This is a genomic window from Neobacillus sp. Fa239, assembly GCF_055395235.1.
This window is the reverse complement of the sequence record NZ_AP041611.1, coordinates 880,343-1,111,028: the sequence shown is the minus strand read 5'-3', so window position 1 is coordinate 1,111,028 and position 230,686 is coordinate 880,343. Positions and strand designations below refer to the sequence as shown.

General features: G+C 38.8%; 214 protein-coding genes, 4 pseudogenes and 1 riboswitch (2 of these 219 cut by a window edge). Of the genes and pseudogenes, 73 read left to right on the top strand and 145 right to left on the bottom strand.

All coding sequences use genetic code 11. From position 1 onward, the window contains the following. Positions 1–234: the beginning of a molybdopterin-guanine dinucleotide biosynthesis protein B gene (mobB, locus tag ACZ5XR_RS05220; protein ID WP_464500618.1), read on the bottom strand. 282 nt of this gene lie to the left of the window's left edge; 234 of the gene's 516 nt are visible here — the first part of the coding sequence; it begins with the start codon at positions 232–234; the stop codon falls past the left edge of the window. After that, positions 228–1,493, bottom strand: coding sequence for a molybdopterin molybdotransferase MoeA (locus tag ACZ5XR_RS05215; RefSeq protein ID WP_464500617.1), 1,266 nt, complete (start codon positions 1,491–1,493; stop codon positions 228–230). The genes mobB and ACZ5XR_RS05215 overlap by 7 nt, the downstream gene beginning before the upstream one ends. A 225-nt stretch (positions 1,494–1,718) precedes the next feature. Between ACZ5XR_RS05215 and ric the strand changes: the two genes are divergently transcribed. Then, a complete protein-coding gene (gene ric / locus ACZ5XR_RS05210; RefSeq protein WP_464500616.1) occupies positions 1,719–2,417 on the top strand; it encodes an iron-sulfur cluster repair di-iron protein in 699 nt (232 codons plus the stop codon). 271 nt (positions 2,418–2,688) lie between these two features. Here the strand turns inward: ric and moaA are convergent, their stop codons facing one another. Further along, positions 2,689–3,705 (bottom strand): GTP 3',8-cyclase MoaA, encoded by a 1,017-nt coding sequence (gene moaA / locus ACZ5XR_RS05205; RefSeq protein ID WP_464500615.1) that lies wholly within the window; start codon positions 3,703–3,705, stop codon positions 2,689–2,691. 267 nt (positions 3,706–3,972) lie between these two features. On the opposite strand from moaA, the gene ACZ5XR_RS05200 reads away from it, so the two are divergent. Next, a complete protein-coding gene (locus tag ACZ5XR_RS05200; RefSeq protein ID WP_464500614.1) occupies positions 3,973–4,671 on the top strand; it encodes a Crp/Fnr family transcriptional regulator in 699 nt (232 codons plus the stop codon). Between the two features lie 68 nt (positions 4,672–4,739). Here ACZ5XR_RS05200 and ACZ5XR_RS05195 read toward each other — a convergent pair whose 3' ends face one another. From ACZ5XR_RS05195 to ACZ5XR_RS05185, 3 genes are all read right to left on the bottom strand, one after another. After that, positions 4,740–5,864 carry a TIGR04053 family radical SAM/SPASM domain-containing protein gene (locus ACZ5XR_RS05195; RefSeq protein ID WP_464500613.1) on the bottom strand — a complete coding sequence of 375 codons (1,125 nt, stop codon included), beginning with the start codon at positions 5,862–5,864 and terminating at the stop codon, positions 4,740–4,742. Positions 5,865–6,719: 855 nt separating this feature from the next. Continuing rightward, on the bottom strand, positions 6,720–7,028 hold the full coding sequence (locus tag ACZ5XR_RS05190; RefSeq protein ID WP_464500612.1) for a metal-sulfur cluster assembly factor: 309 nt from the start codon (positions 7,026–7,028) through the stop codon (positions 6,720–6,722). Positions 7,029–7,066: 38 nt separating this feature from the next. Further along, positions 7,067–7,837, bottom strand: coding sequence for a prolyl oligopeptidase family serine peptidase (locus ACZ5XR_RS05185; protein ID WP_464500611.1), 771 nt, complete (start codon positions 7,835–7,837; stop codon positions 7,067–7,069). A 213-nt stretch (positions 7,838–8,050) separates the two neighbouring features. Between ACZ5XR_RS05185 and ACZ5XR_RS05180 the strand changes: the two genes are divergently transcribed. From ACZ5XR_RS05180 to ACZ5XR_RS05170, 3 genes are all read left to right on the top strand, one after another. Next, complete coding sequence (locus ACZ5XR_RS05180; protein ID WP_464500610.1) at positions 8,051–8,863, top strand: Cof-type HAD-IIB family hydrolase; 813 nt, start codon at positions 8,051–8,053, stop codon at positions 8,861–8,863. Positions 8,864–8,977: 114 nt separating this feature from the next. Further along, positions 8,978–9,130 carry a hypothetical protein gene (locus tag ACZ5XR_RS05175; RefSeq protein WP_464500609.1) on the top strand — a complete coding sequence of 51 codons (153 nt, stop codon included), beginning with the start codon at positions 8,978–8,980 and terminating at the stop codon, positions 9,128–9,130. 1 nt (position 9,131) lies between these two features. After that, positions 9,132–9,326 (top strand): DUF3813 domain-containing protein, encoded by a 195-nt coding sequence (locus tag ACZ5XR_RS05170; protein ID WP_464500608.1) that lies wholly within the window; start codon positions 9,132–9,134, stop codon positions 9,324–9,326. 34 nt (positions 9,327–9,360) lie between these two features. Here ACZ5XR_RS05170 and ACZ5XR_RS05165 read toward each other — a convergent pair whose 3' ends face one another. Together ACZ5XR_RS05165 and ACZ5XR_RS05160 are read right to left on the bottom strand one after the other, a co-directional pair. Beyond that, positions 9,361–10,119, bottom strand: a complete 759-nt coding sequence (locus tag ACZ5XR_RS05165) for a BsuPI-related putative proteinase inhibitor (protein WP_464500607.1) — start codon at positions 10,117–10,119, stop codon at positions 9,361–9,363. A gap of 13 nt (positions 10,120–10,132) precedes the next feature. Continuing rightward, positions 10,133–10,975: a YitT family protein gene (locus tag ACZ5XR_RS05160; protein ID WP_464500606.1), complete on the bottom strand. Its 843-nt coding sequence runs from the start codon at positions 10,973–10,975 to the stop codon at positions 10,133–10,135. Between the two features lie 117 nt (positions 10,976–11,092). Here ACZ5XR_RS05160 and ACZ5XR_RS05155 point away from each other — a divergent pair, with 117 nt between their 5' ends. Continuing rightward, on the top strand, positions 11,093–11,950 hold the full coding sequence (locus tag ACZ5XR_RS05155; RefSeq protein ID WP_464500605.1) for a DegV family protein: 858 nt from the start codon (positions 11,093–11,095) through the stop codon (positions 11,948–11,950). Positions 11,951–11,972: 22 nt separating this feature from the next. Here the strand turns inward: ACZ5XR_RS05155 and ACZ5XR_RS05150 are convergent, their stop codons facing one another. Both ACZ5XR_RS05150 and ACZ5XR_RS05145 read right to left on the bottom strand, forming a co-directional pair. Then, positions 11,973–12,104, bottom strand: coding sequence for a DUF3941 domain-containing protein (locus tag ACZ5XR_RS05150; RefSeq protein ID WP_083402464.1), 132 nt, complete (start codon positions 12,102–12,104; stop codon positions 11,973–11,975). A 70-nt stretch (positions 12,105–12,174) separates the two neighbouring features. Beyond that, positions 12,175–13,038, bottom strand: a complete 864-nt coding sequence (locus ACZ5XR_RS05145; RefSeq protein ID WP_464500604.1) for a CvfB family protein — start codon at positions 13,036–13,038, stop codon at positions 12,175–12,177. A gap of 122 nt (positions 13,039–13,160) precedes the next feature. Between ACZ5XR_RS05145 and ACZ5XR_RS05140 the strand changes: the two genes are divergently transcribed. Both ACZ5XR_RS05140 and ACZ5XR_RS05135 read left to right on the top strand, forming a co-directional pair. Further along, positions 13,161–13,652, top strand: coding sequence for a YajQ family cyclic di-GMP-binding protein (locus ACZ5XR_RS05140; RefSeq protein ID WP_464500603.1), 492 nt, complete (start codon positions 13,161–13,163; stop codon positions 13,650–13,652). A 95-nt stretch (positions 13,653–13,747) separates the two neighbouring features. After that, entirely contained in the window at positions 13,748–14,617 is an 870-nt protein-coding gene (locus tag ACZ5XR_RS05135; protein ID WP_464500602.1) for an SDR family oxidoreductase, read from the top strand. A gap of 39 nt (positions 14,618–14,656) precedes the next feature. Here the strand turns inward: ACZ5XR_RS05135 and ACZ5XR_RS05130 are convergent, their stop codons facing one another. Continuing rightward, positions 14,657–16,168 (bottom strand): alpha-amylase family glycosyl hydrolase, encoded by a 1,512-nt coding sequence (locus ACZ5XR_RS05130; protein ID WP_464500601.1) that lies wholly within the window; start codon positions 16,166–16,168, stop codon positions 14,657–14,659. A gap of 89 nt (positions 16,169–16,257) precedes the next feature. After that, positions 16,258–18,105: an asparagine synthase (glutamine-hydrolyzing) gene (asnB, locus tag ACZ5XR_RS05125; protein ID WP_464500600.1), complete on the bottom strand. Its 1,848-nt coding sequence runs from the start codon at positions 18,103–18,105 to the stop codon at positions 16,258–16,260. Between the two features lie 167 nt (positions 18,106–18,272). Between asnB and ACZ5XR_RS05120 the strand changes: the two genes are divergently transcribed. After that, positions 18,273–18,836, top strand: coding sequence for a DUF2777 domain-containing protein (locus tag ACZ5XR_RS05120; RefSeq protein WP_464500599.1), 564 nt, complete (start codon positions 18,273–18,275; stop codon positions 18,834–18,836). Between the two features lie 32 nt (positions 18,837–18,868). On the opposite strand, the gene ACZ5XR_RS05115 is transcribed toward ACZ5XR_RS05120, so the two are convergent. From ACZ5XR_RS05115 to ACZ5XR_RS05100, 4 genes are all read right to left on the bottom strand, one after another. Further along, positions 18,869–19,231, bottom strand: a complete 363-nt coding sequence (locus ACZ5XR_RS05115; RefSeq protein WP_464500598.1) for a YisL family protein — start codon at positions 19,229–19,231, stop codon at positions 18,869–18,871. Positions 19,232–19,323: 92 nt separating this feature from the next. Then, a complete protein-coding gene (locus ACZ5XR_RS05110; RefSeq protein WP_464500597.1) occupies positions 19,324–20,232 on the bottom strand; it encodes a fumarylacetoacetate hydrolase family protein in 909 nt (302 codons plus the stop codon). A 303-nt stretch (positions 20,233–20,535) separates the two neighbouring features. Continuing rightward, positions 20,536–21,669 carry a CpaF family protein gene (locus tag ACZ5XR_RS05105; protein ID WP_464500596.1) on the bottom strand — a complete coding sequence of 378 codons (1,134 nt, stop codon included), beginning with the start codon at positions 21,667–21,669 and terminating at the stop codon, positions 20,536–20,538. A 133-nt stretch (positions 21,670–21,802) separates the two neighbouring features. Further along, positions 21,803–21,889: riboswitch (cyclic di-GMP riboswitch) on the bottom strand. 169 nt (positions 21,890–22,058) lie between these two features. Further along, the gene (locus tag ACZ5XR_RS05100; RefSeq protein ID WP_464500595.1) at positions 22,059–22,451 is read right to left on the bottom strand and encodes a globin domain-containing protein; all 393 of its coding nucleotides are present in this window, start codon (positions 22,449–22,451) and stop codon (positions 22,059–22,061) included. Between the two features lie 165 nt (positions 22,452–22,616). Here ACZ5XR_RS05100 and ACZ5XR_RS05095 point away from each other — a divergent pair, with 165 nt between their 5' ends. The 6 genes from ACZ5XR_RS05095 (at position 22,617) to ACZ5XR_RS05070 (ending at position 24,638) form a co-directional block, all read left to right on the top strand. Then, positions 22,617–22,838, top strand: a complete 222-nt coding sequence (locus tag ACZ5XR_RS05095; RefSeq protein WP_464500594.1) for a spore germination protein — start codon at positions 22,617–22,619, stop codon at positions 22,836–22,838. Positions 22,839–22,854: 16 nt separating this feature from the next. Then, a complete protein-coding gene (locus ACZ5XR_RS05090) occupies positions 22,855–23,094 on the top strand; it encodes a spore germination protein GerPB (protein WP_464502227.1) in 240 nt (79 codons plus the stop codon). Between the two features lie 90 nt (positions 23,095–23,184). Beyond that, positions 23,185–23,808, top strand: coding sequence for a spore germination protein GerPC (gene gerPC / locus ACZ5XR_RS05085; RefSeq protein WP_464500593.1), 624 nt, complete (start codon positions 23,185–23,187; stop codon positions 23,806–23,808). Next, positions 23,798–24,004 (top strand): spore gernimation protein GerPD, encoded by a 207-nt coding sequence (locus tag ACZ5XR_RS05080; RefSeq protein ID WP_464500592.1) that lies wholly within the window; start codon positions 23,798–23,800, stop codon positions 24,002–24,004. Before gerPC ends, ACZ5XR_RS05080 begins: the two co-directional genes overlap by 11 nt. Next, complete coding sequence (locus ACZ5XR_RS05075; RefSeq protein WP_464500591.1) at positions 23,985–24,374, top strand: spore germination protein GerPE; 390 nt, start codon at positions 23,985–23,987, stop codon at positions 24,372–24,374. Before ACZ5XR_RS05080 ends, ACZ5XR_RS05075 begins: the two co-directional genes overlap by 20 nt. Before the next feature lie 45 nt (positions 24,375–24,419). Further along, positions 24,420–24,638 carry a spore germination protein gene (locus tag ACZ5XR_RS05070; protein WP_464500590.1) on the top strand — a complete coding sequence of 73 codons (219 nt, stop codon included), beginning with the start codon at positions 24,420–24,422 and terminating at the stop codon, positions 24,636–24,638. Positions 24,639–24,666: 28 nt separating this feature from the next. Here the strand turns inward: ACZ5XR_RS05070 and addA are convergent, their stop codons facing one another. The 4 genes from addA to ACZ5XR_RS05050 all read right to left on the bottom strand — a co-directional run bounded on the left by addA (position 24,667) and on the right by ACZ5XR_RS05050 (position 33,758). Then, positions 24,667–28,443: a helicase-exonuclease AddAB subunit AddA gene (gene addA / locus ACZ5XR_RS05065; RefSeq protein WP_464500589.1), complete on the bottom strand. Its 3,777-nt coding sequence runs from the start codon at positions 28,441–28,443 to the stop codon at positions 24,667–24,669. Continuing rightward, positions 28,436–31,918 (bottom strand): helicase-exonuclease AddAB subunit AddB, encoded by a 3,483-nt coding sequence (gene addB, locus ACZ5XR_RS05060; protein ID WP_464500588.1) that lies wholly within the window; start codon positions 31,916–31,918, stop codon positions 28,436–28,438. The genes addA and addB overlap by 8 nt, the downstream gene beginning before the upstream one ends. A 143-nt stretch (positions 31,919–32,061) precedes the next feature. After that, positions 32,062–32,616, bottom strand: a complete 555-nt coding sequence (gene lepB, locus ACZ5XR_RS05055) for a signal peptidase I (RefSeq protein WP_464500587.1) — start codon at positions 32,614–32,616, stop codon at positions 32,062–32,064. 209 nt (positions 32,617–32,825) lie between these two features. Continuing rightward, positions 32,826–33,758, bottom strand: coding sequence for an LCP family protein (locus ACZ5XR_RS05050; RefSeq protein ID WP_464500586.1), 933 nt, complete (start codon positions 33,756–33,758; stop codon positions 32,826–32,828). Positions 33,759–33,981: 223 nt separating this feature from the next. Between ACZ5XR_RS05050 and ACZ5XR_RS05045 the strand changes: the two genes are divergently transcribed. Further along, positions 33,982–34,347, top strand: a complete 366-nt coding sequence (locus ACZ5XR_RS05045; RefSeq protein ID WP_464500585.1) for a hypothetical protein — start codon at positions 33,982–33,984, stop codon at positions 34,345–34,347. Between the two features lie 10 nt (positions 34,348–34,357). On the opposite strand, the gene ACZ5XR_RS05040 is transcribed toward ACZ5XR_RS05045, so the two are convergent. After that, positions 34,358–34,927, bottom strand: a complete 570-nt coding sequence (locus ACZ5XR_RS05040) for a competence protein ComK (protein WP_464500584.1) — start codon at positions 34,925–34,927, stop codon at positions 34,358–34,360. 191 nt (positions 34,928–35,118) lie between these two features. Here ACZ5XR_RS05040 and ACZ5XR_RS05035 point away from each other — a divergent pair, with 191 nt between their 5' ends. Next, positions 35,119–35,355, top strand: a complete 237-nt coding sequence (locus ACZ5XR_RS05035; RefSeq protein WP_464500583.1) for an IDEAL domain-containing protein — start codon at positions 35,119–35,121, stop codon at positions 35,353–35,355. A 68-nt stretch (positions 35,356–35,423) separates the two neighbouring features. Here ACZ5XR_RS05035 and ACZ5XR_RS05030 read toward each other — a convergent pair whose 3' ends face one another. From ACZ5XR_RS05030 to hemE, 10 genes are all read right to left on the bottom strand, one after another. Then, on the bottom strand, positions 35,424–36,701 hold the full coding sequence (locus ACZ5XR_RS05030; protein WP_464500582.1) for a M48 family metallopeptidase: 1,278 nt from the start codon (positions 36,699–36,701) through the stop codon (positions 35,424–35,426). 100 nt (positions 36,702–36,801) lie between these two features. Continuing rightward, positions 36,802–37,107 (bottom strand): AzlD domain-containing protein, encoded by a 306-nt coding sequence (locus ACZ5XR_RS05025; RefSeq protein WP_464500581.1) that lies wholly within the window; start codon positions 37,105–37,107, stop codon positions 36,802–36,804. Then, positions 37,097–37,822 (bottom strand): AzlC family ABC transporter permease, encoded by a 726-nt coding sequence (locus ACZ5XR_RS05020; RefSeq protein ID WP_464500580.1) that lies wholly within the window; start codon positions 37,820–37,822, stop codon positions 37,097–37,099. Before ACZ5XR_RS05020 ends, ACZ5XR_RS05025 begins: the two co-directional genes overlap by 11 nt. Positions 37,823–38,610: 788 nt before the next feature. Next, positions 38,611–39,387 carry an enoyl-CoA hydratase-related protein gene (locus tag ACZ5XR_RS05015; RefSeq protein WP_464500579.1) on the bottom strand — a complete coding sequence of 259 codons (777 nt, stop codon included), beginning with the start codon at positions 39,385–39,387 and terminating at the stop codon, positions 38,611–38,613. A 36-nt stretch (positions 39,388–39,423) separates the two neighbouring features. Next, positions 39,424–40,977 (bottom strand): fatty acid--CoA ligase family protein, encoded by a 1,554-nt coding sequence (locus ACZ5XR_RS05010; protein ID WP_464500578.1) that lies wholly within the window; start codon positions 40,975–40,977, stop codon positions 39,424–39,426. Positions 40,978–41,103: 126 nt separating this feature from the next. Then, positions 41,104–42,093 (bottom strand): lipoate--protein ligase, encoded by a 990-nt coding sequence (locus ACZ5XR_RS05005; protein ID WP_464500577.1) that lies wholly within the window; start codon positions 42,091–42,093, stop codon positions 41,104–41,106. A gap of 16 nt (positions 42,094–42,109) precedes the next feature. Continuing rightward, positions 42,110–42,844: an MBL fold metallo-hydrolase gene (locus ACZ5XR_RS05000; RefSeq protein ID WP_464500576.1), complete on the bottom strand. Its 735-nt coding sequence runs from the start codon at positions 42,842–42,844 to the stop codon at positions 42,110–42,112. A gap of 41 nt (positions 42,845–42,885) precedes the next feature. Continuing rightward, positions 42,886–44,334, bottom strand: coding sequence for a protoporphyrinogen oxidase (gene hemY / locus ACZ5XR_RS04995; protein WP_464500575.1), 1,449 nt, complete (start codon positions 44,332–44,334; stop codon positions 42,886–42,888). A gap of 34 nt (positions 44,335–44,368) precedes the next feature. Beyond that, positions 44,369–45,301, bottom strand: coding sequence for a ferrochelatase (hemH, locus tag ACZ5XR_RS04990; RefSeq protein WP_464500574.1), 933 nt, complete (start codon positions 45,299–45,301; stop codon positions 44,369–44,371). 93 nt (positions 45,302–45,394) lie between these two features. After that, positions 45,395–46,441 carry a uroporphyrinogen decarboxylase gene (hemE, locus tag ACZ5XR_RS04985; RefSeq protein WP_464500573.1) on the bottom strand — a complete coding sequence of 349 codons (1,047 nt, stop codon included), beginning with the start codon at positions 46,439–46,441 and terminating at the stop codon, positions 45,395–45,397. Positions 46,442–46,699: 258 nt separating this feature from the next. On the opposite strand from hemE, the gene ACZ5XR_RS04980 reads away from it, so the two are divergent. After that, positions 46,700–47,212 carry an antibiotic biosynthesis monooxygenase family protein gene (locus ACZ5XR_RS04980; RefSeq protein WP_464500572.1) on the top strand — a complete coding sequence of 171 codons (513 nt, stop codon included), beginning with the start codon at positions 46,700–46,702 and terminating at the stop codon, positions 47,210–47,212. A gap of 311 nt (positions 47,213–47,523) precedes the next feature. After that, positions 47,524–48,696: a M20 family metallopeptidase gene (locus tag ACZ5XR_RS04975; protein WP_464500571.1), complete on the top strand. Its 1,173-nt coding sequence runs from the start codon at positions 47,524–47,526 to the stop codon at positions 48,694–48,696. Positions 48,697–48,974: 278 nt separating this feature from the next. On the opposite strand, the gene ACZ5XR_RS04970 is transcribed toward ACZ5XR_RS04975, so the two are convergent. Genes ACZ5XR_RS04970 through ACZ5XR_RS04950 form a run of 5 tightly spaced genes read right to left on the bottom strand, consistent with a single transcriptional unit; the run spans position 48,975 to position 52,206 of the window. Continuing rightward, complete coding sequence (locus ACZ5XR_RS04970) at positions 48,975–49,100, bottom strand: hypothetical protein (protein ID WP_464500570.1); 126 nt, start codon at positions 49,098–49,100, stop codon at positions 48,975–48,977. Further along, complete coding sequence (locus tag ACZ5XR_RS04965; protein ID WP_464500569.1) at positions 49,097–49,483, bottom strand: hypothetical protein; 387 nt, start codon at positions 49,481–49,483, stop codon at positions 49,097–49,099. The genes ACZ5XR_RS04970 and ACZ5XR_RS04965 overlap by 4 nt, the downstream gene beginning before the upstream one ends. Before the next feature lie 36 nt (positions 49,484–49,519). Beyond that, complete coding sequence (locus tag ACZ5XR_RS04960; RefSeq protein ID WP_464500568.1) at positions 49,520–50,242, bottom strand: EcsC family protein; 723 nt, start codon at positions 50,240–50,242, stop codon at positions 49,520–49,522. Positions 50,243–50,261: 19 nt separating this feature from the next. Next, entirely contained in the window at positions 50,262–51,473 is a 1,212-nt protein-coding gene (locus tag ACZ5XR_RS04955) for an ABC transporter permease (protein WP_464500567.1), read from the bottom strand. Next, complete coding sequence (locus ACZ5XR_RS04950; RefSeq protein WP_464500566.1) at positions 51,466–52,206, bottom strand: ABC transporter ATP-binding protein; 741 nt, start codon at positions 52,204–52,206, stop codon at positions 51,466–51,468. The genes ACZ5XR_RS04955 and ACZ5XR_RS04950 overlap by 8 nt, the downstream gene beginning before the upstream one ends. 592 nt (positions 52,207–52,798) lie before the next feature. Between ACZ5XR_RS04950 and ACZ5XR_RS04945 the strand changes: the two genes are divergently transcribed. The 3 genes from ACZ5XR_RS04945 (at position 52,799) to ACZ5XR_RS04935 (ending at position 54,776) form a co-directional block, all read left to right on the top strand. Then, entirely contained in the window at positions 52,799–53,218 is a 420-nt protein-coding gene (locus tag ACZ5XR_RS04945; protein WP_464500565.1) for an HIT family protein, read from the top strand. Positions 53,219–53,346: 128 nt separating this feature from the next. After that, the gene (locus tag ACZ5XR_RS04940; protein ID WP_464500564.1) at positions 53,347–53,874 is read left to right on the top strand and encodes a tryptophan transporter; all 528 of its coding nucleotides are present in this window, start codon (positions 53,347–53,349) and stop codon (positions 53,872–53,874) included. Positions 53,875–54,203: 329 nt separating this feature from the next. Then, positions 54,204–54,776, top strand: a complete 573-nt coding sequence (locus ACZ5XR_RS04935; RefSeq protein ID WP_464500563.1) for an HTH-type transcriptional regulator Hpr — start codon at positions 54,204–54,206, stop codon at positions 54,774–54,776. On the opposite strand, the gene ACZ5XR_RS04930 is transcribed toward ACZ5XR_RS04935, so the two are convergent. Beyond that, positions 54,777–55,115, bottom strand: coding sequence for a DUF1878 family protein (locus ACZ5XR_RS04930; protein ID WP_464500562.1), 339 nt, complete (start codon positions 55,113–55,115; stop codon positions 54,777–54,779). Between the two features lie 219 nt (positions 55,116–55,334). Here ACZ5XR_RS04930 and ACZ5XR_RS04925 point away from each other — a divergent pair, with 219 nt between their 5' ends. Then, positions 55,335–55,514, top strand: coding sequence for a hypothetical protein (locus ACZ5XR_RS04925; protein WP_464502226.1), 180 nt, complete (start codon positions 55,335–55,337; stop codon positions 55,512–55,514). A gap of 92 nt (positions 55,515–55,606) precedes the next feature. Here ACZ5XR_RS04925 and ACZ5XR_RS04920 read toward each other — a convergent pair whose 3' ends face one another. Then, the gene (locus tag ACZ5XR_RS04920) at positions 55,607–55,696 is read right to left on the bottom strand and encodes a YjcZ family sporulation protein (protein ID WP_464500561.1); all 90 of its coding nucleotides are present in this window, start codon (positions 55,694–55,696) and stop codon (positions 55,607–55,609) included. Positions 55,697–55,893: 197 nt separating this feature from the next. On the opposite strand from ACZ5XR_RS04920, the gene ACZ5XR_RS04915 reads away from it, so the two are divergent. Continuing rightward, on the top strand, positions 55,894–56,769 hold the full coding sequence (locus ACZ5XR_RS04915) for a peptidylprolyl isomerase (RefSeq protein WP_464500560.1): 876 nt from the start codon (positions 55,894–55,896) through the stop codon (positions 56,767–56,769). An 82-nt stretch (positions 56,770–56,851) separates the two neighbouring features. On the opposite strand, the gene ACZ5XR_RS04910 is transcribed toward ACZ5XR_RS04915, so the two are convergent. The 6 genes from ACZ5XR_RS04910 to ACZ5XR_RS04885 all read right to left on the bottom strand — a co-directional run bounded on the left by ACZ5XR_RS04910 (position 56,852) and on the right by ACZ5XR_RS04885 (position 64,639). After that, positions 56,852–57,058 (bottom strand): sporulation YhaL family protein, encoded by a 207-nt coding sequence (locus ACZ5XR_RS04910; protein ID WP_464500559.1) that lies wholly within the window; start codon positions 57,056–57,058, stop codon positions 56,852–56,854. Positions 57,059–57,149: 91 nt separating this feature from the next. Then, a complete protein-coding gene (yhaM, locus tag ACZ5XR_RS04905) occupies positions 57,150–58,091 on the bottom strand; it encodes a 3'-5' exoribonuclease YhaM (protein WP_464502225.1) in 942 nt (313 codons plus the stop codon). A gap of 56 nt (positions 58,092–58,147) precedes the next feature. Further along, entirely contained in the window at positions 58,148–61,138 is a 2,991-nt protein-coding gene (locus ACZ5XR_RS04900) for an ATP-binding protein (protein WP_464500558.1), read from the bottom strand. A gap of 17 nt (positions 61,139–61,155) precedes the next feature. Next, complete coding sequence (locus ACZ5XR_RS04895; RefSeq protein WP_464500557.1) at positions 61,156–62,376, bottom strand: metallophosphoesterase family protein; 1,221 nt, start codon at positions 62,374–62,376, stop codon at positions 61,156–61,158. A gap of 117 nt (positions 62,377–62,493) precedes the next feature. Next, the gene (locus tag ACZ5XR_RS04890; protein ID WP_464500556.1) at positions 62,494–63,747 is read right to left on the bottom strand and encodes an ABC transporter permease; all 1,254 of its coding nucleotides are present in this window, start codon (positions 63,745–63,747) and stop codon (positions 62,494–62,496) included. Next, positions 63,740–64,639: an ABC transporter ATP-binding protein gene (locus tag ACZ5XR_RS04885; RefSeq protein ID WP_464500555.1), complete on the bottom strand. Its 900-nt coding sequence runs from the start codon at positions 64,637–64,639 to the stop codon at positions 63,740–63,742. The genes ACZ5XR_RS04890 and ACZ5XR_RS04885 overlap by 8 nt, the downstream gene beginning before the upstream one ends. A gap of 121 nt (positions 64,640–64,760) precedes the next feature. Here ACZ5XR_RS04885 and ACZ5XR_RS04880 point away from each other — a divergent pair, with 121 nt between their 5' ends. The 6 genes from ACZ5XR_RS04880 to ACZ5XR_RS04855 all read left to right on the top strand — a co-directional run bounded on the left by ACZ5XR_RS04880 (position 64,761) and on the right by ACZ5XR_RS04855 (position 71,444). After that, positions 64,761–64,946 (top strand): YhzD family protein, encoded by a 186-nt coding sequence (locus ACZ5XR_RS04880; protein ID WP_464500554.1) that lies wholly within the window; start codon positions 64,761–64,763, stop codon positions 64,944–64,946. A gap of 205 nt (positions 64,947–65,151) precedes the next feature. Beyond that, positions 65,152–66,405 carry a dicarboxylate/amino acid:cation symporter gene (locus ACZ5XR_RS04875; protein ID WP_464500553.1) on the top strand — a complete coding sequence of 418 codons (1,254 nt, stop codon included), beginning with the start codon at positions 65,152–65,154 and terminating at the stop codon, positions 66,403–66,405. A gap of 221 nt (positions 66,406–66,626) precedes the next feature. Then, on the top strand, positions 66,627–67,310 hold the full coding sequence (locus tag ACZ5XR_RS04870) for a response regulator (protein WP_464500552.1): 684 nt from the start codon (positions 66,627–66,629) through the stop codon (positions 67,308–67,310). Between the two features lie 34 nt (positions 67,311–67,344). Further along, a complete protein-coding gene (dcuS, locus tag ACZ5XR_RS04865) occupies positions 67,345–68,943 on the top strand; it encodes a DcuS/MalK family sensor histidine kinase (RefSeq protein WP_464500551.1) in 1,599 nt (532 codons plus the stop codon). A gap of 75 nt (positions 68,944–69,018) precedes the next feature. Continuing rightward, entirely contained in the window at positions 69,019–70,530 is a 1,512-nt protein-coding gene (locus ACZ5XR_RS04860; protein WP_464500550.1) for a coproporphyrinogen III oxidase, read from the top strand. A 122-nt stretch (positions 70,531–70,652) separates the two neighbouring features. Then, on the top strand, positions 70,653–71,444 hold the full coding sequence (locus ACZ5XR_RS04855) for an enoyl-CoA hydratase (RefSeq protein ID WP_464500549.1): 792 nt from the start codon (positions 70,653–70,655) through the stop codon (positions 71,442–71,444). A 43-nt stretch (positions 71,445–71,487) separates the two neighbouring features. Here ACZ5XR_RS04855 and ACZ5XR_RS04850 read toward each other — a convergent pair whose 3' ends face one another. Continuing rightward, positions 71,488–72,357, bottom strand: coding sequence for a Cof-type HAD-IIB family hydrolase (locus tag ACZ5XR_RS04850; RefSeq protein ID WP_464500548.1), 870 nt, complete (start codon positions 72,355–72,357; stop codon positions 71,488–71,490). A 138-nt stretch (positions 72,358–72,495) separates the two neighbouring features. Then, complete coding sequence (locus tag ACZ5XR_RS04845; protein WP_464500547.1) at positions 72,496–72,843, bottom strand: YlbF/YmcA family competence regulator; 348 nt, start codon at positions 72,841–72,843, stop codon at positions 72,496–72,498. A 156-nt stretch (positions 72,844–72,999) separates the two neighbouring features. On the opposite strand from ACZ5XR_RS04845, the gene ACZ5XR_RS04840 reads away from it, so the two are divergent. The 8 genes from ACZ5XR_RS04840 to ACZ5XR_RS04805 all read left to right on the top strand — a co-directional run bounded on the left by ACZ5XR_RS04840 (position 73,000) and on the right by ACZ5XR_RS04805 (position 80,631). After that, complete coding sequence (locus ACZ5XR_RS04840; RefSeq protein ID WP_464500546.1) at positions 73,000–74,367, top strand: YheC/YheD family endospore coat-associated protein; 1,368 nt, start codon at positions 73,000–73,002, stop codon at positions 74,365–74,367. A 1-nt stretch (position 74,368) separates the two neighbouring features. After that, a complete protein-coding gene (locus ACZ5XR_RS04835) occupies positions 74,369–75,472 on the top strand; it encodes a YheC/YheD family endospore coat-associated protein (protein WP_464500545.1) in 1,104 nt (367 codons plus the stop codon). Then, entirely contained in the window at positions 75,450–76,814 is a 1,365-nt protein-coding gene (locus ACZ5XR_RS04830; RefSeq protein ID WP_464500544.1) for a YheC/YheD family endospore coat-associated protein, read from the top strand. The genes ACZ5XR_RS04835 and ACZ5XR_RS04830 overlap by 23 nt, the downstream gene beginning before the upstream one ends. Beyond that, entirely contained in the window at positions 76,811–77,863 is a 1,053-nt protein-coding gene (locus ACZ5XR_RS04825; RefSeq protein WP_464500543.1) for a YheC/YheD family endospore coat-associated protein, read from the top strand. Before ACZ5XR_RS04830 ends, ACZ5XR_RS04825 begins: the two co-directional genes overlap by 4 nt. A gap of 77 nt (positions 77,864–77,940) precedes the next feature. Continuing rightward, the gene (locus ACZ5XR_RS04820) at positions 77,941–78,150 is read left to right on the top strand and encodes a YheE family protein (RefSeq protein ID WP_464500542.1); all 210 of its coding nucleotides are present in this window, start codon (positions 77,941–77,943) and stop codon (positions 78,148–78,150) included. A gap of 76 nt (positions 78,151–78,226) precedes the next feature. Beyond that, a complete protein-coding gene (locus ACZ5XR_RS04815) occupies positions 78,227–78,418 on the top strand; it encodes a hypothetical protein (RefSeq protein WP_464502224.1) in 192 nt (63 codons plus the stop codon). Between the two features lie 90 nt (positions 78,419–78,508). After that, complete coding sequence (locus ACZ5XR_RS04810) at positions 78,509–79,414, top strand: PucR family transcriptional regulator (RefSeq protein WP_464500541.1); 906 nt, start codon at positions 78,509–78,511, stop codon at positions 79,412–79,414. Positions 79,415–79,518: 104 nt separating this feature from the next. Next, positions 79,519–80,631 (top strand): ABC transporter ATP-binding protein, encoded by a 1,113-nt coding sequence (locus ACZ5XR_RS04805; RefSeq protein WP_464500540.1) that lies wholly within the window; start codon positions 79,519–79,521, stop codon positions 80,629–80,631. Positions 80,632–80,670: 39 nt separating this feature from the next. Here the strand turns inward: ACZ5XR_RS04805 and ACZ5XR_RS04800 are convergent, their stop codons facing one another. Next, entirely contained in the window at positions 80,671–80,913 is a 243-nt protein-coding gene (locus ACZ5XR_RS04800) for a hypothetical protein (protein ID WP_464500539.1), read from the bottom strand. A gap of 283 nt (positions 80,914–81,196) precedes the next feature. Here ACZ5XR_RS04800 and ACZ5XR_RS04795 point away from each other — a divergent pair, with 283 nt between their 5' ends. Further along, on the top strand, positions 81,197–81,406 hold the full coding sequence (locus ACZ5XR_RS04795) for a small, acid-soluble spore protein, alpha/beta type (protein ID WP_464500538.1): 210 nt from the start codon (positions 81,197–81,199) through the stop codon (positions 81,404–81,406). A 66-nt stretch (positions 81,407–81,472) separates the two neighbouring features. Here the strand turns inward: ACZ5XR_RS04795 and fumC are convergent, their stop codons facing one another. Beyond that, positions 81,473–82,843, bottom strand: coding sequence for a class II fumarate hydratase (gene fumC / locus ACZ5XR_RS04790; protein WP_464500537.1), 1,371 nt, complete (start codon positions 82,841–82,843; stop codon positions 81,473–81,475). Between the two features lie 827 nt (positions 82,844–83,670). On the opposite strand from fumC, the gene ACZ5XR_RS04785 reads away from it, so the two are divergent. After that, complete coding sequence (locus tag ACZ5XR_RS04785; protein WP_464500535.1) at positions 83,671–84,291, top strand: NAD(P)-dependent oxidoreductase; 621 nt, start codon at positions 83,671–83,673, stop codon at positions 84,289–84,291. Between the two features lie 29 nt (positions 84,292–84,320). Here the strand turns inward: ACZ5XR_RS04785 and ACZ5XR_RS04780 are convergent, their stop codons facing one another. From ACZ5XR_RS04780 to ACZ5XR_RS04750, 7 genes are all read right to left on the bottom strand, one after another. Continuing rightward, on the bottom strand, positions 84,321–86,336 hold the full coding sequence (locus ACZ5XR_RS04780) for an ABC transporter ATP-binding protein (RefSeq protein ID WP_464500534.1): 2,016 nt from the start codon (positions 86,334–86,336) through the stop codon (positions 84,321–84,323). After that, the gene (locus ACZ5XR_RS04775; RefSeq protein ID WP_464500533.1) at positions 86,333–88,090 is read right to left on the bottom strand and encodes an ABC transporter ATP-binding protein; all 1,758 of its coding nucleotides are present in this window, start codon (positions 88,088–88,090) and stop codon (positions 86,333–86,335) included. The genes ACZ5XR_RS04780 and ACZ5XR_RS04775 overlap by 4 nt, the downstream gene beginning before the upstream one ends. 376 nt (positions 88,091–88,466) lie before the next feature. Then, positions 88,467–88,730 (bottom strand): hypothetical protein, encoded by a 264-nt coding sequence (locus ACZ5XR_RS04770; protein ID WP_464500532.1) that lies wholly within the window; start codon positions 88,728–88,730, stop codon positions 88,467–88,469. A gap of 116 nt (positions 88,731–88,846) precedes the next feature. Continuing rightward, positions 88,847–89,305: a helix-turn-helix transcriptional regulator gene (locus ACZ5XR_RS04765; protein WP_464500531.1), complete on the bottom strand. Its 459-nt coding sequence runs from the start codon at positions 89,303–89,305 to the stop codon at positions 88,847–88,849. A 108-nt stretch (positions 89,306–89,413) separates the two neighbouring features. Then, a complete protein-coding gene (locus ACZ5XR_RS04760) occupies positions 89,414–89,563 on the bottom strand; it encodes a FeoB-associated Cys-rich membrane protein (protein WP_464500530.1) in 150 nt (49 codons plus the stop codon). A 21-nt stretch (positions 89,564–89,584) separates the two neighbouring features. Further along, entirely contained in the window at positions 89,585–91,588 is a 2,004-nt protein-coding gene (feoB, locus tag ACZ5XR_RS04755; RefSeq protein WP_464500529.1) for a ferrous iron transport protein B, read from the bottom strand. Further along, a complete protein-coding gene (locus tag ACZ5XR_RS04750) occupies positions 91,588–91,812 on the bottom strand; it encodes a FeoA family protein (RefSeq protein ID WP_464500528.1) in 225 nt (74 codons plus the stop codon). Before ACZ5XR_RS04750 ends, feoB begins: the two co-directional genes overlap by 1 nt. A gap of 201 nt (positions 91,813–92,013) precedes the next feature. Between ACZ5XR_RS04750 and ACZ5XR_RS04745 the strand changes: the two genes are divergently transcribed. The 5 genes from ACZ5XR_RS04745 to ACZ5XR_RS04725 all read left to right on the top strand — a co-directional run bounded on the left by ACZ5XR_RS04745 (position 92,014) and on the right by ACZ5XR_RS04725 (position 97,275). Beyond that, positions 92,014–93,147, top strand: coding sequence for a histidine kinase N-terminal domain-containing protein (locus ACZ5XR_RS04745; RefSeq protein WP_464500527.1), 1,134 nt, complete (start codon positions 92,014–92,016; stop codon positions 93,145–93,147). 106 nt (positions 93,148–93,253) lie between these two features. After that, positions 93,254–93,808: a GNAT family N-acetyltransferase gene (locus tag ACZ5XR_RS04740; RefSeq protein ID WP_464500526.1), complete on the top strand. Its 555-nt coding sequence runs from the start codon at positions 93,254–93,256 to the stop codon at positions 93,806–93,808. 191 nt (positions 93,809–93,999) lie between these two features. After that, on the top strand, positions 94,000–95,307 hold the full coding sequence (locus ACZ5XR_RS04735) for a hemolysin family protein (protein WP_464500525.1): 1,308 nt from the start codon (positions 94,000–94,002) through the stop codon (positions 95,305–95,307). A 308-nt stretch (positions 95,308–95,615) separates the two neighbouring features. After that, a complete protein-coding gene (locus ACZ5XR_RS04730) occupies positions 95,616–96,968 on the top strand; it encodes a hemolysin family protein (protein ID WP_464500524.1) in 1,353 nt (450 codons plus the stop codon). Positions 96,969–97,086: 118 nt separating this feature from the next. Beyond that, positions 97,087–97,275 (top strand): hypothetical protein, encoded by a 189-nt coding sequence (locus ACZ5XR_RS04725; protein WP_464500523.1) that lies wholly within the window; start codon positions 97,087–97,089, stop codon positions 97,273–97,275. 59 nt (positions 97,276–97,334) lie between these two features. On the opposite strand, the gene ACZ5XR_RS04720 is transcribed toward ACZ5XR_RS04725, so the two are convergent. Continuing rightward, positions 97,335–97,670 carry a hypothetical protein gene (locus ACZ5XR_RS04720; protein WP_464500522.1) on the bottom strand — a complete coding sequence of 112 codons (336 nt, stop codon included), beginning with the start codon at positions 97,668–97,670 and terminating at the stop codon, positions 97,335–97,337. Between the two features lie 343 nt (positions 97,671–98,013). On the opposite strand from ACZ5XR_RS04720, the gene ACZ5XR_RS04715 reads away from it, so the two are divergent. Next, positions 98,014–98,322 (top strand): HesB/YadR/YfhF family protein, encoded by a 309-nt coding sequence (locus ACZ5XR_RS04715; protein WP_464500521.1) that lies wholly within the window; start codon positions 98,014–98,016, stop codon positions 98,320–98,322. Positions 98,323–98,391: 69 nt separating this feature from the next. Here ACZ5XR_RS04715 and ACZ5XR_RS04710 read toward each other — a convergent pair whose 3' ends face one another. Further along, positions 98,392–99,075: a winged helix-turn-helix domain-containing protein gene (locus ACZ5XR_RS04710; RefSeq protein ID WP_464500520.1), complete on the bottom strand. Its 684-nt coding sequence runs from the start codon at positions 99,073–99,075 to the stop codon at positions 98,392–98,394. 160 nt (positions 99,076–99,235) lie between these two features. On the opposite strand from ACZ5XR_RS04710, the gene ACZ5XR_RS04705 reads away from it, so the two are divergent. The 3 genes from ACZ5XR_RS04705 (at position 99,236) to ACZ5XR_RS04695 (ending at position 101,300) form a co-directional block, all read left to right on the top strand. After that, positions 99,236–100,492, top strand: a complete 1,257-nt coding sequence (locus ACZ5XR_RS04705) for a DUF445 domain-containing protein (protein WP_464500519.1) — start codon at positions 99,236–99,238, stop codon at positions 100,490–100,492. A gap of 146 nt (positions 100,493–100,638) precedes the next feature. Beyond that, entirely contained in the window at positions 100,639–101,007 is a 369-nt protein-coding gene (locus tag ACZ5XR_RS04700) for a cytochrome-c oxidase (protein WP_464500518.1), read from the top strand. A 134-nt stretch (positions 101,008–101,141) separates the two neighbouring features. Further along, positions 101,142–101,300, top strand: coding sequence for a hypothetical protein (locus tag ACZ5XR_RS04695; protein ID WP_464500517.1), 159 nt, complete (start codon positions 101,142–101,144; stop codon positions 101,298–101,300). An 87-nt stretch (positions 101,301–101,387) separates the two neighbouring features. Here the strand turns inward: ACZ5XR_RS04695 and ACZ5XR_RS04690 are convergent, their stop codons facing one another. The 11 genes and pseudogenes from ACZ5XR_RS04690 to ACZ5XR_RS04640 form a co-directional block, all read right to left on the bottom strand. Continuing rightward, a complete protein-coding gene (locus ACZ5XR_RS04690; RefSeq protein ID WP_464500516.1) occupies positions 101,388–101,516 on the bottom strand; it encodes a hypothetical protein in 129 nt (42 codons plus the stop codon). A gap of 163 nt (positions 101,517–101,679) precedes the next feature. Next, on the bottom strand, positions 101,680–102,717 hold the full coding sequence (locus ACZ5XR_RS04685) for a Ger(x)C family spore germination protein (RefSeq protein ID WP_464502223.1): 1,038 nt from the start codon (positions 102,715–102,717) through the stop codon (positions 101,680–101,682). 32 nt (positions 102,718–102,749) lie between these two features. Then, positions 102,750–103,820, bottom strand: coding sequence for a hypothetical protein (locus ACZ5XR_RS04680; RefSeq protein WP_464500515.1), 1,071 nt, complete (start codon positions 103,818–103,820; stop codon positions 102,750–102,752). A gap of 16 nt (positions 103,821–103,836) precedes the next feature. Continuing rightward, complete coding sequence (locus tag ACZ5XR_RS04675) at positions 103,837–105,126, bottom strand: spore germination protein (RefSeq protein ID WP_464500514.1); 1,290 nt, start codon at positions 105,124–105,126, stop codon at positions 103,837–103,839. 195 nt (positions 105,127–105,321) lie between these two features. Further along, positions 105,322–105,708, bottom strand: coding sequence for a FixH family protein (locus ACZ5XR_RS04670; protein WP_464500513.1), 387 nt, complete (start codon positions 105,706–105,708; stop codon positions 105,322–105,324). A 102-nt stretch (positions 105,709–105,810) separates the two neighbouring features. Next, positions 105,811–106,200 (bottom strand): annotated as a pseudogene (locus tag ACZ5XR_RS04665) (TIGR03943 family putative permease subunit); the annotation flags it as partial. A 140-nt stretch (positions 106,201–106,340) separates the two neighbouring features. After that, positions 106,341–107,234 (bottom strand): TIGR03943 family putative permease subunit, encoded by an 894-nt coding sequence (locus ACZ5XR_RS04660; protein WP_464500512.1) that lies wholly within the window; start codon positions 107,232–107,234, stop codon positions 106,341–106,343. A 13-nt stretch (positions 107,235–107,247) separates the two neighbouring features. Further along, entirely contained in the window at positions 107,248–108,117 is an 870-nt protein-coding gene (locus tag ACZ5XR_RS04655; RefSeq protein WP_464500511.1) for a permease, read from the bottom strand. 149 nt (positions 108,118–108,266) lie between these two features. After that, positions 108,267–108,425, bottom strand: a pseudogene (locus tag ACZ5XR_RS04650) (permease); the annotation flags it as partial. 104 nt (positions 108,426–108,529) lie between these two features. After that, positions 108,530–109,333 (bottom strand): 5'-nucleotidase, lipoprotein e(P4) family, encoded by an 804-nt coding sequence (locus ACZ5XR_RS04645; RefSeq protein WP_464500510.1) that lies wholly within the window; start codon positions 109,331–109,333, stop codon positions 108,530–108,532. Between the two features lie 98 nt (positions 109,334–109,431). Further along, positions 109,432–110,823, bottom strand: a complete 1,392-nt coding sequence (locus ACZ5XR_RS04640) for an amino acid permease (protein ID WP_464500509.1) — start codon at positions 110,821–110,823, stop codon at positions 109,432–109,434. Between the two features lie 522 nt (positions 110,824–111,345). Here ACZ5XR_RS04640 and ACZ5XR_RS04635 point away from each other — a divergent pair. The 4 genes from ACZ5XR_RS04635 (at position 111,346) to ACZ5XR_RS04620 (ending at position 116,267) form a co-directional block, all read left to right on the top strand. Continuing rightward, positions 111,346–112,584, top strand: coding sequence for a PucR family transcriptional regulator (locus tag ACZ5XR_RS04635; RefSeq protein WP_464500508.1), 1,239 nt, complete (start codon positions 111,346–111,348; stop codon positions 112,582–112,584). A 142-nt stretch (positions 112,585–112,726) separates the two neighbouring features. Further along, the gene (gene ald / locus ACZ5XR_RS04630; protein WP_464500507.1) at positions 112,727–113,857 is read left to right on the top strand and encodes an alanine dehydrogenase; all 1,131 of its coding nucleotides are present in this window, start codon (positions 112,727–112,729) and stop codon (positions 113,855–113,857) included. Positions 113,858–113,932: 75 nt separating this feature from the next. Further along, a complete protein-coding gene (gene alr, locus ACZ5XR_RS04625) occupies positions 113,933–115,111 on the top strand; it encodes an alanine racemase (protein ID WP_464500506.1) in 1,179 nt (392 codons plus the stop codon). A gap of 64 nt (positions 115,112–115,175) precedes the next feature. After that, positions 115,176–116,267, top strand: a complete 1,092-nt coding sequence (locus ACZ5XR_RS04620; protein ID WP_464500505.1) for a putative glycoside hydrolase — start codon at positions 115,176–115,178, stop codon at positions 116,265–116,267. 20 nt (positions 116,268–116,287) lie between these two features. Here ACZ5XR_RS04620 and ACZ5XR_RS04615 read toward each other — a convergent pair whose 3' ends face one another. After that, a complete protein-coding gene (locus tag ACZ5XR_RS04615; RefSeq protein WP_464500504.1) occupies positions 116,288–117,010 on the bottom strand; it encodes a ZIP family metal transporter in 723 nt (240 codons plus the stop codon). 204 nt (positions 117,011–117,214) lie between these two features. Here ACZ5XR_RS04615 and ACZ5XR_RS04610 point away from each other — a divergent pair, with 204 nt between their 5' ends. Further along, positions 117,215–117,730, top strand: coding sequence for a gamma carbonic anhydrase family protein (locus ACZ5XR_RS04610; protein WP_464500503.1), 516 nt, complete (start codon positions 117,215–117,217; stop codon positions 117,728–117,730). A gap of 121 nt (positions 117,731–117,851) precedes the next feature. Here ACZ5XR_RS04610 and ACZ5XR_RS04605 read toward each other — a convergent pair whose 3' ends face one another. The 20 genes from ACZ5XR_RS04605 to ACZ5XR_RS04510 all read right to left on the bottom strand — a co-directional run bounded on the left by ACZ5XR_RS04605 (position 117,852) and on the right by ACZ5XR_RS04510 (position 137,288). After that, complete coding sequence (locus ACZ5XR_RS04605; protein ID WP_464500502.1) at positions 117,852–118,271, bottom strand: PaaI family thioesterase; 420 nt, start codon at positions 118,269–118,271, stop codon at positions 117,852–117,854. A 36-nt stretch (positions 118,272–118,307) separates the two neighbouring features. Further along, positions 118,308–119,261 carry an NAD(P)H-dependent flavin oxidoreductase gene (locus ACZ5XR_RS04600; protein WP_464500501.1) on the bottom strand — a complete coding sequence of 318 codons (954 nt, stop codon included), beginning with the start codon at positions 119,259–119,261 and terminating at the stop codon, positions 118,308–118,310. Positions 119,262–119,352: 91 nt separating this feature from the next. Further along, on the bottom strand, positions 119,353–120,234 hold the full coding sequence (paaX, locus tag ACZ5XR_RS04595; protein ID WP_464500500.1) for a phenylacetic acid degradation operon negative regulatory protein PaaX: 882 nt from the start codon (positions 120,232–120,234) through the stop codon (positions 119,353–119,355). Between the two features lie 74 nt (positions 120,235–120,308). Then, complete coding sequence (locus tag ACZ5XR_RS04590) at positions 120,309–121,085, bottom strand: enoyl-CoA hydratase-related protein (RefSeq protein ID WP_464500499.1); 777 nt, start codon at positions 121,083–121,085, stop codon at positions 120,309–120,311. A 70-nt stretch (positions 121,086–121,155) separates the two neighbouring features. Beyond that, on the bottom strand, positions 121,156–122,361 hold the full coding sequence (locus ACZ5XR_RS04585) for an acetyl-CoA C-acyltransferase (RefSeq protein WP_464500498.1): 1,206 nt from the start codon (positions 122,359–122,361) through the stop codon (positions 121,156–121,158). Further along, complete coding sequence (locus ACZ5XR_RS04580) at positions 122,358–123,227, bottom strand: 3-hydroxyacyl-CoA dehydrogenase (protein WP_464500497.1); 870 nt, start codon at positions 123,225–123,227, stop codon at positions 122,358–122,360. The genes ACZ5XR_RS04585 and ACZ5XR_RS04580 overlap by 4 nt, the downstream gene beginning before the upstream one ends. A gap of 73 nt (positions 123,228–123,300) precedes the next feature. Further along, the gene (locus tag ACZ5XR_RS04575) at positions 123,301–124,812 is read right to left on the bottom strand and encodes an aldehyde dehydrogenase family protein (protein WP_464500496.1); all 1,512 of its coding nucleotides are present in this window, start codon (positions 124,810–124,812) and stop codon (positions 123,301–123,303) included. Between the two features lie 15 nt (positions 124,813–124,827). Then, positions 124,828–125,601 (bottom strand): enoyl-CoA hydratase-related protein, encoded by a 774-nt coding sequence (locus ACZ5XR_RS04570; RefSeq protein ID WP_464500495.1) that lies wholly within the window; start codon positions 125,599–125,601, stop codon positions 124,828–124,830. A gap of 4 nt (positions 125,602–125,605) precedes the next feature. Beyond that, positions 125,606–126,382: an enoyl-CoA hydratase/isomerase family protein gene (locus ACZ5XR_RS04565; RefSeq protein WP_464500494.1), complete on the bottom strand. Its 777-nt coding sequence runs from the start codon at positions 126,380–126,382 to the stop codon at positions 125,606–125,608. Then, entirely contained in the window at positions 126,382–126,684 is a 303-nt protein-coding gene (locus ACZ5XR_RS04560) for an EthD family reductase (RefSeq protein ID WP_283878496.1), read from the bottom strand. Before ACZ5XR_RS04560 ends, ACZ5XR_RS04565 begins: the two co-directional genes overlap by 1 nt. A 26-nt stretch (positions 126,685–126,710) precedes the next feature. After that, the gene (paaD, locus tag ACZ5XR_RS04555; protein ID WP_464500493.1) at positions 126,711–127,211 is read right to left on the bottom strand and encodes a 1,2-phenylacetyl-CoA epoxidase subunit PaaD; all 501 of its coding nucleotides are present in this window, start codon (positions 127,209–127,211) and stop codon (positions 126,711–126,713) included. 26 nt (positions 127,212–127,237) lie between these two features. Next, positions 127,238–128,050: a 1,2-phenylacetyl-CoA epoxidase subunit PaaC gene (paaC, locus tag ACZ5XR_RS04550; protein ID WP_464500492.1), complete on the bottom strand. Its 813-nt coding sequence runs from the start codon at positions 128,048–128,050 to the stop codon at positions 127,238–127,240. Next, a complete protein-coding gene (paaB, locus tag ACZ5XR_RS04545; RefSeq protein WP_464500491.1) occupies positions 128,043–128,396 on the bottom strand; it encodes a 1,2-phenylacetyl-CoA epoxidase subunit PaaB in 354 nt (117 codons plus the stop codon). The genes paaC and paaB overlap by 8 nt, the downstream gene beginning before the upstream one ends. A gap of 18 nt (positions 128,397–128,414) precedes the next feature. Beyond that, the gene (gene paaA / locus ACZ5XR_RS04540; RefSeq protein WP_464500490.1) at positions 128,415–129,371 is read right to left on the bottom strand and encodes a 1,2-phenylacetyl-CoA epoxidase subunit PaaA; all 957 of its coding nucleotides are present in this window, start codon (positions 129,369–129,371) and stop codon (positions 128,415–128,417) included. Between the two features lie 199 nt (positions 129,372–129,570). Next, positions 129,571–130,896 (bottom strand): phenylacetate--CoA ligase PaaK, encoded by a 1,326-nt coding sequence (gene paaK, locus ACZ5XR_RS04535; RefSeq protein ID WP_464500489.1) that lies wholly within the window; start codon positions 130,894–130,896, stop codon positions 129,571–129,573. Between the two features lie 396 nt (positions 130,897–131,292). Next, positions 131,293–132,669 (bottom strand): amino acid permease, encoded by a 1,377-nt coding sequence (locus ACZ5XR_RS04530; protein WP_464500488.1) that lies wholly within the window; start codon positions 132,667–132,669, stop codon positions 131,293–131,295. 65 nt (positions 132,670–132,734) lie between these two features. Next, positions 132,735–134,021 (bottom strand): dihydrolipoamide acetyltransferase family protein, encoded by a 1,287-nt coding sequence (locus tag ACZ5XR_RS04525; protein ID WP_464500487.1) that lies wholly within the window; start codon positions 134,019–134,021, stop codon positions 132,735–132,737. A 12-nt stretch (positions 134,022–134,033) separates the two neighbouring features. After that, positions 134,034–135,056, bottom strand: coding sequence for an alpha-ketoacid dehydrogenase subunit beta (locus ACZ5XR_RS04520; RefSeq protein WP_464500486.1), 1,023 nt, complete (start codon positions 135,054–135,056; stop codon positions 134,034–134,036). After that, entirely contained in the window at positions 135,056–136,123 is a 1,068-nt protein-coding gene (pdhA, locus tag ACZ5XR_RS04515) for a pyruvate dehydrogenase (acetyl-transferring) E1 component subunit alpha (protein WP_464500485.1), read from the bottom strand. Before pdhA ends, ACZ5XR_RS04520 begins: the two co-directional genes overlap by 1 nt. A gap of 25 nt (positions 136,124–136,148) precedes the next feature. After that, positions 136,149–137,288, bottom strand: coding sequence for a Leu/Phe/Val dehydrogenase (locus tag ACZ5XR_RS04510; protein WP_464500484.1), 1,140 nt, complete (start codon positions 137,286–137,288; stop codon positions 136,149–136,151). Positions 137,289–137,671: 383 nt separating this feature from the next. On the opposite strand from ACZ5XR_RS04510, the gene ACZ5XR_RS04505 reads away from it, so the two are divergent. Further along, positions 137,672–138,124 carry an Lrp/AsnC family transcriptional regulator gene (locus ACZ5XR_RS04505; protein ID WP_464500483.1) on the top strand — a complete coding sequence of 151 codons (453 nt, stop codon included), beginning with the start codon at positions 137,672–137,674 and terminating at the stop codon, positions 138,122–138,124. Between the two features lie 119 nt (positions 138,125–138,243). Here the strand turns inward: ACZ5XR_RS04505 and ACZ5XR_RS04500 are convergent, their stop codons facing one another. The 4 genes from ACZ5XR_RS04500 to ACZ5XR_RS04485 form a co-directional block, all read right to left on the bottom strand. Continuing rightward, positions 138,244–139,212: an AraC family transcriptional regulator gene (locus tag ACZ5XR_RS04500; RefSeq protein ID WP_464500482.1), complete on the bottom strand. Its 969-nt coding sequence runs from the start codon at positions 139,210–139,212 to the stop codon at positions 138,244–138,246. Positions 139,213–139,335: 123 nt separating this feature from the next. Further along, positions 139,336–140,166 carry a rhamnulose-1-phosphate aldolase gene (rhaD, locus tag ACZ5XR_RS04495; protein ID WP_464502222.1) on the bottom strand — a complete coding sequence of 277 codons (831 nt, stop codon included), beginning with the start codon at positions 140,164–140,166 and terminating at the stop codon, positions 139,336–139,338. Between the two features lie 199 nt (positions 140,167–140,365). Continuing rightward, positions 140,366–141,121 carry a DeoR/GlpR family DNA-binding transcription regulator gene (locus tag ACZ5XR_RS04490; RefSeq protein ID WP_464500481.1) on the bottom strand — a complete coding sequence of 252 codons (756 nt, stop codon included), beginning with the start codon at positions 141,119–141,121 and terminating at the stop codon, positions 140,366–140,368. A 248-nt stretch (positions 141,122–141,369) separates the two neighbouring features. Next, positions 141,370–144,036, bottom strand: coding sequence for a family 78 glycoside hydrolase catalytic domain (locus ACZ5XR_RS04485; RefSeq protein ID WP_464500480.1), 2,667 nt, complete (start codon positions 144,034–144,036; stop codon positions 141,370–141,372). A 116-nt stretch (positions 144,037–144,152) separates the two neighbouring features. Here ACZ5XR_RS04485 and ACZ5XR_RS04480 point away from each other — a divergent pair, with 116 nt between their 5' ends. Beyond that, positions 144,153–145,007, top strand: a complete 855-nt coding sequence (locus ACZ5XR_RS04480) for a helix-turn-helix domain-containing protein (RefSeq protein WP_464500479.1) — start codon at positions 144,153–144,155, stop codon at positions 145,005–145,007. 131 nt (positions 145,008–145,138) lie between these two features. Here ACZ5XR_RS04480 and ACZ5XR_RS04475 read toward each other — a convergent pair whose 3' ends face one another. Together ACZ5XR_RS04475 and ACZ5XR_RS04470 are read right to left on the bottom strand one after the other, a co-directional pair. Continuing rightward, positions 145,139–146,713, bottom strand: a complete 1,575-nt coding sequence (locus tag ACZ5XR_RS04475) for an alpha-L-rhamnosidase-related protein (protein WP_464500478.1) — start codon at positions 146,711–146,713, stop codon at positions 145,139–145,141. Positions 146,714–146,765: 52 nt separating this feature from the next. Beyond that, positions 146,766–147,368: a YesL family protein gene (locus tag ACZ5XR_RS04470; RefSeq protein WP_464500477.1), complete on the bottom strand. Its 603-nt coding sequence runs from the start codon at positions 147,366–147,368 to the stop codon at positions 146,766–146,768. 218 nt (positions 147,369–147,586) lie between these two features. On the opposite strand from ACZ5XR_RS04470, the gene ACZ5XR_RS04465 reads away from it, so the two are divergent. Further along, complete coding sequence (locus ACZ5XR_RS04465) at positions 147,587–149,134, top strand: response regulator transcription factor (protein ID WP_464500476.1); 1,548 nt, start codon at positions 147,587–147,589, stop codon at positions 149,132–149,134. A gap of 65 nt (positions 149,135–149,199) precedes the next feature. Next, the gene (locus ACZ5XR_RS04460) at positions 149,200–150,999 is read left to right on the top strand and encodes a histidine kinase (protein WP_464500475.1); all 1,800 of its coding nucleotides are present in this window, start codon (positions 149,200–149,202) and stop codon (positions 150,997–150,999) included. An 82-nt stretch (positions 151,000–151,081) separates the two neighbouring features. Here the strand turns inward: ACZ5XR_RS04460 and ACZ5XR_RS04455 are convergent, their stop codons facing one another. The 10 genes from ACZ5XR_RS04455 to ACZ5XR_RS04410 all read right to left on the bottom strand — a co-directional run bounded on the left by ACZ5XR_RS04455 (position 151,082) and on the right by ACZ5XR_RS04410 (position 163,648). After that, entirely contained in the window at positions 151,082–151,981 is a 900-nt protein-coding gene (locus ACZ5XR_RS04455; protein ID WP_464500474.1) for a carbohydrate ABC transporter permease, read from the bottom strand. Further along, complete coding sequence (locus ACZ5XR_RS04450) at positions 151,978–152,859, bottom strand: carbohydrate ABC transporter permease (RefSeq protein WP_464500473.1); 882 nt, start codon at positions 152,857–152,859, stop codon at positions 151,978–151,980. The genes ACZ5XR_RS04455 and ACZ5XR_RS04450 overlap by 4 nt, the downstream gene beginning before the upstream one ends. A 101-nt stretch (positions 152,860–152,960) precedes the next feature. After that, a complete protein-coding gene (locus ACZ5XR_RS04445; RefSeq protein WP_464500472.1) occupies positions 152,961–154,289 on the bottom strand; it encodes an ABC transporter substrate-binding protein in 1,329 nt (442 codons plus the stop codon). 275 nt (positions 154,290–154,564) lie between these two features. Beyond that, positions 154,565–155,818: an L-rhamnose isomerase gene (gene rhaA / locus ACZ5XR_RS04440; protein ID WP_464500471.1), complete on the bottom strand. Its 1,254-nt coding sequence runs from the start codon at positions 155,816–155,818 to the stop codon at positions 154,565–154,567. 20 nt (positions 155,819–155,838) lie between these two features. Continuing rightward, positions 155,839–157,257, bottom strand: a complete 1,419-nt coding sequence (gene rhaB / locus ACZ5XR_RS04435; protein WP_464500470.1) for a rhamnulokinase — start codon at positions 157,255–157,257, stop codon at positions 155,839–155,841. Between the two features lie 189 nt (positions 157,258–157,446). After that, complete coding sequence (locus ACZ5XR_RS04430; protein WP_464500469.1) at positions 157,447–159,516, bottom strand: bifunctional aldolase/short-chain dehydrogenase; 2,070 nt, start codon at positions 159,514–159,516, stop codon at positions 157,447–157,449. 152 nt (positions 159,517–159,668) lie between these two features. Then, a complete protein-coding gene (locus tag ACZ5XR_RS04425) occupies positions 159,669–160,388 on the bottom strand; it encodes a LutC/YkgG family protein (protein ID WP_464500468.1) in 720 nt (239 codons plus the stop codon). A gap of 2 nt (positions 160,389–160,390) precedes the next feature. Then, positions 160,391–161,815, bottom strand: a complete 1,425-nt coding sequence (locus ACZ5XR_RS04420; protein WP_464500467.1) for a LutB/LldF family L-lactate oxidation iron-sulfur protein — start codon at positions 161,813–161,815, stop codon at positions 160,391–160,393. 36 nt (positions 161,816–161,851) lie between these two features. After that, the gene (locus tag ACZ5XR_RS04415; RefSeq protein WP_464500466.1) at positions 161,852–162,568 is read right to left on the bottom strand and encodes a (Fe-S)-binding protein; all 717 of its coding nucleotides are present in this window, start codon (positions 162,566–162,568) and stop codon (positions 161,852–161,854) included. 267 nt (positions 162,569–162,835) lie between these two features. Further along, the gene (locus ACZ5XR_RS04410) at positions 162,836–163,648 is read right to left on the bottom strand and encodes a helix-turn-helix transcriptional regulator (protein WP_464500465.1); all 813 of its coding nucleotides are present in this window, start codon (positions 163,646–163,648) and stop codon (positions 162,836–162,838) included. A gap of 168 nt (positions 163,649–163,816) precedes the next feature. Here ACZ5XR_RS04410 and ACZ5XR_RS04405 point away from each other — a divergent pair, with 168 nt between their 5' ends. From ACZ5XR_RS04405 to ACZ5XR_RS04395, 3 genes are read left to right on the top strand one after another with little or no spacing between them, the layout of a single operon-like run. Further along, positions 163,817–164,977, top strand: coding sequence for a Gfo/Idh/MocA family protein (locus ACZ5XR_RS04405; protein ID WP_464500464.1), 1,161 nt, complete (start codon positions 163,817–163,819; stop codon positions 164,975–164,977). A gap of 24 nt (positions 164,978–165,001) precedes the next feature. After that, entirely contained in the window at positions 165,002–165,739 is a 738-nt protein-coding gene (locus ACZ5XR_RS04400; RefSeq protein ID WP_464502221.1) for a ThuA domain-containing protein, read from the top strand. A 43-nt stretch (positions 165,740–165,782) separates the two neighbouring features. Next, positions 165,783–166,877, top strand: a complete 1,095-nt coding sequence (locus ACZ5XR_RS04395) for a Gfo/Idh/MocA family protein (RefSeq protein WP_464502220.1) — start codon at positions 165,783–165,785, stop codon at positions 166,875–166,877. Between the two features lie 93 nt (positions 166,878–166,970). Here ACZ5XR_RS04395 and ACZ5XR_RS04390 read toward each other — a convergent pair whose 3' ends face one another. Both ACZ5XR_RS04390 and ACZ5XR_RS04385 read right to left on the bottom strand, forming a co-directional pair. Then, complete coding sequence (locus ACZ5XR_RS04390) at positions 166,971–167,822, bottom strand: MBL fold metallo-hydrolase (protein WP_464500463.1); 852 nt, start codon at positions 167,820–167,822, stop codon at positions 166,971–166,973. 28 nt (positions 167,823–167,850) lie between these two features. Continuing rightward, positions 167,851–168,600 (bottom strand): DeoR/GlpR family DNA-binding transcription regulator, encoded by a 750-nt coding sequence (locus ACZ5XR_RS04385; RefSeq protein WP_464500462.1) that lies wholly within the window; start codon positions 168,598–168,600, stop codon positions 167,851–167,853. Positions 168,601–168,818: 218 nt separating this feature from the next. On the opposite strand from ACZ5XR_RS04385, the gene tkt reads away from it, so the two are divergent. Together tkt and fsa are read left to right on the top strand one after the other, a co-directional pair. Further along, positions 168,819–170,813, top strand: coding sequence for a transketolase (tkt, locus tag ACZ5XR_RS04380; RefSeq protein ID WP_464500461.1), 1,995 nt, complete (start codon positions 168,819–168,821; stop codon positions 170,811–170,813). Positions 170,814–170,830: 17 nt separating this feature from the next. Then, the gene (gene fsa / locus ACZ5XR_RS04375) at positions 170,831–171,499 is read left to right on the top strand and encodes a fructose-6-phosphate aldolase (RefSeq protein WP_464500460.1); all 669 of its coding nucleotides are present in this window, start codon (positions 170,831–170,833) and stop codon (positions 171,497–171,499) included. A 238-nt stretch (positions 171,500–171,737) separates the two neighbouring features. On the opposite strand, the gene ACZ5XR_RS04370 is transcribed toward fsa, so the two are convergent. The 15 genes from ACZ5XR_RS04370 to ACZ5XR_RS04300 all read right to left on the bottom strand — a co-directional run bounded on the left by ACZ5XR_RS04370 (position 171,738) and on the right by ACZ5XR_RS04300 (position 190,790). After that, a complete protein-coding gene (locus ACZ5XR_RS04370; protein WP_464500459.1) occupies positions 171,738–172,577 on the bottom strand; it encodes an aldo/keto reductase in 840 nt (279 codons plus the stop codon). 46 nt (positions 172,578–172,623) lie between these two features. Next, positions 172,624–173,472, bottom strand: coding sequence for an NAD-dependent epimerase/dehydratase family protein (locus ACZ5XR_RS04365; RefSeq protein ID WP_464500458.1), 849 nt, complete (start codon positions 173,470–173,472; stop codon positions 172,624–172,626). Between the two features lie 243 nt (positions 173,473–173,715). After that, positions 173,716–175,083 carry an MATE family efflux transporter gene (locus ACZ5XR_RS04360; RefSeq protein WP_464500457.1) on the bottom strand — a complete coding sequence of 456 codons (1,368 nt, stop codon included), beginning with the start codon at positions 175,081–175,083 and terminating at the stop codon, positions 173,716–173,718. Between the two features lie 229 nt (positions 175,084–175,312). Continuing rightward, the gene (locus ACZ5XR_RS04355) at positions 175,313–176,302 is read right to left on the bottom strand and encodes an ABC transporter ATP-binding protein (RefSeq protein ID WP_464500456.1); all 990 of its coding nucleotides are present in this window, start codon (positions 176,300–176,302) and stop codon (positions 175,313–175,315) included. After that, positions 176,303–177,304: an ABC transporter ATP-binding protein gene (locus ACZ5XR_RS04350; RefSeq protein WP_464500455.1), complete on the bottom strand. Its 1,002-nt coding sequence runs from the start codon at positions 177,302–177,304 to the stop codon at positions 176,303–176,305. Beyond that, on the bottom strand, positions 177,294–178,238 hold the full coding sequence (locus ACZ5XR_RS04345; protein WP_464500454.1) for an ABC transporter permease: 945 nt from the start codon (positions 178,236–178,238) through the stop codon (positions 177,294–177,296). Before ACZ5XR_RS04345 ends, ACZ5XR_RS04350 begins: the two co-directional genes overlap by 11 nt. Then, a complete protein-coding gene (locus ACZ5XR_RS04340) occupies positions 178,228–179,223 on the bottom strand; it encodes an ABC transporter permease (RefSeq protein ID WP_464500453.1) in 996 nt (331 codons plus the stop codon). Before ACZ5XR_RS04340 ends, ACZ5XR_RS04345 begins: the two co-directional genes overlap by 11 nt. A gap of 108 nt (positions 179,224–179,331) precedes the next feature. After that, a complete protein-coding gene (locus tag ACZ5XR_RS04335) occupies positions 179,332–180,990 on the bottom strand; it encodes an ABC transporter substrate-binding protein (protein ID WP_464500452.1) in 1,659 nt (552 codons plus the stop codon). A gap of 403 nt (positions 180,991–181,393) precedes the next feature. Then, positions 181,394–182,257, bottom strand: a complete 864-nt coding sequence (locus ACZ5XR_RS04330; RefSeq protein WP_464502219.1) for a carbohydrate ABC transporter permease — start codon at positions 182,255–182,257, stop codon at positions 181,394–181,396. A gap of 50 nt (positions 182,258–182,307) precedes the next feature. Then, positions 182,308–183,183 carry a carbohydrate ABC transporter permease gene (locus tag ACZ5XR_RS04325; RefSeq protein WP_464500451.1) on the bottom strand — a complete coding sequence of 292 codons (876 nt, stop codon included), beginning with the start codon at positions 183,181–183,183 and terminating at the stop codon, positions 182,308–182,310. A gap of 82 nt (positions 183,184–183,265) precedes the next feature. Beyond that, complete coding sequence (locus ACZ5XR_RS04320; protein WP_464502218.1) at positions 183,266–184,555, bottom strand: extracellular solute-binding protein; 1,290 nt, start codon at positions 184,553–184,555, stop codon at positions 183,266–183,268. Positions 184,556–184,834: 279 nt separating this feature from the next. After that, complete coding sequence (ltrA, locus tag ACZ5XR_RS04315; protein WP_464497298.1) at positions 184,835–186,160, bottom strand: group II intron reverse transcriptase/maturase; 1,326 nt, start codon at positions 186,158–186,160, stop codon at positions 184,835–184,837. Positions 186,161–186,854: 694 nt separating this feature from the next. Continuing rightward, positions 186,855–188,144 (bottom strand): extracellular solute-binding protein, encoded by a 1,290-nt coding sequence (locus ACZ5XR_RS04310; protein ID WP_464502217.1) that lies wholly within the window; start codon positions 188,142–188,144, stop codon positions 186,855–186,857. Positions 188,145–188,259: 115 nt separating this feature from the next. Then, complete coding sequence (locus ACZ5XR_RS04305) at positions 188,260–189,048, bottom strand: response regulator transcription factor (RefSeq protein ID WP_464500450.1); 789 nt, start codon at positions 189,046–189,048, stop codon at positions 188,260–188,262. Further along, positions 189,042–190,790: a sensor histidine kinase gene (locus ACZ5XR_RS04300; RefSeq protein WP_464500449.1), complete on the bottom strand. Its 1,749-nt coding sequence runs from the start codon at positions 190,788–190,790 to the stop codon at positions 189,042–189,044. Before ACZ5XR_RS04300 ends, ACZ5XR_RS04305 begins: the two co-directional genes overlap by 7 nt. 174 nt (positions 190,791–190,964) lie before the next feature. Between ACZ5XR_RS04300 and ACZ5XR_RS04295 the strand changes: the two genes are divergently transcribed. Further along, positions 190,965–191,564, top strand: coding sequence for a YesL family protein (locus ACZ5XR_RS04295; protein ID WP_464500448.1), 600 nt, complete (start codon positions 190,965–190,967; stop codon positions 191,562–191,564). A 106-nt stretch (positions 191,565–191,670) separates the two neighbouring features. Here the strand turns inward: ACZ5XR_RS04295 and ACZ5XR_RS04290 are convergent, their stop codons facing one another. From ACZ5XR_RS04290 to ACZ5XR_RS04265, 6 genes and pseudogenes are all read right to left on the bottom strand, one after another. Next, positions 191,671–192,291 carry a polysaccharide deacetylase family protein gene (locus ACZ5XR_RS04290; protein WP_464500447.1) on the bottom strand — a complete coding sequence of 207 codons (621 nt, stop codon included), beginning with the start codon at positions 192,289–192,291 and terminating at the stop codon, positions 191,671–191,673. Between the two features lie 254 nt (positions 192,292–192,545). Further along, positions 192,546–193,529 carry an aldo/keto reductase gene (locus tag ACZ5XR_RS04285; protein ID WP_464500446.1) on the bottom strand — a complete coding sequence of 328 codons (984 nt, stop codon included), beginning with the start codon at positions 193,527–193,529 and terminating at the stop codon, positions 192,546–192,548. Between the two features lie 16 nt (positions 193,530–193,545). Beyond that, complete coding sequence (locus ACZ5XR_RS04280) at positions 193,546–194,586, bottom strand: aldose epimerase family protein (protein WP_464500445.1); 1,041 nt, start codon at positions 194,584–194,586, stop codon at positions 193,546–193,548. Between the two features lie 24 nt (positions 194,587–194,610). Then, positions 194,611–194,703, bottom strand: a pseudogene (locus tag ACZ5XR_RS04275) (SGNH/GDSL hydrolase family protein); the annotation flags it as partial. Between the two features lie 122 nt (positions 194,704–194,825). Beyond that, positions 194,826–196,955: a glycoside hydrolase family 52 protein gene (locus tag ACZ5XR_RS04270; protein ID WP_464500444.1), complete on the bottom strand. Its 2,130-nt coding sequence runs from the start codon at positions 196,953–196,955 to the stop codon at positions 194,826–194,828. A gap of 24 nt (positions 196,956–196,979) precedes the next feature. Then, complete coding sequence (locus ACZ5XR_RS04265) at positions 196,980–197,987, bottom strand: Gfo/Idh/MocA family protein (RefSeq protein ID WP_464500443.1); 1,008 nt, start codon at positions 197,985–197,987, stop codon at positions 196,980–196,982. 510 nt (positions 197,988–198,497) lie between these two features. Between ACZ5XR_RS04265 and ACZ5XR_RS04260 the strand changes: the two genes are divergently transcribed. Then, a complete protein-coding gene (locus tag ACZ5XR_RS04260; protein ID WP_464500442.1) occupies positions 198,498–199,745 on the top strand; it encodes an endo-1,4-beta-xylanase in 1,248 nt (415 codons plus the stop codon). A 183-nt stretch (positions 199,746–199,928) separates the two neighbouring features. Continuing rightward, complete coding sequence (locus tag ACZ5XR_RS04255) at positions 199,929–200,918, top strand: glycoside hydrolase family 43 protein (RefSeq protein ID WP_464500441.1); 990 nt, start codon at positions 199,929–199,931, stop codon at positions 200,916–200,918. A gap of 82 nt (positions 200,919–201,000) precedes the next feature. Here the strand turns inward: ACZ5XR_RS04255 and ACZ5XR_RS04250 are convergent, their stop codons facing one another. Beyond that, positions 201,001–202,167 carry an ROK family protein gene (locus ACZ5XR_RS04250; RefSeq protein ID WP_464500440.1) on the bottom strand — a complete coding sequence of 389 codons (1,167 nt, stop codon included), beginning with the start codon at positions 202,165–202,167 and terminating at the stop codon, positions 201,001–201,003. Between the two features lie 614 nt (positions 202,168–202,781). Between ACZ5XR_RS04250 and ACZ5XR_RS04245 the strand changes: the two genes are divergently transcribed. Beyond that, complete coding sequence (locus ACZ5XR_RS04245) at positions 202,782–204,251, top strand: MFS transporter (RefSeq protein ID WP_464500439.1); 1,470 nt, start codon at positions 202,782–202,784, stop codon at positions 204,249–204,251. A gap of 88 nt (positions 204,252–204,339) precedes the next feature. Here ACZ5XR_RS04245 and ACZ5XR_RS04240 read toward each other — a convergent pair whose 3' ends face one another. The 3 genes from ACZ5XR_RS04240 to xylA all read right to left on the bottom strand — a co-directional run bounded on the left by ACZ5XR_RS04240 (position 204,340) and on the right by xylA (position 207,663). Beyond that, entirely contained in the window at positions 204,340–204,582 is a 243-nt protein-coding gene (locus tag ACZ5XR_RS04240) for a hypothetical protein (protein WP_464500438.1), read from the bottom strand. A 171-nt stretch (positions 204,583–204,753) separates the two neighbouring features. Beyond that, positions 204,754–206,253, bottom strand: a complete 1,500-nt coding sequence (gene xylB, locus ACZ5XR_RS04235; protein WP_464500437.1) for a xylulokinase — start codon at positions 206,251–206,253, stop codon at positions 204,754–204,756. Positions 206,254–206,331: 78 nt separating this feature from the next. Next, positions 206,332–207,663, bottom strand: a complete 1,332-nt coding sequence (xylA, locus tag ACZ5XR_RS04230; protein WP_464500436.1) for a xylose isomerase — start codon at positions 207,661–207,663, stop codon at positions 206,332–206,334. A 329-nt stretch (positions 207,664–207,992) separates the two neighbouring features. On the opposite strand from xylA, the gene ACZ5XR_RS04225 reads away from it, so the two are divergent. Further along, the gene (locus ACZ5XR_RS04225; protein WP_464500435.1) at positions 207,993–209,153 is read left to right on the top strand and encodes an ROK family protein; all 1,161 of its coding nucleotides are present in this window, start codon (positions 207,993–207,995) and stop codon (positions 209,151–209,153) included. Between the two features lie 91 nt (positions 209,154–209,244). Here the strand turns inward: ACZ5XR_RS04225 and ACZ5XR_RS04220 are convergent. Further along, a pseudogene (locus ACZ5XR_RS04220) lies at positions 209,245–209,424 on the bottom strand (glycoside hydrolase 43 family protein); the annotation flags it as partial. A gap of 70 nt (positions 209,425–209,494) precedes the next feature. Further along, positions 209,495–210,511 carry an SDR family oxidoreductase gene (locus ACZ5XR_RS04215; RefSeq protein WP_464500434.1) on the bottom strand — a complete coding sequence of 339 codons (1,017 nt, stop codon included), beginning with the start codon at positions 210,509–210,511 and terminating at the stop codon, positions 209,495–209,497. 619 nt (positions 210,512–211,130) lie between these two features. Here ACZ5XR_RS04215 and ACZ5XR_RS04210 point away from each other — a divergent pair. After that, entirely contained in the window at positions 211,131–211,886 is a 756-nt protein-coding gene (locus ACZ5XR_RS04210) for a hypothetical protein (RefSeq protein ID WP_464500433.1), read from the top strand. A gap of 40 nt (positions 211,887–211,926) precedes the next feature. Further along, entirely contained in the window at positions 211,927–212,412 is a 486-nt protein-coding gene (locus ACZ5XR_RS04205) for a nitroreductase family protein (protein WP_464500432.1), read from the top strand. Positions 212,413–212,543: 131 nt separating this feature from the next. On the opposite strand, the gene ACZ5XR_RS04200 is transcribed toward ACZ5XR_RS04205, so the two are convergent. Genes ACZ5XR_RS04200 through ACZ5XR_RS04180 form a run of 5 tightly spaced genes read right to left on the bottom strand, consistent with a single transcriptional unit; the run spans position 212,544 to position 219,072 of the window. Beyond that, complete coding sequence (locus ACZ5XR_RS04200; protein WP_464500431.1) at positions 212,544–214,295, bottom strand: DUF5605 domain-containing protein; 1,752 nt, start codon at positions 214,293–214,295, stop codon at positions 212,544–212,546. 28 nt (positions 214,296–214,323) lie between these two features. Then, the gene (glpK, locus tag ACZ5XR_RS04195; protein WP_464500430.1) at positions 214,324–215,814 is read right to left on the bottom strand and encodes a glycerol kinase GlpK; all 1,491 of its coding nucleotides are present in this window, start codon (positions 215,812–215,814) and stop codon (positions 214,324–214,326) included. Positions 215,815–215,826: 12 nt separating this feature from the next. Next, a complete protein-coding gene (locus ACZ5XR_RS04190; RefSeq protein ID WP_464500429.1) occupies positions 215,827–216,792 on the bottom strand; it encodes a transketolase family protein in 966 nt (321 codons plus the stop codon). Beyond that, positions 216,789–217,619 (bottom strand): transketolase, encoded by an 831-nt coding sequence (locus ACZ5XR_RS04185; protein WP_464500428.1) that lies wholly within the window; start codon positions 217,617–217,619, stop codon positions 216,789–216,791. The genes ACZ5XR_RS04190 and ACZ5XR_RS04185 overlap by 4 nt, the downstream gene beginning before the upstream one ends. Positions 217,620–217,635: 16 nt before the next feature. Beyond that, positions 217,636–219,072, bottom strand: a complete 1,437-nt coding sequence (locus tag ACZ5XR_RS04180) for an L-fucose/L-arabinose isomerase family protein (RefSeq protein ID WP_464500427.1) — start codon at positions 219,070–219,072, stop codon at positions 217,636–217,638. A 333-nt stretch (positions 219,073–219,405) separates the two neighbouring features. Between ACZ5XR_RS04180 and ACZ5XR_RS04175 the strand changes: the two genes are divergently transcribed. Further along, positions 219,406–220,464 (top strand): LacI family DNA-binding transcriptional regulator, encoded by a 1,059-nt coding sequence (locus ACZ5XR_RS04175; RefSeq protein WP_464500426.1) that lies wholly within the window; start codon positions 219,406–219,408, stop codon positions 220,462–220,464. 108 nt (positions 220,465–220,572) lie between these two features. Here the strand turns inward: ACZ5XR_RS04175 and ACZ5XR_RS04170 are convergent, their stop codons facing one another. The 4 genes from ACZ5XR_RS04170 to ACZ5XR_RS04155 form a co-directional block, all read right to left on the bottom strand. Next, complete coding sequence (locus ACZ5XR_RS04170) at positions 220,573–222,063, bottom strand: DUF5605 domain-containing protein (protein WP_464500425.1); 1,491 nt, start codon at positions 222,061–222,063, stop codon at positions 220,573–220,575. Between the two features lie 66 nt (positions 222,064–222,129). Further along, positions 222,130–222,957 (bottom strand): carbohydrate ABC transporter permease, encoded by an 828-nt coding sequence (locus ACZ5XR_RS04165; protein WP_464500424.1) that lies wholly within the window; start codon positions 222,955–222,957, stop codon positions 222,130–222,132. A 21-nt stretch (positions 222,958–222,978) separates the two neighbouring features. After that, entirely contained in the window at positions 222,979–223,857 is an 879-nt protein-coding gene (locus ACZ5XR_RS04160) for a carbohydrate ABC transporter permease (RefSeq protein WP_464502216.1), read from the bottom strand. A gap of 125 nt (positions 223,858–223,982) precedes the next feature. Continuing rightward, a complete protein-coding gene (locus tag ACZ5XR_RS04155) occupies positions 223,983–225,260 on the bottom strand; it encodes an ABC transporter substrate-binding protein (RefSeq protein WP_464500423.1) in 1,278 nt (425 codons plus the stop codon). A 281-nt stretch (positions 225,261–225,541) separates the two neighbouring features. Here ACZ5XR_RS04155 and ACZ5XR_RS04150 point away from each other — a divergent pair, with 281 nt between their 5' ends. After that, positions 225,542–227,386 carry a sensor histidine kinase gene (locus ACZ5XR_RS04150; protein ID WP_464500422.1) on the top strand — a complete coding sequence of 615 codons (1,845 nt, stop codon included), beginning with the start codon at positions 225,542–225,544 and terminating at the stop codon, positions 227,384–227,386. Next, complete coding sequence (locus tag ACZ5XR_RS04145) at positions 227,364–228,152, top strand: response regulator transcription factor (RefSeq protein ID WP_464500421.1); 789 nt, start codon at positions 227,364–227,366, stop codon at positions 228,150–228,152. The genes ACZ5XR_RS04150 and ACZ5XR_RS04145 overlap by 23 nt, the downstream gene beginning before the upstream one ends. A gap of 66 nt (positions 228,153–228,218) precedes the next feature. On the opposite strand, the gene ACZ5XR_RS04140 is transcribed toward ACZ5XR_RS04145, so the two are convergent. Next, positions 228,219–230,225 carry a beta-galactosidase gene (locus ACZ5XR_RS04140; protein ID WP_464500420.1) on the bottom strand — a complete coding sequence of 669 codons (2,007 nt, stop codon included), beginning with the start codon at positions 230,223–230,225 and terminating at the stop codon, positions 228,219–228,221. 77 nt (positions 230,226–230,302) lie between these two features. Next, positions 230,303–230,686, bottom strand: the 3' end of a protein-coding gene (locus tag ACZ5XR_RS04135; RefSeq protein WP_464500419.1) for a glycoside hydrolase family 3 C-terminal domain-containing protein. The gene runs 1,920 nt beyond the window's last position; the window shows 384 of its 2,304 coding nt (coding positions 1,921–2,304); its start codon lies beyond the right edge, outside the window; it ends in the stop codon at positions 230,303–230,305.

Sequence of the window (230,686 nt, the reverse complement as noted above, 5' to 3'; positions counted from 1 at the left end):
TGCCTGAAGAATCAGCCTTCCGTCCCCTTCAACAATCGAGACATGTGCCCCTGCTGTAAGATGTCTCGATGAATCCTTATCAGTTAATACATCTGGCTTGCCGCCATGCCCGTGATGCTTAATGGTGGCGGTTTGGAGCCCTTGGTCTTTTAAAGCATGAATTATTTTTAAAATGAACGTTGTTTTACCAGTGTTTTGATAGCCAACCACTTGGAATATAACCGGTTTTACCAAGGCCAATCACTGCCGGTTTGATCCTCTAGTAAAAGGACATCTACCACATTCCCTGCTTCAAAACCCCTCGTCCCTCCAGGAAGCACCATTAGTGAATTTGCACCGGAAAGGCTCGTAATAATGTTAGACTTATCGGTACCACTCGGCGAAACTTTTAATTTCCCTTCTTCAATCGTTACGGTGCTTCGAACAAATCTTGTAAAGGGATTTGGCTTTGGAAATCCTGCCTCAAGTCCGGCTTTTTCTTTCCGTAAATGTGGTCTATCCGAAAATAACATCCTTCGAATAATCGGTCGGACAAACAACTCGAACCCCACGTAGCATGCCGATGGATTCCCAGATAAACCAAAAAGAATTTTTTGATTAAGCTGGGCAACGGTCGTCACACTGCCAGGTCTCATCGCCACTTTATTAAATAGAACATTTGCCTCTAATTTTTTATAAATTTCGGGAAGAAAATCAAAATCTCCTACGGAAACACCGCCGGTAGTTATTAATAGATCGACTTCTTCTAAAGCATTTTGTACTGCTTCAAAACAAGTGGCGAGCTCATCAGGAAGCTTGCCAAAATATTGGACCTTTCCTCCAGATCTCTCAATTTGTGCAGCAATCATATAGGAATTACTATTACGAATCTTCCCCGGTACCAGCGGTTCATCTACCTCTAATAGTTCTGTTCCGGTCGCGTACAAGCCAATAATAGGTTTTCTTGCGACGGGAACCTCTTTATATCCGAAGGTGGCGAGAATCGCTTGGATACCAGGGTTAATGATTGTACCTTTTTTTACTAAGATTTCACCTTCCTTACAATCCTCACCATGAAAAGATACATTATCCCCTTCTTTTATACTTCGTTTAATCGTCATAAATGGTCTTCCATTTTTCTCGAACGTTTGAGCTAATTCCAGCATGACAACTGCATCTGCCCTAGATGGCATCATAGCTCCCGTCATGATTCGAACCGCTTGAAATTCGTTTAAGATTTTATCGGTTGTCATCCCTGCCCCAATGTGGTCGATCACTTCAAATTCTACCGGATTGGTTAGCGATGCTTCTTTTGTATCCATTGACCGAACAGCGAATCCATCATACGGTGAACGGTTAAAGTGAGGGACATCGTTCGTGGCTAAAATATCCTTTGACAAAAAACGTCCATAACTCTCCTCTATCGGAACAAATTCTGTTACACCCGTTAATTGAAACTCCATTATTTTTTGAACAGCCTCAGCTACTGGGATGGGATTTCTTCTCTCCAACAAATTTAATCAGCTCCTGCCTGCAAAATATTCAAAAATGATTATGTAGATAATTCCATTATAAGACTAACCAAAACCTGTAAACATAGCAACCTTCAATAAACAGGTGATGCTTATTAAAAACATAACAAAAAAAACATATGAAATGTATGATTCCCATCACCCAGATTTTTTTCTTTTTCTATTATGCTTATTACAGAAAGGTTTCATATTAAGGAGGAAATGATAATGAACTTTACAATTACTGAAGATACATTAGTAAAAGATATCGTGAACGAAATACCGAAAACAAGTGACGTTTTTAAAAAGAATCGCATAGATTTTTGCTGTGGTGGAAATATTCCTTTATCCCAAGCTGTGGAGCAAAACCATTTAAATATGGATAATTTGATGGAAGAATTAAAAACTATTATTGAAAAAGGCAGCAATGCTGATACAGATTTAGAGGTTTGGACCGATTCCGATTCCAATACGATTATTGATCATGTTATTAGCCAATACCACCAAGTGACAATCGATGAATTAGCACAGCTTAGCCCCTATGTCACAAAGGTAACCCGCGTTCATGGGGATCATCATCCTGAGTTATTAAAGGTGTATGAGCTTTTTTATGAGTTCAAGAAAGAAATGCTAGAGCATATGGCTAAAGAAGAAGCTGTTGTATTTCCATTAATTCGTGCTCTTGAAGATAACACAGTGGAAAATCGCGAAGAAGCCATTGAGATGATTATTGAACTTGAAAAAGAGCATGACCATGCAGGTGAAATTTTAAGAGAAATCCGTGCGGTTACAGCTGATTTTGAACCTCCGTTTGATGCTTGCGGTACTTACCGATTGGTTTACAAGAGACTGGAAGATCTTGAAGGGTTAACATTTATGCATGTTCACTTAGAAAATAATATTTTATTCCCTCGTTATATCGGATAATTTTCAAAAATCCTGCTTTTTAATGAAGCAGGATTTTTTTCAATAAAAAGGCTGTGTTAAAGGGGAATGTTGTTTATTGACAACCGTTGATTGGAGAGGAGGGCCGCTCGACTCCTGCGGGATGTAGAGGTCACGGGAGACCCCGCAGGAGCCATAGGCGACGAGGAGGCTCCCGGACCTCCCCGCGGAAAGCGAGCGCCCGGAGCGGAAATCAACAATCATGTTTAATAGAGCCAATAAAAAAAGAGGATGCGCCCTAAGTCATCCTCTTCTAACCACCTATATAGGACATTTCAATTTTCTTGCGATTTTTATTGGATTCAGCCATTCTTTCATCGGAATATCGATCATCACGGCCGTTCCAAATTCCTGTGATACGTTCCTGTAATTCTTCATCTGTAGCACCATTTCTCATCATATTGCGGATATCATGTCCATTCCCATTAAACAAACAAGTAAAAATCTGTCCATTTGCTGAAAGACGTGCCCGGGTGCAGCTTGAGCAGAATGACTCCGAAACAGATGAAATAAAGCCTACATTGACATCCGTATCTTTATAACGATAAAGTTTGGCCACTTCACCAAAGTAAGCTGGATTTACAGCTTCAAGCTCATAATGTTCCTTTAATATCTCATAAATTTGCTTCTTAGTGATAACATCATCCATTTTCCAGCCATTTGTTGAACCAACATCCATAAACTCGATAAAGCGAAGCTCCAGGCCATTTTTTTTACAGTAATCAGCCATAGGAGGGATTTCTGTATCATTTAAGCCCTTCTTCACAACCATATTTATTTTTACGCCTAAGCCCGCCCTTTTAGCCGCTTCTATTCCCTCGAGAATGGGTTTGGTTCCAATACTTCTGCCATTGATTCTTCCAAACAGCTCATCGTTTAAGCTGTCAAGACTAACGTTCACTCTCTTAAGTCCTGCAGCTTTGAGTTTTTCTGCAAATGTCTTTAGAAGAAAACCATTCGTTGTTAAACCGATATCTTTTAAACCATCAATTTTGGATAGCTTGCTTATTAAAATCGGTAAATCTTTACGAAGCAGCGGTTCCCCGCCAGTTAACCGTATTTTTTCAACTCCAAGATGGACGAAAATTTTTGCCAGCCGTTCAATTTCTTCATAGGTCAACAGGGCACTTTTCGGTAAAAAAACGAAATCAGGACCAAATTTATCTGCTGGCATGCAATATTGACAGCGAAAATTACAGCGATCTATGATTGATATCCTTAAATCATGCATTGGTCTATTGAATATATCTTCAATAATGGTTTTTGCCATGTTATCAACTCCATTATTTAAAAGCTCATACCTGCTATCTCCCAGTGCTACAAGTAAACATTATTTATCCGTTAAATAAGCTTATCATTATCATAACAGAACTAGGGTCATGTACAAATAATTGTTTTTGGTAAAATTCTTTTTTGGTGTTTTCACTATATTGTCATTGTTTACCCAGTTTTTCTCCAATTTCTTACGATACAATATTACTAACAACTACAATTGAACTTATCCAACTATTTTAAAATATAAATGAGGTGACCGTGAATGATGACGAAAATAAAGCCAACTCATTCGCTTGAAATAAAAGAATTACTCAAATTTGCCGACCGGAAATTTAAAAGTGTTCGAGATACTTTTCTATTTCAAGAAGGGATGGTAGCAGAAGAGCTTTATATTATTATTTCCGGCAAGGTTCAAATCAGTAAAATTACCACTGACGGGCGTGAGCTCTCACTAAGAATTTGCGGCGAAAATGATATTTGCGGGGAGCTGACACTTTTTACGAATGACCCAAAATATTTATTAAGTGCCAAGGTTCTTGAAGAAGGGGAAGTTGTTGCTATTAAGAAAGATGTGCTTGAAAGTGAAATCTTCCAAGATAGCAAGCTTGCATTCGAATTTATGAAATGGATGAGCGACCACTTCCGCAAAACACAAACCAAGTTTCGCGACTTAGTTTTGAATGGTAAGCGTGGAGCGCTATTTTCAACCATTATTCGTATGACTAATAGCTATGGTATTCATAAAGACAACGAAATATTAATAGACCTGCCTTTAACCAATCAGGAACTAGCTAATTTCTGCGGAACCTCCAGGGAAAGTACAAACCGAATTCTTAGCGATTTAAAGAAAGATAATATTATTTCAATTAAAAAAGGAAAAATCACCGTTTTAGACCTTCAATATTTGAAGGATGAAATTGGCTGTGAAAATTGTCCAGCCGTATATTGCAGTATTGAGTAGGAAGGGAAACCTTCCTATTTATTTATATGGAAGCAACCGGAATCCCGATTGCTTCCATATTTTTATTGTTACTGTACCTGTTTTTCTCTTAATGATTTTGGAATATAGATACAGAATGGTTCACTTTCAAGATAATCACCAGTCATTGCGTAGGCTCTTGATCTTGAACCGCCGCAAACATAGCGGAATTCACAAACTCCGCATTTCCCCTTAAAAAGATCTGGATTTCTTAATGATTTAAAAATCGGTGATTCACGGTAAATTTCCGCTAATGGCGTTTCGCGAACATTTCCGGCCTTTACTGGTAATAGGCCACTTGGATACACATCGCCAATATGGGAAATGAACACAAAACCATTTCCATCATTCACGCCTTTAGGTGCACGGCCAAGCCCATCAATCGAACCCGTCAGCCCCTTTTCCGTCAGGGCATTTAAATAATCGATTTCATCTGTTTGTGCTTTTGCTTCGCGCTTTTTTTGCTGAATGACAACACGGCGGTAATGCATCGCTTCAGTTGTTTTAATGTCAAAAGGGACTCGTTTACTTAAATCATAAAGCCATCTTAGAACCTTTTCGTGTTCAACAGGAGAAATCATATCCGAAACTTGTCCTCTTCCAGTTGGGACAAGGAAAAAAACGCTCCAAAGCACGCAGTTTAAATCCTCGACCATTTTGGCCATTTCTTCAAGATATTCAACATTGTACCTTGAGATAACTGTGTTTATTTGAATTGGTAATCCAACTTCGTGCAAGAATTTAATTCTTTCCATCGTCAAATCAAACGAGCCTGCTGTGCCGCGGAAATGGTCATGAATCTCGGCATTTGGCCCATCAATACTAAACGCCCAGCGAGATAGTCCAACTTCTTTCGCCTTTATAATGGCTTCCTTCGTTACATTTGGAGTCGCACTAGGTGTCATGGATACCCGTACACCTTTTTCAACCGCATATTTGGCTATATCAAAAATATCTTCCCGCATTAGTGGGTCTCCACCCGTAAATACAAGTAATGGATTATTCATATCATATATCTGATCAATTAAATGTTTGCCCTCTTCAAAGCTAAGCTCACGCGGGTCCCTTTTATATTGTGCATCGGCACGGCAATGCAAACACTTAAGTTGACAGGCCCTTGTCAGCTCCCAAATAACGATAAATGGATCTTTATTAAAATCTCGGCTAAAAGCCATCTGAAACGCCTCCTAAAACGGCTATTTCAAAAACAAACAGCCTTAATACCTGTATTATAATGGTGTCAAAAAACGAAAAATGTGAGATTTCTCACTAACTGAGGTTTATATTTGTCTTTTCTGTGAAGGTCAATTACGCATAAAAAAACAGCAGGAGCTCGCACTAAAAGGTTTATTGCTCTTGAGGACAAAATCAATCTTGCAATCAGTAAATCTGTCCGCTATCACTTCTCTTGCGGACAAAACCTTCCTTGCATTCGGTAAATCTGTCCGCTATCACCTCTCTTGCGGACAAAACCTTCCTCGCATTCGGTTAAACTGTCCGCTATCACCTCTCTTGAGGACAAAACTTCCCTTGCATTCGGTTAAACTGTCCCCTATCACCTCTCTTGCGGACAAAACCTCCCTTGCATTCGGTTAAACTGTCCCCTATCACCTCTCTTGAGGACAAAACCTCCCTTGCATTCGGTTAAACTGTCCCCTATCACCTCTCTTGCGGACAAAACCAACCTTGCATTCGGTTAAACTGTCCCCTATCACCTCTCTTGCGGACAAAACCTCCCTTGCATTCGGTTAAACTGTCCCCTATCACCTCTCTTGCGGACAAAACCTCCCTTGCATTCGGTTAAACTGTCCCCTATCACCTCTCTTGAGGACAAAACCAACCTTGGAACTGGAAAAACTGTCTTCAATAACTAACCCAAAAACAACAAAGTTTGCAGTAACAGCCTAAATAAAAAAGAGTGCCACTTCTATTCAAAAGGCACTCTTTTTCTTTGCTATTTTCTTGTCAAATTCTCATTCAAAACGAGATCGTGCAGCTCAAAAATGAACCCTGAGATCGCACTCTGTGTTTTAGCGAATACCAAGGGCGATTTTCGCATAGCGTGACATCATTTCTTTATTCCATGGAGGATTAAAGACAATATGAACATCGACATCTTTGATTTCCGGAATATCTGCAAGGGCTCTCTTGACTTGATCTACAATCGTTCCTGCAAGAGGACACCCCATGGATGTTAACGTCATCGTTACTTCCACCAATCCTTCATCATTCATTTCAACATTATAAACTAAGCCCAAATTGACAATATCTATGCCAAGTTCTGGATCAATAACAAGCTCCAGGGCACCCATAATATTTTCTTTTAGTTCTTCATTCATGAATGTTCACTCCAATCACATATAGTTGTTATTATAATCTAAAGATGTTTTTTAAACCAATCAACCGTTGCCTTTAGCCCTTCTCGAGTCACCTTGTGCCCCGCCCGTTCATCACTAATAAAACAAAGATTTTCCGGGTTCTTCTTTTCATAATCAGACTGAATCGCTTGGTAAAACTGGTACGTCAAGCTGTAAGGGACCATTGGATCGTTTTTCGCGTGCCAAAACAAAAGCGGGCGATTCATTAACGCCTCAGGCTGCTGGCTTAAATCATAGTCACGCAAAATCATTATTTGATCAGCAATTTGTTCCTCGGTAAAAGGGATGGAAATTCCGTGCTTTTTCATTTGATCCAATTGCCAATAGGAAAACTGTTCATAGGCCGGCATCCCCATTAAGGTGACAGCCGTATTTATCCAAGAGAACTGTTTTAATGCCCCTAATGTGACAAATCCGCCCATTGAGGTTCCAGCAAGGCCAATTCGATTTTCATCCACTAAACCCGCATGAACATAATGATTTTTTAAAATATCGATTTCACCTATCGTTTGGATAACAATTTCCCAAAAGCGGGCAGTGAGCTTTACTTCTGACCCATTTTGCTCTCTTTCACCATGATAAATGGTGTCTGGCAATAAAACGCGAAAACCGTTTTCCGCTAATAAATAGGCATAATGCAAATTATGTTCTTTTGCACTTGTAAATCCGTGAATAAAAATAACGGATGGAAGCTTGGTCAGCTGTCGATCTTGTTGGACGACATGGAGGACAGGTATTTCATTTATTATTTCATTTTGGACAATGACCACAGTGGACCTCCTGATGCTATATACATAATGATAAAGGTAATTAAAATCTTTAGGTGTGAATTTTTTTACACAATAAGTATAAAATTGTTAACATAGTAGTAATAGAAAATTTAAGTTGATGTTAAAAATTTCATACTTGTAGTGTACCATGAAGATATATTTTTTCCTAAAGCAAAGGCTTTTTTAATTGAAATCATAAACGAAGGAGTTCCTATGGCAGAGAGACATTTAATTGCATTGGATTTAGATGGAACATTATTAAAAGATGACAAAACAATTTCGATAAAAACAAAAGAAATTCTAAAAAAGGCAAGGTCTGAAGGGCATATCGTCATGATCGCAACAGGCAGACCCTACCGGTCAAGTGAAATGTATTATCATGAGTTGGAATTGGACACTCCTATTGTTAATTTTAATGGTGCCTTTATGCATCACCCTGGAAAACCAGATTGGGGTATGTATCATGAACCGTTGGATATAAAGGTAGCTAAAGAAATTGTAGATGCCTGCAGGTCCTTCCAATTCCATAATATTATCGCCGAAGTAATGGATGATGTGTATTTCCATTATCACGATGAAAAACTACTGGATATTTTTGGATTCGGCAATCCGCGGATAACCACTGGAGATTTATGTAATTTCTTAAATGATTCGCCGACAAGTTTGTTAATTCATACAGAAGAAAATGAATTAAAGTTCATTCGGGAGCATTTAGCTGAAATCCATGCTGAAGTGATTGAACAACGCAGCTGGGCAGCGCCTTGGCATGTGATTGAAATTATTAAAACCGGATTAAATAAAGCAGTTGGCTTGAAAAAAGCTTCTGAATATTTCCAAATCCCACCCGAACGAATAATTGCATTTGGTGATGAAGATAATGACCTCGAAATGATTGAATACGCCGGGCATGGTGTGGCCATGGGAAATGCAATTGATCTGCTTAAAAATATTGCCAATGACATCACCCTCACAAATGAGGAAGATGGTGTAGGCTTATTTTTAGCGGATTTACTGAATTTAAAATAGTCAATAATTCGCCATTGTTTACCTAAATGAATGCAGGTTGATTCGAGCATACTAATTATTGAGGCAGCGGTTGCTGTTTCACGCGAAGCTTAAGCATACATTGGAGGGATTCGAATGGGTAAACGAAACAAATCCAAACGCTTTGTCCAGCAAGGAAAGGATACTGTCAGCAAGCATGCTGAACGGATTCCATACCATATGACCTACGCTGAAGCGGAAGCTCAGAAGATGGCCAATGTACATGACTCCTCGCTTGGAGGAATATAACATGGGAAACCAATTGTTCCAAGAAGCAAGACGATTTGTGGAGATGGCGAATTCTGCCAGCCCTGCTGAACGTGATTCTGCTGTGGAGAAGGCCAAAAATGCGTTAAGTTCCGCATTCGCTAATTCCACATTTGCCGAACAACGTCAGCTCCAACAAATGCAAAATGAGCTTGAGCAAGGAAATCAGCTGCAATAACAATGGGCGGAAGCAATATGCTTCCGCCTTTTAATTAAAACTTTTCCAAAATGACCGGATAGGAATGAATGATTTTGTTTTCTTGATTTCTTTCATATAGGTAAAGGATTAATGAACCGTTTCTCGGTAACTTTTCAACAGGTATTTGAATTTCCAATCGGAATGATGGATTGTTTTCTAACATACTTATTTGCTTTTCTTCTACATATTCGTTATGACCATCTTCAACTGTATAATAAAACGCAGATGTCTGAGTTTTTCCTGTTACCACATAATGTCCACCCGAACCTTCCGTCTTTATTTGATGAAAGGTTGGATTCTCATTAGGAATGAACATCTTTTGCGTCACACTTAAGTTTTCACGATTTCTGATTTGCTCATTATTTAACCGGGTTGGCATAAAGGAAGCAGTAACGGTATATTCCCCTTCCGGCACTCTTTTACCTTTGAATAAATAATTCCATCTAGCCGTACGCTGAAAGGTTTTTTGCGGGTCAATGACAACCGTTTGAAAGGCTTGTAAAAATAAGCGTCCTTTGGAGTATCGATATACCTCTTCTCCTAAGCTGTTTCGCACACTGATATCAACTAACTGTGAGGTCGGAAATTCAAAATTTAATGGAATTTCACCCTCATTCTTTAAAAACATCGTAAATTCTGCATTCTCAGGGCCTGCAGTAGGGATGACATAAAATAGATAACTTGGCTCAGGCAATTGTCGATTCGCCTCCATGGCAAATGTGGTTGTTCCAAATAGTCCTGCCATAATCATAGCACATAAAAGACTCCGCATAATGCCCCTCCTTTTAATCACGGCGAAAGAAACCATAAACAGCCGTAGTTTGAACGATATTGGTAAACGCTTTAGGATCAACCTCTTTAATGATTCTTTCTAAATCAAAAAGCTCATAGCGGGTAATGACAATCATCATCATGTCTCTTGTTTCGTTTAAAAAAGCCCCTTTGGCCGGAATGGTGGTAATTCCCCTAACGAGTTTTGCATAAATGGCCGTCTTTAATTCCTCAGACTTTTTAGTGATAATAAAGGCTGTCAGCTTGGCATGCCTCGTATGAATGGCATCAATAACCCTTGTAGAAGTATAGAGGGTTACAAGGGTGTATAAGGCCTTCCCCCAGCCATAAAGGGCGCCCGCCGTCAGAATAATAATGCCATTTAAAATAAACATATACGTCCCAACCGGTTTATCCTTCATTCTCGATAAAACCATCGCAATAATATCCAGTCCTCCTGTTGACGCCCCCCATTTCAAGGTAATGCCGACACCAACGGCTAATATTACTCCTCCGAAAACAGCATTCAGCAGGATATCATGGGATACAGCTTTGATTGGAATAATGGTTAAAAATAGCGAAGAAAGGACAACACTGATAAAACTGTAGATGGTAAAGGACCTGCCGACCTTTTTCCAGCCGAGGATTGCCACCGGAATATTTAATAACAGCAATAAAAAGCCCATCGAAACATGGAATGAAGTATAATCACTTAATACTCTTGAAAGCAGCTGAGCAATTCCCGTAAATCCGCTAGAATAAACATTTGCGGGTATTAAAAACAAATTCATTGAGATAGCATTTAATAATGCACCTGCAACAACGACAATCACTTTTTGTATTTGTAGCCAGAGCATGACACGCCCCCTTTAACAGTGTATGAATGTTCATTTTAAGCGAATTTCAATTGTATTTTTACATTGAAACCGATAAACTTAACCTAAATAGAATTAGTTTGAAAGCAGGTGAGCTTCATGCAGGTAAAAATACTAGCTGACAGCGCATGCGATTTACCTCTTCGCTTTTATACGGATAAAAATGTGACACTTATTCCATTAAAGGTACATGTCAATGACCAGGAATTTGAAGATGTGAAAACCATTGATTCGACAACTGTTTATGATGCAATCCGCAATGGAAGTATACCCAAAACATCACAAGCATCTCCCCTAGTGTTTGAAGAACTTTTCACCCAAATGGCCGAGAATAATGAAGACGGAATTTATATAGCTTTTTCATCGCAATTATCTGGTACGTATTCTACCGCTAGTATGATTCTTGACCAAGTGAAGGAAAAATATCCAAATTTTAATTTAACGATTGTCGATACCAAATGTGCTTCACTTGGTCAAGGGCTTATAGTGAAGGAAGCCGCCGATCTGGCCTTAAATCATGCTTCAAAAGAAGAAATTTTAAAAGATGTGCTATTTCGCTCTGAGCACATGGAGCATCTTTTTACTGTGGAGGATTTAGATTATTTGGCAAAGGGCGGCCGTGTCTCGAAAGCATCGGCTTTTCTTGGAGGCTTACTAAATATCAAACCCGTTTTAAATGTCGAAGATGGGAAACTTGTACCCATTGAAAAAATCCGCGGCAAAAAGAAGGTGCTTCGCCGCCTAATCGATCTTATGAAGGAACGTGGAGCAGATTTAGAGGAACAAATCATCGGCATCAGCCATGCAGATAATGAGGAAACGGCTTTAGAGGTTAAATCTATGATCGAAGAAGAATTTCATCCAAAAGAGGTCTATATAACATCGATTGGTTCTGCCATCGGCGCTCATACCGGTGCAGGAACAATTGCTATTTTCTTTTTAAATAAGAAAGAGTGAGGCGTTTTTGCCCCACTCTTTCTTATTTATGGTCCGTTTTCTTTGAATACTGATTCTTCCCTGCCTGGCGGTTTTTTTCACGCATCATATTCTTTTCATGTCGTAATGCATTATTATCTTGTGCCTTTTTATCATTGTCTGTTGTATGCGGCATGTTGTTACTCCTTTCCTATTCGTACATCCATTAGTGTAAGCAGTTAGAAAAGGAGTATGTAGATTTTTCGTTAATCTTTTTTGGCGTAAGTCCAGCTGCCCTCTTGATAGGCTCTGCCCTGCTTCATTAACAATCCCAGGGCACGCTTAAAGGCTCCTTTACTCAACCCAAAACGTTCTTTAATATCATCAGGCATGCTTTTATCATTGTAAGGCATGGCCCCGTTTCTGCTCATTAAATAATCAAAAACTCTTTCAGCGTCTTGGTCCTGTGATTCTTCCTTTCTCGCAAGCAAAGACATATTGATTGTCCCATCTTCTTTAACATCAATAATTCTTCCTTCCACCTTTTCCCCTAAGCGAGGCTCCTGCTGCCGCTGGGATTCATGGATGAATCCTTTGTAGCCTTCAATCGTATAGACCCAGCTCCCTACCTTTGCTGTCCGGTAAATATGGCCCTGCACATTTTTGTTAAAGTCCCCTCTTGTCGCCTTTATCGAAATCGATTTAATCACTTGGTCGCTTGCGAGCTTTGCGTAGAGAAGATAATTACGATTGACCCTTAAGGTGATATAGACCAAATCCCCCGGCTTGGGCCAAACTGATTTATGTGCTGGAAGATCATCTGCCCCTAACAGGATATCTTTTTGAATGCCAATATCTAAAAATACCCCTATTTCCGGATTGATGTCTGTGACCTTCACCCAGGCATAGCGGCCAACAGATATTTCAGGAATTTTCGTAGAGGCCGTTAGTCTGCCCTGGGAGTCGTGAAAAAGGAACACTTCAAGACTCTCTCCTTCTTCAAGCTCTTTTCCAGATTCGTTTATATGTAACAAAACATCTTCATTTCCGTCTGTCAAAAAATACCCAAAAGGCGCTTTTCGCGCTACCTCTAATGTCGTCGTTTGACCGATTAATTCTTTTAATGCCATTGCGAGTTCCCCTTTTCTTGGAGGATAGTTGTTTGAACTGCTATATTTTACTATAATGTAGCCATAAAGGGAAACTTTAGCAGGGATCTTGCTGCTAAAAATTATTTAATGGAGGTTTGGCTATGTCTAAAGACAGTTCATTTGATATTGTATCCAAAGTTGATTTTTCTGAAGTCCAAAATGCCGTTACACAAACAATGAAGGAAATCCAGACACGCTATGATTTTAAAGGGAGCAAAAGTGATGTATCTCTTGAAAAAGAAGAACTTGTCCTCATTTCTGATGATGATTATAAAATGGATCAGTTAAAGGATGTCCTTTTTAGTAAAATGATTAAAAGAGGAATCCCGGTCAAAAATCTAGATTATGGTAAATTAGAAAAAGCTTCTGGAGGAACGGTGAGGCAGAGAGCCAAACTTGTTCAGGGCATTGATAAAGAAAATGCCAAAAAAATCAATACGATCATCAAAAACAGCGGCGTGAAGGTAAAAAGCCAGGTACAGGATGATCAAGTACGTGTCAGCGGCAAGAGCCGGGATGATTTACAAAAAATTATCTCATTAGTGCGGGATGCAGACCTTACAGTAGATGTTCAATTTATTAATTATCGGTAAACTTTAACAAGGACAAGATTGTCCTTGTTTTTTTCATAATTTCCACTGTTTTTCTTAAACTAACTAGAGACTCAAAAACTTGGAGGGATTTTCACATGAGCAGTACGAAACAGCCTAAGAATGTTTTCCCGCCGCAGCATCAAAATCGTCAGCCCGGGATTGAAAGTGAAATGAATCCCCTTCCCGTTTCCGTCGATCCAAATTATAAAAGCAGTGGAAAGCTGGCAGGGAAAACAGCGATTATTACCGGAGGCGATAGCGGAATTGGAAAATCCGCGGCCATTTATTTTGCTAAAGAAGGTGCAGATGTCGCGATTATCTATTTAGATGAACAAAATGATGCGGAGGAAACAAAGAGGATAATCGAAGCGGAAGGCAGGCAGTGTTTGCTTTTCGCTGATGATATTGGCAGTGAGGATGTTTGCAAGGAGATTGTCAATCAAGTTTTGAACAGCTTCGGTAAAATTGATATATTAGTGAACAATGCCGCCGAGCAGCATCCGCAGAAGAGTTTGCTGAATATCACAGCGGCACAGCTTGAAAAGACATTCCGAACCAATATCTTCTCCTTTTTTTATATGACAAAAATGGTTCTCCCTCATTTAAAGAAGGGTGCTTCTATCATCAATACAGCTTCCATTACAGCCTATAAAGGACATGAAGAGCTATTGGATTATTCTTCGACCAAAGGGGCGATTGTCAGCTTTACCCGTTCGCTAGCACTGCAGCTGGCATCCCAAGGGATCAGAGTAAATGGAGTAGCGCCGGGCCCCATTTGGACCCCGCTCATTCCATCTACTTTTACTGCCGACCAAGTTGCCCAATTCGGGTCAACAACCGCTTTGGGGAGGGCAGGGCAGCCATACGAACTTGGCCCGGCCTATGTCTTCCTGGCGTCCGATGATTCCTCCTATATAAGCGGGCAAATGATACACATCAATGGCGGGGAGATTGTGAATGGCTAACAAAAACGAGGTTGTCCTAAAAGGACAGCCTCGTTTGTTTTACTTTTCTTCAAATCTTCTTCTTCTCTTAAAAAGAAGCACTAAGAAAATTCCGACTAAAATGTACACAATGGTTAATGAAGCGATTAATGGAATATTTAGTCCTGATTTGTCTGCTAAAACATAAATTTCTGCATTATCACGGTCCAGGATGATCTTATAATGTCCTCTATCCTCATTGACCTTATCCCCGCCTAGAAGCCCGCGAAGCTCTTTTCCGGCTTTAAGCTTGTCTGTTGGGATCGAAACATCTTGAGATTTTTTTGTGTTGTTAATCGCAATAACCGAAGTTTCCCCTTTATAGAAACGTTTATAGACCACCATCCCTGATTTTTCATAAATCACTTCAAACGTACCCCTGGTGAGTGACGGCAATTGGTTTCTTAATTCCCCTAATTTTGTTAAATAATCAATGATGTCTGTGTCCTCCCGAAAGGTCATTTGCTGGCGATTATCCGGGATATTGCCGCCATTTAAGGCAATTTCACTGCCATAATAAACAACAGGAATACCAGGCGTTGTAAATAAATAAACGAGTGCCATTTGCCAGCGTGCGCCTGGTAATTGTCTGTTCTCCACAATATCATGAGTAAATCTTGTTGTATTTTCATTATCAAGAAAATTAGCCGATAAATAGGAGTGAGCAGTCTTATCTAAACCGGCAAACGATTGATCGGTGTTCGCAAAAGCTCCTCTTAAATCATTGCTTAGCTGTCCATTAAACATACTGTCAATACCGACATTTTCATAGTTTTTCAAATCCGGCTGTGTATTTTTGGCCATTTCTCCTATAAGAAAAAAGTTCTTTTTCACACTCTTCACTTCTTTTGAAAAATCACGCCAAAAGGTGACAGGCACCATATTTACCTCTGGCAAACTGTAGCCGTCTATATCGGTTTTCTTGATCCACCATTTTGCCGCGTCAATTAAATACTTTTTCACTGCAGGGTTGTCCTGATTTAGGTCCGGCAAACCGTCTGCCCAGCCATTCTCAAGCTCCTTTTGATTGCTTCCTTTGTGAATGGCAAGTTTAGGATGGAACCAAGTTTGCTTAGCTGGATCGGATACCCACTTTTGATTAGGTGCAACATTATTCGTAACAAAATCAATAATGACCTTCATTTTTCGTTTATGCGCTTCTTTTACAAGTTTTTCAAAAGTCTCGATCGATCCAAAATGCTCGTCCGTTTTATAAAAATCATTAACCCAATAACCATGATAGCCTTTAGAAGCATTGTCAAAGATCGGTGTAAGGCGTATGGCGGTAAATCCCATATTATGAATGTAATCCAGTTTGTCGATGATTCCCTGAAAGTCCCCGCCATTATATGTATTGGGATTCTTTCTGTCTGCATCCCGATTATTTGTGGTGTCGCCATCATTAAAGCGGTCAATCATGATTGAATAAATCGATTCATCCTGCCATAAGCGATTTGCTTTCTTTACTGCTGCATTTGCAGATGCAGATGATAGTAATAGAATTGAAATCATGATGAAAATAACTTTCTTCATATATTTTTCCTCCTCATAAAAAGGGAAGAGGATTCCCTCTTCCCTACATTCATTTTAATCGAAAAATTCCTAAAAATCCAAAAATATCCTCAGTTTACAATGTTAATCTGATAATCTTTAAACCAAGTGTGCAGTTGCACAAAGTAGGCCAATAATTGCGGCCCTGTCATCAGCTGGCCAAACCATGGTTCTTTAAACGCATTTCCACCTGTATCGACAATACTTTGTAAATATTCCCGATTAAAAAATTCGTGTAAAATCGATGTTTTATCCTTTAAGATTTCCTTCATTAATGTTTGTACGGCCGCTGTATACGCTGGATTATGGGTTTTTGGATAAGGACTTTTCTTGCGATATAGTACATCCTCCGGCAATACTCCTTCAAACGCTTTGCGAAGAATACCCTTCTCCCTGCCACGATACATTTTTAAATCCCATGGAATATTCCAAACATACTCCACTAAACGATGATCGGCAAATGGAACGCGGACTTCCAGGCTTGCTCCCATACTCATTCGGTCTTTTCGGTCAAGCAATGTGGTCATAAACCAAATCATATTTATATAAAAGAGCTCGCGCCGCTTAGCCTCTTCCACACTTTCTCCATCCAGCCTCGGTGTTTCATTTATCGCTTCTTGATATTTCGCCATGACAAATTCATTGAGTTTTAATTTATCCTGCCAATGAGATTTTAACAAATTCTGCCGTTCGGAAACGGAACGCATCCATGGAAAACCTGGACGCTCCAGATCTTGTTTTCGATGGAACCACGGATAACCGCCAAAAATCTCATCTGCACATTCCCCTGAAAGACTCACAACAAAATCTTTTTTAATTTCCTTGCAAAACCATAGCAGGGAAGAATCAATATCGGCCATGCCAGGGAAATCGCGAACATGGCAGGCTTCGATTAAATCATGGGCAAGCTGTTCTTGAGAAATGATTTTTTCGTGATGCATCGTTTTATACCGCTCTGACAGCATTTGAATATATATGCTATCGGCAGCAGGCTGAAATTCATTGGCAGCAAAATGAAGATCATTTCCCTCATAATCAATAGAATACGTATGAAGCTGCCCTTTTCCTTGATCACTAAATCCAGTAGCAGCAATTGCCGTAATAATACTGGAATCAAGACCGCCTGATAGAAAGGTACATAAAGGTACGTCAGAAACGAGCTGTCTTGTCACCGCATCTGATACTAAATAACGTACTTTTTCTGCCGTTTCTTCTGCATTTTCATGATGTTCTTCACTCTTCACATTCCAATAACGCCAAACTTTTAAACCATTTTTTGAAAAAGTTAACGCATGGGCTGGCCGGAGTTCTTTAATTCCTTTAAAAATCCCTGATCCTGGTGAACGCGATGGTCCTGCCCCGAAAATATCTGCAAGTCCTTCTGCATCGATTTCCGTTTTGATTTCGGGATGTGCTAAGATCGCCTTGATTTCCGAAGCAAACAGAAAACCTTTTTGGTGCTCGGTAAAAAATAACGGTTTAACACCTAAACGGTCACGGCCGATAAACAACTGTTCCTTTTTTCCATCCCATATCGCAAAAGCAAAAATTCCATTTAAGTGATGGACACATTCTTCCGCCCATTCTATATAGGCAGTTAACAGTACTTCTGTATCAGAATGGCCATTAAACGAATATCCTTTAGTAAGGAGAATTTTACGGATATCTTCAGTATTGTATAACTCACCATTATAACAAATGGTGTAATCAAAACCGTCCTTTTGTTTTGACATTGGCTGCCTCCCGCCTGCTGGGTCGACAACGATTAGCCGCTTATGGCCAAAACCAACATGCGTATTCGTCCAGATGTTTGTTTCATCAGGACCTCTTTTTGCCAATGTATTTGCCATTTTTGTAAGTATATCCGTTTCATATCCTATTACTTTTTGATAATCAATCCATCCGGAAATTCCACACACGATATAATCTCCTTTCAACAATCCAAACTGCTGTTCAAAATTTCATGTTTTATACTATTCAGCCAGCATGGATTGGTTAATTGTCCTAAATATTCCGGATGGTGTTATAAATTTGGAGGAAGATGTCTACAAAGAAGAATGAAAGCAACTGGCACGGAGGTTAAAGGATGAATCGACAGCAGCGAAGAAAACTATACGATAATCAACAAAGAGCTTATATCGAAGGAAGCGTTGAACAAATTAATGACCAATGGATATTTTTTGATGAAGAATCTGAAGAGGCAACCATGCTCGATGATTCGCTTCATCAAGAAATAGAAATTTTTCGAATGAATCGTTGGAAGAAAGGAATTTTGTTTGAATCAGGGAAAATTCGGATTGGCACCGAAACGACAATGCTTCGTGACCATGACCTGATCAGAATTCGGAAGCATTTAGTTTATTCCTTAGAGAGATTATTAGATGGGATTAATGATGATGCATTTTTCCAGTTTGTTACTACGTTAAATTCATTAGGTTTTTCGATTTACGACTGCATCTATTGTTACAATCATCTTTCCTTTCTCTCTGATACACAGCGAAAGGATGGAGTTAATTTTATTGTTTTTGACAATCAGGAACAAATTTGCAATGTTCAACACCATTTCTTCTACTTTGAGAAAGTCAACGACCGCTTTGAATTCACCTTAAATACTGGGAAGAGATTAATTATTGAAAAAATGATTTCATAGCTAAAAAAGCTGCCGATAAGGGCAGCTTTTTTCTATGGATGAAGAAAGGATAACGGTAAAACCGCAAAGCCTAGATAGAAAACTAGTGCAAGGGCCACGATGAACTGAAACCAAAAAACAGAGGTCCTTCTGTTATGGGCAACGCGTGATAAAATCATCTCAACGGTTGCAATAACCCATAGACCGCCTATTACCTTTAAAACATACCATTTTGTTAGATAGGAATAATGATGTGGGAATAGCATAATGCCTGTCCCAATAATCACCAAATAAAGCACCCTGATAATCATTTTTAAAATTTTCGCGCCTTTTTCATTACCTTTTTTCTGTAAGGACAGCGAAACAAAAAATAAGATTAGAGCTATAAGCCATGCGGTAATATGCAGGTGAATCATATATTGCCTCCTTATGTATAGTCGAAACCATCATATCATAGGCAAAAATAAAATACTAAAAAATAAGTCTGAAATTATGACAACTAAAAGAATTAATTCTCAATTGTATTTATTAACGAACCAATTTTTTCAATTGTAATTTCAAGTTGATCTCCCGCTTTTAAAAATTTTGGCGGTTTAAAGCCTTTACCGACTCCCGCTGGTGTACCTGTTGCAATGATATCTCCAGGTTCAAGGGTCATTCCGGCAGATAAAACCGAGATGATCTCTTCAATGGAAAAAATAAAATTTTTCGTATTGGAGCTTTGCCTTACTTCCCCATTTACTTTGGTTTCGATATCGAGTTGATTGGGACTCTCAATCAGGGTTTTATGCACAATCCATGGTCCCATTGGACAAGTGGTATCAAGGCTCTTTCCAATAAAAAATTGCTTATGTCTGGATTGTAAATCCCTTGCAGTTATATCATTGATAATGGTATAGCCAAAAACATAATCAAGTGCTTCTTCCTTTTTAATGGCCCTCCCCTGTTTGCCAAGCACTATCGCTAATTCACCTTCATAATCAAGTTCATTTGTAACCGATTTATGATTAAGTACGACGGAGTTTGGTCCGGTCACCGATGTTGGTGCTTTTGTAAAAACCATCACATGTTCGGGGATATCTTTTGCGCTCCCCATTTCTATGGCATGGTCTGCGTAATTTTTTCCGACACAAAAAATATTTTTAGCGGGCCTTGGAATTGGAGCAAGCAATTCAATATCTGCCAGCGGCAAATAGAGTGATTCTTCATTAGGCTCGCTATGTACCCATTCAAGTAATGCTTTTATCTCATTAATAAAGCCATCACCAAGGGCAATGCATTCAAGCAATGTGGATGGAAATCGGGAATATCCTGATTTTGCTTTTTCTGCCTTCTCAATGGGGAGCACTTTTGTACCATCTGAATGAACAATTCCAACAAATGGTTCATTTTCTTGTCTAAAAGTAACAAATCTCATGTTAATCACCTCAACAATAGTTTAAAAGAAACGGAGCATGCTAACAAATTTGAATTTTTTAATCTCAAAAAAAGACCTTCAGATATTATCTTCAGATCTTTGTAAATCATGTAGAGAATATTCTCAACTAATGCTTTTTTAAAGGCTCCGTTAAACTTGGATGTTGATTTCCGCTCCTGGCGCTCGCTTTCCGCGGGGAAGTCCGGGAGCCTCCTCAGCGCTATCGCGCCTGCGGGGTCTCCCGTGACCGCTTCATCCCGCAGGAGTCGAGTGCCCTCCGCTCCAATCAACGGTTGTAGAAAATCACCATTCGCCTTTTACATAGCTTTTAAATAAAGTCGAAGGTATATTGATTCCTGATTCTTGAATCCGTTCAAGAAGTTTTGGCTTTACACCTGTTGGCATTATTTGACCGATAATTTTACCCTCTGCATTTACCCCATCTTGTTTATAGATAAAGATATCTTGAAGTTTTATATTATCCCCATCCAGACCTTGTACTTCTGTAATGTTTATAATTTTCCTTGACCCGTCTTTTAACCGTGATTGGTGGATGATGATATCAATCTTTTCGACGATTTCTTCACGAATGTCCTTTACCGTCAAGTCCACTCCTGTTAATTGAATCATCGTTTCCAATCTGGAAATCAAATCCATAGGGCAGTTTGAGAGAACAGTAGCAAGAGAGCCTTTAAGTCCGCCCTTCATCATCTGCAGCATATCAAGTGCATCCTCTCCTCGCACTTCACCTATAATGACACGGTCTGGCTTCATCCCAAATGATTTACTAACAAGGTCATGAATCGAATTGCCGCTTTTACTTTCAATACCTGAGTGATTCGATGCAGGTGAAACGACTTGTTCCAGGCCTAATTGAAGCTCAGCTATTTCTTCCACAGTTACGATTCTTTCATCATTCGGAATAAAATTTGAAAGGGTATTTAATGTTGTTGTTTTTCCGGACCCTGTGCCACCGCTGACAAAAATATTTACCTTTGCCTTTACACATGCCTCAAGGAAAATAGCAATCTCTTTTGTAATTGTTCCCAGGTGAATTAATTCATTGATTTGAAGAGGAGCTTTTGGTGATTTTCGAATGGTAAGTGTCGGTCCATTTAATGCCAAAGGGGGTATAATTGCATTAACCTTCGACCCATCGGAAAGTCTGGCATCGATCATTGGCGAGTTTTCGTCTATTTCCCTACCTAGTACATTGGCCATTTTTTTAATGACATTCATCACATGTTCATTATCACGAAAATGTATAGACGATAACATCAATTTACCCTTACTCTCACAATATACCTGGTTTGGTCCATTAACCATGATTTCCGATATATCTTCATCTAATAGGAGCAGATTAATTGGTTCTAATCCTGTCAGGTCGTTAATAAACGCTTTCTGCTCATTTGCATTTGTCATATCCTCAACTTTCACCGAAATTCACCTCCAAGCAATTGAAATACCCCCCTTTTCCGAAAGGGGGGTTGGCTGACACTGGGATCCTACTGAAAAAACATGGGTAGATCCATGTCCATATAGAATACCTGTGGTAAAACACCCTAATTCTTTCGGTAACTGGCTGGCATAGTGACACTGCACTGTAGCCCCTATAGCTTTGCGTCACTGATTTTCATCAGCTTTGCCTTTATCGAGAACCAGTGTTTAATATTCTGACTGATCTCTTACTCACATAATAAATTGTTTTAACGTTATCGAATATCCTACTTTTCCACTATTTAATAGACAAACATACAGGTATTAAGAACTATTTTTAATCTTTTCACCATATAAATATTAATAATTCGTCGAAAATTAATTCAATTTTACTCTTGATCAGGACTATTGACCATAATCCCTGCGACCTGTGTCAAGCGGTCATAAAAAGCAAGGCCGGCAGGATTTTCGTCAAGACCAATTTCCTGAAAGGCTTCTTTCATGCAGCGAAGCCAAGCTTTTGCCCGTTTTGGTGTAACCTCAAATGGCAAATGACGATCCCTCATAGCTGGTGGGCCAAATTCCATGCTGTACAGGGGCGGACCGCCTAGAAATTGTGATAAAAACATTCGCTGTTTCCTCATAATTTCCTGCATATCCCCTTCAAATAAAGGGCTTAAATCTTTATCTGCATATACACGTGGGTAAAAAGCATTAACAAGCTCGTCAATTGTTTCTTGCCCGCCTATTTCACTATAAAGCGTTTTAAATGGGTATTCCATGTTTTTCACCTACTCTTATCTTTACTGATAATTATAAGGTTATTTAGCCTTACATTTTGTGATATATATCACACTAATATCCTTTAAATTATTTTGGGCGAATGAATCACATTACATCCGCCTATACATAAGATAGGTAAAGAAACTAAAAAAAGGGTGTTGCAAATGCCAGCAATTGTCGGAGTAGCGCAAGTCATTACTCTTGGAAGCAGTTCGATATTCCATATTGGTGATGTTTATAAAATTATGCCATTTGCTACTGCAAAAACTTTTTCCGGGGCTGGTTCTTTTAATACGGGCGAGAGATTGGATGTCCACAATCAATTAAGCTCCACCAATACAACAGACCCAGACGTTATTGATCAAGCCAATTTCTTAAATATGTGATGAATGGGTGGTTATGATGAATTTTTACATCCAACAATCGATTCATATCAATTTTATTAAAATTGGCGGGATCACAAATTCCTCTGTCCTTCAAATTGGCAGTGCCGGAATTATTAAACCTGCCGCCTATTTGTATAATACCGGAGGATTTACGGCACCGGCACCGGCTGCAAAAAAACCTGGTGAGGTGTCCGCTCCTTCATCATCCGCCTTACTTGCCCCTTCCGTACCATTACAAGCACCAGTCAGGACGTAAAAAGCAAAATGAGATTTTTACAACTGTATGAAGGCTTTCATGCATATATTTACTTTAGGTGAAAAGGAGAATGACTAATGGGGTGATTTAATGTATCAAGATTTATACCAATACCTTCAATGGCTGCAGATGTATATTCAAACACAAGAAAATAGAATCTCCGCATTAGAGGCGATCATTACGAAAATGAAGGAAGAAATGAAGCAATTAAATGAACGGCAAGCCATTCATGTGGATAAAATTGAATATAAATTTGATCAATTGAAGGTAGAAACACTCGAGGGTACGTTAACCATTGGATTAAATCCAAATGATTTGTCAGGAATCGAGGACTTTGCGGTACAAAATCAATCATTAAACACTCCCGTTACACCTAAGGCACAAATGCAGCGTTCAATGAAAATAGAAGAGGCAATCTATCGCTATTTGGAAGTAGACCTGCCTCAGGTAGTGGAAGAGGCAAAACAAAAATTAAACATTCTCCCAGATGAATCTTACCTTTCCTTCATCAAGGAGGATATTATCAAACAGCTGCCAAACAGGATTGAATATCATTTAAAAGCGAGCCTTGCCCAAAATCGATCAACTCAAAATTCCCCTGAAACCGAGAATATGATTATTGAAACGATAAAGCAGGAAATTCAAAATGGTGTATATGTATTTTTCAATAATCTTCCAGAAAATATGAAAGGAATGAACACAAATGAACTTTGAAGTCTATAATCGGGATTTAGTCGTTGGAAGCATTTATATTACGGGCGTTGCAAGCTCGTCGCTAGTCCTGGTGGGTGATACAGAAACCATTCAGCTCGCCTCCGCATTTGATACACCTGCAGAATCTTTAATAATTGGGCCGTTTGTTCCTTTGCAGCCGGATGTGACCCCGGGATATGCTACAACGAATCTCTAACGTTGACAAATTAAAGGTAATGATTTTATCCTACTCTTCCATCATACAGCTTGGAGATTCCTGTATTACGAATGGATACTCCCGCGCATTAGCCGTTCAAAGAGAAGCTGAAGTGTTTTACGGTAATGAAGGGAATTTCTCCTCTTATTCAGTGTTTACAAAGCCTATTCCGTTACCTCCGATCGATGAACAGATTTCAACTTTCACCCACAATCCCAAACCTGTTATTAAAGTAAATGAAATTGATATCATTGGAATTTCGTCTTCATCGATTTTACATGTTGGAAACACTCGAAATGTCTCTATGGAGGTAAGAATTAAACATATTCGCCAGGAAAATCTGGAAGGGCATGAGCAGGATGTGCGTTAGTTGCATAAAATAACGTGGCAGTTCTAATGAAAAGGATGTTTTTAGATGCCAGCGATAATTGGGCCAGTACAAATCGTTAACGTAGGTGGAGGGGTTGTCCAATTCGGCGATACCGTTTATATCTCCCCAAAGAGCAGCTCCAAGACTTATGGCGGCTCCGGGGGCTTTAATACCGGGGGAATTATCGTAACAAATAACGGGATCAGCGGAACGAATGTCCTTGACACCAATCTCATTGACCAGCCTACAATCGGAAATAATTAAAGAGGATGACAATACGTCATCCTCTTTCCTATTCAATCTTTAACACATGGGCCCCATCAAAGAAAAATAAGTACCTTTCATTGATTTTTCTTTTCCAAATTTGTTCTATCGCCTTCGCATATAAATTAATTTGCAGCCTGTAGCGGTCTTCCATAATAGGTTTTGCCTGCTCAAATCCACCTTTAAAGCGATCTGTAATCCCGTCCGTTTTAAAGTCAAGAAGAACGAGCCCCTGATCATCTTCAAAAATACAATCGATAACCCCTTGAATAAATATAGATTCATCCGCTCCTCCCCATGAAGGATAAACAGTACTAGCCGGAAGGGATAGTGTAAAAGGAACTTCCCGGTTTACTTCCCGAGCCTGCAATAACCTTTTTCCCAATGAAGATTGAAAGAATTGGACAATTAGATGGCTGTCAATGATCTCTGCTTGCTCTTTTGTTAATAATTCATTGTTTACCATCCAGGACAATTGATCTTTGATGCTTTCATTTGTAATGGATGTTGTCAAATCTACATGCTGCATAACCATATGCATGGCTGTACCACGTTCGGCTGGACTCAACGTTTTTTCCTGCATGAACTTTGGCCGCTTCTGGATCGACTTCTTAAACTTTTGAATAAGATCTGTTCCACTTTGTTCATCCATCAATTCCCTCTGCCGCTTCAATTCTGAAACGGACTGTTTTGAACGATGTTTTGAGGCATCTCGAAAAGAATATTCCCAAGTTAGCCGCTCATGAATATCATCAGCAAATATGGATTCAACCGGAATCGGCTCAGATCTCCTCAGAATTTCCAGTAATTGGTCGTCTTCCTTTTCGTGCAAGATCTCTTGTCGTTTTATTTCCTCAGCATTCAGAATAGATATTTTCCATCTGGAAGGGTGGCAGTTGATTTCTTGTGGAACAGATGAAACATTACAATCTTCTAATCGTAACTCACCACAGTCCTGATGGCGAATCAGCGCCGGCCCAATCCAATCTAAATAGCATACTGCTGCTGCTCTGTCATAGTCCTTTAACAGCCAGTCTATATTGGAGAGAGCATCATTCCATTGTTCCAAGCTTTTGTTTAAATCCTTAGTAGTACCAATCAAATAAAGCTTTTCTTTCGCCCTTGTCAACGCTACATAAAAAACTCTCATTTCCTCTGCAAGCATTTCCATTTTCTTCTTTCGTTTGAAAGCCATTTGCGGCAGAGATGGGTAGGTAATTCTTTTCTCTGCATTGACATATTTAGCAGCAAAACCGTATTCCTTATCCAGCATGAACGATTTTCGAATGTCAGTCATATTAAAAGTTTTCGATGTCCCTGCAATAAAAACAACCGGAAATTCCAGTCCTTTACTACTATGGATGGTCATGATCCGAACAACATCCTCCTGCTCTCCAAGAACTCTGGCAGCACCAAGGTCATCTCCTCTTTCAACCATCCTTTGGATAAACTGCAAAAACCGAAATAATCCTCGAAACGAAGTTTGTTCATATTGCCTTGCCCTGTCATATAAGGCTCTTAAATTCGCTTGCCGTTGCTTTCCGCCTGGCAGGCCCCCGACAAAATCATAAAACTGTGTATCCCGGTATAATTGCCAAATTAATTCAGAAAGCGAACCAAGCCTCGCGATTGAACGCCATTCCTTCAAAAAATCATAAAAGCGGCGGACCTTTTCGTATAAGCCTTCCATCACTGATGTTGGTTTGTTTCGACAAAAAACACTCATGGCCTCCCAATACGAGCCCTGCTTATGATGAATTCGAATAAGGGAGAGTTCTTCTTCATTTAGTCCCACAATTGGTGAACGTAAAACAGATGCTAATGGTATGTCCTGGAATGGATTATCAATAACACGCAGCAAAGAAAGCATGATTGATACTTCTGTAGCTTGAAAATATCCGGTTGATAAGTTGGCATAAATGGGAATCCCCTGCTGTTTAAATTCCTCCATGATTTGCGGCGCCCAAGTCATCGACCGAAGCAGGATGACAATATCCCGATACATCAGAGGCTTATCGCTTTTCGTTTTCGTATTATAAATAAGTTTCCCCTCTGAAACTAATTCTTTTATTTTTGACGCCATTACTCTTGCTTCAAGTTGCGACTTTTCTAAGTCAACAGGGTCCAATTCAGAAGGGGTCTCATTTTCTGCTGTTTCTTCCTCTGGTTGCTCAGGATTCACGACCTTCTGATCGATCAGCAACACTTCTACAGGATAGGGCTGAACCGAAGGATAGGGGGCACCAGTTCGTAATTCAGCCGCTTCGTCGTAGTCGATTTCCCCTACCTTGACACCCATAATCTGCTTAAATAAAAAGTTGGTTCCATCAAGCACTTCTTTCCGGCTGCGGAAATTTCGCGCCAAATCAATTCTAAGGCCTGATTCTTCTCCGTCTAAGCGAAATCGATTATACTTACTTAAAAAAAGGTTAGGCTCGGCCAAGCGAAAACGATAAATGGATTGCTTGACGTCACCGACCATAAATAGGTTTCCATTTCGCTCATCTACTTTCGCGACAAGCTTTAAGATCGTCTCCTGTACCATGTTCGTATCTTGATACTCATCCACGTAAACCTCTTTAAAATGCCTGCGGTAAGCTAATGCCGCTTCAGAAGGCAGAAACTCACCATCATTCGCATTTTTTTCTAGTAAGATTTCCAGGCAGTAATGCTCCAAATCGGAATAGTCCACAAGCCCTTTTTCCCTTTTCGCCTTTTCAAACCGATTGGAGAAGGCATTAACTAAAGTGATTAACGTTTCAATTAACGGGTGCATTTCGGCCATATCGCGTAAAAAGCTTTCAGGTTTTCTTGAGAAGAATTCATCCTTCAAATCGGTCAGTTTCTTTTTGGCCTTTTCCCGAAGCTTCTGCGCTTTGGCTGTCAAGTCTTTATCATATTGGTCACCTTTTACCGGCTTAGCCCTTGAAAAAGCCCATGATTGCATCGCTTGATAAAGAGCATCCCATGATTCTTTGCTCGCTAAGATCATTGTATCTAAAGTCTTTTGGTCATCTATAAAGTTTTCTTCTCTAGGCGCCGGTCCTCCAGGGAGCTGAGCGATCTGAAGTCCTTTGTTTAGCAACTCCTTCGTTCCTTCTAATTGCAGTTCAACATCATGCCGCAGTTCTTGAAAAAAGGGCAGTTCTTCCAGCTTCGAAATAGCGGAAACATCATACATATCCACGATGGATTGCAGATATTTTTCCGGCATGGGATTTGCTCTGGCAAATTCGAAGATGGAGAGGATCATTTCCTGAAGGGCAGTATCACTACGATCACCAGTAAATGTATCCACCAAGTTAAAAAATGCTTCATTTTCTTCTTTTCCATATTCTTCTTCGAACAATTCATCGAGTACTTCATCACTAATTAACTGTGCTTCCATCTGATCCGCAATGCGAAAGCCCGGATCCACATCGATTAAGTAATAATATTGACGAATGACTTCCATACAAAAGGAATGCAGCGTGGAAATAGAAGCTTTATTCAATAAGCTAAGCTGTCTCCTTAAATGGCGCGATTCGGGATCATGATTAATCGCACTTTCAAGAGCCTCACCAATCCGGTGCCGCATTTCTGCTGCTGATGCATTCGTAAAGGTCACGACCAGCAGCTCATCCACGTCCATTGGGTCATTCGTTGAGAGCAGCTTTTGGATGATTCTTTCAACAAGGACAGCGGTTTTTCCGGACCCTGCTGCTGCAGCGACGAGAATATCTTTATTATTCGCGTATATTGCTTTCCATTGGTCAAAAGTCCAGGTTGAATCTTCTGGTTTTGGTGGAATTCCCAGGTTATTCATGATCGTGCGCCTCCCTTCTGATTAAGTTAAAAATATCATCATTTGATTGGGGCTCTAAAATACGATAGCGATTTGTTTCAATGGATTCGTCAAAATGACAAACTGATTTATAGGAACAAAACGTACAGGCTGTCTTATCCTTTAGTTTATAAGGAGTAATATGAACCTGACCATCGATAATGGAGTCCCCAGTCTTTTGATATAAATTGCGCACATAATGTCTAAGGTCTGCAAATTCATTTAAACTGGCTACTTTGGAGCGTTTTGTTAAATTACCATCATTTTTTAATCCTGCTGCAATGATTTGTGAGTCGCCAGATTCCAGCGTTTGATCCATTAGCCGGATCACATTTTGATTGCTTAACATTAACCCATTCATCTTGAATTTTTTCATTATCTCTTTTTCAATTTCATCGATTGCTAACATTTTTTTCGTATTAATGAATGGGTTATGGACGTGAAAATAAAGGACACCTGCTGGAGTTGCTTCCATTTTCACCAACTGTTTGGAATGGGTTAGGACAATATCAAGATAGGTTAACATTTGCAAGGCCAGTCCATAATAAACTTCTGTTAGATTGACATCTTTTTCACTTGATTTATAGTCAATAACTCGCAAATATACCCCGCCGGATTCATCTGTAGCCTGATCCACTCGGTCGATTCTTCCGGCAAGCTCCATCCTTTTACCATTTTTCAGCTTAAAGGTTAATGGCGGCAGTTCCCCTTTTGCACCGAATCCAAGCTCCAATCCAACCGGTGAAAAACCACTGGCTTTCGCATGCTCACTTAAAATGACGGAAGCACGGGTAATAATCTGCTCCAATTTCCTTTTCATATAATGATGGCGCTCCGAGCTTAACAATATTTCGTTTTGGAGCTTTGGCGCAATCGCATTAATGGCCTCCCTTGACAGTTCCCTACATTGCTCACCTGTCAGTTGTGCCCATGAAAGGTTTTGTTCCGTCACAATATCTGAGATATGCTTTAAGGCAGCATGGAACAACTCGCCAATGTCAGGAGCTTCTAATCGAAAGATTTGCCGGTCCCGAAGCTTTAAACCATGCTGAACAAAATGTGAAAAGGCACAAGCTTGAAAAAGCTCCATTCTCGAAACACTTGCCTGGATCGTTTCTCCATATAATTCAGCCGCAGTTTCCTTTGTTAAGGCAACAGCTTGATTCGAATAAAAAAGGCTGGATATGACTTTTTTGGCCTGATGCCTCCATATACTTCCAATATAGGAATTATAAACATCCCACCAAAGGGAGGAAATCGGATATCCCCGTTTTTTTAATTGCAATTGTGATGTTAAATAAGACATGGTCGCACCGAAAGTAGAAATAAAATTCAACTGTTCCGGTTCCGGAAGTTCGGCTGGGTCTGTTACATAGAAGTGCTCGTTTACTTCTGTAAACATTTCTTTTAGTCTCTTAATATAGGAAGAAGGAATTAATGCTTTTCCTTCGTCATTGGCTAATGGATAGGTGACATAAAGAAGGTCTGATGGCGTAGTCATCGCTTTATAGGCGAGGAAATTTTCATCCAATAGGCGTGTCCGGCTGCTTGGAGCTACCTTTACACCTGCCGTCAACAGCCTTTCACGGTCATCGTCACCTAATATTCCTTCACCCGATATTTTCGCCGGTAACACGCCCTCATTCACCCCGACCACGAAACCAACCTTAATATCCAATAGTCTTGATTTTTCTAAATCTCCAATCAGCACTTGGTCGATTGCAGGGGGGATCAGTGAAAAGTGTAAGGATTCAAAGCCAGCTTCCAGCACTTCTGCAAAGGATTTTAAGGAAATTGACTCTTCCCCCAGTATTTCTACATACTGATCTAAGAGGTCAATCACGGCATTCCATACTTGTTCATGCTCACGCATTTTCACAAGATTGCCGCTTTTTTCGGCTGCCATTTTCCAATTTTCTAGCTTTGAAGGTATATCTAATTCTTCTAAATAAAGATAGATTGCTTCACAAAGTTTCCGGCCTGTATCTGCCTTTTTTAAACGTCTGGACAATCTAAGGATTGGTGCTGAAACCATTAATTTTAATTCATTTAATTGCTGCTCCACTTTCCTGTCTGCATCTGTTTGGACATTCGTATTCATTTCCAAGCCGCGATAGCGACGATAAATCCAACGGTCCTTTTTCGTCCATTTACTGCCTTTTATGCCGTATGCTAAACAGTAGTTTTCAAGCTTATCCATCTTCTCGCGCATTTTTTCAGGATTTTCTTGAAGTGGAAATAATAATTCTGTTTTGATAACCCGAAAAACGGGTTCATAACGCCAAAACGAATTGATTACTTCAAGGGTGGAACGAATGAATTCAATAAGCGGATGGTTTAGCATGGTTCTCTTCTGATCAATAAAATAGGGTATCTGGTAATCATTAAATATCGGTTCAATTAGGTCGTGATACTCCCCGCCATTTCTGAGCAGCAGGACAATATCCCGGTAACGGTATCCCTTTGTACGTACTAACTGCCTGATTTCACGGGCTATTCCTTCAATTTCTGCTCTACGATTCGCTGCCTGGCAGATATGGACGGCTGATTGACCATTAAAAGGAACAGCTGGACGGGCATCGAACCTTTCCTCTAAATGGCATAAGGAAGCATGTGACCATTTCTTCTGTTCCCTTAGCTGGATTGGTTTCTCCCATTCAGTGCCTGCTGCTATGGCCGCTTCATAGATCGTGCAGCAGGCTTCACTTGACATTCGAAATAAATCTAGCTCATCTGGCACGTGCTCAAAATAGGGCTGATCTGTTGTCATGGTGATGGTTACCCGTTTACACTGCTTCATCAATGCCCTAATGACCAGGATTTCCTGTGGTGTAAAGCTGTAAAAACCATCAATATAGATTTCTGCTTCTTTTAAATAGAGGGAATCGGTTATTTTTTCGGATAACAGCTGAAGGAAGTCTTCGGAATCAATATACTTACCAAAGACCTCCTCTTCAAATTGTCGATAGATGATTTCCAAATCATTCAATTTATCGGTTAATGCTTTAGAGCTGGTTAAATGATTGGACTCTTGAATAAGTTCCTCTGGTTTAATACAATATCGCTTAAACTCCAGGATCATTTGTTCAACTTGTTGAACAAAACCATTTTTATCTGCCGCTCGGTTAAATAATGTTAATTGATCCTTCTGTTCAGCAATTATTTTACGAATGAGCATGTTCATTCCCACACTGCTTAAATGTGTGCGGCTAATCCCGCCTGTTTCTTGCAAAATTCTCCATGCCAATCGTGAAAAGCTAAATACTTGCGCGCGAATCATTCCGCCAATTCCCGGGTCAGAAGACATGCGGTATTCAGATACAAACGTCATTTGCTCTGGAGCAATGTAGATGATGGGTTTGCCTGCTGGATTTTCTAATAACCGGTCATGTATTTCCTGAAAACACATGGTGGTTTTCCCGCTGCCAGACCGGCCGATTACCATTCTTACGGACATGGATTAACCTCCTCTTCCTCAAACACTTTACTTCACATTCTACCACAAAAAGGGCACAAACGTTTGGAATGAGGTGTTATTATTTCAACCATAAATGGAAAAAAGAGCACGAAGTTGTGCTCTTTTTTCCGGGTGTCTATTAATTAGAAATGGATATTCATTTCGTTTAAAGGCCAATAGCGCAAATCAACCTTTCCGACTACCTGACTGTCTGAAATAAATCCAAAGTGCCTGCTATCCCAGCTGCCTAAACGATTATCACCGAGGACAAAAAGTTTTCCCGCCGGTACTCTACTTTCTCCTGTTATTTCTGTTAAATTAAAATCTCCGGTTAATTTAACTCCAGGTGTTTTATGCTTATAAACATCCAAGAAGGGTTCATTTACCTTCTTCCCGTTGACAAATAACTGGTCGTTTTTATAAACAATTTCATCGCCCGGCAAGCCAATGATCCGTTTTACAAAATCTTCTTTTGGATTCGCATGAAAGACAATCACATCGAAGCGGTGCAAATCTCCGATCTGATATCCCAACTTCCCAACCACCAGCTTATTTCCATTTTGAAGAGTCGGCATCATCGATTCCCCTTCAACAATATAATTAGAAAAGAAAAATGTCCGAATAAATGCAAAAATAATAATACCGATCGCAAATGCCTTGGCCCACTCCAAACCTTCCTTTTTCCATTCAATCTTCACCTGAAACTCCTCCATTTTCCAGCCTATTTCTTCTATCTATCAAATCATTATGGTCATTTTACCCGCTCCTATTCAATCATACTTCAAATCTTTTCTTATAATGCCAAAATAATCAAAATATTGACCAAGTCTGGTCTTAATGAAAAAAACGGCAAAAACGATTTGCCTGCCATTTTGGCCCATTCATTTTTGCCGTTCTTTTTATCCATTTATTTTTTGATAAATTGCTGAAGTGCTTCTCTATTTTTGGCTACATCAATTTTCAATACGGATCCTTCTCCAGGAACCCGTGCATTTGTATAGCTATTATCGATAGGGATTCTTAAGGTCTCAACTGGCCCTTTCTTTTTTGAAAAAAAGTTCTTTGTCATAAGTATTATATCTGATGTTTTCATATTTGTATTGATAAACGGTGTGATCACACCAATTAATTTAGGAATTTTCGGAATTGTCTCAATACTCGAAAGCTGATCTCCTATCGCTTTCACTGCTTGCTGCTGGCGTTTTACACGCCCAAAATCACCAATGGCATCATGACGAAAACGGACATAACCAAGCAATTGTTTACCATTAAGTCTCTGCAAGCCAGGATTTAAATGGACGCCGATATTTTTTGACATTTTCTTCTCCACATCTATTTCTACTCCATTTGGAAACGCTTCGTCAATTAATTGAACAAATCCTTGAAAATGAGTAATCGCATAATATTGGAGGTCAATGCCAAAGTTTTCTTTAATCGTCTTCCTCATTAATTCAGGACCACCAAGGGCAAATGCAGAATTGATTTTATGCTTTCCATATCCCGGAATATCGACATAACTATCTCTCATGATCGAGGTAAGCTTATATGTTCCTTTCGCTTCATTATAGTGAGCAATCATGATTGTATCTGCCCTCGAGGTTTCATTCCCTCTTGCGTCGCTGCCAAGCAAAAGAATATTTGCGTCACCAAACCGATCCTGTTTTCCATTAAATGTATAAACCGTTCTATCCGCCTTGTTTACTTGCTTTAACGACTCCGCAACTCCCTGTTTATATTGATAGTAAGAATAACCAACAATGGCCGCAATCAGTAAAAGAAAAGTTAGCAGAATGGGCTGCCATCTCTTCCTTTTCCTTTTTTGATTTTGTTCGTATCTCATTCGCTCCATCATCCATTCGAAATTTTTATACACTTTATTTAAGACTGTATTTTCACTCGTATGTTTCGTTACTACTCATTTTCCCCTACCATTCAAAATAAAACACCGCACCTGCAAATTTTCGCAGATGCGGCACCATCCATACTATTGCCTTTTTAGAAATTTTTTCGTAAAATAAAGGAACGGATGTTCGATTTCAAATAGAAAGGTGCCTCATACGAAAATGACAAGAATTCCTGACGACGAACGAAATATAATGGAAAAGGCGATTTATTTACCAATGGTTTTGATTGTTTTAAATCGTGATTTAGCTGTCGTTGAAAAGAGCCCCTTTAAATTAAAAAAACCGTATTTGGAGCTGATTGAGGAGACGATGAAGGATATACAAATGGAGCTGAAAGAGGTTAAACAATATATGAAGAAAAATAATCTTCAGGTTACAGAAACAAAACGGGATGATGCTTTTACAATGTATATGTTTTTATACAAGGGGTATGAAGAGAACCATAGCTACTTTAATCCAAGAATTCGAAATAAGGTCCAAGAACTAATCGAAGGCTATTTTTTAAAGAAGCACCAATCCCGCTAGAAAGCCGTATTTATTTTTTTAGAAATAGATCTTTTCCATATTGCTGGGGATTTTCTGACGCTTCAATTGAACTGGGACGGTTCATAAAATACAGTGACTTTTTCTCATTAAATTCAATTCGCTGCATAAGCTTCGTTCGTAAAAATGAGGTCCTCAATAATTGGTTACTGATAGTACTGTATGGTACCTGAAAAAGATGTGATTGCTTGTTGCGGAATGTAATCATGGTTTGCTGCTCCCCAACGCGCTTATGACTCTCCACATGGTCATGCGAGATCCAAATACACTCTTGACGGTTTGCTGATGTGGTTGGGAAAAAAAAGAGGCGATTAGTTGGTTCAATGGCAATCGGAATTTTATGTGTGATACCAATCAGCTGTCTCGTTCCTTTCCTTCTGCTTTCATAATCACAGCCAAAATAATCACAGCTCTTTTTGATAATTTCTAATGGTTTAAATGGTGACAGGTATTCACCGTCTTCTTCAAAAATTTGTGTATAAACCTTGGCACCATAATCTATAGGTTTAATAAACATTGTACATGTATTCACTTCATATTCTTCGATTTGCTTATGTTTCATTCCAACAACTCCCCATTAATCTATTTTTTTCCATCATATCATGTTTATTTTCCGATAACTCGAAATTATTGAATCGTTACGAAATTATTCACAAAATCTGAATGAAGAAATATTTTTCAGAAATTTTTAAAAATAATTGATTTTATTTTAAAAAGCCCATATAATATTAAAAAGCATCAGGGGTGATTTTCATGAATGAAAAATCCTACACGGAATTGATGAAAATTGGTGCCATGAAAAGGAATCAACGGAAAGAGAATTACGTTCAGGATTTGTACATTGAAATGCTCCTATCGGAAATCCAGCTGAACCTCGAAAAGGAAAAATTGTTGGAAAAAATTGATTTTGCCATTGATCATCAGGATAAAAAGACCTTTTATCAGCTTTCTAGCCAGTTTACCGCACTCATTAAACGTTTTGGAACTTAAACCGTCTGAAAAGACGGTTTTTTTATGCGAAAAAGGCTGATGGAAGCTCCATTCAGCCTTTTATCGATTTATTTTATTGCATCGCGATGCTTGATTTCATATTCCTCAAGTTTCGTAATCCGATCAAGCATGGAAGGATGGTCATAGCGGAAAATCTTTACCAGAAGTGGCGGATTCACTTGGCTTAAACCGGAACGGGTTAGGGCCTGGAAGGAAGAAATAGCCGCCTCGGGGTCCTTCGTCATATTAATGGCATAATTATCAGCCCGTGTTTCCTCATAACGAGACACTAGGTTTGTTAACGGGCTTGCTGAAAACAGAAGCACCGAAAGAATCATTAAAAACAGCGGCAGAGAACGGATATCCCTTTTACTAGGTATTTTCAGTTCCTTTCCCCATTTTTTGATGATCCATTCCATCAAACGGTTGGTTAAATACAAGCCTATTAATGAAAGTAACAGGTAGCCGGCGATCCCAAAATAAATATGTTTCTCCACGTAATGACACATTTCATGAGCCATGATAAATAAAATTTGCTTATCCGTCAGCTTGTCTAATGTAGTATCCCAAAGGACAATCCGGGCATTTGAGCCAATTCCCGTAACATAGGCATTCATGGCATTCGTTTTTTCAGCCATATTGACTTCAAATACGTGTTTTGCCGGTATATGAGCCTTATCAGCCATCGTTAATATTTTTGTTTCCAGCGCTTTGTCTTTTAGTGGATAAAAATTATTATATAACGGGTCAATCACAACAGGCTGAAGGAACATCATAAAGATAGTAAAGGGAATCGACAACAGCCAAGCATACAGCCACCAGCGTTTATTGCTTTTTTTCATCAACCAATAGACAACGGGAACGATGATCAGCCATGTACCATAATTAATCCAAAAGTCGATCAACTCATCCTTCATCCAGGAAGGGAAGGATTGTGTGGAAATATGATACGTTTTTGATAGTGAATAGCTTATATAGTTTAATGGGAAGGTGGCAATAAAGGCAAAAAAGAACAGCCAAATAAGATAAATCGCTGTTTGCAGCCATTTATACTTTGACGAACTTTCCGACCAGCGCTTGAACGCTTTAGAAAAACCAAATAATAAGATGAATAAGTAAAACAGCCATTCAAATGGCGTCGATAAGAAGAACAATAGATTTCTTATTTTCGAATACTCTTCGCTGAGCATCAGCTCTCTGCCATTTAAGAATGTTGCGGGGTCTGCTTGCGTTCCTTGATATTCAAATGGCAATTTTGTATTGGCAAAATAGAATAAATACCAATAAAAAAACAACCCATATAAACAATAGGCCAATACTGCATAGACCCCGATTTTTCTCGTCATGATTTGTCCCCCTTTGTGTACAACCTCTCTATATTTAGTTTAGTTAAAATACAATGATTTAGAACTAGTCAAGAAAAAAAGCCAGGTTTTTATAACCGGCTTAAAGAAAGTATGAGTACAAAGCAAGAACAGCAATGGAGCCCAGGACAACCACGATCACATTGGCCCCTAAAAAAGCGGCAATAAAGGCAGCGGCAGCTCCCAAAGCCCCATACCAAATATCTTTTTGAATAAATAATATTCCCGGGAAAATGAGTGCGCCAAGCGTCGCATAAGGAACGTTTTTCAATACCCCCTGTAAAAAAGAAGGAAGCTCCTTTCCTTTAAAAAGCACAAACGGCAGCATTCGCGGAATATAGGTAACCAAGCCCATACCAATAATCATCCAGACAATTTCACTTTTCATGGTATGTACCTCTTTTTTTGATGAATTCAATCATTTCAATGATTACGGCCGACATTAACGTGGCCGAAACAATAGCCCACCCCTGTGCCATGATATGCCCCATCGTGAAAATTGAATTAAAAAGGGCTGAAAGGGCAGCCAGGAAAATGACTTTTACGCTTTTTTTCATGGATGGTACCAACAGGCCAATGAACATGGCATAAAGGGCGACTCCCATGCTTTCCTGCAATGTTTGCGGGAGACTTGCTCCAATTAAATGACCAACTCCGGAAAAGACAACCCAGCTGGAGTAGGACACTGAAATAACACCGAAAATAAAGGCGGTTGAGGCAGTTCCATCTTTTGTCGCGACAACCGAAAAGGTCTCATCGGTAATCCCAAAAGAATAAACCAGTTTGTTAAAAAGATTGTCCTCTTCACATTTTTCCGTTAAGGAGGTGGACATCAGAAAATGACGAATGTTTACAATGAATGTCGTTAAAATAATTTCAAATATCCCCGTCCCAAATGTAATAAGGCTTAGTGCGATATATTGTGAAGCACCGGCAAACACAATTAAGCTCATTAGAATTGTTTCATAAATGGATAGCCCCGAGGTTTTTGCAAGCAGACCGAAAGTCAGAGCAATAGGAAAATAGCCAATTCCAATGCTGACACCCGCCTGAACCCCTTTTTTAAACTCGGAAGATTCTTTCTCTAACGCTAAATCTGCCACCTTAACCCTCCTCGCTTGTTGTAAATATCTCATAAATATAAATTTTAGCAAATTTTCAATTATATGAAAATAAAAAAAACATGTTATAGAGTTTAAGGGGGGACGATTGTTTTAGGAGCAGAGGCAACCGTAGGGGTCTTGATGACCGATGCTGGGGGTATTTTGGTTGATGGGGCATCTTGGGGGGTTCTTGATGACCGAATTGGATAAAAAAAGAATGCGACAGTAATCTAGAGAGGATCGATTTATATTTTTGAGTCTCTAGGGCAAAGCAGAGAGTAGTTGCTTTGACCGTCATGAGGTAAATTCATTCTCCTCGGGCAATGCACAGCCGTTCCATTGACCGTAATCAGCTAAATTCATCCTCCTCGGGCAATGCACAGCTGTTGCTTTGACCGTAATCAGGTAAACTCATTCTCCTTGGGCAATGCAGAGCCGTTGCTTTGACCGTAATAAGGTAAATTCATTCCCCTCGGGCAATGCACAGCCATTGCTTTGACCGTCATGAGGTAAATCCATTCTCCTCGGGCAATGCACAGCCGTTGCTTTGACCGTAATCAGCTAAATTCATTCTCCTTGGGCAATGCACAGCCATTCCATTGACCGTAATCAGCTAAATTCATCCTCCACGGGCAAAGCAAACCCATTCTATTGACCATTCTGAGGAAAATTGAACCTCCACGGGTAATCCAGAGCCAAAGCCAGAGCCGTTAATATGATAAGCCCCAAAAAATACACCCGAGAATGAAAAAATCTCGAGTGCACTCCCTGACCAAGCGTGTATCATTTTACTTCCCTTTAAAAATCGGCTTCCTTTTTTCAGCAAAAGCCTGCAGGGCTTCAATCCGGTCTTCTGTAGGAAGGGTTACTTCGTAAGCCTTTCGTTCAATTTGCAGCCCGGTATTCAAATCGGCATTCATACCATTTTTGATGGCGAATTTTGCCTGTTGGAGGGCGACTGGACCATTCGCTAGTAAAAGCTCTGCAAATCCTGTGCACTCCGCTAATAGTACCGTTCTAGGCACAATCTTTGTCAATAATCCAAAAGCGAAAGCTTCTTCCGCGGACAACCGGCGAGCGGTTAGGATTAACTCCAATGCTTTTGCTTGTCCAATCAAACGCGGAAGACGCTGTGTTCCACCTGCCCCCGGGATTATCGCTAGGCTTGTCTCGGTTAACCCCATCAAGGCTTCCTGGGCCGCAATCCGAAAATCACATGCAAGCGCAAGCTCCATCCCGCCGCCAAAGGCAAACCCATTAATAGCTGCAATCGTTGGCTGCGGCAGCTGATCAATCGCGGTAAAAACCTCATTAATCTTGTAAAGGTTTCGCTTTACTTGTTCATCAGAGAGGTTTTTCCTCTCCTTTAAATCGGCCCCAACACTAAAAGCCTTTTCACCAGCTCCAATAAAAATAACGGCACGGATATCCCGATTAATTCGAATCTCTTCCACTTTTTTTTGCAAGTCAAGTAATGTTTCATAATTAAAGGCATTGAGTGCATCTGCACGGTTAATTGTTACTACAGCAATATGATTGGATACCTCTAATAGAATCTGCTCCATAAGTCCACCTCTCTAAAATATGTATCTTTAAAAATCCTAGCTGCCAGCCCTTTGCGCAATTTGTGCATATAAGGCTCTTCTTAATATTTTACCAGTTGTATTCTTTGGAAGCTCCTCAATAAACTCAATGGAGGAAGGAATTTTATATTTGGCCAAATGCTCCTTGCAATATTCCAGCAATTGTTCTTCCGTCAAATCAGCATTCCTGCTGACAACATAGCTGATAACTGCCTCGCCTTGATTAGGGTCAGGCACCCCCACGACAGCGGCCTCGACGATATCCGGGTGATTGTATAAGACTTCTTCTACTTCCCGAGGGTAAACATTGTATCCGCCAACAAGGATCATATCCTTTTTTCGATCCACAATAAATAAATAGCCATCTTCATCCATTCGAGCCAGGTCCCCCGTATAGAGCCAGCCATTCTTTATGGCAGCCGCCGTTTCCTCCGGCATTTTATAATAGCCTTTCATCACGTTTGGACCTTGGACAATCAATTCGCCAACCACACCTACGGCAGCCTCTTCTCCAAGCTCGTTGACAACCTTATTTTTAACATTCAGGATCGACGTCCCAATTGACCCCGGCTTCCGCGGGCGATCAAGCGGGTTAAAGCATGTAACCGGAGAGGCTTCCGATAACCCATAGCCTTCCGAAACTACGACATTAAATTTCTTTTCAAAATTCTTGAGAAGGGCAACAGGAAGCGATGCACCTCCAGAAACACATAAACGGAATGACTTAAGATCCTCCGGATTTCCATCAGAATATTGGAATAAGAAATTATACATCGTCGGAACACCTGCAAAAACGGTCGCACGAAATTCTTTTGCAAGACGGAATATTTCCTTTGGACTGAATTTGGGAGCAATCAGCATAGTGGCCCCACTCAATAATGGCGCATTTAAAGCAACCGTTAAACAAAAAACATGGAACATAGGCAGGGCCGTAATCACCCGGTCATCATGGCTCATTTTTAAGTAATCGCCAACATCCTTGGCATTGCTGTACAAATTCTTATGAGTCAGCATGGCCCCTTTCGGCTTTCCAGTAGTTCCGGATGTGTAGAGTATCACCGCCACATCCTCATCATCGAGCTCCGGGCCTTGAAAATAAAGATCCCCTAAAGAAACAACACTTGTAAACGGTTTCAATTTAGGATAAACAGAAAGTTGTTCGAGGTCCATAGGCTGTGATCCCGATTCGCAATAAATAAAATATTCAACCTTTGGCAGGAGCGGATGCACTTTTTCAGCTAAAGGGATCGCCAGGTCAAGAGCAATCACCGCTTTTACATCACCATTTTTCAAAATAAACCCAATCTCATCTAATGTATAAATTGGATTAATGGGAATCACTGTTGCCCCTAAGCGCAATGCACCGTATAAGCCAATAATAAAATGAGGAGAATTTCCTAAAATGAGGGCTACATGGTCCCCTTTTTTGACTCCTAATTTTTCAAGACCGGATGCAAACCTTGAAATCGAATGGTCCAATTCAGCATAGGTTGTGGCTTGATCCAAAAAATAATAGGCTGTTTTTTTAGATGAACGTAAAGCGGTTTCATGAAGCTGCGATGAAAGATTCATTATTTCCCCTCCCGCATGAATGAATACTCATTCATTAAATAGTTATAATTTTCTAAATATATTATATTGCTTGGAATTTAAGTATTCAAGCATAAAAAAGAAGAAGACCAAAAGTAATCGGTCTCCTTAATACACCAAGTTAATAAATTCCTCTTTTGTTACATTTCCAAAATAATAAGTTATATCCACATCGGCTAAAGCTTTTTCGATTTCAGATCGTTCATAACGTACATTTTTCAGCATATCTTCTATTTCGCCAATATCACCGACACCAAAGAAGTCACCATAAATTTTGCAGTTTTCGATGATTCCTTTATCAACATCAAGGCGGACATCAATGGAGCCGACAGGGAACCGGTGGGAATGCTGGAGGTTGAATTTCGGCGATTTTCCGTAATTCCAATCCCAGTTTTGATAGCGCTCCTTTGATAACTGGTGAATCTTCTCCCAGTCCTCCTCTGTCAAAACGTATTCGGTGATGTTTTCTTCTCCACCAAAAATGGACTTTAAAATCAAAGAGCGAAACTCTTCAATGCTAATTTTTTCTGTAAGAAACTCGGAAATATTGGCCACTCGGCTGCGGATGGATTTAATTCCTTTGGATTCAATTTTATCTTTTTTTACCTTTAATGCCGATACCACATGATCCATTTCCGAATCAAACAGGAGGGTGCCATGGCTAAACATTCTGCCTTTTGTTGAAAATTGGGCATTGCCGGATATTTTCCTTCCTTCTGCTAAAAGATCATTTCTGCCGCTGAGCTCTGCATTGACGCCAAGCTTTTTGAGGGCATCCACAACAGGCTCTGTAAATTTGCGGAAATTATGAAAGCTTTCCCCATCATCTTTTGTGATAAAACTAAAATTCAAATTTCCAAGATCATGATAAACCGCTCCGCCCCCGGATAATCTTCTGACCACGATGATCCCATTGCGGTCAACATATTCGGTATTAATTTCTTCAATGGTATTTTGGTTTTTTCCAATGATGATGGATGGTTTATTTATGTAAAATAATAGATAGGTTTCATTAATATTGAGATTCTTAAGTGCGTATTCCTCAATCGCCAGATTAATACGCGGGTCTGTAATGCCTTTATTATCGATAAATAGCATTCCTCTTATCTCCTTTTTATACTGAAATGGTAAGAAGCTCATCTGCCAGCTTAATTATACCAGTAAATTCTGTTGAAGCCTCGTTAACTAAATCACTTAAGTTTCCGTAATGAGGTAAATGCGTCAATATTAATTGCTTCACATTGGCTCTTGCGGCAAAACGGCCTGCTTCAAGACTTGTCATATGCCCGGCAGCCTTGCCGTTTTGATGCCCGTATAAATTGCATTCACATAACAGCACGTTTGCCCCCCTGCTAAAATCAATAAACTCTTCTTTGAAGGAACTATCCGCTGTATAGACGATTGCCTTCCCATCTGCTTCAATTCGCATCGCATAGCAGGGAACAGGATGATCGGTTTTTAAGAATGACACCTGGAACGGACCGACTGACACCGCTTGATTTGGGTCATAGGCGATCCCCTTCATGATATTCTTATAGGTCAATTTTAAAAATTCATCATGGTCAAAATGATGACCGTAAACCGGTAGAGTTGGCATCTCTTTGCCTAAAAAACCTTGGATTAATCGCGCATGCTGCAATACACCGATATCGGCAATATGATCAGGATGATAGTGCGATATCATCACCGCATCAAGGTCCTCAGGTTCCAGGATATTTTGCAGTTTGGCCAAAACACCGCTGCCGCAATCAATTAACAATTGAAAACCGTTATGTTCAAGTAAGTATCCTGAACTGGCCGCATTTTTTTTCGGATAACCGCCCCAAAACCCTATAATCGTAAGCTTCATATCCAATCCCTCCAAAATAGTAATATGTGAAAAAGAAGCTGTTAGATCTGAACAGCTTCTTTTAAAGGATGATTTATTTGTAAATATTCTAATACATCTTTAACGGCAGCTTCCCCCTGATCAATACAGTCAGGCACACCAACACCCTCATAGGAGGCGCCGGCTAAAAATACGCCGGGAAGTTCTTCTTTAATGTGCTGCAAAATGGTTGCCAAACGCTGCTTATGTCCAACCGTATATTGAGGCATCGCATTTTTCCATCTCGATACAATGGTAAAATCCGGATCCATCGTAATATCCATTATTTTTTTCAAATCTTCGAGAACAATCTTGACAATTTGGTCATCTGAGAGCTCAACGATTGTTTCATCTCCAGCTCTTCCCACATAACAACGAAGTAATACCTTTCCTTCCGGCGTAGAGTGTTTCCATTTCTTATGCGTCCACGTACATGCCGTAATGGAATAATCATTATTTCTTGAAACAACGAACCCTGTCCCATCGATATCCTTCTTAATCGCTTCTTTTGGAAAGGCCAAGGCAACCGTTGCCACAGAAGTCGAAGGAACCAATTTAAATGGATCAAAAAATTCGTATTGCGAGAACATGGATTGAGTGATTTTATGCGGTGTAGCCACAATAATACAATCGGCGGTCAGCGACTCACCATTATTAAGGTAAATTTCATATTTAGATTGATCCTTGGTTATTTTATCTACGCGATGACCTTTTAAAATGGAATCGGAATCTATTTTTGCTTCAATTGCTTCAGCAAATGACTGGAGTCCCGTTTTAAATGTCAAAAAGACGCCAGTGCTTTTTTGTGAATCACTTTCCGCTTTTTTTGGTTTAGAAGGTGAGGATTTTTTCATGCCAATAATCAGGCTGCCGTATTTCTGCTCTACCTGATAAAATTGCGGGAAAGTGGACATCAAGCTTAAATGGTCTATATCACCTGCATAAATCCCCGAAAGAAGAGGCTCGATTAAATTTTCAACCACTTCATTACCTAATCTTCTTCGGAAAAATTCACCTAATGATTGATCCTTTCCACTAGGCGATTTCGGCAAAATAAAATCGGCAGCCGCACGAATTTTTCCTGGAAGGGAAAATAATTTTGTTGTAATAAATGGACCTATTTCCGTTGGAATCCCCATAATAGACCCGCCTGGCATCGAGTGAAGCTCCTCATTCACCAGGACATACGATTTTCCTGTGGAATTCGGAACTAATTGATGGTCCATTCCTACTTCCTTTGCCAGTCTAATCATACTTGTTTTCCGAGCTAAAAATGAATCCGGACCTCTCTCAATTGTGAAACCATCTTTAACAACCGTTTGCATTTTCCCTCCGAGACGGTGTGACGCTTCAATTAGCTTAATCTCAATGGGAAGATTATTTTCACGGGCAGCTTTTTGCAGGTAATACGCGGCTGCCAGCCCGGAAATTCCCCCTCCGATTATCGCCACCTTTTGTTTTTCTTTTGGCACGGACGTCACCTTCTTCCATATAAAATCCAGCTGTTTATGACTTTAGTGTTTTTAAAATAACAGTTGCTAATGTATCTATAAATTCGGGCTTTGCATTTGGCATTTCAGGACGATAATAACGAGCTCCTATCTCGTCCGTCACCTTCTTACATTCAAAATCATTATCATAAAGAACTTCAAGATGGTCACAAACAAAGCCAACAGGGGCAAAGACAAATGCTCTATACTGATGCTTTTGAAATAAATCTCTTGTTAAATCCTGCACATCTGGACCAAGCCAAGGCTCAGGTGTATTCCCGGCACTTTGCCAGCCAATTTCAAATGTTTTGATGCCGGCTTGCTCTGCAATCAATTCGGCTGTTTCACGAAGCTGCTCGGGATAGGGGTCACCTGACTGCAGGATTTTTTCCGGCAAGCTATGGGCCGAAACAATTAGAACAGCCTGTTCTCTTTCCTCCGAAGGCATCTGATTAAAAATTTGCTTCACTTTATCCGCCCAGTAATCAATAAATTTAGGCTCCTGATACCAGCTTTCGATGGAAATCAATTTCGGACCGCCCAGCTTTTCTGCCTCTTCCACTGCTCTTCCATTGTATGATTTCACACTAAAGGTCGAAAAATGAGGTGCAAGAACAATACTGATTGCTTCCTCGATTCCATCTTCATGCATTTGCTTGACCGCATCTTCGATAAATGGCTCGATATGCTTTAAACCAAGGTACATGTGGAATTCAATTTCATCCTGGATTTGGTTTAAATGTTCTTCCAGTTTTTCAGCCTGTTCGAGTGTAATTTTCGCGAGTGGTGAAATTCCACCGATGGCTTCATAACGGTTTTTTAGCTCTTCGATCATTTCTGCCGTCGGCTTGCGGCCATGACGAATATGTGTATAATAACGTTCTAAATCATCTAATTTATAGGGAGTACCATAAGCCATAACCAGCAGGCCCATTTTCTTTTTTGTCATATTCTGCACCTCAATTTACATCTCTTTTCACAACTCATCTTATTGTGCCAAAAATTTGGACATTTTACCAATTTCAGCACTTGTTTTTCGTGATTAGCGACTTAATTTAGAGGCTGAATACTCATGGATAAACGATGTTAATCTTTTTAATACGTCAGGGCTTACAGAAGGGAACACACCATGTCCAAGATTAAAGATGTATCCGTTCTGCGCCATTCCTTGGTCCAAGATCGCTTTTGCTCTCTCTTCAATCACTTCCCAAGGTGCTAAAAGGATCGCAGGATCGAGGTTTCCTTGGACTGTTTTATGAATGCCCATTTCCCGTGCTTGAAGGATTGGCAGGCGCCAGTCCAGGCCGACCACATCAAGAGGCAGGTCATTCCATTCCAGAGCAAGATGACTGGCTCCAACACCAAACATAATCAATGGTACATTCTCTTCCTTTAATGAAGTAAAAATTTGATTCATAACAGGTTTAATGTAGAATCGATAATCTTCCACATTGACCGCACCGACCCATGAATCAAAAATTTGAATAGCCCTTGCACCCGCACGGATTTGCGCTTTCACATAAGTGATGATCATACTCCCCAGCTTTTCCATTAAGGCAAACCATGCCTTTGGTTCTGAATACATGAAAGCTTTTGTTTTGTTATAGTTTTTTGAAGGGCCACCTTCAATCATGTAGCTCGCAAGTGTAAATGGCGCTCCAGAAAATCCTATTAAAGGCACGCTTAATTGTTCTTGAGTTAAGATTTTGATAGTTTCTAAAACGTAGGGAACATCTTCTTCCGGATTAATTTCTCCCAGTTTTTCCACGTCGGCTAACGAACGAATGGGATTGTCGATGACAGGACCAATTCCGCCTTTAATTTCAACATCCATTCCAATAGCCGGCAGCGGCGTCATAATGTCTTTATAGAGAATCGCCGCATCAACGTTATAATTTTCAACCGGAAGCCGGGTAACATAAGCACATAGCTCCGGTTGGTGTGTGATTTCAAATAAAGAATATTTCTCTTTTATTTCCCGATATTCCGGCTGAGAACGGCCTGCCTGTCTCATGTACCAAACGGGAACATAGTCAGTCGTCTCCCCTCTTGCTGCTTTTAAAAAAGTATCGTTTATCGGTTTTGGCATTAAAATAATCCACCTTTCAAAACATGTCTGTTTCCCATTTTAATATATATAGCAGTAAAATAAAACTTCACAATGCATATGTATAACTCTCTTCACTATATCGATTTAACCTATTTGTGTATAGATAACTATAGGAAGTGTCAAAAAATAGTCGTTTTTATGTTTACAAAATTGTTTAAATTAAATGGAGTTGATTATAGCATTCAAGAGTCTATTTTGCTTAGAATAAGACGTAGCATAACAAAAGGAGCGAGGCTTATGAACATTTATATTACAACAGGCACTTACGATTACTTAAAGCGCATTGTCGAAAAATATCCAAGTGAAAAAATCGTGGCGATGGTCAATGGCGACGACGATTACGACTCCCTTCTGCTGCACGAAACAAGCGGAGAAACGGTTTTTAAACAACCGCGTAGGTATGAGGTGATCGACTCATCCGGGGAAATCACGAAGGCAGGTTTTGTGGTCATGAATCATATACCTGTCACCGATGAAGGGCGGCCGTTGTTTGAACATCAATTTAAGAATCGGCCAAGAAAAGTTGATACTGAACCTGGCTTCATCGCTAACCGCATCCTACGTCCGTTAACATCCAATACGTATATCATTCTTACCGTTTGGGATCAAGAAACTTCCTTTGAAAACTGGAAAAACTCCAAGTCCTTTCCGCTTTCCCATGGAAAACCCTCATCAGAAAATGGAGCGGATGAACAGCCGCAAATTTTCGCAAGTAAATCCTATGTTCGTAAATATACCATTACGGAATAGTAAAAGGGTCAGACCCCTAGATTCAATATATAGTGTCGCTTATTAATCGTAGTTCAACTATATATTATCTGTTGAGGGGTCTGACCCTTTGTTTTTGTACAGCCTCTTTTTTCTATAAGAACCCCCTATGATTTGGCAAGGAGAAACCTTATACCTGTTGTGATTGGTCTAGTGGTAACAACGATTGCGGCAATGTTTTTAATATAAACGGCGAAAGAGGGTGAAATTTCTATCATCCTCTTTTTCAATTTAATCTACATATTAATATAAAAATGTTAAAATAGTTAGAAAATACATAGGAGGTTTCTTCAATGCTAAACAAATTGTTTGATAAACTAGAAGGCTATTATGATGAAATGGTTCGGGTTCGCCGATATTTGCATCAGCACCCGGAATTATCCTTTAAGGAGTATACTACTGCTAAATTTATTCAGGACTTTTACGAAAAGCTCCAAATCGAGGTAAAAGGAAATGTCGGGGGTAACGGAGTCGTCGCAAAAGTTTACGGAAAAAAACCAGGTAAAACGGTAGCATTACGGGCCGATTTTGATGCATTACCAATTCAGGACGAAAAAGACGTTCCTTATAAATCGCTTGTTCCTGGCGTTATGCACGCTTGTGGTCATGATGGCCATACCTCTACCCTCCTCTTTCTTGCCAAGGCTTTGCACGAATTAAGGGATGAATTAGAAGGTAATTATGTATTTATCCATCAGCATGCCGAAGAATACGCGCCCGGCGGAGCGGCCTCGATGATTGAGGACGGCTGTCTTGATGGCGTCGATGTAATTTTTGGCACTCATTTGTGGGCCAGCGAACCAGTTGGAAAAATTCAATATCGTACAGGTCCGATCATGGCGGCAGCAGACCGCTTTGAAATTGACATCCAAGGCAAAGGCGGACACGGTGCCCAGCCTCACAGGACGAAGGATGCAATCGTCACTGCCTCGCAGCTTGTCATGAATCTCCAGCAAATTGTCAGCAGAAAAGTGAATCCTGTTGAACCTGCTGTGGTCACGGTCGGTTCTTTTACCGCTGAGAATGCCTTTAATGTGATTGCGGATAAAGCAAAGCTGGTCGGTACGGTTCGAACATTCAATGAAGATGTTCGGCAGTTCATCGAAGAGGAATTGGAACGAGTCATTCATGGCACTTGTTATACCGCTAACAGCACCTATGAATATTTATATGAAAGAGGCTACCCGGCTGTGGTGAATCATGCAGCAGAAACAGAATTTTTAATTGATTGTGCTAAACATGTGCCAGAGGTACGGTTAATCGAAGAAACCGAGCCACAAATGGGTGCGGAGGATTTTGCCTATTATCTGCAAAAGGTACCTGGCACGTTCTTTTTCACAGGAGCCAAACCAGAGGGGGCAGAACCTGGTTACCCACATCATCATCCGAAATTTGACATTGAAGAAAAAGCCATGTTAATTGCAGCGAAAACGCTTGGTAGTGCGGCATTGCTAAGTCATAAATAATTCTATTTGTCTTGATTGATTTTTGGGGGCTTGATGACCTTGGAGCTCTTATAAGTGTTTTTGGGGTCACTTATAAGGAGGCTTGATGACTGAGAGGCTCTTTTGATTGGGGCTTCGGTCATCAATGGGGCTTCTTGATGACTGAGAGGCTCTTTTGATTGGGTGTTCGGGCATCTATAGGACTTCTTGATGACCGAGTGGCTCTTAAGAATGAATGATCGGTAATCTACAGCGCTTCTTGATGACTGAAATTTTATCAAAAAGAGCTTGGACGGGTGTCATGGACCGGCCAAGCTCTTTTTCCCCTCTTCTTGGGCAATGCAACCGCTCTGCTTTGACCGGCCAAGCTCATTTTTCTTCTTCACGGGCAATGCAACCGCTCTGCTTTGACCGGCCAAGCTCATTTTTCTTCTTCACGGGCAATGCAACCGCTCTGCTTTGACCGACCAAGCTCTTTTTTCTTTTCCACGGGCAATGCAATCGCTCTGCTTTGACCGGCCAAGCTCCTTTTCCCTCTCCACGGGCAATGCAACCGCTCTGCTTTGACCGGCCAAGCTCTTTTTCCCTCTTCTCGGTCAATGCAACCGCTCTGCTTTGACCGATCAAGCTCTTTTTTCTTTTCCACGGTCAATGCAACCGCTCTGCTTTGACCGGCCAAGCTCTTTTTTCTTCTCCACGGGCAATACAACCGCTCTGCTTTGACCGACCAAGCCCCTTTTCCCTCTTCCCGGGCAATGCAGCCACTCTGCTTTGACCGACCAAGCCCTTTTTCCCTCTTATTGGGCAATGCAAATGCAAACGCCTGCTTTAGGCCACATCCCCCCTAAAATTCAGGTATTTGACTAAGCAACCTCAACCGGTAAGCATTCATCGCGGTTTCACCCAAATGTTTGAGCAAATTGTTGTTGGCATAGGCCCCCACGACTGCTCCAATGCCTGGAACAAGCTGCAGCATCTTTGCTAAGTCAATGTAATCACGGTACTCCTGTTGGAATTTACGCCAATCCATTTCTTTTAATTCTTCCTTATAGTGGTCCCAGCTTTCAATTTTTTTTAAGGTTTCCCGGCGTACATCATCACTGGAAAAGGCGAGCTGAAAAACATGAAGCAAAAAGAGCCGTTCTTCATATTCATTCGTGTTGTATCCATAGACAGCTGCCGCCTCAAAGAGAAATTTAATTTTTATCGTTAAAAGTAAGGGAAAATCGGCAAGGCCGACCAAAAAGCCGGCTGCTCCGGTTCCTGCTCCTTCAATAATCGCGGTCTTTTGGAACAATGCCGTCTTTTTTCTCATTAGGTCGTCCCGATCGGCCAGAGACAATCCGACAGCTTGTTCTTTTTTGGTCGTAATTTTCGAACCGAATAACGTTGTTTTTACCATGGCTTTAATGCTTTCCGTCACAATTTGATGGACCTTATCAGGAATCAGTCCATTCATTTTTTGCTGAGTCTTTTTGGATATTCGTTTCATGATTCCAGAGCGCTTCATGATACTCCTTTTCCACTCGGAAACCTCATCGTAAACTTTAAGTTCATATTCATTCATAGGGATCCCACCATTTTATTTAAGCTGCTATCCTCTTCTTACTATAGAAGTATACAAACAGGTAACCAAAGGCGAAGCCTGCTGCTAAAACAATCAATCCAATGCCCATTTCCCCTTTGATAAAAATAAACAAGGCAAAAATGAACGCTTGAATGGCTAAAATCATCATCATCAACATTTGGAAGGCTTTTGTCTTATTTTCTGGAGATACGGGATATAAATCCACCCAAAGCTTATTTTGGTGATGATTCCAAAGCGGCAGGAGCTGAAAGCCGGTTAAGTATATAAATAGAATAGCCATTAAAATTTGTCCTAACCCAAATGAAAGAAAATATAAGGCGGCAGCGCCGATAATCGTTAAGCGAATAAACAGTCCGAGATAATCGGATGAGCGCAGGAATGTTCGTGAAAATAAATACAGAAAAGTCTTTTCTTGTGAAAAAGGGATTTGCAAAATGAATAAATCAAGCCACTTTCTTCTTTTCACAGAGTCCTTTAATTTAGGAACATCAGTGAAAAGATTCGCCAGGCGGTAAAAGGACGACATCCTTTTCTCTTCCTTTTCAATTAGTAAGTCCCATTTCAAGCCCATATTTCTGGTTCTCACGTTAAATGACCAATAATATAAGCCCATCACTAAAAGGATACTCAATAGGATCAGGTAATTTGCCCGGTTAAATAAAAGATAACTAAAAACAGCATTGCTTAAATATCGGACAATCATATCCCATCGATAAACAGACGGCTGAACAAAATAGTGGATTTCCCAGCTGGCAGCCAGATTCCATGCTTTAATGACGAGAAGGGCAATGAAAAAGAATAAAAATGAGTGAAATCCTTCGTTGTTTACATGGGCATACATGGGCATGAAAACCGCCAGCACCATTAGCAGGATATACCCTTGAAAAATAAGACTTACGGCCCCTGAACGAAAAAAGTAATTTCGCAAGCGGGACTCAAGCGGGATCAGAAAGACCTTGTCCGCTTCAAGGAGGAAGTTATAAACGGGACTGTATGTTAAAAATATCCCCAATATAACGGCCATAATCAATGAAGCGGGAAAATCGTTTGAAAGCGTTGCAATCCATTTCTGATAGTAAAACGCCCCCGAGCCAAGTAAAAATAACAGGACAATCACAAGGTGTCCATTGAATATGTAACGGAGATAACGGCTTAAATCCCTTAATCTGCGGCCAAATCGCTCTTTCCAAAGTTTTGTATCATCAAACATAATTTTCTTCCTTTGTTAATTGAATATATAAATCATCTAAAGACGCTTGCGGCATGGAAAATTCCTTCCTTAACTCTTCAAGTGACCCCTTTGCACGAACCTTGCCTTCATGGAGAATGACAAAGCGGTCACAATATTTTTCGGCTGTGGCCAGGATATGGGTCGACATTAAAATACCGGCTCCGTTTTCTTTCATTTTTTTCATTAAATCAAGAAGTGATTGAATGCCTAGAGGGTCTAATCCGACAAATGGTTCATCAACAATATAGAGCGCTGGCTGTACCAAAAAAGCACACATGATCATGACCTTTTGCTTCATTCCTTTGGAAAAATGTGCTGGAAACCAATTTAATCTTTTTTCCATCCGAAATTCTGAAAGCAACGGGGTGACTCTTGTTTTATAGGCCGATTCATCAAGTCCGTACGCCATTGCAGTTAGACGCAGGTGCTCCTCCAATGTCAGCTCTTCATATAAAATGGGGGTTTCTGGTACAAAGGTAAACAATTTCCGGTACGCTTCTTTATTTTTGGTAAAGGTTTGACCATTGATTTCAATTTTCCCGCTATGCGGCTCCATCAAACCAATGATGTGTTTAATGGTCGTACTTTTGCCTGCACCATTTAAACCAATTAAACCCACCATTTCTTTTTCATTCACTTCAAATGATACATCTCGCAAAACTGGGTTTCTTGTGTATCCCCCAATTAAGTTTTCAATTGATAATAAAGACATTTTTCAAACGTCCTTCCTTAGCATGAATTAATTTTCATTTTAACAAATAGTGCTCAATAAAAGTAGGAATTCAATTTTTGATATTTTTTTGTATAGAACTCGAAAAATGGGACATCATAATATTCGAAGGGGAAACAACTTACTTCGATGAAGAAATTCATCAAAACTTGAAATGAGGTGTCTGTTAAAGACAATTTCCTTTCAAACAAGTGAGCTTCTAAACGTTTCTAAATAAGGGGATGGTTGTTTTGTACAAAGTGCATGGTAACCATTTAGAGTTCAAATAACACATCTACTGTTTATAAAATAAACGGCAAATGAGGTGTTTACCGCAGATCGCCACTTGTTTTTATAAGTTGGGATAACATATAAAAACAAACATAGGGGATGGTCAGCTTGAACAATGATGTCTCTTTATAAAAAACACTCTAACGAAAAATGAGGTGTTTATCAAAGAACACTCCTAACTGAACGTAACTCTTGAAGCAATTCCCCTTCGAGAGGGCGGGATTCCATGCGAATCCTGCCTTTTTCTTTTTTAATGATTATGGTAAGATAGGGAAAATATTTAGTTGAAAGGCTGTGTTGTTCAATGAGTGATTGTATTTTTTGTAAAATTGTAAATGGAGAAATACCCGCAGCAAAAGTATTCGAAAATGAACATGTTTTGGCTTTTTTGGATATCAGTCAGGTTACGAAGGGCCACACCTTAGTCATCCCGAAAATACATAAGGATAATGTATTTGAATTAACACCTGAAATCGCCAGGAATATATTCGAAGTCGTTCCCGCGATCGCTAACGCTTTAAAACAAACATATGAACCAATCGGTTTGAACACCATCAACAATAATGGAGAACATGCCGGACAATCAGTTTTCCATTTCCATATGCACTTAATTCCACGTTACGGGAAAGGCGATGGCTTTGGCGCTGTCTGGAAGAATAACCAAAGTGACTATACACCAAGTTTGTTACAGGACATGGCATCGAGCATCAAAAAATATTTATAATTATCTGAAAATTACATCTTTATTATTTTAATAAAGATGTGGTATAATGTTTTTAAGTTTTTCGCTGCAGGCAACTAGCGCACTGCAGGAGGAACAAAATCTAGAGCAGAGCAGAGGAGAGAAGAGAAATGAATACAAAGAATTTAGTAACCTTATCACTTTTAGTGGGGATTGGGGTAGTCCTGCACATGGTGATGCCGGCATTTTTTGGAATTAAGCCTGACATGATGCTAGCAATGATGTTTTTAGGTATTATACTTTTTCCTGATTTTAAGAGTGTTATGCTTCTTGCCATTGTTACAGGGATTTTGACAGCCTTAACAACTGGTTTTCCTGGAGGACAAATTCCAAATATCATTGATAAACTCGTAACAGCTACGGTATTCTTCGGTTTATATGTAGTAGTAACTAAATTCTTGAATTCCATTGTTAGTGTTGCGGTTTTAACGGCTGTTGGAACGATTGTTTCAGGTTCAGTCTTTTTAGCATCAGCCTATTTTATCGTCGGTTTACCAAAATCCTTCGCATTACTTTTTTCAGCAGGGGTATTACCAGCAGTTGTACTCAATACAGTGATCATGGTTATTTTGTATCCAGTTGCCCTCTCGGTGTTAAAAAGAACAAACTTTTCAACACCATCCGTTATTCAAAAATAATAAACGTTTAGATCCACCAGAAAAGAACCTTTGGGTTCTTTTCTTTATATCTTTCCTTTGAATTTCATGCCTCTTTAACCTAAATTATAAAAATTGGCAGAAATAGAAAAAAATTTTTCTAATGAATTTTCGAAAAAGTTGGAATTATTTAGTGAAAACACGTAAAATATAGGTATATATTATTTCGGTTTTCTTTTTTTCTACGGAATTATCAAAAAATTTATAAAATTGTTATAATTTCTAAAGATTTTGTAAATTTATATCTTTATTAATTTTTACTTTATTGGCATAATGTTAATAGAGAAATAAAAAAGTAGGTGAAAATGAGGATGTCAGACAAACAATATTCAATGAAAGAAGCGATGCTTTTTAGCCAGCGAATTGCTCAATTAAGCAAAGCCCTATGGAAATCAATTGAGAAGGATTGGCAACAGTGGATAAAGCCTTTTGATTTAAACATTAATGAACACCATATTCTTTGGATCGCCTACCATTTGAATGGAGCCTCCATTTCCGATGTGGCAAAGTTCGGTGTCATGCATGTTTCAACAGCATTTAACTTCTCAAAAAAGTTAGAAGAACGCGGATTACTTAAATTTTCCAAAAAGGAAAATGACAAGCGAAATACCTATATTGAACTCACACCAAATGGAGAAGAGATTTTACTTCAATTAATGGAAACATATGAACCCAATAGCAATGCAGTCTTTTCTGGTGCGCTGCCATTAAGAGACCTATACGGCAAATTTCCTGATATTATTGAAATGATGGCGATTGTTCGTAATATCTATGGCGAAGATTTTATGGAAATCTTTGAACGCTCTTTCCACAACATCGAAAGTGAATTTGTAGATGTAAACGGAAAACTCCGCAAAGCAGACACCCAGCAAGAACTCGCATAGCTATTGAATGTACTTATGGAACTCCTTCATCAATGGCAAAAATAGACCTTGCGCTAAACAGGCTTGTATGACTTCTTTCGCATCAAATTTTACTGTTAATAAACTTAAAAACTCAGTGAAAAGCGGATGAAAATAAATAAACCCTTCCGCTTTTTGTTTTTCCATTTTTATGCTCATTTCATCACATAAATGAAAGAAATTCTGTACTTCGTTTTCAGCCACTCCCCTTTTTACAATCAATTTATGAAAATCCAGCTCGGGATGGCTGACGATCTCTAAAAGCAATTTTTGATGGTATTCAAGCAAATTGATTCGATTTAGTAATTCTGACTCATTCATTTTCAACTACCTCGTTTCACATGACAACATTTCATTATGTTCATTATTAGCTTTTCCACCAATAAGGTAAATCATTTTTTTAGAAACAGCTTATCTTTCCTACATCGTGAATCATTTCATTCTTTTAGTCTTTCATTCTTTTTGACTATCTTTTTTTTATGTTTTTTGATATTGTTGTAATTATAATCTTAATTATAAACAAAAGGGAGGGAATCTTTGATGATCTCCATTTTTATTGTGTTTGCCATCTTAATTTTGTTCTATGTAAATAAATTAACAAATTCCCTTTGTATTCAAAAAGAAATTCCTGAGGAACGCCAACATAAAGTATTTCGTACGATTAATGTCCTGATTACGATTTTACTTATTTCGTCATATGTTGAAATTTTATATACATAATCCCCATTATTATAAATGATCCTGACGAATTAGTAACGATTCCCGCCAAAGATAAAGCGATGAGGCTCGCCTCATCGCTTTTCATTTATTTATTACCAACACCAAGAAGCTCCAATAATTATTAACAAGATGAACAGAACAACGATTAACGCAAATCCACCACCATATGCTGCACCAGTCATTCTTTTCCCTCCTTCTTTTTTCATACGATATCCTATTCAACCACTCTCCATTTCGTTTAGGCTTTAACCAATTTTCTTTGCAAAAGTCACAATTCTTTGTAATTGGCCCTTAAATTTTTGCTGTTGTTACCAATTATGTTATAGTATAGGTTGTGGACAAGGAATCACAAGAATTTACTGTTTAGGAGAGATTCATCATGAAAAAGTGGATATTAGCCCTGACATTAGCTGGCGGGGTTATTGCATTAAGTGCATGCAATCAAACGAGTTCTGATACGGTGGCAAAAAGCAGTGCGGGGAACATTACTCAACAAGAGCTTTATAATGCCATGAAGGACAAAATTGGTACCCAGGCTTTGCAGCAGCTTGTTTTCGAAAAAGTACTTTCAAAGAAATATCCTGTTACCACAAAGGAGTTAGATGCCAAGATTGCTCAATTGAAAAGTCAGCTTGGATCAAACTTTGATGCTGCTCTTGCACAATATGGATATAAGAATGAAGCTGATTTAAGGAAAACAATGAAAGTCGGCATGATGCAAGAAAAAGCGGCTATGAAGGATGTAAAAGTAACGGATAAAGAGCTAAAAGATTATTATAATAACTTAAAACCTGAAATTGATGTCCGTCATATCCTCCTCAAGGATGAAAAAACGGCACTCGAAGTTAAGAAAAAACTTGATGCCGGTGAAAAATTTGCGGATGTGGCAAAGAAATATTCTACAGATACGGGTACAGCTGCAAATGGCGGAGAAGTAGGCTGGATCACGAAGGACAATGCTGGACAATATGATCCAAATTTTGTAAAGGGCGCTTATGCACTGAAAGTTAATGAAATTAGCGCACCTGTTAAATCTCAATTTGGCTATCATATTATCCAAGTCACTCAAATTAAAGCCAAAAAACCATATGATCAAATGAAGAGCGAAATTGAATATGATGTTAAATCATCGAAATTAACAAGTGACATGATTAATAAAGCAATGCAGAACGAATTAAAAGCTGCGAACGTAACAATAAGCGACAAGTCCCTACAGGATGCCTTAAAGGTACAAACAACAACACCACAGCAGTAATAAAATCACGCTGGTTGGTGGTGCAACTGCACAAATGCTCAAAATGAAGAAAGAGGATGACTATGAAGGTCATCCTCTTTCTTTATACACCTGTTGCTTTCTCGCCTTCACGCTTTTCTTTTTCCATCTCAAGTCGCTGTAAAAATATTTCCCCTTCTTTTTCAATACTTTCCTGCTCCAGCATTCGTTCATCTCTACCGGTTTTAATCGCCATCAGAGCGCTAATCACAATACCAACCACGACAGCAAATACCCAAAAAGGAATAGTCATAATTTCTGCACCCTCCATAAGTGGTCGTCCACTTTTTTAATACAATTTATTCAGCAATGGCGAAATTATTCTCACGGATAGCAAAAAAGATAACCAAATTGGTTATCTTTTATTTATGAAAAACAGGCTTATAAAAGGATCGATTATCTAAAGCAAAAATGCGTTCGGTAAACTCTCCCGGCTTTACTCTTTCCAGTGCCCGGTCCATCATGTTCATTTTTGCATCTAAATTATCAATATAATGAAGAATTTCTGCTTCTTTAATTAACGGAGGCTTCGGACTGCCCCATTCCGCTTTTCCGTGATGGCTTAGAACCAAATGCTGCAGAATAAGGACCTCTTCCCCAGCTATGCCGAGCTCATCTGCAGCTTTGCCAATTTCGTTAACCATTATGGTAATATGCCCTAAAAGATTCCCTTCGACCGTATATGCAGTCGAAATCGGCCCTGATAACTCCAACACTTTACCCATATCATGCAAGATCACTCCGGCATACAGTAAATCACGGTCAAGACTTGGGTACAGCCCTGAGATCGCCTTAGCAAGGTCAAGCATGCTGATAACGTGGAAGGCAAGCCCTGACACAAACTCGTGATGATTTTTCGTAGCCGCCGGATAGGCGAAAAAGGAATTTTGATGCTTCTTAAGTAAATGCCTGGTAATCCGTTGTATATTTGGGTTTTTCATTTCGAAAATATACTGGGTCAACCTTCCTGACATTTCTTCCTGGCTTAGAGGTGCAGTCTCAAGAAAATCATCAAGTTTAACATTGTCGGCAAGAGTAGATTTGCGAATTTGACGTATTTTTAATTGGTTTTTTCCACGATAATTTTGAACCTCACCCGTTATTTTAACAATATTTTGGCCTGCAAAGTTCTTTTCATCCTCTTCGCCCGCATCCCAGAGCTTTGCCTCTATTTCACCACTTTGATCCTGCAAAATAAGTGTCAAAAATGGTTTCCCATTACTCGCAGTGCCTTTCGTGGCGCTTTTGATCAGCAGAAATAACTCAACTTGTTCCCCAACATCATGTTTAAGAATACCTTTCATTTTCTTTTTCACGCCCCTTCCCTATCGATACTAGTATATCATATTGGACTATCACTCTATGAAGGAATCTGTATGGCCCCTTTTTGTAAGAAAAGAATATTTTCTGCTTCAAAATTCGCAAGCAAATGACTGTGGCAGGTGAAAAATAATATTTGATTAGACCTGAGCCTCTTCAACAGGTCAATGACTTTTTGGGTGCGATGTGCGTCAAAATTCACAAAGCTGTCGTCAATTATAATCGGAAAGCAATATTTTTCATAGAGTGTTGTGGCCAGTGCAAGTCGAATCGAAACATAGACCTGTTCCGTTGTCGCTTGACTCAGTTCATTTGCTTCAAAAATGGTATAGTCAGATCTTTCGATTAAGAAACCTGTCCCGGATTTTTGCATGTGAATTTTATGATATTTCCCATCAGTCAGAAAAAATAAGTACTCTTCGGCCTTTGCCAGCATCCTTGGCAAATGAATATTTTTATATTTTTCAACTGTTTTTAAAAGGATATCTTGCGCAATGCAGTAAATGGACCATTCCTTTGCTGCTTCTTCCAACTCAAATTTTTTCTGTTTAAACCGATGGAGCATCTCGGAATATACGCCGCCTTCTTCCAGAACCTGTATTTCATATTTAATCGAAGCTTGATCCTCTTGAAGAAGTTTCAGTCGCTCCATAAATAATGAAGAGTTATTCTGGCATTCTTCGATCATTTCATCGCCATTAGAGATTTGAAGATAGCCCTCCCATTCTCGTTCAGATAGGATCGAGTACCGAAGCTGCTTTTGTAAATCGAAAAGTCTTTCCTTCCATTTTGCCAATTTCTCGGCCTTGGCACCTTGCTCATAGAATTGTTGTTCATTGGAAGCGATCGCTTCAGCTAACAAGCGATTCATTTCTTGTTGGAGCTGCTCCTGCTCGATGACCTTTTGCTGTAAGTCAGCCGTTAGATCGGTTAATTTAGCCCTTTTCTCTTGATAGATTATCTTCTTTTCATGTTCTTCCTTTAACCTATTCCTCAATAAAAAACCAGTTTTGTAGGTATCGAGGTGGTGATCCTGTAAAAAACGCTTTGCAAATACCATAATTCCCTGTACAATCTTGTTTTGTTCCAGCTCAATTTGGACAAGACGTTCTTGGATTTTACGTTTTTCACGTCCTGCTATTTTAAACTGCTCGATGAGCTGAAAGGCTTCGAGCAGATGATTTACAGCAATATACTCAGGAATGTTTAGCTGGTTGGCAATGGCTAATACTTTTGCCTTGCAGCTTGCTGCCTCCGCTTCCCAATTCTCAAATTTGGAAATGACCTTATCATACTGGATTTGCTGCTGATTAAGCTTTAATTTCAACATTTGCAGCTTCTCTTTATGGTGATTATCTGCGGTTAATTGTTCTTGAAGAACAGATAAATTCGTATAGGAAGCAGATTGGAGTTTTTCCAGTAAGAACTTTTCTCTATTTTTCAGCTGTTCAAGTGGATGAGAATCTGCCCTTTCTTTTGACTGATTTTTGTCCCGTTTCATAAAAACACCAATCATTATAGAGCCGGCGATCCCCAGGAACACTAAAAACCATTGTTTGGTTATGATTCCGTATAAAGAAAAGCCGATTAAAATGATCACAAATATTAAATGTTGAAGTTTTTTTTGCTCCTGCGATTTTTGATTTTGATTATTCGCCAGCTGATAAATGCTGATTTTATCCTTTATAGCAGTTAGTTCATTTTCAATGCTCTCTTTATCCCCATTGCTCAACTGCTCCTCAAGCCTCTTTCTTTCCAATGTGGAAAGAATGCTGCCCTCAGCGGTACGGGCTTCTTTTTCCAGCAATTCCAAAGCCATTTTTTCTTCTTGAAAGCTCTCCTCCAACTCCTGCTTTCGTTCATCCAGCTTTCGGCCTTGATGTACCGTTTCCTCTACTTCGTTCTTCATATAAATATTTGTATTGATCGATAGCATTTCATCTTCTGTTAACGGTAAATGAAGCCGCTCTTGAAGAATGACCAGCTTTTCCTCAAAATCCAATTGTTTCGATTCGCATTGCTGCTTCTCAAGCCTTAATTGCTCCAAAAGTGGCAGCTGATCAAGGAAACCGACCATTTCAGATTCACTTTCAAGGACTGAATCGTCAGGTTCGATCGCCTCTATTTCAGCTTTAAGTTTTTCAACTCTTTCCGTCAGGCTGGTAATTTGAGCCCGATAAGGATAAAGCAGTTGCTTTAATTGTTCCATCCGCTCGATTCCGCGGACAGGAAATTGAATTTCTCCTATTTCAGCCACTTCATTCTTTGTCCAAATTTCTTCTTTAACAAACGATTCGATTTTCTTCCATTCGGTTAGCTTTTCCATTTTCTCACGGTTTGCGATAAGCCCTTCATTGATGTCCCCTATTTCCAGCTGTATCTTTTGCATTCTTTCGATAAGGGTTTGATATTCTTCATTTTTGGAAGAAGCTTTTTTTAAATCATTATTTAACTCGTGAAGCTCTTGTAATTTTTCATTGATAAGCGGCTTTTTACCACTTGGCTTAAAGCGGGAATCCAATTCTTTTTGCAGGATTGCTTCAGATTGCGATAAACGCTCTGTCCCTAATGTCCCTGCCGAAAATAAAAATTTTCCAATCTCCTCTCCACGCATTTGATGAATATTCTGCAGGCCATGTAAATTAAATGAAAAAATCGCCTGGAATAAACTCTTATCAATATTTGACAATAGTTCTTTCAGCAATTCTTCTCCGCCTGCTGTACCATCATCCAGCGTTACCTTTACATCACCCGTTGATTTTCCCTTCACCCGTTCGATTACCGCAAACCCCAGCTTTTCATGATAGATTCTAATTTTCCCGCCATATTTGTTATTGTGTTTCGGCTCATAGCGTAGTTCGCCTGATTGCTGCTTTGTTGGGAATCCAAATAAAATGCCATGGATAAATGCCATAATTGTAGACTTTCCAGCCTCATTTTCACCATAAAATACCTGAAAGTCAGATAAATTTTTAATATGGACGTCCTCCAATTGACCAAATCCATATATGTAGAGCTCAATGATCTTCACGTACAATCCCCCCTTTCTTATTCTTGATAAAGCAATTTTATTAGCAGCTGCTCCGCTTTTTCAATCAGCTCTTTTTGGTCTTTCTCAGATTGATAGGATAAATATTTTCTCCCTAATCGGTGCTCATATAATGATGAAATGACAGGAGCCGTATCAGAAAAGCCTTCTGCTGTACTAAAAAGCTCCGCATAAAAATTAGCTTCCGATTTCAACTGTTCTATATCGATCTGGATGTTTTCACGAATGATGAGATCGACAAGCCAAACGAATGCTTCTTCGTCCTTTTCTTCCTCCAATAAAAGTTCCAATAGCTCCCCATCCAAACTTCTTTTTTCTCTTGCATCATTTATTTGGACATTTTCTAAAAAAAGTGTCAGAAAGGTGCCAGTCTTATCCTTACGGACACGATTCAATTCGGATTGACACAGCTGAAGAATCTCATGAAAATTCGATTGCCTTGAGGCATCAATTGTCGCTTCTTCCCAGATGATGTCGGAAGCTTCAACAAAATTCATTTTTGCCTCAATTTCAGATAAAGTTACATGATAAAAACCTTTGACCTCTTTTTCCTTACGATTTCGACCCTGAATATTACCAGGATAAACAATCGGAGGGTATTCTGATATAATTTTTCTCTTATGGATATGGCCTAGAGCCCAGTAATCAAATTGTTTTTCCTCCAGATCCCTGATGGTAAACGGTGCATAATTATCGTGTTCTTCACCGCCGCTTAAATTGCCGTGCAAAATGCCTATGTGAAAATCAGCACCTTCGACCTTTTGGTACTCGGCAATTTTTTTATCAAAAACATGCCTTACCGGATAACTAAAGCCATAAAGATGAACCGTTATTCCGCTTTTGGTTTGTAAGGTTTTCATTTCTACCTTACTGTTAAAAATATGTACGTTTTCCGGCAAGCCAAGCTGAACCCATGAACCGTTTAAATGATCGTGATTTCCGTGAATGACATAAACGGGGATCTCCCTTTCCGCAAGCTTAAGCATTTCCGTACGGAAACGTGATTGAGCCATCAGGCTGCGGTCTTCGCCATCAAATAAATCACCCGCTATTATGACAAAGTCGACATGGCGTTCAATCGCTTCAGCGGTAAGTTTCTTTAAGGCCGTAAATGTGCTTTCTCTAACTCTTGTAAAGATATTTGCCGGCATTGCCTTTAAGCCTACCATCGGGCTGTCCAAGTGCAAATCGGCAGCGTGAATAAATGAAATCTTCTTCATAATAGGATTCCTTTCGTGGCCTTTTCTTTATTTTAACATCTCCAAAAAGCGAATGCACGTTCTGTTTGATGATTTACTTAAAAAGAGCCGTGCATGCGGCAACAGCTCTTTTCATTTCTATTCGTTTTTGGTTAATTCCAGCGCTTTTTTAATATCTTTATAGGAGTTGGATTTCCCGTACATCAATACTCCGCCTTTATATACCCGGGCGCCAAAGATAGCTAATACAACGATCGTAACGATCAAGATGCCAATACCGGACAAGGCTTCCCATGCAGGAATGGATAACATTCCAACGCGTAAAAACATAATCATTGGAGTAAAGAAAGGAATATAAGAGGTTACCGTAATAAACGGCGAATCCGGCTTATTTAGTCCGAACATTGCAATCATGAATCCTGCAACAACCAGCATTGTCATCGGGGTGATCATTTGCTGCACATCTTCAATTCTGCTGACTAAAGATCCTAAAAAGGCTGCAAGGGTCGCAAAAAGAAAATAACCTAGCAGGAAGAATACAATCGCATAGACAATTGTACCCACCGGAACATGACCAAAACCGAAGGCATCAAAAAAACCGCCCTTTAATGAATTCATATTTTGTTTAATGGAAGTATAACCAACAGACAGCAGCACTGCCAACTGGGTTAAACTCAATAGTCCGATTCCAAGAATTTTCGCGAACATTTGCTTGATTGGCGAAACACTCGAAATTAATATTTCCATTACCCTTGAAGACTTTTCTGTTGCGACTTCCATAGCGATCATATTAGCGTACATGATCACGGCAAAATAAATAATAAAGAGGAGAACGTAAACAAGTCCTCTTGCCTGATTCAATTCCTCTTCTGTTTTGGCATTTTTCTCAAGGGCTACTTTCTTAAAGGAAACAGGTTCATATAGCTTTTGCAGCTGGACAGGCGTTAGGTTGATTTGCGAAGCTGCAAGTGTTGTTTTTAATTGCTGCAGGCCTGTTTGGATATCTGTATAAGTTGCAGAATCAGCAATACTCATAGCTTTAAAGGTAGCCGCAGGCAGTTTTTGATCATTCAAGGTCAGCTGAAGCAATCCATTATAAACTCCTGATTGCACGGCTTTTTCAGCATCCAATTCACTCCCGGAATATTGCTTCAAGATAATATCTTTATTGATTACTTTGATCTGCTGTTTTAAGGGCTCAAAAAGCCGGCCCGTTTCATCAAGTACAGCTACTGTGTCCTTGCCGCCATTTTTATCAAAAAAGTGGATGATATTATTAATATTCGTCAGGCCTAACATAACTGCCACCGTTATGATGGTCGTGATGATGAATGATTTTGTTTTCAATTTGGTTAAATACGTATGAAATAAGATAATCGAAAATTTATTCATAGGAGTTACCTACTTTCTCGATAAAGATATCATTTAAAGAAGGCTCTTCAAGGGCGAATTTTCGAATAAATCCTTTATTGACTATTTCTTTTAAAATTTGTTCGGCCACCCATTCTCCTTCAATTTGAAGATGAATTCCTTCCATCGTGGATTTTGCCTTTACGACTCCCGGAAAGACCTTTAATGATTCTAAAGAAAAATCAGCATGAATGACGAGATTCTTTTTACCAAAAGCCCTCTTAATTTCCTTGAGTGCCCCATAAACGACAGGTCTGCCGTTTTGTAAAATGCAGAGATGCTCGCACATTTCCTCCACATGCTCCATACGGTGGCTGGAAAATACGATTGTGCTTCCGCTTTCCTTCAAGGATAGAACCGCGTCTTTTAGCAGCTCGACATTAATCGGATCAAGGCCGCTAAACGGCTCATCGAGTATAAGTAATTTGGGTTTATGTATGACGGCAGCGATAAATTGGATTTTCTGCTGGTTTCCCTTTGAAAGCTCCTCTACCTTTTTATTTTCATACTCGGGAATTTTAAATTTCTCTAACCAGATTTTTAATTCGGATAAGGCGTCACTCTTTTGCATGCCCCTTAATCTTGCCAGATAAACGATTTGGTCGCGTACCTTAAGTTTTGGGTATAAGCCCCTTTCCTCCGGAAGATAGCCTACCAAATGGCTTGTTGTATAATCGATTTTTGAGTCATCCCAAGTGATTCTTCCGCCGCTCGTGTCTAAAAGGCCTAGTATCATTCGGAAGGTTGTCGTTTTTCCGGCACCGTTCGCACCTAAAAAGCCAAACATTTCTTTTTCAGGAATCACTAACGATAAATCATCCACAGCCGTAAACTGGCCAAATCGCTTTGTCACATGTTCAAGTTTAAGTACCATATCAATCTCTCCTCTCATAATTATACGATGGATTTTGCCTAAAAGTTTCAGTTTTATTTTGCTAAATTGTACGAATTATGCAAAAATAATAGTATCAAGCGATGATTTGGGGGAATTTGAATTGAAAACCTATAAATTAACAGCATTCGAAGCCAACGGGGAAAAGATTTTAGACGAATCCTTCCAAGCAGACAACGATGCAGCCGCAAAAGAACAAGGTGAAAAACTATTATCTGAAAAAAACTTATTGGACAAAACCCACCGCTGTACATCACCCAGCGGGAAACTTTTGCTATTTCATTCATAAGGTGCGGGGCCAGTCCCCCGTCGCTTTAAAGCGACGGGGGACTGGCCCTCATTTTTTTGACCAAAATCACCAAAATGAACGATATAACCAAATTATTGTCAGATTATTCGTGAATTTTTATACTTTCTTTAGGGGTTGTAATTGTTTTAATAGTCTGAAATGTAAGTGTTTCCAAATCTATCAAAAGATCAAAGGGGGAGTTTTGGTGAAGATTAATTTTAAAAGTATGACGACACAGGTTTTGATTGCAATTGTATTGGGGATTATCTTTGGAGCGTTGTTTCCAAAAACAGGGGCGGAATTAAAGGTTCTCGCAGATATTTTCGTTAAAATGATCAAGATGGTAATCGCGCCGATTATATTCTTAACCATCGTTGTCGGAATTGCGGGTATGGGAGATTTAAAGAAAGTTGGACGAATTGGCGGTAGAGCCCTAATCTATTTTGAAATTGTTTCTACCATTTCTCTTGCCATAGGCGTCTTTTTTGCTACCATTTTTAAGCCGGGGGCAGGAGTAAATGCACACGCTGCAAAAGCAGATATTTCTCAATACACTCAACAGGCTGCAGAAACAAGCCATGGGGTTATGGATTTTATCACTGGAATCATTCCTGACAACTTTATGGGTGCTTTAGCAAGCGGCCAGCTGCTGCCGATTTTATTTTTGGCTGTCCTATTTGGAATCGCCCTTTCAGGTCTTGGAGAAAAAGGAAAACCGGTCCTTGAATTTTTTGAAAAGGTTTCCGACGTTTTCTTTCGCATTGTAAATATCATTATGTACTACTCACCAATTGCCGCATTTGGTGCCATTTCATATACGATTGGTGAATTTGGAATTGGATCGCTTGTATCACTTGGAAAACTGTTCGGATTAACCTTACTGGCAATGGTTGTTTTCATTGTTGTCATCCTCGGTTCGATAGCGAAGTTTTACCGATTTAACCTTTTCAAGTTTATCACTTATATTAAAGATGAAATCTTTTTAGTTCTAGGTACTTCCTCCTCTGAATCAGCGCTTCCTAAAATGGTGGAAAAGCTTGAGAATTACGGCTGCTCTAAATCTGTTGTAGGGTTGGTGATTCCAACTGGATATTCCTTTAATCTTGATGGAACATCGATTTATCTCTCCATGGCAGCCTTGTTCATTGCACAGGCATTTGGCGTCCATTTAAGCATTGGGCAGGAAGTGACCCTAATCGGTGTTTTAATGCTCACTTCAAAAGGTGCAGCAGGTGTAACTGGCTCTGGATTTGTCACCCTAGCCGCAACTCTTGCCGCTTTCCCGAGTGTTCCCGTCGAAGGAATTGCCTTACTGCTCGGGGTTGACCGCTTCATGTCGACTGCCCGAGCGCTGACAAACCTCATTGGTAATGGCGTTGCAACCGTTGTTGTATCGAAAATGGAAAAAGAGTTTGATGAGAATGGTAATATCCAAACCTCAATTGAAAAAACAGCTTAGAGTTTGCCAGTTTCTTTGAGTTGTGGGGTGCCTTTACTCTCGAATAAGGCGGACTTACTTTCTGAAAAGGTTGTCTTACTCTCGGATAAGGGCGACTTACTCTCGGATAGCAGACTTTTACTCTAAAACTGCTGATTTTTCAAGCTTTAAAAAACCAGCCGCGGCTTCGTTGGCTGGTTCTTTGCTATATAATAAAAGTAAAAGATTTAGGGAGAGATTTGATGCAGCCTATCCGAGTAATAATTGTTGAGGATGACCCGATGGTTATGCAGATAAACACTGAATTTGTCACAAAGCTGCCTGGATTTGAGCTGGTTGGAAAAGCGTTCACTGGCAAGGAGGCAATGGTGTTAATGGAAAAAGTACATCCTGACCTTGTCCTGCTCGATTTCTTCTTGCCAGACACGAATGGACTTTCCCTGTTGCAAAACATTCGAATACATAAATTCCCGGTAGATGTGATTCTGTTAACGGCAAATCGCGATCCGAAGCATATTCAGGAAATCTTTCGCGCAGGCGTTGTCTATTATATCGTCAAACCCTTCCGTTTTGATCGATTTCAAACGGCCTTAGAGCAATACCGTCAAACTTCCAAAAAGTTTAAGGAAAACCGGCCCTTTGAGCAAGCGGATCTAGATGCCTTATCGGGAATCAAGCCTGCTCCATCTGAATCAATAATTGAGGGGATGCTGCCGAAGGGGTTAAACGACCGGACCATGCATCAAATTCTGCATTTCTTAGCAGGACAAGCTGAACCACTCTCATCAGAAGCAGTGGCAGAGGGTACTGGCCTAGCCAGAGTCACGGTCAGACGGTATTTAGAGTACTTAGAGAAAAAGGGAGATATCTCGATAGAAGTACAATATGGGTCAGTCGGCCGGCCGATGAATAAGTACAGGTTATGAGTCTGCTAAAAACATCAGGAAAGAGGAGAATCCTGTGCACAAAAAAAAACCGCGTTTAAGCCTGCAAACAACCATTACCTTGCTCGTCTGCAGCGTTGTCGTTTTATCATTATTAGTGACAGATCTCCTTCTAACCGGGGAGATTCGGGATACGTCTCAAAAAAACCAGGAAGAAAAAGCTTTAAATATCGCAAGAATTACCGCCCATGCCCCTGTTGTGCTCGAGGCTTTAACAGGGCAGCGAGATAAAGCTGACATTCAGAAATATACCAATGAATTGATTAAAATTACGAAGGTTGAATTCGTCGTTGTGATGAATATGAAGGGAATTCGCATCTCACATCCCAATCCTGACCGAATCGGCCAGCGATTTGTTGGCGGCGATGAAGGCCCTGCTCTTCATGGTCATGAACATATTTCAACAGCAAAAGGTACATTAGGATATTCTTTACGGGCCTTCACACCGATTTATTCAAATGATGGGAAACAAATTGGAGCTGTGGCGGTCGGATTATCTCTTAACAAGGTGAATCAAGTGATCATAAGTAGTGAAAGCATCATCTATATAGCTGTTATTTTTGGCATTTTAACCGGGGTGGTCGGGGCTATTATTCTCGCAAGGAAAATTAAAAGAAGTTTGTTTGGACTTGAGCCGTTTGAAATCGGAAAATTACTTGAAGAGCGGAGCGCGATGCTGCAGTCCACAAAAGAAGGTATTATTGCTGTCGACCAGGAATCACGCATTACCCTTATTAATAATGAAGGCCAGCGGCTTTTTGAAGAAGCTGGGATGAAAGAAAGTCCTGTCGGGCATAAAATGGAGAAATTTTTCCCAACACTCCATTTAAACAAGATTCTCGAAACCGGAAGCCCGATTATTAACCAAGAAATTAATATAGCAGGGATTACCCTGTTATCGAATCATTTACCCATCAGAGTTGGTGAAGAGATTGTCGGAGCCATTACAACGTTCCGTGATAAAACGGAAATCAATCAGTTAGCGGAAGAGCTTACCGGAGTAAAGCTTTATGCAGAAGCCTTACGGGCACAATCCCATGAGTTTATGAATAAATTGCACGTTATTTTGGGATTGGTTCACCTGCAGCGCTATGAAAAGCTCGCCGATTTCATCAACCAGATTTCAGACCATATTGAAAACGAAGTCGGTTATCTCATTAGTAAAATAAAAGACCCTGTTTTAGCGGGTTTTATTCTTGGCAAAATGAGCTATGCAAGAGAATTCGGTGCAGAATTAACGTTTACAGGTGAAGGGGTTCTACCTGAACCATTGAAAGCAGAAATGACACATGAAATCATCACTATTTTAGGCAATTTAATAGATAACGCCTTAGAATCGCTGACAGAACAGGAAAACAAAAAAATGATTGTTCACTTTGAATACGATGAAACAAACCTTTTCATTGAAGTAGCCGACCATGGTTCGGGAATAAAGAAAGAAATCGTTGATGAAATATTTACGAAAGGTTTTTCGACGAAAGGAAGCAATCGTGGAATCGGATTATTTCTAGTCATGCGTAGTCTGGAAAAACTCCATGGAGACATGGAACTGCATACGGAGGAAGGAAAAGGAGCAAGGTTTATTCTTACCATTCCTTATCTTTTTGAAATGTGAATGATTTCCACTATGTTGACCTTGATATGATGTGGTTGTACACTTAAAGCAGTTTATTTTTGAAAGGTGATTTATTTGCGGATTTCAATTATAGGGTTAGAGGATGAAAGATTTGACCGGCAGCTTCAATTGATTGCCAATTTATTTTTTGAAGAATCACAGATTTTAGCCGAACCGGCTGCTGAAGCCGATATAACGATAACATTTCAATTGCAAGTGGATGAAAAAGTTTCAGTTACCGCTGAATTAAAAGATAACAATGGAAAAACTCTTTATGCTGAATATCAGAAAGAATTCCTTCCTGCTGCAACTGAAAAGGAACAATTTAAGCAAAAAAAGAATGCTGTTGCTCATGTGTATTTAACTGTCTTGCAGGATTGGAGTGGGATGACCCAAAAATGGGGCGTCTTAACGGGGGTTCGACCAACAAAGCTGCTTCATCGGAAAGTCCAGGAAGGTGTTCCTCTAGCTTTGGCGCACCAGCAATTAAAGGATGATTACTTAATTACCGATGAAAAGATCGAGCTTATGCAGCAAATTGTTGATCGACAGCTTGCTGTTGTGCCGGATTTATATTCGCTGCAAAAAGAAGTGAGCATTTATATCGGCATTCCTTTTTGTCCAACGAAATGTGCGTATTGCACTTTCCCGGCCTATGCCATTAATGGGCGTCAAGGCTCCGTTGACTCGTTTTTGGGTGGTTTACATTATGAGATGCGGCAAATCGGCCAGTGGTTGAAGGAAAAAGGAATCCGAATTACGACGGTCTATTACGGAGGCGGAACACCGACAAGCATCACTGCTGAAGAGATGGATATGCTCTATGAGGAAATGTATGCATCCTTCCCGGATGTTGAGAAAATTCGGGAAGTGACCGTTGAAGCAGGTCGTCCGGATACGATTACCCCTCTGAAATTAGAAGTTTTGAAAAAATGGGAGATTGATCGAATTAGTATAAATCCTCAGTCCTACACGCAGGAAACTTTAAAAGCCATCGGACGACATCACACTGTGACGGAAACAATTGAAAAATATCATTTGGCTCGGTCGATGGGCATGAACAATATCAATATGGATTTAATTATCGGCTTGCCGGGTGAAGGGGTGCCTGAAATGGCTCATTCCCTGAATGAAACCGAAAAGCTGATGCCTGAATCTGTGACTGTTCATACTTTATCCTTCAAACGGGCGTCTGAAATGACGCAGAATAAGGCTAAGTATAAAGTGGCTGATCGCACGGAAGTGGAGCAAATGATGGAGTTAGCCCAATCCTGGACGGCAGCTCATGGTTATGTCCCCTATTATTTGTATCGGCAGAAAAATATTCTTGGCAATCTTGAAAATGTGGGCTACGCCCTTCCGAATCAAGAAAGCATCTACAATATTATGATTATGGAAGAACAGCAAACGATTATCGGGCTTGGCTGCGGGGCTGCAAGTAAATTTATTGATCCAGTAACCGGGAAAATTACTCACTTTGCGAATCCTAAGGATCCAAAAACCTACAATGACAGCTTTGAAGAGTATACAGAGAAAAAAATAAAGATCTTAGATGAATTATTCTCAGAAAAAGGTTCTCCTGCATAAATCGGCAGGGGAATTTTTTGTCTCCCGATTACGAGAAAATTCCCTATTTTGCATAAATTCTATTTTTATCCTCTCTTTTCCATTTATAATAGAATTGAGCATAATTTAAGGGGGCGTTTGAAGTGTCATTTAATTTTGTAACGGATAAGGTAAATGTAACGGTTAACGGTCGCGTTGCAACGGTGGAATTGAATAGGCCGGAAGCTTTAAACGCATTGGACACTGACCTGATTAAGGGACTGGTTTTCAAACTAAAAGAAATTAGCGAATCGGACGAAATTGATATTGTCGTCCTGACAGGAAAAGGCAGAGCTTTCTCTGCGGGCGGGGATATTAAGACTATGATTTCCAACTCGAATGAAGATGAATTCTATCCGATTATGGACTGCATTAGCGAATTAGCCGTTACCCTTTATAGCATTCCAAAGCTGACCATTAGCGCCATTACCGGTGTTGCTGCGGGGTTGGGCTTCAGTTTGGCGCTGGCAACTGACTATATTATTGCAGACAAGACGAGTAAGCTGGCAATGAATTTTATTGGAATCGGTTTGATTCCGGATGGAGGCGCTCATTTCTTTTTAGAAAAAAGAGTAGGCGAAATGAAAGCAAAACAGCTTATTTGGGATGGGAAAATTCTCTCAGCAGAGGAAGCACTTGATTTAGGATTGGTTCAAGAAGTGGCCAAGGATGGGCTTCATGAAGCATTACAAGCTCGAATTCAAGATTGGTTAAACCGTCCTGTTCAAGCCATGATTAAGACCAAAAAGATTTTGGCCGAAAAAAATCGCCCGCAATTACTTAAAATTTTAGAGCTTGAAAAATTTGGTCAATCCAATATGCGGAAAACTTTTGACCATCAAGAAGGAATCCAAGCCTTTCTTGAAAAAAGGCCGGCCAATTTTATAGGCAAATAAATGAAAAGCTATCAATGGTTATAAACCTTGATAGCTTTTTTCCTTATTTTTTAATAATATTCATTTTGCGCAGAAACTCGATTGGCTGTTGTTTACGAAAATGCTCTTTTACCATGTAGGCGACACCATTTTCATTTTCAGATCGGGTAATCCAATCGGCGGCTTTTTTCACTTCGTAATTGGCATTCCACATCGCTACCCCGAGGCCGACTGCTTCAATTGCCGGAATATCATCAAGTCCTTCGCCGATGACGACCATTTCATCTAAACGGATTCCAAGGCGATTGCCGAGATAGGTTAATCCGGTTAACTTGGAAACACCTGCCGGAACAATATCCAGACGAAGCGGATTAAGCTCAATCACTTCAATTTCAGTAAACATTTTCTCCAAAGCCGTTTTGGCATCCCGGAGGTCACTTTCTTTTTCAAAATAGATTTCAATTTTAGGAGGGGTCACCTGCTGGTCATGCAAGTATTCACTTAAGGATGAAACAAATTGCTGGGAATAAAACATCGGATCGCCTGAAGTAAAAACGGTTTTGGCTAATAAATTGTGATGGTTCTTCTGTTTATTCGCTAATGAAAATTGTTCATGCACAAGGCGAATTTGACATGGAATTGTCTCGAAGAAACGGACAATGTCATAAGTAATGGCTTCATTTATTCTTTTCACATAAATCGGCTTTTCATGCGGGCTTGAAATGAATGCTCCTTGATGAGTAATGAGCGGTGTTTTTATTTTTAATGCCCTCGCCACTTTTTTGGCTGAAGGAAAACTGCGCGATGTCAGGAGTGTTACTAAAATTCCTTTTTGCTGTACGTATTCAATCGCTTCTTTCGTTGTTTTATGGAGTTTTCCATTAGTTTGAAGGATTGTGCCATCAATATTTAACGCTAGCAAGCGATAAATCATCCTGTTGCCCCCTATTCTTTGGTGAAATTACCCTTATATCACTTTTATGAATTTCTGCCTATTAATAGAACAGGAGTGAAAAAAAGGACCAAACAGATATAAAAAATGCCCTCGGAAAAAGTTCCGAGGGCATTTTTATTAAACCCTGCCATAAAGCTCTTCTAGCGGTTTCATAATTATTTGATTTAATTCACCAATCAACATGCTCATTTGTTGTTCTGCTTGCATTAGGCGTGATATTTTTTCATTTTTTTGGACAAGAGCAACGGATGCTTGCGCCTGTTGGACCTCTGCCTCGCTGATATTCTGCCCCATCATTTGTTTTTGCTGCAGGTTCATTTGTATTTGGCGGAAATGGTCAAACATTTGCTTTGCCTGTGGATCTGCATTTACTGCAGCATACATTTGCTTTAACTGATTATACTCATTGCTCTGACGGATTGCCGTTTGTAATCCTAATGCGGCGTCATGTAAATTAACTGCCATTTTAGCCCACTCCTTTTTCAATAAACAATTACACTAAACTATAACAAACTATGCAGATAATTGCGAGATGGTTCACCAATCACGCTTATTCACATAGGATACACTATCAGCAAATGCCTACCAACAGAAGATTTTGCAAGTAAATGAGGAGTGATAATGTCTCATAAGTTAACGCAGGTTTCAGTGGTTCCTTGGGAACAGCAAAATGGTGAAAACAATCTTGTCACCATATCGAATCAATTGTGTCAGCAATTTCAACTGCAAAAAAACCGGGAACTAACCCTCAGATTAGGAAAAAAATGCATCGGGGTAAAAGTGCAAATTGCTGAAATACCATCCAATGAAATCCTAATGCCTGAAAAAATAATCAAAGAATTTTGTTTACCTATAAATCAATATAAGTTTCTTGCAAAATATGAAATGGAGTCCGACACACTTGTCCTCGGCCCAATCATTGGCCTGTTGACCGATTTTCAGAGGAATGGTGAGCTGGAGCCAAATTTTCGATCCATCCACACATTCTGTGAAGAACTGCACCTTTGGGTCAAGGAGAATGGCGGTTTTTTCTATGTTTTTTCATTTGAACAATTTCCGCAACAGGGCTTTTATTATGAAAACGAAAAATGGACACTACATGATCTTCCTTTGCCGGATGTTGTCTACAATCGCATCCATTCGCGCAGACTCGAAAAGGCGAATGCTTTTCAAGCCTTTCGAAACCGCCTTGAACAATACAATATCCCGATTTTTAATGATCGCTTTCTCTCTAAATGGGAAGTGTATGAGCAATTAATTCAAGAGAAGCAGCTGAACACCTTTATCCCAGAGACTAATATTTTCACAGAGGAAATTTTAGCTGAATTTTTACAGAAATATAATACAGTGTTTATCAAGCCCGTACATGGCAGCCAAGGCAGAAATATTATCAAAATAACAAAGGAAGACGATAACCACTTTCATATACAGTCCACCGCTTCAAACAAAACCGAAATCAATGGCTATGAAGCTTTAGTTGAACATCTAAAAATTGCACAGGGAAGTAGAATTTCGATTATTCAGCAAGGTATTCCCCTCTTAACAATTGACGAATGCAACGTGGATTTTAGAGCATTGTGCCATAAAAATCTTCATGACCATTGGAACACAACCTCCCTGGTCGCCAGAATTTCACAGAAGGACGAATTTGTATCAAATATTGCCCGAGGTGGAACCGTTAAAAAACCTCTTCAGGCATTACTTTCCTGTATGAAGATGAAGCTGGCCCAAGAAATAATTGCACAAATAAAAGAGCTTGCCATTGAAACGTCAACAATGATAAGCCGTTATTCCCCCGGTATTACCGGAGAACTCGGCATTGATATTGGCGTGACCTCTGAAGGAAAACTTTGGCTGATTGAAGTCAATTCAAAGCCTTCCAAGAAATTTGAGGATAGTTCAGGGAAAATCAGGCCTTCAGCCAAGGCGATTCTCCAATTTTCTACAAAACTGGCTTTTGACACAACTTCTGAAAAGGAGGAATTTTAAAATGATTGCCTTTGGTATTATGACCTTAACAATGGATAGTGAAGCGCAATTTATTGATGAAATGGCGAAACAATCCCATTCCTGCAATATGGAATGCTATCACTTCATCCCATCGCAAATCAATCCGCACACACATCAAGTAAAAGGAAAAAAATATGACATCATCACTGATACTTGGAAGGAGAGTGAATTTCCCATCCCCTCCATCCTTTATGACCGTTGTTTTTACGGTGAGGATGAACTTTCCAAGCAATGCACTCCGATCGTTTCCTGGCTGAAAAGCAGAGAGGATATTACATTTTTAGGATATGGTCTTCCGAATAAACTGGATCTATATGAAGCGCTGCAAAACACATTATTAGCCGCTTATTTACCACATTCCCAAAGGGCTGCCGAACCCGGCATAGTTATTAAGGAATTGAATGCGAATAAAAAAGTGATTTTAAAACCGATAAATGGCTCACAGGGATATGGGATCTATTATCTTAAGAAAAATGATAAGAGCTATCATGTGAAAACAGAGAAAAACAAACAGATTATTTCTCGTATTTTCCCTAATATCACGAAATTAAATAATTGGTTATATTCTTTATTAAAGCAGCATCAGTATCTTCTTCAACCCTATCTCGAATTATCCAATGAAGATTTGCAGCCATTTGATATCCGTATTTTCCTGCAAAAAAATGAACAGGGAAATTGGGTGGAACGCGGCAAAGGTATTCGAAAAGGCAATACAGGAGGAATCCTTTCCAACCTCAGCGCCGGGGGTTCTGTTACTGACTTTCGAACATGGATCGGCACTCTCCCTGCTAACCAAAAAGAATATATTTATAATGAATTAAAATACATTATTAGTAACCTGCCACTATTACTAGAAAAAGAATTTTTGCCGTTATTTGAAATTGGCGTTGATATTGGTGTCGCGAAAAACGGATCGATTTGGATTCTTGATATCAATTCTAAGCCTGGCAGAAAAGTACTTTTACAAACACAGCCAAATTTAAAGGAAACGTTGACTCTTGCACCGCTTCTTTACGGGAAATACTTGAGCGGGATCGATAGAAAAGAAAGGATGCGCTATTATGCGAAAACGCTATTCTCTTGAGATCGCTCCTAACGATCAACTCGTCGTGTTTTGCCCGCTAGATCTTATCAAGGGCAAAACACTGACAAAAATTGCCTTTGGAGCAAAATCCATCGAAGTCGACTTTTTCCCACACCCGGATAAAAATGACTGTATTGTCCTTAGCAAAGAAATTCAAACTGCACTCCTATTGCCAAATTTGCTTGTTCCACTGCATGCGTTCATTGAAAACTCCGTACTTTTTCTTGGACCGCTTGTTGGAATTTTCACTTCGGGGTTTACCTCCTTCCCTGATCGTCCAATTGGAGAAAGATCTGGTTTCTTTTCTAAGCTTTTATCTGTAAAAAATAATGTTGGTGCCCTGCCGTTTGTCTTTGGCGAACAGCATATCGATTGGGAACAAGGAATCATAAAGGGCTATTTTTTTCATAAAGATTCCTGGCAAATGTATGATGTTCCACTCCCCAATGTCATTTATGACCGGCTGCCGAATCGAAAAAGTGAAGAGAATCCGAAATTAATCAAAGTAAAAAACCGGCTGCAAAAAGATTATCTCATCCCATGGTATAATCCGGGATTTTTCAATAAGCTCGATGTATTCGATCGGCTTCATCAAGAAGATTCGGTTGCCAGCTATCTGCCAGAAACCTTTCCTTTTACTTCCTTCTCGATGATTGAAACGCTTGTTTCAAAATATGGTCATGTTTTTTTGAAGCCAAAAAATGGCAGCCTTGGTTTAGGGGTTCATCAAATTATTTATGATAAGTACAAAGGGGAATATTATTGCCGTTATCAAGACAAAGAAGGTGTGAACAGGTTAAGGAAATTCACCACGCTAGAGGGATTATTTAAACATGTGTTTATTCATCAAAATCTCGATAAAATGCTTGTACAACAAGGGATTCATTTACTAAGAAAGGATGCGCGGGCCATTGATTTCCGCGTTCATACCAATAAAGATGAGTCTGGCAGCTGGCAGGTGTCCGCTATAGCCGCAAAAATCGCCGGGGTCGGAAGTGTAACGACCCACGCCCGGAGCGGCGGTGAAATTAAAACGTTGACGGAGCTTTTCACCTCTGAAGAATCTGCATTATATACTGAAAAGCTGGAAAAGGCAGCCCTTCTTTTAAGCAATGCATTGGATCAAAACATGGAAGGGATTATTGGTGAGATTGGCTTTGATATGGGAATTGACAAGAGTGGTGACATCTGGCTGTTTGAGGCCAATTCAAAACCGGGCCGGTCTATTTTTAGTCATCCTGACCTTGAAGAGTTCGACCTTTTAACCCGTAAATTAGCGATTGCTTTTGCAGTCTTTATAACAGAGCAATCCATATACCATCCTGAGGAACTATTCAAATGAAAATGCTGGTGAAAAAAGATTATCCAGGGCCACTAATCGGAATCATGACGGCGCAAAACCGGAATGGAACTGTATCAGGGAACATCGCCCTTTTTAAAGAGCTGCAAAAGAAGCTTATTTCACTGGGTGGAATAAGCTTTATTTTTACAATAGAAGGAGTGCACGATGATTCTATTGAAGGGTATACATTTCTTCCAGATCAAAATAACTGGGTCCAGGTGAAAGCTCCTTATCCTGACCTTGTATATAACCGCATTCCATTCCGAAAATCTGAACAAGATAGCAGATGTACTAATTTCTTTTCCACATTAAAAATAAGAAAGATCCCGTATTTTAACCCCTGTTTTATTGATAAATATGAGCTCTTCTGTCTTTTGAAGCACCATCCCATCCTCCAAAAATATTTACCGAAAACCATCCACGTGAATGAGAAAAACGCATTATCCACATTTCTTCATGAACAAAAAAAGATTTATCTTAAACCAGCTCGATCGTCAAAAGGGAATGGAATTTATCAACTATCCTGGATGGAAAACAAGCATATTCAATTAGCGGGACTGACGACTTTAAAATCTTTTCCCACCTTTACAGATTTTTGGCTCCAATGGGAAAAGGAACTTCTTGATAAAAACTATATCGCTCAGGAGAAAATTCAGTCAGCCCTCTATGAAGGAAAACGTTATGATTTCCGAATCCTTGCCCATGCTGATGGTCATGAATATAAAGTGACAGGAATTGGAATCAGGCAGGCACAAGAACAAGACATTACAACCCACATCCCTACTGGGGGAAGACTTCTTCCCTATCGTCTTTTCCAGTCTAAAGAACATGATCATTTTATTCAAACGGTGGTCACTCAGATTGGGAAGGTTTTATCAGAGCAGTTAGGCTTTTTCGGTGAATTTTCAATTGATGCCTGTGTCACTTGCGAAGGGAGCTACTACCTATTTGAAGTCAATTCAAAACCAATGAGCTTTGATGAAACAGAAATTGAACAACAAAAAATCACCCAGCTCTGCCGATTATGTTTCCAGCTTACTGCTCATTAATAGCACTCCCTATATGTTAATTATCGTTAAAACAATGTAAGCTAATAAGAGAAAGATCTTGAAGGAGATGATTTAAGTTGCTCATCCATTTTCAGTTCAAGCCCTTATTTAAAAATCAAAATATCCCCGGCTGGACTTTTTCTTTTTATTACAATAAACAAAGATATACGGGAATTTATCATCAAACCGGGAATATCGAGTGGACGTCCTTGACTCCCGGAGAAGAAGATTTGGAATCCTTGAAGAGCCAAATCCATGAGCTAATGCTTTATCACGTATATGAATAAGTCATTCTTTGATATTTTTGCATGAAAACAATCCCTTTTCGCAAACTAAAAAGGAGAAAAGCGGAAAGGGATGATGATGTTGGAGGACAAAAAGGAAAATCTGACGAATGCTGGTTCAGTTTATGAAGGGCGCGATAGGGCATATTTAGATATTGACCGGATGATAAATGAGGGAATGTCCGGTGGCTCCGTTCATGCGCGTTATGAATGCACGAATATTGAAGAAGCCCGGGATCTCGTTGAAGAAGAACCACCATATGAATGTTAAATTGAAAATCGGCTGATCCGTTCTTCGGTTCAGCCTTTTTTATGATTACTTGCTATAATGAAAGCAATCTTTTTATAACGGAGAAAAAATATGTTAAAAAAATTATTATCTTTTTATGACAAATCGATATTGTATTCTTCTCTGCCGGAACATCCCCCTGAACAACATTATCTCTTTTTTGATGAGCAGGAAAAATATTGGGTTGGAATTCCTAAAACCGATGTTAGTGAAAAGGAATTAACGCTGCTTAAAACACTCTTCGAATTAATCGAAATTTCTAGACCTGTTCCTTCGGCAGCGGCAAAGAACTGGCATGATTTTCTATATGCAAATGGTCAACTTCCATCTTGTAGGCCGGAAACATTATTCCGATTTATTCACTTTCAGTTTAAAGGAACTGGCATTGACCAAGCGGAATTAGAATCTGCATTAATGGGTTTTTTTACTGACGATATTATCATTGTTTGGGAAAATCAGAACAGTGGAGTGGTCATCGAGGAGAAGAAGGAAATTTCTCTTTCTGAAAAGGATTTAATAGCAATGTCAGAAACATTAGAAAGTGATTTTTACATGAAAATATCCTTCTATATTGGAAAATTTCATCCTTTATCGAAGCAAATTGTTTCATTATTCCATCTGGAAAAAGAGTACTTTATCTTTGCGCAAAACTATCCTGTTTCTTCGGCGATATTTACATTTGAACGGATTTTCCCAGCATTTCTGGCACAGCATTTGCCGATGACTTTAACAGAACGACTTCAGCAACTTACTGCGGTTTTTGAGGAAGAAATGGATATGTTTTCAAATATAAAAACTTTTTTGGAAAATAATCTTAATGCAAGTGTCACTGCTAAAAAATTATACATTCACCGGAATACGCTGCAATATCGGATCGATAAATTTACAGAGAAAACGGAAATTCAATTAAAGGATTTTTACGGAGCATTTACTGTTTTTTTAGCTTGTCTGCTTTTTGAATATAACAACAAGAAATAACAAGTTGCCCAAACGCTTATCATTATCTTTGTGCAACCTGTCTATATGTATTTTCCGCCAATCCTTGTAAACTTAAGTCAACAAGAACAGGGAGGGTTTAATCAATGGCAGAATTAAAATTGGATCATATTTATAAAATTTATGATAATAAGGTAACGGCTGTTGAAGACTTTAACTTACACATTGATGATAAGGAATTTATCGTTTTTGTTGGTCCATCAGGCTGCGGAAAATCAACGACATTAAGGATGATTGCCGGCCTTGAAGAAATTTCGAAAGGCGAATTTTACATCGATGGAAAAAAAGTAAACGATGTTGCGCCAAAAGACCGTGACATTGCCATGGTATTCCAAAACTATGCGCTTTATCCACATATGACAGTATATGACAACATGGCATTCGGCTTAAAGCTTCGGAAATTCCCTAAAGATGAAATCAACCGCCGAGTAAATGAAGCGGCAAAGATTCTTGGACTTGAAGCTTACTTAACTCGTAAACCAAAAGCTCTATCCGGCGGACAACGTCAGCGTGTGGCATTGGGACGTGCGATCGTTCGTGATGCAAAGGTATTCTTAATGGACGAGCCATTATCAAACCTTGATGCAAAACTTCGTGTTGCCATGCGTGCTGAGATTGCAAAGCTGCACCGTCGTTTGAATACAACTACCATCTATGTTACCCATGACCAAACAGAAGCGATGACCATGGCAACTCGTTTGGTTGTTATGAAAGACGGTATCATTCAACAAGTTGGATCACCAAAAGAAGTTTATGAAAGACCGGAAAATGTTTTTGTCGGCGGATTTATCGGCTCTCCTGCCATGAACTTCTTACAAGGGAAACTTGAAGATGGAAAATTCGTGATTGGAAACCATTCGCTTTCAGTTCCGGAAGGTAAAATGAAATTCTTACGTGAACAAGGATATGTTGGAAAACCAATCATTCTTGGTATTCGTCCGGAAGATATTCATGATGAGCCAGTGTTTATTGAAGCATCCAGCGGAACAAAATTCACCTCTAAAATCGAAGTTGCCGAATTAACCGGTGCTGAATTAATGGTGTACTCCACTATCGCTGAGCAGGACTTTGTTGCACGACTCGATTCACGCAGCGATATCCACCCTGGTGATTCTCTTGATCTTGCCTTTGATCTTAACAAAGCCCATTTCTTCGATGTGGACAGCGAATCAAGAATTCGACCAGCTAATGAAAAATAATCAAGATCATTTAAAGGTTGACCCAAAAGGGTCAGCCTTTTATTCTTTTATAAAAATAATTTCATCTCTCTGACATGTAGGGCAGCGATATACATGCGGACATTTATGCCCTGAATGTGTATCTGGATAGCCATCCTCCAATTTCATTAAATCAATTTCCATATATGGACTGTAATCATCATAGTAATCCATTAACTTTCCACTTTCCATCATAGCTTCACCGCAATCAGAACATAATAAGTAGAGTTGTCTAAGTCCGTTACAAACGGGACATATCGTCATTCTATTTCACCCTTTTAAAAATTTATTGCCTTAGTTTATGTAATTTGAAAAATACAAGTAAAGGAATAACTTACCAACTATTCTTTCGAATAAGCCAGTCATTTTGAAACATAATAGAGAATACAAAGCAACAAAAACACAACCAAGCAACAAATGAACAAACCATCTCCAACACTAATAACTTAACAATATGGGTTAGGCCAAGGTGGCAATGGTATCTAATATCAATTATGGTTCAATTCCATACTGACCCCAAACTTATTAAGAGGAGTGTTATTCAACTATGGCTAGTAACAACAACTCTAATCAACTTTTAGTACCAGGCGTTCAACAAGCACTTGATCAAATGAAGTACGAAATTGCTTCTGAGTTTGGCGTTCAACTTGGTGGAGACACAACTTCACGTGCAAATGGATCTGTTGGGGGAGAAATCACTAAGCGTCTAGTTGCAATGGCTGAATCTCAACTTGGCGGCGGCGGATTCGCTCGTTAATCGTAAGTCAACTTCTACAAATAAATAACATGGCTTAGCCCCTTCCATTGTGGAGGGGCTTTTATGTTAAACCATATTTTGAGGCTTGATCCATTCTTCGAATTGCTCTTTCGAAACATAGCCGGTTTTAATGGCGGCTTCTTTTAAGGTTGAATTTTCTTTGAAAGCTAATTTTGCAATCTCTGCTGCTTTTTCATAACCAATATGCGGATTTAGTGCGGTAACCAGCATGAGCGAATTTTCAACATGTTCCTTTATCACTGTTTCATTAACTTCAATACCTACCGCACAATGGTCGTTAAAGGAATGGATACTGTCAGTTAGCAATCGGATTGATTGGATTAAATTAAACATGATGACGGGTTTAAATACATTTAATTCAAAATTACCTTGGCTTGCTGCAAAGCCAATCGTCGCATCATTGCCAAAAATTTGGCATACTACCATTGTCATCGCTTCACTTTGAGTTGGATTTACTTTTCCGGGCATGATGGAGCTGCCAGGTTCATTGGCGGGTATTGATATTTCACCAATTCCGCTTCTCGGGCCGCTTGCCAGCCAACGGACATCATTGGCAATTTTCATTAAGTCAGCGGCTAATGCCTTTAATGAACCATGTGCAAATACAATTTCATCATGGCTTGTTAAGGCGTGAAATTTGTTATTTGATGATTGAAATGGATACCCGGTTAAATCAGACAGTTGTTCTGCCGCCATCCGCCCAAAATGGGGATGGGCATTAATTCCTGTTCCGACTGCAGTCCCGCCGATTGCAAGATCCAGCAGGTGTTTTGCTGCCTCGGAAATCATCTTTTCATTTTTTTCAAGCATTGCCCGCCAACCGCTAATTTCCTGGCCAAGTGTCAAAGGGGTTGCATCCTGCAGGTGGGTTCTGCCAATTTTTACAATGCTGTTAAAAGCATTCTCTTTTGATTGCAGCGTGCTTTTAAGGACCTGTAAGGCTGGAATCAGGTCTTCTATTATTTTTTTATAAGCTGCAATGTGCATAGCTGTTGGAAAGGTATCATTGGAGCTTTGCGACATATTCACATCATCATTCGGGTGAATTCTTTCTGCTTCTTTGTTCAATCCTTCATTGGCACGATTCGCGATGACCTCATTTACGTTCATATTTGTTTGCGTTCCGCTTCCTGTTTGCCAGACAGCAAGGGGAAAATGCTCATCAAAATGACCGTTCAGGATTTCATCACAAACCTTTTTAATGGAATCCATTTTCGATGCTGATAACTTTCCCAACTGATTATTGACAATAGCAGCAGCTTTTTTGATATAGGCTAACGCATAAATGACTTCTAAAGGCATTTTTTCATTGCCAATCTTGAAGTTGTCTTTGCTCCGTTGAGTCTGGGCACCCCAATAGCGATCAGCCGGAACCTGCACATCGCCAAGTGTATCTTTTTCAATTCTAAATTGCATTCCTTATCACCATCCACGATAGTTTTCAATTCACTTCAATATATATTCCCTGTTTTATTCTTTTTAACAAAAAAACTCTTATATTTAATTGATTTGTTTCCCCGAGATAGATCGGTTGGCGTTGGAGGACACATGACTAGTAATTTGGTTCTAAAGTGTCCTCGAGCTCCTTGTTCGAGGACACTTCGACCCGTTTTTGGCTCCAAAGTGTCCTCGAGTGTCTGGTTCGAGGACACTTCGACTCTGTTTTTGCTCTAAAGTGTCCTCGAGCTCCTTGTTCGAGGACACTTCGCCTCTGTTTTTGCTCCAAAGTGTCCTCGAGCTCCTTGTTCAAGGACACTTCGCCTCTGTTTTTGCTCTAAAGTGTCCTCGGGTTCCTTGTTCAAGGACACTTCGCCTCTGTTTTTGCTCCAAAGTGTCCTCGAGTTCCTTGTTCAAGGACACTTCGCCTCTGTTTTTGCTCCAAAGTGTCCTCGAGCTCCTTGTTCAAGGAAACTTCGCCTTTGTTTTGCTCCAAAGTGTCCTCGAGCTCCTTGCTCGAGGACACTTCGACCGTTTTTGGCTCGCAAGTGTCCATCAGATTTATGATAAAAAAACAAAAAACTTTCTAAAACAAAAAAAGCTGCAAACATTTGTCTGCAGCCTATGATTTCACAATCATATATCCGATATAATAAGAAAGAATTAAGGAACTCCCAATGACTAAAACGACCGAGTAATCTGTCATTTTTCTCCCCCCATTATTTAATTAAATTCAAATTAACATAATTTGGACGATAAACACCTGGGTATTTATGGCAATTTAGTGACGAGGAAGTGAAAAATTTGTGAAACTGAGCCTTTTTGGAGCAACAGGAAGAGTCGGATCAATCATCCTTCAAAATGCTCTTTCCCATCATTTCAAAGTAAATGTTCTCGTAAGGGACCAAAATCGTGTCCTCAATGATCATCCCGATTTACGAATTTTAGAGGGCAATGTCCTAAATGAATTAGACATTGCTGCTGCAATAAAGGGAGCAGACGCTGTCATCAGTGCATTAAACACTGACGGGACGACAACCCTTTCGGAATCAATGCCATTGATAATAAGAAGCATGAAAAAGCATGGGGTTAAAAGAATAATTACGATCGGAACTGCCGGCATCCTTCAAGCACGGATAAATCCTCATCTCTATCGCTTTCAATCATCTGAATCAAAGCGAAAAACCACCCGCGATGCAGAAGAGCATTTAAAAGCCTATTTGATTTTAAAGGAATCCGGACTTGATTGGACAGTCGTTTGTCCTACCTACTTACCCATTGGAGAAAGAGTTGGCCGATATCGGTTTGAAAAGGATTTTCTCCCTGGAAGCCCTTCCTCTATCTCGATTTATGATACAGCTGACTTCGCTTTTCAACAGCTTTTTACCGATACCTTTATTGGCCATCGGGTAGGGTTAACATATTAAAGGGACTAACTATTGTTAGTCCCCAAATACTATCCTGCTACATTCACACTTCCCTGCTGGAGCTGATACATTTGAAAATACTTTCCTCCAAAAGTCATTAATTCATCATGAGTCCCCCGCTCGACAACCTTTCCTCTATCCAGTACCAAAATTTGATCAGCATTTCGGATGGTTGATAACCGATGGGCAATAATGAAGGTGGTTCTTCCTTTTTTCAAAACATCCATCGCTTCTTGGATAAGGGCTTCCGTCTCTGTATCGATACTGGATGTGGCTTCGTCCAGAATCAGAATCGCTGGATTAAAGGCAAGGGCGCGTGCAAAGGAAATTAACTGGCGTTGTCCGCTTGATAGCGTACTGCCTTTTTCAATAACCGGTTCATCATAACCCTTTTCTAAATCCTTAAATACTTTCTCGGCTCCAACATCTTTTAATGCTTTTTCAATTATTTCTTTTGTGATAGACGAATCATCAAGGCTCACATTGGACGCAATGGTCCCCGTAAATAAATAGGGATCCTGTAAAACAATTCCCATATGATTGCGAATGGTTTGCCGCGGAATCGTTTCAATATCCATGCCATCGATGGTGATTTTTCCTTTTTGATAATCGTAAAAACGGAAAAGCAAATTCATGATCGAACTCTTTCCTGAACCAGTGTGGCCGACCAATGCCACCGTTTCTCCATGCTTTGCTTCAAAATCAATATTCTTTAGGACATATTCACCATCTTTATAGCCAAATGATACGTTGTCAAACTTAACATTCCCTTTAAACCGCGGAATCCTCTCACCACTTACATTTTCCCCTGGTTCATCCAATAATTTGAATACACGCTCTCCTGCAACAAGAGCCTGCTCCAGGTTTGCTAATTGATTGACGATTCCTTGGACCGGCTGAAACAGGCGATTAATATAATCTACAATCGCATAGAGCATACCTAAAGAAATGACCGCTGCCCGGAGCAGTGACTGTCCGCCGAAATACCAAATAAACGCAACAAAAACCAGATTTCTTAACACGCCGACTAGATTATGGGAGGTCATCGAATTTAAGATTAATTGTTTATTTTGGTAGGTAAAATGCTGAGTATTAAGGTTTTCAAATTCATCCTGTGTATCCTTTTCCTTACTGAAAGCTTGAATAATATTCATCCCTTGAATGGATTCATTGATCATGGCATTAAGGTCACTAACACGCGCGCGAATCACTCGATTGTATTTGGAAGCAAATTTTCGATAAATGAGCATCCACATATATAATAGAGGTAATAACAATAAACAAATCAAAGCAAGCTTCACATTTAAAATAAATAAAGCGATATAGATGCCGATAATATAAATGGCACTGGTAAAAAAGGTAGCAAGCACCGTTACATAAAGCTCACGTATGGCTTCCGTATCATTGGTGATCCTTGATACGACTTTTCCAGCCGGGAGATTATCAAAGTATTGAATCGACAAGCGTTGAATATGATTAAAGACATCCTCTCTCATCTTCTGAATGATGCGGTTGGCTGATGTCTGTAATAAGAACTTTTCGCCATATTGAAAAATGGCAGAAATGACTAACAATCCTAGGTAAAGAGCTAACAATTGATAGATTCCGGGAATTTCCGGCTGGTAAAAACGAAGCAGTTCTGAACCACTAAGAACCCTTGCCGTATATTCCGCTTTCTTTTTCCCGTTTTGAACAGTTAATTCACTATTTGCTAATGTCCTTTTCCCATCAAACTTCAATGGTTGATCAATAAACACAAATTTCGAACCTGCTTGAAGAATTCGGATTTGATTCCCCTTTGTTTCGCTGTTAGAAAAATATTGTTCTCTTTTGTAATACTTACCATCAAACCGTACTGCATGATCACCAGTTTTTGATTCATACCAGATGGACTCAATACCGAGAATATGCTGGTCAATAATTTTCTTGGCAATAAACGGCCCTGCCAAGTCTGCCGCAACGGAGATGGCCAGCATGACAAGGGCGGCAATGATGACTTTTTTATAATCCAGGGCGTATCTCAGCAATCTTTTGCCTGTTGTCATGCTGTCACCTCTTCTTCTAGCTTATTTTCTACTTGCTGGCGGATAAATTGTTCTTTGTACCAGCCGTTTTGTTCAAGAAGCGTCTCATGTGTGCCTTCTTCAACTATCTTCCCATCCTCGAAGACAATAATATGATCGGCATGCTGAACCGCTGACATCCGATGGGTTGTAATAATGGTTGTTTTCAGTTTTCTCACATTGCGGATATTATCAATAATTTTCTTTTCTGTTTTGGCATCAACGGCCGATAAGGAGTCGTCAAGGATTAAAATCTCTGGATTCTTAATAAGTGCCCGTGCAATCGAAATCCTCTGTTTTTGACCTCCTGATAGTGCCACACCTTTTTCACCTACCAGCGTTTCAAGTCCTTCCGGGAGCAATTCCAAATCTTTTCGGAAGGCAGCGAGATCTATTGCATTCTGTAATTCCTGCTCCGTTGCATCCTTTTTACCAAATAGGATATTTTCCTTTACCGTTCTGGAAAAAAGAACATGGTCCTGAGGGACGTATCCAATCCAGCTGCGGACCTGTTCAAGCGACTGTTTTCTTATCGGAACATTCGCTATCAATAATTCTCCGCTTCCAAGCGGATATTGTCTTAGCAGCTGTTTTATAAATGTAGTTTTTCCAGATCCAGTTTTACCGACAATTCCAAGAGTCTGGCCCTTCAGTAATTGGACATTCACATTTTCTAGATTATGATTTTTAGAGGACGGATAGGAAAAAGTAACATTTGTATATCCGATACTGTCTGCTTTTTGAACCTCAATGGCTTGCAGCGGATTCTTCACATCTTCTTGATAACTAAGTGTTTCATTGACCCGGTCAAGTGAAGCATTACCCCTTTGCATCACATTAATCAATTCCCCTATAGCAAACATCGGCCAAATTAACATCCCCAGATATACATTAAAGGAGACGAGCGCGCCTAATGTAATGGTCTGGTGAAATACTAAATAGGCACCATATCCAAGTCCGATTAAATAGCTGATTCCAACAAGAATTTTAATTGTCGGATCAAATAATGAATCAATTTTTGCGACCTCAATATTTTTATGAAAGACGTCTTCTGTCAGACGGTGGAATCGGGCGCTGTCTTCTTTTTCTTGAACATAGGCTCGAATCACTCTTACGCCGGCAACCGACTCCAGTACACGATCATTTAACTCCCCAAAAGCATCTTGTGCATCCATAAAGCGGCCATGAATTCTTTTCCCGTAGATCTTCATGAGAATGGCCATGATTGGCAATGGAAGAATCGCGGCGATCGTTAACTTCCAACTAATAAAAAAACCCATCGTTAGCAGAATCGTTAACATCCATACGCTGGAATCAACTAAGGTTAAAATCCCAAAACCAGCCGTAATCGAAATCGCTTTTAAGTCATTTGTCGCACGTGCCATTAAGTCACCCGTTCGATTTCTCTCATAAAAGGTGGGAGTCATTTTTAAGAGATGTCCCATAAACTTTGACCTTAGCTTTCTTTCTATTAGAAAAGCCCCGCCGAATAATTGATACTGCCAGATAACTGTGATTCCATAGGATGAAACCAGTATGATCGATAAAATGCCAATATATTGAAGGATTTTCGTTGTACTCATTTCACCAATATGAATATCATCAATCGCCATCCCAATTAGCTTCGGGGGCATCACATCTAAGAAACCGACAAATATTAATAAAAAAACAGCCAATACATATCGTTTTTTATTTTCTTTAAAAAACCAACTTAATTTTTTTAATACTGTAAACATCCCTGTCTCCTCCTTTTAGCTCCGTTTCACTATCCGCCTTCCAGCTCTCCGGCAATTTGGTTTCGTCTAATCTCAAATAATAATGTCATCCTCAATTCCTCCTAAATAAAATTCAAATAAAAAAGGCATACCGCAATGGTGCAGTATGCCTCAAAACCCAAAAAAAGAGACAAAAAAACACACGTTACGAATGAATGAGAACGTAACCTGTGCTAGGTGAAAATTCCGTAAAAGAAAATTAAATACAAAAAGTGCAGGAATAGGTTACATTCAGATATTTAGTTGCGAAAAGAGACTTGTTTAATACAATCATTTGTAACCCCTCCATTTCCTTTTTTTGCTTACTTTGTTAGGTTATCACCAGTTTATTTGAAAGTCAATTCCCATTTTTCAAAATTCTTTTATTCCATTTCTCCTCCCACTTATTTACATCATTGTTAAATTGCTGAAAAAAGTTGACCGGGTTTACTTCTTCCTCTACTTGAAATTTTTGTTCCCTTAGCATATCGGAAAGCTTCCAGCCAGGTTCAAGAGAGGGGATATAGGCAAAAATAATTGTTGATAAAGACAATGCCGTCACTTGGCTGATCTGCCATCTTTTCCAATGCTTCCGAATGTCTTCTACCGCAAATTTTTTCATGGTGCCTCCTAAAAGGTTTTTCCTTATTTGGTATATCTTTCTCATTAATTTTAAAATCTATAAGACAGGAATCATGATTTTGAAAACAACAAAAAAAGACGATGTACTCGCCTTTTTTAATCATCCATTTTTATTAATTCTTTAAAACGAAGCTTTGACTGCTTTTCATCGAAGCTGCTGAAGATTCGGTAATTCTGCTCATCCAGGATCCGATAATGCTTGCTAAGGATATTCTGCTGAAGGATATATCCATTTTTCTTTGTAAGAAGACGCCACCATATTTTGCCGCCGAAGGTTTTCATCTTCCGATAATCAATCCCTTCACGCGCGACGGTTTCTAATACTTCCAGCGGCTCATTGCCAAATAAGAATTGCACGGTTTCCGTTTCTCTAAAGAGAGCACAGATGGATACCACAGTCGACCAGTTGGCTAATACCCGACCTTTTTCAATTTGCACAAGTGTTTTTTTGGAGACGCCGATAATATCTGCCATTTTATCCTGAGTGTAGCCTGCCTCGGTCCGGATTAACCGAAACTTTTCAGAAACTTTTATTATGATTTCATCTCTGGTCACTAGCAGCCCTTCCTTCAAACCATTCTAGTGAAATTTTACACAAATTCACGAGATTTTAAAAGAAAAAAACTGCCTTCATAATGAAATAGCAGTTTTTTTCTTTATTTTTCATTTCGGTGGGATCGAACAGCCGCTTGAACAGGATTTTCGTAAATCACATGCTGCACATTTTCCCTTTTTCGATTTATTGATAAATTTCACAAGAGCCCAAGCAGCATATCCGAATATAGCAATGCCAATGACGATACTTGCAATCATATGTTCCACCTCTTCCTCAAATTAAACAAGTCCAAATAGCTTTCCGCCCTGATAAATCATGAAGCTTAACACATATGCGATACCAAGGGCATAAACAATGGCAAAAGCAGTCCATTTCTTAGATCCTGTTTCTTTATAAATCGTGGCGGTTGTTGCCAAACACGGAATATATAATAGGATGAATACCATAAAACTATATGCTGCAAGCGGCGTATAATAGTTAGCCAGCAGTCCTTGCAAGGTAGCATTTTTTGGTACAAAATAGATAATGTTCATCGTAGAAATAATAGATTCCTTTGCTAAAAACCCGGTTATTAACGAAGCAGCCGCCTGCCATGTGCCAAATCCAATTGGAGCGAAAAGGGGTGCAATGGCTCCCCCGATTGCGGCTAAATAACTATGATCCATATCAACCTTTAGACCATGCGGGCCAGCATAAGATAACAGCCAAATAAAAACAGATCCGGCAAAGATAAATGTCCCAGCTTTTCGTACAAAGCCTTTCCCTTTGTCCCAAGTACTTCTCCATAACGATTGAAACTGCGGAAGCCGATATGGAGGGAGTTCAATAACAAACATGGATGTTTCTGATTTTAATAGTGTTGTCGAAAAAATCTTGGCCAGCACTAAGGCAACCACAATCCCTAGTACATAAAGACTGAGAACAATCAATGCCTTATTACCGGCAAAAAAGCCGCCTACAAACAAGGCATACACTGGTAAACGGGCTGAACACGACATCAAAGGAGTTAAAAGTATTGTTAAAAGTCTTTCCCTTGGTGTTTCTATTGTTCTTGCAGCCATGATCCCAGGAACATTACAGCCAAAGCCGATCATCATTGGAATAAAAGCTTTTCCGTTTAATCCAACCGATTCCATGATACGATCCATAACGAGTGCAACCCGTGCCATGTAACCGGAATCCTCTAATAATGAAATAAAGAAAAATAGAATAAAAATTTGAGGAACAAAGACGAGAACGCCTCCGACCCCAGCTACTAATCCCTGTAATATGAGGGCATGAATAAATCCGGAAGCATGAATCACTGTTAATAGGTTTGCAATTAAGCTTGTAACCGGTCCTGATATGAAAGCATCCAATGCATCGGATAAAGGCGTTCCCAGCCAATCAAATGTGAGCATAAACATGATATACATCAACAGTAAAAAGATCGGCATTCCGATAAAACGATTCGTAACAATGCTGTCAATTTTTTCCGATAATGGAACATGGGAGTCTTTTTTGGTAACCGCATCAGCAATAATGCTCTCAATGACTTCTTTTCGTTTTGCATAAATAAAACCGGCCAGTGATTTTACCTTCTCTGACTGTTTTAATTTCGTCTCAAGTTCGGAAAGAATGAAATCTAATTTTTGCGGATTTGCTATTTTGTACAGATAATTTTTAACATATTCATTGCCCTCGAACCATTGAATCGCAAGCCAACGAAGAGAATGGGGTGTTTTCCCATTTATTTCTCCTGCTAGCTTACTAATCGCTTCTTCGATTTCCTTTCCATAATAAACATGGTTTTTGGTTGTCGATGCAAACGATTTTGTAGAAATCACTTCAACAAGACGGTCACAGCCTTTGCCGCTTCGAGCGATAACCGGTACAAGCGGAACGCCTAAAATGGCTGAAAGCTTCTTAACATCAATATGAATCCCACGATTTTTAGCAACATCCATCATATTTAAACCAATGAGTGCGGGTTTTTCAAATTCAAGTAACTGAAGGGTTAAATGGAGATTTCTCTCCAATTGTGATGCATCTAAAATATTTAATAAATGATCAACGGGCTCATTTAAAAAGAATGAAGTCACGACGCCTTCATCCTTTGAAAGTGGATTCAGCGTATACACTCCCGGTAAATCTATTAATCTACCAATATTATTCTTGAAAACTCCTACTTTTTTCTCAACGGTAACACCGCTCCAGTTCCCTACATACTCATAGGAACCTGTAAGATTATTAAACAATGAAGTTTTCCCGGTATTGGGATTCCCTATTAAAGCGATTTCCATTATATTTTTTCCACCTCAATCTGAAGTGCTTCTTTGCGGCGAATTCCGACACACTGTCCACAAGATTCAATCATGATTGGGCCGCCAAACGGCATTACACATTTGACACATACTTCCGAACCTTCGGTAATGCCTAAATCAAGCAAGCGTCTTTGAACAAGGTGACCAACATGGGAGACATCCTTAATTTTCCCCTTATCCCCTGCTTTCAAGAAACCAAACATGCATATCACCCTTTGTTATGTTAATTGAGAATGATTATCTTTCTTATAAAGTTATTTTAACATTAAAATCATCTTTATAGCATTAATAATTTGTGACAAAAGAATGAAATAAAATTTCCTATCTCCTAAAAAAGGATTTTTACTTTTTATATCGAATAATCAATCATACGTGTTTTTGTAATTTCCGTAGGGGGCACTAAAATGTTATCTGGAATTCAATCAAAACTCATTGCTTTTTTTGCAGAAAACAAAGAAAGCTTAGTCCGAGATTGGGAAAATTTAATTGTCGTTTCGAACGGAGACCCCTTTAAGGTAAAGATCCATTATAATGGGGAATCTCTGCTCAACGTCATTTTACAAATTGATAAATTGGAACAGGAAGAGCTTTTGGAGCGTATTCAAAAGCTTGCTATCGAAGTATCAGAAGAGCGGGTCATTGCTGATATCAATATGGGTGATTTCGTTTATAACGTGAATCTTGGCAGGACGGTCTTATACAGTTATTTAAGTAAATCCGGCTTGGGATGGGAAGATTTACAGGAACCTTTAAATCGAATCAATTACTGCTTTGATAAGTTTCTTTTTTTTGCAGTTTCACATTTTACCGAAGCAAAAAACAAAATTATCGAAGAAAAAACCAGGGTCATTGATTCCACTCATCAAGACCGTTTGACCCTTCTCGGGCAAATGACCTCAAGCTTTATTCATGAATTTAGAAATCCGTTAACATCCATCCATGGATTTCTCCAATTGATTAAAGAGGGCTACCCGGATTTAAAATATTTAGACATTATCTCCAGTGAACTGGATCAGTTAAATTTCCGGATTTCTCAATTTTTATTGTTATCCAAAAAAGAATTGATTGGGAAAGAAAAAGAATCCTTCTCTCTTAACAAACTGATCGAGGATGTTCTAAATTTCCTCTATCCGAGCATTTTAGATAGTAAAGTGAAAATAAATAAACAGGTATCAGATGAGATTTCCCTTTTTGGTTATCCAGATGAAATCAGGCAGGTTTTTATCAATATCATCTTTAATGCGATTGATGTCCTGAATCATCATCGAAATGCAAATCCGACAATCGAAATTATCAGCTGTATCCAGGATCATCAGTATTATAAGGTGACTATTTCCAATAACGGACCGATGATTCCTGAAGAAATCCAAAAAACCATTTTCGAACCTTTTTTCACAACAAAAGTACTAGGGACAGGTCTTGGACTGTTTGTATGTAAAGAAATCATTGAAAAACATAAAGGAGAATTAACCTGTTTTTCAACAGAAGACCAGACTACCTTTTCAATCACACTGCCCATTCCTACCTATACCGAATAAACGATTACGAGGATGTCCCATGCGGGCACCCTTTTTTTATTTCTCCCCTCCACTCCTTGGATTGCATATAATGCACTAAAAATTTTTATAAGCGGGAGAATATAACATGTTTACATTAACAATCGATAATGAAATCGAGCTTAAGTTATTTCAAATTCATGATTCCTTAAAGCTATTTCAGCTGGTGGAGCAAAACCGGGAACATTTACGTGAATGGCTGCCATGGGTTGATACCATTACCGCCCCGTATCAATATGAAGCGATTATCCCACTTTGGCTTCAACAATTTGCAGAAAATAACGGATTTTATTGCGGTATTCTTTATAAAGGTGAATTAGTTGGCTCCATCGCCTTACAGCAAATCGATTGGCATAATCGCTTCACAAGCATTGGTTATTATTTGGTTCAAAAGGCGGAAGGATACGGGATTATGACCCGTTGCGTTCAAGCTTTATTGAATTATGCTTTCTTTCAATTAGGCTTAAATCGAGTCGAAATTCGATGTGGAGAAAAAAATGTAAAAAGCCGCGCGATTCCAGAAAGGCTCGGTTTTGTTAAAGAAGGCAAAGTCCGCGATGGTGAGCTTTTAAACGGCCGTTTTCATGACCTCATAATATATAGTGCCCTTTCGAGGGATTGGAATGGAGCTAGAGCAAGGTGAGTTTTATGTTATTGTTGAAACAGCTGCCATTTTTGGCAGCTGTTGTTATATTTGCTCTTTAAATCTTTTTTTGAAATAATATAAACTAAGTTTCTTTTCCTCTGTCAAGTAGAAAATAAAGTTAACGGTTATAATGAAGACAGAGAGAAAATTGTAAGTGAGGTGGCTGCCTTACCCATGTAAGGTGATTGATGATTTGGATGAATATTTTCATAATAGCGATTCTTATTACCTTTACTGCATTTTTTGTTTCATCAGAATTTGCGATGATAAAGGTTCGGACAACCAGAATTGACCAGTTACTGACAGAAGGAAAAAGAGAGGCGGAAGCAGCTAAAAAAGTATTATCCAATTTAGATGGATATTTATCTGCCACTCAGGTCGGAATTACGATCACTTCGTTAATTTTAGGCTGGCTTGGGGAGCCGACCATTCGGGAGTTATTGAATCCCCTATTTAACAAAGTTCCACTGCCAACTTCGTTAAAACAGGTTCTATCTTTTATTATCGCCTTTTTAATCATTACTTTTTTTAACGTTGTCATTGGCGAATTATCACCAAAGACCTTTGCCATTCAAAAGGCCGAACAAATCATGCTGCTTTTCGCCCCTGCTCTCATATTATTTTATAAAATTATGTATCCGTTCATATGGGCTTTAAATCGTTCAGCAAGATTTGTGACAGGTCTATTCGGAGTTAAACCCGCTTCAGAAGCTGAAATCGTCCTTTCTGAAGAGGAACTGCGCATGATCCTCTCCCAGAGCTATGAAAGCGGTGAAATTAATCAGTCGGAATATCGTTATGTTAACAAAATATTCGAGTTCGATAACCGTATTGCAAAGGAAATCATGGTCCCGCGGACAGAAATTATTGCTCTTTCCAATGAGTTAACAATGGATGAGATTATTGAAATCGTGAAGGAAGAACGATATACAAGGTATCCTGTCATCGACGGGGATAAAGACACTATATTAGGAATCGTTAATATTAAGGAAATTTTGACCGATTGTATTCAGCAAAAGTGTGGGGATAAAGAACCGCTAGTGGGTTACATAAAGCCAGTCATTCACGTGATTGAAACCATTCCCATTCAAGAGCTCTTAGTTAAGCTGCAAAAGCACCAATCCCATATGGCTGTTTTATCGGACGAATATGGGGGAACGGCCGGAATCGTAACAGTGGAAGATATTCTCGAAGAAATTGTTGGAGAAATACGCGATGAATTTGATGTCGATGAACTTCCGCTCATTCAGAAAAAAGGCGAAGGACATTATATTTTAGATGGTAAAGTGTTAATTGGAGAAGTAAATGATCTTTTAGGAACCACTCTTCAAGAAGAAGAAGTTGACACCATTGGCGGCTGGTTCTTAACACAAAAGTTTGACGTACATAAAGGTGATTCAATTGAAAAGGAAGGATTCCTTTTCAAAATTAAAGAAAATGAAGGCCATCATATCCTTTATATCGAGGTGGTTAAAATGGAATCGGCTTCTGAATAAGAAGCCGATTTTTTATTGCATAAAATTAAGAATATTTTGTTTTTAACATTCATATAAAGTATTATTTTTCCATAAAATATAGAAATAAACTAGTTTCATAACTACAACATTTGACTGAATGCTGTAATTTCTTTATAATTATTGTTAATTTTAATATGTTGAGGTGGTATGATGGCGCTATTTTTCGCATTGGCAAATTAGCTGACATACACATTAACAAGATTAAAAGAAAACTAGATATGAAAAAAGCTTTGTATAATATTGGAGGTGACTCCTTACTCGTTTAAATACGAGATAAGGGAACTTATTTGGACATATTTAACTTGGTTATTATAGCCATTTTAATTGCTTTAACCGCTTTTTTTGTCGCTTCGGAATTTGCGATCGTAAAAATACGAGGTTCTCGAATCGATCAATTAATCGAGGAAGGTAATTCAAGTGCTGTTTCCGCCAAAAAAGTGATATCGAACCTGGATGAATATTTATCTGCATGTCAATTGGGTATAACCATAACAGCTCTTGGATTGGGTTGGCTTGGGGAATCTACGATTGAAAGACTTCTTCGGCCACTTTTATTAAAGCTAAGCATTTCTGAGAGTATCACACATGTTTTAGCTATCGGGGTCGCTTTTGCAGCCATCACCTTTTTACATGTTGTGGTTGGTGAGCTTGCGCCAAAAACCTTGGCGATCCAAAAAGCTGAAATGATTACCCTTGCGATGTCGCGTCCGCTTATCCTTTTTTATAAGATTATGTATCCCGTTATTTGGGCACTTAATAGCTCCGCAAGAATTACGGCGAGCATTTTCGGGCTAAAGCCAGTATCTGAAAACGAAATTGCCCATACCGAAGAAGAGCTTCGAATTATCCTTTCTGAAAGCTATAAAAGTGGTGAAATTAACCAATCCGAGTTTAAGTATGTAAATAAAATTTTTGAATTTGATAACCGCATCGCGAAAGAAATTATGGTGCCGAGAACGGAAATTGTCTCCCTGTCCAAGGACGAAACTCTGGACACCTTTCTTAAAGTGCTGCGGGAAGAAAAATTCACACGATATCCAATCATCGATGGGGATAAAGATCATATTATCGGTCTCGTCAATATCAAAGAAATGACGACTGTTTTAATCGGGAACGAAGAACTCTCCACTCAAACATTGGAACAATATACACGCCCGATTATCAGAGTAATAGAAACGATCCCTATCCATGATTTATTAGTAAAAATGCAAAAAGACCGAATGCATATGGCCATTTTAATGGATGAGTATGGTGGTACATCCGGGCTTGTTACCGTTGAAGATATTCTTGAAGAAATTGTCGGAGAAATTCGCGACGAATTTGATATGGATGAAATTCCGATGATCAGAAAAATTAAGGAAAATCATTATATTATTGATTCAAAGGTGTTAGTTTCCGAGGTCAACGATTTATTAGGCGTTGAAATTGATGATGAAGATGTTGATACGATCGGCGGGTGGATCTTGACTGAAAATTATGAGGCTAAAGAAGGCGACATCATTTTTCACGAATCATACCTCTTTAAAATTCTTGATATGGAAGATCATCATATAAAATATATTGAGGTCACCAAAAAGGCGAATGAAGGCGAAGCAAATATACAAAAAATAGCCTTGTCAAAAAGTGAAGTACTATCATAGAACTGTATTTAACAGACCCTGCAACGGTCTGTTTTTTTTATTTTAAAAAATTAACATTTGTACGTTTGACCAGTCACCTTGTCCGTCCTGCGCATATTGTACTATTAAGGAGGGATGAATGATGAATTATTTAGCACTTTTACTTTTAGCTGGCATATTAGCTGGTTTTGCTTTAGTCCATTTACCAGCAATATCTTTCTTATCAGGTTTATACGCATTTTTCCATATCGTAGGAGCTCTTGCAATTTTAGTTTTTGCATTAGTCCTAATTTATATGGGTGTAAAAGCACTTATCCACAAAATGTGAGCGATTACATCTTTTGAAATACTAAAAAAGATCAGATGGATAAATCTGATCTTTTTTGGTTATTTCGTTTTTAACATGATGATTTCTTCTTCTGCTTTAGCGATTTTAACCAGATGGGAATCTAATCGGCGGTTAAGATGGTGAATTTCTTCATCATTCCCCTGTCTCGTTTTAAGCTCTTTTAATACTTTAACCTGAACATCTTCAATATTTTGCAAGGCTTCTTTAATATCGGATAAATCAATTTGGTTGACTTCAACCCGATGTTCAATACTATCCATTTTTTCCAACCTGGACAGCCTGTTTTCAATATTTTCAAGTGTATTATTAAAGGTTTGAATGAGACTTTTAATATCATTTACATTCTCTGACAATCTTTCAAGCCTTTGCTCCATTTCAGTATCGCCTCTTCTTTTTTCTTTTCATTTTAACATTGTTTTAACTATTAATATGTTACAAAAAACCAAACTTAAGGCAATCCTCTTTAGATTTTCCATATCCTTAATACATATCCACTGATGTCTTTGTTGCATTTTTCACATTTAGTGAAGGATTTGAAGCAAAAAATTGAACTTTTTTTAACATATATAATCGAATAGGCAGTCCGTGCCTAATATCACATGCAAACTCGGTTTAAAATTGTATCCTTTCAGTATAAGGAAATGGAAAATACCTTACCTTTTACATCGTTTCTATCCTTATGAATCATTACCACTATGAAAAGGTTGGTGCATAAATATGTTAATTTCAATCGATGAAAAAGCTGCAACATGGTTCACAAGAGAATTTGAGCAAAACAAACCATTCAGCATTCGGATGTTTCCACAATATGCAGGATTTGGACAAAAACATAAAGGATACAGCCTTGCTTTCTCAGCAGAAACACCGGCTAACGTAGGTTACACGAAGGAATTAAATGGGATTACATTCTTTGTTGAAGGAAATGATGTTTGGTTTTTTGAAGATACTGAAACCTTTTTATCAGCAAATGACAACCTGGAAGAAATACAAATTTCCTTCAAAGAAGAGTTAACAACAATCCATTAATCTAATTGAAATTTATCCCTTAAAGAAAGGGTCGCCCCCCTCTAATAAGAGAGGCGGCGACCCTTTCTTTTAAATCGACTCATCAAATTTATAGCCAATGCCCCAAATGGTGTGGATAAAAGGCTGCTCTGGTGTTCCAAGTTTTTTTCTGAGCCGTTTGACATGGACATCCACCGTTCGTTCATCACCGTAAAATTGATAGCCCCATACTTTATCCAACAGCTGCTCTCGAGAAAAGACCTGACGATGATTTTGAATAAAAAAGTAAAGTAGATCAAACTCTTTTGGAGTTAAATTGGTGATTGGTTCTCCATTTAAGAAAGCCTCTCTTGTATCCCTGCTAATTTTAAAATGATCCGTGGATAAAAAATGACCTTCATTATTTTTCACATCTTGTTTAAACCTTCTTGAAACAGCTCTAATTCTAGCCATTAATGTTAAAGGACTAAATGGCTTTGTTACATAATCATCCGCTCCCATTTCCAGCCCTAATACTTGGTCAGAATCACTATCTTTGGCAGTTAACAGGATAATCGGCACATTGCTTACTTCTCTTATCTTTTTACATAAATGAACCCCATCCATTCCCGGCAGCATCCAATCAAGTATCAGTAAATCCCACTCTCCCGCACGGAAACGGTCATAGCCCTCAAGGCCATTATGTACAAATTCCCCCTCATACCCTTCCTTCATAAAAAACATTTCAATCATCGAACAAACACTTTCATTATCTTCCACAACGAGAATCTTCATCCGTTCACCAACTTTCTTCTCTTAAATCAAATTTACTTAAAAACGCGGATGAATGCTATAGCAATTTGTAATTTTGATTGTGAAAATATCCCTTTTTCGATATAGTTAGTTCTGTAATTACTTTACAATAATTGCTTATCAAAAAATGAGGGATAGATAGATGGTTAAACGTTCGAAAAATTCACAGCACTTAGCAACTATTTCACTGGCAATCATGGGCATTGGTTTTCTTGTCACCATCCCCATGCAGCAATCTGTCTGGGGAACTATTCTACAAGGTGGTTTTGAATCTGGTGTAGTCGGAGGACTTGCCGACTGGTTTGCCGTAACAGCCTTATTCCGCCATCCATTAGGCATTCCTATTCCACATACTGCATTATTACCAAAAAACAGAAGCAGAATTACGGCGACCATCATTTCATTGATGGAAAATGATTGGCTGACAAAAGAAAGCATCCGAAAAAAAATAGCAGCCATTCCCATCACTGAAAAACTGATTTCATTGGCGGAAAATGAGCTTGAGACAGAAGCGGCCAGAACAAATATGACCAAGGGGATTCATTATTTGATCTCCAAAATTAATCTTGGAAAACTTGCTCCATTCATTGAAAAGGAACTGAAGCTAGTCCTTAATAAAGTGGATATTAGTCACTATCTTCCGCGGATCATAGATGAAATAACAAAAAGAAAATACGAAGAAAAAGCTCTCGATTATATTCTTAACGAAATTGATGAATGGGCACAAAAAGAAAGTACAAAGGAACAGCTCGGCAGAATGGCCGTTGATGCCATTGAAAATATTAAAGCGGATGGTTTTATGCAATTTGCCTTAAAATCATTTAGCAATCTTGTTAATGAAGAAAAGCTTGGCAATATTATTCAAAATCTGATCCAAAAAGGAATCAATAGCTTTCGAGACCCGTTTAATTTAAACAGAAGCACTTTACTGTTAGCCATTTACACTAAGCTCCAAAACATAAAAACGGATGAGAATTTCATTGCAGAACTTAATAAATTAAAAGAAAAACTGGTCTCTGAATGGGATGGTGAAGAGAAAGTCCTTAATATCCTTGAACAATTCAAGAAAAAAATGGAAGAGTTCGTTCAAGCTCCTGATTTTTTTGATATATATGTACTTCCCAATACAACAAATTTACTAAATGAATTTAAAGAAAATCCTGAAAAAATGGAACAGGCAGAAGGCTGGATCAAACTGCATATTTCAAGTTTCGTTGATAAGAATCATTCAAAAATCGGGAAACTGGTAGCAGAAAATTTAGAAAAGCTGGATGACAAAACCTTGATTGAAATGATTGAAACAAATGTTGGCAAGGACCTGCAATGGATTCGAGTCAATGGTGCAGTTTGCGGATTTTTAATCGGATTGGTCTTGGTCACCTTACGATCAATTTTTTAATAAAGCCTAGAGGCTGTCTTAAAAGGTCATACCCTTCCTGAGACAGCCTCATTTCAATTTTACAAATCTTGTCTAGTTCTTTTTCAAAAACCTCCTACATATTTACTACAGTAGTCATAATTTTTAATTAAAAAGGAGGCTATTGCATGGGGGTAAGGTTTATCAAAATCTCTGTCGTGTATTTTGTCATCGGGGTTTGCATTGGGATGTTTATGTCGATGACAGAAAAAATGGATTTAACACCCGTTCACGTCCATATTAATTTGCTTGGGTGGATGTCCATGGCCTTAGCGGGGCTAATTTATGTGGCGTTTCCAAAAGCAGCAGAAACCACTTTAGCAAAGGTTCACTTTTGGGTTCATAATATCAGCTTGCCGATTATGATGCTTGGGCTGGCGTTCTTTGTCTCAGGTGTAAAATCTGCCCTCCCTGCAATCGAAACTGGTGGAACATTAATGGTCTTGGGTATTATTATCTTTGCGGTGAATATCCTTAAAAACGTGAATAATAATTAAAATTGCTGAACTAATAATTCTATTTATCCCACACGATGAAAAACAAACTAATAATGCATATAAATTTGCACCGCATTTGCGGTGTTTTTTTGTACATAATAAGATTGTTAAACAATAAAATTAGGAGGACTTAAATGCAACAGGATCAACAAGCTAAAGAGACTCTCGGTTCTATTATGAAACCGGAATTTGCCGGAACTGATGCACAAAAAGTAAAACAAGAAATTCAAAAAGATGTAAGTGAAGGACAAGGAGCCATGACTTCCCGAGAAGCAGGAGCAATGCGAGATTAAAAAACCACTCAGCGTTGAGTGGTTTTTTTCTTCAATTCTTTACTAATAAATAAACAAATAACAACAACATAGACGTTCCCATTCTTTTTATTGTTTTTTCAATTCATTCACAATCTCATTAATGCGTTTTTCCACTTCATAAAGGTTCTGCTGCATCCGGTCACGCCGACTAGTCAACACTTGCAATTCCTGTTTTAATTCGTCTGTTTTGCTCATAATTTCCCCTCCGGATTATGTCATATCTTTAGTATGCTAGTTGTCGCCGACTTCAGACAAGGAAGAAAATGTCTGGAATATTGGCAGACATTCTTTTAGGAAAAGACTCATTTATGTGAATAAAGACACTCCTTCACAATCAAACTTTTGTTTAGAACCAATTTTATTCAATAATACCCGTTCCATTTATTTTACAAGCCACATTTACTTTAAATTTGAGTTGAGGGTAATAATGATCCCAATTCCTATGGTCAAAATTTTTCGAGTTGAATTTAAGACCTAATCCAATGGGGTCTAATTTTATTTTCTGTATATGATCTAAAAGTATATTGACATCTTGTTTCATTTTCTTTTCAGTTTCATCTTGTATTTTTTTTATTTGATCATTGGAAAGATTGATTTGATCGTCCATTTTTTCTTCTACAATTGCATTCAATTTAATAAAAAAAAGGGCTGAGAGCATGTTGTTTTTGTTAATTTTGAATCTGGCCTTTCCTTTTAATATATTTATTGCATAAGTACCATCTTTGGTCTTTATATTAAAACTTCCATTTTTAACACCCACAGTCAGGAGTCTATATAGCTCAGATTCATTAGGATTAAGCTTGGATTCCATTCTCTTTTTGTTAAAAAGGGCAATTGTATCAACTAGCATTTTTTTGTTTTTAACTTCCATTACAGGCATAGCGATGGTAATTCCTGTTTCTGTTTCCCTTCTATATGCATCAAAAAGTGTTAGTACTTTAACATATGGCGAATCCGTGCTGCTTTCTTCAAACATTGAAAATAGATAACTTCCTGCCACCCGTTCTACTCTTGGTTTGTACTGTAGGACCTGATAGGCTGTTGGAGCAGCAACACTTAAATACGCAGTCTTATGTATTTCGGGTCTCCTTACGAAATAATCTAATAAAGGACGAATATCCTCCCTTGCAACTTTTTCTCCAATCAGAATTGTTTTTGTATGCCCATAAAACAATTCTTTATCTGTCATCGATTTCATTCGATTTAGAGCTTCTGAAATAGAATTAGCATCAAAAGATAGCAAAGAAAAATCGGCTCCAATTGTAGCCGGGTCCCCCTTTGAAAGTGAAATCTTAAGGATCACTTTCATTTTTTTTCCCACTTTTTCAGACTTATCAATTCCTATGGCTGTAACAAATGAACGTTTATCAATATCCTTAAAGGAACATCCATTCATTAAAACCGGAAATAATACCAATAAAACAATGATTAATTTTCTACTTGCTTTTTTGAAGCAAAAAATAAAATGGACAGTAAAAATAGATCTAATATAATTCGAGAAATAAAAAAACAATTGAAAAGATTTAATAACATGAATTCGTCTGTAAATTGCTGAGTCATGATAGCTGACATCACCACGACAAATATGCCGATCCATTTTGAACGTCCTCCAACATTTTTTGTCATTAACTGAAGATACTGTAGTGACGAGTGATAGGATAATATTATATACATCAACGTTATGCCAATTTGGACTAAAATAAAAATGGTTACCATTCTTTCTAAAAAGAAGTAATCAAAGCGCATACTATCAACAGTTGTTACCCAAACATAGCTTAGCTTCCCTACTCCATTAAGTCCAAAGTATCCTATTGGAACGAAATAGGAGAAAAAAAGTAAGAAACAAATAATCCCCATAGCTATGAATAAATGTTTCTTACCAATCGAAAGAATATGTTCCCCATAAATAAAATAATTGGTGAATCCTGTGAAAACAAATAATCCAGAAGCAACCGAATTCATTTTTGGAAGATGCAGCAGGTATGTCCAAGATTGTTTAATGAAATCAACCATTACTAATTGATCTGTAAAAAACCTCAGTATTAAAAAAACATAGAAAGGTGTAGCCAATAAAACAATAAATTCAAGCAAATACAATATGGAATCCGTTTGAATCATCATTAAAAATACGATTAACAAGAGAAAAATATAAAATAAGATAATGGAGTTCGGGGATAAAAAATGGCTTACAATTTGTGTGTTGGAGATAAGAAATATAATTCCTGCAAACATTTGCAGAGTGAAATTTAAAAATAGAAAAGTATTCTGAAACCATTTAGGGAATAGCCTATTCATAATTTGTGCAATATTTTGTCTTGGGAACTTTTTTATTTGAGTTTGAAATAAAAAAATTAAAAACATCCCTATAATGGTTGATAAAGCTAAACTGAATAAACTACCATTATACCGATTTTTGTAAAGGGTTTGTGGGACAAAGGCAGTTACATTCACCAGTGCATTGATATAAAACAAATAAACGTAATAACGTTGTCCTAGCATTAAAATCCACCTACAATCAGTTCTTAGCAAATAGCTGCATGTACGGTTTACCTAGGCTACGTAAACTACATAGATATCCGATAAGAGCAAATGCTCCAATCAATACCCCTATAGTTCCAAATAAACTTCCTAGTACTATTAATGGATAGCGAATAAGTCGAATCGCTTGATGCATGGCATTAACCGGTATGACAAAAATAGAAATGGCAACAGAAGAAATGACAATAATCATCACATTTCCTATTAGTCCTGCTTGGGATGCGGTCTGACCGAGGATTAAGCCACCTACCGTTGTTGCAGATGGGCTAATTGTTCTAGGTAAACGAATACTAGCTTCACATAAAAATTCTACCATCAGCATCATAAAGATAATTTCGACGTAGGAAGGAAAAGGAACAGCTATTCTGCTTCCGGCAATGAGAAGAGCAAATTGTACTTTTAATATTTCAGGAGAATAAGAAATCACGGCGACGTATAAAGCGGGAATAAAAAGTGAAATCATAAGTGCTATGTATCGAATAGAAATAAGAAATTTTCCTACGGCAACTAATTCAACATGGTCATCCATAGATTCAAAAAAATCAAAGAAACAAGAAGGTCCCAGTAAAACCCATGATGATCCTTCGATAAGAAAGGCAACTTTCCCTTGAGACAGATTTGTTACGACTCTGTCGGGCCGCTCTGTTGTCATAAATAAAGGAAAAGGACACCACTTACTCTCCATCAATAATTTTTGCAGCTGACCCGCTGATTGTATTAAATCTACTTTTAAGTCTTTTAGTTTTTTATTCAAGTGTTGGAGTACTTTTTTATCACAAAGCTTTTCATCGTACAGTAAAATAATATTCGTCTTGGAATTTTGCCCTAATGTATAGTTTTTAGCCTTTAAGGTTTCTTCTCGATATCGATTGCGAATAATGTTTAATGAGATACTTATTTTTTCATTTAAGCTGTCTTTAGGACCTTGCAAAATACTTTCTTCTGTCGATTCAGTTACGGGGCGTGATTCAAAATTGGCCAGTTTAACAGCGTACATTTTATTGTTTTGTATGAGTATAATGCATCCGCTGAAAATTTTTTCCACTGCATCTTTTTCCTCTTTAATCATTGACCATTCTTCAAATGAGCGTATATATTCTTCATACACAAGATTTTCGTCTGTATCATAAAAAGGTGAAATGACATTAAAAGTAATTTTCTTTTCGTCGCAAAGTGACTTCAAATAAAAAAGAGTTATTTTTTGATTCCCCTTTTTAACTTCACGGTGAATAAAATCATGATTTTCTTTCAAGTCCTTAAGATCCATCAAAAGTCACCTCAGAAAAATTATCCCCTAAAATACAAATTAATACACACCAAACCAGAGTGCATCCCTTAGACTTCTAATAAAAAATGACTATCAGGTTAACATCCAATTTGATAGTCATTTTCCTATGTAATATTATTGTTTGCGATCGGCTGCCAAACCCGTTATGTCGACCCCCTCGCTTTTCCATTCCTGCTATTTTTGAACGTTCAACTCCTGTTTTGGCATGACATGCATATTCCTTGCAGTCACATGAGCAGTGACATAGTACTTGCCTTCTGATTGGAAAGTTTTATTGATTGAATAAATTCCCCTACCTTCATTTTTCGCTTTAAGCATCTCATGCTTGGCCTGCCCTGATTCCCATACTTCAAATTTTACTTCATCTGCATCAGATACTTTATCCTTTCCTTGGGTCACTATTGCCTCTATTTTTGCTGCTTTATTTATAGTTATAGTTTGGGGAACAGTTTTGACCGATACCTCTACCAATTTGGGTACGTCATCCGTGGTTCCGCTTTGATTTGAGCAGCCTGCAAGCACTCCGACTAACATAAACAATCCAACTAACAGCTTTTTCATTAGGGAACTCCTTTATCATTTTCGACATGCATTCTTCATGTAAAGCTTACCATTAAATGAAAAATTCAACAAAAAAAAGATGCTTCATAACTTAGCATCTTTTTAGAATTGCCTATAAACATACTGTTCCTTCGGTGCACTGGTTTTTGACCATTTTTCTACCGTTAAGTAGGGGATATTGGTATTAAAGGGTTGATAATAAATCGTTGAGATTTTTCCTTTTACTGTAATCCATTCATCATTTTTGAGTTTAACTCCATTAGGCATATCGACAAGCATCCCAAACACACCAGCATCCGCGATACAATGAATCACGCCAAAACGGAATATGAAAATTTGATTTTTATCTATCGTGGTATCTGGATCATTAAAGACAAATCCTTTAAATTCAATTTCTTTCCCTTCGTTTGGGTTATTGTCTTCAGGTCGTTTTAGTAGGCTCTTGGTTTGTTCAATACTAATCATTATATTTTCATCGTTTTTATCCATCATATATAATGCTGTAAAAATTGTTGGAACTTCCTTTGAATATCCTAATGAAACAAAATAGTTAAATTCCTATTCAAAATTGCTAGAGAAAGCGGCAAAAATAATAGGCCCACCTTTGGGCCTTTATTTTTTAAATGAATCTATTATTGTAAGCTGTTTCTGTAAACATAAGGGTCATTCGGTTTAGGAATGATTTTGTAGCTTGTTACTTTTAAAACAGGAATTTTAGTTTTCATTTGTGGATAATAGACTGTATCCATTGTTCCTGTTACTTGATACCATTGGTCATTAGGAATGTGTACGTTTTTCGGGAATTGAATCATCATTCCAAAGGCACCAGAGTCAGCGACACAATGAATAATCCCAAAGCGAAGTAAAAACAGTTGGTTAGCTTGTTCTCCTGGACCATTGTAAGTAAATCCTTTCATGGTAAGAGTTTTACCTGCAAAAGCCCCTGAAAAATTATACATTACTTCTAATCCGACTAAATAGTCCTGGTCTGTTAGAGTAATATTATTTTTTGGAATATATGAAGTTGATTCCTTTCTGACTAAATCTTGAAAATCATCTTGGTTCATGAATTTACTCATATCAGGATTTAGTACTTGATGATTCGCAAACTGATCGCTTGAATCCTCTAAGGTGGGAAAGGAAAATCCTTTGGCATCTACTAATTGGGAATCAAGAGTAGCTACGGGCAAAACTACGCCAGAGACAGCAGGTATTAACACCAATGTGTAAGCCAAGAATTTTTTTATCTTTTTTCCAGCAGGTTGTTTCTTCTTTTCGTGATCATGTGCATGATGGTGTTCATGGTCATGATGTTCGTGGTTACAATCACAATCATGATGTTCATCTTTCTTTTCATTGGAACTCCATAATTTAATTCCTTCGACAACAGTAAGTATGAATAAAATCACGATCATACTCGCAGATAAGAAGCTGTATTTCATATTTATATATTTTGAAATGTTTCCTGTGGCATGCAGCATAGCAAACAAGTTTGTAGTAAGTATTAAAATAAGGACTTTATACATCCTCCCACATCCTTTACAAAAGAAGTGAACCAATGAATACAAATGAAGAGATTAATGATACTAAAAGAAGAGCAAATTTTGCCTTAAAAGACCCAAAAATCATCAGAGTATTTTTAATATCAACCATATTGCCGAAGACCAAGAAAGATACGATTGAGGTTTGTGGAAAAAAATTACGGAAAGAAGCTGCTACAAAAGCGTCCGCTTCCGAACAAACAGATAAGATAAAAGCTAATGCCATCATTACCAAAACAGCAGTTACGTGCGTACCTCCAAGTGTTGTTAATATCCGTGTTGGTACATAAACTTGCATAGAAGACGCAATAATTGCACCCAAGACTACGTATTTTCCCATACTAAAAAATTCGTCAATGGTATGGTTAAGAACACTCATTAATTTTTGTCTAGTATTCTGGTGAGAATGGTCGTGAACATGTATTTCACTATTTTCTTTTAATGGATTGTCCTTTAAGACAAATGATAATACAAGACCGACTAAAATAGAAACACCGATGGCTAACCCTGCTCGGTACCCAACCATTGTCCAGCTATCTCCGAATGCAATAAATGTAGCAAATAAAACAATCGGATTGATAATTGGAGCAGATAGGAGAAAGGCAATTCCAGCATGAGGTGTCATACCCTTTCTAATCAACCTTGAAACAATTGGAACAATCCCACATTCACAACCAGGATATAATACTCCCATCAAACTAGCAGCTACAACAGATAAATATCTATTTTTTGGCATAATTCTAAGCAGTGTATTTTCAGAAACAAAAACTTCAATTAGTGCAGAAATAAAAGCCCCGACTACAATAAATGGGAATGCTTCAATAATAATACTTATAAAAATCGTATTTAACTGTAACAATCGATCCATGAAAGTCCCTCCTGTGATGAAACACAATTGGCTTATACAACATATAAGAAACCGTTTATGTTATGTTTTCATTTTCCATAAGTAGTAAACTCATAATGCCCTCATGGAAGTGAGGATACATGGTTGTACCACAATATTTATAAAGAAAACCTAGGCATGATCTTGGCGATCATTTCTTCGGTAACAAATATTTGAATGACTCCGGAAATCAGAACTCCTAATGTAACAAACGGCAATGCTTCGATTAGGATTGATATAAAGATGGTATTCATCTGCAAAAATGATTCAGGTAATGATATACCAAACATAGTAGTCCTCCTATTACTAACTCATGAAAACTACTATACTATCATATAAGTAATTCGTCCAACGTGAAAAACTGGCATAAAAGAAGCAACCGAAATGGTTGCTTTTAAGGATGGAGAGCCTCTTTTCTGATTCTTGCCATTTCTTCAGGTGATTTTATGAAGTCATACTGATAGATGGCACTCTCCCAGTCACCGTACATAGGGTTGGGAAAGACAATTAATTTTTTGCCGAACTCATCTTTTTGCTTTGCAGCCGCTTCATTTCGTTTCGAGGTTGACAATCCATCAAATCCACTAAAATCTCCCAAGTTATCACCAAACAACAAAACAATTTCATGCGATTGCGCCACTTGTTTTCGACGTGTCTCTTTCCCTATTTCTCCTCGCTGTTTTAAAAGGACATGCTCTGCAGTGGCTTGCGGGGCACCGACATTTTGTAAATTTTTGATTGTCGCCTCTTTATAACCCTCACCACGGTTTGATATGTAATAAATGGCAACCCCTTTTGAATCCGCATACTTTAAGAACTCGACGGCTCCTGGTAGAGGTGCGGCCTCAGCTTTATTGATCCACTCTTTCCAGCTTATTTTCTTTCCTGTTAGGACACTGCTCGCATATTTTGGACTGTTATCGAGAATGGTTTCATCGATATCCAGCACAACTGCCGGCTTAAAGTTTTTATCGTTTTGTTTCGTGGTGAGCACTTCCGCCAACCTCAGTTTGCCAATATTATAGCCTTGATAATACAGAGCCTTTGCTTCCCCTGCATTTTGGTACCATAAGACGGACATCGTATTTTGCTCTTGGAGTGCAGCCTGCGGACTCATGCTATTTTGCGCCTTGCAAGTAACAACGAGCAATGGAAAAGATATGACGGCAACCGTTAGGAATACAGCAATTTTTTTCACATACTAACCTCCTCGGGGTTAGTATGTGAAAAATTCCAATACTTATCAATTGAAAAAAAATGAGGTCACCCCATGCAACTGGGACGACCTCAAATGGATTAACTGACCTGCTTTTTGGAAGTATTCCGCTTAACTGGCTTTTTATTCAGCCCGGTAACGTAGTACAAAGCAATTAACATAATGATGAATGCTGGTCCAACGATGACCGCGATTCTTTGATCCGGGTTAATCGCCATCACGACAAGAACAAGTACCAAGAAAGCAAGTGAAATATAAGAAGACAATGGATACAATGGCAATTTATATTTTAGATTTTTTCTTTGGTCAGGAGTCATATTTTTACGGTGACGCAGCTGTGCCACTAAAATAACGCCCCAAGTCCAAATTGCCGTAAAGGTTCCGATACTGGTAACCATCGTAAATACCTTTGCAGGTAAGAAATAGTTTAACACAACTCCAATTATTAATACGACCGCTGAAGCAATAATCGCAAGACCTGGTACACCGGACTTTGAAACCTTGCTTAAGCCCTTAGGTGCCTCACCATGCAAGGCTAAATCAAACAGCATACGTCCTGTACTGAAAATACCGCTATTACAGGAAGATAGTGCAGCTGTTAAAACAACAAAGTTAATGATTCCTGCTGCTCCATGAATCCCAACTTGGCTGAAGGTTAAAACAAACGGGCTTCCCTTTGTGCCGATCTCTTGCCAAGGATAGATGGACATAATAACAAATAATGCACCAACATAGAAAAGAAGAATACGGTAGAATACGGAATCAACAGCTCTGGCAAGCGTTTTTTCCGGATTTTTTACTTCTCCTGCCGTAACCCCGATCATTTCAATACCTAGGTAGGCAAACATAACCATTTGCAATGCCATTAAGACACCTTTGATGCCATGCGGGAAAATTCCGCCATGATTCCATAAATTACTAATACCGGTTGCAACTCCGCCATTTCCAAGTCCAAAAATGATCGTACCTAACCCAACAACAATCATCGCACAAATGGTCACAATTTTAATTAGGGCAAACCAGAATTCTAATTCACCGTATAATTTTACAGCTAGGAAATTCACCGTCGTCATAATAATCAGTGCAGCAAGCGCCCACGCCCAGCCGGCACTGCCTGGGAACCAATATTGCATATAAACGCCGACAGCTGTAATTTCTGCCATACAGGTAACAACCCATAAAAACCAATAGTTCCAGCCGGTTAAAAATCCTGCCAATGGACTGATATACTCGCGTGCATATGTGCTGAAAGAACCGGCAACAGGCTTATGAATCGCCATTTCTCCAAGTGCTCTCATGATAAAAAACATAATGATCCCGGCAATACCGTAACCAACTATAATTCCCGGGCCCGCCATTTTAATGGCTGTTGCAGAACCTAGAAATAATCCTACGCCAATCGCAGCACCTAGAGACATTAAATTAATATGCCTCTCTTCCAATCCGCGATGAAGTTCTTTTTGTTGACTCATATATTAATCTCCCCCTGATTAATAATTTTTTTCACACCTACATACTGTCCACTTGATGTCACGACTATTAAAGTCTTCATGATGGGGAATTAACTTTATTTATATAGTAATAATATTATTCAAATCTGTCTAGTGAATAAACTAATAATTCGAATAAGAGTGCATTTTTTAATATTTTTACCAGGATGATAGCGTAAGCGTATACAATTTGAATTTTCGAAAAAATCATCTTGCAGTGCTTTAATGATAAGGAATAAGTAGAAAATTGATGAAGAAAACCAGATGAATATGCCTCTGAAAAATTCGTTTACAGGTATGAATTTTGTTGTAATCATCACTTCCCTTTTGAATATTGGTAACGCTTTCAAGTTACAATATTCTTATATTTTCAAATACCTAAAATTATTTTAACATTTTTACTTTTAAATTCTTTTGTTAAAAAAACAGAAATTTATGGTATCTTTTTGTATATATACACAAAAAGATAAAAAGCAGACATTCTCATGATTTGGAGTGAAACTCATGACCCCCATACTAAATGATCCTTTTAAAGCTGACTTTGAAAGCTTAGATGAGTTTGCTGACATTGTAAGTCAAGTTCTGCAATGTCCAATCACGATTGAGGATGTAAACCATCGGCTTCTTGCTTATAGCACACATGACGAAAGAACGGATCCTGCCAGAATATCTACCATTATTGGAAGAAGGGTTCCTGAAAAGGTCATCAATCAATTATGGAAAGAAGGAACAATCCCAGCTTTACTAAAAACAAATCAACCTATTCGTGTAGAAAGTGTCGATGAAATTGGCCTTAGTAATCGGGTTGCGATTTCAATCTGGAAACAAGATGAGGTGTTGGGATTTATTTGGGCTTTAGAGATTGATAAGTCCTTATCTGAACAAGATCTTCTTCTCTTAAAAAAAGCTGCAGACGCAGCAAAAAATAAACTGCTGCAGCTGCAAACAAGAAAAAATAAAAAAGAAGAGCGGTTTCAGGAATTCTTTTGGAGGCTTTTAACCGGTCATCTGCAAAAGAAGGAAGAAATAATCGAGCACTTTCATTTGTTGAAAATTACCCCTTCTTCCACATTTGCTGTTCTTGTCTTTCAGTTTCAGGAAAATATCTCTAATAAGGTAGAACAAAACATATCCTATCTATTAAAAACAAGTCAGCGATTAAAAATATTGCTCTATACCATCGATTGTAATCAGCTAATTTTACTCGTTGCAGGCAGTAATATTGATAGCTCTTTAAATGAGCTGGATCATTTTGCGCAAAACTTCATCTTGAAAATGAAGGATCGCTACAAAATTGACAAGATAAGTCCCGTTTTTAGCGGCTTTTATGAGGATTATGAAAAAATCGGCGAGGCCTACCAGGAAACATTGACAGTCTTATCGATTAAAGAAAGGTATCCTCTAGAGACAAAGGAAATATTCAATTATCAAAAACTAGGAATTTACCAATTTTTAGATATTATTATTGAAAAAAGAAAAAAAGAAAATTATCTTAACCGTTCCTTAATGAAGCTCCACAACTATGATGAAAAACATAATAGTAATTTAGTCGAAACACTCGAAGTCTACCTTAATAATGATAACAATATTAATGATACAGCCAAACACCTGAATGTTCATGCCAATACTTTAAACTACCGATTAAAGCGTATTACGGAGATTGGTGATATTAATCTGAAGGATCCCAATCAAAAAATGCTGTTATACTTGGATTTAAAACTTGAAAAATATCCCACCCTTTGAGCTATTTCCTCCCCACTTTGTGAAAATCACCAAAAAAGAGATAAATCTTTCTCCTTTCTTCACAAAGAAAATTAGAGATAAACAATCTATACTTGATTCATAACCACAAATTATTTTTTAGTATAGGGGAGGAATTAGTACTATGATTATCGGAGTACCTAAAGAAATTAAAAATAATGAAAATCGTGTTGCCCTTACACCAGCTGGAGTCGTTTCATTCTTAAATGCAGGCCATACTGTATTAGTTGAAAAAGATGCTGGTCTTGGAAGCGGTTTCACTAATGAAGATTATGCTAAAGCCGGTGCTGAAATCATTGAAAGCGCTGCACAAGTTTGGGAAAAATCTGATATGATCATGAAAGTAAAAGAACCTCTTTCTAGTGAATATACTTATTTCCGTCCAGGCTTAATTCTATTTACTTATTTACACTTAGCTGCTGAGCCATCCTTAGCGCAAGCTCTTAAAGATAAAGGCGTTATTGCAATTGCCTACGAAACAGTTCAAGTTAACAGACAGCTTCCACTTTTAACTCCAATGAGTGAAGTTGCAGGTCGTATGGCTGCACAAATCGGAGCGCAATTCCTTCAAAAATTCAACGGCGGTCAAGGAATCCTTCTTGCAGGCGTTCCAGGTGTAAGCCGCGGTAAAGTTACCATCATCGGCGGTGGTATCGTAGGTACTAACGCAGCTAAAATGGCTATCGGTTTAGGTGCTAATGTTACCATCATTGACTTAAGCGCAGAACGTCTAGCACAATTAGATGATATCTTCGGAAATCAAGTAACAACATTAATGTCAAATCCTTTCAACATCGCAGAAGCTGTTAAAGAAGCAGATCTTCTAATCGGTGCAGTATTAATTCCAGGTGCAAAAGCTCCTAAGCTTGTAACGGAAGAAATGGTTAAATCCATGAAGCCAGGTTCTGTAATCGTAGACGTTGCAATTGACCAAGGCGGTATTGTTGAAACTAGCGATCACGTTACAACTCATGATAACCCAACATTCGTTAAGCATGGCGTAGTTCACTACTCTGTTGCGAACATGCCTGGTGCGGTTCCTAGAACTTCTACAATCGCTTTAACAAACGTGACAGTTCCATATGCATTGCAAATTGCTAATAAAGGTGTTCAAAAAGCCGTTTTAGAAAATAATGCATTGAAACTTGGCTTAAACGTTGCAAACGGCGAAATCACTTACGAAGCAGTTGCAAAAGACCTTGGCTATGATTATGTAACAGCTGAAAATGCTTTGGAAAAAGAATTAGCTCTATAATTAAATTGTTCATTCCATATAAAATCCCCTCAAGAATTTTCTTGTGGGGATTTTTTTAAAAGGAGGCCAGAGATCATGAACGTAAAAAGTTTCCGGGATACATGGGCAGAGGTTTCATTAGATGCTATTCAATATAATTTTTCTCAATTTCTCCAGTTTGTTGGGTTAAGAACCAAAACCATGGCAGTTGTGAAAGCAGATGGATATGGTCATGGATCGATTGAGGTGGCAAGAGCAGCGTGTCAAGCCGGTGCGGATTATTTGGCAGTCGCGTTGTTAGATGAAGCCATCATATTAAGGGATGCTGGGATTACAGAACCTATCCTTATCCTGGGATATACCCCTCCCCGCTCCGTGAAAGAAGCAATTTTACATAATATCACGCTAACGATTTTTGATGATGTAGTATTGGATGAAATCATAGAACAATCTGCTATTTTACGAAAAATAGCTTCCATCCATATTAAGATTGATACCGGCATGTCCCGAATAGGTGTGCAGACTCGAGAAGATGCATTCGCTCTTGCTCAAAAGGCACTCGAAGCACCCTATTTATATTTAGAAGGGATCTTTACTCATTTTGCCAGCGCCGATAGTCCGGACTCTTCCTATACCCAATCACAATTTAATCAATTTCTAAACATATTAGATTTTTTGGCGGAAAATCATGTCGATATCCCTCTTAAGCACTGCTGCAATAGTGCGGCAACTATGAAATATCCGGAAATGCACTTGGACATGGTCCGAATCGGCATTGCGCTTTATGGGCTGTATCCGGATTCTTCCTTAAAAACTCACCCCATTGTACTTCGTCAGGCGATGAGTTTAAAAACGAAAATAGCTCATATGAAACAGGTCCCTGCCAGACAGCCGGTCAGCTATGGCTGCACATATTCAACTGAACATGAAAGTTTGATTGCCACCTTGCCTATTGGATATGCCGATGGCCTCTCCCGACTGCTCTCGAACCGTGGAATGGTTTTAGTGCATGGACAAAGGGCTCATATTGCCGGCAGAGTTTGTATGGACCAAACGATGATTGATGTAACGGATATTTCAGGGTGTGCTGTTGGGGATGTGGTGACCTTCTTTGGCGATGACCATTCTGTTGACCATCTAGCTGAGATAATGGGTACGATTAATTACGAGGTTATTTGCTTAATTGGGAAAAGAGTACCAAGGCTGTATATTGAAAAGACTGAAGAATTCGAACTTACGGATAAGTTCGAGTTAAGTTTAGTGGAAAATAACTAAAGAATGATTAATATGGCTAATGAGAACGATAAAAGTAAAATGAACATTTGCAGGAGTGAAGCATATGCAAAGAGTTTTTTTACTTTTCTTCGTTCTTTTATTTTTTTCTCAAAATCAGGTATTGGCAAGTGAGCCAATCCGCGGCATTTATGTAAAGGCTGAAAACACAAACGGGGCAAAGTTTCAAAAATTGCTTTCGCTCGTTAACCAAACGGAATTAAATGCGATGGTGATTGATATAAAGGATGACCATGGAAATTTAACGTTCCTTCCTCTTATAACCTCACCATATTATGATGTCTCCCGTCCTTATATTCAAGAGCCAGAGAAGCTGATGCACACATTGAAAACCAATCATATTTATCCGATTGCAAGAATTGTTGTTTTTAAAGATAGTGTTTTAGCCAATAAACAGCCAAACCTCTCCTTTAACACAACAAAGGGAATTTGGAAGAACTCGCGTGGGGATTCTTTCACGAACCCGTTTTTAAAGAAGGTTTGGGATTATAATATTGGCATGGCGAAAGAGGCAGCTGCTTTGGGTTTTAAGGAAATCCAATTCGATTATGTCCGCTTTCCGGAAAAATTTGAAACCTTTGAGCACCAGTTAACCTATGAAAAAGGAGCATTTCAATCGCAGAAAGATAAGTCCAGAATTGCCACTGTATCTGCGTTTGTTAAATATGCCTCCGAGCAGCTCAAGCCATACAAGGTAAAGGTTTCAGTAGATGTATTTGGCAATGCTACGGTGATCCCGGAAGCCACTGGAATTGGACAAAACTTCTCAAAAATCGCTGAAAGTGTAGATGTCATTTCCGCAATGATTTACCCAAGCCATTGGACCGGTATTTTTGGCATCCGTAAACCGGATTTAGAGCCCTATCGGCTCGTAAAAGAATATGCCCGAGTGGAGTCCGCCCGGTTAAGCCAATTAAAGCATCCTCCAATCTCCCGGCCATGGCTACAAGATTTTACTGCCGGCTGGCTTGGAAAAGGAAATTATAAGGTGTATGGAAAAAAAGAAATAGAAGACCAAATCCGCGGTCTTCAAGCACAGGGAATTCATGAATTTCTACTCTGGAACGCCAGCAACACCTACACGCCAAATGTTGACTATACACCATGGGGTCAGTCCCCCAATGGAGTAAAGCGTTAACGTAGCGGGGGTCTGACCCCTCAACTTAAATACTCCGAGAGGCCATGGAATAGGAAGTAAAAGATGATTCCGCTTAGGAATGCGATTGGGATTTTTTTGTCTTGTATTTTATTGGTTGATGGTAGCAGTGCGGTTCCTCCTAGATAGAGAAAAATACCCGCTGTTATGGCAATTGGTACGGCAATAAATTGTTCGCTTATTTCGGTGTAATGGGCTAATAAAATGGACACTCCTGCTCCCAGCCACATACATATTCCTTGCGCAATTAGATGAATCGTCGTCTTTTTTCGATCTCGAGAAATGGCAAGGACGGACGAAGAGTAGGAGAGTCCTTCTGGGATTTTATGAAATATTAATGCGAAGGAAACAACGATTCCTAAATTTACACTGATCGCATAGCTTACCCCGAGCGATAATCCTTCGAAGAAGTTATGCAGGGACATGCCGACTGATAATCCAATCATGGAGCTGCTTTCTTTATCCTTTTTCCAAATACTTGAAACAAAAGTGATGAAGTACATAATAATAAAACCCAGCAAAATATAAATACTGCTATTCTTTAATTCCTCTTGCGTATCCGGAATTAAATCAAGAATGGCAATGGCCAAAAGCAGCCCGGCACTCCAAGCCGTTAAGGCGAGAACACTCGTTTGTGACCAGTTTGCTTTTATTAGAATAATCATACCGCCAAGTATATAGGCAATAGATGAAATGAGCACTACAAGAAAAAGAATACTATTCATCGACATTCCCCCATATTTAGTCCATTTGTTGATATGGTATGAGGAGACCTTTACCATTAGAATGATGAAAACTAATATTTATAACATATAAAATTCCCATGCATCTCTGAAATATTGGATTAATGTTTCATTTTTTCGCCTCCCTCTATTAAAAATGTTATAATAATGTTTATATGGAACTAATTATGAAAAGGGGGATGTATTATGCTTATTTCCCACAATGGAAATCAACCGCGTATTCATGAAAGCGTTTTTATCGCACCTGGGGCGTATTTAATTGGGGATGTAAAGGTAGGAAAGAACTCAACCATTTGGTTTAATGCTGTTCTGCGCGCAGATGAAGACTCTATCACAATCGGAGATAAATGCAGCATTCAAGATAACTCTACGATCCACCTATTCGAAGGCTCCCCGGTAGTCATTGAAGATGAAGTGACAGTAGGACATAATGTTATTCTGCATGGCTGTAGAATCGGAAAACGTTCAATTATTGGGATGGGCTCTACTATTCTAGATGGAGTCGAAATCGGTGAAGAATGTATTATTGGTGCCAATACACTCATTCCATCCGGAAAGAAGATTCCTCCCCGTTCCCTTGTTATGGGATCGCCTGGAAAAGTAGTACGTGAAATCCAAGATAAAGATCTGGAGTTAATTCAACTATCCATCGATACGTATGTACAAAAAGGATATGAATTTAAGGAAATTCTTGATAAATAAAAAAATCCTGGGAGCATGACTCCCAGGATTTTTCACTGATTAATGGATGATTCTGAATTAGGCTTATCCCTTGACTGTTTATGGCCCTAAAAAAAGGATGAATCTTCCATAAAGAGTTCTACTACTCTATAATCATCACGGAAGAAACAACACTTGCCGCCTTCTTTTCGTTTTGAAATAAGTCTGCAAGAACATAAGCGACCTTTCTTCCCATCCTTTCAACCCTGGCTGCAACCGTCACCTCTCCCATGAGGACAGGTCTATGAAAAGTCGTGTGCAAATCGATTGAGGTAAAGCTTTGTTCACCACTTAATTTAGTAGCCATTGCGTACGCCATCATAATATCAGCGGCAGATGAAACGAATCCCCCCATGGCCACACCTATTCCATTCATGAACTTTTCATCCACTTTCCAAATCCCGCGCGCCATTCCATCATGAGCATCAGTCACTTCAATTTGTAATGTTATATCACATTGGGGAGGATGTTCCTCATGCGCAATAACCTTCAAAAGGTCCACACCTTTTTTTATTCCTGCCAAAATAAATCCTCCTTTCGTTGTTAGTTATCTTCTAAACTACTTATTGAAAAGTCGTAAGCGATCTTCCATTACAGCTTGTGCATCCTTCATCATTCTGTCAAATAGTTCCTGCACTGACGGAATATCTTCAATAAGCCCGGCAACTTGACCGCTATTCATAAAGCCATTTTTACCGTCACCGCTTAATGCACCAATAAGATGAAAATCTTCGGAGGTCATAAGACGATAGTCCCCTTCTGACAAACCTTCCTGTTCTAAATCGATAATTTGTTTTGCATAAGGTGATTTTAACACCCGCCTTACCTGTCCAAGCGACCGACCCAAAATAACAGTTTCATTGTCATCTGCCTTAATAAGTCTCTCTTTATAGTTTGCATGAAAAGGAGCTTCCTTTGTAGCAATCAAACGTGTCCCAAGCTGCACTCCTGACGCTCCCAACATCAATGCTGCCGCTAAACCCTGTCCATCGCCAATTCCCCCTGCAGCCAAAACTGGAATGGAAACATGTTTACAGATTTGCGGAATGAGCGTAAACGTTGTCAGCTCCAAATTGGAATTAATTCCTGCTGCTTCAAAGCCTTCGGCAACCAGGACATCGGCGCCGGCCTGTTCTGCCTTTTGCGCATGTTTGACGGCGGCGACGATGACAATTACCTTAATTTCATGCTCATGCAAAAGAGCAATATAGGGTGTTGGATTACCAGCAGACAATGACACAACAGGGATTTTATGTTTAATCACCAGTTGAATTAATTCTTCCGTATAGGGACTAACATTAATTGGTATATTGATAGCAAATGGTTGATCCGTCTTTTCCTTTGTTTCCAAGATAATCGCTTCGACTTGCTCCGGGGTCATGGTTCCACACCCGATGGTCCCAAGCCCTCCAGCATTTGATACAGCGGCTGTAAGCTGTGAATTGCTTATATTCCCCATTCCGCCCTGGATAATCGGATATTTTATGGATAGCACTTCATTAATATATTTCACTCGTAATCCTCCCTCTTATAAAGGAAATTCACCGGTTCAATTTACAACAAAACAGCTCTTCCTCCGGAAGTGAAAAAAGCTGCTTTGCTGCTTACTGAATCATATACGGATGCTGTTTGGCATCATAGGAGACATCTTTTTTGCAAAGGTCATTGTTTTCTTGAAAAATACTTTCGAAAAAGCGGCTCGCTGGTTCAGCAAGAACTTGATAATATTGGTTGAATAATGTAGCGGCAAGAGTTCCATTCCAATTTTCAGGCAGCAGTTCTTTCGGAAGACCTGGATCAATAAATAAAAATTTACGGTATTCATGTACAAGCTTTGTCCGTTCGACGAAACAATCGGCATCCGACATTTCTCCACGCTTAATAATCTCCTGATTGGCAATGAACTGCTTGCTATATTTGATATAAAATTCTTCGTATTTTTCCACGACTTGTTCTAACGGCCAGCTTTTTTCCACAAGAGAATGGTTGTCTTTTGGCCCGATATATTCGGAAACGAAAAAGTCGACATACTCACTGATGTCATATTTTTCAATGAGGAGTTTAACCTCTTTCTCTAAATTATTAGGAGAGATCCAGCAGGCATTTGAAAAGCTGCCAAAGCCGCTCCACAATAACTCCTGACGCAGTTCATCGCGAATATGTCTTTTTTCCTCTGGAATGGTATACATAAGAACCCGCCATTTCCCATCCCATTCACCGGGATTAAGCTTAAAAATGCGATTCCCTGCTTCTTCTATACGGCTTATCCCCTGGTCAGTCAAAAAATAATAGCTGCGATTTTCCCGCTTTTCAGATTGAAGCCATCCCTGCTTCATCATGCGGGAGACAGCTACCCGAGCGGCCTGGTCATTATGACCGAATTCCTTTAACAGACGGATTAAACTACCAATCCAAATTTTATTTCCATAATGATGAATATAATCGCCATATATTGTAAAAATCATAGAGCGTGTATTTTCACCCAAGATCTTCACCCCCATTTCATCTTTATATCACAAATTTTATACGAGCGTTAACATTATTTATTTATCCCCAATAACTATTTCCCTAAAAACCGCGGAGCTCTTTTTTCACTGAAGGCATTTAAAGCTTCGATGCGATCTTCAGTCGGAATCGTTAGTTCATATGCTTTTGCTTCAATTTCTAGCCCTGTTTGCAAGTCTGTATTAAGACCTCTTGTAATCGCATATTTCGCCTGCCGAATCGCGATAGGTCCATTTCTCATAATTTTTGCAGCAAATTCCTCGCAAGCAGACATTAATTGATTTCGAGGAACCACCTCTAGGACAATGCCTAATTCAAGCGCTTCACCAGCGGACAATTTTTTTGCCGTAAAAATTAATTCTTTTGCCTTTGTCTCGCCAATTAATCTCGGCAATCGCTGGGTTCCACCTGCTCCCGGGATAATTGCCCAACTTGCTTCTGTTAACCCCAACGAGATTCCTTCAGCGGCAATCGCAAAATCGCATGAAAGAAGCCATTCAAAGCCTCCGCCAAGCGCGTAACCATTAACGGCAGCGATGGTTGGCTGCGGAAGCAAGGCAATACTGTTAAACACATCGCGAATGGCTTTCACATTCCTTCTTGTTTCGGTTTCTGTTAATGTTTTTCTTTCCTTTAAATCCGCACCTGCACTAAAGGCCTTTTCTCCGGCACCGGTAAAAATCACAACATGGACATCAGGATTTAGAGAAATGGTATTCACCACTTCTTGAAGCTCAGAAAGTGTCGCATAGTTAAAACAATTTAAAACGTCAGGTCGATTCACTGTAACATAGCCAATCTGATTTTCCACTTTAAAAATCACGTTTATCATTTATCCATTTCGCCCCTTTATTTAGAAAAAATAGCCCTTATTTAGTCTCACTATATAAGGGCTAAAACATTTAATTTTCAATGTTTTCAACAATTGCGGCGATCCCTTGGCCGACGCCGATACACATTGTTGCAAGGCCATATTGAACCTTTTGCTTTTTCATCTCATGTACAAGCGTTGTCAAGATACGAGCACCACTTGCTCCTAGTGGATGTCCAAAAGCAATGGCACCACCATTGACATTTACTTTCTGTTCATCAAGCTTCAGCTGTCTCATACATTCGATGGATTGAGATGCAAAAGCTTCGTTTAATTCCACTAAACCGATCTCATCGATGGATAGATTCGCTCTTGTGAGTGCTTTCCTTGATGCATAGATAGGTCCAAGCCCCATTACGGATGGTTCAAGACCTGCGACTGCACCCACCACATATTTTGCAAGCGGTTTTAATCCCAATTCCTTCGCTTTTTCTGTACTCATTAATAATAAGGCAGAGGCGCCATCATTCACGCCGGATGCGTTTCCTGCTGTAACCGTTCCGCTCTCGAAAATTGGCTTTAGCTTTCCTAACTTCTCCAAAGAAGTATCTAGACGTGGATGCTCGTCCTCGGCAACCACTACCTCATTCCCTTTCCGGTCTTTAAAGTAAACGGGAACAATTTCATTGGCAAAACGTTCGTTTTCCATGGCCGCTTTTGCTTTTAGTTGGCTTCGAAGGGCAAATTCATCTTGTTCTTCCCGGGTGATTGAACAGCGCTTCGCCACGTTTTCCGCCGTTTGCGGCATCGATTCGGCCCCGTACATTTCTTCTAATTTTTTATTTGTAAAGCGCCAGCCAATCGTCGTATCCTGAAGTTCCATGGAACCTCTCGGAAAATCAACCTCAGGTTTACCCATCACATAAGGGGCACGAGTCATGCTCTCCGTTCCGCCGGCAATATAAATATCTCCTTCGCCTACCGCAATCGATCTTGCCGCATAAAGTACGGCATCCAAACCGGAACCGCATAGCCGGTTAATCGTTGTTCCCCCTACGGAAATCGGCAGACCGGCAAGCAGGGCGGACATCCTGGCTACATTGCGATTGTCTTCCCCTGCTTGATTGGCATTGCCAAAAATGACATCCTCAATTTGATCAGCAGGAAGAGTGGGATTTCGCTCAAGAAGAGCTTTGATCACGATCGCGCCTAAATCATCTGGGCGGACACTTTTTAAAGCCCCTTTGTATTTTCCAATCGGCGTTCTAACGGCGTCGACAATTACGACTTCTCTCATTTCTTCACCAACTCTTCTTTTTTCGTATAATCATAAACACCTTTACCTGTTTTACGGCCCAATCGCCCTGCAGCTACATATTGTTCGAGCAATGGTGCCGGACGGTATTTTTCACCTAATTTTTCATGCAGGTATTTTAGGTTATTTAAGCGGGCATCAAGTCCGACAAGGTCTACCAATTCAAATGGACCCATTGGGTAATTCAATCCGAGTTTAATCGCTTTATCAATGTCCTCTGGAGTCCCTAGTCCTTCTTGCAGCATATAAAATGCCTCATTTCCGACCAGACAGCTGATTCGGCTTGTGACAAAACCCGGGAATTCATTAATGACAACCGTTTCTTTTCCCATTTGTTCAGCCACTTTTTTAATCGTCTCTGCTGTTTCATCACTCGTCTCAAGACCACGGACGATTTCCACAAGCGGCATTCTGTGAACCGGATTAAAAAAGTGCATGGCAATAGTCCGATCTGCACGTTTTCCGTATGATGCAATTTCAGTCGGACTCATTGTGGAAGTATTTGTTGCAAAAAGGCATTTTTCCGGTGCGAATTGTTCCATCGTTTCAAATACTTGTTTTTTGATTTCCGCTTTTTCAGGTACGGCTTCAATAATCAAGTCGGCTAAAGAACAAGCCTGCGGCAGGTCACTGTCATAGTTTAGATTCGCTTTTGCCAGTTGCTCCTGTTCAGCAGAGATTTTTTCTCGTTCGCGTCCTTTGGCAAAAATTGAATTTAGTTCACCTTCGGCACTTTTAAGCGCATTTTCATTCACATCCACCAATGTAACGGAAAATCCTCCAAGTGCCCCCACATAGGCAATTCCTCTGCCCATTACACCAGAACCAACAACAACGATGTTTTTCATCAGCTATCTCTCCTTTTTCCGATTAAAGAAGTACGAATGAGACCAAGAAAGTCTCATTCGTACGTGTAGGATATTAAACACCTAGTGGATTTAATGGACGACTTCCAAAGTAAGAAATAATACTCTTTGTTTCGGTATAAAGGTCAAGTGTTTCAATGCAAAGCTCACGACCGAAACCAGATTGCTTATATCCGCCAAATGGTGTTCCAGGGAATGCTGAGAATGGGCAGTTCACCATCACAATGCCTGCTTCGATTTGCTTCGCCACACGAGTTGCACGTGCTCCGTCCTTTGACCAAACCGCTGATCCTAATCCGAATTCTGTATCATTGGCAAGCTTAATCGCTTCTTTTTCATCCTTAAATTTCATGACAACAACCACTGGACCAAAGATTTCTTCTTTTACAACGGTCATGTCATGATTAACGTTAGCAATGACAGTCGGCTCGTACCAGAATCCACCTTCATAACCTTCAACAGTAGCTGGCTTACCTCCTACTAAAATTTCTGCTCCCTCTTCAATAGCTGATTTTACATAGCCGTCGATGACATTTAACTGATCTTGGTCAATGATTGCACCAACATGTGTTCCTTTATCAAACGGATTCGCAAGAACCAATTTCTTTGTTTTCTCAACGAATTTAGTTACGAATTCATCATAGATATCTTCTTGGACATATAAACGGGACCGTGCTTCACAAGATTGGCCAGAGTTATAGAAAATGCCGAATAGAGATCCATCAACGGCTGCATCGAGATCTGCATCTTCAAACACGATGTTAGGAGATTTACCTCCCAATTCTAGAGTGACACGTTTTAATGTTTCGGAAGCTTTTGCCATGATATCTTTACCGATTGGCGTCGAACCAGTGAAAGCGACTTTATTTACTTTCGGATGTTCTACTAAGTAATTTCCTACCTCAGAGCCTGATCCTGGAACAATGTTCACAACACCGGCAGGGACACCAGCCTCTAAACAGATTTCACCTAAAATAATCGCAGTAAGCGGGGTTAAGCTGGCTGGTTTCACGACAACTGAGCAACCAACGGCAATTGCCGGAGCAATTTTCCATGCCGCCATCATCAATGGATAGTTCCAAGGAATGATTTGCGCACAAACACCAACAGGCTCTTTTTCAGTAAAATTATGAAATTGACCAGGCATATTGTTCACAACACCGCGGTGGGCAACGATTGCAGCTGCATAAAATTCAAAATCCTCAATGGCTTGTGATACTTGACCTTGGGCTGCGGCCAATGATTTACCGGTATCTAAAATCTCTAATTCTACTAACTCATTAAAACGTGAACGCATAATGGAAGCGATTTTATTCAAAACTTGTGAACGGCGGTTAATCGGATATTTACGCCATTTTCCATGATCAAATGCTTCACGAGCTGCCAATACTGCTTTTTCTGCATCCTCTTTTGAAGCTTTTGCCACTTCTGCAAGGAGTTCACCTGTTGCAGGATTATAGGTTTTAATGGTTTTACCGTTTGAGCTCTCTACTTTTTCTCCGTTAATAATTAAATGGTAGTAATCTCTTTTTAATGAAGTTGCTTCGGTAGTTTGTACTGTTGTCATTAGAATTTCCTCCTCTTATTTACCGATAAAAATAGGTTTTCTTTTTTCCATAAATGCTTGCACACCTTCACGGTGGTCTTTTGTTTGGCCAGCGATTCTTTGAGCCTGGGCTTCTTCTTCTAAATAGTCAGTAAAGGTTTGTTCCCCTGCTGCTTTAATGGTCCGTTTAATTAAACCAACTGCTTTAGTAGGTAAGGCAGCAATTCGCTCTGCAAATTGGTTAACTTCAGTATCCCAGTTATCCGAGGAAACCACTTTGGTGGCGAGCCCCATGGCCAATGCTTGATCAGCTGGGATTTTATCACCTAAAATCGATATTTCTAATGCTTTTGCTTCTCCTACTAACCTAGTAAGAAAATAACTGTTTCCTGAATCAGGGATTAAACCAACGTGGATAAAGGCATTTAAAAAGGTGGCACGGTCTGATAAAAGACGAAAATCACAGGCAAGCGCGAGGCTGAAGCCTGCACCGGCAGCAATTCCATTGACCGCCGCAATAATCGGTTTTTCACATTGATAAATTTGCTTGATCATCGGCCCGTATTTCTCTCTTAATACTTGCCCGTGATCCATATTCTCATCCACTTCAGACAGGTCTTGCCCAGAACAAAAACCTCGTCCCTCCCCGCTAAGAACGATACAGCGGACTTCTTCATCAGATGATGCAGCTTTCATTGCATGAGTGATTTCTTTATTCATTTTGGCCACGAAAGCATTTAATGTTGTGGGCCTATTTAACGTAATCCGGGCTATGCCGTTTGCGACAGAATACAAAATCATTTCATACATATGGTTATCTCCCTTTAAATTCCGGCTTCCGTTTTTCGATAAAGGCGTTCATACCTTCTTTTTGATCTTCTGAGCCAAACAATAAATAGAAATTTTTACGCTCATATTGCATACCTTCATATAGCATATAATCAACTGCTTTATTCACCGAATCTTTAATTAAACGAATCGAAAGCGGTGCTTGGTTTGCGATTAGTCTGGCCGTTTTCATTGTTTCTTCCATGAGTAATTCAGGAGAAACAACACGATTGATTAGTCCGTGCTGAAGGGCATTTTCTGTTGTAATTCTGGTGCCGCTCCATAGCCATTCTAATGCTTTCGTCCTGCCGACAATTTTTGTTAAACGCTGGGTACCGCCAGCTCCCGGCATAACCCCAAGGTTGACTTCCGGGAATGAAAATTCTGTACCGCTGGCTGCAATGAGTAAGTCACAACAAAGTGCTAACTCAAAACCCCCGCCAAAAACAAAGCCTTTTGCCGCTCCAATGATTGGCTTTTTGATGAACGATAAACGGTCCCAATCCGCAAATTGATTTAATAGCTCCAGACGGACCGGGTCATCCCCTGCCATTTCATCAATATCTGCACCGGCTGAAAACGCACGCCCTTTACCTGTAATCACGATCGCCCTCACTTCTTCATCTCGATCAAAGGCTTCCATCGCATCAACAATTTCACGTACCATTTTTCGGTTTAATGCATTATATTGTGCCGGTCTGTTTAGCTCAATGAGCGCTACCCCGTCCTTTTGTGTTGCTTCAATAAATTCAAACGCTTTCATTAATCGTCTTCCCCAATAACCAAAGTAACAAGCTTGCCGGCAAATTTCATAAGGTCTTTTCCGGAGGCTTTTCCTTCCTCAGAACGCAAGCCGTTTTGCAGGTCCTCATGGCTGTCATAGCGCATTTCGCACATTAAATAATATGGAGCTTCTCCGCCCATTGGCGTTCCTGTAAACTTTGTTACTTTCATTTCACGAAGGCCAGGAATTTTTTCGGTAATCGGTACGTGCACGTTAAAATAATGTTCATCAAATGCAGCCTTATCTTCCGGTTGTTTATATAATGCGATTAATTTTGCCATAATCATTTCTCCTCACATTCTTTTATTTACATTAAAGTTGATATCGGTTTCATTGCTTCGAAAGGGTTTTTACAACTTTTACAATATAGAATACTTCTGCAAGCTGTTGGTCCAAAGATATTGTCCATGGTCACATAGGTGGAACCGCAATACGGGCAGTCAACATGCCACGACCCGTCACTGTCCATTAAACGAGGTGGAGGAGCAATTCCGAACGCCTTTAATCCTTGTCTCCCTTTTTCAGATATACGGTCTGACGTCCAAGGCGGGTTGTTGATAAATTCTACCTCAACCTTTTGTACTTCCTCTATGGCCTTAACAGCCTTTTCGATATTATTCTTTATAATGCCAAGAGCCGGGCAGCCTAGAAAGGTCGGGAGGATTTTAATCTCAACGACACCGTTTTCGGCTATTATTTCCTCTACCATACCCAGGTCGATAATACTCACTGTATCGATTTCAGGATCTTTTACTTCATCCAGTACTTCTAATACCTGCTTTTTCAGTGAAATTACAGACATTTGCATGATCACACCTCTTTTCTATATGTGCATTACCAAGTTGCAGCAGTATCTATTCGATAGACTTCTGAAAGTGTCTCAATCGCCGACACTAAATCTTCTGTATGTTCAAAATTTCGGCCATTGCTTTCTCCATTGACCGGAATTTCTGGAACAGTTAAACCGATCGATTGGAAAACAGGCTCTAAATGCTGTTTCCAGCGCCCGCTAAGGACATCCTCTTTTTCAATTAATCCAGCTGCGATCATTTTTTCCCCATCTGTGCCAAACGAGAAAACATCGGCAAAATCCTTCATGACTTGTTCAATCGCGGCCTGCATTCTTTGTTTTGCTTCTTCTGTTGAACTTAAAAGCTGAACAAACCAAGTTTTCCAATGGAGTAAATGATAGTAGAGTTCCATATTTACCTTGATTGCAACTTTTGCCAGCGGCTCATAGGAGCTGTTTTTCAAAGAGTCAATCTTTACTTTCTTCGCTGCGGTGTAAAAATAATTCCGAACGACAGCGTAGGCCCAGTCATATTTAGGAACCTCCATATAATAGCCCTCACCATTAGGTCTTTCTACTAAAATACTATTTCTTCTTTCAGTAGCTGGCCGCAGGTGGGCTAATGCATCCGCATGACCGATCCCGATTTCTTCTAATAATTGATAAAACATTGCGGCATGGCCCATGCTGTCCTGGCTGATGGAGGAAGAAGCCACATCCTCTTCGATATGCGGTGCCAGTCCAAGCCATTCAGAACCCCGGTAGGAGTAAAAGAAGTCATCGTCTGCAAGCTGAAATAATAAATTGACAACTGCATCCTTTAATTCAGGAGTTATCGTTACGTTTTGTTCAGTCATTTTCCTTACCTCCTGCCCAAGAAAGGATTTCTTTTTCATCGAGCATTTGTTGTTCATAATGCCGCCATTTTTTCTTTAAGTAGCCATAGCCTTTCGTTGTACGGTAATCCTTATTATCTATTCGTTGCAACGTAACCTTTTCTTCCTTGGTTAATCCGCGAATATGTTCACGATTCACTACCCATATATCAGCAACCGGATCCCGGCGCATAAAGTTTTCTTGAGCCATTACCATCGCCATTTCAGCATTTGGTGCCAACAAACTGAATTGGTGCTGAAAGGGTGAAGAAGGTGTCCGCTTGCTGAAAACTTCAAATTCCTGATAAAATGTTTTCTTTTGCTCCATTTTTCCCTTCCCCTTCCCTTAATTCACTGCCGCACTTAAGGCATCGCGCACCCATGCGTTGTTTTCATAAGAAACTCTCCGCAAGTTCAAGCGTGCTTGTGAGCGCGGGCCATTGTTTTTAATAATTTGCTTAAATTTATTCCAATCAGGCTGAAGGTAAACCCAAAGCTGCTGCTCTTCATCAAAATGAAGAGTTGGATCCGGAATCGTTAAGCCTAAGGATAAAATTCGCGGAATGTACTTCGTAAAGAAACTTTGTCGTAATTCTTCATTTGTACTTGTGCGGATTCGATACTTAATCGTTACATCCTGTTTACTTGTACCCGTTGTCGTACTGCTTGCCGGTCCAAAAAACATCAGAAGCGCTTCCCACCAGTCATTTAATGACTCCTGAATCATTTGTTTTTGTTTCTCTGTTCCTTCCGCAAGCGCCATGATAATCGCTTCCCCATGCTGTGCATGGAACACTTCCTCTGCGCAAATGCGTTGCAATGCTCTTGCATATGGACCGTAAGATGCACCCAGCATGTTTGTTTGAGTGATGATGGCAGCACCATCAACCAGCCAGCCTATCATTCCTGCGTCAGCCCAGGTTTTGGTTGCCATATGGAAGACATTATGAAACTTTAAATCTCCAGTAAAGAGATCCTGCATTAGATCGCCGCGATCTTTTCCATATGGTTTCAATAAGTCCTCTGCGACGCGAAGAAGCAGCTGTCCATGCCCCATTTCATCCTGAACTTTAGCCATAATTCCTAATTTCCTTCTTAGTGAAGGTGCTTTTGGGACCCATTCCTTTTCAGGCAGTGCACCCATAATTTCACTGATTCCGTGCTGTGAAATTAATTTTATCAGTGCGATCCGGTATTCTTCCGGCATCCAGTCGTCCGCTTCAATTTTATCCCCTGCTTCAATTCGAGCAACAAATTTTTCTAATTCTTCCTGTTCCGTTAAATCTCTTTCGAGGATGCTCACATCAATACCACCTTCCGTATATAACGTTTATCTAACGTTATTATATTTTACTGTTATATTAATTGCAAGAATATTTTCTATAGTCACTGTTTAAATAGTGCATTCACAGCAAATCACCTATGCTTACAATCCGTCATTGAACAAAATGGAATGGACAGCATAGGTGAATCCGCTTTCATTTTATCTACTAATCTCTTTCTTAAACGACTGGTACGGGATTCCTTTTATCTACAACTCTCTTTGCTTTTCCATCCGAACGTGGAAGGCTTCCAGGTTTATTGATAATCGTATCCATGGTCACTAAACAGCTTGATTTCATTTGGTGCTGAATATTCCGTTTTATTTTTTGAATGTCAGCATGCCCTAAATCTTCTCCAACTTCTTGATAAAGCTGCTTTTCTATTTCAACATGGAGTTCCACACTGTCTAAACTTCCTTTTTTAATCAAGTGAATTTGGTAGTTTGGCACAAGTCCCTCAATTTGCAAGAGAGCTCGCTCAATCTCGGAAGGAAAAACGTTTACACCACGGATAATCAGCATGTCATCTGTTCGTCCTTTTAAGCGGGACATACGCGTGTGTGTTCTGCCGCATTTACATTTTTCACGCGTAATGGAAGCTATATCCCCTGTACGGTACCGGATAATTGGCAGCGCTTCCTTTGTTAAGCTCGTAAATACAAGCTCGCCATCTTGACCATCTTCAACCGGTTCCATTGATTCAGGATTAATGACCTCTACCACAAAGTGGTCGTCGGCAATATGCAAACCATCTTGAGCCTCAATGCACTCAATGGCTACCCCTGGACCCATTACTTCACTCAAACCATAAATATCAATTGCTTTTATATCCAACTTTTTCTCAAGCGTAGCCCGCATCTCCTCTGTCCATGGCTCAGCACCAAAAATACCATATTCAAGACTTGTTTCACGCGGGTCCATCCCCATATGCTCCATGTTTTCAACAATATTTAAAATATAGGAAGGTGTTCCACAAATTCCTCTTGGTTTAAAATCATTAATAATCGTTATTTGTCTTTCGGTATTACCACCTGAAATCGGAACCGTTGCTGCTCCAAGTTCTTCCGCACCATAATGAATGCCAAGCCCGCCAGTAAAAAGACCATATCCATAAGCATTATGAAGAATATCTGATTTTCTGCCCCCGGCTGTTACAATAGCACGTGCAACAATCGAAGCCCAATTGTTAATATCATTTTTGGTATAGCCAACAACTGTCGGTTTACCGCTCGTTCCAGATGATCCATGGATTCGATTTACTTCGTCCATCGGAACGGCAAATAATCCAAATGGATATTGATCACGCAAATCTTTTTTCTTTGTAAATGGAAGCTTTTTGAGGTCCTCCAACGATCGAATATTCTCTGGTTTGATTCCTAATTCATCGAATTTTGCTTTGTAAAAAGGAACATTTTCATAAACCCTTTTTACCGTCTGTTGAAGACGCACTACTTGTAGCGCTTCCAATTCTTTACGGTCCATCGTTTCAATTTCCGGATTGTACATATTCTTTAATCCCCCTTACTATTTTCATAAATAGAATTGAGCCTCAGATAATAACACAAAAAATACGGAAGTTAAATTTAATGTAACATATAATTAGATTAATCCCTTATTTTCACCGTGTCAATAATAATAACTGAAAATTTTAATTATGAAGAGTCATCTTTTATTTCAATTGTTTTCCTTTGAAATAAAGGAATTTTTCAATGAAACTGCTCATAAAAATATATTTTCGACCTTTTTTAAAATTGATGATAAAAAGGGAAAATATAATATTTCATTTATAATATATAACGTTAAGATAATGTTTTATTAATAACATTCGACAAGGGATATTAGTATTTAAATGCAAAAAAATGATATGAGCCATTATGGCCCATATCATTTTTTAATAGTCTACTAACCTATTTTATTCTCTTTTACGATCATGGTATCTTTTTTATCCACCTTTTTAAACTTAAAGATGGAGATCAAAAATAGCACCGCTAAAACAATGAGACAAGTAATAATACTCACTCGATTCTGTTGATCAAACAAAAATATTACTGTTATGATGCTTAACGTAATGACTGTAATCGCAGTTACATATGGGAAGCCCCACAATTTAAAGCTTGGCTGTTTCGGATAGGAATTGCGAAGTTTTAAATGGGCAAGACAAATACCAATCCAGACCAATGATACGACAAAACCCGGAACGGCCATTAAGATAGTAAATACCTTATCCTGCGCAACGAAGGCAATCATCGAGCCGCCGACTAATACAACTGCAGTTAATATTAAACTATACAACGGAACACCCTTTTTTGATACAAAAGAGAAAGGCTTTGGTGCTTCCCCTTCAACCGCCAGGGAATGCAGCATCCGTGTACAACCATATATACCCGAGTTGGCTGCAGATAAAACCGCTGTAATTAAAATAAAGTTCATAAGGTGTGCAGCCCCCTTCAGGCCGACCATGGATAACACTTGGACAAACGGACTCGCATGACTGCTGCCAATTTCATTCCAAGGAATTAAACCGCAGATAACCAGAATTGGAAGCGTGTAAAACAAAATAATTCTCCAAACAAAACTTTTAATTACCTTAGGTAAAATCCGTTCCGCATCTTTTACTTCTGTTACGGTTAATCCTATTAATTCCGATCCTCCATATGAGAACATCACAATTAACAGCGCCGAAAAGATTGACATCCACCCTTTCGGGAAAAAACCGCCATGCCCTGTAAAATTATGCAAATAGTTGGATTGATTGCTCGGGATGACTCCAAATAAAATACCTGCACCTAATACGATAAATACGATAATCATAGTGATTTTGATTCCTGCAAACCAAAATTCAAATTCGCCATAATTTTTAACATTCATCATATTAATTCCGATAACTAAAGCAGCACAGCCCAAACTTAATTCCCAAAGTGGAATGGATGGAAACCAGTATTGCAGGAAGCTCCCTGCCACGACAATTTCGATGACACATACGGCCAGCCACATGAAACAATACATCCAGCCGATAACAAAGGAAGCGCGCTTCCCAAATGCTTTCTGAACAAAGCCTTTCATATTGGTGTTCGGATAGACGATGGCCATTTCTGCGATCGCTCCCATAACAACAAGAAGTAATAGACCTGCGAACACATATGTGAGGATAACTCCAGGTCCTGCTAATGATACGGTTTCAGCACTTCCTTTAAAAATCCCTGTCCCTATTGCCCCACCCATTGCCATCAAACTTATATGCCTCGGCAACAGCTTCTTTTGCAATGATGCTTCTTTCATTAAGTAGACCTCCTAAACTCTATTATTCAATATACGAGTACGTCAATTAATGGATTTTAAGTTTACTATGCGAGTTCTATTGGCCACAGTTTAGGGTTTTCAATCAATTGTTTAAAGCGGTTCGTAAAGGCTACTGCTGTGGCACCGTCTGCAACACGGTGGTCAAACGCCATCGACATGGTCATGATGGAGCGAATCGCAATCTCATCGTTTTCCATAACAACTGGCATTTTTTTCGTCTTATGGAAGGCAATTAACCCTGTTTCCGGATGATTAATAATCGGAGTTGCTCCAATGCTACCTAATGGACCAACGTTACTGATGGTAAATGTGCCGCCTTTCATATCCGACGTTGTCAGCTTGTTCTCTTGCGCTTTTTTGGTTAACTCTTTAAGTTTATCATGAATTTGGCGGACAGTTAATTGATCCGCATGATGAATGACAGGGACAATTAAACCATCTTCTGTATCAGTAGCAATACCAATGTTATATTCTTTCTCCAAACGTATTACTTCATTTTCTTCATCAAGCTTGGCATTGAAAACAGGGAATTGTTTTAATGCTACCGCAATCGCTTTAATAAAGAAGGCGACAGCCGATACATTGATATTCATTTCTTTTAAATCGTTGCGATAAGCAAGAAGCTCAGTTAAATCTGCCTCTTCGAAATGTGTCACATGAGGAATTGTATAAAGTGACTGGGTCATTTTCTTTGCAATTTGCTTCCGACGTCCTCTAAACGGAATCACTTCTGCTCTTGTTTCATTTGTGCTCAGAACTTCCTGCTTTTGAATCTCTAGTTTAGGTTCTGTTTTTGTTTCGGTCACTTCTAAGGAAGTCGCTGCTATTTTCTTAGGAGATTGGATCTCATCACGTTGTTTAACAAAGTTGTATATATCTTCCACTGTGATGCGCCCAAATGTGCCAGTTCCTGTAATTTCATTAATATCTACTTGAAATTCCCGTGCAATTTTTCTTGTGTAAGGCGCAGCTATGATGAATTTTTTTTCTCCTTTTTGCTCGGTCACAGCTGTTTGCTTCGATTGTGATTGTAACGCTTCTGTATTTTTAGAACCTGCTTCCTTCGGTTTCTTTTCTGTTTCTACCACTTTTGCTCCTTCTGTTTCAAGAACAAGAAGAGTGGTACCAACAGAGACTGTTTTACCAAGATTCACAACAATTTCCTTTACTTTCCCTGAGGCAGGTGAAGGAAGCTCTGCCACCATTTTATCTGTTTGTACCTCTAGAAGAGGCTGGTCCACCTTGACCGAATCCCCCACTTGGACGAAATAATGAATAATTTCTGCCTCTGTCATGCCTTCACCAATATCATGAAGTTTTACTTCAACCAATGTTTTCCCCTCCTAAAAATGCACAACTTTTTCGATTGCGTTGAATACCCGTTTTGGTGTAGGTAAATAATGTTCTTCCAGTGCAAATAAAGGTACTGGTACATCAAAACCTGTCACGCGCTCAATCGGAGATTTCATATACAAAAATGATGTATCATTTATGACTGAAACAATATCATTCCCCACTCCGCCTGTTGCATGGGCTTCATGAACAATAACCGCACGCCCTGTTTTTTGAACAGATTCTGCAATAATGTCCTTATCAAGTGGATAAAGAGTCCTCAAATCAATGACATCACAGCTGATTCCGTATTTTTCAGCCTGTTCTGCTGCTTTCATGGCTACTGGTACCATCGCACCCCATGCAAAAACAGAAACGTCATCTCCTTCTTTGAGCTTTTTCCCTTTTCCGATTTCAACGATATACTTTCCTTCTGGAACCGCTTCACGGTTAGCGCGGTAGATTCTCATAGACTCTAAAAATAAGACCGGATCCGGATCTTCGATAGCTGCGATAATTAGACCTTTTGCATCGTAGGGAGATGAAGGGCAAACAACTTTTATTCCGGGCATATGCGTAAACAATGCTTCCACACTGTCAGAATGAACTTCCGGAGCACGGATGCCTGCACCGTATGGAGCACGGATGACCATTGGAACTGTATAGCTTCCCATCGTACGCATACGAATGCGGGATACATGTGTCATGATTTGCTCATACGCTGGATAAATAAAACCAAGAAACTGCATCTCCGCTACGGGTTTGAATCCATTAACAGCCATTCCGATAGAGGTTCCGATAATTCCTGCTTCGCTCAGTGGGGTATCAATAACGCGGTCTGCCCCAAATTTTTCTTGCAAACCCTCGGTAGCACGGAATACACCACCGTTTTTGCCGATATCTTCACCAAGCAAAAGAACTCGCTCATCCTCTTTTAACATCGTGCGCAGCCCATCTGTTACGGCTTGAACGAGTGTCAACTCGTTAATTTTTGCAGTTTGGCTGTCTTCCGGTCTGTTTACACTTAAAATCATTAAGCGTCCCTCCCGATCAATTGAAAATATTCTTCTTTTTGTTTCGCAATCGTCCAAGTCGGCTTTTCAAATACATTGTCGAATAAATCATTGATATCTGGTTTTGGGTAGCTTTCCATATCTTTTACAGCATGTTCTACTTCGGTTTGTGTTTCATCTTTGACCTTCATCGCCCAATCTTCATCCCAGAAGTTGTTTGCTTTCATAAAGCGTTCTACACGTAGAAGTGGATCTCGATTTTCTCGCATTGTGTCACTTTGGGATTGGTCGCGATATTTAGTTGGATCATCTGCCGTTGTATGAGCACCATATCTCCAAGTCATGGCTTCAATTAAAGTTGGGCCTTCTCCTTTACGGGCACGGTCAAGCCCTTCCATCGTTTGGAAATACACAGCAAAAATATCGTTCCCATCAACACGGACACCCGGCATATCATAAGCGAGCGCTTTTTGAGCAATCGTTTTGGAATTCATTTGTTTTTCAATCGGCACTGAAATCGCAAAGCCATTATTTTGATTAAAGAAGATCACCGGGGCTTTGAACACACTGGCAAAATTCAATCCTTCATGAAAATCGCCCTCTGAAGTGGCACCATCTCCAAAATAGGCGATTGCTGCATTTTTCGTTCCTTTTCTTTTTTCCGCCATAGCTGCCCCTGCTGCATGCGGGATTTGTGTTGCAATGGGAACGGCAGGAGGGAAAATCTTTTTCCCTTCTTCCGGAACGCATCCCTCCACACGCCCATTCCAATATAAATACGTACGGGCCATTCTGGCACCAAACGTTAACGTTGCACCATGGTCACGATAGGTAGGAAAAATCCAGTCATCTTTTTCAAGCGCCAGTGCACTTCCCACTTGAGAAGCTTCCTGCCCCTCAAAGGGAGCATAGGTTCCAAGTCTTCCTTGACGCTGCAAACTAATGGCTTTTCGATCAAAGGTACGAATGCGAACCATATTATAGTAGAATTTTTTCACAAGATCTTCAGTTATCTTATCTTTGTAATCTTCATTGATTAATTGGCCGTTTTCATCAACAATTTGAAATATTGGAAATTCTGTTAACATGTCATCACCTCATAAACAGAAATTATTATTTACGAATATCCCATTTAGGACGTTTGGTATGAGTGAAAAAGCTATTACGTTTTTTTCGGTCTTCCATTCGTTTTTCACATAGTCTGTTTGCCGCTTGAATGGTCGTGATATCATCCAACTCCGCCTGTCTGTATACTTCCAATAACGATGTGTAAATAGATTTTGTTTTCGATAACACACGCTCTTTATTGTAGCCATACAGTTCATCTGCTACTTGAATGAGGCCGCCACCATTAACAATGTAATCCGGTGCATATAAAATTCCTTTTTGTTTCAGTACTTCTCCGTGCTTTTCAGTTAGAAGCTGATTGTTTGCCGAACCAGCCACTGCTTTTACTTTTAACATATCGATCGTTTCATCATTAATAATTCCGCCAAAAGCACAAGGGACAAATACATCTGCTTCTGCAGAATACACATCATTTCCACTTACGAAACGAGCCATGCTTCCTAATTGTTTTGCACGATCTTGTATGGCTTTAACAGCTTCTTCGTTAATATCACTTACGTATAAATCGGCGCCCGATTCTAGCAATTGTTCGGCTACTTTGAACCCTACTTTTCCTAGGCCTTGGATCGTGAAGGACTTTCCGGAAAGATCATCTGTGCCAAAAACGACTTTATTCGTTGCTTTTAAACCATAAATGACTCCAAGCGCCGTCGGAATGGATGAATCACCGCCGCCTCCGAATGCTTCAGGAATTCCAACAATGCAATTTGTCTCTTTTGAGGCATGGATAAAGTCATCCATGGAAGTACCCATATCTGTTCCTGTGTAAAAACGTCCGTTTAAAGAATCAACAAACTGGCCGAAAGCTCTAAACATAGCCGGTGTTTTATCCTTTGAAGGATCACCGAAGATCACCGCTTTTCCCCCACCGAAATCAACATCGGCAGCGGCACATTTATATGTCATCCCTTTTGACAAACGCAGTACATCCTCCAATGCTTCATCCATTGAACGATACGGCCGCATACGACAGCCTCCCAATGCAGGTCCGAGTGTTGTATTATGGATTGCGATAATCGCTTTCAATCCTGTTGACGGGTCATTGCAAAAAATAATTTGCTCATGTTCATGCATTTTTTCAATAACAGATTCAGTTGGTTGTACAGAATGTTCTAACACGTTCATTTCATTACCTCCATTAGCACTGTGATTATAGTAGAAAACATTTTAAAAAAAAGAGTAAAAACAATGTCTATTCCGGTTTTAATGATGAAGGAGTTACTTCTCTACGGCTGGTTTTACTCCTTTTTCTCGCATGACCGTTTCTAAGTACCGGGCTTTTTCATTTTGGTAGCGATTACATTTTTAGTCACCCGAGAATAACCTGGTTTGAATTAAAACATAATCTTCGTATTTGTTGAAAAATTTAAAAGATTTCGTTGCAAATTAATAATAAGATATAATAAAAGCGAAAAACATAACAAAATGTATAAATTTTTGGTGGTAAGCATTCTATTTTGCATAAGTTTTTGGGAATTTAACTCCATTTTTAAAAAGGGGATGATTTTATGGACCAATTGGATATTCGCCTGCTTGAACTTCTTCAAATGGACGGAAGGATGACTTTAAGTGAATTATCGAAGAAATTATCCTTAAGCCGGCCAAGCATTACTGAGCGTTTAAAACGACTTCAAGATAAGGAAATTATTGAAGGATTCAGTGCACGTGTATCCCTTAAAGCAATTGGACGAGATGTAATCGTTTTCATTCAGATAAGTGAACTCAAGATATTATCTTATACTGAATTTGAGAAGTGGATTATGGATGCCCCGGATATCGTAGAATGTCATCGGTTAACCGGCTCTGTAAGCTATTTGCTAAAAGCTGCTGTTACAGGCATGGACCATCTGAGCAAGCTTATTGACCGGCTGACTCCTTACGGAAATGTAAATACATCAATCGTTTTATCATCTCCCGTCTCTTTTCGCTGCATCACCCCGAATGACGTCAAGGAAGAATAATAGTTTACCTGCTTCATAGAGATGAAAAATAGAAAAGCTGCCCCCTAAACATCGTTTTATAAACGACAGAAGGGAGCAGCTTTATTTTTTTTAAAAACTAGGTTTCCTAAAAAAATCCTTTATTCTATTTCTTTTTTTCTACGGTATTCTTTTGGGGTCATTCCATACTTTCCCTTAAAAATCCGATAAAAATAACTGATATTATCGTATCCCACTTGTTCCACTATTTCGGAAATAGGTATACTTGTTCCTTCTAATAGTTCTTTTGCCATTTCAAGCCGTCTTTCTTGGAGCAGCTCTTTAAAGGTAAAAGAAGTGGATTTCTTTATTAATTTACTTAAACCATAATGTGATTGCTTTAGCTTTTCAGCCAAATCATATAGGGAAGCGTCTTTAAAATGCTCCTCTATATATTTAAGTGATTGAACAACCAAAAAGTGATTAACAGAAGCCTCCTCTTTTCTCTCTACCTTTTCAGAATTCTTTATCAACTCAATCATTAGAAGTCCCATATAAAGCTTAATGGTGGATTCCGAAAAAGTGGAAGGATCCATAATTTCACGAATCATCTTACCCATCATATCTTGGATTGTAGTAACTTCAGCTACTTTAAAATAAAGGAATTGCCCACTTTGAGTACTGTTATATAAACTATTTAATAAAAACTCACTTACAATATTTTCGGAGGTTAGGAACGAAAAAATAAAATCAAAAAAAGCTGGACGAATGATTAAATTTATCACAATGTCATCTTTGTCCGAAGCTTTGATTTCATGTTCAATATGCTGATTTAATAGGATCAGCTCCCCTTTTTGTAAAGTAATTGCTTTTCCACCAACTGTTTGCTGTAATTTCCCGTTAAAGACATAATTCACTTCAATATAATCATGTTTATGTAAAGGAAAATCAACAAATCTGGTATGCTGACGAACCATAATCATCTTATCTTTACTCAGAAATTTTTCGCTTTCAATGATAAAATTCTTCTTACTTGTATACAGTTCTTTAGTTACTTGATTTTGATTTTCCAGAATCGCTCTTTCTTCTTCTGTAATCTGCAAAAGCTCATCAAGAATTTTTAGGTTCATTTCATTCACCTTTTTCTTACTTCTTACATTCCTTAGGTTATTAGTGAAATCATATCATAACCACATACAAAAAGGCATGCTCGATATACGAACACGCCGTTTGTACTTAATTAACCTACTATATTAAAACTTGAGAATCCCTAGTCTAGGTACAACGTTAAAAGCATCTGCTAAATCTTGAAGCTGTTGATCGGTAATCGTTTGTTTTTTACCACCTTGTGCACAAACAATGGTATAAACTTGTGCGGCTTTTTCAGCTGTTTCAATTAGGCCAAAGGCTTCGTCCATTGTGGTTCCGGCACCAAATATCCCATGGTGCGGCCATATAACTAGGCGCACGTGTTCCATTTTCTTTGCTGTTGCTTCACCAATTTCATTAGTCCCAGGAATAATCCATGGAATGATGCCGACTCCATCAGGGAAAACAACGATACATTCAGTACACATTTCCCATAGTGTTTTCGTGAAGTCTTCTTCCTTTAAGGTATGTGAAAACGTCATGGCAATAAGGTTTATCGCATGACAGTGCATAATTACACGATGGTTTGGATCTACTTTTAGGCGTTGAATGTGGTTCATTAAGTGGGTAGGAAGTTCACTTGTTGCCACCCCGCCATTTTCGAAGCCCCAAAGGATTTCGTAGCTTCTTCCATCCTGTGCAATGCGGATGATGCCTAGGTTTGCTGCAGGATTTTCTTTTACATTTTTAAAGAATTTCCCTGAACCTGTAACCACAAAATATTTCCCAATAAGTTCAGATGCGTCAAAGTTCATTGGTACTGTTCTTAGGACATTGTTAATATCTAAATAAGGTACAACCTCTAATTCGTTTAATAAATAACTGATATTACCGCCATTTCGTTCATCCCAGCCTAAGCGGTATAAATTTGAAGTCGTTTCAATCATTTCTTGTAAAAATGGTGCTATATATAATGGAGTTCTCATCATCGTCATACTCATGTCATTTCTCTCCCTATATTACTTTAGTAAAAAGTAATTATTTATTTACATGACTATCATAAACCCAAAACAAAAATAAAACAGCATAAACAAACTATATTTTTTTGTTTATTTTTGTTTTATACACATTATTGTCACAAAAAATTTTTAAAACAAAAAAACAGACCATTTTCGGCCTGCAATTGGCTTAATATTATACAATCGTTAGTTTTACCTGTTCTTCCAACATGAATTTTGTTGGTTCATCAATGTTCGAATCAGTAATGATCGAGCTTACCTTTGAAACTGGAGCAATTTGCGAAAATGCCCTAACTCCAAATTTACTCGAGTCCACCATTAAAATAATTTCATCTGCCATTTCCATCATTTGTTTCTTCACAAGAGCCTGGGATTCGTTAAAGTCACTTAGTCCTTTTTCAAGATGAACCCCTTTGCAGGATAAGAAGGCTTTATTCACGTGATACATGCTAAGAGAGCGTTCTGCAAGTGGACCAACATAGGAAAGAGATTGAGACAATAAGGTGCCTCCTGTTGATATCACCTTTATTTGTTCTTTTTTACTAAGCTCAACAGCTACTTTAATAGAATTCGTTAAAACCGTTAACGGCATATCCGGCAGTTCCTTCGCTACATACCATGCCGTTGTGCTTGCATCTAAGATAATTTGGTCACCCTTTTCAATAGACCGAACAGCCTCTACCGCAATTGCCTTTTTCTCCGTTGAATTGGTAATTTCTCTTTCTACATAAGAAGTCTCCTGATTGTCCTTTTCAATACTTACCGCACCGCCATGACTGCGCATTAATAAATTCTCTTTTTCGAGTTTTTCAAGGTCACGGCGAATCGTTTCCTCTGTTACAGAGAAAATCTTGCTTAGCTCTGTTACCCGAATACTTAATCGTTCATTGACCATTTCCACAATCTTTTTTTGTCTTTCTGCTACAAGCACTTGTTATACCCCTTCCGGCTCCAATTACTTTTATTTATGTTGTTTTATATTTGTTTTTCATTTAATCTTACTTTTATAATAACATATTTTTTTGGAAAACAAACATATTATCTAAAAAAGAAAGATTCAAAATGGATATATTATTATTTAACAAAAAGAAAGCCAATCTTATCAAAATGATTGGCTTATTACATACTTTATTTATAGAAAAGCTTTGAAGGCATAAAACCCTCAAAGCCCTCTCAATATTAAATAGAAAAAATTTCTTCAGTTTTATATTGGATTGAGTAACTACCCGATCCCATTTGACAAACCAAGCCATCTTGCGATTCTATAATCTCGATATCTTGATCTTCAGCTAAAGTTATTTGTTCTTTTCGAATATTTTTCAATAAAATCTTAGCGGTTGTGTTTACCGGTATTTCTACCTCAATATCGGTGGTTTGCTCTTTCCGCTCCCAAGAGCTGGCAATCTTGCCATAAGGAGAATCAAATGATGCTTTTGCAGAAGTCAAACCAGATTCCGATATATACGGCTGGATTTTAATCGTTTTATAGGCAGCCTCTTCAAGATCTATACCCGCTACATGACGGTAGAGCCACTCCCCAATTGCACCATAAGCGTAATGGTTGTAGGAATTCATATCATCACTCCAGAAGGAGCCATCCTCTTTAATTCCATCCCAGTGCTCCCAAATCGTTGTGGCACCTTGCTTGACAGAAAATAACCAGGATGGGTAGCCTTCCTGTAAGAGCAGGCGAAGAGCCGTTTCATGGTACCCATTTTCAGATAAAGCAACACATAAATAAGGGGTTCCTACAAAACCTGTTGAAAGGTGATAGTTGTTGTCAATAATGAGTTGGTTCAGGTCCGCTGCAATTTGATTGCGAATCTCTCCGTCTACTAAATTAAAAATCAAAGGTAAAATATGAGCGGTTTGCGTTTTTGCCTTCATTTTTCCATCTTCAGTGATAAATGTTTTCTGAAATTCTTGAAGGATGTTTTGTAAAAGTTGACCATAATATTTTTCATCTTCCGTTTTATAGATAACCCTTGCAGCTTCTTTTAAAATCCAAGTTGAATAGGCATAGTAGGCAGTTGCCACCAGATGCTCTGGAGTAGCGCCAAAATAAGAATCTTCTTCTGCATCAAGCGCAAGCCAGTCACCAAAGTGGAAACCAGTATTCCAAAGATATGGATTAGCACCCTGAGCGCAGATGTAGTTAACCCATGCCTTCATGCTTTCGTATTGTTCTTCAAGAAGCCTTCTGTCTCCAAAGGTTTGGTAAATGGTCCACGGGCAAATGGTCACAGCATCTCCCCATGCGGATGAGGTATAGTTGTTATCCCCCCACATCGTGGAAGTATATTCTCCTAATACGTCCGGAATGACAAATGGGATCGTGCCGTTTAAGGATTGGTCGCTTTTCAAGTCTCTTACCCACTTTGTGAAAAATGGTGCCACTTGGTAGTTGTAGGCTGCCGTTCTCGCAAAAATTTGGGCATCTCCGGTCCACCCCAAACGCTCATCCCTTTGCGGACAATCAGTTGGAACATCGACAAAGTTTCCGCGCTGCCCCCAAAGGATATTGCTGTATAATTGATTGACCAATTCACTTGAGCACTCAAAATGACCAGTTCGCGGCATATCGCTGTGGATAACCTCACCTACGAAGGAATTAAGCAATTCTTGCTGATTCAATCTGTCCAATCCTTCTACCTTGACATAGCGAAAGCCTTGGAAGGAAAAATGGGCTGCATATGAAACAGGTCCGCTTCCATTAGAAATATACTCTACTATCTGTTTCGCTTTTCTTAGGTTGCCAGTATAGAAGTTTCCTCCCTTATCCAGCACCTCTGCATGAAATAAAACAATTTTTTGCCCTGCCGGTAAGTTTACGTTCATTCGAACTCTGCCGACCATGTTCTGCCCCATATCGATGACGGTTTCACCCTTAGGTGTTTCTATTACAGAGATTGGCTTGATGACTTCTGTTATCTTTGTCGGCCAATTTTCTTGTGCCACCAATTGTGTAAACGGAAGGTCGCATTCAATTGTATTCTTCCAGGATAATTCATCAATCTTCTCCAATTGAGCGTCGTAAGTCTCCCCTGCATAAAATTCCGAAAGTAAAATCGGGCCGACAGAAGATTGCCACGATTCGTCGGATACAATGATTTCCTCTGTTTCATCCTCATATACAATGTGCATTTGCGCGAGAAGAGCCCGTTCGCACCCATAGATATTTCGTTTTGACAGCCAGGTTAATTCCCCTTTATACCAGCCATCCGCTACCATGGCCCCCAGGGTAATATCGCCAGTGCTGAGCATTTCAGTAATGTCATACGTTTGATATTGATGACGGTATTTATAGCTGGTCCAACCTGGGGCGAATAAGTCCTCGCCAATTTTTTGATTGTTCAGGTACAGATCATAGAGCCCCGCTGCCGTTGCATATATCCGCGCCGACTTGAATTGTTTTTCAATCTTAAATGGTTTCCGAAATAGTGACACCGGTTTTGAGTCTTTATCAAAAAATTGCGGGTCTGGAGTAATCCATTTTGCCTGCCAATTTTCAGAGGACATTAAGCCGGTTTCAAACCATTGGGCAGCACTCCATTCTGACTCACGGCCATAATTGTCCCAGACACGCACGCGAAAATAATAGCGTGTTCTAGGGGTAACACCGGGGCCTTCGTATGGTATTTGAATGGATTCGTCCGATTGTAGTTTCCCGGTATCCCATAAGGAATTTTCAAAGTTATTTTCAGATAAAGAAACTTTAATTTGATAGAATTCCTGCATTGTATTGTTTCTGTCTGAGGACAGTTTCCATGAAAATCTAGGATGGAAAAGGTCTGTTCCCAGCAAATAATCTCTGTATTCGCATGCAAGCGACTTTACTTTAAGCAATTGTCTCGCCCTCCACTTGTTTTTACTTTACACTAATTATAAAATAATAAAAAAATATTTTATGTGGGCTTTTAAGTCATTAATACAGGGTAAACGCGACATTCGGGGTGGGAATCTTGGTTTCTAAAAAGATTAAAGTTTTTCGTGGGAAAAATTATTTTCATAGCGGGTTCCCTATTTTCATTAATCGGACAGAGGAATCCTTTGATACCAGTTTCCATTCACATGATTTTTGGGAAATTGCCTATATAGCCCAAGGGAAAGGCCAGCATATCTCGGGCGAAGAGGTCGTTAAAGTTTCAAAGGGAGATTTATTTATGGTTCCCCTTGGCGTATCCCATGTGTTTAGACCGGAATCGACAATCGGAAAGACACCTTTGATTGTCTATAACTTTATTATTGCGATGGATGATTTAAAAAATTTTATCCTTACCTATCCCGGCGGGAAAGAATTAGAAATTCTATTAAACACAAAAGAATACAAACAGTATCACGATGATACAGGAAGATACTACGATCTTTTTCAGAGGCTGCATTTTGAATACTGTGCTAATTTACCTGGAAGAGAAGCGCGGTTATATAATGGGTTAATGGAGTTATTATTATTTTTCTATAATATGGAGACGAGAACCTATACTGAATCCACCCAAACAGCAAACTACATGCAGCAGGTATTATCCATTATTCATTCTGACTACCATCTTCCACTTCGCGTGAAGGATTTGGCATTGAAAATGGGAGTAGGTGACAGACAATTTCAGCGAATCTTTCAAATGCAGACAAACACGACATTCAAAGAATACCTTCAGGGTGTCCGAATCAATCATGCTTGCAGACTTCTCAGCCATACAAACCGAAAAGTGATTGATATTGCTGCCACGGTCGGCTATCACGACACGCAATATTTTAATAAATTATTTAAAGAAAAAATCGGCATGTCTCCACGCGAATATCGTAATCAGGAGTTTTAACCACAACAAAAACGTCCATCAATTTTCACTTTTGGTACTTTTGGGCTAACCCCCCATCAGTTTCGTAAAAAATGCAAATAAAAGGCTGTCTCTAAGGGGTCAGACCCCTTAGAGACAGCCTTGTTTTTTCTTTATAACTGAAATTTACGTATGAAATAAGTGGGTGTACAGCTCCAAGCATGACAATAGCTGTTAATGAGCTGGCTTCCATATGGTGAAAAGTCTTTGTTATTTGGGTCATAGAGCTCCCAAAATGTGTCCGCTCCATCCTTTAACATTTCCCCCCAATAAGCCTTTAACTGGGAAATAGCTTTTTCCTTTTCACCTGTTAACAGAAGAGCATCCACCAAATAATGGTACATATACGGTGTTGTCAAACCAATCGAAGGGTTTTCTGTTAGTAAACGCTGCAATAATTCACCGTTTTTCTCCGGTTCCAGAACCTCGGCTAAAACCATCCAAATTTGGCTTGCCCAAGAAATCTGCTTTTTTGACCCACTGACAAAAAAGCCCTTTTCCTTATCCCAAAGATTTTTAACTGTAGCAGTAACAATATGGTTAAGGCGATTATTCAAAAATTCTAAATGTGGGCTTTTGAGCACTTCGGCCATTTTAATTGCCCGTCTTAGGGAGTAAATGAGAACAGCTTGTGATGGAGCTTGTTTATTTAATTTTTCATGCCAATCGATAAAGGACCACCAAGTTTTATCGTCCTTCACAATATCACGTTCATCTAATCGCTCTAAGGCAATCTCCAATTGCTTAAATGAGGTTGGCCAAAGTTCCTCAAGTGTTTCCAAATCCTTAGTAGCCTTATAATAATCATATAAGGTACAAACAAATAACAATGAATAATCAAATAGATAAGTATCGTCCGGGATTAGGGAAGGTGATAGAAATAGATTAGCTGAAACCTGCCCCTTATCATTCGGAACACTGGCAAATAGGTATAAGCAGCGTTTTACTAAATCGTTATTTTGGAATGTCTCATAATTAGCCAATGCCTGTAATCGTAAATCCCCAAGCCATAAGCGGCGATCGCGTTTAGGGCCATCTTCAAAGACATCCTGCATGCAGTCTTGCAGTGTTTTAATACTGACGCTATCAATTTCATTCATCATCGTATCTTTGTGTTGATATGGCACTAAATTGGAAACATCAGCCGAAGAAACGGTTACACATTGAATATGCTCAAACTTTACCTTGTATTTTGGTGATGTATCCAATATTTCAAACTTGATATAGCGAAAACTGTATCGTCTTGGTAATTCGACAAGGCCTGGCATCACATCTATGTGAAGGACCTCCTCTTGAAGCCAGGAACTGCTGATCCAGCCATCGTATTCCGAAAACGGTACTGCCATTTCTACAGGCATTTCGCCAAAGGTTAATTTAAGGTGAAGCGGTGCATCCGGCGGACTGCCAACCGGGCTGATTTTAAAAGATACATACCCTACTTGGTGCGTCCCAAAATCAACGATAAAATGTTCACCCTTCCCATAATCGAAAGAGGAAAAATCTTGCTTAATCTCTTCAACCCCCCAGCCATGGATGGTAAGAGGGTCCGATTTCATTTCTACCATATTTTTTGGCGTCATGACTTCTTGCAGGAGTTGCGGCTTTAATTGCTCCGCTTTAGCAATAAACAAATCATTACGAATAATGCACTGATTGTCACTTTTTTGAATCTTTGCTGTGTTTGTCAATCTAATCTCCCCATTCATGCCGATGGCTTCGGTAAGATGTAAATAAAAATAATTATATCCCCGCTAAGTTCAATTTAGCGAATTTTCGTTCGATATGCCAATAGGTAATAAAAATAGAAATACTCGCGAAAAAGAATATGAAGATGACCGGATACCTTAGTGAAATAAAAAATAGGCCATAAAGACAAATCATGTTTATTAAGGTTAAATGAAATTTATATAAACTAAATTTCAAAGCATTTACCAGTAATTGTTTCATTGTATAGTAGCCATTCACCATTAAAGGAAACACATGTAAAATCATAGCCGTATAGAATAACATCATTAAACAGAAAAATAAATACAGGGCTAATTTGATATTCGATTTGATGTGAATGATGATATGAAAATCTGCATAAAGTAACAAACCAAAGACTACGATAAAAATCCCGGCAAACATACTTTGTTTGAAATTCTCCGCAAATAACTTAAAGTATGTTGATGTAATAGGTGGTTCGTTCTTTTTTATCCATTGCCTTACCACGCCGAAAGCAGCCGCCGCCGCAGGAAAGATTGTAATAATCGGAATACAGCTGATTAAAAATAGAAGGTTTAAAAGTGTGAAATGATATATCCAAATACAAATCCGGTATAAAAAGCCTTCTGTCCGAAACATAATTGCTCTCACCTTCCATCCTTATATTATTTATGCATTACATAGTACGGTTCATAAAAAATATTATAACGCGGGAAGGAGTGTACTTTATTTTGTCTTTTGAGTATACTTTTTTTAGTTTAAAAATAGGGAATATTATTCACTATCCATCCTAATCGGGTATCGATATAATGAATACAAAATCAATTTATACTATTAATTTAAGAAGGGGGGATACCATGTATAGCTATATCATAGTAGATGATGAGCCATTGATCCGTCGGGGGATGTTGAAAAGGCTAAAATCATTTTCTGAGGAGATTCAATTTGTTGGAGAGGCTGATAATGGGGCTTCTGCCTTGGAATTAATTCAAGAAGTAAATCCTGACATTATCATTACCGATATGAGAATGCCAGAAATGGACGGAAAGTCTTTCTTAAAAGCGCTTCAAAATGATTTTCCTGAAAAAAAGATTATCGTTATAAGCGGTTATACTGATTTTGAATATATGCAAGAAGCAATCTCCGCAAAAGTTGTTGGTTATTTGTTAAAGCCTTTCAACCGCGAAGAAATCCATACTGTATTAAAAAAAGCCATCGGTCTAATTGACCAGGAACGAACCTATCAACAAAAATTGGAAACGACTGAAACAGAAAAAGAAGAAATGAAATTACAGGCTGACTTACAGGTCGTAAATAATGTAATCCTCGGCATTTCGAAAAACTTTCAGCCAAAATCTGTGTACTTTAAAAACATTTCTGAAGGTAACCAATTCGTTTTGTTTACCGTATCTTCAACAACTAAATTGGAGCAAATTCTTGATAATTCAGAATTCGTAGAGAAACTAAGAACAAATTGCTTCATCCATATTCCGAATACCCACAATGAGAATATGAATTTCTTCCTCTTCTATGATAAATACATGAATTTAAAGGACATTGTATTGAAAGGAAATGAGCTTGTAGAAAGCATTGTCAGTGCGGCTCCGAATGGCCATCTATTTATAGGTATCAGTAAACCTAAGCAAGCAATTCTACTTTTTAATGAGGCTTTTAGAGAGACCGTTTCCGCGTTAAATAATAGATTCATTATCGACAATAACCACTTCTATTTTTATGACGAGTCCCCGATAAAACTTGACATTCCTCAGTGGGAAAAAACGAACGAATTGCTATTTTTTATTGAGTCCGGAAATACGAATAAAGTTCAAGAACTAACTACTGATTACTTTACCTTTATAGGTCAACTGCCATCGGTGACATTATCCGCTGTAAAAAGCCAATGTAAAAATCTGATTCATGAGGTCAGGAACCTGCTATCTAATTACTTCGATTCAATCCTGAAAGATTCTTCTTCAGCGAGTTTCGAATCCATGCTGGAATCCGCATTTAACATTGAGACGATTAAATCATACTTTTTTCAGGTTTTGCCTAAGCTAACAGAAATGTTCAAAGAAAAGAAAGTTTACGCTTCTGATAACATTATTGACAATATAAAAACGTATATTGAAAAAAACTATGATAAGGAATTAACCCTTAATAATATCTCTACTCTATTTTATATAAATCCGAGTTATTGCAGTTACTTATTCAAAGAAAAAACTGGTGAAAATTTCATCGATTACGTAAATAGAGTAAGGATTGAAAAAGCCAAAACAAGGCTGAAAGGTTCGTCGGATAAGGTCTATAAAATTGCCAAATCCTTAGGATATGACAATACGAAATACTTCTTTCGAGTATTTAAAAAATTAACGGGTTATACACCGGAAGAATACAGAACGAAGTAAAAGAGATAGCCGTAAAACAACGGGCTATCCTTTTTTCATAGGTTTTACGCTATTGGAGGATTTCAATGAACTTTTTTAACATTCGGACAAAAATGTTCCTTGCATTTATTGTAATCTCTATTATTCCCATTATGATCGTCGCCATTAGCTCATATGGCAGCTATACGAAGCTGGTGAATAGACAAGTTTCGCTTGTTACATCTAATACTATTAATAATTCATTAGATAAAATTGATACTACTTATCAAAATATCAATCGAATTACCTTAACGTTCCAGCAATTTTCAACGGTACCCGGTTCCCCGACTGTTGCCGAGGAATTGTTTAAATTAAATAACAATAAAAACCTCGGACAATATGATTTGTATCTGGCCAGAAGATACATGCAGTTCTTTTGCAACAATTTGCTGCTAAGCAATGATTATATTAACGGTATTTATGTATTTTTACCCGACGGGAATTCCATCACTTTCACAAGCAACAATACTGATCTAAGTGTTGGCTATAAGCCTCTCCATGATGAATGGTATAAACAAACGCTGAAAAAGAAAGGCATTCTTTATATTGGGAATGTCTCTACTAAGCGATTTATTATTAATGCACAGCCCTCCATTACGTTTGCGCGTGCCATGTATGATATTGATACACATAAATTTCTTGGTGTTTTAATGTTGGATTGCGGAGTTAATATCTTCCAAGGTCTGGATAATGAGATTATCCCAAACATGACAAATCTTTATTTGGTCAATAATTCAGGAAAAATCCTTTTTGACAACACAATGAAGAGGATTGGACAAACCCTCCCCGTTTCCCTGAAGCGCAAGATTTCAAGTCACCCGCATGGCGATCTTGAAGAGGTGCAAAAAGGTAATTTAACTGTCATAAGGCAATTCCCAGATATTGATTGGAAAATCGTCGCTTCCATCCCAATCAATGAATTATATAAACCGTATAACATTTCGGAAAAGCTCATTATTTATATTGCAGCAACGTGCGGCGTGATCTTTATATTGCTATCGATTATCCTATCCAACCTGCTAACAAAACCGACGATTGCGTTAAGTAAAATCATGCATTTAAATAAATCGCTCAGACCAGTAAGGTTTAATAAATACCTTAAACGTAACGATGAAGTTGGGATTTTATATCGAGAATATAACTTTATGATTGAGGAAATAAACAAGTATATAAAAGAAAGTTATCAAAATAAATTAATTTCGCTTGACTCTCAGATGAAATCGTTAGAGGCACAAATCAATTCGCATTTTCTATATAATACCTTGGAATCGATTAATAGTATTGCCGAAATTGAAGAAGTTGAAAGTATTTCGATTATGACGAAAGCACTCGGGGACATGTTTAGATATAGTATTAAAACCGAAAGTGAATTAGTTACTGTCAGCGAAGAGCTCGACCACGTCAATAATTATATTACGATTCAAAATATCAGATATGATAATAGTATTGATTTTTCTGTTGAAATACCTTCAGAATTAACTTCATGCAGCATATTAAAACTAATTCTTCAACCGATTATTGAAAATTCCATCCTCCACGGTCTGGAGAATAAAAAAATGAAGGGCCGTGTCACTCTAAAGGCTTTTGAGATAAGCGATGACCGAATTGTCTTTGAAATCTCTGACAATGGCATCGGCATGAATAAGAATCAGTTGAATGTAATTAGAAATTTCCTACAAGAACAACCTGAATTTAAAGAGCTTGGCAAGAGGAACAAACAAAGTATCGGCCTTAAGAATGTCCACTCTAGAATTGCCCTTTATTACGGTTTGGAATATGGATTAACGATTGAAAGTGAAATCGATCAAGGAACAACAATTAAAGTATTGGTTCCTAAGCTTGAATAACGTAAAAAAACGGACCAATTTCGTTATGGTCCGTTTTTTATATTTGATAAAACTCTATATTCACTTCTATCCATTTTACCCTTCAACCTTTCACGGAACCTACCGATAAGCCTTTGATAAAGAATTTTTGCAAAAAGGCAAATATCACTAATAAAGGTAAAGCGCAGAGGAAACATGCAGCAAACAGAACGTTCCATGCTGTTGGATTCGTCTGATCCCCCATAAAACCAAGCATGGCTAGCGGCAGTGGTGACAGGTCTGCTTTATTGATAAAAATCATGTTGAAGAAATAATCGTTCCAGATCCATACGCCTTGAGTGATGACAACAGAGACTGTAACAGGGATTAATAACGGAAATACTATTTGCCAGAACCTCCTGAATACCCCTGCACCATCTAAAAGTGCTGACTCCTCCACTTCAATTGGTACACTGCTCTTAATAAACCCTGCATACAAGAAAGAAGAAAATGGAATACTACAAGTGATAAACATGATAATCGAAGTTAACTGTCCACTTGGAATATTCAATGCATTGAAGGTTTTGACGATTGGGATAATAACCATTTGGCTTGGGATTACAAGCCCGGATAGAAAAAAGATATATAAAAATTTGCTTAACCGAGTATTCATTCTTGCAATCGGATATGCAGCCATGGATGTAAATATAACGACTACTATAACGGAAACTCCCGTTAACAAGAGGCTATTCATCAAGGCTTGTAGGAAATGCATGCGTTCAAAAGCAATTTTATAACTTTCCAGGCTAAATTGTGAAAATAATTTTAGCGGATTCGTCATATTGTCTGGTGTCCGCAATGAGCTTGAAAGAGCAATCAAAAGTGGCAAAAGGTTTATTAGCATGAGGACAAGAATACCAATGTGAATAGAGGTTTGTTTTACATAGGATTTCTTATTGACAACCTTACCAGATTTGATGCTTATATCGTATGAGGTATTTTGAACCACTGACTTACTTGTCATACAGATACCTCCTTCTTATTTAATCTCGTTACGAAGAATGCTGTAATGATGATGATTACAGCGAAAGAAACGACTGCTAGAGCGGCTGCTTTGCCATATTGCTGTTCAGTAAAGGCCATTCTAAAAATATCGTAAACCAAGGTGCTTGTGGACCTGCCGGGACCGCCATTTGTCATGATAAATGAATAATCGAAAGCTTTGAGGCCATTGATGATACTGAGAGTAATGTTAATCGTGAGAGCAGTAGATAATAAAGGCAAACGAACAAACCTAGTTAATTGCCACGCGTTCGCACCATCAATTTTCCCGGCTTCCATTAATTCTTGAGGAACTGTCTGCAAACCGGCAAGGAAAATAACAGTATTAGTACCGATTGTTTTCCAAATATCTACAGCTGTAATACCATACAAGGCAGACTTGTAATCTCCAAGAATATTTAAATTGGAACTATTTATGCCAAACCAATGTAGAACTGAAGGAATTAACCCGGTATCAGGCATGTACACGTAAGACCAGATGTATCCAACAACAATTGTGCTAAACAACGTGGGTATATAAGCAACTGTACGATAAAAACCTAAACCCTTAATCTTTGAATCGAGGATAAATGCCAGACATAATGCAATTCCATTTCCAATCACGACTGAAAGTACGGTATAAATCAACGTATTGGCAATAGATGAGCCTGCTACACCTTCTTTAAAAATGCTCTGATAGTTACTTAGACCCACAAAGTGCAAATTCTGCTGCATTCCGTTATAATCGGAAAAACTATATTGAAATAGTTTGAGAATAGGAAAGATCCAAAATGTCAAATAGACAATCAATGCAGGCAGGACAAAGAAATACATTGACTTTTTCATGACTGTTGAATTCATGTTATCCTACTCCTTTCTATAATTTATTTTGAGGTGGGGGAACATCCCCACCTCATATAAGTTATTTTTCTATAAGCTTTTAATTCTTTTGATAATTTCAATTATTTCTTCCAAAGTTCTTGGAATTTGTCTTGCATAGCTTTTGTAACATCTGCTGGTGAAGTTGATTGTCCACCGATAATCTCGGCAAATTTTGATTCTAATACGGCGTCTACACCGCTTGGCCACATTTGGTTAGCGAAATAGATTGCGTTACCAGATGTTTTGTACTGATCATAAGCATCTTTATATAAATCGATGCTTAGTGGTACTCCGTTATAAGCTACGATGGAAGATGAAGATTTCACCCAAGCTTGGAATAAATCTGATTTGCCGTCAAACCAATAGTTCAAAATCTGTTTAATTGCATCGACATTTGGAGATTTTGCATTAACGGCCCATCCAGCTGCAGTTGCTGCTGCTTCCCAAACAGGCTGACCCTTTTCGTTAGCTGGAAGCGGGAAGAACCCACGTTGGAAGTCGCTAGCACCCTTAGCCGTTAATGGAGAGTAGTCCCAAGTTCCGTCAAATGTCATCGCTGCTTTTCCGTCGATGAATGTTTGGATTGCTTGTGGTCCGCCAAGACCTAAGGAATTCTTTACGATATAACCTTTTTTATAAAGTTCTTGATACATCTCGACAGCTTTTTGCCATTTAGCGTTATTTAAGGATTCTTGACCTGCCTGCAATTTCGTGTCGAAATCCTTTTCATTTGAATAAACCGTATTGGCAGCAATTTGATATAAACCAAATTGAATCCACCAAGAGTCTTTATCTCCCATCACAATAGGAGTGATTCCTGCATCCTTTAATTTTTGGCAGTCAGCAAGGAAGGTTTCCCAATCTTTTGGCACTTCCGTGATTCCAACCTTTTTGAACAGCTCTTTATTGTAATAAGTCCCTAGCATATCGAATCCTTTTGCGATTCCATAAACTTTCCCATTATAGGACATATCATCTTTAACGGACTGTGTAAAATTACTCATAAATGGCAGGTCTGAAAGATCAGCTAAATATCCGCCTTTTGCAAGATCATTGACGCTTGTTGCGTTCGCCATTTTCGGCCACACGCGGAAGATATCTGGAGCTTGATTTACAGCCAATTTTGTTTTAAGTGATGTTGTATATTGTTCATCAGGAAGCTTCTGTACTTCTAATGTAATATTCGGAAAATGTTGGTGTACTAGTTTCGGTAATGTGTCTACCTCGAAATCTTGGCCTGCTGCCGCTTTATTACCTGAAACCATCATGGTGATTGTGATATTTTTGGATTTTGAGCTACTATCATTTGAACTGCTGGAGCTTGTATTTGAACTTGAACAGCCTGCCAAAAGAGCAACACAGGAAGCTGTAACGACAGCACCGGATAGAACCGCTTTCAATTTTTTCAATGAAATCCCTCCGCTTAATCAATTAATCTTCAAGTAAGTTAATGGCCATTCACTACTTGTTTACATCCTTATTGTAACGTAAGTGAAAGTACATTTAATTTAGTAATTATGGTGCACAATTTTTAGAATATTAAATTTGTAATCGATTCCCATTAATAAAAAAAAGAAACGAGGTTTAAAGTCTCATTTCTTTTCGGTGTGATCTTTTATAATTTTTTTATTATTGTTACTATTATTTGTGTTACTGTTTTTATTATTATTTTTGTTGATCAAGTTTATCGCTTAGATAAAACATCCTTCTCATATGCCTTCACTTCTTCTAACCACGTTTCTCTTACAGGAACGCCCATTTGTTCACAATAATAATCCCACACTGCACCAAATGGATAGGTTTTGAATTCTTCCATGAGGGCTAATCTTTCTGTGAAATTCCCTTCTTCTTGAAGCTGTTTCATATATTCATTTGGAACAAGCATCGCTGAAAGCAACGCCTTAATCATATTACGAGTGCCAATGGTCCAGGCTGCAACACGATTGATGCTGGCATCAAAGAAATCAAGGCCGATAATGACACGATTCAAAGCATCGTTACGAACAATTTCTAAAGCAATCTCTTTTAATTCATCATCCAAAATCACAACATGGTCACTGTCCCAGCGCACAGGTCTTGAAACATGGAGAGCCACTTTTTCGCTGAACAGAAGCATAGAAGAGATTTTATTTGATACGGTTTCTGTTGGATGATAATGTCCCGTATCCAGCAAACATAATTTATTATTTTTCATGGCATAGTTTAGATAAAATTCATGGGAACCAACAACATATGCCTCTGAACCAATTCCAAATAGTTTGCTTTCCACTGCATCCAGATTATATTTTTCATCTACTTCAACCGCAAAAATTTTATCCAATGAATCTTTTAATCTTTTTCTTGGAGTCAGACGGTCGCTTGGAATATCCTTATAGCCATCCGGAATCCAAATGTTCGTTAAAGCTGGTGTCCCAAGCTCTTTTCCAAAATACTCAGCAATTTTGCGGCTGCCGATGCAGTGATTGATCCAGAACTCACGAATCTCTTCGCTTGGATGGGAAAGAGTCAAACCATCAGCTGCTTTAGGATGCGAGAATAGCGTCGGATTGTAATCTAGACCTAGTCCGTTTTCTTTTGCCCAATTGACCCAATTTTCAAAGTGTTTTGGTTCTAATTGGTCTCTTTCCACTACTTCTCCATTTGTTTCTGCATAAATCGCATGTAAGTTCACCCGGTGCTTACCAGGAATAAGGGAAAGCGCCTTTTCTAAATCACTTCGTAACTCCTCTGGAGTTCTCGCTTTACCAGGGTAGTTCCCTGTTACATCAATCCCGCCTGATAATTCTTGTTGGTTTACTTCGAATCCGCCTACGTCATCACCTTGCCAGCAATGGATCGAGATTGGAACATTTTTTAAGGTTTCAAGTACTTCATCTACATTAATTCCCCATTTTTCATAAGCCTTTTTGGCAAGTTCATAGTTTTCTTGAATAGACATGTATATCTTCCTCTCAATCGTTAGTTTTTTAAAGCTAGGGCTGGTACATATTTTTTTATTTCAAATGACTTTTTGACAATCGAACGTCCATCTTTAATGTCTTGAATTTCATCGAGAGCCATTAACTGGGCCACAATATTCCCGATAGCAGTCGCTTCAACAGGGCCCGCATATACTTCTTTGTTCGTAACATCGGCTACAAGTTGATTCAACATTTCATTTTGGCAGCCGCCGCCGATGACATTGATTTTTTCAAATCTCTTTTCGAAGATTTCTTCAATTTCCTTAACAGCCTCGTGGTAGCTGACTGCTAAACTATCATATACGCATTTTGCGACCTCTCCAGGAGTAGTAGGAACCTGCTGGCCTGTTTCCGCACAATAATTCTTGATTTCCTGTACCATTTTTTCTGGTTTTAAGAATCGGTCATCATTCACATTCACAACGGCCTTAAAGTTCTTTGTTTCCCTAGCCAGTTCGACAAGTTCGGCAAAGGAATATTCATTGTTGTAGTTCCGTTTTACCTCTTGGATCATCCAAAGACCCATAATATTTTTTAAGAAACGGTATTGATAATCAATTCCGCCCTCATTCGTGAAATTGTAGTCGAGTGCTTTGGTGACACAGATAGGAAAATAGTTTTCGACCCCGATCAGAGACCATGTACCGGAACTAATATAAATGGTTTCATCCTCTTCAGGCACAGCAATAACCGCAGAACCAGTATCATGTGTTGCTGGAAGAATTACTTGGAGGTCAAAGCCAAATTCTGAAACTAATTCTTCCTTTAATTTTCCTAGTAACGTCTTCGGCGTCTTAATTTCCTGGAACATTTCCTTATTAATACCCAATACTTCCAATAAATCATGATCCCATTTTTTCGTAAAGGCATTAACTAGTTGTGTGGATGTAGCGTTCGTGTATTCGTTTGCCATTTTTCCAGTTAGTAAATAATTGAAGTAATCAGGAATCATCAAGAAGGATTTTGCTTTATCTAATATTTCCGGTGAATTTTGTTTAATCGAATACAATTGATAGATTGTGTTAAACTTCTGGAACTGGATGCCTGTTTCTAAATACAGACGCTCCTTCATGATTTTTTCAAAAACCTGTTCCATCATCCCGTCTGTTCTTGGGTCACGATAGGAGACCGCCTCTGTTATTGGCTGATCGTTTTCATCCAATAACACAAAGTCGACAGCCCATGTATCGATTCCGATACTATCCGGTTTGATGCCAAGTTCGTTGCACTTTTTTAATCCATTTTTGATTTCTTGAAAAAGCTTGTCAGCTTCCCAGCAAAAGGAAACCCCTTTTTGCACAATTTTGTTTTCAAAACGATGAATTTCTTCTAGTTTTAATAATCCATTTTCCAAGTAGCCTAAAATCAGCCGGCCGCTGGAAGCACCAATATCTACAGCAATACTGTACTTTGTCAAAAACAATCACCTCTCGGATGGAAACGCTTACTGATATCTCTATCTTACTAGAAATCTGCGATAATCCTATATCGTAATTCGACCAATTTATTGTCCTTATTTGCATCTGCATTAAATTTAAATCTACTAATGCACGTAAAAAGAAGATGACCAATATGAGTCATCTTCTTATGTTTTATTTTCTAATAATTATCGAGTAAAAGCCGCTGGTACCCCGCCATCAACCGTTACCATACATCCAGTTGTTTTATCAGACTTTGATGAGGCAAAGAATGCAATAGATTCTGCAATATCGGTAGGATAAATGTTAACAAGTAATGTAGTACGCTTGCGATAGTGGTCTTCTAATTGATCTGGGTGAATACCATAAGCAGCGGCACGTTCTTCACGCCATCTTGATCCCCAAATCGCGGAACCTTGAAGGACCGCATCCGGAAGAACAGAGTTTACACGAATTCCAAACTCTCCGCCTTCAGCTGCAATACATCTTGCCAAATGTGTTTCGAGAGCTTTAACAGAGCTGTATGCAGCTGCATTTTTACCTGCATACACTGAGTTTTTAGAACCGATAAATACCATGTTACCTCCAATGCCTTGTTCCTTCATTTGCTTGAATGCTTCTCGGGCAACTAGGAAATAACCAGTTCCTAATACATTCATATTCAGGTTCCACTCTTTTAGCGTTGTTTCATCAAATGGGCTTGAGGTAGCTAAACCAGCATTATTTACAATAATGTCAACTCCACCATATGTTAATGCTGTTTGGTCAAATGCAGCTTGAACCTGCTCTTCGCTGGTAACATCCATCTTAACGGCAAGTGCACGATTTGCACCGTATTGCTCGTTGATTTCAGCCGCAACTATTTCAGCGCCTTCAAGATTTAAATCGGCAAGGACAACTTGGGCACCTTCAGAAACTAAACGGCGGGCTGTTGCACTGCCAATACCGCCTGCACCTCCAGTGATAAAGGCTACTTTTCTAGAAAATTCAGCTTCAGCCGGAGCAAGAGTCAATTTGTATAATTCTAATGGCCAGTATTCCACGTTGTAAGATTCGTTTTCACTTAAAGAAACAAAGCTTCCTAGTGTAGTAGAGCCTTTCATGACCGCAATGGCACGGTGATATAATGCACCGCTGACTCTGGAATTATTAACATCCTTACCAGTGTTGACCATACCTAATCCAGGGATAAGGATAACACGTGGAGCTGGTTCAAACATGTTGTCGCCTTCATTTTTGTTGCGCTCAAAGTAAGCTTTGTATCCTTCTTTGAAGCTGGAAACGCCTTCTTTAATACTAGCAATTAAAGCATCAACATCTTTTGTTTGTGGATCCCAATGAATATAAAGTGGAACCATTTTGGTATGAACTAAGTGGTCTGGGCATGCTGCTCCAATTTGGGAAAGCTCTGGTGCTTGATAGCTGTTAACAAATTGAAGAACATCTTCACCACGATCGTAAGTCAAAAGCATTTTCGCATCGATACTTACGGTACCACGGATAATTGGCATTACTTTTGCTAGAATGCTAGTTGCTTCTTCATCCGAAAGGGATTGATATTTTTGACCGCCGAATACCGTTTCTTCATTTACTCTTTCATTGATAAAGCTTTCAGCCTCATTGATAATTTCGATTGTTTTTGCATAGGACTCTTCTGACGATTCTCCCCACGTTACAAGTCCATGCTTTTCCATTAAAACTAATTCAGCATTTGGATTGTTTCTTACACCTTCTGCAATCATTTTTGAAAGTGTGAAGCCAGGGCGAACATATGGTACCCAAACAAAACGATTTCCAAAAATCTCTTCCGCAAGCTGCTTACCGTTATCGGCACAGCAAAGGCTGATAATTGCATCTGGATGAGTGTGGTCTACATGCTTAAATGGTAAAAATGCATGCAATAAAGTTTCGATTGAGGCTCTAGGATGTTTGCTGTCGATCATGCAATGTGCGAGGTAAGCTACCATATCCTCATCTGACATTTCATCGCGTTCGAATAATGGACGAATATCTTCTAAGTTTAAACCTGTGAAATTTTTTGCTTTCATCGTCGCTAAATCAGAGCCGCTTCCTTTTACCCACATCACTTCGATGTCACGTCCACGGAAATCCTTCTCGATTGTCTTCATGGATGTATTGCCGCCACCCCAGTTACATACCGCACGATCTGTTCCAATCAAGTTTGAACGATAGACTAATTCTTCTACCCCTTTTGTTAATTGTGATGCTTTTCCATTTTCCCAAAGATTCTTAACCATCCGAAATCCTCCGTTTGTCTGTTTGTTAACTTCTGTAACTCATTATAATATACTTTTGTTTATTTTTGAATACATATTTTTAATTTTGTTTTTATTTTGTTTTTGTTTGGTTATTACAAAAATAAAAATCTGCCTCCTAATGAGGCAGACTCTTATAGATCGTCTATCACTATATAAGTGGCTTTTACAGGTCCATGTACACCGACAACAAGATTTAATTCGATATCCGCCGAATTGCTTGGTCCAGTAATAAAATTAATGCAGGAAGCAACATGACCCGTTTCTTGATGAATTTTCCTCATTTTCTGGGCAGCCTGAGTCATTCTAGGTACAAGAGTACTCTTAGGAATAAGCGCTATATAAGTTGCTGGTAAGAAGCTAACCGTTCTCCCTTTATTCTCATCACTAAATAAAACCACTGTTCCAGACTCAGCCAATGTGATTTCGCTAATGGTAATTCCAACATTAGCATTTTCTGCTTTTGAGATGTTTTCTGAACCCTTTGTATAATCCCACTCATAAACATCCATTCCCTGGCTTGGCCATTCTGATTTCAGGAGCGGTTCAAGTCTCCATTTAAAGAAGCGCTCATCCTTCCAGGTAATAATCGGACCACCGCCATAATTAGCCACCACTTCACTAAGGGTTGATGGTAATTCATTCAGGACGGTGGTATAGAGGGATGTATGGATTCTTGTGCATTGTTCTTTTAATACATCTAATAATTCATCCTGGGTTGCCTCTTTTAATACATCATCCTGAGGACGGAATTTCCAGTTTGGCCGCTCAACCGGAGTTGATTTTCGAGGTCGCCCCAGCTGACTGGCAATTTTATTTAAAAACGGCTCGCGATTTTGTATAGTTCCGGTCACGATTATTTGCCCCCTTTTTCGCGATTTTTAAACCAATCTCTGAATCTCTCTTTATTAGGTGCCGGGAAATCCCGAATTTCGGTCCAAGCCTTCAACGGTCCAGGGCCTTTTGAAATCTTATCCCCTACTGTAAATGGATTCATCGCCGCAGGAGCAATCTTTGAACCAATATTATATAAAGTTGGGGAAGCAGCACCTAACCCAAAGGCTTTCATCGCCAATTTTTCTGAAATGGGTGCTTTTCCTTCTTTCTCAACGATCACTTCACGGTGCTTATGAAGCAGGTTATGCAGCGGAATTTTAACTGGACACACCTCTGTACAAGCGCCGCATAGCGTTGATGCATAAGGCAGTTCTTTAAATTCATCATAACCGCCAAGTAATGGTGAAAGTACTGCTCCAATGGGTCCTGAATAAATAGAACCATATGAATGACCTCCAACATGACGGTAGACAGGACAAACATTGACACATGCCGCACAGCGGATACATTGCAGAACAGATTGAAATTCACCGCCGAGAATATTGGAACGTCCATTATCGACAATGACAAGATGGAATTCCTCCGGTCCATCAACATCTAACTCTTCTTTAGGTCCAGTTAGAACCGTTATATAACTTGTCAGTTTCTGACCTACTGCACTTCTTGTTAATAGAGAAACCAGTACTTCCATTTCTTCGAAAGTAGGTACAATCCGCTCCATACCCATAACGGTAATCTGCGTTTTTGGCAAAGCTGTGACTAAATCTGCATTCCCTTCATTTGTAACTAAACTGAAAGAGCCTGTTTCTGCAACGGCAAAGTTACAGCCGGTAATGCCAATATCCGCGCTCAGGTATTCTTCGCGCAGCATTTCCCGGGCATGCCATGCTAATTCCTCTGGCTTCGATGTCTTATGGTAGCCAAGCTTTTCTGTAAACACATCCCGGATTTGTTCTTTATTTTTGTGTAATGCCGGTACAACGATATGTGATGGCGGATCGTGATCGTCCACTTGGAGAATGTATTCGCCAAGGTCTGTCTCAATAACTTTACAGCCTTCTTGTTCAAGAGTGGCATTTAAGCTTATTTCCTCTGTTACCATCGATTTTGATTTTACAATTTTTTTGGCGCTTTTCTGCCGAACGACGCCGCGAATATATTCATTTGCTTCTTCCTTTGTTTGAGCAAAAAATACATGCCCGCCGCGTTTTGCAACATTCTCACTTAATTGCTCCAGATAATAATCCAAGTTTTCCAGGACATGCTGGCGGATTTCTTCTCCATGCGAGCGCCAGTCCTCCCAGTTTCCCAGTTCCTCAGCTGCATTGCGTCTTTTTATCCCCATGCCATCCTGAGCACCAGAAACGGCACCGCGCATAAAGTCGTCATGAATCCCCTTCTCGACCCGTTCTTTAAATTTTTCATTGCTAATTTTCATTGCCATCCTTATTCTCCCACCCTTCGGAAAAAGTGAATCTTCTTAACGACTATTTAAAACTTCAGCAATATGAAGAACCTTAATTGGTTTTCCTTTTCGATCAATTCGCCCTCCGATATTCATTAAGCAACCAGCATCAGCACCAATAAGATATTCAGCACCTGTTTCTTCTACATGGCAAACTTTCTCATCGACCATTTGCTCTGATATTTGTGACATTTTGACAGAGAATGTACCACCGAATCCGCAGCATTGTTCCTTCCCTGGTAATTCTGTGAAGTGAAGCCCTTTCACATTTTTCAATAGAATCATAGGCGCTTCCTTTACCCCTAATAATCTAGTCATATGGCATGAGGTATGATAGGTGGCCATTCCTTCTAGCTTTGCCCCAACATCTTCAACCTCTAGTACATCGACAATGAATTGGGTAAGCTCATATGTTTTCTCAGCCAATTTCCTTGCTTTCGGTTCCCATATTGGGTCACCTTTAAAAACATGAGGATATTCATGGAACATAAAGGCGCATGAGCCTGATGGTGAAACGACATATTCCGCATCCTGAAAGGTATCTATCATCCGCTTCATGGCTTCCTTCGCTTCTTTTGTATAACCGCTGTTATAAGCTGGCTGCCCGCAGCATACCTGTGATTCCGGAAATTCAATCTCACAGCCGAGTCTTTCAAGCAGCTCGACCGTTGCCTTTCCCACATTTCCCTGAAACATATCAACAAGACATGTTGCAAATAAACTTACTTTCATCTATATTCAACCCCTTAATACAAATAAAAGCTGGCTTAACTATTTTTATTTGTTTTTGTTTTATTATACATCATTTTTGTTTACTTTTGAAAGGTGATGAAAAAATTTAAAGGGGAGCAACTTATGCTCCCCTTTAAATTTATAAATGCGGCCAGCCCTCAGCCTTTAAGTAATACCCAAGTTAGTTTATAAACTATTAATGTTACAGGCCTGTAATGTTAAAAAAAGGCACCACTGAAAATTTGCTTTGTTAGTTTTTGAGCGTTGTTAGGATGAAGTATTTTTGTTGACAGGATACAGGTCCATAAACGTCAGTGGCTGCGTTTCTCGGTATTCTTTTGGTGTACATAATTTTATCTTTGCAAAGTTGCGATTGAATGAACGGATATTTTCATAGCCACAATGATATGCGATTTCGGTAATATTTTTTTCAGTTGTGCTCAGTAGATAGCAAGCATAGTTAATCCTGGTTCCATTTAAAAAATCAGCAAATGACGTTCTAACATTTGCATTAAAATATTTTGATAAATAATTATAGCTGTATCCTAATGCACCAGCTATTTCTTTTAAAGAAATAATTTCTGTAAAGTGTTCCTGTATATAGGTTAATAAAGTGTGGAGCAGCTCTGGGTCTTTTTCTTTGGCCTCATTTAATGAGGTTTGTGCCATCATTTCTGATAATAACAAATAAAGACTTGCTTTTCGCTCTAATAGATTCGAATCCTCTTTGAAGAGTGTCCTAAATATGAGTGATTTTGCTTCGGAAGATAGATTGAATATTGGTTTTTCTAGGAAACTATTTTCGATCATCTTTTGAAATGTCGGAACATAGTCTGGAGAAAATATACAAATGTTGGCTTGAGATTGTGAATTGGTAATAAGCGAATGAATTTCATACGGAAATATGAGTAAGAATTGTCCAGCTTTCAAATGAAACTTTCTTTGACCGATCATGACTTCCATTTCCCCATCAACCAGAAAGATTAATTCAAAACAACGGTGAAGATGGCTCGGAAAGTTTAAATTCATGGTATGAAAGTTTGAGAATAGATCAAAATGATGTGCTTCATATATAACCATATTAAGCGTATTCCTCTCAAAAATAGGATAAAATTTGTCTAGGATTATATAAGTTTTATCTTGTTATGTCAAATGTAAAAGTGTTAAATTTACGAATATTAGCAACATAAAAACAAGCTCTATCCCAAGTTTAATCTATTACTAAATTATTCTTAAAGGAGATAAGCGATGGAAAAACTTAGAATTGGAATGGTAGGCTATAAATTTATGGGTAAAGCACACAGTCATGCTTACCGGGATCTTCCGCTCTTTTTCCCAAAGACGGTTCATCCTGAAATGAAGGTTATTTGCGGGCGCGACCTAAAGGGTGTGGCTGCTGCAGCCAGGCAGTTCGGCTGGAAGGAATATACTACAGACTGGAAAAATCTCTTAGAAAGAAACGATATTGATTTACTCGATATCAATGCCCCAAGTGATGTACATAAAGAAATAACGATTGCTGCCGCAAAAGCAGGCAAACATATTTTTTGCGAAAAACCGTTAGCGCTTACATTAAAAGACTCAAGAGAAATGTTAGAAGTGGTCGAGTCCGCTGGGGTTAAGCATATGGTTGGCTTTAATTACCGCTTCGCTCCAGCCGTGATGCTGGCTAAAAAGCTTGTAGACGAAGGGAAGCTAGGCGATATCTATCATTTCCGCGCCTGGTTTTTACAGGATTGGCTCGTTGATCCAAACTTTCCGCTTGCATGGAGACTTCAAAAGGAAATTGCGGGTTCCGGGTCTCATGGCGATCTTGGAGCCCATCTGATCGATTTGGCTCACTATCTCATTGGTGATATCACTGAAGTGATTGGCATGAACGAAACATTTATTAAGGAAAGGCCGCTTCCAACTCAAATGACCGGCTTATCGGCAAAGGGCAGCGAAAGTGATGAAAAAGGCGAAGTAACAGTAGATGATGCTACCCTATTCATGGCACGTTTTGCTAATGGTGCCCTAGGAAGCTTTGAAGCTACTCGTTTTGCAACAGGACATCGCTGTAAGAATTCCTTTGAAATCAACGGCAGTAAGGGCAGTGTGATTTTCGACTTTGAACGTATGAATGAGCTTCAAGTTTACTTCGCTGATGACCGGGATGACGTTCAGGGCTTTCGGCGCGTCTTAGCGACTGATCCTTCGCATGCTTTCGCCGAGGCATGGTGGCCGCCTGGTCATACAATCGGCTATGAACATACGTTTATCCATGAAGTTGTTGAACTTATGGAATCCTTCCGGGAAAATAGACTGCCAGTGCCAAACTTCCGTGATGGTGTAAAGTGCCAGGAAGTTTTGGAAGCGGTCGATGTATCGATTGAAAAACGCCAATGGATTAGGGTTTCTGACGTTTAAAAAAACATAAGGAGTGTTTGAATGATGCAAAAAAAGGCATTGATAGTTTGGGGCGGATGGGACGGCCATCAGCCGGAGCAGGTAGCGGAAATTTTCAGAGGAATCCTTGAGGAAGAGAATTTTAAAGTTGAAGTATCTAATACGCTTGATTCATACGCAGACAAGGAAAAATTGAAATCTTTGGATTTAATCGTTCCCCACTGGACGATGGGTGAAATTGAAAAAAAATATGTACTTAATATCTCCGAAGTGGTTGCAGCAGGCGTTGGTTTGGCTGGATGCCATGGTGGAATGTGTGACTCTTTCCGAAATAATGTGGACTGGCAATTTATGACGGGCGGCAACTGGGTTGCCCATCCTGGAAATGATGGTGTGGAGTACACCGTCAACATCAAACACTCATCAAGTCCACTATTAGATGGCATTTCTGATTTTAAAGTTGCCAGTGAACAATATTACCTACATTATGATCCTGCAGTAGAAGTGTTAGCTACCACTCGCTTCCCAGTATTTTTCGGACCGCATGCAGCTAATAAAGCGGTTGATATGCCTGTTGTCTGGACAAAACGCTGGGGACTGGGAAATGTGTTTTATAATTCTTTAGGTCATCAAACGAATATTATTGCCATGCCGCAAGTCTCACTGATAATGCGCCGTGGATTTTTATGGGCTGCTGAAGGAAAGAAACGCACCCAAGAAGTGGATATTGACTCTCTTTATGGAAATGTACGTTCCTATACAGGTATGGGAGATAGCCAATAAATCTAAAAGTTGCCGTCAATCAAAATAAACTGGAGGATTCATGATGAAAAAACTGAAAATTGGTATCATTGGTTGCGGAAATATTAGCTCAATTTATATGGAAAACTGTCAAAAGTTTCCTCACCTCGATCTTATTGCCTGTGCGGACTTGGATGAACAGCGTGCCAAATCTCAAGCGGAGAAATTCGGCATTCCTAAAGCATGTTCCGTGGAAGAACTGCTTTCTGACCCAGCGATAGAACTAGTGATTAATTTAACCATTCCAAAAGCACATGCCTCTGTCTGTATCCAGGCACTTGAAGCAGGCAAGCATGTTTATACGGAAAAACCACTTGCGGTTACACGTGAGGAAGGAAAACAAATTATAGAAACAGCAAAAAAACAAAATCTCCTCGTTGGAAGCGCTCCAGATACCTTCTTGGGTGCTGGGATTCAAACGGCGATTCATTTGATTGAACAAGATGAAATTGGTGTTCCAATTGGGGCATCTGCCTTCATGATTTGCCGCGGGCACGAGCATTGGCATCCAGACCCTGCCTTCTATTATGATAATGGCGGCGGACCGATGTTTGATATGGGACCTTATTACTTAACAGCCTTAGTCGCTCTTTTAGGACCGATTAAACGAATTTCTGGTTCCACTCGTATTAGTTATCCTGAAAGAACGGTGGTTAGCACACCGAAAGCAGGAACTAAAATTAAAGTATCAACGCCTACGCACATCTCAGGAGTGATTGATTTTGCATCAGGCGCAATTGGAAATATTACAACAAGCTTTGATGCCTTTGGCGGTACATCCCTCCCTCCTATAGAAATTTACGGCAGTGAAGGCACGTTACTTGTTCCTGATCCAAATACGTTCGGTGGTCCAGTCAAGATTAGAAAACGTAATGAAAATGAATTTAAAGAGGTTCCTCTTGCTTACGGCTATGCCCAAAACAGTAGAGGACTTGGTGTTGCTGATATGGCCAAAGCAATCCTCGAAGGTGGAAATTACCGGGCAAATGGCGAATTAGCGTATCATGTTTTAGAAGCGATGCATGGCTTCCACGATTCCTCGGATAGCGGGAAACACTATATTATGGAAAGTAAATGTGAGCGCCCTGAATCCGTGTCCTTTGAATTACAGGCTAAGTAATTTCGATTTTTTATTGACAAAAAATATGCCCCACTAATAAGTGGGGTTTGTGTTCTTCTCCAATTTCACTTTAGAGTTTACTGAAATAAATTTTTATTTAAAATAAACAAACCTTTCTCCAGGGACCATCATATGAAATTTTTGGCTTGGATATTGGTGAAAAAGGTAGTCGACAAAATAGGCTGGATTTTCCCGGTTATTTGGGAACATGTCATAATGGATTGGAATGAGGAGGTCGATACCTGTTGCTGCAGAAAAATCAGCAGCTTCACGAAAGGTCATATTGCCAATAATTTCTCTCGAGGTCCGAAAATAATCCCTTCCATTAATGGGCAAAAAACCAACATGCGGCTTAAATTCTTTTACTCTTTCTACTAGGGATGACGTGACGACAGTGTCGCCGCTGTGAAAAAGGCGGATGCCGTTTACTTCGATAAAATATCCTAACGCTGCATAATTGCCCAAAGTATCTATTTCATATTCCGTGTGGGCTGCAGGAACCGGTGTAATCTTAAATCCTTTGATGGAAAAGGATTCACCATCTCGTGCAGGCAAAATTGCCTTCCCAGGTATTTGTACATTTAGTACGGGTTCCAAAGGAGAGGGGACTACATAACATGTATTCATTGAAACATTCGAAATCCCTTTTATGGTTGCTAAATCGAGATGATCATCATGCCCGTGTGTAACCAATACCCCATCAACGTCTTGAAGCAGCCTTGGCGCTAAGACTGGAGAGAAGGCCCTTATAAATTCAGTGTCAGGATTGGCCTCTTCGATGCTGCTTGTTAAATAAGGGTCAATACAGATGAATCCATCCTCGTTTCTACCCTTCAATAAGATTCCTGCCTGCCCCAAATTCCAAAATGAAATAGATTCTTTTGGCAGTTGAGTTTCCTTGACTTCGTTTATTAATTGTTCTCCACTTTTATAAATACCCTCCATATTTTTCATCCTCTCACTATCTACCATGTTAAATAATTTCAATGCCTAATTCACTATACTTGTTTAAATTATGACTTTGTGGACCGTCTTCCGTAATTAAGTAATCAAGTTCTGAAACAGGACCTACTAAGTAATTGGAAATTGTATTCAGTTTACTCCTTGTTACAAGGGTTGCAATTTTATTAGAACTTTTAATCAACTGACGTTTAACGTGAGACTCTTCTATATGAGGGATGCTGATACCAAAGTCGGGGTGCAGGGAATATACTCCTAAAAAACAGAGATCTGCTCTAATATTCTTAAGCACTTCAATTACATCCAGTCCTACAGTTACAAAAGATTCCTTGAAGAAAGTTCCGCCCAAAAGAATGATATCTGTATTTGGATGTTTTGATAATGCCAAACTTATAGAGGGACTATTCGTAATAATGGTTCCTTTAAACTCCGTTGGAATTTCTTGAGCCAGAAAAAGATTTGTTGTACTTCCATCTATTAAAAGCACTTGTCCATCCTTAATAATTTTCACAGCTTTTAAAGCCAATTCTTTTTTGGCATCTATATTTTCTTCTGTTCTTTCAGAAAAGGTTAAGGCGCTCGCAGAAGCAGGAAAAGCCCCGCCATGTACTCTTTTGAGAAGACCTAATGAATCCATTTCCCTTAAATCCCGTCTAATTGTGTCCTCGGAAACATCCCATTTCATGCTTAATTCTTTCGCAATGACTTTCCCTTCCTTTTCAAGTATTTGTAAAATTTTGCTTTGCCGTTCTTTTCTTAGCATAAAAATGATCAACCTCCGGGCTTTTGCATGCTTTTTCTTATATTATATTATTTTTTCTTAAATTCACCAACTTTATAAAAAATTCGGCATGATTTTTCTTGTTTTTTCTTGTTCATAAAGATAAAATATTATCAAACACGAAAAATCTTGCTATAAAACGCAAAAACAAGAAACCGAAATTAATTTAAAATTACATGAATAAAGAGGAGGAATAAAAGATGAATCATAGTATTGAAACGCTAGCGGTAAATACGATTCGTACCTTATCAATTGATGCAATTAATAGTGCTAATTCCGGCCATCCAGGACTTCCTATGGGGGCTGCTCCAATGGCTTATGCACTCTGGGCCCATCATCTTAATCATAATTCGGCAAATGCAAAATGGTTTAATCGAGATCGATTTATTCTTTCTGCCGGACATGGCTCTAGCTTGTTGTATAGTTTGCTTCACTTAGCTGGGTACAATGTATCTCTAGAAGATTTAAAAAGTTTTAGAAAGCTGAATAGCAAAACACCTGGGCATCCGGAATTTGGTCACACAGAGGGTGTTGAAGCGACAACTGGACCTTTAGGGCAAGGAATTGCAAATGCAGTTGGAATGGCGATGGCTGAAGCGCATTTAGCTGGAAAATTCAATCAGGATGGATACCCTGTAATTGACCATTTTACATATGCTTTGGTTGGTGATGGAGATTTAATGGAAGGCATCTCTTATGAGGCCATGTCTATGGCTGGTCATATGAAACTAGGAAAATTAATTGCCTTATATGACTCAAATGATATTTCTTTGGACGGTGAATTAAACCTTTCATTTTCTGAGGACATTCAAAAACGGACAGAATCTGCTCATTGGCAATATTTACGAGTAGAAGATGGCAATGATGTAGCAGAAATCTCGAAAGCTATTACATTAGCAAAACAAAATACAAACCAACCAACCTTGATTGAAATTAGAACCACAATCGGTTTTGGAAGTCCCAAAGTTGCAGGAACAAACAAGGCACATGGAAATCCCCTTGGTGCAGAAGAAGCTCGTGCAACAAAACAGGTTTATGGCTGGCACTATGAAGAGGATTTCTTTGTACCTGAAGAAGTGAAAGCCCATTTTGAAGAGTTAAAACAAAGAGGGATTAGTCAAGAACAGCAATGGAATGCATTATTCCAGTCTTATCAAGAGACATATCCAGAATTAGCGAAGGAATTGCAACATGCCATCAAGGGTGAAGTTTTAATCAATACGGAAGACATCTTGACATTTGAAACAGGTAAAACCATTTCAACTCGTGTGGCTAGCGGAGAAGCCATTAATCATTTTGTCAAATCAGTTCCTTCTATTTTTGGAGGAAGTGCGGATCTTTCTCACTCCACAATGACAGATATAAGGGAAGACACAGCATTCGCAGTAGAATCATTTAGCGGACGAAATATCTACTTTGGTGTTCGAGAACATGCAATGGGAGCGGCTGGCAATGGTTTGGCTCTTCATGGCGGGCTAAAGCCATTTGTTAGCACCTTCTTTGTTTTCAATGATTATCTCAGACCGTCAATTCGTCTGGCATCCTTACAAAAGCTTCCAGTCACTTATGTATTTACTCATGATTCAATTGCGGTTGGTGAAGATGGTCCAACTCATGAGCCAATCGAGCAACTAGCTTCTCTTCGTGCGATCCCAGGGCTGACCGTAATCCGCCCATCAGATGCAAACGAAACAGCCAGTGCATGGGCTTATGCACTAAAACAAACAGATGGTCCAATTGCTCTAGTGCTGAGCCGTCAAAACCTGCCTGTATTCCAAGAAACACAAGCCAATTTAGACAATCTTTCTAAAGGTGCCTACGTATTAACGCAAACAAATGACCAACCAGAGGTTATCTTGATCGCTACCGGTTCGGAAGTGGCGTTAGCCGTTAACGCGAAAGCTGAACTCGAAAAGGAAAATGTATCCGTTCGCGTTGTCGCAATGCCAAGCTGGGAACTTTTTGATCGTCAACCGAAAGAATATAAAGAGCTTGTCTTCCCTGCTTCTGTTACGAAGCGTGTGGCAATAGAAATGGGTATCTCCCTTGGCTGGGAACGCTATGCAGGTTCCGAAGGGAAAGTATTATCCATCGAAACATTCGGTGCTTCAGGAACGGGCGCTGCAGTATTGGAGCTATTTGGATTTACTTCGGAAAATGTTGTTCGAACTGCAAAAAGTCTACTACAATCTTAAAATGGAGGAAATTAACGATGAAATTTTTTATTGATACTGCAAATCTCGTTGATATTAAAAAGGCATACAAAATCGGCGTTTTATCCGGTGTTACGACCAATCCTTCACTAGTTGCAAAGGAAGGTGTAAAATTCGAAGACCGGATTGCAGAAATCTGCCAGGCAGTTCCAAGGGTTGAATCTGTTTCCGCTGAAGTAACTCCAGATGCCGTTACAGCTGATGAAATGATTGCTCAAGCTGAAGAGCTTATTAAAATTAACGGCGGGGATGAGAAAATTACAATCAAGCTTCCTATGACTTTAGAAGGTTTAGAGGCTTGCCGTTATCTTGCCGATAAAGGTGTTAAAACAAATGTCACACTTATCTTTACAGTAAACCAGGCACTATTGGCAGCCCGTGCAGGTGCAACGTATGTCTCTCCATTTTTAGGTCGCCTGGATGATATTTCCGAAGACGGCGTTCAATTAGTATCAAAAGTAGCTGAGTTGTTCCGCATTCATAATTTTGACACACAAATTATTGCAGCATCTGTTCGTCATCCGGATCATGTAACTCGTGTAGCTATGGCAGGTGCACATATTGCAACGATTCCGTTTTCAGTTATTGAGCAAATCTCAAAACATCCACTTACTAATCAAGGGATCGAAAAATTTGCTGCTGATTGGGAAAATACTATTAAAAATTAAGTTAAGAGGATGACGCAGAAAATCATTACGATTATATAGACTTTTAAGTTAAAACGAAAAGAGCCATACCTTTGGTTTTTCAAAGATATGGCTCTTTTCATTTATTTTATTTTCTCCAAAATTCCTTGACTACATTTTAACAATTGGCAAATACGAAAGAATGTAAGTCAATGAAAAATCAACAATGACCTTTAACACAGCCTAAATTTAATATTTTAAAAGGTTATAGTGGAAAAACTTATACTCTATCAAATTCATCAGGATCTGCAAACATGCGTTTCCCCTGATTGAGTGTGTTTATTTTATCCATATCTTGTTGAGTGAGTTCAAAATCAAAGACATCTGCATTTTCAGCAATACGGTGAGGCTTTGTCGATTTTGGAATCGTTACTACCCCAGTTTGCAAATCCCAACGGATAATGATTTGTGCAGTTGATTTATTGTATTTATTTGCAATCTCAACCAGCACAGGTTCGTTAAGTAGCCCACCTTGCATTAATGGCGACCATGCTTCAAGCTGGATACCATGATTTTTACAAAAATCATGTAATTCCTGTTGATTAAAGCGAGGATGGTATTCAACTTGGTTGACCATTGGTTTGATCTCACAGTTTTCAATAATATCTTCCAAGTGGTGAATTTTGAAGTTACTTACGCCAATGGCACGAACACGTCCATCCTTATAAAGTTTCTCAATTGCTTTCCAGGTTTCTACATATTTTCCTTCGGAAGGCAGCGGCCAGTGAATTAAATAAAGGTCCAAATAGTCTAAACCCAATTTTTTCATGCTTTCATCAAAGGCAGCTATTGTAGATTCATAGCCATGGTTAGCATTCCATACTTTTGTTGTAATAAACAGCTCTTCGCGGGGAACATTTGATTCAGCAATCGCTCTGCCAACGCCCTCTTCATTTCCATAAATCGCAGCTGTATCAATGCTTCGATAGCCTGCTTCAAGAGCAGCCTTTACCGAACTAACAACTTCTTCTCCGTCATTAACCAAAAAAACACCTAAACCTAACCAAGGCATTTTTACGCCGTTATGTAGTGTCGTCGTACTTTTTAAATCTTTGAACATAAATCCTCTCTCCTTTATCGTTAGTATTCTATTAAAAGAACTAAATTTAAAATGTCACATAATTTCTCCATTGATGAACAGGTTTCCAGTTTAATAACCTTTTAGCTTTTTCATTGCTTAATAATGATTCGAAACCATGCAATTCTTTCCGGAATTCTGTTACCGTCGGATAACAAACTTCCATAAGCTGTTTGCTGGGAATATCCATACTCGTATCATCTGCAGCGATATTTAGGGCACCTGAGCCAAGACCATCTGTTTCAACAGCCAATCGATAAGCAGTTGCAGCATCTCTTGTATCAATGTAGCTCCACAAAATGGTTTTACGCTGTTCAGGATCATGAATAAAACCAGGGAAATTTTTATACATTTCCGGTGAAATTACATTTCCCAATCTAAATGAGACTACCTGCATACCTGTTCTTTGATGAATCATATCTGCTGTTTTTTCGTTCACAATTTTCGATAAACCATAGCTCTCTTCCGGTAATTGAGGATGGTTTTCGTCCATCGGTACATATTGAGGCTTTAAGTCTTGCTTTGAAAAACAAATGCCATATGATGATTCGCTAGAAGAAATCACCGCTTTTTTGATTCCTAAAGTCCCAGCAGCTTCTAAAATATTATAAGTGGACATGACATTATTTTTAAAGGTCACTTCGTTTGGATGCGAGTAAGCTACCGGTATGGCAGCAAGGTGGACTACTGCATCAGCCCCCGCTAATACCCCATATACTTCACCAAGATTGGTTAAATCAGTTAAAACCGTTTTACAAAGAGGTTCTTTTGGATATTTAAGGTCAGCATTAACAACATCGTAGCCATGCTCGATAAATTCTTTGATGACTTCTGAACCAAGAAGACCACTTCCACCTGTTATAACAACTTTTCCCATACTATTTCCTCCCATTTTTTTGTTCCTTATGATGTTGAAGGATCTTGCAAACATAAAAAGAATCATTCTTTTTCTTAGTTTGTTTAATATATAAACTATTTAATTTTTATGATATCATATTACTTTTTAGTAAGCCAATATATAATTTTATTATTCGTGCTTCCGATGAAGGTATGCCCACAGACAACAAGCTGCTTCCTGCCTGTGGGATACTTTCAAATTCCAATATTCCCGTACTTCCTATTACGCATTAATCAATTTTGATTTTGCATGTGCTACAGTTTTGCTTTTTGCTGATTTCCATTTGAACACCATATACCTACAAGAGTTGGCGGCACACTGAAGAACAATTAGGCTGCAAAAAGCTGTCCATGCACCTATCTGTCCGAAGTCATAGTATTGAGTCAGCAAAATGGTACAAGGGATAAACAATAGCCAATTTAGTAACATAGCGGTGCGTGACAAAAATGTGGTATCGCCTACTCCCCTAAGACCGCCGGCAAAAATAATCTGGGCACCGCTAAACAATTGAATGAAAGACGCTAAATGAATTACCGAGATCGCTGCCAAATAAACCGCCGGTTCCGAGGTATACATTTTCGCAACGGGTAGAGCAAACAGAAATAAAAAGATGGAGAATATAAACATAAAGCCCATTCCCAGGTATACAGTTACCAAACCAAATTTTTTCCCTTCCAATGGCCTCCCTCTTCCAATCACTTGACCAATTCCAACTGTTGCAGCTGCTCCAAATCCATTTGCCGGCATAAAACCAAAGGAAAGAATATTTAAAGCAATTTCATTGGCAGCAATCGCCACTGTCCCCAGTCGGGTTATACAGCTGGTAAACACCAACATTCCTAAACTATTGGAAAACTCAGTAATCCCCAGTTTCATTCCTTCTGCCAGAAGCAGCCAAACTTGGCGCGTTTCAATCGGTATCCAGGAACGCGTGAAAAAAGTTTCGTTTAGGAATTTATAATAGACAAGAAGATTCAAAAGAAGAGTCACCCCTTCAGCGACAACCATACTCCATCCTGCCCCCTGCAGTCCCAGATTTGGAAAACCAAGCTTTCCATATGCCAAGACATAGGTTAAAATGACCACCAAGGCACTGTTAATAATCGAGATATTCATAGGTGTTCGCGTATCTCCTATAGCTCTCATATAAGCATAGAAAACAATATTAAATACTGTGAACATCATTGCAAACATCCGAACCTGGACATATGGAGTACCAAGCTTGAGGATCGTTGAATTTGATCCCATGACCATCAATATTAAATGTGGGACCACAAAGCTGGCAACGAGTATGAGAATGGCCTGTAAAGCTGCAAAAATTAAGGCAATTTGCAACCGTTGATTTCCCAGCTTCATATTTTTCGAACCATAGTTCTGGGCAACTAAATAATTGATAGCCCCTTGGTTGCCGGAAAACAACGCCCATATATTGTACATTAAAACATTGGATATCCCTACAACTGCAATAGCTGCAGCCCCCAATTTACCAACAATCATTAAAATAAGCAGACCTGTAACAGTCATCGAGGAAAAAGTCGCGATAGATGGAATGGCTAAACGAAGGATCTCTTTAATTAGTTTCATCATCATCCCCCCGTTTCTTTAAATTGAAAATCATAAAAAAAACCTTCAAAAAGAGTATATTGAGGTTTTGGAAAAATCATCCAGTATAATTAAACAAAATTTTTATAAACACTCAAGAATCTACATCTAAATTACACACATAGCTTCCCGTATGGGATGGGATTAAAGATATGATTCTTTTAAAAATGAAAAAAGCTTTCTTCCCATCCCCATACAACACTTCTTTTTTTCAAATTTAAACACTGTGATGACAAGCTACCAAATGATCAGACGATTGACCTTTATCTTTTAGAGAAGGCATTTCCTCACGGCAAATATCTGTTGCCAATGGACATCTGTAAGCAAAAGGGCAACCCTTTCGTTCGATATTTAGATTTGGCGGCTCGTTTGAGTAGTCTGTCAAATCGATGTCCATTTGACTGCCAGGGGTAGATGCCAGCAAAAGTCTTGTATAAGGATGAAGCGGTTGCTTAATTAATTCTTTCGATTCTGCCACTTCCATTACCTTACCGCCATACATCACCATGATTCGATCTCCAAAATAGCGGGCAGAAGCCAAATCATGTGTAATATAAAGATAAGAAAGGCCCATATCTTCTTTCAATTGGTTCATTAACTCCAGAATACCGGCTCGGATGGATACATCCAGCATCGAGATTGGCTCATCAGCTACCACAAATTTCGGATTCACTGCAAGTGCGCGGGCAATTGCTAAACGCTGGCGCTGTCCACCGGAAAGCTCATAAGGATACTTCACGCGAATATCACTTACTGGAGTCAATCCTACCTTATGAAGGAGTTCCCCTACCTTTTGATAAAGCTCTTTCCCACGATAACCTTGGTGTTTTTTTAACGGAAAAGTTAAATGATTTTCGATCGTTTTTACCGGGTTTAAAGAGCCGAATGGATCTTGGAAGACCATCTGGGCATTTTTTCGATATTCCTTTAAGCTTTTCCCGCTGATGTTTGTAACATCTTGTCCATTCACATGAATTGTACCCGCGCTTGGACGATTGATTCTAACTAAGGCGCGGCCAATGGTGCTCTTTCCACTTCCAGATTCGCCAACCAGAGAAAGCACTTCTCCTTTGCGGATCAAAAAGCTCACATGATCAACTGGGATAATGGTTTGTCTCCCTGACTCTCCCCGAACGTTAAAAGTGACGACGAGATCCTTAACTTCAACAACTGTATCATTTTCAAAATTGGGCTGCTTCATTGCCATTTATCTCACCGCCTCTTTTACAAAATCTTCATTATATAGATGACAAGCAATCAGACGTCCATTCACATCTTTTTCTACTGGATGAATGGTTTTGCAGGATTCCATCGCATATTTGCAGCGAGGATTGTAAGCACATCCAGTCGGCAGATTAATCAGATCCGGAGGATTCCCAGGTATCCCTTCGATCTTAACGGTTTCTGCAGTTAATTCCGGTATAGCTCGAAGAAGGCCATCTGTATATGGATGGTGACTCTTAGAAAGATTTAAATCTTCGGCTTTTGTCACCTCGACTAAACGACCAGCGTACATAATCGCTACTTTTTCAGCAAGTTCAGCTACTAAACTAAAGTCATGACTGATAAATAATACGGCAAATCCCTTCTTGCTCTGAAGTTCTTTAATCTTATCCAAGATCGACTTTTGAACCACAACGTCAAGTGCAGTAGTTGGCTCATCCATAATAACAAGGTCCGGTTCAAGAGCGATCGCGATTGCGATCACTATTCGCTGTCTCATTCCGCCCGATAACTCGTGCGGATAGCTTTTTAAATGCTTAGGATCGATACTAACCAGCTCCAAAAGCTCTACCGCTTTGTCATGAACTTCTTGCTTTGTCATATTTGGCCGGTGCTCTCTATACACATCAGCAATTTGCTGCTCGACCGTTAATACTGGATTAAGCGCATTCATGGCACTTTGAAAAACCATCGACATCCGATTCCAACGAAACTTGCGAAGTTCTTTTTTATTCAGTTTATAAACGTCCTGACCCATAACAATGATTTCTCCGCCTAAAAGTGTTGCAGAGTTTTTTAATAGATTCATAATGGCGTTCGATAACGTACTTTTTCCAGATCCTGATTCACCGATCAAACCAACGATTTCATTTCGATAAATTTTTAATGAAACATCTCTAACAGCACGAACGGTTCCGCGTGCGGATTCATAGCCAACTGAAACATTCTTCAGCTCAAGCACAGGTTGTTCATTTTTATTTGACACGATGTTTCCTCCTCTTCTGAGAGCTTAAACGTGGGTTTGTAATACTATCAATTGCAAAGTTCATCAATACCAAGCTCAAACCTACCAGTCCGATTCCTAGACCAGGCGGGATAAACCACCACCAGGCACCAGTCAACATCGCTCCGTTTTGGCTTGCCCAGTAAAGCATTGTTCCCCAGCTATTAGCGTTAATATCTTCAAAGCCCAAGAAAGCGAGACCTGCTTCCGCAAGAACGGCACCCAATGTTGCATAAATAACATTTGCTGCAATTAAAGACATCATATTGGGTGCAATTTCCGTAAACATAATATTTAAATCAGATTTTCCTGACATTTTTGCGGCAACAACGAAATCACGGTGAGCCAGTGACATGGTTTGGGCCCTAAACACCCTGGCTCCCCATGCCCAGCCTGTAATACCAATAATAATACCGTTCGTATATGGCGTAGAATTTTTCACATATGCTTCAATAACAATCAGTAAAGCCAACCCAGGAAGAACGAGGAAGAGATTCATTAAGAAAGAAAGGAACGAATCAATTTTACCTCCTCTATATCCGGCTGTGATCCCGAAGAGTAAACCAAAGAAAGTAGCAATAATACCTGCTCCAAAACCAACGATAATGGTGGTTCTTGCGCCATAAATAAATTGCGAAAAGATGTCCTGCCCCGTGTTTGTCGTTCCAAATAAGTGGGCTGCAGTTGGATCTAAATTCGGCGTAAAATTCGTATCCTTCGGATTATAGGGTGCAATCCAATTTGCGAAAATTGCTATTAATATAAAAAGGGCAAATAGGAGCAACCCAGTCAATGCTTTACCATTTTTCAAAAAGTGTTTTAAAAAGCCAATTCGATCTATCAATTTCCTCTTTGTTTTTGTATATATTTGTGTAGTATCAGGTACTTTTTGAATGATTTCTGTATTAGGACTCATTTGCAGTTCCTCCTGTTCTTACACGCGGGTCCAAACGACTATAAAGCAAGTCAACGACTAAATTAGCAACAAGAACAGCAACAGCGATTAGTAAGAAAGAAGCTTGGATTAATGGATAATCTTCCTGAAGAACGCCATTTGTCAATTGTCCTCCGATTCCGGGATAAGAGAATACTTGCTCCGTTAAAATAGATCCGCTTACTACGTTACCAATGGCGATTGCGAAGCTAGTAAGCTGTGGGAGAATGGCATTTCGTGCTGCATATGTAAACATTAGGCGCGATGTGCTTACTCCTTTTGCTTCAGCAAATACCACATAATCTTCACCAAGAGTATTGATCATGTTATTACGCATACCAACCAACCAGCCACTTAGTGAACCGAGTAAAATCGTTACACCTGGAAGGAAGCCATGATACATTACACTTGAGATAAATGCCCAATTGAATCCGGGAACAAGTCCATCGTCGTAACCATGATTCATTGGGAACCAGTTCAATTTAAATCCAAAAATAAATAAAAATAAAAGGGCCACCCAGAAATAAGGCAATGCTTGTATGGCCATTGTTAAAAGCGGCAATGTATTATCTAAAAGGCCCTGCCGTTTCCAGGAAATATAGATGCCCGCTGCTGTTCCAATGCAAACAGCAAGTATGGTAGCAAGACCAACAAGTCCGATTGTCCATGGAAGACTGCTTTTAATAATATCAATAACAGGAGTTGGATAATTGCCAAATGATAATCCCCATTGACCTGTGAAAAGGCCTTTCAAATATTCAAAATACTGGATAATGATTGGCTTGTCTGTAAGACCAAAAGCCTTTTTCATCGCTTCCATGGAAGCAGGGTCCAATTGACCTTTAAACTTTGCAAACATGATATCCGCAGGATTGCCTGGCATCATTCGAGGAAGTATAAAGTTGATTGTGATGGCAGCCCATAGTGATAGCACAAAGAAACCGAGCCGTTTTACAATGAATCGCATGGAGGTTCCCTCCTTTTTTATTTTTAAAGCAATACGTAATCTTATATTTAAGGATTGATCTTTTTTAATAAAAAGAGGAAGAAACGCTTCTTCCCCCTTGGATATGAATTACTTGCCTGCTGGCTTTATTTTAGAAAGAATCACAGCTGCTTGAGGCCATGAGAATACAGCAGGTGTTGCATATGCATTATCTTTATCTGGCCAGCCAGTATAATTTTTCGTTGAATATTCATACCATGTTTCACCGTAGAATAATGGCATAAATGGAGCTTGATTTACAACCACATCTTCAATTTTGGCCATTGCTGCTTTTTGGGCTGCAGAATCATTTGTTACCTTGTAATCATTGAAAGCTTTTTCTGTTGCCGGGTCATTCCAGACTTCAGGATTCCAGCCGCCAGTTTTGGTTAATTCATCTTTAAACGTTCTGAACGGTGTCGCACTTGGGTTTGTCCAACCCATTGCCAAGTCAAACTTGCCGCTTTGAAGGTTAGCTTGATATGCACCAATTTGCGGTTGATCTACTTTTACGTCAATACCGATTTTCTTGAGATCTTGAGCAACTAACATACAAGTTTGCACCCAATCAGACCAACCAGACACAACTTGTAGCGTAAACTTCAATTTCTGACCGGAAGGAGAAACATAGATGCCATCGCTGCCTTTTTTGTAGCCTGCATCTTGCAGAACTTTTTCAGCACCTGAAAGATCTTGTTTGAACTGTTTGCCTTGATATTGCGGTGTAATGAAATCTTTATCACGAGGCTGAACAGCTGTTACGTTTAGAGGCTCTACATAACCATATTCAGCTTGGTTAGCAATCTTATCTCGGTCAATTGCCATGTTGATAGCTTTACGTACATTAACATCTTTTAAAATTGGATTCTTTAAGTTCGGATATAGATTGATGGTTGAGCTTGCCGGGAACCAGTAATGGAAGTCAGAGCTCCTAGATGTATAAACCTTATCAACGTTTGGTATAAACATGGAGGCCCAGTCAAGTTGTCCATTTACAAGTGCTAATTGAGCACTTTCATTTGAGTTAAATGCCTTAAAATCAATTTCCGGTGCTTGATAGCTTGCAGCATCATAGAATTTATCGCTTTTCTTCAATTTGTAAACTTGTTGCGTAAAGCTATTAAGTACATATGGACCAGTACCAACAGGTTTTGTCATCGTAACTTTTGATGGATCACCTAGACTCTTCCAAATATGTTCAGGAACGATACTTGCCTGTAATACATATTCTTGGAATGGAATATTTGGCTCGTTAAAGTTGAAATCAACAACATTTGTCCCTTTTTTCTCAACTGAAGTAATGACCTTCATCAATCCTGAAGTATCAGCTGCAGGATATTGCTTTAATGTATTGAAAGTAAACAGAACATCATCAGCAGTGAACGGCTGACCATCTGACCACTTAACCCCGTCCCTTAGTGTAACTTCAAGTGTTTTGTTATTATTTGTCCAAGCATATTTCGTTCCAAGTGCTGGATATATATCCTGACTGACTGTACTGTAAATGAAAAGCGGCTGATAAATTAAGCCCATTGTTCCATATAACGGATTGGTTACGAATGGGTTAAAGTTTTCCTGCCAGTTTCCGTTTGGTGCACCCACTGTAAGTGGTTTCACAGCTGCTGCAGCTGAATTTCCACTGGCAGATTTTGTTGAAGTTGTTGCTGAGTTGCTGGAACAACCAGCCATTAGAACACTAACAGATAATACTCCGGATAATACCAAAGATACTTTGCGTTTCATTTTCATCTAATGACCCTCCTATAAACTTTAAGTAACCGCTTACAAACAAAGAATAATTTAATGTTTCTTGATTTTCCTCCAAACGTTGGTATCGACTTTGGATACCTCACCCCCTTTAGGATCTTAACTCTTGTTTCAGGAGTAACCGTTTACAAATTTAAAAAGTAATAATTGAAATTTTCAGACATCATTTTGTTCATGTACTTAGTTTATCAGTTATCCTAATTAAAAAAAGGTAACAATGATTAGGAAAAATACCATTATTTTTGGAATCGTGTTTTTCGTATGACCAACACCAAAAATTTGGTGAATAGCGCAAAATGTGTGGGGACGCCAGTTAAATATCAATAAAAAAAGCAAATGGAGAAAAGAAATCATTTTTCTCCACTTGCTTAATTTTAGGAATGCATCATCCTTTTACAGAGCCAGCCGCAATACCTTCGACAATGCGGTCACTTAGAACAAAGAAAGCAATTAGAATTGGAACAATACTAATTACTAATGTTGCCCCTATAGGACCCCAATCAGTTAAATATTGACCTACAAAGTTATTCACACCAACTGTAAGAGTCTTCCACTGATCAGAGCTAAGGAAGGTATTAACAAATACGAATTCATTCCAGTTATATATCATGTTAATAATAGCCGTAGTTGATAGGACAGGAACAGTCATTGGAAGCGTAATTTGGAAGAAGATTCGATGAATAGAACATCCGTCCATTACTGCCGCTTCTTCAACTTCCCTCGGAAGTGATTTATAAAATCCACTTAAAATCATTATCGTGATCGGTAAATTAAATGCAGTATAAGAGATAATAATTGACAGCGGATTATCAATTAGGTTAAGTGTTTTAAATATATTAAATAATGGAATTAATGTTGAATGAAGTGGAATCATATATCCTGCCATAAACAACCCAAGAACAAGCCCGCTAAGTTTCCAAGACATTCTTGTAATAGCGAAAGTTACAAAACTGGCAAGGATAATAGTCAAAATTACAGCAATAACAGTATACATCACACTGTTAAAAAAATAGTCACCAATGTGCCCTTGTGTCCAAGCCTTGGCATAATTTCCCCATTGTGGATGCTCAGGCAATGCAAACGGAGACATGCCAAAGACTTCTTGATTGGTTTTTAATGAAAAAAGAACTAACCATATCAGCGGGTAAATCTGGCATACTGCAATAATTCCAAGAATCAGGTAAAGAATACCGTACCCAATACGTTTACCAAAGGTATTACTGGTTTTATACGAAGTTGATAAGGTCATATTCACCCTCTTTTCAACAGCAACCTTACTCATCTTTTCCACTCTCCTTTCTAAAAATCAGTTTCGCCTCTAGACAGTAATTTTTGAATCAACCATGTCATTACCATACAGATTACGAGTAATCCAAAACCTATGGCACTGCCATATCCGAAATGAAACTTTTTAAATGCTTCACTATACATATAAGATGCCATAACTTCACTGGCATGGTCAGGACCTCCGCCCGTTAAAACATAGATTAAATCAAAATACTTTAATGACCCAACAATCGCTAAAATAACCATCACTTTGATTACGCCTGAAATGAGCGGAACCTTGATCTTATATGCAATTTGAAACGGTGTAGCACCATCAATTTTAGCAGCTTCTATGAGCTCTTCCGGAATGTTTTTTAATGCTGCATAGAAAATAATGATATAAAAACCTGCATATTGCCAAATGATAGGAATGAAAAGTGCATATAAAACAATGTGTGAATCTGCTAACCAGACAGGTAAATGTTTAACACCGAACGTAGATAATAATTTGTTAAGCATCCCGTTTGTCGGGTCAAATATTTTTGCCCAAAGCTGTGCAATTGCAACTGAAGATAAAAGCATTGGGATTAAGTAAATTTTTCTTAAAATGTTAGCTCCTTTTATTTTGCTGGCTAAAATCAACGATAAAATTAAATAGCCAATCAAACTTACTGTTGAAAAAATACCGAGTAACAGGGAGTGCCAAGTACTTGACCAAAATATCTTGTCATGGATTAATTGAATATAATTTGCTAATCCTACAAATTTCATCTGGCCAATGCCATCCCAGTTCATTAATCCATAATAACCTGTGAAAACAATGGGAATATAGATTAAGCCTAATATAAGAATTAAGGCAGGAAGGATGTATAAGGCGATTACAAACTTGTTGGACATAACACTTTTCATTTCATATACTCCCTTCTAATAGATAGAGGGCATATGAGATATGCCCTCTATGTTCATAAAAATTTACTAAGTTTAAAGATTATTATTTTTCTTCAGCTAGAGCATCTGCTTGTTGTTTTGCAAAATCTTCAGGTGTCACTTGGTTTCCAAATAGTGCAGTCATTAGTTGATGGTGCAGTTCTGATACTGATGGACTTGATTGAGTATCGAAATAAGTAGTTACATTTGATGCACTGCTTAAATCTTTCAAAATTTGTACATACATTGGAGCAAGTTTCAGATTACTTGTATCAACTTTCGTTGCTGGAATAACTCCGGCATCAGATACTGATCTTTTTCCCCATTCTTTAACTAAGAATGCTACGAAATCTTTAGCTTGTTTCTGAACTTTAGACTTTTGAGATACAAACAAACCAACCCCAGGACCACCTACATAACTGTTAACATCCGTACCTTTTCCACCTTCATAAAGTGGGAATTTGAAATATCCAACTTTATCTTTAAAAGATTTTGGAACATCAGGGCTTGTTGTATAGTTTGGTAATTCCCAAGTAGCCGTTAAGAACATAGCTGCTTTTTCATTCATAAAGTAACCTTTTGCATCGTCATTTGATAACGCACTGGCACCGTTTTCAAATGCCCCCATTTTAACTAGGTTTTGTGTTTCCTGTGCAGCTTTCACAATAGCAGGATCCGTCATTTTTGCTTTTCCGTGTATAACATCAGTCAAAATTTTCGGTCCGCCAATGCGGTCTGCTAGATACATAAACCAGAATGATGCTGGCCATCCATCTTTGGCCCCTACAGTAGCAGGTGTAGCACCGTTGCTCTTTAATGTTTTTACAACATTTTCAAACTCTGCAAATGTTTTTGGAACTTGAAGATTGTATTTTTTAAAAATATCTTTGTTATAGAAAACATATGAAATGTTTAATTCTAATGGCAATCCATAAGTTTTTCCGTTATAGGCATAAGATTCTTTGACACCCGGTATAAAAGCATCTTTAAAATTCTTATCTGCAATATCATCTAATGGTGCAAACATGTTGCCTTGTGCATATGGTTTGATGAATCCATCCGACCAAGTCATTCCGATATCTGGTAATTCATTTGATGAGGCCAAAACTTTAAGTTTATCTCTGTACTGATCAGGACCTAAAATCTCGGTATCGATTTGTACATTTGGATGTTGTTTTTCATAATCGCTAATGATATTTTTAACGATAGTATATTGAGCATTGGAACTGCCTTCCGGCCATAAATGCATAAATTTGATTACTGTCTTCCCACCGCTGCTGGACCCATTAGATGAAGTGGAAGAAGAGCAACCTGCAAGTACCATAGCTGCCAGCATTGCAATTGCCAATAACATCGAAACCGTTTTCTTTTTAAACAATGGTATTTCCCCCTTTTTAATTTCAGACTATTTTGTTTACACTATTAATTTATCATTTAAACTAAGTTAATAATAGGGTACTATGATTAGGAGAAATACCACTATTTTTAGAAAGCCCTTTCATAACTCCCCTTATGTAAAAATCTTCATGTGCCTCCTTCAAATCTATTAAAAGAAATAGAGTAGGCGCATGAGAAATTTCATGCGCCTCTCACAGATCCGTACGTGCGGGTCATCGCATACGGCTCCTCCACTTTATCCCCTTTGGGGATGTAGTTCGTTGTATATGTCTAAAAGAAAAACAAGTTTAATTTCCCGAAACCTTTCATTCGGAATCGCAAAATGAACGTGCTCAGTCTTAGAATTCCTCCATCTAGTCATTGAAAGATGCGGAAGTTCACCCTTCCAATTCCTTTTCCGAAGCTCCCTGTGGAGCTTTCTTATTTTTCTCCAGCTTCTTAACTGAATCATTCTTAGCCTTCTTCGAATCCATGTATCCAATTTTTGAAATAGTTTTTTTGAAAAGCCAATTCCAAAGTATCTTCCCCATCCTCTAATAATGGGATTTAATCGATGCTTGACGAATTCTTCCAGGTTAACTGTTAGATTTCTTTTCGTTACATCTTTGATACTTTTCTTAAACTTCTTTACTGCTTTGTCTGATGGAGAATGGAAATATCCTCTTTTGAAAACATACCCTAAGAAGATAAACGGTTCTTCGTAGTTGTCTACAATCTTAGTTTTGTCTGGGTGCACTTTCAATCCTAACTTTTCATCTAAGAGCTTCACTACCGTTCTTAGTACTCTTTCTGCTCCCTTTCGGGATTTGCAACAGATGACGAAGTCATCCGCGTACCTTGTAATACGGTGACCTCTTTCCATCATCATTTCATCGAGCGGATGCAAATAGATGTTCGCTAACAATGGACTGATTACGCCACCCTGAGGACTCCCCTTGTCACTCTCATAGAAAATACCATTTTCAAGGATTCCCGATTTTAAGAACTGCAAAATTAGCGCCAATACTCTATTATCCACAACTTCTTCTTTGATTAATTCGATAAGCTTATCATGAGGAATTGAATCAAAATAAGTCTTTATATCGGCATCAATTACAAAGGTGTACCCATCCATCAAATCCTTTCGGATTTTGTCTATCGCCATATGTGCACTACGGTTCGGACGAAATCCAAAACTACAGTCTAAGAATTTCTGTTCAAAGATTGGTTCAAGTATTCTTTTAGTTGCAGCTTGGAGAACTCGGTCTTCTACTGTTGGAATTCCCAGTGGACGTTTTGTACCATCAGCTTTTGGAATAAAAACTCTTCTAACTGGTTTTGCACGATATGTTTTCAAACGCAAAGATTCTTGGAGCACTCTTAAGTTGTGTTCCAATTCAATTTCATAATCTTTAATCGTTACTTTATCCACTCCGTGTGAACCGCGATTTTTCTTCACGTCATAGAAAGCTTGTTCCAGGTTTTGATAGTTCCATAATTTATCCATTAGGCTGTACCACTTGCGTTTCTTTTTAGAATTCTCCACTACACGTAAGCTTCGTTTTCCTATTGATTCATTCATGCATTCGATTCCTTTCCCAATACAATATCAACTGAATAGGTAAACCAATGGCTGATATTTGATATTAGTACTTCGCCCTAAACAACCTACTTTCTTTCGGTCTCGATTCTTCGGCTTTCTGCCTCATCGACTTCTGTTTAGTACATGACGAGTAAATAAGTTCGTATTGCTTTTCTTCGATGGACAGACGGGCTTCGCATCAGTCCACTGCCTTTTGAGTCAGTGCCCGCCTTATCAACTTTGTGATAAGTCACTTGTCTTTGTGGCGTTTCCAACAAGTTTATTCACTACTATCCCCTGCTCTGACTTCTCACCTTCCATAATCCATTTCTTGTCCTTCGCGGCTTTGAAAAAGAGTTACCACCTACGGTGGAGATGATGAGATCTCCTTGGGTCACGTTCATCGCCTTTCACTCGAATCCAGTCCTCATAACTAATAAGATACAGAGTGGTATTGGACATCCCCATTTTATGCAAGGTTATCCCACCTTACCAGCCAACATGGTTACAGCCACCTGTTCCGAGTTTTGCCTTCAAGTCCTCCGCACGAAATCTCACGATACTCGCACTACCTGTCAGCTATACATTTCCGCCACAACGGCATGTTAGGGACTTTCACCCATTAGAGCGATGCGCTGCCAAGCGCACATAAAAAGAGAGCTCCTATGTGCCCTCTTTCATTACGTTATATTGGTTACTGTTGCCCTTTCGCAAGAGCATCTTCCAGTTTTTTCGTAAAAGCTTCAGGTGTTATTTGACTTTCAAATAAAGCTGTCATTAATTGATGGTATAGATCTGATACAACTGGACTTGCTTGGGTATCGAAGTAGGTCGTTACATTTGATGTAGTGTTTAAATCTTTCAAGACATCGACGTACATTGGAGAGAGCTCCATCTTGCTTGCGTCTACTTTTGTTGCAGGGATTATTCCAGCATCATTAATTGATTTTATTCCCCATTCTTTCACCAAAAAGGCCGCAAAATCCTTTGCTTCTTTCTTCTGGCCTGAGTTTTGAGCTACAAATAAGCCAACCCCGGGCCCTCCAACATAACTGTTTACATTTGTCCCTTTTCCACCTTCATAAAGCGGAAATTTAAAGTAACCGACTTTATCTTTAAATTCTTGTGTAAAATACGGGCTTGTTACATAATTTGGCAATTCCCAAGTGGCTGTTAAGAACATGGCTGCTTTTTCATCCAAAAAATAATTTCTTGCGTCATCATTTGATAAAGCACTCGCGTCGGGCTCAAATGCACCCATATCGACAAGGTTTTGTGTTTCTTGTGCCGCCTTTACAATGGCGGGATTGGTCATTTTCACTTTTCCATGAATAACATCAGTTAAAATGTTTGGTCCTCCAATACGGTCTGCCAGATACATGAACCAGAATGATGCTGGCCAGCCATCTTTCGCACCAACCGTAGCAGGAATTACCCCATGACCTTTTAATACCCTTACAATATTTTTAAATTCAGAAAATGTTTTTGGTACTAGAAGATTATATTTCCTAAAAATGTCTTTGTTGTAAAATACATATGTAATATTAAATTCCAAAGGTAAACCGTAAGTTTTACCATGATAATCGTACGATTTTTTCACACTAGGGACAAAAGAATTTTTAAGATTTACATTTATAACATTTTCTAATGGTGCAAACAAGTTAGCTTTTGGGTAAGGCTTGAGGAAGCCGTCCGACCAGGTCATTCCAACATCAGGTAATTCATTTGAAGCAGCCAAGACTTTAAGCTTGTCTCTGTATTGATCAGTTCCTAAAATCTCCGTTTCAATTTTTACATTTGGATGTTGTTTTTCATAATCACTGATGATTTTTTTTACAAGTAAATTCTGTGGGCCAATTGGCCAAATATGCATAAATTTGATTACTGAACTACGGCTTAAATTATTTTCATTTTTAGATGAAGAACTGGAAGAAAGACATCCGGCTAGTGGCGCAGCTGCAAGTATAAAAAATACCATCGCCATTAAAATTATTTTCAATTTAACCAATGAAATTCCCCCTTAAACCTCTTAGTCGATGTTGTTATAGTGTATGAAGTTGTAGGTTTTAAGGCGTAAGCTTCGGAAAAATGCTACTATTTTAAAGTTCCTTTTCAACATTGTTCTTTCGATAAGAACTTGGTGTCATTCCCTCCAATTCTTTGAAGATCTTAATAAAATATTTTGCCGTTTTGTACCCCGCTTCCTCGGCAATTTCTGCAATAGGAAGGTCGGTAGCGATCAAAAACTCCTTGGCGCGCTGGATCCTCCGTCGTGTAACATATTCACTAAACGTTAGTGTGGCATGCTCCTTAAATAAACTACTAAAATAACTTGGATTTAAATGTACATATTCAGCCACTTCTTTCAGTGTCAACTCATCCTGTAAATGATGATTAATGTAATCCATCGCCTCACGAATCGTTTCACGGCCGGTCGAGCTTTGCTTATTTACATCGATGAGCTTGTTATCAACAACCCTTTCAATAATTACCGCCCTCTCCTGCTTCTCAACAACGTCAACAGCCTCCTCCACAGCTTCAATTAAATTTTTTTTACTAATGGGCTTTAGTAAATAGTTAATAACCCCCAGACGGAGGGCCTCTTGCGCATATTCAAACTCAGAGTAAGCAGAAATCATGATAATAACGGGAGAAATCATTTGTTCTTTGATTCTTTTCAGTAATTGCAGACCAGATATTTCCGGCATTCGAATATCTGTGATGAGAATGTGGACTTTTCGATCATGCATCAGTTCGATCGCTTCTTCCCCATTAGAAGCAGTATGAACATCAAATTCACCTTTTGCCCATGCATCCAATGTCCTTTTAAGTCCTTGCCGAGTCCTTGGTTCATCATCCACAATTAAAATTGTTTTTGCATTTAGCATGTTTCCCCTCCATTGATCGGTATGATAAATGAAACAGTTGTACCGATATTAACCTCACTGGTAATGGTTAGTCCCTGTTTTAAACGGTCTTGATAATACAATTGGAGCCGTTTGTAGACATTGGATAAAGCCATTCCGCTTCCTTTTTCAGAGGTCCTCTCCCCTGTCACTATGGATCGTTTAATAAAATCCAATTTTTCCTCATCAATTCCTGGACCGTCATCTTGAACAAGTATTTGCAAATATTCTTTATCAGCATCCTGATTAATGGAAATGGTAATCGTACAATTCTCCACAGTATTCCCAGCTCCATGGAGAACTGCATTCTCTATTAATGGCTGGATCAGCAGTTTTGGTATCTTAACATGCTCCCATTCGGGAGATAGGTTCAGTTTCCAATTTACATGTTCACCAAATCGCATTTTCATGATTTCCATATAGTCTGCAATATGTTGAATCTCATCTTTTATCGTCACCCAATCCCCATCCGTTTTTTTGGTGATCGTATAACGAAATAAGTTGGACATAGCAACTACAAGCTCTGCCAAATCCTCTTCATCTTTATCCTCAAGCGACCAGCGAAGAGCGTCCAGGGTGTTAAAAAGAAAATGAGGATTTATTTGTGCTTGAAGTGCTTTTAACTCACTTTGGCTTCGGGTAATTTCTTTTTGATAAACCATGTTTATCAAATGATTGATTTCTTTAACAAGATGGTTATAGGTGCTGTTTAGTTCAATGATTTCATTTGCTGACAGCACCTTAGGGGCCATTGCTAAGGTACCTTCACTGGCCCGCTCCATCGTTTTCGTTAATTTTAAAATAGGCCTTGTAATGATATTAGATAAAAATAATGAACAAATGAAATAAATAAAATAACCAATAATTCCGGAAAAAATAATCCCCATTCGCAATACATTAATTCCCTTAGTAAGAGCATTAACCGGGGTTAAAATAATAATGGTCCATCCCGTTTCATTGGAAATTTGTTTCGTAACCATATACTCCTGTTTTTCTAAGGAAATGGTCTGGAGGTTGTTCTTAATAATTGGTTGGAGGGCCCCATCATAGTTTGAAAGAATGGGTTTATAGTTTTTATCCAATAAAATGGAATACTGATCCAGGTTATTATCAGATTCTTGATTTGCAAATTGGAAATAGTTGCGATAAATACTAATTAGGAGGTAACCGCCTTTATTATATCCAAGGTCCAATAAATTAACCCGTCTTAAAGCTAGTATATTGTCTTTATTATCCGGATCTTGACCTATCCAGACCAGCCTCCCTTTTGCTGCATCCGCTTGTAGAATCCATTCCTCACTAATTCGAGTAGTTAAATCCCTATCATCTAATGGTAAAAGGCGTTTGTGGTTATTTGTATAAAGCTCGAAAGAAAAAATTCCTTCCGAGTTCGCTTGAATCATATTAACAATACCCATTAATTGCTGACGTTGAGCAAATGAAGCTTGGATTCCTTTATATTCATTTAATAAGGTTGTTTGTACATTATTATTCATCATAATAAGTTTTGAGGCAGTGTCGATTTGTTCATACAGTGATCCAAGTCTGCCGTTTGCTTCAGCTGCTGTTTGGTTGATTTGTGTTTCTGCATTATTTTTAAGCAGAGAAGAAACTGGATTAAATGTTAAAGTACCGACTATTAACAAAACCATGGCCATGACAAACAAGAATACTACCAGGATTTGGTTACGTAATGTGTTCCATTTTTTTAATCTTGAGAACATTTCATGATCGCCCTTTTTATAATAGAATAGTTTTTCCATGTTCAAAAATAAGCCAGTCGTCTATAATAAAATATATATCTTTATTTTACTATAAAATGGTGTACCAAATGAGCCGTAAAATGGGTGTAAACAGCTTCAGTGTGAAATGAATTTTTGTGAAAGGAGGTTAACTACATGAGTAAATTTTCAATGAGCGGTGCTTACGCCCTTACAGAGTGGATAACCAGGTTTGCTTATGTCAACTTGCTATGGATTGGCTTTTCTATGTTGGGGCTTGTACTCTTTGGTTTTTGCCCTGCAACTGCAGCTATGTTTACAATCCTGCGCAAGTGGATGAAAGGGGAAGCCGACATCCCTGTATTTAGAACCTTTTGGAATACTTACAAAGCAGAGTTTATTCGAAGTAATGGATTAGGAATTATCTTTGCTTTGGTGGCAGGTCTGGTTTTGATCGATTTATATTACATGAAAATCGATCAAAAAAATGCCCTTAACCTCTCACATATTCCGCTATATTTATTTATCTTTGCTGTACTCATGACGGTACTATATGTATTTCCTGTTTATGTGCACTATAATGTTAATTTTTTACAAATTATCAAAAACGCTTTTCTCATTATGCTCATAAATCCAATTAATAATATTGTCATGCTTCTAGGAATAATAGCTACGTTCATTGTTATGAAAGTAATACCCGCCCTGCTCTTTATCTTTGGAGGTAGTGTAACCGCGGGCATTATCATGGCAACTTGTTATCTCCTTTCAAAGAATTGAAAATAAAAAAAAGAAACCACAAACCACGTAATTTCATTGTATTTGACACAATCAAAAAGAGGACGAGAGCTATTTGCTCTCGTATCGCTTTTTGATTTTTTTCATTCTATTTTGCCATTTTTAGTAATTCACTTACAGTTACAAGTTGATAGCCTTGAAATTTAAGTTCGGAAACAAGGATCCGAACAGCTTCTATTGATTGTGAACGATCGCCATATCCATCATGAAAAATTAAAATACTGCCATTTTTTACACATTCTCTCGATTTGGATAGAATATGATCGACCCCAGGCATTTCCCAGTCCTGAGCTTCCAGATTAAGAGCTCCAATCATGGGGTATCCCTTTTGCTGCATGAATGAAACAGTTTCATAGTTATAATCAAGGTATGGAGGTCGTAATACAACAGGCTTTTGACCAGTAAATTGATATAATAATTTCTCATTTCGTTCGACTTCTTCTAAACATTCGTCTTGAGTTAACTCTGTTAATTTAGCATGTGAGTATGTGTGATTTCCAATTTCATGGCCTAGTTCATATACTTTTCTTACAATTTCCGGATGTTCGTTCATTTGTTCACCAATCATAAAAAAGGTCGCTTTTCCTTGTACTTCAGAAAAAATATCCAACAATTGCGGTGTATACACAGGATTGGGACCATCATCAAATGTAATCGCAATCATTTTTTCAAAAGTATTTACCTCATTAATTAAACTTTGTTTAGCCATTTGAACTCACTCCTTTTTATATTTTTCTTTGGTTTTATTGCTTAGTTTTTATAAACTAAACAAATGCTAAAACCCTCGCCACTTCGTTGGTTTATTTAACTAACTAACTTAAGAATAAATTTAACATATCTTTTTTTGGTAAACAATGATATGTTCAAGTAAAAAAATTTCGACTTTTATTGATCTATGCCGAAAATAAAAAGAGACTGTCTGATTTTAAACAGACAGTCTCTTTTACTAAAATTTAAAATTTTTCAATAAGGTCCCCTAATAAAGTCCTTTACATTTTCGTCATAAAAACTTTGAAGTTTCTGCATCTCTTCTTCGGAAAAATGTTTTGTTTCCAATGCTGAAAGATTTTGCTCGACTTGCTTTACATTCTTAAATCCAGGAATGATACAAGTGATTTCTTTACAATCCAAAATCCAGCGAAGTGCCGCACTGGCCATAGACGGCCTTCCTTCTGCAATCCACTTTACCTGCTCAGCTAATTCTACACCCTTTTGGAATCCAAGTCCGGCAAACGTTTCCCCTACATTAAATGCATCTCCATTTTCATTAAAACGGCGATGGTCGTCCTCTTCAAAGACATGACCAGGTGTGAATTTTCCTGTTAACAGTCCGCTGGCAAGCGGTAATCTTACAAGAAGGCCAACACCTTTTTTATTGGCCTCAGGTATTAATTCTTCTAATGGCTTCTGGCGAAAAATATTAAAAATAATTTGCAGACTCTTCACATTTTGATGGTTTAAGCAAATAAGACCTTCCTCTACTGATTCCACACTTACCCCGTAATGACGAATTTTCCCTTCCCGCTGCAGCCTATCAAGCACTTCAAATACTTTGCCATCTTTTAAAATCTCTGTAGCCGGGCAGTGGATCTGATATAAATCAATGGCTTCCCTGTTCAAGCGGCGCAGACTGTCTTCACAGGAAGAACTTACTTTTTCATAGCTGTAGTTTTTCGGGTCAAAAATGTCCCCCTGGCGGCAAAACTTTGTTGCAATATAAATCTGATCTTCCTTCCCTTTAGTCGCCTTTGCCAATAACTCTTCGCTATGTCCGTCGCCATATACATCGGCTGTATCAAAAAAGTTCACACCCTGATCCATTGCATACTGCAATGATTTCAGCGCTTGTTCATCATTTGTCTTCCCCCATGCACCTCCGATCGCCCATGTTCCAAAGCTTACCTCACTTATCTTAATCCCTGTATTACCTAATTCACGATAATTCATGTCAACATCTCCTTATTTATTGCTCCACAATTCCAAATTGATAGACTGTTTTTGAAGAATACTGTTCGCCTTTGTCTAAAACGACGGATGGAAAATGGGGATGATGCACAGCGTCAGGCAAACCTTGAGTTTCCAGGCAAATTCCAAGATGTTTTCTGGACGGAATGCCGCGAAATTCACCTTCAGATGGTAATGAATTGCCTGAATAAACGACAACCGCTGGCTCATCTGTTTCAATTGTTAGAGTTCGCCCGCTTTCAGGATCCTTCAAGATGATTTCCTTATCATGATTGGTTTTTAATAGGAATGGATGATCATACCCTTCCCCTACCAACACATTTTGCTTATGTGTGGATGTTACTCCAGTGTTGATTGCCCTCTCACTTGTAAAATCAAAAGGAGTATCATTTACTTCGATAAATTTTCCGGTTGGAATAAATTCAGCATCAAGCTCTAAAAATTGCTCACTTTTTATTTTTAAAGTGTGATTTAAAATATCCCTTTTTAAATTTCCGCTTAAGTTAAAATAAGAGTGGTTGGTAACGGTTACTAACGTTTTTTTATCTGTTTGAGCTCCATACTCAATGGTTAATTCGTTATTGTTATTTACAGTATAAGTAACTTGTATGCTTAAATTTCCAGGGTATCCTTCCTCACCATCGGGACTCATATACGAAAAACGGACCCCATTCTCAATGATCTCTGCATCCCAAATAACCTTATTAAATCCTCTTATTCCCCCATGCAGATGGTTATCATGATCATTTTTAGCAAGTACATACGTTTTTTCATCAAGTTCAAATGAAGCGCCTTGAATCCTTCCAGCCACACGGCCAGCAATGGCACCAAGGAAAGACGGATCGTTTACATATCCGTTTAATGTATCATGGCCTAGGACAATATTTTCAAAATTACCGTTTTTATCGGGTGCAACAATATTAGTAATAATACAGCCATAATTGATTGCGGTTACTTCAAACCCATGAACGTTAACCAATGTGTACGAAAAAACGTTCTGATTGTCAATTTGACCAAAGCTTTCTTGAATGACTTTCATGTTTATTATTCCTTTCAAATTTAGTTAAGCACGGTTCCAATCGAAGCCGATTTTTTTCAAAACGGCCCTCGCCAAAACCATATGCCCTGCTGCTGAAGGGTGAACGCGGTCCCAGGAACGTAGAGGTTACAATATAATAATTGTCCGCACATATATAATAGTAGAAACTGGATTAATATCCGGCGATTATTATATGAAAATGTGCTGGAGCAAAAATACTGCCAGCACATTTTCATAAATTATCGTTGATTCACTTTACCTTCATCCAGCCATAAAATACTGGTTACTCCGCGTGGATAATACTTACTTCCTGCGATTTCGCCGGAGATAATTTGATCGCTCCAGCTCCAAACAGATAGAGTAGGATGTGTCAACCAAGCCACATGAGCTGCATCTGCCTTAGCCCCTTTTTCATCCCATTCCCATCCGAGAATCTCTCTGGCAATAAATTGACACAAGTAAATTTTACTTAACCAGGAATTGTTGCTTGTGGACGAAATCTTCCAGCCACCATCCTCAAACAAGCATACCCCATCATTTAATACTGTTACTAAATGTCTTTTCAATACTTGAATATACGCTCCAAAACGACCATTTGGATCCAATGCATCATGATTGTTTGTAAAGTAAGGGAAAATTAATCCCTCAATTGCAGGAATAATCTTCGAATCATTTCCCTCTTTTATTACTGCAGGAATATAGCCACCTGGGGTTTCATGAGAAACAATAGTTGCTGCACATTTCTCAGCTTGCTCCCCTGCCTGCTTGGAAAGCTCCACAAAATCATTATCTCTAAATAACTTCTCTAAAGCCACGTATGATGCCCAAGTTTTTCCTGCCAAATAAATATTATTTCTCGCCTGACCAAGAGAAACATCTAAACTATCATAAGTTGTAATCTCTGCTCCGCCCATTACACGTGTTGAATCCAATCCCATAATTCCATCACGCTTATCCTCTTCAGGATGATCGCGGTTTAACATGCTTTCAAAGCAGCTTACAAAAACATCTAAGTTCGTTTTTAACCACTGAACATCCCCTGTTTGTTCAACATAAACTGACGCACACAACACCCAGTTTACGAGCTGCTCATAGGTCATATGCGAGAAACATCCATCTAAACCGTATAGCTCATAGGAAGAATAATGCGGACGAGAAACATTGTTAGCCACACCCATATCGTGAGTAAAGCTAATCCCGCCAGGATATTCTGTTTCATCCCCGGGGAATCGAACCTTATCCTCATAGCTAAAGCGTTTAACAAACATGTCCAGTTCATTTTTGACTGTCCATGGATTCATTTTTAGTTCAAAAAAGATTTGGTCTACAGTCAGGTCAAAGGTATTCATCATCCGATATTCGCCTTCATTTACTACCCAAAAAGGCTTACCATCTGCATCAAGCAGTTGTGTAGATCCATAATAACTGCGAATCGAATGAATCATCATGAACTTTTGATCTTCTGATAAATGAGCCGCTTCACCGACCAAGCTATTTGCTTGTTTTGCCCGATCTGCAAATTCATCAAAATTTTCTAATGCAAACGAGGCTACTGTTTCGATATTAGGGAAATATCTTGTGTAATAGTAAGACGCGTCTATTCCAGCCGTCACATAACCGGATCGGTGAAAGCAAACGGCGAATTTATAGGTTCGCTTTTGCCCTGCTGGAACATCCATAATCAAAGCACCAACCGGACCTAAACCGAATGTCCAGTTCTCTTCAAAAGGAGTTGTTAAAATATTTTCCAAACTGAAGTGCAAAGCAGATTTCACTTCAGAATCATTGGTTGTAATGGCGGTTAAACGGCCTTGCCCAACGCCGGCAATTCCATCACATGTATCATCCAAGCGACGCATGGAGCTATATGAATCACTGCCTTGATACCCGAAGAAGGCACGACGGCTTCTTGTTCCTTGTGTATTATCAATGGTAAGCTCCGCCCATACCGCCGGGATTATCGTTTTCTTCAATTCTTCGTCAGACTCAGAAGCAGGGTCAGGTACCGACTGACCTTGAGTATAAATTGTAAAAGTTAAATCTCCCGCCTTCCAAGTATCTGTTCCCAATTGGAAATTACGTTCAATTTCTTCTTTCGAATAAGGAAGAATGATTCGTGGTTTATCTGGATTTGGATCCATATTTTCAATATCATAGCGCTTACTTTCATCATCTTCTACTTCAAAGAAAGGAAGTGCCTCGTAAATTCCCTCACGTTCTAAAGATTCCACACCTACATATACATTTTTCCGTGGAGAGCGTCCAAGTTCTAAATCCAAACCGCCGCCATTTCCATAAAACCCTAGTGTAAAACTTGAAAATGCTCCAATTGGTGAATGATGCGCATTGAAAAATTTATTCTTATCCAAATTCGTTCACTACTTTCTATAAATTTATAACGATTGTTCATGCACAATCTTTACTGCAAGCTTGCTTTCGATAGACTCGTAGCAAGCATCGATCACACGCATATTTTGCAGTGTATTATCCACTGTCTGAGACGGTTGAAAATCTTCTAGAATAGCTTGAGAAAAATGCTCAATTTGGTATTTATATTGGTCGCCATCAATTGTTTCAGATCGTTTTCCTTTCTCTGATTCAATATGAATAACTCCTTCATTACCAAGAACATCCGGTCGAAAAGCCTTCGGCACCATAATTCGGCCCTTTGTTCCAACAATCTCGTATTCCTGTCTAAAGGCCATATCGAAACTAGAATCAAAAACACAATGCATTCCATTATCAAGTTTCATATGGACAACTGAAGATAGTTCAATTCCAGATTGCGGGTCAATTTCCGCTATAGCTTTAACTTCAACTGGCTCCGCTTGAAGAACGTTACGAATAGAATGGATACAGTAGCAGCCAATATCATAAATACTGCCTCCACCCATATTCTTTTTCATTCTGATATTTGTCTCTCTATCTTCTAAATGAAAAGAAAAACTTGCCCGCATGAATTTTATGTCACCAATCTCATTCGATTTGATAATTTCTCGAACTCGCTCATGTTGAGGGTGAAATTGATACATAAATGCTTCCATGAATTTCACATTCTTTTCACGACAAAAATCAATCATTTCCTGTATTTCTTCTGTTGTTAATGCAGCAGGCTTTTCAACAAGAACGTGTTTTCCACACTTGGCTGCTTCCATCACCCACTGCTTATGAAGATGGTTCGGAAGCGGTATGTAAACAGCTTCGATCTTTTCATCATGGATAAGCTCTTCGTAACTGCTGTAATAATTGGGAATGGATAAATTCAATGCAACTTTTCTTGCTTTATCACTCCTGCTTGCAATACCAACAATTTCAGCATTATAAGAACGCAAGATAGCCGGAATTACTTGAGTCTGTGCAATATCGGCTGTACTTAATACTCCCCAGCGAACCTTTCTCAATTTATATCTCTCCTATAATCATATTTAGTGGACACTATTCTTATAAGACATAAGAGGTTATGCTTTATACTGTTACTGAAGTTGCAGCCATCGAAACTTACTTTCTTTTGGATACATTATATCACTTTCATCTTAGTTTGTATATTAAATAAACCAAGGTTGCAATGAAGTATTTTTTAAAAAGAATTGTAGATTATGTAAAAATCTTTTCCCAACTGCAAAGGAATTAAATGGAGAATCCGAAGCACTCAATAAAGCGAATAGTCTAAAAGAATCATTTTTAGGCATCATTCTGGGGTTTAAGGAAATAAATTCTATTACTAATTTACTAAATTTTATAAAAAATCATAATTCTTTGTTTATTAAATAGACAAACAAAGATCGTGCGACTATAATCATTTTTGAAAGGGATTACATTCCAATATGTAAGGCGGTTAAAGTTAAAGTTAAAGTTAAAGTTTATAAAAAAGTAGTTTCAATATAAACTAGTAAATTGGGGGAGTTTCCACTATGTTAAAAGTTTTACGTAAACCAGCGATTGCCGGATTAGCTTTAGCCTTATCATTGCCTGCAGGAATTCCAACTTTTGCCGCAACAACTAATGATGCACAACCTACTGTCAGTTCTAATGTTAGTGCATTCAGTGCACCTTCGCTAGCCCAAAGATATCAAGGTGAATTTACGATTGGGGCAGCTGTTGAACCTTCTGAATTATCGAATACGAACGACGTACTAACGCTAAAGCAGCAATTTAACAGCGTTGTTGCTGAAAACGTGATGAAACCCGCCAATATTCATCCAACAGAAGATACGTATAATTTTGGGCCGGCTGACCAGATCATTCAGTTTGCCAAAGAAAATCATATGGCCGTACGCGGACATAACCTAGTCTGGTACCAACAGACACCCGATTGGTTCTTTTTAGAAAAAGACGGAAAAACCCCAATGGTAAACGAGACAGATCCAGCAAAACGCAAGCAAAACAAAGCGCTATTATTAAAGCGCTTACGTGAACATATTAAAACAGTCGTATCACGATATCGGGATGACGTAAAATCCTGGGATGTTGTCAATGAACCGATCGATGACGGCAACCCAGCGAATCCGGAAGGTTTACGAGAATCTAACTGGTACAAAATCGCTGGTGAAGATTATATTAAAGTTGCCTTTGAGACAGCAAGAGAGTTTGCTGCACCAGATGCTAAGCTTTATATCAATGATTACAATAATGAAGTAGAACCAAAAAGAACCCGCCTTTTTAATCTGATAAAAAAATTAAAGGGTGAGGGCGTTCCAATTGATGGTGTTGGCCTCCAGTCTCACATTCAGCTTGGCTGGCCTTCTATTCAGGACACCCAGACAGCTATTGACATGTATTCGTCTCTTGGATTGGATATTCAAATTACCGAGCTTGACGTTAGTATGTACGGCTGGCCAGTTATGGCATATCCTACTTATGATGCCATTCCGCAAAGTCTATTCCAAACTCAGGCAGATCGTTACGACCAGCTGTTTAAGCTATATGAAAAAAATGCAGATAAAATCAGCAATGTGACATTCTGGGGCATTGCCGATAACCATACATGGCTGAATGACCGTGCAGATGTATACTATGATTCAACTGGAAACCTTTCTTTTGATAAAAATCTATTACAAATTTTAACAAAATCACCAATCAAAGGAAAAGACGCACCATTTGTGTTTGATCCAAATTACAATGTAAAACCAGCATATTGGGCTATCATTGACCATAATTAATCGTTTAAAACGGCTCCATGATTCCGTGGAGCTGTTTTTACATAATGAATCAACATTGTGAACTCATGCTTTTTTGACATACATGAATAAATAAATTGAGGATATGATATTCTTTGATAATTATTATTGCAAGGGAATAAGAAATATTAAGCGATTTATCAATATAGGTAAAGGAGAATAAAAATGGAAAAAGTGGTAAAACCAAATGAACCGTTAGTTAAACATATTTTTACTGCAGATCCATCTGCACATGTTTTTGAAGGGAAACTATATATTTATCCTTCCCATGATATTAAGCATGGTGGTCCTACAAATGATAACGGTGATCAATATGCAATGGAAGATTATCATATTTTATCAATCGATAATTTCAATTCTCCATGTGTAGACAATGGAGAAGCACTTCATGTTCGAGATGTTCCTTGGGCTAGTAAACAGATGTGGGCACCAGATGCGGCTTTTAAAAATAACAAGTATTATTTATTTTTCCCGGCAAGAGATAAAGACGGTATCTTTCGAATCGGTGTTGCGACTAGCTCAAATCCTGCCGGCCCTTTCAAAGCCGAAGAAAATTACATTCCAGGAAGCTTTAGCATTGATCCCGGAGTTTTAGTTGATGACGACAACAGAGCATATATGTATTTCGGCGGACTTTGGGGCGGACAATTGGAAAAATGGCAGACGGGTACATACGTTCCAGATGCTGAGGGCCCTGATGCCTCAGAACCAGCTTTGGGACCAATGGTAGCAGAATTAAATGATGATATGCTCACTTTCAAGTCGAAGCCGCAGGAAATTTCCATTGTTGACGAGGACGGTAATCCAATTCTTGCGGGTGATGAAAATAGGAGATACTTTGAGGGCCCATGGGTTCATAAATACAATGGCCATTATTATCTTTCCTATTCGACTGGAACAACGCATTGCATTGCCTATGCAATCAGTAAAAATCCGCAAGGCCCTTTCACGTTTAAAGGAAAAATCCTTACACCTGTCATCGGATGGACAACCCATCATTCAATTGTTCAATTCGAGAATAAATGGTATTTATTTTATCATGACTGCTCCTTGTCAAACGGAGTCGACCACCTGCGTAGTGTTAAATATACGGAACTAAAATATAACGAAGATGGAACCATTCAAACAATAGATCCTTATCCAAGTAAGGAATAAAGAATTTGATTGTGTTGATATACCTCATTAAAAGACCTTGAAGCAACTAAGGCTCCAAGGTCTTTTTGTTAAGAGGAATTTGTTAGGAAAAATTCCCCGGCGCCGCAAGGAATTTCTGGACAATAAACGAAGCCGCTCCAAGGGAGGCAGCATTTCTGTTCAACTGAGAAATAAGTATCTCCTGCTTTTTTGGATTATACTTTAATATCCTTTTTGAAACCGCATTCTTTATTAACTTTAAAATGATTGGATTTGCCTCAATTAAGCTGCTTCTCAAGATGATGGATTCGGGATTAAACGTATTGAAAATATTCGTTAAACCAACCCCTAAATAATAACTAAAGGTCTCCAGTTCCTTTAATGTTTCCCCATCATTTTCTAAAATCATTTTATTGACCGTTTCTACAGTCAAGTCCCCGCGGTTTTTTATTCCCGAAAGCTTATCATAAAAAGCGCTTTCAGATGCATACAGTTCCCAGCATCCTTGGCTTCCGCAGACGCATTTCTTTCCATTAAATTCAATCGTCATATGTCCCATCTCGCCTGAAAATCCATCAGAGCCGCGGTAAAGTTCATTATTTACAATAATCCCTAGACCAATACCAGCTCCTATACTAACATAAATACTGCTCTTTAAATTCTTCATTGTACCATACAATTTTTCACCAAATGCACCTGCATTTGCCTCATTATCAATGAAAACAGGACAATTAAAATGCCCTTCCAGCAATTTTTTTAAATTAACTTCCTCCCAGTTCGAATGAGGAGTATATAAAACGGTTTCATTTTTTATAAGAAAACCATGTACCCCCAACCCAATTCCAATAATACCATACGGAGATTCGGGTGCATGATTGGCTACTAGCTCAATTCTTTCAATCAAGGTTGATTGAAGCGCTTTCAATGAATGGTATTCAAATCTGAAGTAATCAGAAAATATCTTATTTCCTTCTAAATCAATTAAAACAGTGGAAATATAATTGACGCCAAGCTCGACGCCAATAGCAAAACCGGCATTTTTATTAAAAACAAGCAAAATAGGTTTACGCCCACCGTTTGATACCCCTGTCCCAATTTCGGAAACCAGATGTTTTTCTATTAATGAATTCGTTTGCAAAGAAACAGTTCCTTTGGCAAGATCAGTTAATTCCGAAAGCTTAGCTCTCGAGATCGGGTAATGTTTAATAATCGTATTTAAAATAACCTTTTGGTTATAAATTTTTATAGAAGTTTGTTCTACAGAATTCACTTATTCCCCACCTTTTTACTATTGTTTATCTATTAAACTAACAAACAATAAATATATTTTTAAATTATTGTACTGCACAAATTTTAATAAAATAAAATATTGTTACAATTAAAAAGATATGATACTATTTATTTATTAGTTAGTTTGTACAATAAACTAACAAACCGTGTATATGCTTAACATTTTTTTACTATTAAGTGTAAAGATCATTCCAAAATGTATGCGCTTAATATTTTTTTACTATTAAGTGTAGCCGTATTCAGACAAAGATCATTCCAATAAGTGAGGTGAAAAAGTACAAACGATAATGACTATTAGTGGATTCATCTCCTTCCAGTTGATGGCACTATTTTTTGGCCTTCAAGGTTCCATGATTACTCGCAGGAAATGACACCCAAAAGTGGTATTGCTACCGAGTTTCAAGAACAAACTACCTGATATGGTTCACCATCCCGAACGGAGTTTAATCGCTCTCGAAAAGGCGGAGGATAAACTTATGCTTCAACCTATACTTCCAATAGAGGGAGCTTACTTATTAGAGAAGTCTTTGAGCTTTTGCCCAATTAACTAAATGGACTCATTTTACAAAAATTCCAAAAAGGAGATTTATGCACATGAGCGTAAACGCACAAAACATTCAACAAGAAGAGTATCGTAAGCTCAGCCTTACTGAACGTATCGGTTACGGTCTTGGGGACTTTGCCCAAAACCTCGTATTTGGTACAGTCGGAGGATTCCTGGCTCTCTATTTGACTACCGTCAATGCCATCGGTACGGCAGCAGCCGGGTTCATCTTCTTATTTGTCCGTATCGTCAACGTATTCTGGGATCCGATGGTCGGTACCTACGTCGATAAACATACATTCAAGAACGGTAAATATCGTCCTTGGCTTCTTATTGCAGGTATTCCACTGGTGATCTTGGCAGCGATGCTCTTTGTTCCAATTCCAGCAATTCGAGGTTCAGTTCCTATAGCCTTTATCACTTACTTCCTGCTCGACTTGATTTATTCCGTCGTCAACATTCCTTATGGTTCGCTTAATGCTTCACTCACACGTGACCCTGAATCCGTGGCTAAAATCACAACTACTCGTATGATGCTGGCTAACATTGCTAACCTATTGGTTTACACACTGTTCCCAATGTTTGTCCAAATGACGGCACCAAAAGGCCGTTCATTCAAAGACACAGGTTTCTTCGGTCTCAAGCTCAACATGGGTACTTATACGGATCCGTCTGCAGGTCACGCTTGGTTTGGGGTTTACATGGTTTACATGGTGCTCGGCGCTATCGCTTTGTTCTTCTGTTACCGTCTCACAAAAGAACACGTGGTCGCAACTGCGGAACAATCTGCAAAAGTGAGAGCTACCGACCTGTTCGTTGAATTGAAGAACAACAAACCACTCGTTATTCTTGGTTTCTTCTTCATGCTAGCATTCACTTTCATGTTCTTCATGAACACAGTGAATGGCTTCTTTAACCAATACACGGTCAACCACTCGGACTGGATGGGTGCCATAGGTCTAATCGCTTCCATCCCTGGAATCGCCTTCCCAGTCTTCTGGCCAAAATTAAGGAAAGTCTTTGGTAAAAAGGGATTCTTCTATTTCTTCCTTGGTATGTTTGTTGTGGGTGAAATCCTTACTTGGATATGGTCTTTAAATGGCATGCACGATTCACTCTTCCTTGCCTATGTTTCAACCTTTATCAAACAATGGGGTCTCACTTCAGCAACAGGTTTCATGTGGGCACTCGTACCTGAAGTTGTCTCTTATGGTGAAATGAAGTCCGGCAAACGTAATGCTGCGATCATCAACGCTATCATGGGTCTGTTCTTCAAGATTGGTTTCACTCTTGGTGGTGCGATTCCCCTTTGGTTCCTTGCTGCCTTCGGTTTCAATGGAAATGCTGCAAAGCAAACAGCAAGTGCTCTTTCCGGTATCAATATAACAGCTATCTGGATTCCAGCAGCGCTTGCGATCGTATCGATGATTGTTATGGCTCTTTATCCACTTTCTGATAAAGACGTCAAAGATATCAATAAGCAACTTGATGCTTCTCGTGCCGAAGCAAAAGCCAGCTGAATTAGTTATTAGCATAAAAAAGGGGATGCATCTTAAAGTGCATCCCCTTTTTTTACGCTCTTTGAATCCAATTTTACATGACCACTATCTAAAGTACTTTAATTCCCGAAAGCTTCACCATAAGATCGTCATACTCTTTTCTTTCCATATTTTTGAAAGATTGGGCCTCTAAATGATTAAATTTCTCTGCCAGCCAGTAGGCCGTTAAATAAAGGGATAATTTTTTTTTGGCTATTTCCTCCGGCAAATTACTTTCAACATTTTGTGATGATATAACTTTGTAAGCAAACTTTTCAGGATTAATTTTCATTTTTTTATCCTTTTTATCCATGATAACACTCCTCTCCTAAACTTAGTTTGTTCATTAATCTAACTATTCTGGTTTTATCTTTCTTCTTTTTAACAATTAATATTCATTATTAATGAAAAACTTTTACAAAAAACCTTGGAAGCCATAGATGCCCCCAAGGTCTAATGTGGAAAGTACAAACTGAAATCTGAATTACTTTCTAAACTCTCTCAATTGTTCATTAAGAGCCTTTGTTTGTGTGTAAACATCCTGATAAAGGGAGAACAACTTTTTATAAATTTCAACATTTTCTTTAATAGGATAATAGGTTTTGGCAATTTGAATAAATTTTTCTGCACATTCCTTTAAAGAAGTGAACCAGCCGCATCCGTAAGCAGCTAACATCGCAGCACCCATTCCCGGCCCCTGTTCACTTGCAAGTTTTTCAATTTTTGCATCAAAAATATCGGCTTGCATTTGCAGCCAAGTATCATTTTTTGCACCTCCGCCAATGGAAACAATTGAATCAATTTTTTTATCATTGTTTCTAAAAATTTCAATCGTTTCATTTAAGGAAAACGTGATTCCTTCGAGAACAGAACGGGAAAAGTGCTTCCTTTCATGGGAGGCATCGATGCCAATGAAACTTGCGCGAATATTTGAATCCGCATACGGTGTTCGTTCCCCAACTAAATATGGAGTAAATAACAAGCCATTTGCCCCTGGAGGTACCATATCGACACCTTCTAAAAACTCATTAAATGCTTCTTCTTTAGCAAATGTATCTTTAAACCAGCTTAGACTATATCCTGCAGCCAGGGTTACACCCATCGTATAGTAGGTATTTTCTTCACTATGGTTAAAATAATGAACCTTACCATCAAAATCGAGATCATTTCTTGTTTCATAGGAAAGAATGACACCAGATGTACCTACACTGCATAACGTTTTACCTTCTGCCAATATACCTGCACCGATTGCACCGCAGGCATTATCAGCTCCACCAGCAAACACTTTTGTTGCTTCAGACAATCCAGTACTCTTAGCAAAGTCAGTAGAAATGGTACCTACACACGCATGCGATTCAACTAACGGCGGACAAAGTTCTAGTGAAAGACCAAACCGATCTAAGATTTCAGTGCTCCACTCCCGCGTAGCTACATTAAGCATAAGGGTTCCTGCAGCATCTGAGTACTCCATATGGATATTACCTGTGATCCGATAACGTAAATAATCTTTTGGCAGCATGAATACCTTGGATTGTTCAAAGTTCTTTGGCTCATACTTTTTAACCCAAAGAATCTTTGGTAAAGTAAATCCTTCCAATGCCGGGTTCTTTGTTATCTCCAATAACCGTTCCCTGCCAACAACATCATAAATTTGCTGACATTGTTCGGTTGTGCGTGTGTCGTTCCATAAAATTGCATTTCTTAATACTTGATGATTTTGATCTAATAATACAAGGCCATGCATCTGCCCAGAAAAACTGATCCCCTCAATATCGTTAATATCGCCCTGGAAACCATTAATAAGTTCAGCAAGCCCTTCGGTCGTTCTTGACACCCATTCTTCCGGATCCTGCTCACTATAGCCCGATTTTTCAATGATTAAAGGGTAAGATTTTGATACTTCCTGGCAAACTTCACCGTTTTGATTCACAAGCAAGATTTTGACTGCACTTGTACCAAGGTCAATTCCAATTACATATTTCATCTTTTTTATCATCCCTTTTCTATAAAAAGGTGCTGGAATCAAACCACCTCCAGCACCTTTTTTACGATATTCTATTTATTAAACACGAACACTAGAAAGTGTTTCAAGCAAATATTGGTTAATTAACGCTTTAAGGCGCTCTGTTTTACCGGATTTATTTTTGATTTCAGTTAAACCTAAGGCATATTGTTCCAACTCGTAGAAGTTTGTTGTACCTTCAACGATTTTCTTTCCGATACCTTGAGTATAGCTGCTGTAGCGGTCTTCAATGAAGCTATCAAGAACTTTATCTTCGATAAGTTTGTTAGCAACCTTTAATCCGATAGCGAAAGCATCCATTCCTGCGATATGGCCCTCAAACAAGTCTTCAGGTTCAAATGATCCTCTTCTTACTTTTGCGTCGAAGTTTAATCCGCCTTTTCCAAGACCGTCATTTTTCAAAATTTCATACATTGCTAGAGTAGTAGAATAAAGGTCTGTTGGGAATTCATCTGTATCCCATCCTAGTAATGCATCACCTTGGTTGGCATCAACTGAACCTAACATTCCATTGATACGAGCTGTTCTTAATTCATGCTCAAATGTATGGCCTGCAAGAGTAGCATGGTTTGCTTCAATATTAAACTTAAAGTAATCTTGTAAATCATATTTTTGCAAGAATGCTAATCCTGTTGCAACATCAAAATCATATTGGTGCTTTGTAGGCTCTTTTGGTTTAGGCTCGATTAAGAATGGTCCATCGAAGCCGATTTCTTTTGCATAATCTACTGCCATATGGAAGAAGCGTCCTAAATTGTCCATCTCTAATTTCATATCTGTATTTAACAATGTTTCATAACCTTCACGGCCGCCCCAGAATACATAGTTTTCTGCACCAAGTTCTTTTGCAACTTCCAAACCTTTTTTCACTTTCGCTGCAGAATAAGCAAATACATCAGCATTGCAAGAAGTAGCTGCACCATGTGTATAACGTGGATTTGTAAACATGTTGGCAGTATTCCATAATAGCTTTGTCTTGCTTGTTTTCATGTATTCTTTAATCATTGCTACAATGACATCTAAGTTATCATTTGATTCTTTTAATGTGCTTCCCTCTGGAGCAATATCAAAATCATGGAAACAGAAGAAAGGAACATCGAGCTTTTCAAAGAATTCAAAAGCTGCCTCAACACGTGCTTTTGCTAAATCCATGCCTTTTAAATGACCCCATGGACGAATGGCTGTTCCTACTCCAAATGGATCTGTTCCATCTGCATTAAACGTGTGCCAGTAAGCTACTGAAAAGCGAAGCAGCTCCTCCATTGTTTTACCATTTACTTTTTCTTGTGGATTATAGTATTTATAAGCTAAAGGATTTTTAGAATCTGCACCTTCATACTTTATCTTGTTTACATTTTCAAAGTAAGCCATTTTCATATCCTCCTGTAATATATCTTTTTCTTCAAGACATTTTTAGACTCTTTAACTTGTTTACGTTTTCATTATATCATCGCACACTTTGTTTGTCTATTAAATAAACTAATTTTCTTTTATAATTTATTATGAAAAATTCAGTCACCATTCGGACTGCTAATTGTAATTATTTAACAATATATACTTTTATGATATTATCCTTATTAGGATAATTAAAAATAGACTGCTTATGGGCCCGTTTAAATAACATATAATCTTTGTATATCAAACAAACTTATTTCATGATACTATTATGACATTATAATAATTGAAAGGAGGCGACTTATATGCAGCCATTAACATGGAACCAACAAGTGGTTAAAAAAAATAACAAGTCACTCGTTTTAAATATGGTTATGGAACATGATCCTATATCCCGAGCCGATATTGCCCAATCTACCGGTCTAAATAAAGCAACCGTTTCTTCTTTAATAAATGAATTATTAGAAGAAGAACTTGTTTATGAATCGGGCGCTGGTGAATCCAGCGGAGGTAGGCGTCCGGTCATTCTTTATTTTAACAGGGCTGCCGGTTTTTCAATTGGCATAGATATTGGTGTTAATTATATTTTATGTGTTTTAACCAATTTAAAAGGTGAAATTGTAATTGAAAAAAGTGAACAAATCATTGATTCAGATTATTCTGTCGTAATTGAGCAGGTTAAAAAGATGATTCGTGCCATTATGAATATAATGCCTTACAGCAAATATGGCATTGTTGGTCTTGCAATTGGCGTTCCAGGCATTGTTGATAAAGAAGGGAACGTACTCCGTGCACCAAACTTAGGCTGGAAGAATATCAACATAAAAGAAGATATAGAAGCTGAATTTAATGTTCCCGTATGTGTTGAAAACGAAGCAAATGCAGGAGCATACGGCGAAAAACAATTTGGTGCCGGTCAAAATTCAGAAAACCTCCTCTATGTTAGTGCCGGCATTGGAATCGGTGTGGGCATAATCTTAAATGGACAGCTGTATAAAGGCGAAAGTGGGTTTTCTGGAGAAATGGGACATATGATTATCAACATAAATGGAAAACCGTGTAGATGCGGAAGCAAAGGATGTTGGGAAGTGTACGCTTCTGAAAATGCTCTATTGTCGATGGCCAATCAGGAAAATGTAACCCTAGAATCCTTAATTCAATTAGCTGAAGAAAATGATCAAAATACGATTAGGCTTTTTGAGGAAATTGGACATTACCTTGGCTATGGTATAAACAATATTATTAATAGCTTTAATCCTAGACAAGTGATCATTGGAAATCGGCTTGCAAAGGCACAAAAGTGGATTGAGCCAGCCATTTTAAATACGGTTCAATCCTCTACTTTATCATATAATCAGACTAATTTTGAACTTCTCTTTTCAAAACTTTCTACCTACTCAACAGCGTTAGGTGCAGCTGCTTTTGCGATTGAAAACTTTATCAAAAATGGGGTAAACGAATTGTAGCCCTAATAACAAATGCCCGCTCCACATCGGAGCGGGCATTTGTTATCAACATATACTTATAATTCTTTATAATAGATTTTCCGTAAGATGAGCCAAACGAGTGTTTAAAGGTTCTTTGGTCCCACAACATATTGAATAAATAATTATGGGTGTCTTTCCAAGCACCGGCATGGAGTTTGACATCTGATTAAATAAGCCAAAACTTCCCGTCGGCGTATGTCAGGCACGGTGCCCAAACTCCTCCAGAATTAGGATTCCCTTTCATATCGATAAAAGTTTAGTGTAACAAGCAAAAAAGCTGCCGAAGCAGCTAATTTTTGAAAAAAATCCTTTTAAAGAATCTATTCATTAATAATCTTTAATGCCGAATTTAATCCGTCAACAACCCTGTCACACCAATTGTTAAATTCCTCATCTGGTATTTGTAGTTCAGGATGAGCTAATATGTATTCGACAGTATGCCTAATTCCTTGGTCAAATCGGGTCGTTGCAACAAATTCGGGAACAAGTCTTTTTAATTTAGAATTATCGAAAACGACAGAATTCGCCTTATCTCCTAATAATCCACCCCTGTAATCCTCCTTACTGCATGCGTCCAAAAATTCCGAAGACACATGGACCGCGTTGAGTTTTACTCCGAGTGCATTTGCGATTGCTTCGTAAATTTGATTCCAGGTAAGACTTTCATCTGAAGTGATTTGAACAGACTCACCAATTGCATGGATATTCCCCATTAAGCCAATAAACCCTTTAGCAAAATCACTATTGTGTGTCATCGTCCACAAGGATGTACCGTCACCATGAATGATAACGGGTTTATTCTCCAGCATTCGTTTTGCTACCTGCCAAGAGCCCTTGCTTCCATGTACTCCAAGTGGAATGGAACGTTCATCATAGGTGTGACTTGGTCTTACAATCGTAATCGGAAAACCTTCCTCCCGATAAAGTTTCTGCAAATACTCTTCACAGGCAATCTTATTTCTCGAATATTGCCAATATGGATTTGATAATGGCGTTCCTTCTGTAATTCGATAGTCGGACAAAGGAGTTTGGTATGCAGAAGCAGAGCTAATAAAAATAAATTGTTTCGTTTTCCCCTTAAATAAGCGATAATCTCTCTCAAGCTGTGCCGTTTCAAACGCGATGAAATCAGCAACGACATCAAACTCTAAATCTTCTATCAGTCTGGATACACGGTCTTCATCATTAATATCAGCTTGAAGCAAGTTTACCCCTTCTGGAAATCGGTGCTTCCGATTCCCCCTATTCAGCAGATAGATCTCACATCCCTTTTCTACTAGCTGCTTCGCAATGGCAGAACTAATCGTTCCCGTTCCTCCAATAAATAACGCTTTCATATTCCACCTCCACCAATCTTAAAGAAATTCATTGAAATTATACCTAAACTAGTCAGCTATTGATAGAAAATCTACCAATAGCTGACTCTTTGTTTTTGCTAAAAAAACTCCTTTTAATGCTAATTCCATTTATTTCCCAAAAGAATTCATTCTAGTTTATTACGTATTAAATTAAAGGTTGAATAGCTTAAACCATATCCAAATAGATAGGAGATTGGGCCGCTAAAATACATAGATCTACGGCCAGGATATTGGGATTCACTTTAGCAACTTGATAAATTAATGAAGCCTGTGCTCCAGGAAGTTTGAGGTCTGGACGGTCCCCGGCTTCACTTGCAGTACTATCGTCAGTTCCACCATAATTGTTTTAACTTTTACAATTATTAATTTACTAAAAATTAATTCGTTTGTCCATTAGATAAACTAAGTTTTTTAAAAATTTTATCAAATTTTGATTTTAAATCTTTTCGAGGATACTCCATTTCTATTTAGCTTTCTTTTAAGATATCATTTTATATTTTCCCCCAACACTTTCCATCTCATGGAGGACTTATAAATGTGCTTAGAAATCGTACTTATATTGAAATAATAGTATAATGATTTTTGAGGTGAATAGACATTGGATTTTCATTTAAATTCAGACCAAAAAGTAGAAAAAGCAATTGAAGAAGAAAATAAAGGAATAAATACAACTAGCAGACAAAGATCAGAAATGGAACCTGAAGAAAAAGGATTAAAACAATGGATTATGGGATGGAAACAGAATAAAGCAGATGAAGAGGACGAAACGGGAATATCCCCATCCAGAACCAGATTATCAAATAAGAAAAAGAAAGCGGGAAAGTTCCCTGTAAAACTAGTCTTTAAAATATTGGTAGTTGCAGCCGTTTGTTGCAACCTCATATTCATTTGGAACTTTATGAAAAGTCCTATTAGTACGTTTTATCATACAGTATTCGTAATGGGGATATGTTCATGTATTAATTTTATGGCAGTTTGGATTCTGTTTTATAAAAGTTCGTTTAAGAGATTTTATCTGTCCATTTTTGCCATTATAGGATCGCTGGGCTATTATTTATACGTAAATTACACGAATCACTCCTTTTTGGGTAATAATATCATCACTTCGGTGCTTGTAATGATATCAGCATTGATGGTCATTAATCCTAAAGTAAATTATTATCTAAAAAGCTTCGTGCTTTTGTTAATACCTATTATTGGAATATATTTAAGTAATAATCAATTTGCACTTGTTTGGGCCTTAATGATGAGTGCGGGATTGGTTCTGTTATTTAGGGTTTCTAAATCAAAAGCAAAAACAAAACCGATCAAAAAAGAAGGGCGAACAAAAAGAAGCCAAAAGCAACCCGCTTAAAGTTGTACAAATAACTTACTAATAACTTGGAGGAAATACCTTGGATATTTTAAAAATTATCAAATCACGTCGTAATATAAAAATCTTCAAGCCAGATGCTGTTGACCCTGAAAAGCTTCAATTATGGCTGCAAGCCGCCGCCATGGCTCCTAATCATCGAATGACAGAACCTTGGGAAATTTATATGGTCGGTCCAGAGACAAGAGCAAAGTTAAATCATAAAACAAACTTTGGTAATGCTCCGGTTGTGATAGCAGTATTGTCTAAGCACGGTGCGACTGATATTGAAACAGATGAAAATGCCCTTGCTACAGCATGCTTCGTTCAAAACTTCAATTTAGCTGCTTGGGCAGAAGGCGTGGGTACTTTCTGGTCTTCTATGGGGGGGAATCCGAGAAATCGTGAAATTCTTGGTGTTCCGGATGGTTATGATGTAATTGGAGTTTTTGGTGTGGGTTATCCGGATACGATTCCAGGACCAAAGCAACGTACACCAATCCAAAATAAATTAAAGCAACTTTCGTAGTATTAACTTTTCTAATCACCAAATGATAATAAGCCAGATTGGACATGGAACATGTTTCAAAATCATATTAATACAATGAAGCAAAAAAACAACGAAGAGAAAATTCTTCGTTGTTTTTTCAAATTATTGAATTAGACCCTAGTCATTCTAACTGCCATGTACTGTTTTCCCGGAAGCTCAATTCGGAATTTTCCTTCATAGCTGCCTTCCAGTTCTTGAATGGTCATATTCCATGTATCAATTACTTCCACTTTATATTTGGTCCCCGGCTTCATCCGATATTCTCTGTATCGAGGCTGGTTAAAACCATAGTAGTATAAATAATATTCATCAGGAATTCCCGCTGCAGGAGCATCCCATGCCAATTGCATAGGATTCAATCCTTCTTCTGGACCTTCTTCCATAATGCGCCTTAAGAAAGCGATGCGTTCTGGACTGCTTCCATGCAGTTTGCCTCCTTTAGACCACCATAAAACCTCTTCAGAATTTAAATAGGTTTCCCCGTGGCCAACATATCCACCACGTAAGGCGCCTTCCCAGAATCGGCGTGTCATTTCTTCACCAGTTATGTTGCCCCAGCCCTGATCAATATCTCCTTCGTAGGCACATTCGTCGATTACGATCGGTTTGTTCCATTGTTTCCGCCACTCATCTGTAGCTTCTGCCGTCTTGTATACATCAATGCGCTGGACACTGCAATGAGTGATCCATGGCCGGGTGTAATCATAAAATTGCAAACAGTTGTGGATAGAGATTAAATGATCATAAGGATCATTTTCCGTAACAACTTTAGCAAATCGTTCCCAGTCATCGATTTCCTTCGACCACATTAAATCATACTCGTTTGCCAGAGACCACCAAACATTTCGGTAGGCGGAAAGACGGGCAACGATGTATCGCAAATAGCGGTCGTCTTCGCTCTTTTTCATATCAGCAAATCCCCAGCGATCATACGGGTGGAACAGGATCAAATCCGCTTCGATTCCACGGTCCCTTAGTTCGATAATTCTTTGCTCCAAATGTTGAAAAAACAATGGATTGAATCGCGCAAAATCCCAACCTTCCTCGATTGATCCCTCAAACGCGTAATAAGAAGGTTCGTTCGTATTGAAAAGATAGGATTTCGGAAACACACACATACGCATTTTGTTGAAAGGAGAAGTCTCTAGCGTTTCCAGCGTTTGCTTAATCAAACTTTCCTCTTGATGGACCCATGCATAACAAGTCGTGCCTACTGGAATATGCTTTGTTCCGTCCTCATAAGCAAAATGAAAAGTATTTTTGACACGAACCGGACCATGGTTCCCTTCCAATGCTGCAGTACATTCGAATTGACCTTCTATGCCATCAAGTGATCTGGCAGAGCTCTTCGTCCGGAATGTCCACTTGCCTTCAGTGTCAGGCATAAATCGGATTCGATACACTCCTTCGCCGTCATAGAAGCCAAGTGTCTCGATCTTTTGGTCCTCAAACTTAAATTCTGCACGGAGTGCTACATCAACAAAAGGGTTTCCCTTATCAGGACCTTGCAATTCCAGCTCGAAAACGCCCCACTTTTCCGCTTGTTTAGGAAAAGTAACAGCTGCTGAACCTTTGACAACGGATTCGTCTTCATAGTCAGCTTTCGGTGCTATCTCAACGATGTCATCCGTTTCCTCTTGAACATTTGCCAAATCTTTCTGAAGAGCTGCTAACATTTCGGGTGTCACGTTTAATCCCGGGATCATAGAAGTAAGCCGCTCTAAATCCGCTAACCTAATAAAGGTGCCCAGACTAGGATCAAGCATCAAATCATAAAGTTGCGGAATATGATTCATCAAAATGCTTCTAGCTTCTTTATTCGGTAATACCCTGCCTAATCTCGTTTTTTCTGTAAATTCCAATTTGGTATCCTCCAGCCGGTAGAATTGTTTAATTTACTAAAACACCATGTACGGACTGCTTCCATCCTTGGTAATATTTTTCTCTTACATCATTCTTCATCAAGGACTTATATAATTCGTGTTCCTGATTAAGTTTATTGATTTCATCTGTGGATTTCCAAATTCCGATTCCTAAACCAGCTAAATAAACGGAGCCCATCGATGATAATTCGGACACTTCTGATGCGATCACATCGATCGCTAACATATCTGCTTGAAATTGCATCAAGAAGCGGTTGCTTGTTGCTCCTCCATCCACTTTTACACTCTTAATCGGAATATTGGCTTCAGATTCCATCAGTTCCATAACATCTTTAACCTGATAGGCAATGCTCTCTAATGCTGCACGGACAATGTGGGGTTTTCCTGTATTTCGGCTCATGCCCATGATGGCGGCACGGGAATACGGTTTCCAATATGGTGCTCCCAAACCGACAAATGCTGGAACAAGATAGACACCCTGATTATCTGAAATTGAACGGGCCAGCTCTTCAGCCTCACCAATTTCATCAATCAATTCGAGCTGATCTTTCAGCCATTTAATCGTATCACCAGTGCTATTAATAATCCCTTCCAGCGCATAGCTTACTTTACCATTCAAGCCCCATGCAATGGAAGTGACTAAACCATTCGTGCCATCTACCATTTCACCGGTTTGCATTAAGACAGAAGTCCCTGTCCCATATGTTGCTTTCGCCATTCCCGGCTCAAAGCATTTCTGGCCAAATAAAGCACCCTGCGAATCTCCAATTACCCCTGAGATCGGGATCTGTGGTAAAGGGAGAGCAGGATCTTCTATCGAACCAAAGAGTTCATTGGAATCTTTTACTTCTGGAAGCATTTCTCCTGGTATATCAAATAGTTTCAATAACTCCTCATCCCACTGAAGAGTATGGATATTAAATAGAAGAGTCCGGCTTGCATTGGAATAATCGGTTGCATGAACCCTTCCGCCTGTTAATTTCCAAATTAGCCAGCTATCAATTGTCCCCAATAAGAGCTTGCCTTCCTTGGCTCTCTCTTTGGCACCGTCAATATGATCCAAAATCCATTTCACCTTGGAAGCAGAAAAATAGGGATCTGCCTTTAACCCGGTTTTTGATTGGATCAGATTTTCAAAGCCTTGTTCTTTCAGCTCTTGGCAACTATCAGATGTTCTTCGACATTGCCAAACAATTGCATTGTAAACCGGAAGTCCGGTTTCTTTATCCCAAACCAGTACGGTTTCTCTCTGATTTGTAATCGCTAGTACAGCCAAATCATCTGCCGCGACGGCAGATGATTGAACCATATCTATCAACAGAGTTTTAACATTTTCATAAATTTCAACAGGGTCATGCTCTACCCATCCCGGTTGAGGATAATATTGTGTATGAGCTAATGAAGTTTTATGAATGATCTTACCTCTTACATCAACCAGTAATGCTTTTGTACCAGACGTACTCTGGTCAATCGCAAGGATATACTTCTCTTTTTTCATAAGATCACCTCATCATTTTCCGACCATTTGAATGGCAACCTTCTTTACATTCTCTACACTTAGCCCATAGTAATCAAAGACTTCCGCTGTTTTACCTGCAACTGCTGGCTCGTCTGGAATACCAAGAATCTTGACAGGAACTGGGCAGCTTTGTGAAACAACCTCAGCTACTGCCGATCCTAAACCGCCATAAATGCTATGTTCTTCGATGGTGATAATTCTTGCAGTTTCCTCAGCAGATTTTACGATCGCTTCCTTATCTAAAGGTTTAATCGTATGCATATTGATGACTCGGCAATCGATCCCTTCCTGTTGAAGAGCTTCTGCTGAATCCAACGCAATTCTGACAGTCTCCCCTGCTGCAATAATGGTAATATCCGTACCTTCTTTCAATGTAACGGCTTTACCGATTTGAAAATCATAGTCTTCAGATACATAGGAATCTTCTACTGGATTGCGGCCAATTCGAAGATAAACCGGTCGATCATACTCAACTAATGCTTCGATCATTTTTTTTGCCTCATGACGATCCGCCGGCATCATAACATCCAAACCAGGAATCGCACGGGTTACAGCAAGATCTTGCAATGAATGGTGGGACATTCCAAGCGCACCATAACTAACCCCGCCGCTTATGCCGATTAGCTTTACATTTGTATTGGAGTATGCCACATCAACTTTAATTTGTTCTATACTTCTCATACTTAAGAAACAGGCAGGTGAGGCAACAAATGGTTTTTTACCAGAAGCCGCCAAGCCTGAAGCGATCCCAACTAAATTTTGCTCGGCAATTCCCACCTCGACGATTTGTTCTGGTAATTCCTTGCCAAAATTCACAAGGGATGCCGATCCTCTGGAGTCACTGGTTAATACGATAATATCTCTATTTTCTTTAGCCAGTTCTAATAACGTCTCACTGATGGCTTGACGATTAGCGATCTTGTTTCCTTTTACACTTTTTAGGGCAACATTACTCATTGGAGCACCTCCAGTTGCATCGAAAGTTCTTTCATTGCTAATTCAAATTCTTCTTTACTAGGTACGTGATGATGCCATTTTGCTACATTTTCAGCAAAAGAAATTCCCTTGCCTTTGACTGTATTTGCAACAATAAGAGTTGGTTTACCTACCACTTTTGGAGTTCCTTCCAAAACATTTACCAACTGTTCCACATCATTTCCATCTACCTCGACAACTTCCCAGCCAAAAGCTCTCCACTTATCCCCAAATGGTTCAAGGGACATAACATCTTCGGTACCACCTGTTATTTGCAATTTATTGCGATCAATGATGGCAACTAAATTATCCAGTTTGTAATGTGAAGCAGCCATCGCCCCTTCCCAAACCGATCCTTCTGCCTGTTCCCCGTCTCCCATTAAGGTATAGACGCGATACGATTTGCCATCCATTTTGGCGGCCATGGCCATACCAACTGCGATTGGTAACCCATGTCCCAAGGCGCCTGTATTCATTTCAACACCAGGCACTTTATTGTTGGGGTGACCTATTAATCTAGTATTAAATTGAGAGAATGTTTTTAATTCCTCTTTCGGGAAGAAGCCCTTGTCTGCTAATATTGCCCAGTACGATTCAACTGAATGTCCTTTACTCTGGACATACCGATCACGGTCTTCCCATTTCGGATTCTTTGGATCGACAATCATAATATGATAGTACAGAACCGTTAAAATATCGGTATTGGATAGAGATCCTCCTGTATGGCCTGTACCCGCTTCATAGATCATTTTTAGCAGTTCCATTCGAATTTCTGTTGCTTTTCGTTTTAGAAATTCAATTTTGTCCATCCTATTTACCCCCATCTTATTTATTAAGATCGCTTCCACGAAGCCATGCTCTAATTTCACTTTCTGTTGGATCGACTGGATCTGGATTCAGACCAGGAATATATTCGCAAGCCTCAAACAGAGCAGGGATCACATTTGCATGGACACCTACTGAATGGTGAATATACGGACCTTTTACTAATTTTTCTTCCCATAATGGCCAGTCATTTACTTCTACCCAAACATATGAACCTCTGGTGAACGGCCCTTCAATCCCCTTTGCTTTTCCAAGGAAGATGGAATATTCGCCATGGTCCCCGTCAAAACGGGCAAGTGTCATTTGTCCACCCTTAATTTCCCCTTCATGTGTTCCCGGTGAATGATCATCAAATAAGAAATGTTTATTTAACTTTGGCTTTTCTTCCACACTTAGTGAGACTGGGAAATTTCCGCAGTGGAATAATAACTCACCATTCGGATTTTCAGGATGGCGAACAGTGATATCGGCAAAAAACGTTGGCTGAGTATTCATGGTAGCTGCTTGAACCATAATCGATGTAATCGCACCATGTATGTCGGTTTCACATGTTACCGGGATTTGTTCGTCAGTTAGAATCGCATTCGCCAAACATGGCATAATGCCGATAATATCCTGCAAGGTTGACCAGCATTGAATTGCAATCGCCGTACTACTTGTATCTGCAGCCAGTTGTTTCATCGCTACTTTCAATGAAGCGATTCGTCGAACATCCTGTTCTGTCACACTGCTCCAATCGAGCTTTTCTTTGATATAGCCAATGGCTTGATCTAATTCCGGGCTGTCTGATTTTTCGATTTTGAATGTTGCTTTTTTCAACTCATCAAGCGTGATTGGATGAATTTGGATGCCAAATGTCTCTAATAATTCCCCTTCATTGCAGATTACCGACCAAAAATCTGAAGGCCTAGTGGAAATTTGCAAGATTCTTAGATTATTAAATTGTTTAACAACATTGGCTGCAGCGATGAAATTCTTAAATCCTCTTTCAAAAACAGGACTGTCTACACTGCTATTCGTAATGTATGTAAACTTGACATTAAACCTTCTTAACACTTTACCTGTTGCAAAAATTCCGCATTGTGTATCGCGAAGGCGCATTCCATCTTCCAGCGGAGCCTCATCTCTTGGTCCCCAAAGTAAAACCGGTTTGCCGATCGCTTTTGCTACACGGGCAACGATATCTTCCGTACCAAAATTACAGTGCGGGAAAAATAATGCATCCACTTCTGCGTCTCTAAAGCGTTTAATAATTGCAGGCTCTTCTAAGCGTTCATGGAGCAAACCTTCTTCGTTAATCCCTTCTAAATCAACAATTTCTATTTCCAAACCAAAGCTTTCAATTTTTTCTCTGATTAAATTTTTAAACTTTAGTGCATCTTCTTTACTAAAAACAAATCTGCGTGTTGGAGCAAATCCAAGCTTAAACTTTTCCATTTCCTATGCCCTCCTATTGTTGAAAACTATATCAACTAAACTTATTTAGTTATTTTTATTCCTCCGAGTTAATAATAGCAACTATTAAATTATCAGTCAATTAATTTTATAAATATTTTTAGTTAGTTTAGTTATGAGAAAAACTTAGATAACTCAGGTTTATTCATCTTCAAATGCTTATGTTTGCTAAATTTATTCATAAACATCTAAAAAAAATTAATTCCACATTCACTAAACTGTAACTAAACTAAACTGTTTTATGCTATAATTGAGTAAATTAAATTTATATAACGAAAAAGTGTTATTTATCGTATGGGTAGGTGTTAGTAATTTATGAAAATAGATGATATTGCAAAATTGGCCAATGTCTCAAAATCTGCAGTTTCTTTGGCTTTGAATGGAAAAATTGGGGTAAGTCAAAAAACGCGTGAAAAGGTTTTGCGAATCGCTCAAGAACATGGATACATTCCGCGTCCTATTATTAAAGCAGATCAATATTTGCAGCCAAATACAAAACTATTGAGATTTGTTGCTTGTACAAATGCAGGTATTGTAACGGAACAATATGAGTCGCTTCCTTTTTTTATGGAGTTAATTCATAATCTGGACAAACATATCGGCACTAGCGGTTATTCCCTTATGGTTTCCTCTATCAGCATCGAAAATCTTCAGGAGGAGATTTCCAGGCTCGAACAAGAACAAAAGTCTGCAGGTATATTACTGCTGGGTACCAACTTAACGCCGGAGCAAATTAATCTAGTCGCAGATTTACAGCCAAATTTAGTGGTCCTGGATACTTGTTTTGAAACATTAAATGTTAATTTCGTCGTGATGAACAATCTATTTGGTGCCTACCAGGCTGGGCAATATTTAATGGAGTTAGGTCACCATCATATTGGTTATGTAGGTTCGAATACGAGAATGTATAATTTCGACATGAGAAAAAAGGGTTTTTTACAGGCGCTTACTGAAAAGGACTTAAAAATTGCCGATTCGGATGACTTTTCTGTATCCCCTACAGTGATTTCATCACAGGATGCTTTTAAAGAAAAAATCAAAAATCGTCTTGACCAGCTGCCCACAGCATTATTTTGTGAGGCTGATTATATGGCGATTAGCGTGATTAAGTCCCTAACCGAATTAGGTGTGAAAGTACCGGAAGACATTTCTGTCATCGGTTTTGATAATATCTTTGAATCACAAGTAATCACTCCTGAATTAACAACCATCCATGTAAAAAAGGACAGAATTGCCTTACTTGCCGTTGAAAAACTCATTAAACAGCTTGAAAATAATGACTCGGATAAGATTAAATTATTTGTTGATACAGAGCTGATTGAAAGGAATTCATGTGCGGTAAGAAAAGAGACAAGCCAGGAAGGATATAATTAAAAGTTAATGCTTAATTCTGAAGCAGACGGAACGGAAGATCATAAGCATAGAAACCCACGGATTCGTGGGTTTCTTTTATACATATTTTAAAGTTCACTTAAAAAATAATTATTTAATCTCAGTAATTCTAAGCGCAATATAAGGTTTTCCAGGGAGTTTAATCTTACTTTCATGGTTATAAGTTCCCTCTAACGGAGTAATCGTCATCTCCCAAGTGTCAATTAACTCCACCTTATAATTTTTCCCTTGAGGAAGCGGCAGGATTTTAAATGAAGGTCTACTGTCACCAAAATAGGTTAAAATGTACTCGTCCCCCATTTTCCCTGCAGCTACATCCCAATCATAGTAAACCGGAATCAGTCTTTTTGAAGCACCTTCCTCTATGATTCTTCTTAAAAAGCTAATCCGGTCAGGGCTATCACCATGGAGTTCCCCGCCATGTGACCACCAGATAATTCCTTCCGGGTGCATATAGGTTTCCCCATGAGTTACATATCCGCCGCGGCACACACCTTCCCAGAATAATTGAACCATTTTTTGAGCGGTAATATTCCCCCAACCATGATTGATGTTTCCTTCATAGCGGCATTCATCATTAATGATGGGTTTGCGGTAGGTTTCCCGCCATTCAGGAATGAAGTAATTATCATGATGTTGAATGCTCACATGTGTGACCCATGGCTTATTATGGTCGTACCAATGATTATTGTTTCGATAATGAATTTGCGGGTTATGCCAGTTATGAATCGATCTTAAATGCTGATAAGGGTCCTTCTCCTGAATAATCTGAAAGAAACGATCCCAATCCGCCATTTTTTTCGTTTTTAAATAGTCGTTCAACAAGTCATATTCGTTCGCAAGTGACCACCAGATATTTCGGAAAGATCCTAAACGTGCTACAACATATTTAAGGTATCGATCATCTCCATCGGGACCTAAATCAGAAAATCCCCATCGATCATATGGATGGAATAAAATTAAATCCGCTTCAATCCCTAGTTCATTTAACTCATTAATTTGTTTTTCTAATTTTGCAAAAAATGCTGGATTAAATTGAGAAAAATCAAAGCCTTCCGCTTTGGAACCAACAAATGGGAATTCAGCTGGTTCGTGAAGGTTATAATCATAGTGCTTAGGAAAGACACACATCCGAATTTTATTAAATGGAGCAGTTTTAAGCGTTTCCAATGTCTTCCTTTCCAGCTTTTCCCCTTGATGATTCCAGACGTAAGCGGTCGTTCCAAATGGATAATAGGGTTTTCCATCCGCATACTCAAAATGTGCTTGCGAACTGACTCTTACTGGTCCATGGTTATCGCTTCCAGGTTCGATACATGTGAAAGAACCGAGTTTTTCATTAAGTACAGCGTGATTACTTATTGTTGTATAACTCCACTTACCTATCTGGTCTGGCATAAAACGGACTTTATACTGTCCATCACCGTCATAGAATCCATCTACTTGTATGGATCTATTTTCATAAGAAAATACTGCTTTTATTTCAATATCAATAAATGGATTCCCTTCCTTTGGACCTTCGAGAACGAGCTCAAAGCGCCCCCAACGCTCGACTTCCTTATTACCATAATTTTCGGTCATTGGTGTTTCCTCCTATTAAAAAAAAAATAATCTTCCGTCTCTTAAAAAACTAAACTATTAAACACCCTATCCCTTAACCGATCCAGCCATTCCAGAGACGAAATATTTTTGGAAAATAAGGTAGATGATTAATTGCGGAATGACAGAAATCATAACCCCTGCATTCAGCAAAGTATAGTCGGTATTGTGTTCACCCTGAAAAGAAAGTAACCCGGTAGTAAGTGTTCTCATCGAATCATCTGTAATAAAAATTTGAGCCAATACAAATTCATTCCAGGTGCTAATAAAGTCCAAAATCATTAATGTTGCTAAAGCTGGTAATGCCAGCGGAAGAATAATTTTAATAAACTTCATCCAATCCCCGCATCCATCGATTTCCGCTGCCTCATCCAATGCCTTTGGAATGGTTCGGAAAAAACCTCGTAAAATTAAAATTCCAAATGGAACACCAAACCCAATATAGATGATCATAATCCCTAAATAGGTGTTAGTTAAATGAAGTCTGCTTAGAATCATATTTAATGGTACAAGAGTTGCTTGGATTGGAACCATCATCCCAACAAGAAAAAATGCAAAAATTAAATTACTTCTTTTTAATGCCATACGGGTTAATGCATAGGCAGCCAATGCCTCAACGACAATCCCAATCGGAACTTTGACCAATGAGATTATCAAACTGTTCATAAAATATGGTTTAATTTGCGCCCAGGCATTGAGATAATTTTCCCAATTATAATGTTTGGGCAATGTAAGCCAGGAATTACTTACAAGTTCACTATTGTTTTTTAATGATGTAGCTGCGATAAAAACGATTGGAATTAGGAAAATGACAACCAATACAATTAAGAACGCATATAGCAAAAATGGAGTTAGCAATCGCCTTTGTTGGTACATGTTCTATTCCTCCTTTTTTCTCTATTCCACATGTGATTTTTTGGTCATGATATAAACATATGGAATAACAAATATCATGGAGATAACGACCATAAACCATGATATTGCAGACCCTACTCCAACATTTGCAAATTTAAATGTCTGGTAATACATCCAGGATGCAAGTACTTGTGTGCTATTCGCAGGACCTCCAGCGGTCATGGCGTAGATAATGTCATAAACTTTCATTGAGGCAATCATGGTCGTGGCAAATACAATTACAAATGTTTCACTTAACATCGGAATTGTTATACGAAAAAACATTTGATATGGTTTGGCCCCATCGATAAGTGCCGCCTCGTATGGTTCCTTTGAAATACTTTGCAGCCCAGCCAAAAATAAGATCATTGGCATCCCTACCCCTTGCCAGGTTGCTGCCACAAATATTGCTATTAAGGCTGTTTTTGGTTCTGCCAGCCAAGCATGCTGTAATTTATCCAAACCTATTTTATGAAGTAAGGTATTTACTAAACCCATTGACGGATTAAATAACCATCCCCAAATTAACGCGACAACAACATTCGATAAAACGAATGGGAAATAAAAGACACTTCGAAAGAACACTTTTCCTTTTATTGATTTATTCAAAATTAACGCTAACATCAATCCAAACCCGATCATGATAACAAGAGAAGCAATTGTCCAGATGACATTATTTTTTAATGCCATTAAAAACGTCTGATCCTTTGTCAACAACATAACGTAGTTGCCAAGCCCAACAAACTGTTTTTGCGGCGATACTCCATTCCATTTAAAGAAACTAAGATATAATGTGTAAAGACCAGGAACCACAATGGTTACCAAATAAGCTGCAAGTGCCGGTAATAGAAAGAACCATGGTTTAATTTTCTTCATGTTCAGAGCTAACTTCATTTTCCGTTCAGTTTTGAGAATTATCTCCTGCTCCACTACTGTCTTCAAGGCGATTACTCCTTTCTTAATGAATAAGAGCGCAAACGGCGCTCTTATTCATTGATGATTTTTTCTTATTGTGCATTATTAGCCTTGTAATCCTTAATTGCGCTTTGGATTGATTGTGCTGCTTGTTCAGGTGTGAATTGGCCTAATACTACATTATCCTGTGCTTCAAATAATGCCTGAACAACTTGCTGTGGCAATGCTTGGTCGCTAATTAGGAAATTTCCATTCTTCACTTTGTCTTCCATAACAGACACGTGTGGAGATGTAGCCGGATAAGTGACCCCTAAAGCAGCTGCTGAGCCATATTTATCGGCAAATTTGTTAATTTCATCCTTACTGGCCATAAATTCTAGGAATTTAATAACGGCATCCTGTTTGTCTTTACTTAAATTAGACTTCACCTGGAACATTTCCACAAAACTTGACATTCTTTCAGGGTTTTGTCCGGTTGGGAATTGGAAAAAGTCAAACGCACTTGGTTTCGCGCCATTTGCTATAACATTTCCATCAAACCAGGAACCTTCAAGTGCCAGTGCCCCTTTACCTTGATACATGCTTGTCTCCAGCTCAGTCGGATCAATGGATATGAAACCTTTAGGGAAGTAGCCTTTATCAGACCATTCTTTTAACTTGGCAAATGATTGTACAACAGCTGGATTATCCCATGATACTTTCATTGCATTTAATTGATCGTGAAGTTGTGGTCCTGCATAATGTTCGATCAATTGCTCTGTAAAACGCATCAGCATCCAGCCGCTTTTACCACCTACCGATAATGGAGTGACACCACTATCCTTTAATTTTTGCAAGTCGCTTTCAAACTCATCAAAAGTTTTCGGAGGTGTTAATCCTGCTTTTTGGTATACTTCTTTATTGTAAAACATCCCCATGCTGTTTAAATGATAGGGAACACCGTAAATTTTATTGTTAACTTTGGTTAAATCAATAGCGGCTTTATTAAATTTCTGGTCCCAGTTATCTTTTTTCGCTACATCTGTTAAGTCTGCAGCAAGGCCATTTTGAGGATAGAAAGAGCCTAACGTTCCCCCCCAGGTAAACCATGTATCTGGCAATGTATTAGAGGAAGCTGCAACTTTTAGCGCCTCTTTCAATGAATCAGTAGTATAGTCTGATATTTTTACAGCAATTTTTGGATTTTCTTTTTCAAAGTCTTTAATCATTGGCTTAATATATGCACTATCCTGATCTTGTAAGCCCCAAACAGAAATCTGAATTTTTCCGTCTTTCGAAGTTTCTGCAGAGCTGTCTTTTGAACTGCATCCAGCTAAAAGACCCCCTACTAAAAGTAAACTGGAAACACTTGCTAACATTCTTTTTTTCATAATTTTCCTCCTATGGTTCAGAATAGTTTAAAATAAAAAAGTCTTTTTACCAATTGAATCGAAACAAGCTTTTTACTTGATTCCCTCCAATTTTAGTTAACTGAGATACTTTGTTTACGCTTTCATTATCGTAAATTTTCAAAATGTTTTACAGGGGGTGGATTTGATATATTTTGTGTTTTCGCAACTTTTTTATTTACTAATACAAAAAATTTAGTTATTTTTAGTTTACAAAGACAAAAAGTTTAGTAGAATTTAGGAATTTATTAGGATGTGCTATAATGAAATATTTTGTTAGGAGAGGCCTTTTAAAGCAAAAATCCTCGATTTTATTTCAAATGATATTAGGATTTTCATTGATTTTAGTCATTGTAATTCCTATTAATAACTATATTTCCTACCAAGTATCCTCAAAGGTATTAATGGATAAAACAACTAAATATTTATTGGATTCAGTAATCCAGTTGAGTGGAAAAGTAGACACCATGTTAGGGGAATATGACCATTTATCACTAAGAATTGCATTGCATCCAACCGTTCAAACGTATCTAAAAAATTCAAATCGTTTTAGCAAGAAATTGAGTGTATACGAGTTACAAAAGGTCATCGCCCATGAGCAGGCATATCTGAAAAACAATTTGGACGTTGAATTCATGGATAATAAGGGTGAAGAAGCATTTTTGCAACCTTTGGCAAAAAATTCAATATTAAAAAAATCCTTTTGGTATCCGTACCTGGATCCAAAAGGAAGTATATTTTGGTCAGCAAATAAAATCTTATATCAGACTGAAGACAGTAAAAAAACCCTAGTTAATGGAATATCGGGGATAAGAGTGATTAAAAACTACGACGCCCCTAGAAAAAATATTGGGTATATGTTTATGGTTATTCCGACTGAAGCAACGGAAAGCGTCATTGGAAACGATTTGATTAACCACTCGCATAAAATTCAGATCATCGATCAACTCGGGAATATTGTATACTCTACAGATTCAAGGGAATTCGGGAATAAACTACCGAAAGGTCTTTGGACAGAGGTCCACGATACGAAGCATAAAGGAAGTATAAAAAAGAGTGATGTTCAAGGTAAAGAGATGTATATCTCCTCCTATACCTCTTCCTATAGCCACTGGACGGTTGTTACCTATATAAACATTGCTGATACCGTGGAAGATTTAAACACGATCAAAAAAAGTAGCGTCCTCATAGGAATTTTTGGTATCATAGCGTCTTTACTCCTTACCTCATTTTTCTCTTGGTCTGTATCCATGCCCATTAGAAAATTAGCTTTACGTTTATCGAATATCAAAGGAGGAAATATTCTCCCCCATAAAGGTCAAGCAAATAACAGAGAGGTAGCGATTCTCAACGATAGTTTTAATAATATGCTAAATGACCTGGAAGAAACGATAAAGATTTTGTCATACAAGCAAATACGAGAAGAACAGGCACAGCTTATCGCAATGAAAGCACAGTTTCAACCACATTTTTTATATAATTCATTAAATACCATTTATTATAATGCCATCCTGGAAAAGCAAAATAAAGTGGCTCGCATGGTCCTTTCATTAAGTGATCTTCTTCGGTATAGTATTCAGCCAGGTTCAGATTTTGTGGAGCTGAAGGAAGATTTGGAACAATTAAATCGGTTTATTGAACTCCAGCGCTATCGTTATGAGGACAAGCTTCAAGTTGAAATAAATGTAGAGACTGGGCTTCATCACTATCCTGTCATGAAATTGCTTCTTCAGCCAATTGTCGAAAATGCAATCAGCCATGGCCTGGAATCCGTAAAAGGAAGGCCCTGGATGATCCGGATTTCCATTACAAAAGTAGGGAACTTGCTCGGATATGTTATTGAAGACAACGGAATCGGAATGAGTGAAACTGAAATGAAAAAAGCATTGGACTTTGACCGCGATCGGAATGAATTAGATGAAAAAATCCTCCATACAGGTGTCGGTCTGCCCAACCTTCAACATCGCATAAAGCTTATTTATGGGGATCAGTATGGATTACATTTAAGCTCAAGCTCTTTAGGCGGTTTAAAGGTTCAGTTTAAGATACCTATTTTAATAAATAGGAAGATTGGAGGGAAAGAAGATGAAAATAATGTTAGTGGATGATGAACCATTTGCACTTCGTACTTTGAAAGAAATGATTTCTGCCGCTAAACAAAATTGGGATGTTGTTGCAGCTGCTGAGGATGGAGAAGAAGCCATTTCCCTCCTTCAAAAAAACCAAATCGATTTGGTTATATCTGATATCCGAATGCCTTCGGTCGATGGTTTGGAATTGAGTGAACATATTCATAAAAATTTTCCTGTCATAAAGGTCATGCTGCTAACAGGTCATGGTGAATTTGAATATGCCCAGCAAGCACTTCGATATGGTGTTGTCGATTATATTTTAAAACCGTGCTCATTTGAATCTTTATTTGAATCCATTGACAGAGTTGAAAAAAACATTTTAAAAGAGAAAAACATTCAAAAAAGAGAGAAGGATTTAGGGGCAAAACGATTAGATGCTCCTCAAATGATAAACGGGCATTTTGAAAAAACAGAGGTAAAAAAGAATAGACGTGTTATTGAACTTGTTCTTGAGAAGCTTACAGAAAGATTATCTGAAGATTTATCTTTGAAGCAACTAGCTGAAGAAGTTTATCTTAGTCCAACCTATCTGGGAAGAATTTTTAAAGAACATACTGGAGTAAGTTTTTCTGCATACCTTATTCAATTACGTCTTGAAAAGGCAAAACAACTGCTGGCTGACCCCTCACTAAAAATTTATGAAGTTTCTGAACGCGTAGGTTACAGTGACCAAGCTCATTTTACACATATATTTAAAAAATTTGTAGGCATTACTCCTCAAGAATACAAAATGCGACTTTAAAATTTCCAAAAAAAGACTGCAGATAATTCCGTATCGTTTGCGGAATTGTCTACAGTCTGATAGTCCCTAATTTTCTTCAATAATGCTAAAACCCCAAGGTGCTAATTCTAGAGTTTCACTGGTTTTAATAGTCCTTCTTGAAATCAATTCATTTCCTTCAGTGTGAGGATATTTGATTGATTGGGAGGCATCAGAATAATTAAAGTAATAGCGAATCGTCTTTCCAAGTTGGTTCCTTCCTGATTTCGAAATGATCGGAAACTCCAATTCTTGGTCTTCTCCCCAAAGTCCTGCCTTCTTTACAGCGTGTTCCAATACACCCTTCATCACCGCTGGACTTGTCAAACAACCAATATAAATAGCCGTTCCATTTCCATAACGGTTTTGAGTAATCGCTGCATATTTCCCCCATTGCGGATGGTCATAATAGGCCAATACTTCCGCGGTTATAGGAGTAATTAATTCCATCCAGATTTCTGCGAAATTATTTTCCTCTCCCACTTGGAAAGGGTCGTCCTTTAATGAAACATTTTTCGGTTCAACAAACATACTGTAGGTGATGCCACATGCTTCACTGATAATCCCTGGTTGACGGGCAGTTCTTACTTTAACGTTTTCATCTGTAAAACCGCTTTTACACGTATAGACGATATGACCGCCAGTTTTTACAAAATCGTTCAGCTTCAACAACAGGCTGTCCGAAGCTGAATAAAGAGCCGGAACAATTAGTAACTCATAATCATTGAGTTGGTCGGAAGCTGGAGAAACAAAATCACAGCCAATATTCATTTTGTAAAGCTCATCATACATCTGGCGGACGACATCGTTATAATTTTTCGAGCTTGAAAAATTAAATTTGAACCACTCGATTGCGGTCAAGGATTCATTGCTGATTAAGATGGCCACTTTGTTCTTTTTCTTTAGATTGATGAGATGAGGCGATAACTTTTCAAAGTCTTTTCCAATTGTCATGGCTTCTTCATATACTGGATTCGGTTCAAAATCGTGACTTAATAGTCCTTTCCAGTAGGTTTCTGCCGAGTTATGGATTGAATGCCAATGCCAGTAGGCCACCATGTTGGCTCCTGAAGCAAGATGGCTGAAAGCCTGCAGTCGAAGCTGACCTGGGTACGGTGTCCAATTGGTAAAAGCCTGGGCTTGCGTTTCCACCACCAAATAATTTTTCCCCTTTGTCGAGCGGGCTATGTCCCCAGCAAACGAAATCTCAATTCCAGTCAGATGATCTTGTGAAGGATGATAGATATCGACACCCGTAATATCAAATGGCTGCGATGCCTCAAAATGGTCCACATCAGGCTGGACTCCGTACGAATGACCCTTCCAATCAAAGTCAAAGTTTTGGGTCACAAATTGGTCAGGACGTTTAAATTCATTTACAATGGAGACTTGCCAGCTTAGAAAATCGGCAACCTGCTTCCGTTGAAATTTCGCAAACTCGGAACCAAGACTGCCATTGATCGTGCCCACCATGGAAGGGAAATCCTCCCAGCTATTAATCCGATTGCTCCAGTAATCAAGACCAAAGATGTGATTGAGATTTTCTATCGTTTTATATTTTTCCCTCATGTATTTGACAAAAAGCAGCTGGACGTTCGGTCCGCACGTATGGTAATGTTTCGTTTCATTATCGGTTTGATATCCGATAACGGCAGGGTGAGCCTTGACGCGGCCAATTAATTTTCGAATGATTCTTTCAGCATAAAAAAGATAGGTTGGGTTGGTGATATCCATGATCTGGCGAGCTCCATATTTGCCCGGGCCTTTAGGTGTAACTGCCAAAACATCCGGGTGCTCTTTTACCATCCAGGTAGGAACGGCATATGTAGGAGTACCGACAATTACCTTAATTCCAGCATTATGCATGGCATCCAATACCCGATCTACAGATGAAAAATCAAAAATGCCATTCTGCGGTTCGTGCGTGCTCCAAGTGGATTCTGCAATCCTGACCACATTGATTCCAGCGTCTTTCATCATTTGAATATCTTTATCGAGCCGTTCATATGGCATGTATTCATCATAGTAAGCAACTCCATATAGAAGCTGTTCCAAAAGAAATCCCTCCTAAAAGCGTTTCTATATTTTTGCCCCCCTGCTATTGTCGTAGAGGGGGGCAAATGGACATCATTTTAACTATTTACAAAATTTAGTTCCTGACTACCTGAAAATTGATTTAACTGATTGATCATATCGGTTAACATTTCTTCGGTAAAGGCACCCATGCTGAAATTCACCATCGCACGGAGTGGCAGATACTTCATCATGGCCTCCATCATTTCGGCTGCATCCCCTTCATCTGCACCTAAATTCGGGAATGGGTTGTGTTTTGTTATCAGTTCCTTTGCCAACGATGCCAGTACTGGGTCAGCCAGCAAATCACCAACAAGGGTATTGCGATGAACCGGCTTTCGAATGGAAACAGTTGATTTTACGATCATGCTTTTCTTTAGGACAATCTCTTGAGATGATTTTCCTACTAATATTTCAAACTCTCCTGTTTCCACGTGCCAGTC

Excerpts from the sequence above, each read along its gene's own strand:
- alr (WP_464500506.1), top strand. The coding sequence starts at position 113,933 with ATGAACGTAAAAAGTTTCCGGGATACATGGGCAGAGGTTTCATTAGAT.
- ACZ5XR_RS04520 (WP_464500486.1), bottom strand. The coding sequence starts at position 135,056 with ATGATTTTAAGTGTAAACAGACCGGAAGACAGCCAAACTGCAAAAATT.
- ACZ5XR_RS04950 (WP_464500566.1), bottom strand. The coding sequence starts at position 52,206 with ATGTCTTTATTATCAATTGAAAACTTAATTGGGGGATACACAAGAAAC.
- ACZ5XR_RS04505 (WP_464500483.1), top strand. The coding sequence starts at position 137,672 with ATGGACCAATTGGATATTCGCCTGCTTGAACTTCTTCAAATGGACGGA.
- feoB (WP_464500529.1), bottom strand. The coding sequence starts at position 91,588 with ATGGAAATCGCTTTAATAGGGAATCCCAATACCGGGAAAACTTCATTG.
- ACZ5XR_RS04365 (WP_464500458.1), bottom strand. The coding sequence starts at position 173,472 with ATGGGAAAAGTTGTTATAACAGGTGGAAGTGGTCTTCTTGGTTCAGAA.
- ACZ5XR_RS04760 (WP_464500530.1), bottom strand. The coding sequence starts at position 89,563 with ATGATTGCAAGTATCGTCATTGGCATTGCTATATTCGGATATGCTGCT.
- ACZ5XR_RS05100 (WP_464500595.1), bottom strand. The coding sequence starts at position 22,451 with ATGGAATACCCATTTAAAACGCTTTATAGTGAAATAGGCGGGCAAGAA.
- ACZ5XR_RS04400 (WP_464502221.1), top strand. The coding sequence starts at position 165,002 with ATGCAAAAAAAGGCATTGATAGTTTGGGGCGGATGGGACGGCCATCAG.
- ACZ5XR_RS04310 (WP_464502217.1), bottom strand. The coding sequence starts at position 188,144 with ATGGCGATGGTATTTTTTATACTTGCAGCTGCGCCACTAGCCGGATGT.
- ACZ5XR_RS04770 (WP_464500532.1), bottom strand. The coding sequence starts at position 88,730 with ATGAAAAAATTTGCGGTAGAAGACATTCGGAAGCATTGGAAAAGATGG.
- ACZ5XR_RS05190 (WP_464500612.1), bottom strand. The coding sequence starts at position 7,028 with ATGAATGAAGAACTAAAAGAAAATATTATGGGTGCCCTGGAGCTTGTT.
- ACZ5XR_RS04970 (WP_464500570.1), bottom strand. The coding sequence starts at position 49,100 with ATGAGCTTGGCCGGTCAAAGCAGAGCGGTTGCATTGCCCGTGAAGAAG.
- ACZ5XR_RS04890 (WP_464500556.1), bottom strand. The coding sequence starts at position 63,747 with ATGAATAAATTTTCGATTATCTTATTTCATACGTATTTAACCAAATTG.
- ACZ5XR_RS04810 (WP_464500541.1), top strand. The coding sequence starts at position 78,509 with ATGTTAAAAAAATTATTATCTTTTTATGACAAATCGATATTGTATTCT.
- ACZ5XR_RS04225 (WP_464500435.1), top strand. The coding sequence starts at position 207,993 with ATGCAGCCATTAACATGGAACCAACAAGTGGTTAAAAAAAATAACAAG.
- xylB (WP_464500437.1), bottom strand. The coding sequence starts at position 206,253 with ATGAAATATGTAATTGGAATTGACCTTGGTACAAGTGCAGTCAAAATC.
- ACZ5XR_RS04155 (WP_464500423.1), bottom strand. The coding sequence starts at position 225,260 with ATGAAAAAAAGAATGTTAGCAAGTGTTTCCAGTTTACTTTTAGTAGGG.
- ACZ5XR_RS04640 (WP_464500509.1), bottom strand. The coding sequence starts at position 110,823 with ATGAGTCAACAAAAAGAACTTCATCGCGGATTGGAAGAGAGGCATATT.
- ACZ5XR_RS04925 (WP_464502226.1), top strand. The coding sequence starts at position 55,335 with ATGATCTCCATTTTTATTGTGTTTGCCATCTTAATTTTGTTCTATGTA.
- ACZ5XR_RS04190 (WP_464500429.1), bottom strand. The coding sequence starts at position 216,792 with ATGAGTAATGTTGCCCTAAAAAGTGTAAAAGGAAACAAGATCGCTAAT.
- ACZ5XR_RS04285 (WP_464500446.1), bottom strand. The coding sequence starts at position 193,529 with ATGAATTATCGTGAATTAGGTAATACAGGGATTAAGATAAGTGAGGTA.
- ACZ5XR_RS04355 (WP_464500456.1), bottom strand. The coding sequence starts at position 176,302 with ATGGCAATGAAGCAGCCCAATTTTGAAAATGATACAGTTGTTGAAGTT.
- ACZ5XR_RS05140 (WP_464500603.1), top strand. The coding sequence starts at position 13,161 with ATGTCTAAAGACAGTTCATTTGATATTGTATCCAAAGTTGATTTTTCT.
- ACZ5XR_RS04280 (WP_464500445.1), bottom strand. The coding sequence starts at position 194,586 with ATGAAAGTCATTCAAGAAAGCTTTGGTCAAATTGACAATCAGAACGTT.
- ACZ5XR_RS05040 (WP_464500584.1), bottom strand. The coding sequence starts at position 34,927 with ATGAAACATAAGCAAATCGAAGAATATGAAGTGAATACATGTACAATG.
- ACZ5XR_RS05155 (WP_464500605.1), top strand. The coding sequence starts at position 11,093 with ATGCAGGTAAAAATACTAGCTGACAGCGCATGCGATTTACCTCTTCGC.
- ACZ5XR_RS04725 (WP_464500523.1), top strand. The coding sequence starts at position 97,087 with ATGATGAATTATTTAGCACTTTTACTTTTAGCTGGCATATTAGCTGGT.
- ACZ5XR_RS04590 (WP_464500499.1), bottom strand. The coding sequence starts at position 121,085 with ATGATAAACGTGATTTTTAAAGTGGAAAATCAGATTGGCTATGTTACA.
- ACZ5XR_RS04675 (WP_464500514.1), bottom strand. The coding sequence starts at position 105,126 with ATGGATCTTAAGGACTTGAAAGAAAATCATGATTTTATTCACCGTGAA.
- ACZ5XR_RS04295 (WP_464500448.1), top strand. The coding sequence starts at position 190,965 with ATGAGTAAATTTTCAATGAGCGGTGCTTACGCCCTTACAGAGTGGATA.
- ACZ5XR_RS04580 (WP_464500497.1), bottom strand. The coding sequence starts at position 123,227 with ATGAAAAACATCGTTGTTGTTGGTTCTGGTGTAATGGGCAGAGGAATT.
- ACZ5XR_RS04405 (WP_464500464.1), top strand. The coding sequence starts at position 163,817 with ATGGAAAAACTTAGAATTGGAATGGTAGGCTATAAATTTATGGGTAAA.
- ACZ5XR_RS05180 (WP_464500610.1), top strand. The coding sequence starts at position 8,051 with ATGGCAGAGAGACATTTAATTGCATTGGATTTAGATGGAACATTATTA.
- ACZ5XR_RS04360 (WP_464500457.1), bottom strand. The coding sequence starts at position 175,083 with ATGATGATGAAACTAATTAAAGAGATCCTTCGTTTAGCCATTCCATCT.
- ACZ5XR_RS04745 (WP_464500527.1), top strand. The coding sequence starts at position 92,014 with ATGTTATCTGGAATTCAATCAAAACTCATTGCTTTTTTTGCAGAAAAC.
- ACZ5XR_RS04415 (WP_464500466.1), bottom strand. The coding sequence starts at position 162,568 with ATGAAAGTAAGTTTATTTGCAACATGTCTTGTTGATATGTTTCAGGGA.
- ACZ5XR_RS05045 (WP_464500585.1), top strand. The coding sequence starts at position 33,982 with ATGACAAGAATTCCTGACGACGAACGAAATATAATGGAAAAGGCGATT.
- ACZ5XR_RS04885 (WP_464500555.1), bottom strand. The coding sequence starts at position 64,639 with ATGGTACTTAAACTTGAACATGTGACAAAGCGATTTGGCCAGTTTACG.
- ACZ5XR_RS04305 (WP_464500450.1), bottom strand. The coding sequence starts at position 189,048 with ATGCTAAATGCAAAAACAATTTTAATTGTGGATGATGAACCAAGGACT.
- ACZ5XR_RS04345 (WP_464500454.1), bottom strand. The coding sequence starts at position 178,238 with ATGAGTCCTAATACAGAAATCATTCAAAAAGTACCTGATACTACACAA.
- ACZ5XR_RS04575 (WP_464500496.1), bottom strand. The coding sequence starts at position 124,812 with ATGACAACAGTACAAACTACCGAAGCAACTTCATTAAAAAGAGATTAC.
- paaC (WP_464500492.1), bottom strand. The coding sequence starts at position 128,050 with ATGACTGAACAAAACGTAACGATAACTCCTGAATTAAAGGATGCAGTT.
- ACZ5XR_RS04980 (WP_464500572.1), top strand. The coding sequence starts at position 46,700 with ATGAACATTTATATTACAACAGGCACTTACGATTACTTAAAGCGCATT.
- addA (WP_464500589.1), bottom strand. The coding sequence starts at position 28,443 with ATGAATAACCTGGGAATTCCACCAAAACCAGAAGATTCAACCTGGACT.
- ACZ5XR_RS04935 (WP_464500563.1), top strand. The coding sequence starts at position 54,204 with ATGTCAGACAAACAATATTCAATGAAAGAAGCGATGCTTTTTAGCCAG.
- ltrA (WP_464497298.1), bottom strand. The coding sequence starts at position 186,160 with ATGAATGAATCAATAGGAAAACGAAGCTTACGTGTAGTGGAGAATTCT.
- ACZ5XR_RS04320 (WP_464502218.1), bottom strand. The coding sequence starts at position 184,555 with ATGTTATTGGCAATTGCAATGCTGGCAGCTATGGTACTTGCAGGTTGC.
- ACZ5XR_RS05160 (WP_464500606.1), bottom strand. The coding sequence starts at position 10,975 with ATGCTCTGGCTACAAATACAAAAAGTGATTGTCGTTGTTGCAGGTGCA.
- ACZ5XR_RS04635 (WP_464500508.1), top strand. The coding sequence starts at position 111,346 with ATGACCCCCATACTAAATGATCCTTTTAAAGCTGACTTTGAAAGCTTA.
- ACZ5XR_RS05035 (WP_464500583.1), top strand. The coding sequence starts at position 35,119 with ATGAATGAAAAATCCTACACGGAATTGATGAAAATTGGTGCCATGAAA.
- glpK (WP_464500430.1), bottom strand. The coding sequence starts at position 215,814 with ATGAAAAAAGAGAAGTATATCCTTGCGATTGACCAGAGTACGTCTGGT.
- ACZ5XR_RS04255 (WP_464500441.1), top strand. The coding sequence starts at position 199,929 with ATGGAAAAAGTGGTAAAACCAAATGAACCGTTAGTTAAACATATTTTT.
- ACZ5XR_RS04655 (WP_464500511.1), bottom strand. The coding sequence starts at position 108,117 with ATGGATCGATTGTTACAGTTAAATACGATTTTTATAAGTATTATTATT.
- ACZ5XR_RS04395 (WP_464502220.1), top strand. The coding sequence starts at position 165,783 with ATGAAAAAACTGAAAATTGGTATCATTGGTTGCGGAAATATTAGCTCA.
- ACZ5XR_RS04340 (WP_464500453.1), bottom strand. The coding sequence starts at position 179,223 with ATGCGATTCATTGTAAAACGGCTCGGTTTCTTTGTGCTATCACTATGG.
- ACZ5XR_RS05075 (WP_464500591.1), top strand. The coding sequence starts at position 23,985 with ATGCTACAACGAATCTCTAACGTTGACAAATTAAAGGTAATGATTTTA.
- ACZ5XR_RS04680 (WP_464500515.1), bottom strand. The coding sequence starts at position 103,820 with ATGCTAGGACAACGTTATTACGTTTATTTGTTTTATATCAATGCACTG.
- ACZ5XR_RS04945 (WP_464500565.1), top strand. The coding sequence starts at position 52,799 with ATGAGTGATTGTATTTTTTGTAAAATTGTAAATGGAGAAATACCCGCA.
- ACZ5XR_RS04610 (WP_464500503.1), top strand. The coding sequence starts at position 117,215 with ATGCTTATTTCCCACAATGGAAATCAACCGCGTATTCATGAAAGCGTT.
- ACZ5XR_RS05050 (WP_464500586.1), bottom strand. The coding sequence starts at position 33,758 with ATGAGATACGAACAAAATCAAAAAAGGAAAAGGAAGAGATGGCAGCCC.
- ACZ5XR_RS04420 (WP_464500467.1), bottom strand. The coding sequence starts at position 161,815 with ATGGCAATGAAAATTAGCAATGAAAAATTTAAAGAACGGGTCGAGAAG.
- ACZ5XR_RS04660 (WP_464500512.1), bottom strand. The coding sequence starts at position 107,234 with ATGTATAAAGTCCTTATTTTAATACTTACTACAAACTTGTTTGCTATG.
- ric (WP_464500616.1), top strand. The coding sequence starts at position 1,719 with ATGAACTTTACAATTACTGAAGATACATTAGTAAAAGATATCGTGAAC.
- ACZ5XR_RS04620 (WP_464500505.1), top strand. The coding sequence starts at position 115,176 with ATGCAAAGAGTTTTTTTACTTTTCTTCGTTCTTTTATTTTTTTCTCAA.
- ACZ5XR_RS04150 (WP_464500422.1), top strand. The coding sequence starts at position 225,542 with ATGAAATATTTTGTTAGGAGAGGCCTTTTAAAGCAAAAATCCTCGATT.
- ACZ5XR_RS04510 (WP_464500484.1), bottom strand. The coding sequence starts at position 137,288 with ATGAACGTGTTAGAACATTCTGTACAACCAACTGAATCTGTTATTGAA.
- rhaD (WP_464502222.1), bottom strand. The coding sequence starts at position 140,166 with ATGACGATGATGAGAACTCCATTATATATAGCACCATTTTTACAAGAA.
- ACZ5XR_RS04920 (WP_464500561.1), bottom strand. The coding sequence starts at position 55,696 with ATGACTGGTGCAGCATATGGTGGTGGATTTGCGTTAATCGTTGTTCTG.
- ACZ5XR_RS04430 (WP_464500469.1), bottom strand. The coding sequence starts at position 159,516 with ATGGTTAAGAATCTTTGGGAAAATGGAAAAGCATCACAATTAACAAAA.
- ACZ5XR_RS04145 (WP_464500421.1), top strand. The coding sequence starts at position 227,364 with ATGAAAATAATGTTAGTGGATGATGAACCATTTGCACTTCGTACTTTG.
- ACZ5XR_RS05195 (WP_464500613.1), bottom strand. The coding sequence starts at position 5,864 with ATGGCTTTTAGCCGAGATTTTAATAAAGATCCATTTATCGTTATTTGG.
- ACZ5XR_RS05005 (WP_464500577.1), bottom strand. The coding sequence starts at position 42,093 with ATGCTATTTATCGATAATAAAGGCATTACAGACCCGCGTATTAATCTG.
- ACZ5XR_RS05130 (WP_464500601.1), bottom strand. The coding sequence starts at position 16,168 with ATGAAGAAAGTTATTTTCATCATGATTTCAATTCTATTACTATCATCT.
- ACZ5XR_RS04800 (WP_464500539.1), bottom strand. The coding sequence starts at position 80,913 with ATGACGATATGTCCCGTTTGTAACGGACTTAGACAACTCTACTTATTA.
- ACZ5XR_RS04170 (WP_464500425.1), bottom strand. The coding sequence starts at position 222,063 with ATGACCGAAAATTATGGTAATAAGGAAGTCGAGCGTTGGGGGCGCTTT.
- paaD (WP_464500493.1), bottom strand. The coding sequence starts at position 127,211 with ATGCAAATGTCTGTAATTTCACTGAAAAAGCAGGTATTAGAAGTACTG.
- yhaM (WP_464502225.1), bottom strand. The coding sequence starts at position 58,091 with ATGAAAGGTATTCTTAAACATGATGTTGGGGAACAAGTTGAGTTATTT.
- ACZ5XR_RS04825 (WP_464500543.1), top strand. The coding sequence starts at position 76,811 with ATGAAAATGCTGGTGAAAAAAGATTATCCAGGGCCACTAATCGGAATC.
- ACZ5XR_RS05095 (WP_464500594.1), top strand. The coding sequence starts at position 22,617 with ATGCCAGCAATTGTCGGAGTAGCGCAAGTCATTACTCTTGGAAGCAGT.
- ACZ5XR_RS04670 (WP_464500513.1), bottom strand. The coding sequence starts at position 105,708 with ATGAAAAAGCTGTTAGTTGGATTGTTTATGTTAGTCGGAGTGCTTGCA.
- ACZ5XR_RS04185 (WP_464500428.1), bottom strand. The coding sequence starts at position 217,619 with ATGGACAAAATTGAATTTCTAAAACGAAAAGCAACAGAAATTCGAATG.
- ACZ5XR_RS04455 (WP_464500474.1), bottom strand. The coding sequence starts at position 151,981 with ATGACAAGTAAGTCAGTGGTTCAAAATACCTCATACGATATAAGCATC.
- hemH (WP_464500574.1), bottom strand. The coding sequence starts at position 45,301 with ATGACAAAAAAGAAAATGGGCCTGCTGGTTATGGCTTATGGTACTCCC.
- moaA (WP_464500615.1), bottom strand. The coding sequence starts at position 3,705 with ATGGCAAAAACCATTATTGAAGATATATTCAATAGACCAATGCATGAT.
- ACZ5XR_RS04715 (WP_464500521.1), top strand. The coding sequence starts at position 98,014 with ATGTTAATTTCAATCGATGAAAAAGCTGCAACATGGTTCACAAGAGAA.
- ACZ5XR_RS04695 (WP_464500517.1), top strand. The coding sequence starts at position 101,142 with ATGCAACAGGATCAACAAGCTAAAGAGACTCTCGGTTCTATTATGAAA.
- ACZ5XR_RS04410 (WP_464500465.1), bottom strand. The coding sequence starts at position 163,648 with ATGGTTATATATGAAGCACATCATTTTGATCTATTCTCAAACTTTCAT.
- ACZ5XR_RS04390 (WP_464500463.1), bottom strand. The coding sequence starts at position 167,822 with ATGGAGGGTATTTATAAAAGTGGAGAACAATTAATAAACGAAGTCAAG.
- ACZ5XR_RS04915 (WP_464500560.1), top strand. The coding sequence starts at position 55,894 with ATGAAAAAGTGGATATTAGCCCTGACATTAGCTGGCGGGGTTATTGCA.
- ACZ5XR_RS05135 (WP_464500602.1), top strand. The coding sequence starts at position 13,748 with ATGAGCAGTACGAAACAGCCTAAGAATGTTTTCCCGCCGCAGCATCAA.
- ACZ5XR_RS04795 (WP_464500538.1), top strand. The coding sequence starts at position 81,197 with ATGGCTAGTAACAACAACTCTAATCAACTTTTAGTACCAGGCGTTCAA.
- ACZ5XR_RS04845 (WP_464500547.1), bottom strand. The coding sequence starts at position 72,843 with ATGGCAGTTAATTTACATGACGCCGCATTAGGATTACAAACGGCAATC.
- ACZ5XR_RS04585 (WP_464500498.1), bottom strand. The coding sequence starts at position 122,361 with ATGAGAGAAGTCGTAATTGTCGACGCCGTTAGAACGCCGATTGGAAAA.
- ACZ5XR_RS04615 (WP_464500504.1), bottom strand. The coding sequence starts at position 117,010 with ATGAATAGTATTCTTTTTCTTGTAGTGCTCATTTCATCTATTGCCTAT.
- pdhA (WP_464500485.1), bottom strand. The coding sequence starts at position 136,123 with ATGTTAACAGAATTTCCAATATTTCAAATTGTTGATGAAAACGGCCAA.
- ACZ5XR_RS04720 (WP_464500522.1), bottom strand. The coding sequence starts at position 97,670 with ATGGAGCAAAGGCTTGAAAGATTGTCAGAGAATGTAAATGATATTAAA.
- ACZ5XR_RS04705 (WP_464500519.1), top strand. The coding sequence starts at position 99,236 with ATGGTTAAACGTTCGAAAAATTCACAGCACTTAGCAACTATTTCACTG.
- gerPC (WP_464500593.1), top strand. The coding sequence starts at position 23,185 with ATGTATCAAGATTTATACCAATACCTTCAATGGCTGCAGATGTATATT.
- tkt (WP_464500461.1), top strand. The coding sequence starts at position 168,819 with ATGAATCATAGTATTGAAACGCTAGCGGTAAATACGATTCGTACCTTA.
- ACZ5XR_RS05000 (WP_464500576.1), bottom strand. The coding sequence starts at position 42,844 with ATGAAGCTTACGATTATAGGGTTTTGGGGCGGTTATCCGAAAAAAAAT.
- ACZ5XR_RS04560 (WP_283878496.1), bottom strand. The coding sequence starts at position 126,684 with ATGGCAAAATTAATCGCATTATATAAACAACCGGAAGATAAGGCTGCA.
- ACZ5XR_RS04910 (WP_464500559.1), bottom strand. The coding sequence starts at position 57,058 with ATGGAGGGTGCAGAAATTATGACTATTCCTTTTTGGGTATTTGCTGTC.
- ACZ5XR_RS04465 (WP_464500476.1), top strand. The coding sequence starts at position 147,587 with ATGTATAGCTATATCATAGTAGATGATGAGCCATTGATCCGTCGGGGG.
- paaB (WP_464500491.1), bottom strand. The coding sequence starts at position 128,396 with ATGGAGCAAAAGAAAACATTTTATCAGGAATTTGAAGTTTTCAGCAAG.
- ACZ5XR_RS04175 (WP_464500426.1), top strand. The coding sequence starts at position 219,406 with ATGAAAATAGATGATATTGCAAAATTGGCCAATGTCTCAAAATCTGCA.
- ACZ5XR_RS04840 (WP_464500546.1), top strand. The coding sequence starts at position 73,000 with ATGTCTCATAAGTTAACGCAGGTTTCAGTGGTTCCTTGGGAACAGCAA.
- ACZ5XR_RS05080 (WP_464500592.1), top strand. The coding sequence starts at position 23,798 with ATGAACTTTGAAGTCTATAATCGGGATTTAGTCGTTGGAAGCATTTAT.
- ACZ5XR_RS04775 (WP_464500533.1), bottom strand. The coding sequence starts at position 88,090 with ATGTTTACAGTATTAAAAAAATTAAGTTGGTTTTTTAAAGAAAATAAA.
- ACZ5XR_RS04240 (WP_464500438.1), bottom strand. The coding sequence starts at position 204,582 with ATGGATAAAAAGGATAAAAAAATGAAAATTAATCCTGAAAAGTTTGCT.
- ald (WP_464500507.1), top strand. The coding sequence starts at position 112,727 with ATGATTATCGGAGTACCTAAAGAAATTAAAAATAATGAAAATCGTGTT.
- ACZ5XR_RS04960 (WP_464500568.1), bottom strand. The coding sequence starts at position 50,242 with ATGAATGAATATGAACTTAAAGTTTACGATGAGGTTTCCGAGTGGAAA.
- ACZ5XR_RS05030 (WP_464500582.1), bottom strand. The coding sequence starts at position 36,701 with ATGACGAGAAAAATCGGGGTCTATGCAGTATTGGCCTATTGTTTATAT.
- rhaA (WP_464500471.1), bottom strand. The coding sequence starts at position 155,818 with ATGTCTATTCAAGAAAACTATGAACTTGCCAAAAAGGCTTATGAAAAA.
- ACZ5XR_RS04565 (WP_464500494.1), bottom strand. The coding sequence starts at position 126,382 with ATGAAAGCGTTTGAATTTATTGAAGCAACACAAAAGGACGGGGTAGCG.
- ACZ5XR_RS05150 (WP_083402464.1), bottom strand. The coding sequence starts at position 12,104 with ATGCCGCATACAACAGACAATGATAAAAAGGCACAAGATAATAATGCA.
- ACZ5XR_RS04385 (WP_464500462.1), bottom strand. The coding sequence starts at position 168,600 with ATGCTAAGAAAAGAACGGCAAAGCAAAATTTTACAAATACTTGAAAAG.
- ACZ5XR_RS04500 (WP_464500482.1), bottom strand. The coding sequence starts at position 139,212 with ATGAACCTAAAAATTCTTGATGAGCTTTTGCAGATTACAGAAGAAGAA.
- hemE (WP_464500573.1), bottom strand. The coding sequence starts at position 46,441 with ATGCCAAAACCGATAAACGATACTTTTTTAAAAGCAGCAAGAGGGGAG.
- ACZ5XR_RS05115 (WP_464500598.1), bottom strand. The coding sequence starts at position 19,231 with ATGATTCACCTGCATATTACCGCATGGCTTATAGCTCTAATCTTATTT.
- ACZ5XR_RS04975 (WP_464500571.1), top strand. The coding sequence starts at position 47,524 with ATGCTAAACAAATTGTTTGATAAACTAGAAGGCTATTATGATGAAATG.
- ACZ5XR_RS04930 (WP_464500562.1), bottom strand. The coding sequence starts at position 55,115 with ATGAATGAGTCAGAATTACTAAATCGAATCAATTTGCTTGAATACCAT.
- ACZ5XR_RS04805 (WP_464500540.1), top strand. The coding sequence starts at position 79,519 with ATGGCAGAATTAAAATTGGATCATATTTATAAAATTTATGATAATAAG.
- ACZ5XR_RS04215 (WP_464500434.1), bottom strand. The coding sequence starts at position 210,511 with ATGAAAGCGTTATTTATTGGAGGAACGGGAACGATTAGTTCTGCCATT.
- ACZ5XR_RS04850 (WP_464500548.1), bottom strand. The coding sequence starts at position 72,357 with ATGATTTATCGCTTGCTAGCGTTAAATATTGATGGCACAATCCTTCAA.
- ACZ5XR_RS04710 (WP_464500520.1), bottom strand. The coding sequence starts at position 99,075 with ATGAAGATTCTCGTTGTGGAAGATAATGAAAGTGTTTGTTCGATGATT.
- ACZ5XR_RS04260 (WP_464500442.1), top strand. The coding sequence starts at position 198,498 with ATGTTAAAAGTTTTACGTAAACCAGCGATTGCCGGATTAGCTTTAGCC.
- ACZ5XR_RS05145 (WP_464500604.1), bottom strand. The coding sequence starts at position 13,038 with ATGGCATTAAAAGAATTAATCGGTCAAACGACGACATTAGAGGTAGCG.
- ACZ5XR_RS04245 (WP_464500439.1), top strand. The coding sequence starts at position 202,782 with ATGAGCGTAAACGCACAAAACATTCAACAAGAAGAGTATCGTAAGCTC.
- ACZ5XR_RS05025 (WP_464500581.1), bottom strand. The coding sequence starts at position 37,107 with ATGAAAAGTGAAATTGTCTGGATGATTATTGGTATGGGCTTGGTTACC.
- ACZ5XR_RS04740 (WP_464500526.1), top strand. The coding sequence starts at position 93,254 with ATGTTTACATTAACAATCGATAATGAAATCGAGCTTAAGTTATTTCAA.
- paaK (WP_464500489.1), bottom strand. The coding sequence starts at position 130,896 with ATGTACAATCCGGAAATTGAAACGATGGACCGTAAAGAATTGGAAGCG.
- ACZ5XR_RS04830 (WP_464500544.1), top strand. The coding sequence starts at position 75,450 with ATGCGAAAACGCTATTCTCTTGAGATCGCTCCTAACGATCAACTCGTC.
- ACZ5XR_RS04940 (WP_464500564.1), top strand. The coding sequence starts at position 53,347 with ATGAATACAAAGAATTTAGTAACCTTATCACTTTTAGTGGGGATTGGG.
- ACZ5XR_RS04300 (WP_464500449.1), bottom strand. The coding sequence starts at position 190,790 with ATGTTCTCAAGATTAAAAAAATGGAACACATTACGTAACCAAATCCTG.
- ACZ5XR_RS04685 (WP_464502223.1), bottom strand. The coding sequence starts at position 102,717 with ATGAATGGATGTTCCTTTAAGGATATTGATAAACGTTCATTTGTTACA.
- ACZ5XR_RS05170 (WP_464500608.1), top strand. The coding sequence starts at position 9,132 with ATGGGAAACCAATTGTTCCAAGAAGCAAGACGATTTGTGGAGATGGCG.
- ACZ5XR_RS04325 (WP_464500451.1), bottom strand. The coding sequence starts at position 183,183 with ATGAAAAGTGTTATGTCCAACAAGTTTGTAATCGCCTTATACATCCTT.
- ACZ5XR_RS05090 (WP_464502227.1), top strand. The coding sequence starts at position 22,855 with ATGAATTTTTACATCCAACAATCGATTCATATCAATTTTATTAAAATT.
- fsa (WP_464500460.1), top strand. The coding sequence starts at position 170,831 with ATGAAATTTTTTATTGATACTGCAAATCTCGTTGATATTAAAAAGGCA.
- ACZ5XR_RS04330 (WP_464502219.1), bottom strand. The coding sequence starts at position 182,257 with ATGACCTTATCAACTTCGTATAAAACCAGTAATACCTTTGGTAAACGT.
- ACZ5XR_RS04735 (WP_464500525.1), top strand. The coding sequence starts at position 94,000 with ATGATTTGGATGAATATTTTCATAATAGCGATTCTTATTACCTTTACT.
- ACZ5XR_RS04895 (WP_464500557.1), bottom strand. The coding sequence starts at position 62,376 with ATGAAGAAGATTTCATTTATTCACGCTGCCGATTTGCACTTGGACAGC.
- ACZ5XR_RS04750 (WP_464500528.1), bottom strand. The coding sequence starts at position 91,812 with ATGTTTGGTTTCTTGAAAGCAGGGGATAAGGGGAAAATTAAGGATGTC.
- ACZ5XR_RS04780 (WP_464500534.1), bottom strand. The coding sequence starts at position 86,336 with ATGACAACAGGCAAAAGATTGCTGAGATACGCCCTGGATTATAAAAAA.
- ACZ5XR_RS04335 (WP_464500452.1), bottom strand. The coding sequence starts at position 180,990 with ATGAAAATGAAACGCAAAGTATCTTTGGTATTATCCGGAGTATTATCT.
- ACZ5XR_RS04570 (WP_464500495.1), bottom strand. The coding sequence starts at position 125,601 with ATGTATGAAATGATTTTGTATTCTGTCGCAAACGGCATAGCCCGGATT.
- ACZ5XR_RS05165 (WP_464500607.1), bottom strand. The coding sequence starts at position 10,119 with ATGCGGAGTCTTTTATGTGCTATGATTATGGCAGGACTATTTGGAACA.
- ACZ5XR_RS05200 (WP_464500614.1), top strand. The coding sequence starts at position 3,973 with ATGATGACGAAAATAAAGCCAACTCATTCGCTTGAAATAAAAGAATTA.
- ACZ5XR_RS04180 (WP_464500427.1), bottom strand. The coding sequence starts at position 219,072 with ATGGAAAAGTTTAAGCTTGGATTTGCTCCAACACGCAGATTTGTTTTT.
- ACZ5XR_RS04290 (WP_464500447.1), bottom strand. The coding sequence starts at position 192,291 with ATGGCTAAACAAAGTTTAATTAATGAGGTAAATACTTTTGAAAAAATG.
- ACZ5XR_RS04690 (WP_464500516.1), bottom strand. The coding sequence starts at position 101,516 with ATGAGCAAAACAGACGAATTAAAACAGGAATTGCAAGTGTTGACTAGT.
- ACZ5XR_RS04815 (WP_464502224.1), top strand. The coding sequence starts at position 78,227 with ATGTTGGAGGACAAAAAGGAAAATCTGACGAATGCTGGTTCAGTTTAT.
- ACZ5XR_RS04165 (WP_464500424.1), bottom strand. The coding sequence starts at position 222,957 with ATGTACCAACAAAGGCGATTGCTAACTCCATTTTTGCTATATGCGTTC.
- ACZ5XR_RS04460 (WP_464500475.1), top strand. The coding sequence starts at position 149,200 with ATGAACTTTTTTAACATTCGGACAAAAATGTTCCTTGCATTTATTGTA.
- ACZ5XR_RS04530 (WP_464500488.1), bottom strand. The coding sequence starts at position 132,669 with ATGAAAGAAGCATCATTGCAAAAGAAGCTGTTGCCGAGGCATATAAGT.
- ACZ5XR_RS04870 (WP_464500552.1), top strand. The coding sequence starts at position 66,627 with ATGCAGCCTATCCGAGTAATAATTGTTGAGGATGACCCGATGGTTATG.
- ACZ5XR_RS05120 (WP_464500599.1), top strand. The coding sequence starts at position 18,273 with ATGAATCGACAGCAGCGAAGAAAACTATACGATAATCAACAAAGAGCT.
- ACZ5XR_RS04700 (WP_464500518.1), top strand. The coding sequence starts at position 100,639 with ATGGGGGTAAGGTTTATCAAAATCTCTGTCGTGTATTTTGTCATCGGG.
- xylA (WP_464500436.1), bottom strand. The coding sequence starts at position 207,663 with ATGGCTTACTTTGAAAATGTAAACAAGATAAAGTATGAAGGTGCAGAT.
- ACZ5XR_RS05110 (WP_464500597.1), bottom strand. The coding sequence starts at position 20,232 with ATGAGATTTGTTACTTTTAGACAAGAAAATGAACCATTTGTTGGAATT.
- ACZ5XR_RS05015 (WP_464500579.1), bottom strand. The coding sequence starts at position 39,387 with ATGGAGCAGATTCTATTAGAGGTATCCAATCATATTGCTGTAGTAACA.
- addB (WP_464500588.1), bottom strand. The coding sequence starts at position 31,918 with ATGTCCGTAAGAATGGTAATCGGCCGGTCTGGCAGCGGGAAAACCACC.
- ACZ5XR_RS04370 (WP_464500459.1), bottom strand. The coding sequence starts at position 172,577 with ATGTTCAAAGATTTAAAAAGTACGACGACACTACATAACGGCGTAAAA.
- ACZ5XR_RS05175 (WP_464500609.1), top strand. The coding sequence starts at position 8,978 with ATGGGTAAACGAAACAAATCCAAACGCTTTGTCCAGCAAGGAAAGGAT.
- ACZ5XR_RS05070 (WP_464500590.1), top strand. The coding sequence starts at position 24,420 with ATGCCAGCGATAATTGGGCCAGTACAAATCGTTAACGTAGGTGGAGGG.
- ACZ5XR_RS04955 (WP_464500567.1), bottom strand. The coding sequence starts at position 51,473 with ATGTTTGATGATACAAAACTTTGGAAAGAGCGATTTGGCCGCAGATTA.
- ACZ5XR_RS04470 (WP_464500477.1), bottom strand. The coding sequence starts at position 147,368 with ATGTTTCGGACAGAAGGCTTTTTATACCGGATTTGTATTTGGATATAT.
- ACZ5XR_RS05010 (WP_464500578.1), bottom strand. The coding sequence starts at position 40,977 with ATGAATCTTTCATCGCAGCTTCATGAAACCGCTTTACGTTCATCTAAA.
- ACZ5XR_RS04835 (WP_464500545.1), top strand. The coding sequence starts at position 74,369 with ATGATTGCCTTTGGTATTATGACCTTAACAATGGATAGTGAAGCGCAA.
- ACZ5XR_RS04450 (WP_464500473.1), bottom strand. The coding sequence starts at position 152,859 with ATGAATTCAACAGTCATGAAAAAGTCAATGTATTTCTTTGTCCTGCCT.
- fumC (WP_464500537.1), bottom strand. The coding sequence starts at position 82,843 with ATGCAATTTAGAATTGAAAAAGATACACTTGGCGATGTGCAGGTTCCG.